The 226,175-nt window shown below is 61.4% G+C and carries 217 protein-coding genes, 2 tRNA genes, 4 pseudogenes and 2 riboswitches (1 of these 225 only partly in view); of the genes and pseudogenes, 114 read left to right on the top strand and 109 right to left on the bottom strand.

Going from position 1 to position 226,175, the window contains the following annotated elements; genetic code table 11:
- From A6U98_RS04325 to A6U98_RS04305, 5 genes are all read right to left on the bottom strand, one after another.
- Positions 1–254, bottom strand: the 5' portion of a protein-coding gene (locus A6U98_RS04325; protein WP_064648223.1) for an RNA 2'-phosphotransferase. Its footprint begins 301 nt before the window's first position; only the first 254 of its 555 coding nucleotides appear in the window; its start codon is at positions 252–254; its stop codon lies beyond the left edge, outside the window.
- A gap of 44 nt (positions 255–298) precedes the next feature.
- Positions 299–541, bottom strand: a complete 243-nt coding sequence (purS, locus tag A6U98_RS04320; protein WP_018072257.1) for a phosphoribosylformylglycinamidine synthase subunit PurS — start codon at positions 539–541, stop codon at positions 299–301.
- Between the two features lie 15 nt (positions 542–556).
- Positions 557–1,321 (bottom strand): phosphoribosylaminoimidazolesuccinocarboxamide synthase, encoded by a 765-nt coding sequence (purC, locus tag A6U98_RS04315; RefSeq protein WP_018242191.1) that lies wholly within the window; start codon positions 1,319–1,321, stop codon positions 557–559.
- Between the two features lie 249 nt (positions 1,322–1,570).
- Positions 1,571–3,868 (bottom strand): EAL domain-containing protein, encoded by a 2,298-nt coding sequence (locus A6U98_RS04310; protein ID WP_064648222.1) that lies wholly within the window; start codon positions 3,866–3,868, stop codon positions 1,571–1,573.
- Positions 3,869–3,964: 96 nt separating this feature from the next.
- On the bottom strand, positions 3,965–4,519 hold the full coding sequence (locus A6U98_RS04305) for an alpha/beta hydrolase (RefSeq protein ID WP_064648221.1): 555 nt from the start codon (positions 4,517–4,519) through the stop codon (positions 3,965–3,967).
- Positions 4,520–4,695: 176 nt separating this feature from the next.
- On the opposite strand from A6U98_RS04305, the gene A6U98_RS04300 reads away from it, so the two are divergent.
- Both A6U98_RS04300 and A6U98_RS04295 read left to right on the top strand, forming a co-directional pair.
- On the top strand, positions 4,696–5,508 hold the full coding sequence (locus tag A6U98_RS04300) for a DUF2189 domain-containing protein (RefSeq protein WP_064648310.1): 813 nt from the start codon (positions 4,696–4,698) through the stop codon (positions 5,506–5,508).
- A 175-nt stretch (positions 5,509–5,683) separates the two neighbouring features.
- Positions 5,684–6,172, top strand: a complete 489-nt coding sequence (locus tag A6U98_RS04295) for a low affinity iron permease family protein (protein ID WP_064648220.1) — start codon at positions 5,684–5,686, stop codon at positions 6,170–6,172.
- Between the two features lie 52 nt (positions 6,173–6,224).
- On the opposite strand, the gene purB is transcribed toward A6U98_RS04295, so the two are convergent.
- The 5 genes from purB to A6U98_RS04270 form a co-directional block, all read right to left on the bottom strand.
- Entirely contained in the window at positions 6,225–7,532 is a 1,308-nt protein-coding gene (gene purB / locus A6U98_RS04290; RefSeq protein WP_018072252.1) for an adenylosuccinate lyase, read from the bottom strand.
- A gap of 70 nt (positions 7,533–7,602) precedes the next feature.
- Positions 7,603–8,088, bottom strand: coding sequence for a hypothetical protein (locus A6U98_RS04285; protein ID WP_156667810.1), 486 nt, complete (start codon positions 8,086–8,088; stop codon positions 7,603–7,605).
- A 32-nt stretch (positions 8,089–8,120) separates the two neighbouring features.
- A complete protein-coding gene (locus A6U98_RS04280; RefSeq protein WP_064648218.1) occupies positions 8,121–8,846 on the bottom strand; it encodes a DUF2259 domain-containing protein in 726 nt (241 codons plus the stop codon).
- Entirely contained in the window at positions 8,843–9,520 is a 678-nt protein-coding gene (rpe, locus tag A6U98_RS04275; RefSeq protein ID WP_064648217.1) for a ribulose-phosphate 3-epimerase, read from the bottom strand. Before rpe ends, A6U98_RS04280 begins: the two co-directional genes overlap by 4 nt.
- A gap of 61 nt (positions 9,521–9,581) precedes the next feature.
- Positions 9,582–10,664 (bottom strand): branched-chain amino acid ABC transporter substrate-binding protein, encoded by a 1,083-nt coding sequence (locus A6U98_RS04270; protein WP_064648216.1) that lies wholly within the window; start codon positions 10,662–10,664, stop codon positions 9,582–9,584.
- A gap of 183 nt (positions 10,665–10,847) precedes the next feature.
- On the opposite strand from A6U98_RS04270, the gene A6U98_RS04265 reads away from it, so the two are divergent.
- A complete protein-coding gene (locus A6U98_RS04265) occupies positions 10,848–11,342 on the top strand; it encodes a flavin reductase (protein WP_064648215.1) in 495 nt (164 codons plus the stop codon).
- Between the two features lie 98 nt (positions 11,343–11,440).
- Entirely contained in the window at positions 11,441–11,758 is a 318-nt protein-coding gene (locus A6U98_RS04260) for a TfoX/Sxy family protein (RefSeq protein WP_003540033.1), read from the top strand.
- Here A6U98_RS04260 and A6U98_RS04255 read toward each other — a convergent pair whose 3' ends face one another.
- The 5 genes from A6U98_RS04255 to A6U98_RS04235 form a co-directional block, all read right to left on the bottom strand.
- The gene (locus tag A6U98_RS04255; protein ID WP_064648214.1) at positions 11,759–12,181 is read right to left on the bottom strand and encodes an NUDIX domain-containing protein; all 423 of its coding nucleotides are present in this window, start codon (positions 12,179–12,181) and stop codon (positions 11,759–11,761) included. It lies immediately after the preceding gene.
- A gap of 8 nt (positions 12,182–12,189) precedes the next feature.
- Positions 12,190–13,755 carry a DEAD/DEAH box helicase gene (locus tag A6U98_RS04250; RefSeq protein ID WP_082933841.1) on the bottom strand — a complete coding sequence of 522 codons (1,566 nt, stop codon included), beginning with the start codon at positions 13,753–13,755 and terminating at the stop codon, positions 12,190–12,192.
- Positions 13,756–13,893: 138 nt separating this feature from the next.
- Positions 13,894–15,213: a peptidoglycan DD-metalloendopeptidase family protein gene (locus A6U98_RS04245; protein WP_064648212.1), complete on the bottom strand. Its 1,320-nt coding sequence runs from the start codon at positions 15,211–15,213 to the stop codon at positions 13,894–13,896.
- 104 nt (positions 15,214–15,317) lie between these two features.
- Positions 15,318–16,145: a ferritin-like domain-containing protein gene (locus tag A6U98_RS04240; RefSeq protein WP_064648211.1), complete on the bottom strand. Its 828-nt coding sequence runs from the start codon at positions 16,143–16,145 to the stop codon at positions 15,318–15,320.
- Positions 16,142–16,615: a peroxiredoxin gene (locus tag A6U98_RS04235; protein WP_012757610.1), complete on the bottom strand. Its 474-nt coding sequence runs from the start codon at positions 16,613–16,615 to the stop codon at positions 16,142–16,144. Before A6U98_RS04235 ends, A6U98_RS04240 begins: the two co-directional genes overlap by 4 nt.
- 125 nt (positions 16,616–16,740) lie before the next feature.
- Here A6U98_RS04235 and A6U98_RS04230 point away from each other — a divergent pair, with 125 nt between their 5' ends.
- Complete coding sequence (locus A6U98_RS04230) at positions 16,741–20,139, top strand: AsmA-like C-terminal domain-containing protein (RefSeq protein ID WP_064648210.1); 3,399 nt, start codon at positions 16,741–16,743, stop codon at positions 20,137–20,139.
- Positions 20,140–20,179: 40 nt separating this feature from the next.
- Here the strand turns inward: A6U98_RS04230 and A6U98_RS04225 are convergent, their stop codons facing one another.
- On the bottom strand, positions 20,180–21,841 hold the full coding sequence (locus A6U98_RS04225) for an alpha-amylase family protein (RefSeq protein ID WP_064648209.1): 1,662 nt from the start codon (positions 21,839–21,841) through the stop codon (positions 20,180–20,182).
- Between the two features lie 224 nt (positions 21,842–22,065).
- On the opposite strand from A6U98_RS04225, the gene A6U98_RS38105 reads away from it, so the two are divergent.
- A complete protein-coding gene (locus A6U98_RS38105) occupies positions 22,066–22,386 on the top strand; it encodes a hypothetical protein (RefSeq protein ID WP_064648208.1) in 321 nt (106 codons plus the stop codon).
- A gap of 62 nt (positions 22,387–22,448) precedes the next feature.
- Here A6U98_RS38105 and tyrS read toward each other — a convergent pair whose 3' ends face one another.
- Entirely contained in the window at positions 22,449–23,705 is a 1,257-nt protein-coding gene (gene tyrS, locus A6U98_RS04215) for a tyrosine--tRNA ligase (protein WP_064648309.1), read from the bottom strand.
- A gap of 131 nt (positions 23,706–23,836) precedes the next feature.
- Between tyrS and A6U98_RS04210 the strand changes: the two genes are divergently transcribed.
- Both A6U98_RS04210 and A6U98_RS04205 read left to right on the top strand, forming a co-directional pair.
- Positions 23,837–24,955 carry an anhydro-N-acetylmuramic acid kinase gene (locus A6U98_RS04210; RefSeq protein ID WP_064648207.1) on the top strand — a complete coding sequence of 373 codons (1,119 nt, stop codon included), beginning with the start codon at positions 23,837–23,839 and terminating at the stop codon, positions 24,953–24,955.
- Positions 24,952–25,479: a GNAT family N-acetyltransferase gene (locus tag A6U98_RS04205; RefSeq protein ID WP_064648206.1), complete on the top strand. Its 528-nt coding sequence runs from the start codon at positions 24,952–24,954 to the stop codon at positions 25,477–25,479. Before A6U98_RS04210 ends, A6U98_RS04205 begins: the two co-directional genes overlap by 4 nt.
- Here the strand turns inward: A6U98_RS04205 and A6U98_RS04200 are convergent.
- Together A6U98_RS04200 and A6U98_RS04195 are read right to left on the bottom strand one after the other, a co-directional pair.
- Positions 25,476–26,651 carry an acyltransferase gene (locus tag A6U98_RS04200; protein WP_064648205.1) on the bottom strand — a complete coding sequence of 392 codons (1,176 nt, stop codon included), beginning with the start codon at positions 26,649–26,651 and terminating at the stop codon, positions 25,476–25,478. The genes A6U98_RS04205 and A6U98_RS04200 overlap by 4 nt on opposite strands.
- 143 nt (positions 26,652–26,794) lie before the next feature.
- Positions 26,795–27,472 carry an alpha/beta hydrolase gene (locus A6U98_RS04195; RefSeq protein ID WP_003540001.1) on the bottom strand — a complete coding sequence of 226 codons (678 nt, stop codon included), beginning with the start codon at positions 27,470–27,472 and terminating at the stop codon, positions 26,795–26,797.
- 217 nt (positions 27,473–27,689) lie between these two features.
- Here A6U98_RS04195 and A6U98_RS04190 point away from each other — a divergent pair, with 217 nt between their 5' ends.
- From A6U98_RS04190 to sufA, 8 genes are all read left to right on the top strand, one after another.
- Positions 27,690–28,907, top strand: coding sequence for a cysteine desulfurase family protein (locus tag A6U98_RS04190; protein ID WP_064648204.1), 1,218 nt, complete (start codon positions 27,690–27,692; stop codon positions 28,905–28,907).
- A 93-nt stretch (positions 28,908–29,000) separates the two neighbouring features.
- Positions 29,001–30,470: a Fe-S cluster assembly protein SufB gene (gene sufB / locus A6U98_RS04185; protein WP_003539987.1), complete on the top strand. Its 1,470-nt coding sequence runs from the start codon at positions 29,001–29,003 to the stop codon at positions 30,468–30,470.
- Positions 30,471–30,530: 60 nt separating this feature from the next.
- Positions 30,531–30,872: a GIY-YIG nuclease family protein gene (locus A6U98_RS04180; protein ID WP_064648203.1), complete on the top strand. Its 342-nt coding sequence runs from the start codon at positions 30,531–30,533 to the stop codon at positions 30,870–30,872.
- A gap of 101 nt (positions 30,873–30,973) precedes the next feature.
- Entirely contained in the window at positions 30,974–31,729 is a 756-nt protein-coding gene (gene sufC / locus A6U98_RS04175; RefSeq protein ID WP_018445225.1) for a Fe-S cluster assembly ATPase SufC, read from the top strand.
- 25 nt (positions 31,730–31,754) lie between these two features.
- Positions 31,755–33,029 (top strand): Fe-S cluster assembly protein SufD, encoded by a 1,275-nt coding sequence (gene sufD, locus A6U98_RS04170; protein ID WP_064648202.1) that lies wholly within the window; start codon positions 31,755–31,757, stop codon positions 33,027–33,029.
- A gap of 12 nt (positions 33,030–33,041) precedes the next feature.
- Positions 33,042–34,283: a cysteine desulfurase gene (locus A6U98_RS04165; protein ID WP_064648201.1), complete on the top strand. Its 1,242-nt coding sequence runs from the start codon at positions 33,042–33,044 to the stop codon at positions 34,281–34,283.
- Positions 34,284–34,295: 12 nt separating this feature from the next.
- Positions 34,296–34,676 (top strand): SUF system Fe-S cluster assembly protein, encoded by a 381-nt coding sequence (locus A6U98_RS04160; RefSeq protein ID WP_003559708.1) that lies wholly within the window; start codon positions 34,296–34,298, stop codon positions 34,674–34,676.
- A 93-nt stretch (positions 34,677–34,769) separates the two neighbouring features.
- Positions 34,770–35,162 carry a Fe-S cluster assembly scaffold SufA gene (gene sufA / locus A6U98_RS04155; RefSeq protein WP_064648200.1) on the top strand — a complete coding sequence of 131 codons (393 nt, stop codon included), beginning with the start codon at positions 34,770–34,772 and terminating at the stop codon, positions 35,160–35,162.
- Between the two features lie 58 nt (positions 35,163–35,220).
- On the opposite strand, the gene A6U98_RS04150 is transcribed toward sufA, so the two are convergent.
- Complete coding sequence (locus tag A6U98_RS04150) at positions 35,221–35,526, bottom strand: flagellar basal body protein (protein ID WP_064648199.1); 306 nt, start codon at positions 35,524–35,526, stop codon at positions 35,221–35,223.
- A 676-nt stretch (positions 35,527–36,202) separates the two neighbouring features.
- Between A6U98_RS04150 and A6U98_RS04145 the strand changes: the two genes are divergently transcribed.
- A complete protein-coding gene (locus A6U98_RS04145) occupies positions 36,203–38,488 on the top strand; it encodes an FdhF/YdeP family oxidoreductase (RefSeq protein WP_064648198.1) in 2,286 nt (761 codons plus the stop codon).
- Positions 38,489–38,515: 27 nt separating this feature from the next.
- Here the strand turns inward: A6U98_RS04145 and A6U98_RS04140 are convergent, their stop codons facing one another.
- Entirely contained in the window at positions 38,516–39,562 is a 1,047-nt protein-coding gene (locus A6U98_RS04140) for a GH25 family lysozyme (protein ID WP_064648197.1), read from the bottom strand.
- A gap of 296 nt (positions 39,563–39,858) precedes the next feature.
- A complete protein-coding gene (locus A6U98_RS04135; RefSeq protein ID WP_064648196.1) occupies positions 39,859–40,443 on the bottom strand; it encodes a TetR/AcrR family transcriptional regulator in 585 nt (194 codons plus the stop codon).
- A 134-nt stretch (positions 40,444–40,577) separates the two neighbouring features.
- Between A6U98_RS04135 and A6U98_RS04130 the strand changes: the two genes are divergently transcribed.
- Positions 40,578–41,546: an SDR family NAD(P)-dependent oxidoreductase gene (locus A6U98_RS04130; protein ID WP_064648195.1), complete on the top strand. Its 969-nt coding sequence runs from the start codon at positions 40,578–40,580 to the stop codon at positions 41,544–41,546.
- Between the two features lie 183 nt (positions 41,547–41,729).
- Here the strand turns inward: A6U98_RS04130 and gcvP are convergent, their stop codons facing one another.
- The 3 genes from gcvP to gcvT are packed head-to-tail and all read right to left on the bottom strand — an operon-like array spanning position 41,730 to position 46,115.
- Positions 41,730–44,594: an aminomethyl-transferring glycine dehydrogenase gene (gene gcvP, locus A6U98_RS04125; RefSeq protein ID WP_064648194.1), complete on the bottom strand. Its 2,865-nt coding sequence runs from the start codon at positions 44,592–44,594 to the stop codon at positions 41,730–41,732.
- Positions 44,594–44,956, bottom strand: a complete 363-nt coding sequence (gene gcvH / locus A6U98_RS04120; RefSeq protein ID WP_003539971.1) for a glycine cleavage system protein GcvH — start codon at positions 44,954–44,956, stop codon at positions 44,594–44,596. The genes gcvP and gcvH overlap by 1 nt, the downstream gene beginning before the upstream one ends.
- 22 nt (positions 44,957–44,978) lie before the next feature.
- Positions 44,979–46,115: a glycine cleavage system aminomethyltransferase GcvT gene (gcvT, locus tag A6U98_RS04115; protein WP_064648193.1), complete on the bottom strand. Its 1,137-nt coding sequence runs from the start codon at positions 46,113–46,115 to the stop codon at positions 44,979–44,981.
- Between the two features lie 76 nt (positions 46,116–46,191).
- Positions 46,192–46,272, bottom strand: a riboswitch (glycine riboswitch).
- A 3-nt stretch (positions 46,273–46,275) separates the two neighbouring features.
- Positions 46,276–46,364: riboswitch (glycine riboswitch) on the bottom strand.
- A 156-nt stretch (positions 46,365–46,520) separates the two neighbouring features.
- Between gcvT and A6U98_RS04110 the strand changes: the two genes are divergently transcribed.
- Positions 46,521–46,901: a hypothetical protein gene (locus A6U98_RS04110; RefSeq protein WP_064648192.1), complete on the top strand. Its 381-nt coding sequence runs from the start codon at positions 46,521–46,523 to the stop codon at positions 46,899–46,901.
- A gap of 71 nt (positions 46,902–46,972) precedes the next feature.
- Positions 46,973–47,974 carry a copper chaperone PCu(A)C gene (locus A6U98_RS04105; RefSeq protein ID WP_064648191.1) on the top strand — a complete coding sequence of 334 codons (1,002 nt, stop codon included), beginning with the start codon at positions 46,973–46,975 and terminating at the stop codon, positions 47,972–47,974.
- A 125-nt stretch (positions 47,975–48,099) separates the two neighbouring features.
- Here the strand turns inward: A6U98_RS04105 and A6U98_RS04100 are convergent, their stop codons facing one another.
- Entirely contained in the window at positions 48,100–48,366 is a 267-nt protein-coding gene (locus A6U98_RS04100) for a hypothetical protein (protein ID WP_064648190.1), read from the bottom strand.
- 121 nt (positions 48,367–48,487) lie between these two features.
- Here A6U98_RS04100 and crcB point away from each other — a divergent pair, with 121 nt between their 5' ends.
- The 7 genes from crcB (at position 48,488) to A6U98_RS04065 (ending at position 54,039) form a co-directional block, all read left to right on the top strand.
- A complete protein-coding gene (gene crcB / locus A6U98_RS04095; protein WP_003539962.1) occupies positions 48,488–48,865 on the top strand; it encodes a fluoride efflux transporter CrcB in 378 nt (125 codons plus the stop codon).
- A gap of 94 nt (positions 48,866–48,959) precedes the next feature.
- Positions 48,960–49,952, top strand: coding sequence for an RluA family pseudouridine synthase (locus A6U98_RS04090; RefSeq protein WP_064648189.1), 993 nt, complete (start codon positions 48,960–48,962; stop codon positions 49,950–49,952).
- Positions 49,949–50,602, top strand: a complete 654-nt coding sequence (locus A6U98_RS04085) for an HAD-IA family hydrolase (RefSeq protein WP_064648188.1) — start codon at positions 49,949–49,951, stop codon at positions 50,600–50,602. The genes A6U98_RS04090 and A6U98_RS04085 overlap by 4 nt, the downstream gene beginning before the upstream one ends.
- Positions 50,603–50,611: 9 nt before the next feature.
- Positions 50,612–51,397, top strand: a complete 786-nt coding sequence (locus A6U98_RS04080; RefSeq protein ID WP_064648187.1) for an ATP12 family chaperone protein — start codon at positions 50,612–50,614, stop codon at positions 51,395–51,397.
- Between the two features lie 67 nt (positions 51,398–51,464).
- The gene (locus A6U98_RS04075; RefSeq protein WP_064648308.1) at positions 51,465–51,923 is read left to right on the top strand and encodes a hypothetical protein; all 459 of its coding nucleotides are present in this window, start codon (positions 51,465–51,467) and stop codon (positions 51,921–51,923) included.
- Between the two features lie 49 nt (positions 51,924–51,972).
- The gene (locus A6U98_RS04070) at positions 51,973–53,505 is read left to right on the top strand and encodes an acyl-CoA carboxylase subunit beta (RefSeq protein ID WP_064648186.1); all 1,533 of its coding nucleotides are present in this window, start codon (positions 51,973–51,975) and stop codon (positions 53,503–53,505) included.
- A 141-nt stretch (positions 53,506–53,646) separates the two neighbouring features.
- Positions 53,647–54,039: a DoxX family protein gene (locus A6U98_RS04065; protein ID WP_064648185.1), complete on the top strand. Its 393-nt coding sequence runs from the start codon at positions 53,647–53,649 to the stop codon at positions 54,037–54,039.
- 42 nt (positions 54,040–54,081) lie between these two features.
- Here A6U98_RS04065 and sugE read toward each other — a convergent pair whose 3' ends face one another.
- From sugE to A6U98_RS04030, 8 genes and pseudogenes are all read right to left on the bottom strand, one after another.
- Positions 54,082–54,396: a quaternary ammonium compound efflux SMR transporter SugE gene (gene sugE / locus A6U98_RS04060; RefSeq protein ID WP_064648184.1), complete on the bottom strand. Its 315-nt coding sequence runs from the start codon at positions 54,394–54,396 to the stop codon at positions 54,082–54,084.
- A gap of 214 nt (positions 54,397–54,610) precedes the next feature.
- Positions 54,611–55,078: a YaiI/YqxD family protein gene (locus tag A6U98_RS04055; RefSeq protein WP_064648183.1), complete on the bottom strand. Its 468-nt coding sequence runs from the start codon at positions 55,076–55,078 to the stop codon at positions 54,611–54,613.
- Positions 55,079–55,088: 10 nt separating this feature from the next.
- Entirely contained in the window at positions 55,089–55,580 is a 492-nt protein-coding gene (locus A6U98_RS04050) for a GNAT family N-acetyltransferase (RefSeq protein WP_064648307.1), read from the bottom strand.
- A pseudogene (locus A6U98_RS37475) lies at positions 55,560–55,673 on the bottom strand (S-(hydroxymethyl)glutathione dehydrogenase); the annotation flags it as partial. The gene A6U98_RS04050 and the pseudogene A6U98_RS37475, both read right to left, overlap by 21 nt.
- A gap of 105 nt (positions 55,674–55,778) precedes the next feature.
- Positions 55,779–57,800 (bottom strand): acetyl/propionyl/methylcrotonyl-CoA carboxylase subunit alpha, encoded by a 2,022-nt coding sequence (locus A6U98_RS04045; RefSeq protein ID WP_064648182.1) that lies wholly within the window; start codon positions 57,798–57,800, stop codon positions 55,779–55,781.
- 75 nt (positions 57,801–57,875) lie between these two features.
- On the bottom strand, positions 57,876–58,580 hold the full coding sequence (locus A6U98_RS04040) for a hypothetical protein (protein ID WP_064648181.1): 705 nt from the start codon (positions 58,578–58,580) through the stop codon (positions 57,876–57,878).
- Between the two features lie 97 nt (positions 58,581–58,677).
- Positions 58,678–59,628 carry a DMT family transporter gene (locus A6U98_RS04035; RefSeq protein WP_197496339.1) on the bottom strand — a complete coding sequence of 317 codons (951 nt, stop codon included), beginning with the start codon at positions 59,626–59,628 and terminating at the stop codon, positions 58,678–58,680.
- Between the two features lie 97 nt (positions 59,629–59,725).
- Positions 59,726–59,810 (bottom strand) — tRNA-Leu (locus A6U98_RS04030).
- 181 nt (positions 59,811–59,991) lie between these two features.
- Here A6U98_RS04030 and lipB point away from each other — a divergent pair.
- Positions 59,992–60,711: a lipoyl(octanoyl) transferase LipB gene (gene lipB / locus A6U98_RS04025; RefSeq protein WP_064648179.1), complete on the top strand. Its 720-nt coding sequence runs from the start codon at positions 59,992–59,994 to the stop codon at positions 60,709–60,711.
- A 114-nt stretch (positions 60,712–60,825) separates the two neighbouring features.
- On the opposite strand, the gene A6U98_RS04020 is transcribed toward lipB, so the two are convergent.
- From A6U98_RS04020 to A6U98_RS04010, 3 genes are all read right to left on the bottom strand, one after another.
- Complete coding sequence (locus A6U98_RS04020; protein WP_064648178.1) at positions 60,826–61,191, bottom strand: hypothetical protein; 366 nt, start codon at positions 61,189–61,191, stop codon at positions 60,826–60,828.
- Between the two features lie 316 nt (positions 61,192–61,507).
- Positions 61,508–62,026, bottom strand: a complete 519-nt coding sequence (locus A6U98_RS04015; protein ID WP_064648177.1) for a BON domain-containing protein — start codon at positions 62,024–62,026, stop codon at positions 61,508–61,510.
- A gap of 96 nt (positions 62,027–62,122) precedes the next feature.
- Positions 62,123–62,617 (bottom strand): peptide deformylase, encoded by a 495-nt coding sequence (locus A6U98_RS04010; protein ID WP_064648176.1) that lies wholly within the window; start codon positions 62,615–62,617, stop codon positions 62,123–62,125.
- A gap of 242 nt (positions 62,618–62,859) precedes the next feature.
- Here A6U98_RS04010 and mgtE point away from each other — a divergent pair, with 242 nt between their 5' ends.
- Positions 62,860–64,275, top strand: coding sequence for a magnesium transporter (gene mgtE / locus A6U98_RS04005; protein ID WP_064648175.1), 1,416 nt, complete (start codon positions 62,860–62,862; stop codon positions 64,273–64,275).
- A gap of 64 nt (positions 64,276–64,339) precedes the next feature.
- The gene (locus A6U98_RS04000) at positions 64,340–64,732 is read left to right on the top strand and encodes a MerR family DNA-binding transcriptional regulator (protein ID WP_011652104.1); all 393 of its coding nucleotides are present in this window, start codon (positions 64,340–64,342) and stop codon (positions 64,730–64,732) included.
- A gap of 24 nt (positions 64,733–64,756) precedes the next feature.
- On the opposite strand, the gene A6U98_RS03995 is transcribed toward A6U98_RS04000, so the two are convergent.
- The 3 genes from A6U98_RS03995 to rpiB all read right to left on the bottom strand — a co-directional run bounded on the left by A6U98_RS03995 (position 64,757) and on the right by rpiB (position 67,206).
- Positions 64,757–65,746: a DUF1624 domain-containing protein gene (locus A6U98_RS03995; RefSeq protein WP_064648174.1), complete on the bottom strand. Its 990-nt coding sequence runs from the start codon at positions 65,744–65,746 to the stop codon at positions 64,757–64,759.
- On the bottom strand, positions 65,746–66,510 hold the full coding sequence (locus A6U98_RS03990) for a DUF599 domain-containing protein (protein ID WP_064648173.1): 765 nt from the start codon (positions 66,508–66,510) through the stop codon (positions 65,746–65,748). The genes A6U98_RS03995 and A6U98_RS03990 overlap by 1 nt, the downstream gene beginning before the upstream one ends.
- Positions 66,511–66,756: 246 nt before the next feature.
- Positions 66,757–67,206 carry a ribose 5-phosphate isomerase B gene (rpiB, locus tag A6U98_RS03985; protein ID WP_064648172.1) on the bottom strand — a complete coding sequence of 150 codons (450 nt, stop codon included), beginning with the start codon at positions 67,204–67,206 and terminating at the stop codon, positions 66,757–66,759.
- A 219-nt stretch (positions 67,207–67,425) separates the two neighbouring features.
- Between rpiB and A6U98_RS03980 the strand changes: the two genes are divergently transcribed.
- Entirely contained in the window at positions 67,426–68,625 is a 1,200-nt protein-coding gene (locus tag A6U98_RS03980) for an acyltransferase (RefSeq protein ID WP_064648171.1), read from the top strand.
- A 1-nt stretch (position 68,626) separates the two neighbouring features.
- Here A6U98_RS03980 and A6U98_RS03975 read toward each other — a convergent pair whose 3' ends face one another.
- The gene (locus A6U98_RS03975) at positions 68,627–69,064 is read right to left on the bottom strand and encodes a VOC family protein (protein WP_064648170.1); all 438 of its coding nucleotides are present in this window, start codon (positions 69,062–69,064) and stop codon (positions 68,627–68,629) included.
- A 352-nt stretch (positions 69,065–69,416) separates the two neighbouring features.
- On the opposite strand from A6U98_RS03975, the gene A6U98_RS03970 reads away from it, so the two are divergent.
- Both A6U98_RS03970 and A6U98_RS03965 read left to right on the top strand, forming a co-directional pair.
- The gene (locus A6U98_RS03970; RefSeq protein ID WP_064648169.1) at positions 69,417–70,820 is read left to right on the top strand and encodes an L-serine ammonia-lyase; all 1,404 of its coding nucleotides are present in this window, start codon (positions 69,417–69,419) and stop codon (positions 70,818–70,820) included.
- Between the two features lie 61 nt (positions 70,821–70,881).
- A complete protein-coding gene (locus tag A6U98_RS03965) occupies positions 70,882–71,319 on the top strand; it encodes a DUF1489 family protein (RefSeq protein ID WP_064648306.1) in 438 nt (145 codons plus the stop codon).
- 35 nt (positions 71,320–71,354) lie between these two features.
- Here A6U98_RS03965 and A6U98_RS03960 read toward each other — a convergent pair whose 3' ends face one another.
- The 8 genes from A6U98_RS03960 to A6U98_RS03925 all read right to left on the bottom strand — a co-directional run bounded on the left by A6U98_RS03960 (position 71,355) and on the right by A6U98_RS03925 (position 78,734).
- Positions 71,355–71,804 (bottom strand): GNAT family N-acetyltransferase, encoded by a 450-nt coding sequence (locus A6U98_RS03960; RefSeq protein WP_064648168.1) that lies wholly within the window; start codon positions 71,802–71,804, stop codon positions 71,355–71,357.
- 203 nt (positions 71,805–72,007) lie between these two features.
- Entirely contained in the window at positions 72,008–72,283 is a 276-nt protein-coding gene (locus A6U98_RS03955; RefSeq protein WP_003559631.1) for a hypothetical protein, read from the bottom strand.
- Between the two features lie 113 nt (positions 72,284–72,396).
- Entirely contained in the window at positions 72,397–73,962 is a 1,566-nt protein-coding gene (locus A6U98_RS03950) for a serine hydrolase (RefSeq protein ID WP_064648167.1), read from the bottom strand.
- A gap of 134 nt (positions 73,963–74,096) precedes the next feature.
- Complete coding sequence (locus A6U98_RS03945; protein ID WP_064648166.1) at positions 74,097–74,882, bottom strand: hypothetical protein; 786 nt, start codon at positions 74,880–74,882, stop codon at positions 74,097–74,099.
- Positions 74,883–75,090: 208 nt separating this feature from the next.
- Positions 75,091–75,696: a transglutaminase-like cysteine peptidase gene (locus A6U98_RS03940; protein WP_064648165.1), complete on the bottom strand. Its 606-nt coding sequence runs from the start codon at positions 75,694–75,696 to the stop codon at positions 75,091–75,093.
- Between the two features lie 375 nt (positions 75,697–76,071).
- Positions 76,072–77,046 (bottom strand): prolyl aminopeptidase, encoded by a 975-nt coding sequence (gene pip / locus A6U98_RS03935; RefSeq protein ID WP_064648164.1) that lies wholly within the window; start codon positions 77,044–77,046, stop codon positions 76,072–76,074.
- A 307-nt stretch (positions 77,047–77,353) separates the two neighbouring features.
- Positions 77,354–77,965, bottom strand: a complete 612-nt coding sequence (locus tag A6U98_RS03930; protein ID WP_017988419.1) for a PilZ domain-containing protein — start codon at positions 77,963–77,965, stop codon at positions 77,354–77,356.
- A 124-nt stretch (positions 77,966–78,089) separates the two neighbouring features.
- Positions 78,090–78,734: a PAS domain-containing protein gene (locus tag A6U98_RS03925; protein WP_082933838.1), complete on the bottom strand. Its 645-nt coding sequence runs from the start codon at positions 78,732–78,734 to the stop codon at positions 78,090–78,092.
- Between the two features lie 264 nt (positions 78,735–78,998).
- On the opposite strand from A6U98_RS03925, the gene A6U98_RS03920 reads away from it, so the two are divergent.
- Positions 78,999–79,790 carry a rhomboid family intramembrane serine protease gene (locus tag A6U98_RS03920; RefSeq protein ID WP_064648162.1) on the top strand — a complete coding sequence of 264 codons (792 nt, stop codon included), beginning with the start codon at positions 78,999–79,001 and terminating at the stop codon, positions 79,788–79,790.
- A 91-nt stretch (positions 79,791–79,881) separates the two neighbouring features.
- Positions 79,882–80,316, top strand: a complete 435-nt coding sequence (locus tag A6U98_RS03915; RefSeq protein ID WP_064648161.1) for a CBS domain-containing protein — start codon at positions 79,882–79,884, stop codon at positions 80,314–80,316.
- A gap of 70 nt (positions 80,317–80,386) precedes the next feature.
- Here A6U98_RS03915 and A6U98_RS03910 read toward each other — a convergent pair whose 3' ends face one another.
- The 3 genes from A6U98_RS03910 to folE all read right to left on the bottom strand — a co-directional run bounded on the left by A6U98_RS03910 (position 80,387) and on the right by folE (position 82,553).
- Positions 80,387–81,349: a patatin-like phospholipase family protein gene (locus A6U98_RS03910; protein ID WP_064648160.1), complete on the bottom strand. Its 963-nt coding sequence runs from the start codon at positions 81,347–81,349 to the stop codon at positions 80,387–80,389.
- A gap of 111 nt (positions 81,350–81,460) precedes the next feature.
- Complete coding sequence (gene hisI / locus A6U98_RS03905; RefSeq protein ID WP_012757552.1) at positions 81,461–81,913, bottom strand: phosphoribosyl-AMP cyclohydrolase; 453 nt, start codon at positions 81,911–81,913, stop codon at positions 81,461–81,463.
- Between the two features lie 25 nt (positions 81,914–81,938).
- Entirely contained in the window at positions 81,939–82,553 is a 615-nt protein-coding gene (gene folE, locus A6U98_RS03900; RefSeq protein ID WP_017960561.1) for a GTP cyclohydrolase I FolE, read from the bottom strand.
- A 309-nt stretch (positions 82,554–82,862) separates the two neighbouring features.
- Between folE and A6U98_RS03895 the strand changes: the two genes are divergently transcribed.
- The 4 genes from A6U98_RS03895 (at position 82,863) to thrS (ending at position 86,362) form a co-directional block, all read left to right on the top strand.
- Positions 82,863–83,309, top strand: coding sequence for an iron-sulfur cluster assembly scaffold protein (locus A6U98_RS03895; protein WP_017960560.1), 447 nt, complete (start codon positions 82,863–82,865; stop codon positions 83,307–83,309).
- Between the two features lie 5 nt (positions 83,310–83,314).
- Positions 83,315–83,719, top strand: coding sequence for a membrane protein insertion efficiency factor YidD (gene yidD, locus A6U98_RS03890; RefSeq protein WP_064648159.1), 405 nt, complete (start codon positions 83,315–83,317; stop codon positions 83,717–83,719).
- Between the two features lie 5 nt (positions 83,720–83,724).
- Positions 83,725–84,252, top strand: coding sequence for a DUF1697 domain-containing protein (locus A6U98_RS03885; RefSeq protein ID WP_064648305.1), 528 nt, complete (start codon positions 83,725–83,727; stop codon positions 84,250–84,252).
- 124 nt (positions 84,253–84,376) lie between these two features.
- Positions 84,377–86,362 carry a threonine--tRNA ligase gene (gene thrS, locus A6U98_RS03880; RefSeq protein WP_064648158.1) on the top strand — a complete coding sequence of 662 codons (1,986 nt, stop codon included), beginning with the start codon at positions 84,377–84,379 and terminating at the stop codon, positions 86,360–86,362.
- Between the two features lie 227 nt (positions 86,363–86,589).
- Here the strand turns inward: thrS and A6U98_RS03875 are convergent, their stop codons facing one another.
- A complete protein-coding gene (locus A6U98_RS03875) occupies positions 86,590–87,690 on the bottom strand; it encodes a hypothetical protein (protein WP_064648304.1) in 1,101 nt (366 codons plus the stop codon).
- Positions 87,691–87,803: 113 nt separating this feature from the next.
- On the opposite strand from A6U98_RS03875, the gene A6U98_RS03870 reads away from it, so the two are divergent.
- From A6U98_RS03870 to A6U98_RS03860, 3 genes are all read left to right on the top strand, one after another.
- Positions 87,804–88,388 (top strand): nitroreductase, encoded by a 585-nt coding sequence (locus A6U98_RS03870; RefSeq protein ID WP_064648157.1) that lies wholly within the window; start codon positions 87,804–87,806, stop codon positions 88,386–88,388.
- Positions 88,388–88,999: a flavin reductase family protein gene (locus A6U98_RS03865; RefSeq protein ID WP_064648156.1), complete on the top strand. Its 612-nt coding sequence runs from the start codon at positions 88,388–88,390 to the stop codon at positions 88,997–88,999. The genes A6U98_RS03870 and A6U98_RS03865 overlap by 1 nt, the downstream gene beginning before the upstream one ends.
- Positions 89,000–89,107: 108 nt before the next feature.
- A complete protein-coding gene (locus tag A6U98_RS03860) occupies positions 89,108–90,250 on the top strand; it encodes a DUF2336 domain-containing protein (RefSeq protein ID WP_064648155.1) in 1,143 nt (380 codons plus the stop codon).
- Here A6U98_RS03860 and A6U98_RS03855 read toward each other — a convergent pair.
- The gene (locus A6U98_RS03855) at positions 90,247–90,666 is read right to left on the bottom strand and encodes a hypothetical protein (RefSeq protein ID WP_064648154.1); all 420 of its coding nucleotides are present in this window, start codon (positions 90,664–90,666) and stop codon (positions 90,247–90,249) included. The two genes, A6U98_RS03860 and A6U98_RS03855, sit on opposite strands and share 4 nt — an antisense overlap.
- Positions 90,667–90,795: 129 nt before the next feature.
- On the opposite strand from A6U98_RS03855, the gene A6U98_RS03850 reads away from it, so the two are divergent.
- Positions 90,796–91,254 (top strand): GNAT family N-acetyltransferase, encoded by a 459-nt coding sequence (locus A6U98_RS03850; protein ID WP_064648153.1) that lies wholly within the window; start codon positions 90,796–90,798, stop codon positions 91,252–91,254.
- Positions 91,255–91,272: 18 nt separating this feature from the next.
- On the opposite strand, the gene A6U98_RS03845 is transcribed toward A6U98_RS03850, so the two are convergent.
- The gene (locus tag A6U98_RS03845) at positions 91,273–92,490 is read right to left on the bottom strand and encodes an AI-2E family transporter (protein ID WP_064648152.1); all 1,218 of its coding nucleotides are present in this window, start codon (positions 92,488–92,490) and stop codon (positions 91,273–91,275) included.
- 116 nt (positions 92,491–92,606) lie between these two features.
- Complete coding sequence (locus tag A6U98_RS03840; protein WP_064648151.1) at positions 92,607–93,740, bottom strand: esterase-like activity of phytase family protein; 1,134 nt, start codon at positions 93,738–93,740, stop codon at positions 92,607–92,609.
- On the opposite strand from A6U98_RS03840, the gene A6U98_RS03835 reads away from it, so the two are divergent.
- The gene (locus tag A6U98_RS03835) at positions 93,739–93,939 is read left to right on the top strand and encodes a hypothetical protein (protein WP_064648150.1); all 201 of its coding nucleotides are present in this window, start codon (positions 93,739–93,741) and stop codon (positions 93,937–93,939) included. The two genes, A6U98_RS03840 and A6U98_RS03835, sit on opposite strands and share 2 nt — an antisense overlap.
- Here the strand turns inward: A6U98_RS03835 and parE are convergent.
- The gene (gene parE / locus A6U98_RS03830) at positions 93,936–96,035 is read right to left on the bottom strand and encodes a DNA topoisomerase IV subunit B (protein WP_064648149.1); all 2,100 of its coding nucleotides are present in this window, start codon (positions 96,033–96,035) and stop codon (positions 93,936–93,938) included. The two genes, A6U98_RS03835 and parE, sit on opposite strands and share 4 nt — an antisense overlap.
- A gap of 219 nt (positions 96,036–96,254) precedes the next feature.
- Between parE and A6U98_RS03825 the strand changes: the two genes are divergently transcribed.
- Positions 96,255–97,154 (top strand): alpha/beta hydrolase, encoded by a 900-nt coding sequence (locus tag A6U98_RS03825; protein WP_064648148.1) that lies wholly within the window; start codon positions 96,255–96,257, stop codon positions 97,152–97,154.
- Here A6U98_RS03825 and A6U98_RS37050 read toward each other — a convergent pair.
- Positions 97,151–97,393, bottom strand: a complete 243-nt coding sequence (locus A6U98_RS37050) for a hypothetical protein (protein ID WP_184497920.1) — start codon at positions 97,391–97,393, stop codon at positions 97,151–97,153. The two genes, A6U98_RS03825 and A6U98_RS37050, sit on opposite strands and share 4 nt — an antisense overlap.
- Between A6U98_RS37050 and tpiA the strand changes: the two genes are divergently transcribed.
- The 4 genes from tpiA to A6U98_RS03805 all read left to right on the top strand — a co-directional run bounded on the left by tpiA (position 97,341) and on the right by A6U98_RS03805 (position 101,103).
- Complete coding sequence (gene tpiA, locus A6U98_RS03820; protein ID WP_064648147.1) at positions 97,341–98,111, top strand: triose-phosphate isomerase; 771 nt, start codon at positions 97,341–97,343, stop codon at positions 98,109–98,111. The two genes, A6U98_RS37050 and tpiA, sit on opposite strands and share 53 nt — an antisense overlap.
- A gap of 131 nt (positions 98,112–98,242) precedes the next feature.
- A complete protein-coding gene (gene secG / locus A6U98_RS03815) occupies positions 98,243–98,788 on the top strand; it encodes a preprotein translocase subunit SecG (protein WP_064648146.1) in 546 nt (181 codons plus the stop codon).
- Positions 98,789–98,932: 144 nt separating this feature from the next.
- Positions 98,933–100,561 (top strand): CTP synthase, encoded by a 1,629-nt coding sequence (locus tag A6U98_RS03810; RefSeq protein ID WP_012757532.1) that lies wholly within the window; start codon positions 98,933–98,935, stop codon positions 100,559–100,561.
- A gap of 71 nt (positions 100,562–100,632) precedes the next feature.
- Entirely contained in the window at positions 100,633–101,103 is a 471-nt protein-coding gene (locus tag A6U98_RS03805; RefSeq protein WP_064648145.1) for an SRPBCC family protein, read from the top strand.
- Between the two features lie 42 nt (positions 101,104–101,145).
- Here the strand turns inward: A6U98_RS03805 and A6U98_RS03800 are convergent, their stop codons facing one another.
- Positions 101,146–102,234, bottom strand: a complete 1,089-nt coding sequence (locus tag A6U98_RS03800; RefSeq protein ID WP_064648144.1) for a citrate synthase/methylcitrate synthase — start codon at positions 102,232–102,234, stop codon at positions 101,146–101,148.
- An 83-nt stretch (positions 102,235–102,317) separates the two neighbouring features.
- Here A6U98_RS03800 and A6U98_RS03795 point away from each other — a divergent pair, with 83 nt between their 5' ends.
- The 6 genes from A6U98_RS03795 to A6U98_RS03770 all read left to right on the top strand — a co-directional run bounded on the left by A6U98_RS03795 (position 102,318) and on the right by A6U98_RS03770 (position 109,226).
- Positions 102,318–103,463 (top strand): citrate synthase, encoded by a 1,146-nt coding sequence (locus A6U98_RS03795; protein ID WP_064648143.1) that lies wholly within the window; start codon positions 102,318–102,320, stop codon positions 103,461–103,463.
- A gap of 137 nt (positions 103,464–103,600) precedes the next feature.
- Positions 103,601–104,119 carry a FecR domain-containing protein gene (locus A6U98_RS03790; protein ID WP_064648142.1) on the top strand — a complete coding sequence of 173 codons (519 nt, stop codon included), beginning with the start codon at positions 103,601–103,603 and terminating at the stop codon, positions 104,117–104,119.
- Positions 104,120–104,123: 4 nt separating this feature from the next.
- Positions 104,124–105,980, top strand: a complete 1,857-nt coding sequence (locus tag A6U98_RS03785; protein WP_064648141.1) for an adenylate/guanylate cyclase domain-containing protein — start codon at positions 104,124–104,126, stop codon at positions 105,978–105,980.
- Positions 105,981–106,079: 99 nt separating this feature from the next.
- A complete protein-coding gene (locus A6U98_RS03780) occupies positions 106,080–108,035 on the top strand; it encodes a DEAD/DEAH box helicase (protein ID WP_064648140.1) in 1,956 nt (651 codons plus the stop codon).
- Positions 108,036–108,100: 65 nt separating this feature from the next.
- On the top strand, positions 108,101–108,535 hold the full coding sequence (locus A6U98_RS03775) for a GNAT family N-acetyltransferase (protein WP_064648139.1): 435 nt from the start codon (positions 108,101–108,103) through the stop codon (positions 108,533–108,535).
- 25 nt (positions 108,536–108,560) lie between these two features.
- On the top strand, positions 108,561–109,226 hold the full coding sequence (locus tag A6U98_RS03770) for a 50S ribosomal protein L11 methyltransferase (protein WP_064648138.1): 666 nt from the start codon (positions 108,561–108,563) through the stop codon (positions 109,224–109,226).
- A 9-nt stretch (positions 109,227–109,235) separates the two neighbouring features.
- Here A6U98_RS03770 and glp read toward each other — a convergent pair whose 3' ends face one another.
- From glp to A6U98_RS03745, 5 genes are read right to left on the bottom strand one after another with little or no spacing between them, the layout of a single operon-like run.
- Complete coding sequence (gene glp, locus A6U98_RS03765; protein WP_064648137.1) at positions 109,236–110,459, bottom strand: gephyrin-like molybdotransferase Glp; 1,224 nt, start codon at positions 110,457–110,459, stop codon at positions 109,236–109,238.
- Entirely contained in the window at positions 110,456–110,953 is a 498-nt protein-coding gene (moaC, locus tag A6U98_RS03760; protein WP_064648136.1) for a cyclic pyranopterin monophosphate synthase MoaC, read from the bottom strand. The genes glp and moaC overlap by 4 nt, the downstream gene beginning before the upstream one ends.
- A 1-nt stretch (position 110,954) precedes the next feature.
- Complete coding sequence (gene trpC / locus A6U98_RS03755; protein ID WP_064648135.1) at positions 110,955–111,767, bottom strand: indole-3-glycerol phosphate synthase TrpC; 813 nt, start codon at positions 111,765–111,767, stop codon at positions 110,955–110,957.
- 9 nt (positions 111,768–111,776) lie between these two features.
- Complete coding sequence (gene trpD, locus A6U98_RS03750) at positions 111,777–112,793, bottom strand: anthranilate phosphoribosyltransferase (RefSeq protein WP_064648134.1); 1,017 nt, start codon at positions 112,791–112,793, stop codon at positions 111,777–111,779.
- 8 nt (positions 112,794–112,801) lie between these two features.
- Positions 112,802–114,694 carry a peptidylprolyl isomerase gene (locus tag A6U98_RS03745; RefSeq protein ID WP_064648133.1) on the bottom strand — a complete coding sequence of 631 codons (1,893 nt, stop codon included), beginning with the start codon at positions 114,692–114,694 and terminating at the stop codon, positions 112,802–112,804.
- 219 nt (positions 114,695–114,913) lie between these two features.
- Between A6U98_RS03745 and A6U98_RS03740 the strand changes: the two genes are divergently transcribed.
- Positions 114,914–115,195 carry a hypothetical protein gene (locus tag A6U98_RS03740; RefSeq protein ID WP_025394620.1) on the top strand — a complete coding sequence of 94 codons (282 nt, stop codon included), beginning with the start codon at positions 114,914–114,916 and terminating at the stop codon, positions 115,193–115,195.
- A 102-nt stretch (positions 115,196–115,297) separates the two neighbouring features.
- Here A6U98_RS03740 and A6U98_RS03735 read toward each other — a convergent pair whose 3' ends face one another.
- Both A6U98_RS03735 and A6U98_RS37045 read right to left on the bottom strand, forming a co-directional pair.
- Positions 115,298–115,552, bottom strand: coding sequence for a GlsB/YeaQ/YmgE family stress response membrane protein (locus A6U98_RS03735; RefSeq protein ID WP_018242084.1), 255 nt, complete (start codon positions 115,550–115,552; stop codon positions 115,298–115,300).
- Positions 115,553–116,110: 558 nt separating this feature from the next.
- Positions 116,111–116,248, bottom strand: coding sequence for a hypothetical protein (locus A6U98_RS37045; RefSeq protein ID WP_197496338.1), 138 nt, complete (start codon positions 116,246–116,248; stop codon positions 116,111–116,113).
- Positions 116,249–116,453: 205 nt separating this feature from the next.
- Between A6U98_RS37045 and A6U98_RS03730 the strand changes: the two genes are divergently transcribed.
- From A6U98_RS03730 to A6U98_RS03720, 3 genes are all read left to right on the top strand, one after another.
- Positions 116,454–116,609: a hypothetical protein gene (locus A6U98_RS03730; RefSeq protein ID WP_064648132.1), complete on the top strand. Its 156-nt coding sequence runs from the start codon at positions 116,454–116,456 to the stop codon at positions 116,607–116,609.
- Positions 116,610–117,101: 492 nt separating this feature from the next.
- Entirely contained in the window at positions 117,102–117,974 is an 873-nt protein-coding gene (locus tag A6U98_RS03725) for a transglutaminase family protein (protein ID WP_064648131.1), read from the top strand.
- A gap of 138 nt (positions 117,975–118,112) precedes the next feature.
- On the top strand, positions 118,113–118,940 hold the full coding sequence (locus A6U98_RS03720) for a transglutaminase family protein (protein ID WP_064648130.1): 828 nt from the start codon (positions 118,113–118,115) through the stop codon (positions 118,938–118,940).
- Between the two features lie 25 nt (positions 118,941–118,965).
- Here the strand turns inward: A6U98_RS03720 and A6U98_RS03715 are convergent, their stop codons facing one another.
- Together A6U98_RS03715 and A6U98_RS03710 are read right to left on the bottom strand one after the other, a co-directional pair.
- Positions 118,966–119,187, bottom strand: coding sequence for an alkylphosphonate utilization protein (locus A6U98_RS03715; protein WP_064648129.1), 222 nt, complete (start codon positions 119,185–119,187; stop codon positions 118,966–118,968).
- 102 nt (positions 119,188–119,289) lie between these two features.
- Positions 119,290–120,186: a LysR family transcriptional regulator gene (locus tag A6U98_RS03710; protein WP_064648128.1), complete on the bottom strand. Its 897-nt coding sequence runs from the start codon at positions 120,184–120,186 to the stop codon at positions 119,290–119,292.
- 144 nt (positions 120,187–120,330) lie between these two features.
- Between A6U98_RS03710 and A6U98_RS03705 the strand changes: the two genes are divergently transcribed.
- Positions 120,331–121,752 carry an MFS transporter gene (locus tag A6U98_RS03705; protein ID WP_064648127.1) on the top strand — a complete coding sequence of 474 codons (1,422 nt, stop codon included), beginning with the start codon at positions 120,331–120,333 and terminating at the stop codon, positions 121,750–121,752.
- 341 nt (positions 121,753–122,093) lie between these two features.
- Here A6U98_RS03705 and A6U98_RS03700 read toward each other — a convergent pair.
- The 3 genes and pseudogenes from A6U98_RS03700 to A6U98_RS03690 all read right to left on the bottom strand — a co-directional run bounded on the left by A6U98_RS03700 (position 122,094) and on the right by A6U98_RS03690 (position 124,646).
- Positions 122,094–122,817, bottom strand: a pseudogene (locus A6U98_RS03700) (3-keto-5-aminohexanoate cleavage protein).
- Between the two features lie 365 nt (positions 122,818–123,182).
- Positions 123,183–123,272: transfer RNA gene (locus A6U98_RS03695), tRNA-Ser, on the bottom strand.
- Positions 123,273–123,470: 198 nt separating this feature from the next.
- Positions 123,471–124,646 carry a GGDEF domain-containing protein gene (locus A6U98_RS03690; RefSeq protein ID WP_064648126.1) on the bottom strand — a complete coding sequence of 392 codons (1,176 nt, stop codon included), beginning with the start codon at positions 124,644–124,646 and terminating at the stop codon, positions 123,471–123,473.
- A 213-nt stretch (positions 124,647–124,859) separates the two neighbouring features.
- Between A6U98_RS03690 and A6U98_RS03685 the strand changes: the two genes are divergently transcribed.
- Entirely contained in the window at positions 124,860–125,186 is a 327-nt protein-coding gene (locus A6U98_RS03685) for a GYD domain-containing protein (RefSeq protein ID WP_064648125.1), read from the top strand.
- 100 nt (positions 125,187–125,286) lie between these two features.
- On the opposite strand, the gene A6U98_RS03680 is transcribed toward A6U98_RS03685, so the two are convergent.
- Positions 125,287–125,490: a hypothetical protein gene (locus A6U98_RS03680; protein ID WP_064648124.1), complete on the bottom strand. Its 204-nt coding sequence runs from the start codon at positions 125,488–125,490 to the stop codon at positions 125,287–125,289.
- Positions 125,491–125,893: 403 nt separating this feature from the next.
- Between A6U98_RS03680 and A6U98_RS03675 the strand changes: the two genes are divergently transcribed.
- The 4 genes from A6U98_RS03675 (at position 125,894) to A6U98_RS03660 (ending at position 130,099) form a co-directional block, all read left to right on the top strand.
- Entirely contained in the window at positions 125,894–126,988 is a 1,095-nt protein-coding gene (locus A6U98_RS03675; protein WP_064648123.1) for a septal ring lytic transglycosylase RlpA family protein, read from the top strand.
- Positions 126,989–127,059: 71 nt separating this feature from the next.
- Positions 127,060–128,253 (top strand): D-alanyl-D-alanine carboxypeptidase family protein, encoded by a 1,194-nt coding sequence (locus A6U98_RS03670; protein ID WP_064648303.1) that lies wholly within the window; start codon positions 127,060–127,062, stop codon positions 128,251–128,253.
- Between the two features lie 131 nt (positions 128,254–128,384).
- Positions 128,385–129,065 (top strand): dTMP kinase, encoded by a 681-nt coding sequence (tmk, locus tag A6U98_RS03665; protein ID WP_064648122.1) that lies wholly within the window; start codon positions 128,385–128,387, stop codon positions 129,063–129,065.
- A gap of 8 nt (positions 129,066–129,073) precedes the next feature.
- Positions 129,074–130,099, top strand: a complete 1,026-nt coding sequence (locus tag A6U98_RS03660) for a DNA polymerase III subunit delta' (protein WP_064648121.1) — start codon at positions 129,074–129,076, stop codon at positions 130,097–130,099.
- 39 nt (positions 130,100–130,138) lie between these two features.
- Here the strand turns inward: A6U98_RS03660 and A6U98_RS03655 are convergent, their stop codons facing one another.
- Positions 130,139–130,927, bottom strand: coding sequence for a sulfite exporter TauE/SafE family protein (locus A6U98_RS03655; RefSeq protein ID WP_064648120.1), 789 nt, complete (start codon positions 130,925–130,927; stop codon positions 130,139–130,141).
- A gap of 235 nt (positions 130,928–131,162) precedes the next feature.
- On the opposite strand from A6U98_RS03655, the gene metG reads away from it, so the two are divergent.
- The 3 genes from metG to A6U98_RS03640 are packed head-to-tail and all read left to right on the top strand — an operon-like array spanning position 131,163 to position 134,323.
- Entirely contained in the window at positions 131,163–132,713 is a 1,551-nt protein-coding gene (gene metG / locus A6U98_RS03650) for a methionine--tRNA ligase (protein WP_064648119.1), read from the top strand.
- A gap of 4 nt (positions 132,714–132,717) precedes the next feature.
- Positions 132,718–133,500, top strand: a complete 783-nt coding sequence (locus A6U98_RS03645; protein WP_064648118.1) for a TatD family hydrolase — start codon at positions 132,718–132,720, stop codon at positions 133,498–133,500.
- A 4-nt stretch (positions 133,501–133,504) separates the two neighbouring features.
- On the top strand, positions 133,505–134,323 hold the full coding sequence (locus tag A6U98_RS03640; protein WP_064648117.1) for an MBL fold metallo-hydrolase: 819 nt from the start codon (positions 133,505–133,507) through the stop codon (positions 134,321–134,323).
- Here A6U98_RS03640 and A6U98_RS03635 read toward each other — a convergent pair.
- Positions 134,320–134,946, bottom strand: a complete 627-nt coding sequence (locus tag A6U98_RS03635; RefSeq protein WP_064648116.1) for a TerC family protein — start codon at positions 134,944–134,946, stop codon at positions 134,320–134,322. The two genes, A6U98_RS03640 and A6U98_RS03635, sit on opposite strands and share 4 nt — an antisense overlap.
- Before the next feature lie 256 nt (positions 134,947–135,202).
- Between A6U98_RS03635 and A6U98_RS03630 the strand changes: the two genes are divergently transcribed.
- Entirely contained in the window at positions 135,203–135,877 is a 675-nt protein-coding gene (locus A6U98_RS03630) for a hypothetical protein (protein WP_064648115.1), read from the top strand.
- A 66-nt stretch (positions 135,878–135,943) separates the two neighbouring features.
- The gene (locus tag A6U98_RS03625) at positions 135,944–136,321 is read left to right on the top strand and encodes a hypothetical protein (RefSeq protein WP_064648302.1); all 378 of its coding nucleotides are present in this window, start codon (positions 135,944–135,946) and stop codon (positions 136,319–136,321) included.
- A 79-nt stretch (positions 136,322–136,400) separates the two neighbouring features.
- Here A6U98_RS03625 and A6U98_RS03620 read toward each other — a convergent pair whose 3' ends face one another.
- Positions 136,401–137,663 carry a DUF4010 domain-containing protein gene (locus A6U98_RS03620; protein ID WP_064648301.1) on the bottom strand — a complete coding sequence of 421 codons (1,263 nt, stop codon included), beginning with the start codon at positions 137,661–137,663 and terminating at the stop codon, positions 136,401–136,403.
- A gap of 315 nt (positions 137,664–137,978) precedes the next feature.
- Here A6U98_RS03620 and A6U98_RS03615 point away from each other — a divergent pair, with 315 nt between their 5' ends.
- Positions 137,979–138,800: a universal stress protein gene (locus A6U98_RS03615; protein ID WP_017960501.1), complete on the top strand. Its 822-nt coding sequence runs from the start codon at positions 137,979–137,981 to the stop codon at positions 138,798–138,800.
- Between the two features lie 146 nt (positions 138,801–138,946).
- Here the strand turns inward: A6U98_RS03615 and A6U98_RS03610 are convergent, their stop codons facing one another.
- Positions 138,947–139,468, bottom strand: coding sequence for a PAS domain-containing protein (locus tag A6U98_RS03610; protein WP_064648114.1), 522 nt, complete (start codon positions 139,466–139,468; stop codon positions 138,947–138,949).
- A gap of 347 nt (positions 139,469–139,815) precedes the next feature.
- Here A6U98_RS03610 and A6U98_RS03600 point away from each other — a divergent pair, with 347 nt between their 5' ends.
- The 5 genes from A6U98_RS03600 to A6U98_RS03580 all read left to right on the top strand — a co-directional run bounded on the left by A6U98_RS03600 (position 139,816) and on the right by A6U98_RS03580 (position 144,291).
- Entirely contained in the window at positions 139,816–140,595 is a 780-nt protein-coding gene (locus A6U98_RS03600) for a 5-oxoprolinase subunit PxpA (RefSeq protein WP_064648112.1), read from the top strand.
- A 111-nt stretch (positions 140,596–140,706) separates the two neighbouring features.
- Entirely contained in the window at positions 140,707–141,414 is a 708-nt protein-coding gene (locus A6U98_RS03595) for an allophanate hydrolase subunit 1 (protein WP_017960496.1), read from the top strand.
- Positions 141,411–142,358 carry a biotin-dependent carboxyltransferase family protein gene (locus A6U98_RS03590; protein WP_064648111.1) on the top strand — a complete coding sequence of 316 codons (948 nt, stop codon included), beginning with the start codon at positions 141,411–141,413 and terminating at the stop codon, positions 142,356–142,358. The genes A6U98_RS03595 and A6U98_RS03590 overlap by 4 nt, the downstream gene beginning before the upstream one ends.
- A 111-nt stretch (positions 142,359–142,469) precedes the next feature.
- Entirely contained in the window at positions 142,470–143,162 is a 693-nt protein-coding gene (locus A6U98_RS03585) for a DUF599 family protein (protein WP_064648110.1), read from the top strand.
- 217 nt (positions 143,163–143,379) lie between these two features.
- Positions 143,380–144,291 carry a LysR family transcriptional regulator gene (locus A6U98_RS03580; RefSeq protein ID WP_064648109.1) on the top strand — a complete coding sequence of 304 codons (912 nt, stop codon included), beginning with the start codon at positions 143,380–143,382 and terminating at the stop codon, positions 144,289–144,291.
- On the opposite strand, the gene A6U98_RS03575 is transcribed toward A6U98_RS03580, so the two are convergent.
- Positions 144,286–145,236 carry an alpha/beta hydrolase gene (locus A6U98_RS03575; RefSeq protein ID WP_064648108.1) on the bottom strand — a complete coding sequence of 317 codons (951 nt, stop codon included), beginning with the start codon at positions 145,234–145,236 and terminating at the stop codon, positions 144,286–144,288. The two genes, A6U98_RS03580 and A6U98_RS03575, sit on opposite strands and share 6 nt — an antisense overlap.
- Before the next feature lie 300 nt (positions 145,237–145,536).
- Between A6U98_RS03575 and A6U98_RS03570 the strand changes: the two genes are divergently transcribed.
- The 5 genes and pseudogenes from A6U98_RS03570 to A6U98_RS03550 form a co-directional block, all read left to right on the top strand.
- On the top strand, positions 145,537–145,980 hold the full coding sequence (locus tag A6U98_RS03570) for a VOC family protein (protein WP_064648107.1): 444 nt from the start codon (positions 145,537–145,539) through the stop codon (positions 145,978–145,980).
- Between the two features lie 84 nt (positions 145,981–146,064).
- Entirely contained in the window at positions 146,065–147,375 is a 1,311-nt protein-coding gene (locus A6U98_RS03565; RefSeq protein ID WP_064648106.1) for an epoxide hydrolase, read from the top strand.
- 140 nt (positions 147,376–147,515) lie between these two features.
- Positions 147,516–149,666, top strand: a complete 2,151-nt coding sequence (locus A6U98_RS03560) for a mechanosensitive ion channel domain-containing protein (protein ID WP_064648105.1) — start codon at positions 147,516–147,518, stop codon at positions 149,664–149,666.
- Between the two features lie 374 nt (positions 149,667–150,040).
- Complete coding sequence (locus A6U98_RS03555; RefSeq protein ID WP_064648104.1) at positions 150,041–151,042, top strand: IS30 family transposase; 1,002 nt, start codon at positions 150,041–150,043, stop codon at positions 151,040–151,042.
- 184 nt (positions 151,043–151,226) lie between these two features.
- Positions 151,227–151,670: pseudogene (locus A6U98_RS03550) on the top strand (helix-turn-helix domain-containing protein); the annotation flags it as partial.
- 93 nt (positions 151,671–151,763) lie between these two features.
- Here A6U98_RS03550 and A6U98_RS03545 read toward each other — a convergent pair.
- From A6U98_RS03545 to A6U98_RS03535, 3 genes are all read right to left on the bottom strand, one after another.
- On the bottom strand, positions 151,764–152,789 hold the full coding sequence (locus A6U98_RS03545) for an ABC transporter permease (protein ID WP_064648103.1): 1,026 nt from the start codon (positions 152,787–152,789) through the stop codon (positions 151,764–151,766).
- Positions 152,790–152,831: 42 nt separating this feature from the next.
- Complete coding sequence (locus A6U98_RS03540) at positions 152,832–154,373, bottom strand: sugar ABC transporter ATP-binding protein (protein ID WP_064648300.1); 1,542 nt, start codon at positions 154,371–154,373, stop codon at positions 152,832–152,834.
- Between the two features lie 79 nt (positions 154,374–154,452).
- Positions 154,453–155,415, bottom strand: coding sequence for a sugar-binding protein (locus A6U98_RS03535; protein WP_064648102.1), 963 nt, complete (start codon positions 155,413–155,415; stop codon positions 154,453–154,455).
- 349 nt (positions 155,416–155,764) lie between these two features.
- Between A6U98_RS03535 and A6U98_RS03530 the strand changes: the two genes are divergently transcribed.
- From A6U98_RS03530 to A6U98_RS03505, 6 genes are all read left to right on the top strand, one after another.
- Positions 155,765–156,853, top strand: coding sequence for a LacI family DNA-binding transcriptional regulator (locus tag A6U98_RS03530; RefSeq protein WP_064648101.1), 1,089 nt, complete (start codon positions 155,765–155,767; stop codon positions 156,851–156,853).
- 416 nt (positions 156,854–157,269) lie between these two features.
- Positions 157,270–158,976, top strand: a complete 1,707-nt coding sequence (ilvB, locus tag A6U98_RS03525; RefSeq protein ID WP_064648100.1) for a biosynthetic-type acetolactate synthase large subunit — start codon at positions 157,270–157,272, stop codon at positions 158,974–158,976.
- A gap of 245 nt (positions 158,977–159,221) precedes the next feature.
- Positions 159,222–162,464: an adenylate/guanylate cyclase domain-containing protein gene (locus A6U98_RS03520; protein WP_064648099.1), complete on the top strand. Its 3,243-nt coding sequence runs from the start codon at positions 159,222–159,224 to the stop codon at positions 162,462–162,464.
- A gap of 74 nt (positions 162,465–162,538) precedes the next feature.
- Positions 162,539–163,219, top strand: a complete 681-nt coding sequence (locus tag A6U98_RS03515) for a peroxiredoxin-like family protein (protein WP_064648098.1) — start codon at positions 162,539–162,541, stop codon at positions 163,217–163,219.
- 162 nt (positions 163,220–163,381) lie between these two features.
- Positions 163,382–163,729, top strand: a complete 348-nt coding sequence (locus A6U98_RS03510; RefSeq protein ID WP_064648097.1) for a hypothetical protein — start codon at positions 163,382–163,384, stop codon at positions 163,727–163,729.
- Between the two features lie 171 nt (positions 163,730–163,900).
- Positions 163,901–164,434 (top strand): YidB family protein, encoded by a 534-nt coding sequence (locus A6U98_RS03505; RefSeq protein ID WP_064648096.1) that lies wholly within the window; start codon positions 163,901–163,903, stop codon positions 164,432–164,434.
- 28 nt (positions 164,435–164,462) lie between these two features.
- On the opposite strand, the gene A6U98_RS03500 is transcribed toward A6U98_RS03505, so the two are convergent.
- Complete coding sequence (locus A6U98_RS03500; protein ID WP_064648095.1) at positions 164,463–165,971, bottom strand: winged helix-turn-helix domain-containing tetratricopeptide repeat protein; 1,509 nt, start codon at positions 165,969–165,971, stop codon at positions 164,463–164,465.
- A gap of 158 nt (positions 165,972–166,129) precedes the next feature.
- Between A6U98_RS03500 and plsY the strand changes: the two genes are divergently transcribed.
- Positions 166,130–166,789: a glycerol-3-phosphate 1-O-acyltransferase PlsY gene (gene plsY / locus A6U98_RS03495; protein ID WP_064648094.1), complete on the top strand. Its 660-nt coding sequence runs from the start codon at positions 166,130–166,132 to the stop codon at positions 166,787–166,789.
- Between the two features lie 52 nt (positions 166,790–166,841).
- Here the strand turns inward: plsY and A6U98_RS03490 are convergent, their stop codons facing one another.
- Positions 166,842–167,753, bottom strand: coding sequence for an agmatinase (locus A6U98_RS03490; RefSeq protein ID WP_064648093.1), 912 nt, complete (start codon positions 167,751–167,753; stop codon positions 166,842–166,844).
- Positions 167,754–167,939: 186 nt separating this feature from the next.
- Between A6U98_RS03490 and A6U98_RS03485 the strand changes: the two genes are divergently transcribed.
- The 3 genes from A6U98_RS03485 (at position 167,940) to A6U98_RS03475 (ending at position 170,445) form a co-directional block, all read left to right on the top strand.
- Positions 167,940–169,160 carry an MFS transporter gene (locus tag A6U98_RS03485; protein ID WP_064648092.1) on the top strand — a complete coding sequence of 407 codons (1,221 nt, stop codon included), beginning with the start codon at positions 167,940–167,942 and terminating at the stop codon, positions 169,158–169,160.
- A gap of 116 nt (positions 169,161–169,276) precedes the next feature.
- On the top strand, positions 169,277–169,765 hold the full coding sequence (locus A6U98_RS03480; protein ID WP_064648091.1) for a MarR family transcriptional regulator: 489 nt from the start codon (positions 169,277–169,279) through the stop codon (positions 169,763–169,765).
- Positions 169,765–170,445, top strand: a complete 681-nt coding sequence (locus A6U98_RS03475; RefSeq protein ID WP_064648090.1) for a GNAT family N-acetyltransferase — start codon at positions 169,765–169,767, stop codon at positions 170,443–170,445. Before A6U98_RS03480 ends, A6U98_RS03475 begins: the two co-directional genes overlap by 1 nt.
- A 14-nt stretch (positions 170,446–170,459) precedes the next feature.
- Here the strand turns inward: A6U98_RS03475 and A6U98_RS03470 are convergent, their stop codons facing one another.
- Positions 170,460–173,378, bottom strand: coding sequence for an insulinase family protein (locus tag A6U98_RS03470; RefSeq protein WP_064648089.1), 2,919 nt, complete (start codon positions 173,376–173,378; stop codon positions 170,460–170,462).
- Positions 173,379–173,607: 229 nt separating this feature from the next.
- On the opposite strand from A6U98_RS03470, the gene A6U98_RS03465 reads away from it, so the two are divergent.
- Complete coding sequence (locus tag A6U98_RS03465; RefSeq protein WP_064648088.1) at positions 173,608–174,588, top strand: substrate-binding domain-containing protein; 981 nt, start codon at positions 173,608–173,610, stop codon at positions 174,586–174,588.
- Between the two features lie 71 nt (positions 174,589–174,659).
- Here A6U98_RS03465 and A6U98_RS03460 read toward each other — a convergent pair whose 3' ends face one another.
- From A6U98_RS03460 to A6U98_RS03435, 6 genes are all read right to left on the bottom strand, one after another.
- On the bottom strand, positions 174,660–175,925 hold the full coding sequence (locus tag A6U98_RS03460; protein WP_064648087.1) for an ABC transporter substrate-binding protein: 1,266 nt from the start codon (positions 175,923–175,925) through the stop codon (positions 174,660–174,662).
- Between the two features lie 26 nt (positions 175,926–175,951).
- Positions 175,952–176,788, bottom strand: coding sequence for a carbohydrate ABC transporter permease (locus tag A6U98_RS03455; RefSeq protein ID WP_064648086.1), 837 nt, complete (start codon positions 176,786–176,788; stop codon positions 175,952–175,954).
- A complete protein-coding gene (locus tag A6U98_RS03450; protein ID WP_064648085.1) occupies positions 176,785–177,708 on the bottom strand; it encodes a sugar ABC transporter permease in 924 nt (307 codons plus the stop codon). The genes A6U98_RS03455 and A6U98_RS03450 overlap by 4 nt, the downstream gene beginning before the upstream one ends.
- Positions 177,701–178,969, bottom strand: coding sequence for an ABC transporter ATP-binding protein (locus A6U98_RS03445; protein ID WP_064648084.1), 1,269 nt, complete (start codon positions 178,967–178,969; stop codon positions 177,701–177,703). The genes A6U98_RS03450 and A6U98_RS03445 overlap by 8 nt, the downstream gene beginning before the upstream one ends.
- Complete coding sequence (locus A6U98_RS03440) at positions 178,966–179,796, bottom strand: metallophosphoesterase (RefSeq protein WP_064648083.1); 831 nt, start codon at positions 179,794–179,796, stop codon at positions 178,966–178,968. Before A6U98_RS03440 ends, A6U98_RS03445 begins: the two co-directional genes overlap by 4 nt.
- A gap of 199 nt (positions 179,797–179,995) precedes the next feature.
- The gene (locus A6U98_RS03435; protein WP_064648082.1) at positions 179,996–180,391 is read right to left on the bottom strand and encodes a hypothetical protein; all 396 of its coding nucleotides are present in this window, start codon (positions 180,389–180,391) and stop codon (positions 179,996–179,998) included.
- A 156-nt stretch (positions 180,392–180,547) separates the two neighbouring features.
- Between A6U98_RS03435 and A6U98_RS03430 the strand changes: the two genes are divergently transcribed.
- On the top strand, positions 180,548–180,850 hold the full coding sequence (locus A6U98_RS03430) for a hypothetical protein (RefSeq protein WP_197496337.1): 303 nt from the start codon (positions 180,548–180,550) through the stop codon (positions 180,848–180,850).
- Positions 180,851–180,993: 143 nt separating this feature from the next.
- Positions 180,994–181,182, top strand: a complete 189-nt coding sequence (locus A6U98_RS03425) for a hypothetical protein (protein WP_018445339.1) — start codon at positions 180,994–180,996, stop codon at positions 181,180–181,182.
- A 19-nt stretch (positions 181,183–181,201) separates the two neighbouring features.
- On the opposite strand, the pseudogene A6U98_RS03420 reads toward A6U98_RS03425, so the two are convergent.
- Positions 181,202–181,618, bottom strand: a pseudogene (locus tag A6U98_RS03420) (alpha amylase C-terminal domain-containing protein); the annotation flags it as partial.
- 193 nt (positions 181,619–181,811) lie between these two features.
- On the opposite strand from A6U98_RS03420, the gene A6U98_RS03415 reads away from it, so the two are divergent.
- From A6U98_RS03415 to A6U98_RS03390, 6 genes are all read left to right on the top strand, one after another.
- The gene (locus tag A6U98_RS03415) at positions 181,812–183,677 is read left to right on the top strand and encodes a calcium-binding protein (RefSeq protein ID WP_064648079.1); all 1,866 of its coding nucleotides are present in this window, start codon (positions 181,812–181,814) and stop codon (positions 183,675–183,677) included.
- A gap of 131 nt (positions 183,678–183,808) precedes the next feature.
- Positions 183,809–184,111, top strand: coding sequence for a hypothetical protein (locus tag A6U98_RS03410; RefSeq protein ID WP_064648078.1), 303 nt, complete (start codon positions 183,809–183,811; stop codon positions 184,109–184,111).
- A 76-nt stretch (positions 184,112–184,187) separates the two neighbouring features.
- On the top strand, positions 184,188–184,694 hold the full coding sequence (locus tag A6U98_RS03405) for a helix-turn-helix domain-containing protein (RefSeq protein WP_064648077.1): 507 nt from the start codon (positions 184,188–184,190) through the stop codon (positions 184,692–184,694).
- A gap of 13 nt (positions 184,695–184,707) precedes the next feature.
- A complete protein-coding gene (gene fabF, locus A6U98_RS03400) occupies positions 184,708–185,973 on the top strand; it encodes a beta-ketoacyl-ACP synthase II (protein WP_064648076.1) in 1,266 nt (421 codons plus the stop codon).
- Positions 185,974–186,054: 81 nt separating this feature from the next.
- Positions 186,055–186,483, top strand: a complete 429-nt coding sequence (locus A6U98_RS03395; protein ID WP_064648074.1) for a DUF4864 domain-containing protein — start codon at positions 186,055–186,057, stop codon at positions 186,481–186,483.
- Positions 186,484–186,594: 111 nt separating this feature from the next.
- Positions 186,595–187,680 carry an acyltransferase gene (locus A6U98_RS03390; protein ID WP_064648072.1) on the top strand — a complete coding sequence of 362 codons (1,086 nt, stop codon included), beginning with the start codon at positions 186,595–186,597 and terminating at the stop codon, positions 187,678–187,680.
- A gap of 2 nt (positions 187,681–187,682) precedes the next feature.
- On the opposite strand, the gene tgt is transcribed toward A6U98_RS03390, so the two are convergent.
- From tgt to coaD, 5 genes are all read right to left on the bottom strand, one after another.
- Positions 187,683–188,813 carry a tRNA guanosine(34) transglycosylase Tgt gene (tgt, locus tag A6U98_RS03385; RefSeq protein WP_064648070.1) on the bottom strand — a complete coding sequence of 377 codons (1,131 nt, stop codon included), beginning with the start codon at positions 188,811–188,813 and terminating at the stop codon, positions 187,683–187,685.
- Positions 188,810–189,895 (bottom strand): tRNA preQ1(34) S-adenosylmethionine ribosyltransferase-isomerase QueA, encoded by a 1,086-nt coding sequence (gene queA / locus A6U98_RS03380; protein WP_064648068.1) that lies wholly within the window; start codon positions 189,893–189,895, stop codon positions 188,810–188,812. The genes tgt and queA overlap by 4 nt, the downstream gene beginning before the upstream one ends.
- A gap of 74 nt (positions 189,896–189,969) precedes the next feature.
- A complete protein-coding gene (locus tag A6U98_RS03375; RefSeq protein ID WP_003539661.1) occupies positions 189,970–190,479 on the bottom strand; it encodes a peptidylprolyl isomerase in 510 nt (169 codons plus the stop codon).
- Positions 190,480–190,508: 29 nt separating this feature from the next.
- Positions 190,509–191,081, bottom strand: a complete 573-nt coding sequence (locus A6U98_RS03370) for a peptidylprolyl isomerase (protein WP_064648066.1) — start codon at positions 191,079–191,081, stop codon at positions 190,509–190,511.
- 42 nt (positions 191,082–191,123) lie between these two features.
- Positions 191,124–191,618: a pantetheine-phosphate adenylyltransferase gene (gene coaD, locus A6U98_RS03365; RefSeq protein ID WP_064648064.1), complete on the bottom strand. Its 495-nt coding sequence runs from the start codon at positions 191,616–191,618 to the stop codon at positions 191,124–191,126.
- Positions 191,619–191,754: 136 nt separating this feature from the next.
- On the opposite strand from coaD, the gene A6U98_RS03360 reads away from it, so the two are divergent.
- The 3 genes from A6U98_RS03360 (at position 191,755) to A6U98_RS37970 (ending at position 192,491) form a co-directional block, all read left to right on the top strand.
- Positions 191,755–192,042 carry a hypothetical protein gene (locus A6U98_RS03360; protein ID WP_064648062.1) on the top strand — a complete coding sequence of 96 codons (288 nt, stop codon included), beginning with the start codon at positions 191,755–191,757 and terminating at the stop codon, positions 192,040–192,042.
- A gap of 122 nt (positions 192,043–192,164) precedes the next feature.
- Entirely contained in the window at positions 192,165–192,320 is a 156-nt protein-coding gene (locus A6U98_RS37040) for a hypothetical protein (RefSeq protein ID WP_003539654.1), read from the top strand.
- 36 nt (positions 192,321–192,356) lie between these two features.
- Positions 192,357–192,491 (top strand): hypothetical protein, encoded by a 135-nt coding sequence (locus A6U98_RS37970; RefSeq protein ID WP_280818127.1) that lies wholly within the window; start codon positions 192,357–192,359, stop codon positions 192,489–192,491.
- Positions 192,492–192,674: 183 nt separating this feature from the next.
- Here A6U98_RS37970 and gyrA read toward each other — a convergent pair whose 3' ends face one another.
- Positions 192,675–195,509: a DNA gyrase subunit A gene (gene gyrA / locus A6U98_RS03355; protein WP_064648060.1), complete on the bottom strand. Its 2,835-nt coding sequence runs from the start codon at positions 195,507–195,509 to the stop codon at positions 192,675–192,677.
- A 236-nt stretch (positions 195,510–195,745) separates the two neighbouring features.
- Between gyrA and A6U98_RS03350 the strand changes: the two genes are divergently transcribed.
- Positions 195,746–196,393 (top strand): MarC family protein, encoded by a 648-nt coding sequence (locus A6U98_RS03350; RefSeq protein ID WP_018242015.1) that lies wholly within the window; start codon positions 195,746–195,748, stop codon positions 196,391–196,393.
- Positions 196,394–196,415: 22 nt separating this feature from the next.
- Here A6U98_RS03350 and A6U98_RS03345 read toward each other — a convergent pair whose 3' ends face one another.
- Both A6U98_RS03345 and A6U98_RS03340 read right to left on the bottom strand, forming a co-directional pair.
- Entirely contained in the window at positions 196,416–196,961 is a 546-nt protein-coding gene (locus tag A6U98_RS03345; protein WP_064648057.1) for a hypothetical protein, read from the bottom strand.
- Positions 196,962–197,103: 142 nt separating this feature from the next.
- On the bottom strand, positions 197,104–197,613 hold the full coding sequence (locus A6U98_RS03340) for a single-stranded DNA-binding protein (protein WP_064648056.1): 510 nt from the start codon (positions 197,611–197,613) through the stop codon (positions 197,104–197,106).
- Between the two features lie 282 nt (positions 197,614–197,895).
- Here A6U98_RS03340 and uvrA point away from each other — a divergent pair, with 282 nt between their 5' ends.
- The 4 genes from uvrA to A6U98_RS03320 all read left to right on the top strand — a co-directional run bounded on the left by uvrA (position 197,896) and on the right by A6U98_RS03320 (position 203,174).
- Positions 197,896–200,817: an excinuclease ABC subunit UvrA gene (gene uvrA, locus A6U98_RS03335; protein WP_064648053.1), complete on the top strand. Its 2,922-nt coding sequence runs from the start codon at positions 197,896–197,898 to the stop codon at positions 200,815–200,817.
- A complete protein-coding gene (locus A6U98_RS03330; protein WP_064648051.1) occupies positions 200,814–201,275 on the top strand; it encodes a GNAT family N-acetyltransferase in 462 nt (153 codons plus the stop codon). Before uvrA ends, A6U98_RS03330 begins: the two co-directional genes overlap by 4 nt.
- A 24-nt stretch (positions 201,276–201,299) precedes the next feature.
- Positions 201,300–202,106 carry a DUF72 domain-containing protein gene (locus A6U98_RS03325; RefSeq protein WP_064648049.1) on the top strand — a complete coding sequence of 269 codons (807 nt, stop codon included), beginning with the start codon at positions 201,300–201,302 and terminating at the stop codon, positions 202,104–202,106.
- Positions 202,107–202,208: 102 nt separating this feature from the next.
- Positions 202,209–203,174, top strand: a complete 966-nt coding sequence (locus tag A6U98_RS03320; protein ID WP_064648047.1) for a magnesium and cobalt transport protein CorA — start codon at positions 202,209–202,211, stop codon at positions 203,172–203,174.
- A gap of 27 nt (positions 203,175–203,201) precedes the next feature.
- Here A6U98_RS03320 and A6U98_RS03315 read toward each other — a convergent pair whose 3' ends face one another.
- The 4 genes from A6U98_RS03315 to A6U98_RS03300 form a co-directional block, all read right to left on the bottom strand.
- Positions 203,202–204,218 carry a DUF808 domain-containing protein gene (locus tag A6U98_RS03315; protein WP_064648045.1) on the bottom strand — a complete coding sequence of 339 codons (1,017 nt, stop codon included), beginning with the start codon at positions 204,216–204,218 and terminating at the stop codon, positions 203,202–203,204.
- Between the two features lie 113 nt (positions 204,219–204,331).
- Positions 204,332–206,065, bottom strand: coding sequence for a Na/Pi symporter (locus A6U98_RS03310; protein ID WP_064648044.1), 1,734 nt, complete (start codon positions 206,063–206,065; stop codon positions 204,332–204,334).
- Positions 206,066–206,177: 112 nt separating this feature from the next.
- Entirely contained in the window at positions 206,178–207,269 is a 1,092-nt protein-coding gene (pstS, locus tag A6U98_RS03305; RefSeq protein ID WP_064648042.1) for a phosphate ABC transporter substrate-binding protein PstS, read from the bottom strand.
- Positions 207,270–207,621: 352 nt separating this feature from the next.
- Complete coding sequence (locus A6U98_RS03300; RefSeq protein ID WP_064648040.1) at positions 207,622–209,094, bottom strand: bifunctional ADP-dependent NAD(P)H-hydrate dehydratase/NAD(P)H-hydrate epimerase; 1,473 nt, start codon at positions 209,092–209,094, stop codon at positions 207,622–207,624.
- Between the two features lie 343 nt (positions 209,095–209,437).
- On the opposite strand from A6U98_RS03300, the gene A6U98_RS03295 reads away from it, so the two are divergent.
- The 3 genes from A6U98_RS03295 (at position 209,438) to hspQ (ending at position 211,755) form a co-directional block, all read left to right on the top strand.
- Entirely contained in the window at positions 209,438–209,776 is a 339-nt protein-coding gene (locus A6U98_RS03295) for a P-II family nitrogen regulator (RefSeq protein WP_003579240.1), read from the top strand.
- 78 nt (positions 209,777–209,854) lie between these two features.
- Positions 209,855–211,264 (top strand): type I glutamate--ammonia ligase, encoded by a 1,410-nt coding sequence (gene glnA / locus A6U98_RS03290; RefSeq protein WP_011651961.1) that lies wholly within the window; start codon positions 209,855–209,857, stop codon positions 211,262–211,264.
- Between the two features lie 161 nt (positions 211,265–211,425).
- Positions 211,426–211,755, top strand: coding sequence for a heat shock protein HspQ (gene hspQ / locus A6U98_RS03285; RefSeq protein WP_003559363.1), 330 nt, complete (start codon positions 211,426–211,428; stop codon positions 211,753–211,755).
- Between the two features lie 114 nt (positions 211,756–211,869).
- Here hspQ and A6U98_RS03280 read toward each other — a convergent pair whose 3' ends face one another.
- Positions 211,870–212,532, bottom strand: a complete 663-nt coding sequence (locus tag A6U98_RS03280) for an invasion associated locus B family protein (RefSeq protein ID WP_064648038.1) — start codon at positions 212,530–212,532, stop codon at positions 211,870–211,872.
- A 284-nt stretch (positions 212,533–212,816) separates the two neighbouring features.
- Here A6U98_RS03280 and A6U98_RS03275 point away from each other — a divergent pair, with 284 nt between their 5' ends.
- Complete coding sequence (locus tag A6U98_RS03275) at positions 212,817–214,619, top strand: extracellular solute-binding protein (RefSeq protein WP_064648036.1); 1,803 nt, start codon at positions 212,817–212,819, stop codon at positions 214,617–214,619.
- Between the two features lie 64 nt (positions 214,620–214,683).
- Positions 214,684–215,355, top strand: coding sequence for a DsbA family oxidoreductase (locus tag A6U98_RS03270; RefSeq protein WP_064648034.1), 672 nt, complete (start codon positions 214,684–214,686; stop codon positions 215,353–215,355).
- Between the two features lie 17 nt (positions 215,356–215,372).
- Here A6U98_RS03270 and A6U98_RS03265 read toward each other — a convergent pair whose 3' ends face one another.
- From A6U98_RS03265 to A6U98_RS03255, 3 genes are all read right to left on the bottom strand, one after another.
- The gene (locus tag A6U98_RS03265) at positions 215,373–215,840 is read right to left on the bottom strand and encodes an OsmC family protein (protein ID WP_018242003.1); all 468 of its coding nucleotides are present in this window, start codon (positions 215,838–215,840) and stop codon (positions 215,373–215,375) included.
- 88 nt (positions 215,841–215,928) lie between these two features.
- Positions 215,929–219,432, bottom strand: a complete 3,504-nt coding sequence (mfd, locus tag A6U98_RS03260; protein WP_064648032.1) for a transcription-repair coupling factor — start codon at positions 219,430–219,432, stop codon at positions 215,929–215,931.
- Complete coding sequence (locus A6U98_RS03255) at positions 219,429–219,734, bottom strand: succinate dehydrogenase assembly factor 2 (RefSeq protein WP_017960426.1); 306 nt, start codon at positions 219,732–219,734, stop codon at positions 219,429–219,431. The genes mfd and A6U98_RS03255 overlap by 4 nt, the downstream gene beginning before the upstream one ends.
- Positions 219,735–219,826: 92 nt before the next feature.
- Here A6U98_RS03255 and recG point away from each other — a divergent pair, with 92 nt between their 5' ends.
- Positions 219,827–221,932: an ATP-dependent DNA helicase RecG gene (gene recG, locus A6U98_RS03250; RefSeq protein WP_064648299.1), complete on the top strand. Its 2,106-nt coding sequence runs from the start codon at positions 219,827–219,829 to the stop codon at positions 221,930–221,932.
- Between the two features lie 81 nt (positions 221,933–222,013).
- Here recG and A6U98_RS03245 read toward each other — a convergent pair whose 3' ends face one another.
- The 3 genes from A6U98_RS03245 to glmU all read right to left on the bottom strand — a co-directional run bounded on the left by A6U98_RS03245 (position 222,014) and on the right by glmU (position 226,154).
- The gene (locus tag A6U98_RS03245) at positions 222,014–222,721 is read right to left on the bottom strand and encodes a DUF502 domain-containing protein (RefSeq protein ID WP_064648030.1); all 708 of its coding nucleotides are present in this window, start codon (positions 222,719–222,721) and stop codon (positions 222,014–222,016) included.
- A gap of 135 nt (positions 222,722–222,856) precedes the next feature.
- Positions 222,857–224,683, bottom strand: coding sequence for a glutamine--fructose-6-phosphate transaminase (isomerizing) (gene glmS, locus A6U98_RS03240; RefSeq protein WP_064648028.1), 1,827 nt, complete (start codon positions 224,681–224,683; stop codon positions 222,857–222,859).
- A 109-nt stretch (positions 224,684–224,792) separates the two neighbouring features.
- Positions 224,793–226,154 carry a bifunctional UDP-N-acetylglucosamine diphosphorylase/glucosamine-1-phosphate N-acetyltransferase GlmU gene (gene glmU, locus A6U98_RS03235; RefSeq protein WP_064648025.1) on the bottom strand — a complete coding sequence of 454 codons (1,362 nt, stop codon included), beginning with the start codon at positions 226,152–226,154 and terminating at the stop codon, positions 224,793–224,795.
- Between the last annotated feature and the right edge of the window lie 21 nt (positions 226,155–226,175).

The following is a 226,175-nucleotide window of genomic DNA, read 5'->3' as shown; positions in this document are numbered from 1 at the left end:
TCGACGTCGACGCTATGACCTTGGTTTGCGCGAATTCTATTATCGGCGAGCGTGAAGCGCTTCTTTGGATTGTTTTCGACAATCTCGATGATATCGGCGCGGGAAACGTCGTATTTCGACGCCAACGCTTTTTCGAGCTCGTCGAACGACACCCAACCCTCGCTATCAAGCGTCAAGCCCGCGGCATCAGGCGCATGACGCAAAACATAGCTCATAAATTTCGAGACTTCCGTCTCCAGCTTTGCTTTCATCATGACGCCAAAACCTCAAAGTCCGCCAGACGACGGGTCTGTGATCATCAGTCGATCGCGATTGCGTAGTTCTCGATCACCGTGTTGGCGAGCAGTTTTTCGCACATGGCCTTGAGATCGGCCTCGGCCTTGCCCTTGTCGGCGCCTTCCAGCTCGAGGTCGAAGACCTTGCCTTGGCGGATATGGCCGACGCCCGAGAAGCCGAGGGCGCCAAGCGCACCCTCGATAGCCTTGCCCTGCGGGTCGAGAACGCCGTTTTTCAGCGTGACGGTGACACGAGCCTTGATCACTTTGTCTTTCCTGCCTTACTTGACGAGAACCGGGCCAGTGCCGCGCACAGGCTCGTTTTCATTGATGATGCCGAGACGGCGCGCCACTTCGGAATAGGCTTCGAGCAACCCGCCGAGGTCACGGCGGAAGCGGTCCTTGTCCATCTTCTCGTGGGTTTCGATATCCCAGAGCCGGCAGCTGTCCGGCGAGATTTCGTCGGCGAGGATGATGCGCATCATATCGCCTTCGAAGAGGCGGCCGCATTCGATCTTGAAATCGACGAGCTGAATGCCGACGCCGAGGAAGAGGCCGGTCATGAAGTCGTTGACGCGGATGGCAAGAGCCATGATGTCATCGAGTTCGGCGGGGTTTGCCCAGCCGAAGGCGGTAATGTGCTCTTCGGAGACCATCGGATCGTCGAGCGCGTCGGACTTGTAATAGAATTCGATGATCGAGCGTGGCAGCACGACGCCTTCGTCGATGCCGAGGCGCTTGGCGAGAGAACCGGCCGCGACATTGCGCACGACGATCTCCAGCGGGATCATCTCCACTTCCTTGATCAACTGCTCGCGCATGTTGAGCCGGCGGATGAAATGAGTGGGGATGCCGATCTTGTTCAGATGGCTGAAAATATACTCGGAAATGCGGTTGTTGAGGACGCCCTTGCCATCGATGACTTCGTGTTTCTTCTTGTTGAAGGCAGTGGCATCGTCCTTGAAGAACTGGATCAAAGTGCCCGGTTCCGGGCCCTCATACAGAATCTTTGCCTTGCCCTCGTAAATACGGCGGCGACGGTTCATCGTGGTCATTCTCTGTTGTTGGCGCTCTTGGGATAGCGCGAGTGGATCGATCTCGTGGCGTCCCCTTAAAGGAAAAGAGAGGGTTTCACAATCCGCCTGTCGCTCCTTCCCTGGTTTCCGGATTTCGCGGCCTGGTTTCCAATTTTACGGAATACCGCCAAGAGAATCGAATGAATTCGCAAGACAAGTCTAGCGCCTTTTCCTCTACGGTGGAATGAAGGCAAAATGGCGGGCCGCTTATGCAGGTTTTTATTTGGCGGCTCTGCTTCGCAGCGCGCGACGAAGCTGCGTCTGCAAGGCGCGAGCGGCGGTTTGCCCGTGGCGCCAGCTTCCGGCGCGGATGAAGGAGGGGATCTGCATGGCGGGCATCGGCCGGGCGAGCGCGAAGCCCTGCAGTGTGTCACAGTCGAGTTCTTCGAGAATGCGGATATGCTCCACCGTCTCGACGCCCTCGGCGATGACGAAGATGTTCAGCGAGCGGCCGATATCGATGATCGAGCCGACCAGTTTGCGCTGCTCGGCCGATTGCGGCAGCATGCGGATCAATTCGCGGTCGATCTTCAGCGTTTTCGGGCTCAAGCGCAGCAGGCTGACGATCGAGGCATGGCCGGTGCCGAAATCGTCGATCTGGATGTCGATGCCGAGCTTGCGCAGCTTTTTCAGGTTGGCGGCCACTGCCTCGTCGCAATCGTCGAGCGAGATCGATTCCAGCAGCTCGAAGGAGATGGTGCCGGGCTCGATCTTCAGGGCGCGAAGCTTCTTGCCGAGATCAGGGTCGGCGAGCCGCCTGGCGGAGACGTTGACCGATATCTTCGGGATCGACAGCCCGTCCTTGATCCAAACGCGGCGGTCGGCCAGCGCTCGCTCCAGGATCAGGGCGTCAATGGTCGAGACGACGTCGAGGTCCTCGGCGATGTCGAGAAAGCGGTCGGGCGTCAGCAGCCCGTGCACCGGGTGCTGCCAGCGGGCAAGTGTTTCAATGCCTGCGACATCGAGTGTGCGGGCATCGAACTGCAGCTGATAGAAGGGCACGAATTCATTGCGCTCGAGGCCGATCAGGATCTCGTCGGCGAGGTGCTTGGCGGAGATGATGTCGCGGCGGGCAGAGGCCGAGAAGAATTCGAAGCGGTTGCGGCCCAGGCCCTTGGCCCGATAAAGCGCGATATCGGCGTCGAGCAGCATCTGCTTGGCGTCGAGCGTCGGCCCGTTATCGATGGCGATACCGATGCTGGCGCCGAAACGGCAATCGTGCCCCTCATATCTGACGGGTTTGCGCAATTCGCGGATAACGCGTTCGGCAAGGCCGCCGATCTTCTTCGAGGCCGGATCGACGGCGCAGAGGATGACGAATTCATCGCCGCCGATGCGGGCGACGAAATCGGCGGCGCGGACGGAATTTCTCAGTACGCTTGCGGCGTGCTGCAGCATGGCGTCGCCGGCCCGGTGGCCGAGCGTGTCGTTGATCTGCTTGAAGCGGTCGAGATCGATATGCAGGATTGCCAGTGCCAGGCCCTTTGCCCGGCATTCGGCCGAGCGCTCGCCCAGCATCTTGTCGAGATAGCGGCGGTTCGGCAGGCCGGTGAGATAATCGTGCAGCGCCAGGTGCTCGATGCTCTCCTTGGCGGCTTCGAGCTCGCGGTTGCGCGCCTCTGCCAGATCTTTGGCGCGCTGCAGTTCGTTGCGGAGCGCGACTTCCTCGGTGACGTCCCAGTTGGCGCCAATCAGCTTGCGGTGGCCGTTGCCGTCGATGAAGAAGGCCGAGCGGGCGCGGATGACACGTTCGGCGCCGTCGCCGCGAATGATGCGGTATTCCTGCTGGAAATCACTGCCGCTTTCGACGCTACGGTCGGACAAGCCTAGCACGCGCTCGCGGTCGTCGGGATGCAGGCTTTTCGCCCAGACGTCGCCGCCGATCTGACGCGAGGCACCTTGCAGCCCGTAAATGGCGATGAGGCGGTCGTCCCATTCGACGGTATCATGCTCGATATCGGCTTCGAAGACGCCGATGCGGGAAACCTCCAGTGCCAGATCGAGCCGGCGCGACAAACGCGACAGCGTCTCCTCGGCTTCCTTACGGGCGGTGATATCCGTATCCGTGCCGATGATGCGCGTCGGCACGCCGTTCTCGTCCCATTCGACGCAGGCGCCGCGACACTCGATCCAGACCCAGTGGCCGTCCTTGTGACGCTCGCGATATTCGAAGACCTGGTAATTTGGATCGCCGGCATTCTGCCGGTCGATTGCATGGACGACGAAATCGCGATCGTCGGGATGAACGAGCTGCAGCCACGCCTCGTAATCGCCGTTGGCTTCCTCGTCGGGCGCCATGCCGCGGATGATTTTCCACGTCGGCGAGTAATATTTCCGGTCGAGGCGGTAGTTGTGATCCCATACGCCAAGGCCAGAGCCGACGAGCGCATAATTCCAGCGGCTCTCCCGCTCGGCTAGATCGGAATCGTCGGTTGACCCATTGCCGATGCCTGCCTCAACCGCTGCGGCATCGCCATGCGGATCGCCGGCCTCTGTATGGGCTTTCTTCACGGGCATTCTCGCTTATCTCACCTCGGCGCAGTCTGCTGTCATTCCATTAAGAAAGACTTAGAAAGCACCTGCTCAACAAGCGAGGCGGCGTCTTTTCCGCAATCAGGCGGAGAGCCGGCCGAGGAACTGAGCAAAGACCATGGTGCCTTCGGGCCAGGGGCCGTGACCGGAATCGGCATTGATATGACCGGACTCGCCGGCATCGACGAGGAAGGAGCCCCAACTGCTGGCAATATCGTCGGCATGGTCGTAGCTGCCGAACGGATCGTTGCGACTCGCGACCGTGATCGACGGGAAGGGCAGCGGATCGCGCGGATAGGGACCGAAAGTCATAAGGTGCTTCGGGCGGATATCGGGATTGGCGACATCGGGCGGGGCGACAAGGAAAGCGCCCGCCACCCGGTTGCGGAAATGCGGGATGGCATGGATCACCGAGGGCACGCCCAGCGAATGGGCGACGAGAACGACCGGGCGGGTCGAGGCGTTCACTTCCTCGGCGATGCGGGCGATCCAATCCTCGCGGACAGGCTTCGTCCATTCGGCCTGTTCGACGCGGCGCGCCGTGCTGAGTTTTGCCTCCCAGCGGCTCTGCCAGTGGCTCGGGCCGGAATTGGTGTAACCGGGGATGATGAGGATATCTGCGTCTGAGGCTTTCATAGTGCCGCCGATGTGAGAAAGCTTGTCCAAGATGTCAAGAGGGGGATGTCAAGGGAGAGAGCGACACGGGCGTTGAAAGTTGTTATATTGCTCCAGTGCCGGTTGCGGATTTCGTGTCGGCTTGCCCGCCGATGCTTACCGCCGCCGACCAGGTCTCGGCTGAGGAGGAGAAAGCCATGGCGGCATTTCATGTCATGACGGGTGCCAGCGAAAGCTTCGCGCGGCCCGTCGTCAATCGCATCGGTATCGCTGACGTCTTCGACGCGCTGAAGCGCGGATACGAGGATTTCATGGAGAAGCCGTCGCACTATGTGTTCCTGTGCCTGATGTATCCGATCGCCGGCGTCTTCCTGACGCTGTGGACTTCGGGCGCCAACCTTTTGCCGATGGTCTTCCCGCTGATGGCGGGTTTCGTGCTGATCGGCCCGATCGCAGCGATTGGCCTCTATGAAATAAGCCGCCGGCGTGAGGCCGGCCTCGACGCTTCCTGGACGCATGCGCTCGATGTGCGCCATTCGCCGGCACTGCCGTCGATTGTGGCGGTCGGGCTGATGCTCTGCGGCCTCTTCGTCGTCTGGCTGGTGACGGCACAGACGCTCTACAGCAATCTGCTCGGCGAGGTCTTTCCGCGCAGCATGGCGGATTTCTTCCGCCAGGTCTTCAGCACGTCAGCGGGCATGCAGCTGATCATCTGGGGCAATCTCATCGGCTTCGTCTTTGCGCTCGTCGTGCTGGCGATGACCGTCATCACCTTTCCGCTGCTGCTCGACCGCGATGTCGGGGCGGTCGCCGCCGTCACTGCGTCAATCCGTGCGACGATTCTCAATCCGGTTCCGGTGCTGCTCTGGGGCCTGATCGTTGCCGCACTCCTCGTCATCGGCACGATCCCGGTCTTTGCCGGGCTTGCGCTCGTCATCCCGATCCTTGGCCATGCGACCTGGCATCTCTATCGCAAGCTGATTGGGCGGGAAGGGGAAGTCACAGCATAACCACGGCCTCGCCTGCGAGGAATCCCGGAGATCCCTGGGGGAAATCCAGGATCCCAGGTGGAATCTGGGATACCCTGGGAACCTCGAACCTGCCTCGGAGTTTGTTTAGCCGAGAGCATGATGTCGTCGACTCATCATGCTCCGGGGACGTCGAGGGAGGATCTTTGAGGTGACGATGAAGCATCTGTTTGCCCACTTCGCAACCAAGGTATCGGAATGGGCGGGCAAGCCTGTCATCTTCATCCTGGCCCTGATCGCCGTCGTCATCTGGGCGGCACTCGGCCCCTTCTTCGATTATTCGGAAACCTGGCAGCTGGTCATCAATACCGGCACGACGATCGTCACTTTCCTGATGGTCTTCGTGCTGCAGAACGCCCAGACGCGCGACACACGGGCGATCCAGGCCAAGCTCAACGAAATCATCCTGACCAGCCATGCCGAGAACCGTTTCATCGGTATCGAGAATCTCGACGAGGAAGAGCTGAAACGTCTCGACGAGTTGGTCGCCAAGGCCGCAAAGGGCAGGGGTGAGACGGAGGCTTGCAGGACAGCGGAATCAATCGAAGCAGCAAATAGGGCGCCGTCGAAGAAGGCGGAGGCGCGCAAACGCTCTGTGGCTGCCAAAGTACCGAAGCAAAAACAACAGCCGCTGGAGAAAGGCTAGATATGAAAACGGCGCCTGCAAGGGCGCCGCCATATCGTTGATCCCGAACCGCTCACGCGTTGCCAAACACACGCCGGAAGATCGTGTCGACGTGTTTGGTGTGGTAGCCAAGATCGAACTTCTCCCGAATATCCTCCTCGGAAAGCGCAGCACGGACCTCCGCGTCAGCAAGCAGTTCTTCCAGGAAGTCCTTGCCCTGTTCCCAGACCTTCATGGCATTGCGCTGGACGAGGCGGTAGGCATCCTCGCGGGAGGTGCCGGCCTGGGTCAGTGCCAGCAGGACGCGCTGCGAATGGACGAGGCCGCGGAATTTGTTGAGGTTCTTCTCCATATTCTCGGGATAAACCAGCAGCTTTTCGATGACGCCGGCGAGCCGCGACAGGGCGAAGTCGAGCGTCACGGTGGCATCGGGGCCGATCATGCGCTCGACCGAGGAGTGGGAGATATCCCGCTCGTGCCAGAGGGCGACGTTTTCCATCGCCGGCATGGCATAGGAGCGGACCATGCGGGCAAGGCCGGTGAGATTTTCGGTCAGAACCGGGTTGCGCTTGTGCGGCATGGCCGAGGAGCCCTTCTGGCCAGGCGAAAAATATTCTTCCGCCTCCAGCACCTCGGTGCGCTGCAGGTGGCGGATCTCGGTTGCCAGCCGCTCGATCGACGAGGCGACGACGCCAAGCGTGGCGAAATACATCGCGTGGCGGTCACGCGGGATGACCTGCGTCGAGACCGGCTCGGCCTTGAGGCCAAGGGCTTCTGCGACATGTTCCTCGACGCGCGGATCGATATTGGCGAAGGTGCCGACGGCGCCCGATATGGCACAGGTCGCGACTTCCTCGCGGGCGGCGACGAGGCGCTGGCGGCAGCGCTCGAATTCGGCATAGGCGAGCGCCAGTTTAACGCCGAAGGTGGTGGGCTCGGCGTGAATGCCGTGCGAACGTCCGATGGTGACGGTGTCCTTATGTTCGAAGGCGCGGCTTTTCAGCGCCTCGAGCAGCCGGTCGATATCTGCAAGCAGGATGTCGGTGGCGCGCACCAGCTGGACGTTGAAGCAAGTGTCGAGCACGTCGGACGAGGTCATGCCCTGGTGGACGAAGCGCGCATCCGGGCCGACGATCTCGGCGAGATGGGTGAGGAAGGCGATGACGTCGTGTTTGGTGACGGCCTCGATCTCATCGATGCGGTCGACGTCGAAGGTGGCGGCGCCGCCTTTTTCCCAGATCGTCTTTGCCGCCGATTTCGGGATGACGCCGAGTTCGGCCAGCGCGTCGCAGGCATGCGCCTCGATCTCGAACCAGATGCGGAACTTGGTTTCGGGAGACCAGATGGCGACCATTTCAGGCCGGGAATAACGCGGGATCATGGGCGGCTGCTTTCACTTCAAAGAGGATTCATCGAGGTTAGCGCCCGTGTAGCAAAGACCGGCGGCAATCTCAACGCATGCGTTTGGCAAGATGATAGCTGCTAACGACAAGGCAGACGAGGCCGAGCGGCAGGAAAAGGCGCAGGCCGATCACCAGGAACTGATAGACTGCGCTGATACTGGTGAAGACGAATTGGAAAGCCCAGACGATACTGCCGAAGGGCGCATGCCAGCGCGAATAGAACATCCGGTATTCCATGGCGAAGAGAAAGGCGGTCATCAAGATCGTGGCCGCTGTCAGCGTCACGAAAAAAGCGGCAAAACGCGTTTCCAGCGGCCTATCAAAGGCGAGGAAGCGGGCGACCGGCAGGGCGAACGGCCACGCGAACAGGCCGCCGGCAAAATAGAGTGCTGCGACCTCGGCAAGGCGGCTCGTCTGCAGGCCGTTGCGCAGGTACAGGCCGAGCATGGCGGCGGCAAGCATCTGCATGCCCCAAAGGAACGCGCCGGCAATCAGATCGGGGTAGGGCGGCCGTGCAGCTCTTAGACGGTCCATCCGGGGGCGATCCGTCCTCGGGCGATCCATGCTCAGGGATGAACCGGAACGGCGATCCAGCGTCCGTTCCTGTCGGCATCGAATGCCAGGACGAGGGCGATGTGAACCTGGTTTCCGCCTTCCGGCTGATAGACCACAGCACCGCCGATCCGGTATTCGACCGAACATGCGCGCTCGGCCGGAACTGCGGTGGCCTGGCGCGCCGCCTGCCGGTTCGGAGCGCCTTCCTTCTCGATCATCTGCAGGCTGAAGCCGATGACCCGCTTATCGACCGCGGCGCAATCCTTCGGCGTCGGGACCGGCATCTCGCCGAGCGAGAGCGTATAGGGCGATTTCGGCGGACCGTCGGTCGCAAGCGTCGTGTAGCGGATCGTCTTCGAGGGCGAGCCGAGTTCGGTCGGCGGATTGAAGGCGGCGATCAGGCCGGGATTGGTCAGGAGATCGTATTTGTCCATCTGGCTGCGCGCCGCCGTCAGGTTCTGCCGCCGCGCCTTGGAGAGATTGGCGTCCTTGTCGGTCAGCTCGGTATGGAAGGGCGTGCCCTCGAGATAGTGGCCGTTTTCGGTATCGATGAAATAGGTGTTGGAGTAGGGAAGGTTGCCGCTCTCCTCGATTCCGAACTCCTGAAATCCGAAGACCTTGCCGTCGGCGGAAAAGCCGATCGGCTGGATATTGGCGATGTCGCCGGCAAGCGACAGGCCGGGTAGGCCGGCAAGTGCTGCGGCAATGATGCCGCCGACGATCAGACTTTTTTTCATGCGCGTGCCCCTTCGGCTGCCTGACGCAGATCGGCGACAGTCCGGCGATAATCCTCGACCGTTTCGCCCTTGAAAATTGCCGAGCCGGCAACGAGGACGTTACCGCCGGCCCGCGCAATGTCAGGCGCCGTTTCCACGGTGACGCCGCCATCGACCTCGAGTTCGATCGGCCGATCACCGATCAGTGACTTCGCCGCCGCGATCTTCGCCGCCATAGCCGGAATGAATTTCTGTCCGCCGAAACCGGGATTGACCGACATGATCAGGATGAGATCGACATCGTCGAGCACGTTCTCGATGGCGCTGAGCGGTGTCGCCGGATTGATCGTCACCCCGACCTTCTTGCCGAGATTGCGGACCGTCTGCAGCGAGCGATGCAGATGCGGTCCGGCTTCGGCATGGACGGTGATGCGGTCGCAGCCGGCCTTGGCGAAGGCTTCGAGATAGTCGTCGACCGGGGAGATCATCAGGTGGCAGTCGAAGGTGGCTGATGTATAGGAGCGCAGCGACTTGATGACATCGGGGCCGAAGGAGATGTTCGGCACGAAATGCCCGTCCATCACGTCGAGATGAATCCAGTCGGCGCCGGCGGCCGTCACGTCGCGCACCTCCTCGCCGAGCCTGGCGAAATCCGCCGCGAGGATCGAGGGGGCAATGCGAATGGGCAGCGTCATCAAATGTTACTCCGTATGGGGCGCCAGAGCGCGGGGCCTGAATTCAAGGCAGGCGCACCGCTCATTGCGTCGGCGCGGCAGGTGGAAAAAAGCCGTTGCCCCGCCATTCGAGCAGGCGGTAGGGGTTTTGCGAAAGTTCATGCGCATCGGTGAAGGCAATAGTGCCGATCGGCGTCTGGAATGTCGTGCCGAGAAGTGCCTCCTGGAGTGGCTTGCCCGCCGCAGCGGCGGCTTGTCCCGCCTGGCCGGCAATGAGGGCGGCGGCCAGCGACGGCAGGACATAACCTTCCGGCTCGATGCCTTTGGCGCGCAGCGCTTCGGCCGCAGTCGTGCCTTCCGGCAGGATGGCGTATTCGGGCAGGGCGACGGCGCGCACGCCGGCATCAAGCGGCAGCGGCTGGTCGGCAGCGCGCATGGCATCGCCGCCCAGGATGGACAGCTGGATGTTCTCCGCCTTGGCGTCGCGGACAATGACGGCGATATCGTTGCGGTCGCCGCCGATGAAGACCCTGGTGGCGCCGGCCCGTTTCAGGCGGCGGACGAGGGCGATCTGCTGTTCCTGTCCCGGCCGGTAGGTGTCCGTAAAGACCGGCTTCAGGCCGTTCTGCTCCAGCGCATTGCGCACCGCTTCCGTCAGTTCGCGGCCATGAATGGTGCCGTCCTCGATCAGGGCGATCGGATCGGCGGCCCAGTCCTTCAGGATCACCTCGATGACCTTTGCCGCCTCGGCGCCGTCGGCGGGCGCCGCCCGGAAAAGCGGCCAGCCGTTCTTCAGCGCATCCTCCATCAGGATGCGGGAGCGCACCGAGACGGTGATCGCCGGAATATTGGCATCCTTCAGCTTCGGCAGTGCGTCTTCCAGCGTCTCGCTGCAGAGAAAGCCGACCGCGACCTGCACCTTGGCATTGACAAGCGCATCGGCGACCGCGGCACCACTATTCTCCTCGCAGGTCTCGTTGATGGCAACGAGGGTATTTCCGGACTGCTGGATCTCGAAACCGGCGCCGGCGGCAATCTGGGCGCCGAGGAGGGCGAGCGGGCCGTTCTGAGGGGCGACGACGCCGATCGTCACGCCGGCCGCATGGCTTTCAGCCGCCGCTCCCAGCAGCGCCAGACAGGCTGCTATGCCACGCAGGTTGATCATGAAAGGCGGAGATCCCTAGCCATCGTCCATGCCCTTTTATCTGCAAGGCCGCGATCGTCAAAGAAAAACAAGCGCAACACGGCGCTTTTCACCGGTCCTATTGTAGAAAAGGTAACCGATGCTCGCCATATTGGCGCGATAGCAAGTCGATCAAGGCAGAATAAGCGCGCACGGGAGAAGCAGGTGTTGAACAGGCAGCATATCGACCCCGGCCTTTATCGCGATGCCATGAGCCGTTATGCCGGCCATGTACAGCTCGTGACGACGGCGATGGGCGAGCTGCGCCGCGGCGTCACCATCACCGCCGCCTGCTCGGTCTCGGACAATCCGGCCTCGGTGCTGATCTGCCTCAACAACACCAATCCAAAGAACGAGATCTTCTTCCGCAGCGGCATCTTCGCGCTGAACACGCTCGGCGCCCATCATCAGAGTGTTGCCGATGCCTTTTCCGGGCGCACGGCGCTTGCCAATGACGACCGTTTCGCCAGTGCCCGTTTCGAGATGCTTGCCACCGGTGCGCCGGTGCTGGCCGACGCGCTTGCCGCCTTCGATTGCCGGGTGATCGATATCAAGGAAATGCCGACGCACAATGTCATCTTCGGCGAGGTCGCGGCTGTCCGCTTCAGCGAAAAACACCCGGCGCTCATCTATATGAACCGGGATTATCACGCGCTGTGATTAGAGCGCCGTGCGTCCTTTCGGAGGCGCAAAGGACGCTCTAACACTTTGAATTTACGCATCGTGCTAGGGTGGCCGGGATTTCGAGGGAATAGAGAATGGACAATGCCGGGATCGAGGAAATGTTTCAGGGGCTTGGCCCGGTCACGGTCAAGCGGATGTTCGGCGGCAAGGGCATCTATCATCTCGGGCGCATCATCGCACTCGAAGTGCGCGACGAGATGCTGCTGAAGGCCGACGAGACGAGCGCCCCGGAATTTGCCGCTGCCGGCGCCACGCAATGGACCTATGAGGGCAAGAAGGGCAAGCCGGTAAAAATGCCCTATTGGTCGATCCCCGACGAGGCCTACGACGATCCCGATCTGATGGCGAAATGGGTGCGGCTTGCCTATGAGGCGTCGCTTCGCGCCGAATAGCTAGCCGCGTTCACCGGGCGGCAAGGCTGCGATGGCGGCTTTGGTGAAGGCCGACAGCGGGTCGGGCAAATCCGTCAGGGGAAACCAGCCGAAATCCGAGAGCTTGTCCGGTTCGGTCAGTTGAGGCTCGCCCTCGACATCGCGAGCGAGATAGAGAATCGAGATCCAGTGTTGGCGGTCGGCATCGATGATCTGTTCGGTCATGCCGATTCGTTCGATGCGGCCGATTGTCAGGCCGGTTTCTTCTTCGGCCTCGCGGCGCGCGGCTGCTTCCGCCGGCTCCATGTGATCGACCTTGCCGCCGACGATATTCCAATAGCCGGCTTCAGGTGGACGCATGCGTTTGTAAAGAAGGATCCTGGCGTCGCGCAGAATCACCAGGCCGACGCCGAAGCCCGGAAAATCGAGACCGGGCTTGCCCATGGCAATGCTCAGACCTTGGCGCTGCCGGCGATCAGCATGAAGGCGGGGATATCGTCGCCGAATCCAACAGGGGTCGGACCGTCGTCGTGGTCGCGATGGCGGCGGCGATCGCGGCTGTCGTCGTTTGCCGGGTAAGGCCGACTGTTGCGCGCATTGTTCTGCGGCTTCTGCTCTGCTTTGCGCTCGTTCTTCACGATGTCGGCCTTTACTGGTGCTGCTTCAATCACGTCGACGCCATTATCCTGTATGTCGTTATCAGATTTATGACTCGCGGCGGCGCGATTGCCGCGTCCGCGTCCACGATCTTTGTCGCCATTCTCTCTTGGCGCACGATCTCGGCCTGCACCATCTCTGGCGCCACGCTCGCGGCTGTTGCGGCGCGGGCGTTCGCTGTCCCGACTGTCCTCTGCCGGCGGCGGCAGCGACGTCAGGTCACCGCTCAGCCATTCGACCGTTTGGCCGATCAGCTTCTCGATGGCATCGACGAATTTCGTGTCGCGCTTGGTGACGAGAGTGAAGGCGGCACCCGAGCGGCCGGCACGTCCGGTGCGGCCGATGCGGTGGACGTAATCCTCGGAATGGATCGGCACGTCGAAATTGAAGACGTGGCTGACATCGGGGATATCGAGGCCGCGGGCGGCGACGTCGGAAGCGACCAGAAGCTGGAGATTGCCGTCACGGAAGCTCTGCAGCGTCATCGTGCGGGAACGCTGGTCCATGTCGCCATGCAGGGCGCCGACCGAGAAGCCGTGACGCTCGAGCGAACGGAAGAGGTCGGCGACATCTTTCTTGCGATTGCAGAAGATGATGGCGTTCTTGAGTTCGGTCTGGGCGCGGACGAGTTCGCGCAAGACGGCACGCTTTTCGTAATCCTTGCCGTGCGTAGCGACGAAACGCTGTGTCACGGTCGCGGCGGCGGAAGCCGGCTTTGCGACTTCGATACGCTCGGGATTCTGCAGGAAGCGGTCCGCGAGCTTCTGGATCTCCGAGGGCATGGTTGCCGAGAAGAACAGAGTCTGGCGGGTGAACGGGATCATCTTGGCGATGCGCTCGATATCGGGGATGAAACCCATGTCGAGCATACGGTCGGCCTCGTCGATGACGAGGATCTCGACGCCGCTCATCAGGAGCTTGCCGCGCTCGAAATGGTCGAGCAGGCGGCCGGGGGTGCAGATCAGCACATCGGCGCCACGTTCGAGCTTGCGGTCCTGGTCCTCGAAGGAAACGCCACCGATCAGAAGGGCGACGTTGAGGCGGTGGTTCTTGCCGTATTTCTCGAAATTCTCGGCGACCTGAGCGGCGAGTTCGCGTGTCGGCTCGAGAATCAGCGTGCGGGGCATGCGCGCACGCGCACGGCCCTTTTCCAGAAGCGACAGCATCGGCAGCACGAAGGATGCCGTCTTGCCAGTGCCGGTCTGCGCGATACCGCAAATATCGCGGCGCTCGAGCGCAAACGGGATGGCTCCCGCCTGAATAGGCGTTGGGATCGTGTAGCCCGCGTCCGTAACAGCGGATAGCACTTTTTGGCTTAAGCCAAGGTCAGCAAATGTCGTCAAAGGGAAAACTGTTTCCATTCCGTTCGGCCGAGCTCTGAACGAGTCGGCGGGATTGCATGCCGCAATGCAGCGCGACATAGCCCCGAATGGCCGGCAAGTCAAGAAATAGAGACGCCGCACCCATTGCAGAGTGAAGCGTTGGTTACCGGGCAGGAGTTACTTGATATAGGTGGCGAGTTTAAGGCCGGCATTCATGAAATATACTGGATCGACGGCATGGCCGTCCTGGCGCACTTCATAATGCAGGTGCGTGCCCGTCGAGCGGCCGGTGCTGCCGGCAAGGCCGATGACGTCGTTGCGGTCGACCGTGTCGCCGACCTTGACCAGAACCTCCGACATATGCCCGTAGCGCGTCGAGATGCCGTTGCCGTGATCGACCTCGACCATGTTGCCGTAGCCGCCGGTCCATCCGGCCGAAATCACCTTGCCGGGCGCCGTCGGGCGGATCCTTTCGCCCGGCGAAAAGCGAAAGTCGATGCCGGAATGGAGGGCCAGGCGGCCGAGGAAAGGGTCGCGGCGATTGCCGAAGGGGCTGGTCACGTCCTTGCCGATAGCGGGATTGCGGAAGGGCAGGGATTCGGCAGTGCTGCGCACGGCTTCGAGCCGGGTCAGCGCGCCGTCGAGCGCTGCCAGCGAATTGTTGAAGCCGTCGTTGCTTTCAGGCTCGACATAGGGGCCGCCGACGGCATCGTCGTCGTCTTTCCTGGCAGCGGTCTCGGGCATCGGAATCTTGAAGCGGGTCAGCACGGTCTCGATGGCGTTGGCGGCATTGCCGGCATCGCTCGTCAACTGTTCGACACGGCTGCGCTGATCCTGTTCGACATCTTTCAGCGACAGCGTCACCTTGGAGAAGATGCGGTCGGCACGGTCGCCGACCGTGTCGGTGGCCGGCACATAGGCAAGGGTCGAATTGTCGGGCGTCGCATCGGCGGGTGCGCCGCTCGCCAGCTGTTTCTCGATCGCCTCGATGCCGCTCCCGGTGAGCGAAGCGCGCTTGTCCTTGATATTGGGTGCATAGGACTGAACGGGCGAAGACGGTGCAGGCGGGCCGCCGTCCTTTTCCGTCAGGCCGGAGCTTTCGGCTCGGTCGAGCAGGTTGTCGAGCTTGCCATGGCGCGAGGTGAGCGCCATCTGCTGCTCCATCAGCTTGTCGACCTTGTCTTCGACCACCTGCTGGTCGAGAAGCTGGCGGGAGGTGATGCGGTCGACCTGCGCGCGCAGGGCGGCGATGCGGTCTTCATAATCGTGCTGCATGCGGGCCTGGCGGGCCATGGTGGCGCCGATCAGGTCGTCGCGCAGCACGAGATAGGACGTGGCCAGGAGGTAGCCTATCGAGAAGACGCCGACGAAGCAGAAGGCCAGCGCAGCCATCCACGGCCGGACCGTCATATGGCGGACCTTGTCGCCACTTGCGAGGATGAGGATATGTTCCTTCGCCCGCCTGCCGAATACCCGGTGCTGATGTCCGCTGTTCACGCAGGCTCTCCCGATTGATGCTCTACGCCTCTTTCGGAAATTAGACACCGTTATGGTTAATGAATGCTTTCATTGTCGCCGTCGCATCATAAATTTCAGTGACTTCAAGCGTGGCTGATCGATGCCAGAGAGCGATAGAAAGACGGCGTCAAGCCGGCTTCGGCGCGGGCGAGATCGTTGAAGGGCGGCTTCAGCGGTCCGCGGAAATTGGCGCGTACCAGCTCCTGGAAGGCTTTTGCCGGATCGCGCTTCTCGCGGGCGCAGAGAAAGCGGAACCATTTGGCGCCGACGGCGACATGGCCTTTCTCGTCATTGTAGATGACGTCGAGGACCGCTGCACTTTCGAGATCGCCGGTCTGGCGCATCTTCGCCTGCAGCGACGGCGTAACGTCGAGGCCGCGGGCTTCCAGAATCAGAGGTACGACGGCGAGCCTTGCCGTCAGATCGTTGCGCGTCGAATGGGCGGCCTGCCAGAGCCCGTCATGGGCGGGCAGATCGCCATAATCGGCGCCGAGATCGTTGAGCCTGGCGCGCACCATGCGGAAATGCTTCGCCTCCTCGAAGGCGACCAGCATCCAGCCGTCGAAAAAGGAATTCGGCACCTGCTCGGTCGCGAATCGCGCGACGATATCGAGCGCCAGATCGACGGCGTTGAGCTCGATATGGGCGATGGCGTGCAGCAGGGCGATCCGCCCTTTGAGCGTATGCAGCGAGCGCTTCTCCACCTGGGTCGGCGGCGTCAGCATCGGTTTCTCAGGACGGCCGGGCCTGTCGGGGAGGGCCGCATCGAGCGGCGAGCGCAGCGACACCCGGCGGGCGAACCAGCGGGTGGCGCTTTCCTGCGCAAGTGCCGTCTTGCGGTCGAGATCGGGGGAAGAGATCGCATCGATGGCGCCGCCGCGCAGCGAGGTTATCGTGAGGTCTCCGGTCAAGCCGCCAGGTTCCTGACGGCCTCGAGCACGGTTTCGGCATGGCCCTGCACCTTCACCTTCTGCCAGATGGTGGCGATCGTGCCGTCCTGGCGGATCAGGAAAGTGGTGCGCTCGACGCCCATGAAGTTGCGGCCGTACATGCTTTTTTCCTTCCAGACGCCATAGGCCTGCAGCGTCGTCTTTTCCTCGTCCGAGGCGAGCGCCACCGAAAGACGGTGCTTCTTGATGAACTTGTCATGGCAGGCGGCCGAATCGGGCGACATGCCGATGACGGCAGCACCCGCCGCTTCGAACTCGGCTGCCAAGGCGGTGAAAGCCAGTGATTCGGCGGTGCAGCCCGTCGTGTCGTCCTTGGGGTAGAAGAACAACACCAGCGGCTTGCCGTGGAATTCGGCCAGCGAAACGCGGCCGCCGCCGTCGCGGGGAAGGTTGAAATCAGGAGCCGAAACGCCGATGCCGGGAACCGCCATTAGGAAAACCTTTCTTTTGCCGGGTTTGTGGATGACACTTTCTCTCCCCGAATTATATAGTGGACGGATACCCGTCCAGCATGGCCGGGTTCAATTCTTCACTTAAAGGGAGAGCCCAAGGGCGCATGTCAGCCATCCGCGGCGAAAAGGTCACGTTTCGCAAGAAGGATATCGTTGCGCTGGACCGCTTGCCGTCCGCCCAGGCCGAGGATCCGATCATCGTTCATTGCCCGCCGCCGCGTTCGCCGATGCGCCGGACGGCGAAGCTGACCTCAGGATTTCTGGGGCTGATCCTCGTTATTCTCGCCGGCATCGTTTTCACGGTCGAGAGCGGCATGTTCGACAAGCCGCTGTCGCAGCAGGCGCAGGCGGCGCTGAATGGCGTGGCCGGACCGCGCTACCGCGCCGAGGTCGGCTCCACCGTCATCCGCTTCACCTCGGATTTCCGGCTGGCGCTGGAAGCGCGCAACGTCAACATGATCGACCAGGAGAGCGGCCAGCATCTGTCGACGACGGGTTCGGTGCGCATGGGGCTCGATCCGCTGCAGCTTTTCCGCGGCCGCATCGCCGTTGCGGACATCGAAGCGGAGGATATCGCGCTCGATACCGCGCTTCTGCCCTCCGGCAATCCCGTCAAGCTCGACGATCTGCGCATCGACGCCATGCCGGCGGCGATGGAGAAGCTCTTCTCGCAGTTCGACATGTTCGACAGCATCGTCACGCGCGGCGCGACCAATTCGGTGCGCATCTCCGGCATCGACATCAAGCTTGCCGATACCGCCAATGGTCCGCTGTCGCTGGTCATCGATAATCTCGTCTTTGCCCATGCCGGCCCGTCCTCGCTGCAATTGACCGGCGAAGTCGCGCTGAACGGCGAGGTGGCGGAGCTCGACGTGCTGGCCGACAAGGAAGACGGCCACGTGTCGAAGGTCGTGGCGACACTCAAGCATGCCGACCTCACGCCCTTCGCGCTGAAACGCAACGATCAGGGCGTGATCCGGCAGGGGCTCAGCGCCTTTGCCGATCTGACGGTGTCGGCCACCAGAGCGCGCGATGGTGTACAGCCGGCGCTTGCGGCGACGATCGCCATCGATCCCGGCCTGATCTATGCGGATGGCGATCCGCAGCAGCTGTCGGGCGGCCAAATAAATCTCGTCTATGATTTCTCCAAGCAGACGATCGAGATCGCCCGATCGAACGCCCGATTCGGCGCGACCACGCTTCCCATCAACGGCGCGCTGATCGATCTCGATAAGCTCGACCCGCAGGCGGGCAAAGGCTTCGGCATCGACCTGCTCGTCAGCGGCGGCACGGCAGCGCCCGGCGGTTCCGGCGAACAGCCGCTCTCCTTCGACATCCAGGCGACCGGGCGCTATATGGTCGCCAGCCGCGAATTCCAGTTTCCCAACATAACCGTTTCCAGCCCGCTCGGTGCGCTCTACGGATCACTTGATGTCAAACTCGGCGACAAATCGCCGGAGATCAGCTTCGCCGGCCAATCGGCACAGTTGCAGACGGTGGCAATCAAGCAGCTCTGGCCGTTCTGGATGGCGCCCAAGGTGCGCACCTGGGTGCACGGCAATCTCTTCGGCGGCACCGTCACCGACGCCGCCATTTCCGTCTTCATTCCCTTCGGCAGGCTGGACGAGGCAGCCGGCGGCAAGGGATTGAAGCTCGACGCCAACCAGATCCGCATCGACTTCGACATCACGGGGGCGCGGATGAATGTCGCCGGCGACATACCGCCGATCCGCGACACGTCAGCGCATTTCGACCTGACCGGCCCGGTTGCGACGATCGCGATCAAGAGCGGCACCTCCTATTTCCCCTCCGGCCGGTCCGTCGGTCTCGGGCAGGGGACGTTCATCTTGCCTGCCACCTACGATAAACCCCTGATGGCCGATATCGATCTTGCGGTCTCCGGGGCGGCGGACGCCGTCGGCGAGCTTCTGACCTACCGGCCGATCCGGGTGCTGCAGCGCGCCGGCTTTACGCCAGACGATCTCAAGGGCCGGATCGAGGCGAATGTGAAGGCCCATTTCGGCCTGCTCTCCTCGCAAAACCCGCCGCCTGCCGAATGGACGGCGGCAATGAAGCTCACCGATATCGATCTTGCTAAGCCGTTTTCCGGCAGGATGATCAGCAATCTCGACGGCACGCTGAACGGCAATCCGAAGCGGATCACGCTTGACGCCAAAGCCCAGATCGACGGTGTTCCGGCCGATATCGATCTTACCGAACCGGTCGAGGCATCCGACACAGCGGCCAAACAACGGGTGATCACCGCGACGCTTTCCGAGGACCAGCGCAACAAGCTGATACCCGGCCTTTCCGGCATCGTCGGCGGCAGCGTGAAGATGGTGCTGACGCGGATCGACGACGACCGCCAGGACGTCCAGCTCGACCTCACCAGGTCGCTTCTCGACCTGCCGTGGATCGGCTGGTCGAAGGGCAGCGGCATTGCCGCCACGGCCGAATTCGAAACATCCGGTCCGGCCGACAATACCCAGATCAAGAATTTTCGATTAAAGGGCGATGGTTTCGGCGCCAATGGATCGTTGAACATCGGCAAGGGCGGGCTGATCTCGGCCGATTTCGACAGCGTCAAGCTCTCCTCGCTCGACGATTTCGCCCTTTCGGTCAAGCGCAGCAAAGGCAATTTCGACGTTTCGGTCTCCGGCGACAGCGCCGATGCGCGGCCGGTCATCCAGCGGTTGAAATCGGGCTCGGACGGCGATGGTGACGGGGATGCCGGCGACGCCGGCGTATCGGTGCGCGCCAGGCTGAAAAACGTTATCGGCTTCAACGACGAGAAGGTCGGCAATTTCCAGGCACAAATATCACTGCGCGGCGACAAGCTGCAGGCCCTCAATTTCTCCGCTGTTACCGACAGTGGCGAGGCCGTGGTCAGCCAGATGAAGGACGGCGGCGTCATCAACATCACCAGCGGCGATGCCGGCGCGGTATCGCGCTTCGCCGATCTCTACCAGCACATGCAGGGCGGCCTGCTCAATCTGGCGATCCGGCTGGGGGCGGAGGGCGGCTGGGACGGCTCGCTCGATGTGCGCCGCTTCGCGATCGTTAACGAACAACGGCTGCGGTCGATCGTCTCTACACCGGTCGGGAATGAGCAGCGCAGCCTCAACGAAGCGGTCAAGCGCGATATCGATACCTCGTCGCAGCGCTTCCAGCGCGGCTTTGCCCGTGTCGTGTCGCGCAATGGCATGGTCGGCATCGAGAACGGCGTATTGCGCGGCGACCAGATCGGCGCAACCTTCCAGGGCATCGTGCGCGATCGCAAGGGCAACATGGACATGACCGGCACCTTCATGCCGGCCTACGGCCTCAACCGCCTCTTTGCCGAACTGCCGCTGATCGGCGTCATCCTCGGCAATGGCAGCGACCGCGGCCTGATCGGCATCACCTTCAAGCTGACCGGCAAGTTCGACCAGCCGAACCTGCAGATCAACCCGCTGTCGATCATCGCGCCTGGTGTTTTCCGGCAGATCTTCGAATTCCAGTGAGGCGGGAAACGGTCACGGCAGAGGTCGTGGCGAGACGTAGCTAAATCTCCGTCCGCCTCAGGAGATAGTCGAGACCGCCGACGCGATACCAGCGATAGCCGTATGCATCGAGCATGACGGTATGAAATCCTTTCTCGTCTGCCGTGCTGCTCGCGCCGTCGGCGATATCGATCAATAGCCGCCCGTCTTCGCCTCTATCGGGATCGAAGGTCACTTCCGCCGGCTGCGCATGCAGATTGTGCAGGATCAACACGGAATTGCCGCGCCAGTCATAACGAAGCGCCAGCACGCCGTCATTCCCGGTGTCGATCACAGAAAAGTCGCCCCAGCCGATCTCAGGGGCTTCCTTGCGCATCCGGATCATCCGCTCGGTCCAGTTCAGCAAGGAATTGGGATCGCGCCGCTGTTCGGCAACGTTGACATGCTGGAAGCCATAGGGGCCGTCCTTGATGACGGGCGAGATGGGCTTTTCACTTTTGGTGAACCCGCCTTCCGGTTCGGTCGACCACTGCATCGGCGTGCGTGCGCAGTTGCGCTCGGGCAGGCCCAGATCGTCGCCCATGCCGATTTCGTCGCCGTAGCGGATGACGGGCGTTCCAGGCAGCGAAAACAGCAGGCTGTAGGCCATTTCGATCCTGCGGTGGTCGCCGCCGAGCATGGGCGCGAGGCGACGGCGAATGCCCCTGTCGTAAAGCTGCATGTCCTTTTCAGGCCCGAAGGCGGCAAATACCGCGCCGCGTTGTTTTTCCGTCAGCCGGCCGAGATCCAGTTCATCATGGTTGCGGAGGAAGAGGCCCCATTGCGCGGTCGCCGGGCGCGGTTTCGTGGCCTCCATGGCCTTCTTGAGCGGCCGCGTATCGGCGCTGGCGAGAGCATAAAACAGCGCCTGATTGACCTGGAAATTGAACATCATCTGCATGCGGTCGCCATCATCGCCGAAATATTCGAAATTATCCTTCGGCAGGATATTGGCTTCTGCCAGGATGATGGAATCGCCCAGGCGCCACTGCAGGAATTCGCGAAATTTCCTCAGCATATCGAACTGCTCGACAGGCTTGGTAACGTCGGCGCCTTTTGTCGCGATGATGAATGGGGCCGCATCCATCCTAAAACCGGAGACGCCGAGCTGGATCCAGAAGCCCATGATCTTGAGGATTTCCGCCTGCACCTCGGGGTTCGACGTATTGAGATCGGGCTGGTGATCGTAGAAGCGGTGAAAATAATAAGCCTTGGCTTTTTCGTCATAGGTCCAGGTCGTCTTCTGGACGCCCGGGAAGACCATGCCCTGATCGGCATTATCAGGCTTTTTCTCAGACCAGACATACCAGTCGCGATAGCGCGAGCGCGGATCGCTCCTGGCGTCCTGGAACCAGGGATGGTCCTTGGATGTATGATTGATCACCAGATCGATCAGCACCCGAATACCGCGCTGCTTGGCGCCGTGGGTGAATTCGACGAAATCGCCGAGCGAGCCATAGCGCGGATCGACGTTGTAATAGTCGGAGACGTCGTAGCCATCATCGCGACCGGGCGACGCCTGGAACGGCATGAGCCAGATCGCCGTCACGCCGAGGCCGGAGAGATAATCGAGGCGCCGCATCAGGCCCTGAAAATCACCCACGCCGTCACCATTCGCGTCCATGAATGTCTCGACGGACAGGCAGTAGATGACAGCGTTCTTATACCAGAGGTCGTTGATCATGCCGGGGCTCCAATCCAATCTGGTCGCAAATCCCGGCGGGCGGAAAAGGTTCCGATAAAGCATTCGGTATGTGGGTCGCTAAACTTCGCAGTAGAAAATGCGCAGGCTCCTCTTCGTCAAAACCGATTCCAAGCCAGGCTGACAAATCCGGCAGTGATGCTTTGCCTATTTTAGGAAAATCTGATGTACTATAATGCCCCGGCCGGGAAGCAACGGTCGGTGCAATGTCGGAGGATGCGATGCGGTGCGCCCGGACAGTTTCTTTTGCATCGGCCGCCATGATGGCCGTCACGATTTCCGACGTGTCGTTTTCTGCGGAAAAGAGCGCGCGGCTGAAATCGCAAGAGGCGGTCATCCGTTCCGACCACGTTCTGATGGTTCCCCTGGACGCAATGATGACGCCGCCGATCTTCTCGATCAGCTGGTGGTCGCGGGTGAAGCCTGCTTCTGGCGCCGATCCGCCGGCTATCTTCTCCGAGAGACCAAACGAGATGACGCGGAATACCGGCGGGGAGCTGAATGATCTTGCTCGCCGACCCGAATAGTGAGGCAAAGAAAAAAGCCGGCGCGGGCGCCGGCTTCCGTATCGGTTCGGAATTGAAGCCGCTTACGCCGCGCGGCGGATCAGGATGTGTTTCTTCTTGCCGAGCGAGAGCTTGATGACGCCGTCGGCGGTGATTTCGCCGCTGCCGATCATCTTGCGTTCGTCGCTAACGGCCTCGTCGTTGATGCGGACTGCGCCGCCCTGAACGTGACGGCGAGCTTCGCCGTTCGACGAGGCAAGGCCGGCACGAACGATCAGCGACAGCAGGCCGATGCCGCCGTCGAGTTCGGTGGCAGGGATATCGACCGAGGGCAGGTTCTCCGAGAGGCTGCCTTCCTCGAAGGTTTTGCGCGCGGTTTCAGCGGCCTGCTCGGCGGCCGGGCGGCCGTGCAGGATCGCGGTAACCTCGGTTGCCAGGATCTTCTTGACCTCGTTCAGCTCCGAACCACCGATCGCCGAAAGCCGTGTAATTTCATCCATGGGCAACGTGGTGAAGAGCTTGAGGAAGCGCGGCACATCAGCGTCCTCGGTGTTGCGCCAATATTGCCAGAAGTCGTAGACAGGCAGCAGATCGGCATTCAGCCAGACTGCGCCTGAAGCCGATTTGCCCATCTTGGCACCGGACGACGTCGTCAGCAGCGGCGAGGTAAGGGCATAGAGCTGCGGTGTCCCCATGCGGTGACCAAGATCGATACCGTTGACGATATTACCCCACTGGTCCGAACCGCCCATCTGCAGGCGGCAATCGTAGCGCTTGGCAAGCTCGACGAAATCGTAGGCCTGGAGGATCATGTAGTTGAATTCCAGGAAGGACAACGACTGTTCGCGGTCAAGGCGCGTTTTCACACTGTCAAAGGAAAGCATGCGGTTGACCGAGAAATGGCGGCCGACATCGCGCAGGAACTCCAGATAATTCAATGAGCGCAGCCACTCGGCGTTGTTGATCATCAGCGCGGCCGTGCCCGGCCTGCTGTAATCGAGGTAGTTCGAAAAGCAGCTTTTGATCGAGGCGATATTCTGCTCGATCGTCTCGATCGTCATCAGCTTGCGCGCCTCTTCCTTGAAAGAGGGATCGCCGACCATACCGGTGCCGCCGCCCATCAGCGAAATCGGGCGGTGGCCCGTCGCCTGCAGCCAATGCAGCATCATGATCTGTGTCAGGTGGCCGACGTGAAGACTGGATGCCGTCGGGTCATAGCCGATATAGGCCGTCACGGTTTCCTTGGCGAACAGGTCGTCGAGGCCGCTTTCATCGGAGATCTGATGAATGAAGCCGCGCTCTTTCAGCGTGCGGAGGAAATCGGACTTGAACTCGGACATGGCCTTCGTCTCTTGATATCTGCGCTCGCCCATCTGGGCCTCGCGCAAGTTCGTTGTTGTTGATCTGTCGCGGCGCGTTTAGCACTGTTTTTACAAAAGTGCATCCGGGAATCGCATGGGAGGCAAGCCTCATGGATGTCATCAGGACCGCGATCGGGCTGATGAGCGGCACGTCGATGGACGGAATCGACGTCGCGTTGATCAGGACCGACGGCCGCGGCTTCATTGAGCGCGGGCCGTTCATGGGCGTGCCCTATGACGCGGATTTTCGCGGGCAGCTCAAACGGGCGCTGGAACTGTCGCGTCCACTGACCGACAGGAGCGAACGACCCGCCGAGCTGCGCGCCATCGAACTTGAACTGACTGTGCGGCATGCAATTGCCGTTACGGCATTCATGAAACGTTTCGAGCTTTCTGCCGATGCAATCGATATCCTCGGATTCCATGGCCAGACGGTGCTTCATCGCCCTGACGAGGGATTGACGATCCAGATCGGCGACGGTGGGGAACTGGCGCGCCGAACCGGCATATCTGTGGTCTACGACATGCGCGCCAACGACATGGTTCATGGCGGGCAGGGTGCGCCGCTGGTGCCGGCCTATCACGCAGCACTTGCGGGAAAATTCCAGCAGGCGGGACAGGCGGTGTGCTTCGTCAATATCGGCGGCATCTCCAATCTCACCTTTATCGGCACGGATGGCCGGATATCGGCTTTCGATAGTGGTCCGGGCAATACGCTGATCGACCAGTGGGTGGAGATGCAGACCGGCAAAACTTATGACCCTGGGGGCGAGATCGGTGGACGCGGCAAGGTCGTGGCCAGCCTGGCGGAACGTTATCTGCAAAGCCCGTTCTTCCGCGGCAATGTTCGCCGGTCGCTGGACCGCGGCGATTTCGCGCCGCTTCGGCCCGAGGCGGCGAGCCTTGAAGACGGCGCCCGGACGCTGGCGCATGTCGCCGCCGCCTCGATCATCAAATCCGCCGGTTTCCTGCCCGAGACCCCAGCGATCTATATCGTCTGCGGCGGCGGGCGCCTGAACGCCACTCTCATGGCAGAGTTCTCAGTCATGGCCGAAAGGCTGGGCTCGCGGGTACTGAGCGCCGAGGAGGCAGGCTTCGACGGCGATGCGATGGAAGCCGAGGCCTGGGCCTATCTCGCCGTCCGGTCGCTGGACGGATTGCCGCTGACATTCCCCGGCACGACGGGCGTCGACACCCCCGTCAGCGGCGGGGTGCTGGCAACGCCATGAGAGAGCAGCGGGTCATGCTGAAGACGCCACGGCTGAGCCTCGTCATGTGGGACGAAGGCGATGCGGCCCTGGTGCAGCAACTGCATTCGACGATGGCGACGACCCGATATCTGTCCGGCAATGCGCCGTGGAGCCTCGAGAAGGCTGAGCAGCGGCTGAGAGGCTGGTTCGAGGAGCAGGCGCGCGACGGCACGACCAAATACAAGCTCCTCGCCGAGGATGGCAGCTTCCTCGGCCGCGCGGGGATTTCGAAGTTCGGGAACGAGCAATTCGAACTCGGTTATTCCCTGCGCGAGGAGGCGTGGGGCAAGGGCCTGGCGACCGAAGCGGCGAGCGCGTTGGCCGACTGGTTCTTCGAACGGCGGTTTGCATCGGGCTTCATCGCCTTCACGCATCCCGAAAACATCGCTTCGCAGCGTGTGCTGAGGAAGATCGGGATGCGGGAACGCGCGCCGATCTTGATCGATGGAGTGCTTGGGACGGCTTTCGAACTCATCGCCAGTATGCGGCCGACAAAGCTCTAACTCTTTACGGCGACCGGCCGGACATGGGATTCGCGCCCAGCCTGATTGCCATCCTCGACGCCCCTGACCTGGGCGATGAACGAGAATTTCTTGCGAAGGCCGAGGATCGGCTTCTCGATGAAATGCCAGGACAGCACCGCAACGGCGAGAGCCGATGGCAGGCCGACGAGATAGAGCGCCAGTGCACCGTATTTTGGGTAGAGAAACACTGATGGGAACGAGCTGATCCAGATCTGCAAAAACGGGTCGTGATAGAGATAGACGCCGTAGGAATAGTCGCCTTTCCTGAAAAAGGCCGGGATGGGCACCTCGGACAGGCCGATAAAGACGGTGATGTAGACGAGAGAGGTGATGACCAGGGGACGGTTGAGCACCGATTCCGTCGCACTGCTGTCGAGGGTGAGAATCGCGACGATGCAAACCAGGCTGGCGGCGGCGAACAGCCAGCGGGAATGCGGAATGACCGCTTTGAACTGAAAGACGACGATGCCCATCATGAAGGCCGTTATCAGCTGGGAGCCGCGGCTCATGAACAGGAAGCGAGCGATCGGCTTGATCGAGCCTGGCAACAGATAGGGCATCTTCTGCACGATAAGGCCGATGACGATGTAGGCGATCGTCACCGCCAGCAGCTTGTAGCGCGTCTTGACGATGGCGGTGATCATCAGGAACGACATGATGATGTAGCAGAAGATTTCCCAGGGAACCGTCCACAGAGCGCCGTTGACACGCTGGCTCGGATTATCCTGGAAAACGCCCGGAAGCTCGTAATGGATCCAGCCGACGATATTCAGGAAGTATTTGAAAAACCGCTGATCGGTAAAATATTCGGAATGATAAACGACTGTAATGATCGGCCCGATGATCAGCGAACAAACGACTATATCGACGGCAAGGGCCGGGACGATGCGCAAGCCTCGGTTGATCAGAAAATTCCGGAGACTCAGGCGCTGGGCGCTGCCGGCGATCAGAAATCCGCTCAAAGCGAAGAACATCGGAACAAGAGCGTATTCAGTGAACCAGAATACTGACCGCCTGATGAAGTCATTGTTGTCGGTTAACAAAAAGGAATGGGTCAATACGATGGAAAAGGCGAGCCCTATTCGAAGGAAATCGAACCCCGGACCAATTCCCCTATACTTATCCAGGACTTCCCCGAACGACTTGGTCATTGCGGACCTCGCTTTTGTTAGGATCGCGAGGACCCTACCGCACTGCAACATGGATTGCAACACGATAGGTGATCTGTTCCGGCACAGCCGGCCCGGTTGTGTTCCGGACCGTCATGGCATTGATGAGGCTGAGATTTGTGGTGTCAGCGAATCCGCTTGGCGGCCGGTTCCGGCACCAGTTCGCCGTTGAGGCGGCGGTCGAGATAATCTTCGCATTCGCCCATCAGCGTTTCCACCTGGCCGTTGAAAAAGTGGTTGGCGTTGGCGACGGTGCGGTGGGTGATGAGGATGCCCTTCTGGGTCTTCAGCTTCTCGACAAGGCCGTTGACATCCTTCTCAGGCGCCACCTTGTCGGCCTCGCCGTTGATGATCAGGCCGGAAGAGGGGCAGGGCGCCAGGAACGAGAAGTCGTAGGTGTTCGGCTGGGGCGAGATCGACATGAAGCCTTCGATTTCCGGCCGGCGCATCAAGAGCTGCATGCCGATCCAGGAGCCGAAGGAATAACCGGCGACCCAACAGGTCTTGGAATCGGGATGCAGGCTCTGCACCCAGTCGAGCGCCGAGGCGGCATCCGAGAGCTCGCCGGCGCCGTGGTCGAATTCACCCTGGCTGCGGCCGATGCCCCGGAAATTGAAGCGCAGCGTCGTGAACCCGCGCTTCTGGAACATGTAGAAGAGCTGATAGACGATCTGATTGTTCATCGTGCCGCCGAACTGCGGATGGGGATGCAGAATCAGGGCGATGGGCGCGCTTTTTTCCTTGGAGGGCTGGTAGCGGCCTTCAAGACGGCCGGCTGGGCCGTTGAAAATAACTTCGGGCATTGGTACTCCGGGTTTTATTTCGCGTTCGCGCTGCGTTGGATGACAACATGACTTGACTAGTGTTGTCAGCTTTTCTAAAACGCAGTTTAGAACAATTCGAAACTTGCATGGCGATCCACGCATCGTCGAATGTGTCATAAGGCAAGCCCGGCGGAAATTTCAAGAAAAATGAACCGCGGATGCTGAAGCAAGCTCGTCAAGCGCAGGACTGAAGATCATGGCGCCGCCACGCCTTTATCTCGACTGGAACGCCACAGCGCCGCTGCACCCCGCAGCACGCGCGGCGATCATGCGCGCCATCGACATTTTCGGCAATCCAAATTCCGTTCACGGCGAGGGCCGGGCCGCCCGCGCCGCCATCGAAGGCGCACGGCGCAAGGTGGCAGCACTTGCCGGCACCGATGCCGGCAATGTGGTCTTTACCAGCGGCGCGACCGAGGCCGCCAATCTGGTGCTGACGTCGGATTTCCGCATGGGCCGTACGCCGCTTCGGCTTGGCCATCTCTATTTTTCGGCGATCGAGCATCCGGCTGTGCGCGAAGGCGGGCGCTTCGCCAGAGAGAGGATGACGGAGATCCCGGTGACGGAAGCTGGCATCGTCGATCTCGATGCGCTCGGCCACCTGCTCGAAGCGCATGACAAGGCCGCCGGCCTGCCGATGGTCGCTATCATGCTCGTCAACAACGAGACGGGAATCGTGCAGCCTGTCGAGGCAGCGGCAAAGATCGTGCACGCCCATGGCGGGCTCTTCGTGGTCGACGCCGTGCAGGCGGCCGGCCGCATCGCGCTCGATATCGAAAAGATCGGTGCCGATTTCATAATCGTTTCCTCGCACAAGATCGGCGGGCCGAAAGGTGCCGGCGCGCTCATTGCGCGCGGCGAGGCGCTGATGCCCAGGCCGCTGATCCAGGGTGGCGGGCAGGAGCGGGGTCACCGCTCAGGGACACAGAATTCGCTGGCGCTGATCGGCTTCGGCGCGGCAGCAGAAGCGGCGGTCGACGAACTCGAGGCGCGCAACGCGGCGATCGGCGCGTTGCGCGAGCGGCTGGAAGCCGGCATGCGTGAGGCGGCAGCCGACGTGATGATCCACGGCGAAGGCGGCGAGCGTGTCGCCAATACGATCTTCTTCACCTTGCCGGGGCTGAAGGCCGAGACCGGACAGATCGCCTTCGATCTCGAAGGCGTTGCACTTTCCGCAGGTTCGGCCTGCTCATCGGGTCGGCTTGGCGAAAGCCATGTGCTGACGGCGATGGGCCGTGACGCCAAGCTCGGAGCGCTGCGCATCTCGCTCGGCTTTTCGACGACGGAAGAGGATATCGACAGAGCGATTGCGGCTTTCGCCAAGATCGCCAACCGGCGCAGGTCGGCGGGCGAGGCGGCTTGCCCCGTGTCAAAACTTGCGGAAACGCAAATTTCTGCTTGCCAATCGGGCTGAAAAGTCCCTTTTGGCCTCTTACATAAAGGGCAAGACAATTGCCCAAACACTACAAGCTGCCGGACCTTGTATCCGGCGAGATTGGAGAATGAGATGGCTGCGGTGCAGGAAACAATCGACCAGGTGCGCCTGATCGATGTGGACCAGTACAAATACGGTTTCGAGACCGTCATCGAGATGGACAAGGCGCCGAAAGGCCTGTCCGAAGATATCATCCGCTTCATTTCGGCGAAGAAGCAGGAGCCGGAGTGGATGCTGGAATGGCGTCTCGAGGCCTATCGTCGCTGGCTGACGCTGGAAGAGCCGACCTGGGCGCGCGTCGACTATCCGAAGATCGATTTCAACGACATCTATTATTACGCCGCGCCGAAGAGCACGCCGGGTCCAAAATCGCTCGACGAGGTCGATCCGGAGCTGTTGAAGGTCTATGAGAAGCTCGGCATCCCGCTGCGTGAGCAGGAGATTCTTGCCGGCGTCGAGAAGCCGAAGATCGCCGTCGATGCCGTTTTCGACAGCGTCTCGGTCGTCACCACCTTCAAGGCAGAGCTGAAGAAGGCCGGCGTGATCTTCATGTCGATCTCGGAAGCCATCCGCGAGTATCCGGAACTGGTACAGAAGTACCTCGGCTCCGTCGTTCCAACGAGCGACAACTACTATGCGACGCTCAATTCGGCGGTCTTTACCGACGGTTCCTTCGTCTTCGTGCCGAAGGGCGTTCGCTGCCCGATGGAGCTGTCCACCTATTTCCGCATCAACGAGAAGGGCACCGGCCAGTTCGAGCGCACCCTGATCATCGCGGAAGAAGGCGCCTACGTCTCCTATCTCGAAGGCTGCACGGCGCCGCAGCGCGACGAAAACCAGCTGCATGCGGCTGTCGTCGAACTCGTTGCGCTCGATGATGCCGAGATCAAATATTCGACGGTGCAGAACTGGTATCCTGGCGACAAGAACGGCAAGGGCGGCATCTACAACTTCGTCACCAAGCGCGGCGATTGCCGCGGCGACCGTTCGAAGATCTCCTGGACGCAGGTCGAAACCGGCTCGGCGATCACCTGGAAGTATCCGTCCTGCATCCTGCGCGGCGACGACAGCCGTGGCGAGTTCTATTCGATCGCCGTGTCCAACGGTCATCAGCAGATCGACAGCGGCACCAAGATGATCCATCTCGGCAAGAACACGTCGAGCCGCATCGTCTCCAAGGGCATCGCCGCCGGTGTGTCCAACAACACCTATCGCGGCCAGGTTTCGGCTCACCGCAAGGCGTCGAACGCGCGCAACTTCACGCAGTGCGATTCGCTGCTGATCGGCGACAAGTGCGGCGCCCATACCGTGCCCTACATCGAGGCGAAGAATTCGACGGCGCAGTTCGAACATGAGGCGACAACCTCGAAGATCTCCGAGGATCAGCTGTTCTACTGCCTGCAGCGCGGCATCCCGACCGAAGCGGCGATCGCGCTGATCGTCAACGGTTTCGTCAAGGAAGTCCTGCAGGAATTGCCGATGGAATTCGCCGTCGAGGCGCAGAAGCTGATCAGCATTTCGCTGGAAGGCTCTGTGGGGTAAACACGGTTTCCGTCATCCTCGGGCTTGTCCCGAGGATCTGCAGCGGCCAGAGAACAAAGGATGAGTGGTTTCGTCTACATGGTGTCCGACAAACCGCGAGGCGTGATCTACACCGGCGTCACGAGTGATTTGTACGGACGCATATGGGAACACCGCAACGAGATCCAGAAGGGCTTTACGCAGAAATACAGAGCAAAGAATCTTGTCTGGTTTGAGAACCACCCGAACATCGTGTTGGCGATCCGACGAGAGAAGTCTTTGAAACGCTACCTGCGTGAATGGAAAATCAAGCTTATAGAGGGCATCAATCCGACCTGGATCGACCTTTATGAGCGGATCGATAAAATCGAGAATATCTATCGACCGCATCCGAATACGCGGGAGTGGAGCGATTACAATTGAAGGCTTAGATCCTCGGGACAAGCCCGAGGATGACGATCGAGACCGATGAGCACGGTCAATCAGGCGGCACTTGGACCCGCCTTATGGACAGGAAGAACGAAATGCTTGAAATCAGAAATCTCCATGCCCGTATCGCCGAAGACGGCACCGAGATCATCCGTGGCCTGAACCTGACGGTGAAGGCCGGCGAAGTTGCCGCGATCATGGGGCCGAACGGCTCCGGCAAGTCGACGCTCTCCTATGTGCTGTCCGGCCGCAGCGACTACGAAGTCACCGAGGGCGACATTCTCTACAATGGCGAAAGCATTCTCGAGCTCGATCCGGCCGAGCGCGCCGCCAAGGGCATCTTCCTGGCCTTCCAGTATCCGGTCGAAATTCCGGGCGTTGCCACCATGCAGTTCCTGAAGGTGGCGATGAACGAACAGCGCAAGGCGCGCGGCGAGGACGAGCTGACGACGCCAGACTTCATGCGCCGGGTCAAGGATGCCGCCGGCAAGCTGCAGATCAATACCGAGATGTTGAAGCGGCCGCTGAACGTCGGCTTCTCCGGCGGCGAGAAGAAGCGGGCCGAAATCCTGCAGATGGCGCTGCTTGAACCGAAGCTCTGCGTGCTCGACGAAACCGATTCCGGCCTCGACATCGATGCGCTGAAGATCGTCGCCGACGGCGTCAACGCGCTGCGTTCGCCGGACCGCGCGGTCGTGGTCATCACCCACTACCAGCGCCTGCTCGACTATATCGTGCCGGATACCGTTCACGTGCTCTACAAGGGCCAGGTGATCAAGTCGGGCGACAAGACGCTGGCGCATGAGCTGGAAGCCAACGGCTATGCTGACATCATCGGCACGGCGGCCTGAGTTTCGGGTGGAAAGGACGACGTCCATGAATATGCAGACGACGAGCCGCCTGACTGCGGCCGAGACGGCGCTGATCGAGGCCTTCAACCAGCAGATCGGCGAACTGCCAGGCAATGGCGCGGTGACGGCCCTGCGCGACCGGCTTCTCGACGACCTGAAGAAAGCCGGCCTGCCGACGCGCCGCATCGAAGCCTGGCACTATACCGACCTCAAGAACCTGCTGCGCACTGTCCCGCAGCAGGCGGGCGATGCCGGCTCGCAAGCTTTGGAGCCGCTCGTTGCCGACTCCACGGTGCTGGCGGTGATCCAGGGCCATTCCAATCAGAAGGCTACGGTCGACGGTCTTGGCGTTTCCGCCTATTCCGAGCACCTGCTTGACGGTTCTGCCGCCAGTGGCCTGGATGCACTCGGCTCCGACGACGCGGTCGGCCGCATCAATGGCAGCTTCGTGCGCGACGGCTATGTCCTCGACGTGCCTGCCGATACCGACCTTGAAAACCCGCTCGAAATCCAGTTCATCCATGCGGGCGGGCAGACGCATACCCGCCTTCCCGTGTCTTTTGGTGCCGGTGTCAAGGCGACCGTCATCGAGCGTCACCGCACGGTGACCGGCGATGCAGCGCTGGTGTCCCATGTCAGCGACATCACGGTTGGCGAAGGCGCCGAACTGACCTGGATCATCCTGCAACAGCAGGGGGCCGACGATACGCATCTCGGGCAGATCCGCATCGATCTCCGCGCTGACGCCAAGCTGCGGTTTTTCGTCATCAATGCCGGCGGCAAGCTGGTCCGGCAGGAGCTGCATATCAAGGTGACGGGCGAGGGCGCCGATCTGACCCTGCGCGGCATCAACCTGCTCGGAGCGGAAAGCCATACCGACGTGACGATGGTGCTCGGCCACGACGTGCCGAATACCGGCTCGACCGAAGTCATCCGCAACGTCGTCTTCGACCGTGCCAAGGGCGTCTTCCAGGGCATGATCCGGGTGGCGCCCGATGCGCAGAAGACCGATGCCAAGATGGCCTGCAACACGCTGTTGATGTCCGACGATGCCGAATTCTCGGTCAAGCCCGAGCTCGAAATCTTCGCCGATGACGTGCAGTGCGGCCACGGCGCGACGGTGACCGATATCGACGCCAACCATCTCTATTACATGATGGCGCGCGGCATTCCGGAGAACAAGGCGCGGGCGATGCTCGTCAACGCTTTCGTCGCCGAGATCGTCGAGGAACTGGAAGACGAAGCCCTGGTCGAGGCGCTGGAAGGCGTGATTTCGGCCTGGCTCGAAAAGCACGCCTGATCGGATATATCAATGGACAAGATAGCGCCGGCCACCCAATACGACGTCGAAGCCATCCGTCGGGATTTTCCGATCCTGGCGGATAAGGTGCACGGCAAGCCGCTGGTCTATCTCGACAACGGTGCCTCAGCGCAGAAGCCGCAGGTGGTGATCGACGCCATTTCGCATGCCTACGCCCACGAATATGCCAATGTGCATCGCGGCCTGCACTATCTCTCGAATGCCGCGACGGATGCCTATGAGGCAGCGCGTGAGAAGGTTCGCCGCTTCCTCAACGCGCCTTCAGTGAATGACATCGTCTTCACCAAGAATTCGACGGAAGCGATCAACACCGTCGCCTATGGCTGGGGCATGCCGAAGATTGGCGAAGGCGACGAGATCGTGCTGACGATCATGGAGCACCATTCCAACATCGTGCCCTGGCACTTCATCCGCGAGCGGCAGGGCGCCAAACTCGTCTGGGTGCCCGTCGACGACGAGGGCGCCTTCCATATCGAAGATTTCGAGAAAAGCCTGACGGAGCGCACCAAGCTCGTCGCCATCACCCATATGTCGAATGCGCTCGGCACGATCGTTCCCGTCAAGGAAGTCTGCCGGATCGCGCATGAGCGCGGCATTCCGGTGCTGATCGACGGCAGCCAGGGCGCCGTGCATCTGCCTGTCGACGTGCAGGATATCGATTGCGACTGGTACGTGATGACCGGCCACAAGCTCTATGGCCCGTCCGGCATCGGCGTGCTTTACGGCAAGAAGGAACGGCTTTTCGAGATGCGCCCGTTCCAGGGCGGCGGCGAGATGATCTTCGAAGTCGCCGAGGACGTGGTTACCTATAATGATCCGCCGCATCGCTTCGAGGCCGGCACGCCGCCGATCGTGCAGGCGATCGGGCTGGGTTACGCGCTCGATTATATGGAGAAGATCGGCCGCGAGGCGATCGCCCGGCATGAGGCCGATCTTGCCGCCTATGCGGTCGAGCGGCTGAAATCGGTCAACTCGCTGCGCGTTTTCGGGACGGCGCCCGACAAGGGCAGCATCTTTTCCTTCGAGCTTGCCGGCATTCATGCCCATGACGTCTCGATGGTGATCGACCGGCAGGGTGTTGCGGTGCGCGCCGGCACGCATTGCGCCATGCCGCTCTTGAAACGCTTCGGCGTCACCTCCACATGCCGTGCATCCTTCGGCATGTACAATACCCGCGCCGAGGTCGATGCCCTGGCCGATGCGCTTGATTATGCGCGCAAGTTCTTTGCTTGAGGAGTGTCCGTGATGAGCCTGGACGAAAGCGAACAGAAGATCGACGTGCGCGAAGGCATCGTGCATTCCAGCATTCCGGCCGATGAGCTGGCGCGGCTCAGCGACGACGTCATCAGCGCGCTGAAGACGGTCTACGATCCGGAAATTCCCGCCGACATCTTCGAGCTCGGTCTGATCTACAAGATCGACATCGAGGACGACCGGATGGTGAAAATCATGATGACGCTGACCGCACCCGGCTGCCCGGTAGCCGGTGAAATGCCAGGTTGGGTCGAAAACGCCGTCGGCGCCGTCGAAGGCGTGTCGGGTGTCGAGGTGGCAATGACTTTCGATCCGCCGTGGACGCCGGACCGCATGTCGGAAGAGGCGCAGGTCGCGGTCGGCTGGTACTGACATCCCGCGGTATTGATCCGTTTACTTCAGGGTACTACATTTGAATCACGATGCACCGGATCTTGACCCCGGTTGCGGAAGGAGAATGAGCCGATGGGCTTTGCAATCATGAGCATGACGGACGGTGCTGCGGCTCGCGTCAAGGCGATCGTCGAGAACTCGGGACCTGATGCCAAGGGCGTGCGCGTCGGCATCAAGAAGGGCGGTTGCGCCGGGATGGAGTATACCATCGACCTGGTGACCGAGCCCAATGTCAAGGACGACCTGATCGAGCGCGACGGCGCCAAAGTCTGGGTCGAGCCATCGGCAGCTCTCTATTTGCTCGGCACCGAGATGGGCTTCGAAACGACGACGCTCCGCTCCGGCTTCACCTTCACCAATCCGAACCAGACATCGGCCTGCGGCTGCGGCGAATCCGTCGAGTTGAAGCCTGCCGATCTCGCGACCCTTGCCGCCCAGCGCCAGGGCGAGCCGGCGCATTCCTGATAGCTTCAGAGCGGCGGAAATTTCTCCGCCAGCAAGTCTCCGATGAAATCGGGCGTGTTCAGTCGCGCTTGATGCTCATGAGCATTTCCCACATGTCGGCGCCAGTCTCGAAGACCACGGCATTTGCCTTGTAGCTCTGCTCGGCTTCGATCAGGGCGGTGAGTTCGGTGGCCGCATCGACATCTGACGGAGTCGGGCTGACGAGGGCCTGGACGCCGCCTGACTCAACGGAGGTGAGGCTGGTGTTCAGCCTGGCATAGCCCGGCGTGCTGCTATTTGCGATGTTGTTGGCAATCGCGCCGACCCGCGTCGTCTGTGCCCGCATTCCCGAAAGAGCAGTGCTCGTAATACCCGATATGCTCATCAGCCGTTTCCCCAGAACTGGATGATAACCTTGTAGCTGCGAGGATTTAGGGAATGCTGAAGGCATTGCGTTAGCAAAGGCCTTAGGTGAGGGCTTTATGCCGTCGCGTCTGTTTCGGATTGGCACGGGACTATATCCAGGACAGGCGGCAGCGGAGCGCCTTGCGACGGCTTTCGATACGGTCCATGGCTATTCTCTTAGCTGGAATGAACGAATTTCGGAGGTGGGGCGATCTGGCTGCGCGGTTGGCAATTTTGCGTTCCTGCTTCGCTGGCCTCGAAAGAATCGTAGAGCAGGACATTCAATGCTGGTGTAGCCGGACCTATACTTCTGTTTAGGTTCCAGCAGGAACGACGAGGTGGGGACAGGATGACTGGCTCAACAAGATCATCCCCGATACCTATGTATAGTTTCGTGGCCTGCTGCCGGGACGGTAAGGTCTGGGTGTCTCTCGGAAGTGACTTCCATGTGGAGACCGGCACCACGAATGTGCCGATAGACATCGGCATGTCCCCTCCCGCGCCGAAGTCTTGCGGATCCGACGATCCGCCAGGACCGCTCCGCCCCCTCGGAGCGGTCCGATCTTTTTTTAAAGGATGTTCGCGCCATCTATCGCATGGCATCCCTTTGCATTGATAATGGGCGCTGGCCCTCGGACGGATTTGTGGAGCAGGCGATGACCAAGAAGCGGCCGAAAGGCATCGAGAAATACACGGCCCCCGCCGGCGGCTGGGGTGCACTCAAAGCCGTTGCCGAAACCCTTACGCGCCAGCAGGTCATTGCGCAGGGAGCTGCGACGCTGCTGAAAGCCAATCAGCCCGAGGGTTTCGATTGTCCGGGTTGCGCCTGGCCCGATCCCAAACATACGAGTTCGTTCGAGTTCTGTGAAAATGGCGCCAAGGCGATCACTTGGGAATCCACGGCGAAACGTGCCGGGCCTGACTTTTTCGCGGCGCATACGGTCGCCGATCTGTGGCAATGGAACGACCATCAGCTGGAAGACCAGGGTCGCCTGACACACCCATTGATCTATGATCACGCCAGCGACCGTTACCTGCCGATCGGCTGGGAGGAAGCTTTCACGCTGATCGGCGCGGAACTGCGCAAACTGCCCGATCCTGATATGGCCGAATTCTACACATCGGGACGCGCGTCGAACGAGGCGGCATTCCTGTTCCAGCTTTTCGTCAGGGCCTACGGCACCAACAATTTTCCCGACTGCTCGAACATGTGCCATGAGGCGACCAGCGTCGGCCTGCCACACTCGATTGGCGTCGGGAAGGGCACGGTGACCCTCGAAGATTTCGATCATGCCGATGCGATCTTCAGCTTCGGCCACAATCCTGGCACCAACCACCCGCGGATGATGACAACGCTGCATGATGCTGCGAGGCGCGGCGTCCCGATCGTGGTCTTCAATCCCCTGAAAGAACGCGCGCTCGAGAAATTTGCGGCACCGCAGAACCCGGTGGAAATGGCGACTATGTCTTCGACACCGATCGCATCGGCTTATCATCAGCTGCGCACCGGCGGGGATCTCGCTGCCCTCAAGGGCCTGATGAAGCGGATATTCGAGCGCGACGATGACGATATCGCGGCAGGCGGCAAAGGCTTTCTCGACCGGGAATTCATCGAAGCTCATACGATCGGACTGGAGGCTCTCAAGGCCGATATTGCAAAGACGGAGTGGGCGTCGATCATAAAGAGATCAGGATTGACGCTCGAAGCGCTCGACAGTGCTGTTGATGTCTATCTCAACGCCCGCAACGTCATCCTCTGCTATGGCATGGGCATCACTCAACACAGCCACGGCACGGCCAATGTCCAGCAGCTTGCCAATTTCCTGATGTTGCGGGGAAATATCGGCCGCCAGGGTGCCGGTATCTGCCCGCTGCGGGGGCATTCGAACGTTCAGGGCGACCGGACCGTCGGGATCACCGAGATCCCCAACAAGGCGCTTCTCGACGGCATGGAGAAGGCCTTTGGCTTCCGCCCGCCACAGGAGAAGGGCCATAACGCGATCGAGGCTATCGAGGCGATCATCGAAGGCCGCTCGAAGGCGCTGGTCTGCCTCGGCGGTAATCTCGCCGTCGCCATATCCGATCCGGAGGCGACGTTCGAAGGCATGCGCAAGCTCGACCTTGCGGTCCATCTCGCGACAAAACCCAATCGATCGCACCTGCTGATCGCCCGAACCTCCATCATCCTTCCCGTCCTTGGTCGCACCGACCAAGACATTCAGGAGACGGGACCACAATCGGTGACTGTCGAAGATTCCATGTCGATGGTGCACGCCTCACGCGGTTTTCTGAAGCCGCCCGGCGACCAGCTAAGGTCCGAACCGGCGATCATCGCCGGCATCGCCAAGGCGACGCTGGGCACCAGATACGGTATCGATTGGGATGGGATGATCAGCGACTACAACCGCGTTCGGGAAAAGATCGAGGTGGTCTTTCCGGATTTCCATGATTTCAACAGCCGGGTCAGGCAACCGGGCGGCTTCCGGCTGACGGTGGCCGCCTCCGACCGGCAATGGCGCACGCCCTCAGGAAAAGCGCAGTTCCTCATCGCGCCTGGACTGGAGGAAGATCCGCGCCTTGCCGACGCAGACACGCTGGTTCTGACGACGCTGCGCAGCCACGACCAATACAACACGACGATCTACAGCCTCGACGACCGCTATCGGGGCGTCTTCGGCCGCCGTGACGTGATCTTCATGAACAGCGGCGATCTCTCCGCGCGCGGCCTCGCCGATGGCGATAAGGTCGATATCGAGTCGGTGACTGATACGGGTTGCAAGGCGGTCAAAGGCTTCACTGCAGTGGCCTACGATATCCCGGCTGGCTCCATCGCCGGATATTATCCCGAGATGAACCGGGTCATCGCACTTAGCGATTACGACCGGAAATCGGGAACGCCTGCTTACAAAGGCGTGCCGGTCAAGGTGCAAAAGTCCGCATGAGGATGGGAGGGCTCTCGCCAGGGTTCGCTATCGCGACGCCACCCAGTCGTGCCAATCGCTCTCGTTGCCGTTGAAGACGTTGAGGTCGATCTTGCCTTCGACGCCTTCGGAAAGGCCGGAGCCGGAATACTGCCAGAAGACCCACTTGCGGCCGGGATAGACCTTGGAGGGATGAGCGGCCACCGAGCGCAGCCAGAAGGGATAGTTGAGCAGCTGACCCTTCAAATTGTCGCGGTAGAAATCCGGCGCGGTATAGATGATCGGGCGCTGGCCGTAATGGCGCTCCAGCTTGTCCATGAAAACCTGCATCTTTTCCCGGACACGTGCGGGAGAGATGCGCCTCTTGCAGCTCGATTCGCCGTTCCATTCGACGTCGATGACGGGCGGAAGAGCGTTGGCTTCCCTTGGCACGTTGCGGATGAACCAGTCGGCCTGCTCACCGGCTGTCCGGCACCAGTAGAAGAAGTGATAGGCGCCGTGTTTCAGGCCGGCTTCCTTGGCCCGGCGCCAGTTCTTCTTGAACATCGGATCCAGGTGATCGCCGCCGTCGGTCGCCTTGATGTAGACGAAGTTTGCGCCTTGCCGCCGCAACGTCTCCCAGTCGATCTCGCCCTGCCAGCGCGACACGTCGACGCCGTGCACGGCAAGCTTTCTCGGCGAAGTGGAACCGAAGTTGATCGGCTTGGCATCGCGGAACCGGTGGCCGTAAATTTGCCCGCGTGTCGGCGATCTCGTGCCGACATCGGGCATTGCATTGCCCGCGGGATTGGCCGGGATCAGCAGCGCGACCGGCTTATCTGTCGGCAGCGGCATGCCGACCGGCCTGTCGGCCGGCACGAGCGCCCGCGGTTCTGGAACCCATCCCGCCCAGCGCAACGCCTGCTGCGGCGGGCTTGCCTGCGGCGCAGGATCGCCAACGGCGGCGGCGGGAATCGGGCCGCTCGGCTGGGCGATAGCATTGGTCGTTTCCGGCGACGGCACGTTGCCCAGCACATCTTCGGCGCCAGAACTGGCGGCGCATCCCGACAGGATCAGGGCGGCGAGGAGGATTGCTGGCACTGCCGATGGACGCATAAGAACCTGCACGCAAAACAAGGGATCGACGGTGATCCATATTGATGGAAGCCGCCTTTCTGAATTGCTAACAGAGACTTGCTAAGAAAGGTTAAATTTGATCCTTGCGCGCAAAAAGCATCCAGCCCCTCGACGCGGAAGGCGCGCCGAGTGGGAAGCAGGCCTGTTCGCGGCTATAGGGGCGATCCCATACGCCAACGAGATCTTTCACCGCGTGCGGGGAAATTTTCCATATCGATGTCGCCATACTCGCGCACCTTCATCCGAGACGGCCGTGCCGACAAGGTACGACAGCCTCAGCGTCTGGCTCTCATGCCCGCAATCAGAATATCGATGAGTTGTCTTGCCGCCTCCCGCCAGGCGGGGCCACAGCTGATGCTCGCGCCGCCCGCCAGCGCGCGCAGGATATCGAGCGGGTCCATCGCCAGATGGATTTCACCGGTGGCGACTGCGCGATCCACCAGCAGATTGACGGCACCTATGATCAAATCGGCAGAATCGGCATAGAGCTCGGAGGTGCCGCCGACCAAAGAATCCAGCACCTCCGACATGCCGTGTTTCGTCACGACATAATCGACGAACTGCACCAGCCACAGGCGAAGCGCTTCAACAGGCGGATGTGTCTCGGCAAGGCTTTTGGCGGCAGCGGCAAGCTGCGCCGTCTCATTGCGGTAGATGGCGGAAACCAGTGCATCGCGGGTCGGGAAATGGCGATAGAGTGTGCCGATGCCGACGCCGGCGATGCGGGCGATTTCCTCCAGGCTGGCGCTGGAACCCTTGTCGGCAAAGACGGTCTTTGCCGTTTCCATCAGCAGAAGACGATTGCGTTCGGCATCCGCACGCGGCTTTCGGACGGTGGACCCGTCACTTTTTTCGGCCATTTACGAGAAGTCCCCTTGATAAGCGGAGGCGCCCTCCGTATTTATCTGGAGGCATCCTCCTTTTATTCCATTTGAGGCCGGTGGGCAATGGTTCACCAGTCCGGAGCGGTGCGTCCATGATCAAGGAGATAATAATGAGTGGACTTTTTGGCGCGACATCAACCACCGATGAGGTGCTCGCCGGCGTCGATCTCAGGGGCAAGCGCGTGCTGGTGACGGGTGTTTCGGCTGGCCTCGGCGTGGAAACCGCACGCGTGCTGGCATCCCACGGGGCGCAGGTGACGGGTACGGCACGTGACATTGCAAAGGCGAGGGCGGCAACGGAAGTCGTGCGCGCGGATGCTGCCAATGGCGGCGGCCTTGAGATCGTCGAGGTTGATCTTGCCTCTCTGGCAAGCGTGCGCGCCTGCGCCGATGCGCTCATTTCGGATGGCCGCCCCTTCGATGTCGTCATTGCCAATGCCGGCGTGATGGCCGCTCCCTTCGGCCGCACCGCCGATGGCTTCGAAACGCAGTTCGGCACCAACCATCTCGGTCATTTCGTGCTGGTCAACCGCATCGCACCGCTCGTCAAATCGGGCGGCCGAGTGGTGATCGTCGCATCCTCCGGCCATCGCATGGCACCCTTCAGCCTCAACGACCTCAATTTCGAGAGCAAGACCTATGAGCCCTGGGCGGCGTATGCCCAGTCGAAAACCGCAAATATCCTGTTCGCGGTGGAACTCGACCGGCGCCTCAAGGAGCGCGGCATTCGTGCAACGGCACTGCATCCCGGCGGCATCCAGACCGAGCTTGGCCGTCATCTCGACCCCGGCATGATCGAAGGCATGATGGCGCAGATCAACGCGGCACTCGCCGCCGAGGGCAAACCGTCCTTCCAGTGGAAGACGATCCCGCAGGGTGCGGCTACCTCCGTCTGGGCAGGATTCGTCGCCCCGGCAGACGCGGTCGGCGGCAGATATTGCGAGAATTGCCACATCTCCGAAGTGACGGATGCGGAGATCAGCCCGATTTCCGAAGGCGTGCGCAGCTACGCGCTCGATCCCGAGACGGCCAGGGCATTGTGGGCCAAAAGCGAGGATATGGTCGGCGAGCGCTTCTAGCCGCTTCGACGCTGATGGAGGGCAGGGGAAAGGGAAACCGGTGCCCCTGCCGAGGAGTTGAACCTCGATCGGCTGCTAACCAGACGGGTTGGCCGCACACTTCTATCAGAATTAGGAAAGCCCCTTCCATGATGGAAGGGGCTTGGATTGCTCGGCCCTTCGCTACAGCATCAGGCTTGACCGCTATTCGGCGGCTTCCACGTAGCTTTCCACCGGCGGGCAGGTGCAGATCAGGTTGCGGTCGCCGTAGACATTGTCGACGCGGTTGACCGGCGACCAGTATTTGTCGACGCGGAAGGCGCCGGGCGGGAAGCAGGCTTGTTCTCTGCTGTAGGGGCGATCCCATTCGCCGACGAGATCTTCCACCGTGTGCGGGGCGTTCTTCAGCGGGTTGTTCACCTTGTCCATCCGGCCATCCTCGATAGCGCGGGCTTCCTCGCGGATCGCCAGCATCGCCTCGCAGAAACGGTCGAGTTCGGCCTTGGTCTCGCTTTCCGTCGGCTCGATCATCAGCGTGCCGGCGACCGGCCAGCTCATGGTCGGCGCATGGAAGCCGCAATCGATCAGCCGTTTGGCGACGTCGTCGACGGTGACGCCGGAGCTGTCGACCAGCGGACGGGTGTCGATGATGCATTCATGCGCGACACGGCCGGCCTCCGACTTGTAGAGCACGTTATAGGCACCCTTCAGCCGGGTGGCGATATAGTTGGCGTTGAGGATCGCCACCTTGGTCGCCTGCGTCAGGCCTTCGCCGCCCATCATCAGGCAATAGCTCCAGGAGATCGGCAGGATCGAGGCCGAGCCGAAGGCGGCGGCCGAGACTGCACCCGAACGGCCGTCGGTTTCGGGATGGCCGGGCAGATAGGGAGCCAGATGCGCCTTGACGCCGATCGGGCCCATGCCGGGTCCGCCGCCGCCATGCGGAATGCAGAAGGTCTTGTGCAGGTTGAGATGCGAAACGTCGGAGCCGATGTCACCGGGGCGGGACAGGCCGACCATGGCGTTCATGTTGGCGCCGTCGAGATAGACCTGGCCACCATTCTTATGAACGAGGTCGCAGATTTCCTTGACGGTCTCCTCAAAGACGCCGTGCGTCGAAGGGTAGGTGATCATGCAGCAGGAGAGATTTGCCGCATGCTGCTCCGCCTTGGCGCGGAAATCGTCGAGATCGATATCGCCGTTTTCACGCACCTTGACGACGACGACCTTCATGCCGACCATCTGGGCCGAGGCCGGGTTGGTGCCATGCGCCGAGGTCGGGATCAGGCAGACGTCACGATGGCCGTCGCCATTGGCGATATGATAGTTGCGGATCGTCAGCAGGCCGGCATATTCGCCCTGCGCGCCGGAATTCGGCTGCATGGAGAAGGCGTCGTAGCCGGTGACGGCGCAGAGCTTTTCGATCAGGTCGTCGATCATCTCGCGGTAGCCGAGCGCCTGGTCTGATGGCACGAAGGGATGGATGTCGGAAAATTCCGGCCAGGTGATCGGCAGCATTTCTGCCGTCGCGTTGAGTTTCATCGTGCAGGAGCCGAGCGGGATCATCGAGCGGTCGAGCGCCAGATCCCGGTCGGAAAGCCGGCGGATGTAACGCGTCATCTCGCTTTCGGCGCGGTTCATGTGGAAGATCGGATGGGTGAGGTAATCGCTGGTCCTGAGCAGGCCCTTCGGCAGGCGGTAGGAAGGCTCGAAATCGGCGATCGTGAAATTGGCACCAAAGGCGCGCCAGACGGCTTCGAGCGTCGCCGGCCGGGTGCGTTCGTCGAGGCTCATGCCGATCCTGGTTTCCCCGACCTTGCGCAGATTGACGCCTTCGGCGACGGCGGCGCGCAGGATGAGGCCTTGCATGTGGCCGACATCGACGGTGATCGTGTCGAAGAAGGCCTCGGGCTCAACCTCGTAACCAAGCTTTTCCAGGCCTTTGGCCATCAGCACGGCCTTCTGGTGCACCTGCTGGGCGATCGCCTTGATGCCCTTCGGGCCATGGAAGACGGCGTACATCGAGGCCATGACGGCAAGCAGCACCTGAGCGGTGCAGATGTTCGACGTCGCCTTTTCGCGGCGGATATGCTGTTCGCGGGTCTGCAGCGACAGGCGGTAGGCGCGGTTGCCACGAGCATCGACGGAGACGCCGACGAGGCGGCCGGGCATGGAGCGCTTGATGGCATCCTTGACCGACATATAGGCCGCATGCGGACCGCCGTAGCCGACCGGAACGCCGAAGCGCTGCGAAGAACCGACGGCGATATCGGCGCCCATTTCGCCGGGCGATTTCAGCAGCGTCAGCGCCAGGATATCGGCGGCGACGATCGCTATGGCGCCGGTCTGATGTAGGCGCGATATCAGGCCGGTAAAATCATGCACGTGACCGTGCGTGCCGGGATACTGGAAGATCGCGCCAAAGACGTCGACAGGATCGAGATCGGTGAAGGGATTGCCGACGATGACGCTCCAGCCGAGCGGCTCGGCGCGGGTGCGGATGAGGGCGATGGTCTGGGGATGGCAATCGGCATCGACGAAGAAGGCCTTGGCCTTCGACTTGGCGACGCGCTCGGCCATGGCCATGCCTTCGGCGGCAGCCGTCGCCTCGTCGAGGAGCGAGGCGTTGGCGACGTCGAGGCCGGTGAGGTCTGAGATCATCGTCTGGTAGTTCAGCAGCGCTTCCAGGCGGCCCTGGCTGATCTCCGGCTGATAAGGCGTATAGGCGGTGTACCAGGCCGGGTTTTCCAGGATGTTGCGCTGGATGACCGGCGGCGTGATCGTGCCGTAGTAACCCTGGCCGATCAGCGAGACCAGCACCTTGTTCTTGTTGGCGGTCTCGCGCAGCTTGTCGAGCGCCTCGCGCTCGGTCATCGGCGCGCCCCAGACGAGTGGCGCCTTCTGGCGGATCGAGGGCGGCAGCGTCGCGTCGATCAGGCCGTCGAGGCTGTTATAGCCGATCACCTTCAGCATGTCGGTCATCTCGGCTGGCGAGGGGCCGATATGACGGCGATTGGCGAAATCGTAGGGCTGATAGTCGGTGAACTGGAATTCTGTCGGCGTCGTCATTACGCAGTGAGCTCCTTGTAGGCCGCCTCGTCGAGCAGGCCATCGGCGTCGGCAGCATTTGCAAGCTTGAGCTTGAAGAACCAGCCGGCGCCCTGAGGATCGGAATTGACCAGCGAAGGATCTGCAACGATGGCCGGATTGACCTCGGTGATCTCGCCATCCAGCGGACAATAGACGTCGGAAGCAGCCTTGACGGATTCAACGGTCGCGGCGTTGCCGTTCTTGGAGAAGGTCGCGCCGACTTCCGGCAGCTCGACGAAAACCAGGTCGCCGAGCTGTTCGACGGCATAGGTCGTTATGCCGACCGTCGCAACGCCGCCTTCGATCTTCAGCCATTCGTGTTCTTCGGTAAATTTCAGCATTGTTCGTCCTCTCTGGAAAGGTTTAGCGTTTGTAGGTCGGTGTGACGAAGGGCAGGGCGCTGACGGTGATCGGCAGATATTTGCCGCGCACCTCGGCATAGACGAGCGTGCCTGCCGCAGCATGGGAGAGCGGCACGTAACCCATGGCGACGGGGCCTTCGACGCTGGGACCGAAGCCGCCCGAGGTGACCTCGCCGATTTCGATCTTGCCCTCGGCATCGGCATAAAGCTTGGCATGGCCGCGCACCGGCGCCTTGCCTTCCGGCTTCAGACCGACACGGCGGCGGGCAGCGCCGTTTTCGAGTTCGGAAAGGATGCGGCCGGAGCCCGGGAAGCCGCCGGCGCGCGCGCCGTTGCCGCGCCTTGCCTTCTGCATGGCCCATTCCAGCGCCGCCTCGACCGGCGAGGTGGTCGTGTCGATATCGTTGCCGTAGAGGCAAAGGCCTGCTTCGAGGCGCAGCGAATCGCGGGCGCCGAGGCCGATCGCCTGGACGTCCGGATGTTCGAGCAACCGCTTGGTGACATCCTCGGCCTTGTCTGATGGAATCGAGATCTCGAAGCCGTCCTCGCCGCTATAGCCGGAGCGCGAGACCAGACAGGACACGTCGTGCAGGCGGCAGTGGCGCACATCCATGAATTTCATCGCCGCGACATCGGCCCAGAGCTCGGCAAGAACCGCAACCGCGCGCGGTCCCTGCAGCGCGATCAAGGCGCGGTCGAGGACGGTGATGTCGCACTGGTCGCTGATATGGGCCTGCAGATGGGCGATATCTGCTTCCTTGCAGGCGGCGTTGACGACGACGAAGAGGTGGTCGTCGACATGGGCGATCATCAGGTCGTCGAGAATGCAGCCGCTATCGTCGGTGAAGAAGCCGTAGCGCTGGCGGCCTTCGCCAAGGCCCAATATATCGACCGGCACCAGGCTTTCGAGCGCCAGCGCCGCATCCTCATAGCTGCCCGACTTCGCCTTCACGATGACCTGTCCCATGTGGGAGACATCGAAGAGACCGGCTTCGGCGCGGGTATGAAGATGCTCCTTCATCACGCCTGCGGGATATTGCACCGGCATGTCGTAACCCGCGAACGGCACCATGCGGGCGCCGAGCGAAAGATGCAGGGCATGCAGCGGGGTTCTTTTCAGGGCAGCAGTATCGTCCAAAAGACGCCTCCGGGGTTTGCGCCTTCTCGCGAAGGCGCGGGCTCAAATCTGAAGGCGCGGCTGCGCGCTTCTCTCCTGAGCCCCCTCTGTCCCTTTGCCTGAGATTGTTATCCCTTCGGCGAGCGTTTCGAGAACGCTTCTCTCCAGAGTTCCGTCTGCCCCTTGCTGGTCCTTTTGCCTGAGAGTTTCCGGGGCGGTTGCTCCTTCGGCACCGGTGGCGAAAGCACCGGCTTCTCCCAACAAGGTTGGCGCAATTATCCGGCGGGTGCAGCGCTTGGCAAGGCCAAATGTCGTGACCGGACAATTTTTTGTCGCCATATGCCGGCTGAGCCCTGATCTACGGCAATCTGCTTTTGCATTTCGCGGGGAAACCGGCTATCGCGACATGCTGTTGAAGGGGATCTCATGCGGCAGACCGGACTGAAAGCGACGCTCTTCCTGCGCATGCTTTGCGCATTGAGCCTGCTTTTGCTTGGCCTTGCCCATCAGGCGCCGCAGGCCGTCGCCTCCGAAGGCTACGATGCCGCGGCCTATGTGCTGCCTGACGGCACTTTCGCCTCGCTCTGCATCACCGTGAAGGACGCCGACGGCAAGACCGTCGCCTTCAAGCCGAATTGCGAAGCCTGCCGACTGTCGGCCTCCGTCATCTTGCCGATGCCGGATGCGGGCTCCTGGCTCGAGCGCAAGTTCGCCTCGCTGATCAATGCGCCGATCGAAACCTCAGCCATTGACGGTGCAAGCGCTGTCAGTCGGCCGAATTCCCGCGCGCCTCCCATCCTCGCCTGATCTCCTTTCGCAATCATCAGCAGCATTCCGGTCCGCGCGAGAGAAGTCCGCGGCCGGCGAGGAGACATCCGATGAAAACTCTCAAGACATTTGGCAAGACCTTCGGGCTTGCCGCCCTTCTTTCCGCGACCGCCTTTGCCAGCGCCGAGGCGCATGTGACCTTCCTCGACAGAGAGGCGAAGCAGGACAGCACCATTCTCGCTACGCTGCAGGTGCCGCATGGCTGCGACGGCAAGGCGACCACGGAAGTGCGGGTCAAGCTGCCTGAGGGATTCGTCTTCGCCAAGCCGCAGCCGAAGGCCGGCTGGGAGCTCGAGGTGATCAAGGGCGATTACCAGAAGACCTACGACAATCACGGCGACAAGGTGAAGACGGGCGCGATCGAAGTGCGCTGGAAGAACGGCAATCTATCCGACGATTTCTACGACACCTTCGTTATCCAGGGTAAGGTATCAGGCGTCGAAGCCGGCACCTCGCTCGCTTTTCCGGTGACGCAGATGTGCGGCGACACGGTCGCGGCCTGGGATCAGGTGGCCAAGGAAGGCGGCGACGCGCATGGGATGAAAAGCCCGGCGCCGCTGTTGAAGGTCGTTGCCGGTGAAGACCATGGCCACGATCATGACGATATGGCCGGCATGGACATGACCGGTATGGCGGGCGCGGGCGCTGCCGCACCGGCCGGCGACACGGTCAAGGCCGGTGATCTCGAAATCTCCGGCGGGTTCGCCAAGGCGATGCTGCCCGGCCAGCCGGTCGGCGGCGGCTTTTTCACGGTGAAGAATAACGGCCAGACGGACGATCGCCTGGTGTCCGTCAGTTCGCCAGCAGCTGGTGAGGTTCAGATCCACGAGATGGTGACGAAGGACAATGTCATGCGGATGCGCCAGCTGAAGGACGGTATCGCCATCGGTGCCGGCGAGACGGTCAAGCTGGAGCCCGGCAACCTGCACCTGATGTTTCAGAAAGTGAAGACGCCGTTCAAGCAGGGCGATACGGTGCCGGTGACGCTGACCTTCGAAAAGGCCGGTAAGGTCGATCTGGTCCTGCAGGTGCTCTCCGCCCAGGGCAAGTGAGAGCAGCGATTCCAAGTGCTACAGCGTCCTTTGCGCGTCTGAAAAGACGCGCAGCGCTGTCGTTAAAACAGAAAAGCCCGCGACTGTAACCGCAGTCGCGGGCATTCGTTTGGAGGGCGACGGCCTCAGAAGTCTTCGTAGGATCGCAGCGCCTGTTTCAGGCCGGCCTGCGGCTGGCGGTTGCCTTTGGCCATTAGGTCGAGGGCTACTTCGGTCGACTGGATGATGCTGGAGGGCTCGTCTATTTCCTCAGTGCCTTCGGCCTTCAACTGCCGGTCGGCAATGCGGCGCGCATCGCGTGCGGCAGTGCTCGTCGCGACACGCTGCGGGATTCGGAGCGATTCGAAGGCAATAGCGGCGGTGCTCGCCGATATGGACAGGAGCTGGGTCATGCCGTCAGGGTATCGGCACGATCTTGGCGCCCTCATAAAAAAATCATCGGCATTTTACCGGATGGTAAGAATTCATTCCTTCTCGATTGGAATCGCTGCGGAGTTGCGATAAATCCGGCTGATGATCCAGGCTCTTCTCGTCGCCGTCGGCGGCGCTATCGGTTCTCTTCTCAGATATTATGTCGGCCAGTGGGCGCTGAGACTCATGGGTCCGGCATTTCCCTGGGGCACGCTCGCCGTCAATGTCGTCGGCTGTTTCGTCATCGGCGTCTTCGCCGAGCTGATCGCGCGGAAATTCAACGCCTCGGTGGAGCTGCGCCTCCTGCTGATCACCGGCTTCCTCGGCGGCTTCACAACCTTCTCGGCTTTCTCGCTGGATGCGATCTCGCTGTTCGAACGCGGCGAGGCTGTCGCCGGCGGTATTTACATCGCGGCGAGCGTCGGACTTTCGATGGCGGCCGTCATCGCCGGCCTCGCTGTCATGCGCGCTTTGGCCTGATCTCTTTTCCGGTTTCCGTTTTGCGTGAAAATGCTCTAAAGGCTGCGGCAAGAACGCCGGCTTGGCCCGCGCTGCAATTTCCGAAAGATTTCTTATGGCTGGCATTGAACATATCAAGGTTGAACCCGACGAAGCCGGCATGCGGCTCGATCGCTGGTTCAAGGTGCATTTTCCGGGGCTCGGCTTCGGTCCGCTGCAGAAGCTCCTGCGCTCCGGCCAGGTGCGCGTCGACGGTGGACGTGTCAAATCGGATGCACGCGTGCAGCCCGGCCAAACGGTGCGCGTGCCGCCGATGGATGTCGATGCGAAGCTGAAATCCGGACCGATCGCCGGCAAGGATCTCAAGCATTCGACGGATTTCGAACTCTTGTCGCGCATGGTGCTGCACGAGGACGAAAAAGTGATCGTGCTCAACAAGCCCCCTGGTCTTGCGGTGCAGGGCGGCTCGGGTGTGGCCAGGCATATCGACCAGATGCTCGAAGCCTGGACCAGCCCGAAGGGCGAGAAGCCGCGGCTCGTCCATCGTCTCGACCGCGACACATCGGGTGTTCTCGTCATCGCCCGTACCCGCGGTGCGGCGCAGAAACTGACGGCGGCGTTCCGCGAGCGCGACACCAAAAAGACCTACTGGGCGCTGGTCAAGGGTGTGCCGCGCAAGCACGAGGACAAGATCTCGACCTGGCTGGTGAAGGAGCCGACCGCCGACGGCGACCGGATGCGGATCGCCAAGCATGGCGAGGACGGCGCCGACCATGCGATTTCCTTCTACCGCGTGCTGGAGACGGCGGCACAGAACCTCGCATGGCTGGAGATGGAGCCCTATACCGGCCGTACCCACCAGTTGCGCGTCCATGCCCTGCATATCGGCCATCCGATCATCGGCGATCCGAAATATTTCGACGACGATCCGAATTGGGATTTTCCGGGCGGCGTTCAGAAGAAACTGCATCTGCACGCCCGTCATATCGACATCCCGCACCCCACCGGTGGCCGCCTGCGCGTCAGCGCGCCGCTGCCGTCGCATATGGTGCAGACCTGGAACCTTCTTGGTCTCGACCTCGCCAGCGCCGAAAGGGACGCCGAATGAAACTGGCGCTTTTCGATTGCGATGGCACGCTGGTCGACAGTGCTGCGCTGATCCACGAAACCATGCGTAGAACCTTCGATCAGTTCGGCAAGCCGGAACCGCGATTTGAAGACACCAAGGCCATTATCGGCCTGTCTCTCGATATCGCGATCGCCCGCATGCGGGGCAGGCAGCATGTGGAGCAGCAAGACATCGACATGACGGCGCACTACAAATCGCTGTTCTCGATCGTGCGTCAGGATCTCGACTACAAGGAGCCGCTGTTTCCCGGCATTCGCGAGATGATCGACACGATCAGCGGGCGCGATGACCTGCTGATCGGCGCGGTGACAGGGAAATCCAGGCGCGGGCTCCAGCTCGTCATGGAGACGCATGCATTCGACAAGCATTTCATCGTCGCACGCACCGCCGACGATTGCCCCTCCAAACCGCATCCCGCCATGGTGACGGAATGCTGCGATGAAACCGGCATGAATGCTGCCGACACCATTGTCATCGGCGATGCGGTTTACGATATGCAGATGGCCAAAGCTGCCGGCGCCAAGGCGATCGGCGTTGCCTGGGGCTATGCCAGTGTGGATGAGCTGATCGCCAACGGCGCTGATGCGATTGCCTACCATCCGAACGAGATATTGCGTCATTTTTCCTGAGGTGAGCCCATGCGCGATCTGCTGAACGACCTTTCGGAAGGCCTGAGCCATCCCGATCCCATCCGCCGCGCGCAGATCCAAATGAAGAAGCCGCTGCCCAAGCGCTTCTATACCGAAGTCTCCATTGCCGAGCACGAGGGTGGTTTTGCAATCACGCTCGACGGCAAGATGGTGCGCACGCCGGCCCGGCAGGTTCTCGCAGTACCGACCGAAGCGCTTGCGCGGCTTGTCGCCGCCGAATGGCAGGCGCAGGGCGAGGAGATCAATCCAGTGAGCATGCCGGTGACCCGGCTCGTCAACACCGCACTCGACGGCGTTGCAGCCAACGCGCAGGCGATCTTCGAGGATATATTGCGTTTTTCATCCAGCGACCTCATCTGCTACCGTGCCGAGGAGCCGGAACTGCTGGTCGAGCGTCAAGCCGAACGCTGGGACCCCGTGATCGACTGGGCGGCGACCGATCTCGGCGCCCGCTTCATCCTCGTCGAAGGGGTGATGCCTCATGAACAGCCGCGCGAGGCGATTGCCGCCTTCGCCGTTACGCTCGCGAGATATGATAGCCCGATGGCGCTTGCCGCCCTCCACACAGTCACCACACTGACCGGCTCGGCGATCCTGGCGCTTGCCTTCGCCGAGGGTCGGGTGACGGTGGAGGAGGCCTGGTCGATTGCCCATCTCGACGAGGACTGGACGATCGAGCATTGGGGCAGCGACGAGGAAGCCGAGGAGCGGCGGGCGAAGCGCTTTGCCGAGTTCAGAGCCGCAGCGGATGTTTTTTTCTCCCTAAGCGCCTGAAACATATTGCCTTCCAATGCATTATGACGAAGTCTGCGACTCCAACGGGGTGGTGCGGGATTTTGCAATGAATTGGCTGAGGTCGTGTTTTTGCCGGGCGACACTCGTCTGTGTCGCGCTCACGGCCTGCGGCAGCCTCTCGGCCACCAAGCCGGCGGCGCCGATCTATGATGTGCGCAGCGCCGTCGTTCTCTCAGGTCCGAACATGCCGGCCGAGCTGCTTTCCGGCATCAACGACCGCGTCAATGCGGCGATCAACGCCACTGTGCGCGACACCGTGCTGCCGCGGGTGGTGCTGACGATCCGCGTGGTTTCCATCCAGAAGGGCCTCGGCTTTCAGAAGGACCGCAACGTCGCCAAGATCAGCATCGACGCAGCCTCGGTCGAGGACGGCTCGGTCATCGCCGTCAGCGCCTTCGACGTCACCAGCATCGCTGCCGATCCCAAGCTTGCCGACGAGATCCTGGCCGAGGACGCCGCCGCAAGGATACGCTCGGTTTTCTCACTCAGCGGGCGCGCTCAATAGCGCGACGCTCTAACCGCCGGATTGCCGCCGCAGCGGCGAGGGAGATCGCATGAAGGAAATTCTCGAAGAACTGGAACGGCGCCGCGGCATCGCCCGCCTTGGCGGCGGCGAGGCGCGCATCGCCGCCCAGCATAAGCGCGGCAAGCTGACGGCGCGCGAGCGCATCGACCTCTTCCTCGACGAAGGTTCCTTCGAGGAATTCGACATGTTCGTCGAACATCGCTCCACCGATTTCGGCATGGACAAGAGCCGGATTGCCGGCGACGGCGTCGTCACCGGCTGGGGCACGGTCAATGGCCGCACCGTGTTCGTCTTCGCCAAGGACTTCACCGTCTTCGGCGGCTCGCTGTCTGAGGCGCATGCCGAGAAAATCATGAAAGTGCAGGACATGGCGCTGAAGAACCGCGCGCCGATCGTCGGCATCTATGATGCAGGCGGCGCTCGTATCCAGGAGGGCGTGGCGGCCCTCGGCGGTTATGCCGAGGTGTTCCAGCGTAATGTGCTCGCCTCCGGCGTCATTCCTCAGATCTCGGTGATCATGGGTCCCTGCGCCGGCGGCGACGTCTATTCACCTGCGATGACTGATTTCATCTTCATGGTGCGTGATACTTCCTACATGTTCGTCACCGGGCCGGACGTGGTGAAAACCGTCACCAACGAAACGGTGACATCAGAAGAACTCGGCGGCGCCGTGGTGCATACGGTGCGCTCGTCGATTGCCGACGGCGCCTATGAGAATGATGTCGAAACGCTGCTGCAGGTGCGACGGCTGATCGATTTCCTGCCGCTTTCGAACACGGCGCCGCTGCCGGAGATCGAATGTTACCAGTCGGTGACAGATGTCGATGCCTCGCTCGATACGCTGGTGCCGGCGAGTTCCAACAAACCTTACGACATCAAGGAACTGATCCGGAAGGTGGCGGACGAGGGGGATTTCTTCGAGATCCAGGCGAGCTTTGCCAAAAACATCGTCTGCGGCTTCGGCCGCGTCGAAGGCTCGACCGTCGGTTTTGTCGCCAACCAGCCGATGGTGCTGGCCGGCGTTCTCGACAGCGACGCCTCGCGCAAGGCGGCCCGTTTCGTGCGCTTCTGCGACTGCTTCAACGTTCCGATCGTCACCTTCGTCGACGTGCCGGGTTTCCTGCCGGGTACGGCGCAGGAATATGGCGGCCTCATCAAGCACGGCGCCAAGCTGCTTTTCGCCTATGCCGAGGCGACGGTGCCGAAGCTCACCGTCATCACCCGCAAGGCCTTCGGCGGCGCCTATGACGTTATGGCGTCGAAGCATCTGCGCGGCGACCTCAACTATGCCTGGCCGACAGCACAGATCGCCGTGATGGGCGCCAAGGGCGCTGTCGAGATCATCTTCCGCAAGGATATTGCCGATCCGGAGAAGATCGCAGCGCATACGAAAATGTACGAGGACCGGTTCCTCTCGCCCTTCGTCGCTGCCGAGCGCGGTTATGTCGATGAGGTGATCATGCCGCATTCGACCCGGCGGCGGCTGGCGCGCGGTTTGAAGATGCTGCGCAACAAGGATCTCGCCAATCCGTGGAAGAAACACGACAACATCCCGCTTTGATGTTTTTCCCGCCGAATAAAGCTGTGCGATCGGGTGTTTAGCCGCTGTCGAAAAAGTGAACGGCCGTCAGCGATCCGTGTCTTCAATCCTTGCAGAGGACAAGCTAACGCTCGGCTCTTATTGTTTTAAAGGAGAGGTTTCATGTCAACTTTCGAGCGTCTTTCTGCCTATCGCCCCTATGTGCTGGCCGCTCTCAGAATCATCACCGCGCTGCTGTTCATCGAACACGGCACGATGAAGCTTTTCGGCTTCCCTGCTTCGCAGATGTCGGGCTCGTTGCCGCCGCTGATGCTGTTTGCCGCCCTTCTCGAGCTTGTCGGTGGCATCCTCATTCTGGTCGGCCTGCTGACGCGTCCGGTCGCCTTCCTGCTGGCCGGCCAAATGGCCGTCGCCTATTTCATGGCGCATGCCCCGAGCAGCTTCTTCCCGGCCGTCAACCAGGGCGACGCCGCGATCCTGTTCTGCTTCGTTTTCCTCTACCTGGTCTTCTCCGGTCCAGGCGCTTTTGCCGTCGATAACCGCAAGACAGTCTGAACGATACACTGAGGGGCGTCGGCGACGCCCCTCAGCCTCATATCAGGCAGTAAGCTTGAGACCGGCGATGCCGGCGACGATCAGCGTGATGCAGGCAAGGCGGGAGACACTTGCCTCATCGCCAAGCAGCCAGATGCCGAGAAATACGGTGCCGACCGTGCCGATGCCGGTCCACACCGCATAGGCGGTGCCGATCGGCAGATGTTTCACCGCCAGGCCGAGCAGCACGATGCTGACCACCATGGATATGACGGTCAGCACCGTCGGCAGCGGCCGTGTGAAACCCTCGGTGTACTTAAGACCGATTGCCCAGCCACATTCAAAAAGACCGGCGAGAAAAAGCAGAAACCAGGCCATGCTACTCTCCTTGTTCAAGAGCGAGGCCGTCCCCGCGACAGTTGCATCCCAGAGGATGCCGCAGTCGTCTGCGATAACGCCTATATGCGTGAGGAAACGATCGACTTCAAGGTAGGAATCGGCATGGCTGCCATGCCATCCGCTTCTTGCGGCCTACAGCGCCGCGCGTCCTTTTAGACGTGCAAAGGACGCTGTAGCACCTTTCGTTGCTGCATCACGGCTGCCCGCCAGCCTCCGCGGCAAGGCTTTTGGCGCGGCGGCAGAGGCGATCGAAGGTTTCGAGGAAGCGTGAGCGGTCTTTCGGGCTGAAGGCGGCGTTGTAGCCCTTGCTCTCGCCGGTTTCGCGCAAGTGCGCGCCGAGATCGCGCATGGCGCTCGCCATGCCGATATTGGTCTCGTCGAAGACGCGCCCGGTCGGGCCGCTGACGAAGGCGCCGGTCGCGACACAGCGCACGGCGAGCGGCACATCGCCGGTGACGACGACATCGCCCGCGCCGGCGCGTTCGGCGATCCAGTTGTCGGCGGCGTCGAAGGCGTTGGAGACGATGACGTTGCGGATCATCGGATCGCGCGAGGGGCGCAGGCCGGAATTGGCAACAAAGGTGACTTCGAGGCCGTGACGTTCGGCCACCTTCAGGACTTCCGGCTTCACCGGACAGGCATCGGCATCGACATAGATCATGGCAATATCCTCATGCCGGTTGCGTGGCCTGCTGGCGGACCATATCGATATGGGGAATGCCGTCTTCCAGATATTCCTGTGACACCGCGATGAAACCGAAAGATTCGTAGAACCGGCGCAAATGGGCCTGTGCCGACAAGGCAATGGGATTTTCCGGATAAAACCGCTCGCAAGCGGCAATCGCCTCGCGCATCAGTGCATCGCCCAGCCGCTTGCCGCGATGATCAGGCGAGACGACAACGCGGCCGATCTTCGACGGATCCTGCGGTTCATAGGGTTTCAGGATTCGCGCCGCGCCCAGGAGTTCGGCACCTTCCAGCAGCCGCAGATGCAAGGCATCGATATCCTTGCCGTCAAGTTCCGGGTAGGGGCAGTTCTGCTCGACGACGAAGACATCGACGCGCATTCTCAAGAGGTCGTAGAGCTCCCGCGTGGTAAGTTCATCGAGACTCCTGAGGTCTACCCTATAGGTGGCGGCAGCCCCCGTCGCCTTGACCTCCACCAGCACTTCGCCGGACCGCGGCCCCTCCAGCTGCACGGTCATCACTTCCAGTGGTTTTCCTGCCTGAACGGCAACGGCGGCGCGGACGTCCATTTGATATCTCCCTGCTGATTTTGTCGGTACCCAGCTGTTTGTCGGGCTGAGCTCGGCACGGTCTGCAAGCCCCGCTGACGTGAAGCCGGCCGCTTGGCTTATCTCTCAGGCAAACTCCATGATCACGGCATCGACGGCCAGGCTTTCCCCGGCTGCGGCATTGATTTTAGAGACGACGAGATCGCGGTCGGCGCGCAGCACGTTTTCCATCTTCATCGCTTCAACGATCGCCAGCGTCTCACCGGCCTTGACCTCCTGGCCCTCGGCCACCGCGATGGCGACGACGAGGCCGGGCATCGGGCAGAGCAGGAGCTTGGATGTATCGGGCGGCAGCTTCACCGGCATCAGCCTGTCGAGCTCGGCATGACGCGGCGAAAAGACCTTGGCCGTCACTGAAAGTCCCTGCCAGTCGATACGCAAGCCGTTCAGAACGGGGCGGATCTGCGCGGTGACGTCGCGACCGCCGACCTTGCCGTTCCAGACAGGGTCGCCCGGTCTCCAATCGGTGACAACATTCTGGCTTTCGCCCTCCGTCACCCCATCGATCGCGATATCCATATCGAAGGGGATGGTGACGAGGCCGTCGAGCAATCTTGCCGCGACGTGGTTGTCGCCGATCTTGACCACCCAATCCTCGCGCAGCGCGCCCACTGCGGCGCGCAGGCGATCGGCGAAACGTTCGCGGCGGTTGGTCTCGATCAGCGAGGCGGAAAGCGCGATGCCGGCAAGCACGGCTTCTTCCGCCCGGTCCGGTTTCATCGGTGCAAAGCCATCGGGATATTCCTCGGCGATGAAGCCTGTGGACAGCCGGCCTTCGCGCCAGCGCGGGTGTTTCATCAACGCCGACAGGAAAGGAACATTGTGCTCGATGCCATCGACGACGAAACCGTCGAGCGCCCGGCCCATGGCCTCGATCGCTTCCAGCCGCGTCGGCGCCCAGGTGCAGAGCTTGGCGATCATCGGATCGTAATACATCGAGATCTCGGCGCCTTCGAAGACGCCGGTATCGTTGCGGACGACGACATTGCCGGTCCTGCCTTCCGCCGGCGGCCGGTAGCGCGTCAGGCGGCCGATCGAGGGCAGGAAGTTGCGATAGGGATCCTCGGCATAGAGCCGGCTCTCGACCGCCCATCCGTCAAGCCTGATATCCTCCTGGGCAAAGGGAAGGGGCTCTCCTGCTGCAACACGGATCATCTGCTCGACGAGGTCGATGCCGGTGATGAGTTCGGTCACGGGATGCTCGACCTGCAGGCGGGTGTTCATTTCGAGGAAATAGAAATTGCGGTCGCGGTCGACGATAAATTCGACGGTGCCGGCGCTCTGGTAATCGACGGCTCTCGCCAGCGCCACCGATTGTTCGCCCATCGCCTTGCGGGTCGCTTCGTCGAGGAAGGGCGAGGGCGCCTCTTCCGCCACCTTCTGGTTCCGCCGCTGGATCGAGCATTCGCGCTCGCCGAGATAGACGACGTTGCCATGTGCATCGGCCAGGATCTGGATCTCGATATGGCGTGGTTCGACGACGAACTTCTCGATGAAGACGCGGTCGTCGCCGAACGAGCTTTTCGCCTCCGAGCGGGCGCGCTCGAAGCCGTCGCGCACTTCTGCCTGGTTCCAGGCAATGCGCATGCCCTTGCCGCCGCCGCCGGCCGACGCCTTGATCATGACGGGATAACCGATCCCGGCTGATATCACTTCCGCATGGGCGGCATCCTCGATGATGCCGAGATGGCCGGGCACGGTGGAGACACCGGCAGCATTGGCGAATTTCTTCGATTCGATCTTGTCGCCCATCGCCATGATGGCTTTCGGCTTCGGGCCGATGAAGACGATGCCCTGTTTTTCCAGTTCAGCGCAGAAGGAGGCGCGTTCGGACAGGAAGCCATAGCCGGGATGCACTGCCTCGGCGCCGGTTGCCTTGCAGGCGGCAATGATCTTTTCGGCAACCAGATAACTCTCCGACGCCGCAGCCGGGCCGATATGCACGGCCTCGTCGGCCATCTCGACATGCAGCGCGTCCCGATCCGCATCCGAATAGACCGCGACGGTCAAAATACCCATGCGGCGCGCAGTCTTGATCACGCGGCAGGCGATTTCGCCGCGATTCGCGATCAGGATTTTCTTGAACATCGAGACTCCACCCAGAAATGCATCCCGGAGTTTTACGCACAAAACACCGGAACGCACAATCAGGCTTGCGGAGCGTCAGGCGACGGCAGCTTCTGCGACGGGCTCCTCGTCGACGATGCGCAGCCAGCGGCTGCGCCGCGGCTCGGCATAATCGCGCAGCTCGACGGCAGCCATGATCCCCGCCCAGTGCGGATGATTGGCGCCGCGCAGCGTTGCCTGCTCGATCTGCTGGAGAACGCCGTATTCGACCGACGAGACCGGGATGGTGCCGCCTTCGGCGACGCTTCTGAAGATGCGCATCGCATAGTCGATGTCCTGGCGGGTGATGCCCCGGCGATCGATGGCGCGCGACAGCTTGTAGCCACCGATATTGTCGGTGATCGCCAGGCGGAGCTGATCGAGGGCGAGGGCTCTCAACTCGACTGGGACATCGGCCGAAATCTCCATGACGTGGAGAATGAGTTCGAGCTCGAGCGCCGAGTTGACGACACCATCGGTCGTGAACATGCGCATGATCCAGGCGACGTTGATTTCATCCAGCGAGCCCTGCGGATAGGTGTAATGGACGATGAAACCGGCGAGCTGCTCCACGAAGAAAGCGTTCCAGTCGGCACATTTTTCAGGGCAGGAATTGTTGAGCGCCAACATCGCCACGACATCGTCGGATGTCCGGATACCCTCCGGAAAACTATGTTTGCGCAACAGTACTATATCTTCGGCCGTCAGCCGATGCTTGCCGGCCACGACACAGGCCGGAAAAGCGAGACGAAATTCGCTCATGTTTTAACTCCAGGCTTCATCATGAAACCGGAGACAGTTTTAGCGCCTGCGAATTGACGATCCCTCAAGAAGAGGAGTTAACCCGATATTCCCCGTGTCAGGAGGATTTTAACGATCGCGCCTGCAGCCGCTCGCGCCAGATGATGAAGAGGCCTGACGCAACGATGATGAAGATGCCGATCCATTTGGAAAAGCTCGGGAAATCGTTGAATAGCGCATAGCCGAGAACGGTCGCCGAGATGATCTCGAAGTACTGGAACGGCGCAAGCAGCGACAAGGGCGCGAGACGAAAAGCCCGGACCACGAGCATATGCGCATAACCCGAGATCGTGCCGAGGGCGAGAAGCAGTACAAGGCCAAGACCGGAGGAGGGCAGCGAGACGGCAAAATCGGCATTGCCGGAACTGCTGCCGACGAGAAGGGCGGCCGCCATGAAGACCGTTCCGCCAATGCCGGCCATCGTCTGCATGGTCAGTGGCGAATCGGCCTCGCCGATGGCGCGGTTGAGGAACAGATAGAGCGAGAACAGAAAGGCGCAGGCGACCGGCAACAGCGCCTTCAGGCCGAAGATTTCGTAGCTCGGTTGAATGACGATCATCGCGCCGCCGAAACCGACGACGATCGCCGTCCAGCGTCGCCAGCCGACCTTGTCACCGAGAAACAGCGCTGACAGGGCGGTCAGCATGAAGGGCTCGACGAAATAGATGGCGAAGACATCGGCGAGCGGCATGTATTTGACGGCAACGAAGAACAGCAGGCTTGCAGCACCATGCAGCACACCGCGCAGCAGGTTCATCCATGGCCGTTTGGCCGAGAGCGCCTTCAGCCCGAAGAGGGCGAAAAGAATCGGCAGGGTGCAGGCAATCTGGAAGAAGAATCGATAGAAGGTTACCTGTCCCGGCGACATCGCCTCGAAGGTCGCCATGTATTTGGCGATCGCATCCATGGTCGGCAAGATGAGCATGGCGCCCGACATGATGGCCATGCCCTGCAGGGAATTTTGATGGGGCTCTGACATGGCTGCCGATTCTTGCAAGGATGACGCCATCAACCATGGGCAGGCCAGGCAATCAAGCCGAGCAGCCGCCAATAGCTTCGAGGTAAAATCGAAATCGTCGCTTAGAGAGCGTTTCCCTGAAGGGAAATGGTGCGGTCGAGAAGACTCGAACTTCCACGGGTTGCCCCACAGCGACCTCAACGCTGCGCGTCTACCAATTCCGCCACGACCGCATCGTGGTAGGTGCCGATTTGCGTCGGCGGGGCAGCATGTAGCAAAAGCATCTGGGGTGCACAAGGGCGATATGACAGTTTTTTTGAAAACCGCTCACAGCATTTGAATTGGCCCCGAAACGGGTCCATATAGCTGTGCTGCCGCCCCTTTTTTCAGGCATTTCGGGGAGAGCGGCAAGGAATGGCCATGCTTCGCACCGATCTCGAATTTTCCATGCTTCCCCAACTCGGAACCCGGCCGGTACGCTGGCGCATCGCCGACGGTCTCGTTCCCTATGAGGAGGCGGTGGAGACGATGGAGCGCGAGGTGGCGGTAATCGCCGATGGCGGTGATGAACTCGTCTGGCTCGTCGAACATCCGCCGCTTTATACCGCCGGCACCAGCGCCAATGCGAGGGACCTCGTCCAGCCGAACCGGTTTCCGGTCTTTGCGACTGGGCGTGGCGGCGAATACACCTATCATGGACCCGGGCAACGCGTCGCTTATGTCATGCTCGATCTGAAGAGGCGGCGTCAGGACGTGCGCGCCTTCGTCGCCGCCCTCGAAGATGTCGTCATCCGCACGCTCGACATGATGAATGTGCGCGGCGAGCGACGTGAGGATCGCGTCGGCGTCTGGGTGCGCCGGCCGGAAAAGCCATTGCTGGCCGATGGGACGATGGCCGAGGACAAGATCGCCGCCCTCGGCATAAGGCTGCGGAAATGGGTGACTTTCCACGGACTGTCGCTCAACGTCGACCCCGATCTCGATCATTTCGGCGGCATCGTGCCCTGCGGGATCTCAGCCTATGGCGTGACCAGCCTCGTCGATCTCGGCCTGCCTGTGATGATGGCTGATGTCGATATCCGGCTGCGCACCGCCTTCGAGGCGGTTTTCGGCGAAACGACGCTGGAAACATGACGCTTTAGGGAACGCTCGCCGAGCGTATAGAGATGGATTGAAAAGAGAAGGGCCGTTTCCGGCCCTTCTCTTTTGTCGGATCCCAGCCGTTATCGGATCCCAGTCTTTATCGGATCAATGCGTCGCGCGGCATGCTTCGGTGCGGGAGGCGCCGCTGTCTGCACCCTTGGTGTGGGAGCCCTTCGGGCCAATCATGCTGTGGCATGGGGGCAGGGAGTTGATGCTGGCCGTTGCGGTCTTGTCGACGACAGGAGCTGCCATGGCGCTCGGGGCGAAGCCGTCGCTGTCGTTGGTGTAGTCGCTGGAATAGGCCGGGGCCTTGTGGCTGCTGTAGTGGACCGGAGCCGGCTTCGACATCGGGCTCGGGGCGAAGCCGTCGCTGTCATTGGTGTAGTCGTCGGAATAGGTCGGCTGGGCGAAGGCAGCGCCTGCAAGGCTGACGGCGAACAGGGACGCGGCAAGGGCAAATTTGATGCGCATGGGTTTATCTCCTCAATCTGCTGTTGAATTCCACAACATAAACTAACCCTCGGCACACACGAGTTCGCGCCCCAATTCAGGCAATTTTGTGATAATGTGGCGGCGCGGCCGCGACCATTTGTCCAAATGAAATCACAGTGTTGTCAACGGAATTGACGTTGTCGTGACAGAAGCCGCCTAACAGAAATCGGCAATTGGTCTCATGAATAAGACAGTTGTTGCTACAATCGTAAATTGTTAACATTCTGTAATGTTGAGCACGATCATCAACGGAAGGCGGCAGCCCTCCCGTTGAAGATCTGCGCTGTGCGTGAAGTCAGTCCTCGTTCGGAATATGCGCATCGACACCGGTCAGCTGCAACTTGTTGCGGACATGACGGACGCCGTCGACCGACAGCGCGCCGAGTTCGACCTTGCGAGCGATGCCGATCGTCTCCACCGACCCTTCCAGAGTAACGACGTGACCGTCTGCATGAACCTCGATGCTGTCGATGTCGACCTCGGGAATGTTTTCGAGATTGTCGTTCACCCGCGCTTCGAGATCGTCGCTTTCATCGCGGTCGATCGTATCGGCGCGCAGAGAATCTTTCAGGCGGTTCTCGTTGCCGTCTTCATCCGTGCCATCTATCCGGAAACCCTTGTTGGGATCGCTGTCGAAATTGGCCGCGGTCTCGCCGTAAGGACGATTATCCGGGCCGCCGGTGCCGGCGCCGCTGCCATCGGCATAGGGCCAGCCGTCGTCGAGATTGCGCTCTTCGAGGTCGCGATAATCTTCCTCCCGGGAAAGCTCAGGCTTCTCCCGGGAAAACTGGGTCTTGTCACCGATCCTTGCCATTGCACTCGCTCCTTGTTTCTTTGCTGGAAACGCCGGCAACGGCGAATGGTTCGGCATGGACGGCGATTTGTCAGCCGTGATTGTCAGCCTTGATTGTCAGCCTTGGGCCTTCTCCCATTTCTTCACGAGACGGTCGCGCTTCAGCCGGGAGAGGCGCTGCAGCCAGAAAATGCCGTCGAGCTGGTCGACTTCGTGCTGGATGCAGATGGCGAGGAAATCCTCGGCACCCTCCTCGTGTACGGCGCCCCCGGCATCCTGATAGCGGAAGCGGATCGCCCGCGGGCGGGTGACCTCGTCTGTCGCGCCGGGCATCGAGACGCTGCCTTCGGCATGGTTCATCGTCTCCTTCGAAAACCAGGTGATATGAGGATTGACGTAAAGGCGCACGCCGTCGGCCTTTTCGAGTTCCAGCACCGTGACACGACTGAAGACGCCGATATGGGCGGCGGTGATGCCGACGCCGGGGGCTGCGCGCATCGTCGCCAGCAGGTCCTCGGCAAGCGCTGTGAGCGAGGAATCGAAGACCGTCACCGGCGCGCAGACAGTCTTGAGGCCCGGATGCGGATAACGCAGAATCGGACGGATGGGCATGGGGCAGGCTTCCTCTGCTTGGACGGGTGAGGAAACTATCGCCGGCCGCGTGCATTGTCATCAGGAAGCACGGTTTGCCGCTTTACGACACGGATGCTTTGGGCTAGCAGGGGCCAAGAATTCCGGCTGCGGGAGCATCGCGCGGGATTCGCTTATCCGCTTGTTGACAATGTGTTTTCGGCCGACATTTGCGAATGCGGCGCGGCAGTCGTTGAAATTCGAACCAGATGCGAGGGCGGCAGATGACGACGACCGATGGGGAAGACCGCATTCGCAGGCGTCCCGATGACGAGGAAGCCGATATCTACGACGAGGACGGCAATGTCCGCGGCGATTTCCTGGCGCTCGTCGGTGCTGCGATCGCCGACCGCGACACGCTGTTCCTGCGCCAGAACGTTGCCCGCCTGCATGAATCCGAAATAGGCGATCTGCTGGAATCGATCCAGCCGGATCAGCGCCTGGCGCTGGTGCGCCTGCTCGGCGACGATTTCGACATGACGGCGCTGACCGAGGTCGACGAGGCGATCCGCCGCGAAATCGTCGACCAGATGCCGAACGCGCAGATCGCCGCCGCGATCGGCGAGCTCGATTCGGATGATGCCGTCTACATTCTCGAAGACCTCGACAAGGAGGACCGGGAAGAGATCCTCGCCCAGCTGCCGTTCACCGAGCGGGTGCGGCTGCGCCGGGCGCTCGACTATCCCGAAAGCTCTGCCGGGCGCCGGATGCAGACCGAATTCGTCGCCGTGCCGCCATTCTGGACGGTCGGCCAGACGATCGACTACATGCGCGACGAGGAGGATCTGCCCTATTCCTTCTCGCAGATCTTCGTCATCGATCCGACCTTCAAGCTGCTCGGCGCCGTCGATCTCGACCAGATCCTGCGCACCAAGCGGCAGACGAAGATCGAGCAGATCATGCGCGAGACCAACCATCCGGTTCCGGCCGAGATGGACCAGGAGGAGGCGGCCCAGCTCTTCGAGCAGTACGACCTTCTCTCGGCCGCCGTCGTCGACGAAAACGGCCGGCTGGTCGGCGTGCTGACCATCGACGACGTCGTCGACGTCATCCACGAGGAGGCGGATGAGGACATCAAGCGCCTTGGCGGTGTCGGCGACGAAGAGCTGTCGGACAATGTGCTCTCGACGGTGCGTTCGCGCTTCCTGTGGCTTTTGATCAACCTCGGCACGGCGATGTTGTCGGCAAGCGTCATCGGCCTGTTCGACGGCTCGATCGAGAAGATGATCGCGCTTGCGGTGCTGATGCCGATCGTCGCCTCGATGGGCGGCAATGCCGGCACGCAGACGATGACGGTGACGGTGCGCGCGCTCGCGACCCGCGACCTCGACATCTACAATGCCGGCCGCATCATCCGCAGGGAGGCGGGCGTCGGCGTCCTCAACGGCATCGTCTTCGCGACGATCATGGGCGCGATCGCCGGGACCTGGTTCCACGACTACCAGCTCGGCGGGGTGATTGCGGCGGCGATGGTCATCAACCTGATGGCGGCAGCCCTTGCCGGCATCCTGCTGCCGCTGCTGCTCGACAAGATGGGAGCCGATCCGGCGATCGCCTCTTCCGTCTTCGTCACGACGGTGACGGACTGTACCGGCTTCTTCGCCTTTCTTGGTATCGCCACCTGGTGGTTCGGCATCTGAACCGCCCAAAAATTGACTATTACGTAAAAGTCAATATTATCGTCTGTCCGACGACGGGGAACACATGCCGGTGAACAAATATTATAGCATAACGGAACTGACGCGCGAATTCGGGGTCTCGACGCGCACGCTCCGGTTCTACGAGGACGAGGGACTGATCCATCCGGAGCGGCGCGGGCGCACGCGTCTGTTCCGGCAAGCCGACCGGCGGCTGATCGGGGAAATCCTGCGCGGCCGGCGCATCGGCTTCACCATCGCGGAGATCCGTGAGATCATCCAGGTCTACAAGGAGCCGCCGGGCGAACTCGGCCAGTTGAAGCTCCTGATGAAGCGCGTCGACGAGAAGCGCGACGACCTGCGCCAGAAGCGCAAGGATATCGACGACACGCTGGCGGAACTCGACGCTATCGAAGAGACCTGCCTCGGCCGCCTCGCCGAAATCGGCGTCACTACCTGATCACGCGCCGTATTGTCGGCGAATTCATTCAGCCTCGGCGCTGCATTCGGCAGCGATTGTCTGCACCCGCTCGTCGTTCTGTATGTCGATCGCGCCCTCCTGCAGCGGCGTGAACAGGGCTTGCGCCTGCAATTTCCCCAGAGTGCACTGGCAGAAGCTGTGGCAGAGCGCTTCGCCTTGCTGCATGACGCAAGAGGCGTTGCATTGCCTTAGGTAAGTTGCGACCGGATCCGGGGCTTGCGGCGGGACGACCAGGGAAAGCCCATAGGCGATGGCGATCAATACCGGCTGATGGGTCAGATAGAAGGCAAGGCTGTGACGGCCGAGCCTTGCCGGCCACCAGGAGCCGGTGCCGACGGCGGCAAGCCGGTGCAGCAGCCTGGTTCTGATGGCAATCGAGGCGATACTCAATCCAGCGAAGAAGGGCGTTGCCCAGGGAAACAGCGGCACGTAGTCGTTGGACCGTTCCGGCGCCACGGCAAGACCGATCCAGGCGAGATAGCGCGGATCGAAGAAGGATGAGCGAAGCAGGCCGGGTGGCCCGAAATTATCGGTGATCCAGGCGGCGAGGAGCGCGAGCGTGGCGATGAGCGTGAAGGCGAGCGGCAGTCTCAAGAAAACGACGCCGATGAGCGTGAGCACCGCGATACAATGCAGGATGCCGAAATAGATCCACTCGTTCGGCATTGCGATGCGCGTGGCGATCGAGATCACCGCGGCTGCCGCGGCGATCATGCCGAAGCGCTTCCAGAAGGAGGGCCAGCGAATCTCAGGCCTGCTCGACAGCACCAGGCTGATGCCGACGATGAAGAGAAAGGTCGTGGCGATCGCCCGGGCATAGATCTTCAGCCAGCCGGTCTCGGCCGTGCCTGGCGCGAGATAGCCCATGAACTCCATGTCCCAGCTGAAATGGTAGCTCGCCATGGCGATCAGCGCGACGCCGCGCGCCGTATCCAATAGACCGATGCGCGGCGGTTTTGCTGCCGCATCGGCTTCCCTTGCCGGCAATGTCATCAAAATCCCTCGGGCAAATCACGTCCGTCGCTCGACGGCATATCGCGGCGAATAGCAGAAAGGTGGAGATTTGATGGCGGGCCGGCATCCATGATCGCCAGCCGCGCCTCCGAGAAGAACTGCCGCCGTGCAAGCACGAAGATGACGGTCGCCGTCGTCAGCATGAAGACATAGGGGTTGATGAACCAGCCGAGATAGCCGATCGACAGGAAGATCGCCCTGAGGCCCTCGTTGAAATTGCTGCCGGCAATGACGTTCATGCGGATGACGCGTTCGGCGGCCCGCTCCGCGGCGATGATGTCGCGCTCGGTGTCGCGCATCATCGGGATCGAGCCGAAGAGGATGGTGCAGTAGTTGAACAGCCGGTAGGACCAGCCGAATTTGAAGAAGGCATAGCCGAAAAGTGCTGCCAAGCCGCCGACCTTCATCTCGAAGACGGCATGGCCGCCATGGAAGACGAAGGGCAGGTCGGCGAAGACGGCGTCGACCTTCTCCGTCGCGCCGAGCAAAGCAAAGCAACTGCCGATCGCGAAGATCGAAGTCGAAGCGAAGAAGGCGGTGCCGTTCTGCAGGCCGGCCATGATCTGCGTGTCGATCATCTTCAGGTCGCGGCGCAGCGAATTGTAAATCCACTCCCGGCGCCGTTCGGTCATCGCATGGGTCAGGCTGGTGCGCCCGAAGAAGGTGCGGCCATGCAGCAGCCAGGAATAGCCCATCCAGACAAAGGCAAAGAAAGCCAGAGCGATATAATCCGCCGTCGTCATCAGTGATTCAGTCTCCGCATGAACGCGGCCACTATGCCGCAAGTCGGATTATGCCGCATGGCCGAATTCGGCGGCTTTACGCGGGCTTTCGGCCATCCGGCAGTTCGGCATAATCGAGCCGTCGGCAAACGACAAGGCTTGGTGGATAGCCGACCGGCATCTTCTGGAACGAACGACAGCAATGCGGTCATCCGTCAGCTTGCGGATTCGGGGCGGCAACCCAAAGAAGAAGAAAAAAGGACAGCGCTACACCTCCAGCGCCTCAATCATCCCCACCCGCGTCGCATGCCGGCCGCCCTCGAAACGAGCGGCCAGGAATGCATCCACGATATCGAGCGCCAGCCCTTCGCCGACTACGCGCACGCCAATCGAAAGCATGTTGGCATCGTTGTGCTGGCGGATCATGCGGGCCGAGAACGTGTCGACGCAGACGCCGCAACGGATGCCCTTTACCTTGTTCGCCGCCATCATGATGCCCTGGCCGGTGCCGCATAGAATGATGCCAAACCGGCAATCGCCGGAGGCGACGAGCCGCGCCGCCGCTTCACCGTGCTGAGGATAGTGTGTGCTCTCGGGCGTCGTCGGTCCGATATCGACCGTTATCCAGCCTTGCGCCGCGATATGGCCGGCAATGGCCTGCCGGAGCTGAATGGCGGCGTGGTCGCTGGAAAGGGCGATGCGGTTGGTGGCTGTCATGGAGAAGTGGTCCCGTTTTCCAAGGCAATTTGCCGTCTTGACGATGCACGCTAGCGCATCGGCCGGAAAACAGGAATCGATTTTCGGAAAGCACGATGAGTCGCACTAACGCCACAGCAGTCTAGAGGCGCACGAGCAGGGCGCCGCGTTAACTGCTTGTAAAGTCGCGATGGCCAATTGTTCGGGACAGAACCTGAACACCTGATTCAAAAGTGACCCATGAGTCGGCCGGATTACATCCCGAGTCTTGATGGCCTGCGCGGTGTCGCCGCGCTTCTGGTCATTGGAGCCCATATTGGCCTCATCTTTCCGATCACAGCTCCGCATCTCGTGACGATGGGCGACGAAGCTGTCGGTTTGTTTTTTGCTCTCAGCGGCTTCCTGATGGCTCATCTCTACGGCTCACGGCCGGTCACGAGAGAAAATGTGCTGGATTTTCTTGTGAGCCGCTTTGCCCGCATCTATCCGGTTTACCTGGTGGCCGTCGTTCTCGTGGCGATGCTGTCGAGCATGCAAAATCTGGATTTTGTTCAGCCTATCGTTAGCGGCACGGATTTAGTGCGCCATGTCTTTCTGCTCGGCTCGAGTGGTGTTTTCTGGTCGATACCACCCGAGATCCAGTTTTATCTGCTCTTTCCCGTCCTGTGGCTTTGCTTGGCCCAGCCGCACCGCTATAGCGGCATGATTGTGGGCCTCACCGTGGCCGTCGTCGTGGATGGCCTGGTTGAATTGCCAGGCCCGGGAATAGTGCTCGTCTCCAAGCTTCCTTACTTTCTTCTCGGGGCACTTGCCGGGATCATCCATTCCTACGGGACGAGATGGGTTCCATCTGTCCTCACAGGCATTTCAACGCTTTTCCTTCTGGCGGTGTTTTTCACTTACCGGCATATCTTGCCCGGTTTTTCCCCTGAATTTTGGAGCCTGCAAAGTGCGGTTGCCGCAGCCGTCATTGTCTGGCTCGTCGCTCGACAGCCTCCCATCGCAATTCGTGTCCTGACAGCTGCACCAGTACGGTTTTTTGGAAAGATCAGTTTTTCACTTTACCTTTTCCATGTCCCCATCATGTTTCTGGCGCGTCTGACCTTTGACGCCTTGATGCCCGAACCGGCGCTCATCGTGGTGACGCTTTGCGTTGCGGTCATCGGAGCATGGTTCATCCACGAGACGATAGAGGTTCCAGGCCGGCGGCTGCTGGTCCAGCTATGGCAGGGTAATCGCTGGCGTCTGGTTTCGCGCGAAACTCCGGCCGACCAAATGGACCGCGCAATTCTCGACCTGCAAGAGATCGAAAAGCGCCTGCTGAGCGGCGCAACGTCAGCCATGGCCGATCAACGACAAATCTCAGCGACGGCCGAACCCCGGGATGAAGGCGACGGCACGGTCATTCAAGATGAACGCGACGAGAAGCTTCGCGCATAGCTCAGCTAAGTTCTTGGGCGAGTCCGATGAGAAGCCCTCCAGGCCCGCGGATGTAGCAGAGCCGATAGGTGTCTTGATAGTCCACGACCTCGCCGACGAGCTGCGCGCCGCGCTTGCGGAGCCTCTCAAGCGTCTCGTCGATGTTATCAAGGGCGAACATGACGCGGAGGTAGCCTAGAGCGTTGACCGGGGCATTGCGGTGATCCGCGACGGCAGGCGGCCTGAGGAAACGGGAGAGCTCGAGTCGGCTGTGGCCATCAGGCGTGCGCATCATGGCAATCTCGACGTGCTGATCGCCCAGTCCAGTGACACGTCCAGCCCATTCTCCTTCGATCATGGCCCGCCCTTCGAGCTCGAGTCCGAGGTCGCGAAAGAAATCGATCGTCTCTTCGAGGTCATCGACGACGATTCCCACGTTGTCCATTCGTTTGAGCGCCATGTGTCCAATCTCCCAATCTACAAGGTGCCGTCTAGCATCGACGTCAGCAGGACATTGGGAGTCGCTGCAGACTGTCAAGATAAGGCAAGCAGTTCTTCCGCCGCATAGGCTTCATTGAATGCGGCAATGAGTGGCAAGGCGGACGACTTGGTTTGCGCATGACCCCGAAAATCGGATTCGATTTTCGGGAAGGATTATGCGCACACTCAAAGTGCCTGCGCGTCCTATTGGACACGCGGCGCTCCAGTGTGCAGCCGGAATGTCGCACCGGCTCCATGCGATGTCGGTGTGCTGCACGGATTCGAAACCGACCTCGCTTAAGCTTGCATCCTCGTATTCAGAAGGCGCACCCATGTTTCTCTCGGTATTCGATGTCTTCAAGATCGGTGTCGGGCCGTCGAGCTCACACACGATGGGTCCGATGTCGGCGGCCAACCGGTTTCTCAAGCTGATCCTCTCGAACGAATGGCCGCGTCCGTCATCGGGCGCGCAGGTCACAGCCATCAAGGTCAGCCTGCACGGCTCGCTCGCCCATACCGGGATCGGCCACGGCACGGGCAGGGCTGTCATTCTCGGGCTGATGGGCGAAGCGCCCGACAGCGTCGATCCCGACAGAATGGACGGCATCGTCGACACGGTGGAGCGCAGCGGCCGCATCACGCCGGAGGGCCATCCCGCCTATCAGTTCCAGCCGAAGACCGACCTGATCTTCGACAAGAAACAGCCGCTGCCCGGCCACGCCAACGGCATGGTCTTTTCCGCCTATGACAGGGATGGCCGGCTTCTCGTCAAGCGCATCTATTATTCGGTCGGCGGCGGCTTCGTCGTCACCGACACCGAGCTGGAGCAGATGCGGGCGAAGAAGAACGCGCCCGGCGGTACGCGTGTGCCCTATCCCTTCTCCACCGCCAAGCAGATGCTCGAGATGGCGGAGCGCTCGGGGTTGTCGATCGCTCAGATGAAGCGGGCGAACGAGGAGAGCCAGCGCAGCCAGGAGGAGCTCGACCAGGGGCTTGACCGCATCTGGGAGGCAATGCGCTCCTGCATCGAGCGCGGCCTCAAGGTCGAGGGCATCATGCCGGGCGGTCTCAACGTCAAGCGCCGCGCGCGCAGGATTCACGACAAGCTGGAGGAGGAGTGGCGCAGCAACCGCATCAACCCGCTGCTCGCCAACGACTGGCTGAGCGTCTATGCGATGGCCGTCAACGAGGAGAATGCAGCCGGCGGGCGCGTCGTCACGGCGCCGACCAATGGTGCTGCCGGCGTCATCCCGGCGACGATCCGCTATTACGAGCATTTCCACGAGGACTGGGACCAGAACGGCATCCGCGACTATTTGCTGACGGCTGCCGCCATCGGCGGCATCATCAAGCACAATGCCTCGATCTCGGGCGCCGAGGTCGGCTGTCAGGGCGAGGTGGGGTCGGCGGCGGCGATGGCGGCCGCGGGCCTTGCCGCCGTCATGGGCGGCACGCCGGAGCAGATCGAGAACGCCGCCGAAATCGCACTCGAACACCACCTCGGCATGACCTGCGATCCGATCGCTGGCCTGGTGCAGGTCCCCTGCATTGAGCGCAACGCGCTCGGCGCCGTCAAAGCCGTCACGGCCGCCTCGCTCGCCATCAAGGGCGACGGCCAGCATTTCGTGCCGCTCGATGCCTGTATCGAGACGATGCGCCAGACCGGACATGACATGAGTGAGAAATATAAGGAAACCTCGACCGGAGGTCTGGCCGTCAACGTCGTCGAATGCTGAGTTTGTGGACGCTGCATGCTTGGCGCTTGACGCTCGCTGCCAAAAGGATTTCAACGGCAGCATGGCATTGCATCTCATCAAACTCTGTGTCGGCGCCGACTCGATAGACGATCTGCGCGAATGGGTGGCGGAACGCTCGCTGCGCGCCATCGCCGCCGGGCTTGAGCCGCATTCGGTTCATACGACGCGCATGGCGCCGAAGCGTATGGAGGAGCTGCTTGACGGCGGCTCGCTCTACTGGGTGATCAAGGGGCAGGTGCAGGCGAGGCAGAAGCTGCTCGATATCGAGACCTTCACCGACGGCGAGGGGATTTCGCGCTGCCGCCTGATGCTCGGCCCGGAGGTTATCGAGACGGCCGTGCAGCCGAAGCGTCCCTTCCAAGGCTGGCGTTATTACACTGAGGACGACGTGCCGCGCGACCTGACAAGCCTTGGCGCCGGCATTGTCGAAATGCCCGCGGATCTCCGCCGCGAGCTGACCGACCTTGGTCTGCTCTAATCCCCGAAAGTCGTAAACGTCCGGTGATGTGCTGATCAGCGTTTCAGGGATTGATCCATCTGAACGGATCGGGCGGCCAAGCCCATTCTTCGATAAAATGCCTGCGCCGCTTCGTTCGAAGCCGACACGTTAAGGCTGATTAGATCGACCTCTTCTTCAGATAACCATTTCCGCATGTGGTCGAAGAGCGCCGCCCCATAACCACGACGACGTTCGATTTCTTCAACGCCGAGTGCCATTATGAAGGCCATCTTTCGGTAGCGGGATCGAGGATGTTCGGACAAGTCCACTATTCGGACGGCATTGATGCCGATTAACTGATCATTCTTTCCGAGCACAAACGTCTTGCAGTTTTCAATGACGCCAAACAGTTGTTCATCACTGCTGCCAGGCCCATGCTCAGCATCACTGGAGCAAGCGGCCATTTGACGAAGCAGCCGCAACATTGCAGCGGTATCATCGGCGTTGGCGTCGCGGATGAACATTTACTTGAGCATGCCTCCGCCAGCAAAAGAGGTTGGTGATCTTTTCCTATTCCAAGACAATAATTCGTCCATCCTGTTGATGGGCCAAATCTCAAAAGCTGCTGTACCGGACGTTTACCGAAAATCGGAGCTGATTTCCGGAAAGGTTCATGCGTGGATTGGGCGTGACGCCGCGTCCGATTGAGCACGCGGCACTCCGCAGTTCAGCGCAGCCGCAGCTGCACCGGCGCGCTGCCATCCGGCGAGGTCACATGCAGATGGATGCGGGCTTCGGGCTGGGAGTAACGCCAGGCGCGCGCGCCATGGCACAGCAGCAGATTGATGAGATCCCGGGTCTTCGGAGACTTCGCCTTCGGTCGCTGCAGGCCTATCTCGGCAAGGCGCAAGGCCGCCTCGTGCAGCGGATGGAGGGATGAGCGCCCTTTAGCCGCCATGCGGCGGTCGGCTGGCACTCCTGGAAAATTCTCATTGATCGCCATTGTTTTCCCCGTACGCAATACTGATCGAGTTCAAGAACGGTGGCCGGAAACGCAAACACCGATTCCGGCCGTCACCGATGCCGCCGGCCATCTTGCAGGCAGCATCGAATAGCTCATTGGGCAGCCGCCCAGCACTTGATGCCGGCCTTCTTCAAGGCCTTGCAGGCGTTGACGGCGTCGCGCTGATCGTCGAAGCCGCCGAAGCGGGCGCGGTAAAGCTGGTCACCACCAGCGGCGTAGGCGACCGCGAAAGGCTTTGCCGAGGCCAATGCCTTGCCGCCCTTGTTCTTGGCGCCCTCCAGGAGGTCCATGGCCATCTGCCGGCTCGGCGAGACCCCGACTTGCACTACCCAGCCGGTCGGACCGTTGCTAGTTGCAGCAGCACGAGTCGGGGAGGGAGTGGTCGAGGCCGTCGTGACGTTATCGACCGACGTATCGCCCTGTTCCGTCGGCATAGATGCGGGCGTCGGCTTTGGTGCGGCGACCGCTGCCTTGAAGGTCATGGTCTTGACCTTGGTCGGCGCCGGCATCGGCTGTGCTACCAGCGGATTGTCGGATTTCGGCGCAGCGGTCTCGGCATAGGCGACCTCGGTCTCGGCGACCTGGTAGCGCGCATCCGGCAGCGGGCCTTTGTGCGGCAGGCTGAGATCGGCAGCGGCTGCCGAAACCGTCGGCTGCGCTGCTGTGATGGTCTTCGCCATTTGCTGAGCCTTTTTGGGCTGGACCGGGGCCGGCGTCACGATCATCGCCGGGGCAGGGGCTGCCTGGGCGATCAGCGCCGACGATCCGCCACGGCTCGATGCCTTCGGCAGGTAGCTGGCGATCAGATTGCGCATCTGGGCATCGCGGGCGGGCGTCGAGGCGCCACCCATCACGACGCCGACGATCGACTTGCCGTCGACCTGCACCGAGCTTACCAGATTGAAACCGGCAGCCCGCGTGTAGCCGGTCTTGATGCCGTCGACACCGCGCACTGAACCGACGAGGCGGTTGTGGCTGCGGATCGTGCGGCTGCCGAACTTGAAGGCGCGGGTGGAGAAATAGCCGTAATATTGCGGAAAATGCTGGCGAAGGGCGATACCGAGGCGGGCTTGGTCGCGCGCCGTCGTCATCTGCGCCGTATTCGGCAGACCGTTGGCATTGCGATAGGTGGTGCGCGTCATGCCGAGCGCATGCGCCTTGGCGGTCATCAGCTGGGCGAAGCGATCCTCGCTGCCGCCGCCCAGCATTTCGCCGAGCGCCGTTGCGGCATCATTGGCCGACAGGGTGACGAGACCGAGAATACCTTGTTCGACGGTGATCGTACCGCCGGCGCGCACGCCGAGCTTGGTCGGCGCCTGGGCCGCCGCATGAGCGGAGAAGGGAACCGGCGTATCGAGGCGGATGCGACCCTGCTCTAATGCCTCGAAGGTCATGTAGAGGGTCATCATCTTGGTCAGGGAGGCAGGGTATTGCAGCCGGTCGGCGTTCTCACTGTAGAGAACGTTGCCGGTCTTGGCGTCGACGACGATGCCTGCATATTTCGGATTTGCCGCTTCCGCGTCGGCATTCACCGAATCGACCATGACGATCGTGACGGCTACCGAAAGGATCGCCAGCAGCCTTGCGAAAAAATTGCCGGATCGGGACGATGATACGGAGGAGACTGACCTTGACACTATTCCACTCTTCGCTTGCATTTCAGATATTTGGCACTTCAGAATTTGGCAGGAACCGCACACCTCCCGCCGCACAGCTCGTCTTCTAAAATTACCGGTTGGGCGTTACCAATCCGTTTATGATGAATCGTTTATTTCGCCGTCCGGGGAGCATTTTAGGGACTTGTCGCAGAACGGTTCATAAGACGCGCGTCTACAAAGGTGCGGATAGCGGCATCAATATGTTCCCAATCGTCGAGATGGCTGCTTGAGAAGCGGTAGAGAACGCTGAGATCCCTGCCGACTTTGATATCGCGCTGACAATCTCCGCCCGCAGCCTTATCCGGGGCTGACGGCAATATGCAGCGCACGACGTAATCCGGCCCGCCCTTGACGGGCGCCGTCAGCAGCACCTCGTCACCGTAACCCGCATCGGCGCGAAGACGGTGCAGCGTCAGTCCGTCGCGGAAGGGCTCCGCAGGTCCTTCGAGCAGATGCGAATAGATCGGCTCCAGCCGCCCGGACATGTCGCGCGACATGGTGCTCTGGGTGATCTGCAGGAAGATCAGGCCGGAGGATTGAGCGATATCGTCGAATCGAAGATGGTTTTCCTTGCCGTAACCCTGCATGTCCGGCCAGGCGAGATAGAGATCGACGCGCTCGGCAGCGCCTTCACGCCTTTGACTCGGGAAGCGGATAGTGTTCTCGGGGAATTTGACGGTGTCGCGGCCGATGGCCAGCTTGATTTCAGCCGTGCTGTCGGTGTTACCGGCAAGCGAGATATGCCGGCCGAACCAACGGCCGCCGATGCTGATGGCAACAGTCAATACCGCCAGAACGGCGATCACCGCCATCGTGCGGAGGAGAAACCCCATGGAAAGTAGTGGCTGCTCGTCGGGTGCGCTGTGCGCGGCATGGCTCATGGCGGTTCTTCGGGTTTCGGTCCGCCGCAGGAAGAACATGAGCCGCCGGTGCCGATGATGAATCTCATCGCCATGATCGGATCGGCAGGGTTAATAATTCGCTAAGATGTTGGTGGGCTAAGCCCTGAAAAGGGGCGAGCCGTTCCCGGGACAGCGGGAACGGCTCTTGGGCACCGGTCGGGGACGGGATGCGGGGACTGACCGGGCCGCAGGCTGCAACCGGCATTGGCCGGCCGGCAGGCTGTTCTTACTTGACGCTACCGACCGCGACAGCGCGACCGTCCTGAAGCTTTGACCAGCGGGCCGGATCGTCGGCTGACTGGCGCTTCAGATAGGTATATTCGGTATCCGACCACAGCAGCACCTTGTTGCGCATGTTGTCGAGAATGAAGTCGCCGTGATCGGTGCGGACCGTCAGCACGGCATGGCCTTCGCCATTCGGCTGCAGCACGACGGTGATCAGTGTGTCGGACGGCGAGAAACCGTCGTCGATCAGCATCTTGCGCTTCAGCAGGGCGTAATCCTCGCAATCGCCGACGGTGCGTGGATAGGCCCAGCGCTCCTCGACGCCGTAGATCTGCTCATCCGTCATCGGCTGGATCGTCGAATTGACCGTGTAGTTGACCTTGAGAATTTCCTTCCAGCGATCCTCGGTGAGAATGGCCGGTCCGGCATCGCCGCCGACTTCGACACATTCCGTCGGATTCGCCTTGCAGAATTCGTAGTGTCCGATCGGCGGGCTGGCGTTGCCTGCCAGGGCCATGCTGGCGGGCATCGCCTGTCCCGAACCCACCATTGCCATCATGATGGCACCGGCCAGAAGGCCGCCTTTCAGGATGTTCGCAGTTGTCATTGCCGTCTCCCCGTAAGTTGAGGTGACAATGGCACAGACGTTTTTATCTCACGCAAAATTACGCAATAGAATTAAAGGCTTAGTTGATTCAAATGCCGATAAAACCTGACTAAAAACAGATTCGAATGCGCATAAAATTTGACGCGGATTTGTCGCGAAATCGATTAAAATTGTAATCGACGCAACAAGGCTTTCGCCCGTGAAAAGGTTGCGTTGCCGCCCGGATGTTAAGGATTTTCGTTGAGCCGGATAAATTCCAGCGGCCAGCCGGCGGCCTGCGGCGACGTGCGGCCGGCCGGCGATGCCGCCGGAATGGGCCGATCCGGCCGGGTCAAAAGCAGAATATCGCTCGGGTTGCCAATGTGGGCGGGAAAATTATTTTCGAGGAAAATCGCGAAATCGATCGGTGGCAGTCACAATCGCTGCGCTCATATCGGGATTTGCGGTGGAATGGGCAGCATGCGGAAGGATGGTGAGCTCGCTTTGCGGCCAGGCGCGGGCGAGTTCCCAAGCGGTGACCAGCGGCGCCTCGATGTCGAGCCTTCCCTGCAGCAGGATACCGGGAATGCCGATGAGCCGAGCGGCGTTCTTCAAAAGCTGGCCGTCCTCCAGCCAGGCGCCATTGCTGAAGTAATGGGTGATGATGCGGGCGCGCGTCAGCATATAGGCCGGATCGGCCCAGCGGCGCGGCCGGCCTTGGGGATCGGCAAGCAGAATCGAGGCCGCCTCCCAATCATGCCAGTCACGCGCCGCCTTGAAGCGCGTCTCCGGGTCCGGATCGTTAAGGAGACGATGATAGGCGGCGACCATGTCCTCGTCTCGTCCTTGGCTGCCGGGAGGAACCGCCTGGCGGAAACGGTTCCATTCTTCCGGAAAGAGCGGCGCCATGCCGCGATAGAGCCAGTCGATTTCCGAACGCCGGGTGGTGGTCACGCCTGACAAGACGATCGCCGCGACGCGCTCCGGATGGGTTTCGGCATAGGCCAACGCCAGCGTCGAACCCCAGGAATTGCCGAAAAGGATCCAGCTGTCGATGCTGAGATAGGCCCGCAGCCGCTCGATATCGGCAACCAGATGCCAGGTGGTGTTGACGGAGAGATCGGTTTTAGGATCGGCAGCACTCGGCAGGCTGCGGCCGCAATTGCGCTGATCGAACAGAATGATTCGGTAGGCCTCGGGATCGAAATAGCGCCGCGCCGCGGTCGAGCAGCCAGAGCCAGGCCCGCCATGCAGCACCAGCGCCGGCCGGCCCGCCGGATTGCCGCAGGCCTCCCAATAGATCAGATTGCCGTCGCCCGTATCGAGCAGACCGTGATCATAGGGTTCGATTTCGGGATAAAGAGCTGACATGGACGCACCTGAGATCGAGGCGGCGTTATCCGTCATATCGCTGACAAAGGGAAGACGGGCGAGGGCGAATCGCTCTCGGACGCCACTGCACAATTTTGCGCAACCTTATTGCGTGCCGATCGGTGTCGCAGCTTGTTCCACTCATAATGTTATCTACCGACTGGATGGAACGACTTGCGACAGGTTTCGCGCTTGCTTTCCAAAGCCAGATTCGTTGCCGCTTGCAAATCTCCTGCCGTGAAGTGCAGGCTTTTCAACGCGACCTGACCGGGTGCGCGCCGGAGGGCAGCGCCATTTTCCGCAGCTGTTAAAGGAATTCGCGCAGCGTCTCGCGGGACTGGATCGACAGGAATTCGATCGCCACGCCTTCGACGAAGTGGCGCACGACGCGACCACGCATGTTGCCGAGGCGCACGGCCGTGCCGATCGAAGGGCGCATCTCGACGTCGACGGCGGCGCCCGACAGCGAAAGGTCCATGATGCGGCAGGAATATCGCGTACCGTCCTCGAGCGTGAGATCGGTCTTCGTGTCGCGTGGCGTCAGACGGTCGTGGCGCCGATCTTCCGGCAGGCCGAGTTCATGCTTGTTGGCAAGCCAGGTGAGCTGGGCGGCGAGCTTCTCGCGCTTCCGGTCGGTGGCGTTGATCGACATTGTGAAGCCGCGGCCATCGATCGTCTGGACATAACCTTCGACGCGGCCGAGATGGTCGATATAGGCGACGACGCGTTCGTTGGCGCGCGGCCGGCCGAGGCAGGTGACGTACATATCGCCAGGCGACATGTCGATCACCATGCACTCGAATTCCTCGTAGTTCGCAAGCATCAGCCGGCCCTGCATATTGATGGGCACGCGCTGGAATACGCCCTGTTCAGGGCGCGGCGCAGGTCGTTGCGTCTGAGCTGGCTGGAACGAGTGCATCAAAGGGCTTCTTCATGAAAATCGCAGAAACTGATCTTTACCCACAATCCATTAACAGAAGGTTGTCTCGCCAAGTCCCGACATAGCGGAAAACGAGTATTCGCGATGTCCCAAAACGGGACCGTCAGCGAGCCTCCACGCTGAGCAGCTGCGACACCATGCGGCGCATGACCTGCCCGAAATGGATGCTTTTGCCAGCGACGATCCTGTTGATGGGGCGCGGTTCGGCCGGTGCTGTCTTGTCGAATTTTCCGGGCAGCAGGCGGCTGCGGTCGAGCGCCAGGAATTCGAGCGGTACGATCTCCAGCCAGCTCGCGGCCGCTGCCGGCGCAATCGCGCCGAGCAGCCGGTCGCAGGCGCCGTCCGGCGAACGCAGCGGCATCATGATAATCTCGAAGGAGGCCTGATGACCGACGGTGCTGTAGCCGGTGGCGTTGAACAGGGCCGGCATGGCATGGTCCATGACGCCCATTGCCGTGCGTTCGATGTCCGCGAGCTGACCGTTTGCCCAGAGAGACGAAAAACGTTCGCCGCGCAGGTCACGCCCAAAGAGGTCGCAGATGCGGGTGCCGGCGAGCCGGAAACCGATGTCTCCGCCTTCGCGCCTTTCAAGAATGAACAGACTCTGGAGCAGGTGGGGGACGGCGGAGGGTTCGACCTGTGATTTCAGCGGCGCATCGGCAGCGCCGCGGATACGGTTCCAGTAGTCAAAAATTTCGATGGTCGTTTGCACACGCATTTCACACCAACCTGTCCCATTCCGGAGCATTTTCGGGCAGTCATTGCCCTTACAGACTCTACCTTGCGGATTTCATGCCAAATCACGGCGGTTAAGGTTAAGAGATGGTTTCGGTTGAGATGCGGTACCTGTCGTGACACTGTCCTGCCATCGCTTCGACTTTCGAAGTTCAGCACAACCTGCCCGGGCCGAGGTCTTTTCCTGGAGCTCCCGGTACGCCGTCCGACCCTTCGGACGGCTTTTTTTTTGACAGTCGGTCCTGTATGGCTGTGGCCTCAACGAGGCAAAACACAGATGAATGAGCAGACGGCCGAGCCGCATAAGGCGCCCGAACCTCCCGAGGTCCAGCCGCCGGCACGGCCACCGCGCGAACCGGTCTTCAACCTTCCGCCGGCGCTGTTCTTCAGCCTTTGCCTGCTGGCCATCATCTATGCGGTGCAGGAGCTCCTGCTGTCCGACGATGCGATGAACTGGCTGTTTTTCACCTTCGGCTTCGTTCCCGCTCGTTATGTGATTCCGCTGTCGCAGCAGGGGCTGGAGCTGTTTTGGACGCCCGTCACCTATTCGCTGCTGCATGGCAGCCTCCAGCATATCCTCTTTAACGCCTTCTGGCTGATGGCCTTCGGGGCGCCGGTCGTGCGCCGCATCGGGACGCTGCGTTACGTGCTCTTCTGGGTTTTTTCCGCCGTCGCGTCGGCCGCCCTGCACGCGGTGCTGAACTGGGGGGACGTGTCACTGCTGATCGGCGCGTCGGGCGTCATTTCCGGGCTGATGGGCGCCGCTTGTCGATTCGCCTTTCCAGCCGAACGGCGGCCGATGCTGCCGGCGCATCTCAATCCCCGGCTTTCGATCGTCGAGGCGCTGAAGAACCGTACCGTCATCATCTTCATGCTGCTCTGGCTGGTCGGCAACGCGCTGATTGCCGTCGGCATCCCGCTCGTCGGCGACAGCGACCAGGCGATTGCCTGGGACGCGCATATCGGCGGCTTCGTCTTCGGCTTCCTGCTGTTTTCGCTGTTCGACCGGGCGCCGCGCCCGCCGGCGATGGAACCTGACGGGACCGAGAAGGATATGTTGCAATCCTGAGCCGGGCAGTGCACGATCTACCTATCCGCGATGGGGGGAGAAACCGCCGCGGATGCCTGTGACAAGTGTTTCACGGACATAGGAGGTTCGAATGACCAGTTCAGTCAAAGCAATCCTCGACCTGAAGGGCAGAGACGTCATCACTGCCGCGCCGAGCACCACCGTCGCCGAGGCGGCCGCCATCCTCAGCAAGAAGAAGATCGGCGCCATCGTCGTCGTCGGCATGGAGAACCGGATTTCGGGGATGTTCACCGAGCGCGATCTCGTGCATGCGATCGCCAAACACGGCAAGGAAGGCCTCGACCAGTCGCTGGCCCAGGTGATGACCGCGAAGGTCTACCGCTGCCATGAGGAGACGACCGTCAACGAGCTGATGGAGCTGATGACCAGCCGACGTTTCCGTCACGTGCCGGTGGAAAGCAACGGCAAGCTTGCCGGCATCATCTCGATCGGCGACGTGGTGAAATCGCGTATCGCCGAAGTCGAGCGTGAGGCCGAGGAAATCAAGGCCTATATCGCCGGCTGAGGTTTTCGCTTGCCTCGCTTGACCAATGTCGTCGGCCCAAAAACCGTCACGCGCTTTTGGACGACGTGCATCAGGGGTTGCTTGCGTAGACTTCCTGCATGCGCTTGATCTCGGGGAGCCGGGCTCTGGCTTCCTCGTAGCCGCGTTCGATCGCCTCGCCAGCCCGGTGAAATTCGGACAGGCCGATATAGCTGAGACGCGGTTGCAGCGAAATATCCGGCGGGTCGCCGGCAAGGCGGGCGCGGGCGATCCTGTCCTGGATGATGTTGAAGGCCTGCACCATGACGCCCGTCATGCCGAGGCGCGCATAAGGCGCTTCTTCCTGTTTCTGCACTTCCTGGGCCGACAGGCTGGCATTGTGCCGGACGACGGCCGAGCGGCCGTAGAGATCGTAATTGAGATTGACGGCGACGACGAGCGGCTGCTCATAGGCGCGGCAGACGGAGACGGGGACGGGATTGACCAGCGCGCCGTCGACCAGGGTGCGGTGATTGCTGCGCACCGGCTCGAAAATGCCGGGCAGGGCATAGGAGGCGCGCAGCGCCGTGATCAGCGAACCATTGGCGATCCAGACCTCATGGCCGGTATTGACCTCGGCAGCGACAGCGACGAACGGCCGGTCGAGATCCTCGACGTTCAGGCCTTCGAGATGTTCCTGCATGCGCTTGGTCAGCCGCATGCCGCCGAACAGGCCGCTGCCGCCGATGGTGAGATCGAGGAGACTTGCGATGCGGCGCATCGTCAGCGAGCGCGCGAAGCTTTCGAGTTCATCGAGTTTTCCGGCGAGATAGCAGCCGCCGACCAGCGCGCCGATAGAGGTGCCGGCAATCATGCCGATTTCGACCTTTGCCTCGTCGAGGGCGCGCAGCACGCCGATATGGGCCCAGCCGCGGGCAGCGCCGCCACCGAGCGCCAGCGCGATCTTGATTTTCTTCAGGGGCGTGGGAGGCGGGATTGTCTCGAGTGTGGTCGACATGCCGGACCCGGCACCTTCGCCTTCAGAGCTTTGACGATGCAAACTCCAGCTCAGCATGGCGTTTTCCCCTCCCAACACTTGGTTCCCGATAGTCTGCCCGATCAGTTTCCAAATGGTATATAGAGACGGTTGTTGGCGCAATAAGGGGCAAATGCCCGGGAGTACGGCCTATTTTCCATAAACGTCCGCGGGATCGAATTGGCGCTCGTCGTCAACGATATCAAGCATCGGCTTTCCGTCTCGAAGCGTGATCGTCCGGTAGAAGCAGGAGCGGCGGCCGGTGTGACAGGTGGCGTCGTGGCCGGCGACCTCGACCTTCAGCCAGATGGCATCCTGATCGCAATCGGTGCGGATTTCCTTCACCGTCTGGAGATTGCCGGAGGTCTCGCCCTTCTTCCAGAGCTTACCGCGCGAACGGCTGAAATAGTGCGCCGTGCCGGTCTGGATGGTCAGCGCCAGCGCCTGAGCATTCATGTGCGCCACCATCAGCAGCTCGCCATCGCCGGCGTCGGTGACGATCGCGGTGATCAGGCCACGGTCGTCGAAGCGCGGCGTGAAATCGCCGGCGTCTTCCAACGCCGACTTGTCCTCGGATGGTTGATTGAAGATCAGTTGACTCATCGCGGCCCTCCTGAGGGAGCCGGTATCAGCGGCTCCGCACCATGGTCATGAAACGGGCCTGATCGGCCGGCTCGGTCTTGAACGTTCCCGTAAACGTCGTCGTCAACGTGGTCGAGCCCTGCTTCTGAACGCCGCGCATCGCCATGCACATATGTTCGGCCTCGATCAACACGGCGACGCCGCGCGGATTCAGCGTATCGTCGATGGCCCGGGCGATCTGCGCGGTCATCGTTTCCTGGGTCTGCAGGCGGCGGCCATAGATCTCGACGACACGGGCAATCTTCGACAGGCCGAGCACACGTCCGTCCGGCATGTAGGCAACGTGGGCCTTGCCGATGATCGGTACCATGTGGTGTTCGCAATGCGAGTAGAACGGAATATCCTTGACGAGGACCATGTCGTCGTAACCGGCGACCTCCTCGAAGGTGCGGCCGAGCACGTCTTCCGCCGCCATGTCGTAACCGGAAAAAAGCTCGCGGTACGATTTGACGACGCGGGCCGGCGTTTCGAGCAGACCTTCGCGTGTCGGGTCGTCACCGGCCCAGCGCAGCAGAACGCGAACGGCTTCCTCCGCCTCCTGCTGGGAGGGGCGATCCGAGTCGCGGTTCGTCTGCGGAAAATTCTTTACGATGGCGTCCATGAACAATGGTCTCCTGGCCCGCACCGCGGACCCATCTGTCGGAATCGCCACTGGTCAATCCCATGCGGGAATTCATGCACCTTTGGCAGGCTCCGGGGCTTTCAGGGCAATTTCAACACCCGTCCGGCACGGTTTCCCAATCAAACTTACACCAGGCCATTGCATTTTAATGGCCTTCGAACGACATACATATAGGAAGACGGCCATCGTATGTAAGTATCCTCACACGACACGGTGTGTTTTTTGTTTTGACGACAATAACGCCCCCATAGAGGCCGATCCGCAGCGATTTTGGAGCGGAAATCCAGCATGGACGATATCTACAACAGCAAAATCCTCGAATTCGCCGGCAATATTCCGCTGACCGGCACGCTTGATGATGCCGATGCGAGCGCCCAGGCCCATTCCAAGCTCTGCGGCTCGAAGGTGCGGATCTGGCTGAAGATGGATGGCGACACCGTGACCGGTTTTGCCCATGACGTGAAGGCCTGCGCGCTCGGCCAGGCGTCGTCCTCGATTATGGCCCGCCATGTCGTCGGCGCCACATCGGACGAATTGCGCCAGGCCCGCCAGGACATGCTCGCCATGTTGAAGGCGGACGGGGCGGGGCCTCATGGACGATTCGAAGACATGCGCTATCTGCTGCCGGTGCGGGACTACAAGGCCCGCCATGCCTCGACGATGCTGACCTTCGATGCCGTCGTCGATGCGATCGGGCAGATCGAGGCGAAACGGGCGGAAGTTGTCGAGGCGTAACTGACATGTGCGAGTTCTGCGTTCGGCAGGCTGACGATGAGGACGATGGCGGCGCCGCCGGATCGGACAAGCCGCGTGAAAAGGCCGCACGCACTTCCCGCAATTATACCGGCCCGTTCCGAAAGACGCCCGACCGCCTGCTCGGCATGGGGCTGATCCGCCTCTACCAGCTGACGCTGTCCGGCTTTGTCGGCAATTCCTGCCGCCATATCCCGACCTGCTCCGAATATGGCTACGAGTCGATCGCCCGCCACGGTCTTTGGGCCGGCGGCTGGATGACGCTGTTTCGCGTCGGCCGCTGCGGCCCGGGCGGTACCAGCGGCCTCGACCAGGTGCCGGTGATGCTCGGCGACCGCTTCCGCTGGTGGACCCCTTGGCGTTATCTCGCCCTCGGGCGGAAGAAAGGGTGAGCGCCATGAGCACCTTCATCGCCCTTCTGCACAGCATTGTCCTGACGCCCGATCGCCGCGTCATCATGCAGGATTTGCGCGCACTTGCCGAAGAACTCGGCTATCGCGAGCCGCGCACGCTGGTTTCCACCGGCAATCTTGTCTTCGAGGCCGACGAGATGCGGCCGCACGAAGTCGAGACCCAGCTGGAAGAGGGTTTTGAAGAAAAGTTCGGCAAACATGTCGATATCATCGTCCGCAGCGACTGCACCTGGATGGCGCTTTGCAGCACCAATCCCTTCAAGGACGGCAATGGCGACCAGGTCATCGTCCGGGTGATGCGTCTGCCGGTCGATCCCCAGAAGGTGGAGGCACTGAAACCGTTGATGACGGAGGGACAGCGCATCGCCGTCGTCGGCGGCGATCTCTGGATCGATTTCGCCGGCAAGCCAAGCCAATCCAAGCTGCTTTCGGCGCTGACGACCAAGCGCCTCGGTGTCGGCACGATGCGCAACTGGAACACCGTGCGCGGGCTGACTGAAATGATTATATAGCCCCCGCTTTTTCTTTACTCAGACAGGAAATCTGGCTATCAGGCGGCTGCGCATTCAGCTCCGCGGAGGCGCTTTCATGTCAACCACCCGCATTCGTTGGCGGGACTGGACAAGGAGAATTTCGATGTCCCAAGCTATTTCTCTGACATTTCCCGATGGTTCCGTGCGTGGCTATGATGCCGGCGCAACCGGCCGAGATGTCGCCGAATCCATTTCCAAGTCGCTCGCCAAGAAGGCGGTCGCCGTTGCCATCGACGGCACCGTGCGCGACCTTTCCGATCCCGTGACGACCGGCCGGATCGAGATCATTACCCGCAATGACGACCGCGCGCTCGAACTCATCCGCCACGACGCGGCGCATGTCATGGCTGAAGCGGTGCAGGAGCTCTGGCCCGGCACCCAGGTGACGATCGGCCCGGTTATCGAAAACGGCTTCTATTACGACTTCGCCAAGAACGAGCCCTTCACACTCGACGATCTGCCGAAGATCGAAAAGAAGATGAAGGAGATCATCGCCCGCAACGCCGCCTTCACCAAGCAGGTCTGGTCGCGCGAGAAGGCGAAACAGGTCTTCGCCGACAAGGGCGAGCAGTACAAGGTCGAACTCGTCGATGCGATCCCGGAAGGGCAGGATCTCAAGATCTATTACCAGGGCGACTGGTTCGACCTCTGCCGCGGCCCGCACATGGCCTCGACCGGCCAGATCGGCAGCGCCTTCAAGCTCTTGAAGGTGGCCGGCGCCTATTGGCGCGGAGACAGCAACAATCCGATGCTGAGCCGCATCTACGGCACGGCCTTTGCCGAACAGTCGGAACTCGACAACTACCTGCATATGCTTGCCGAAGCCGAAAAGCGCGATCACCGCCGCCTCGGCCGCGAGATGGATCTCTTCCATTTCCAGGAAGAAGGTCCCGGCGTGGTCTTCTGGCACGGCAAGGGCTGGCGTGTATTCCAGACGCTGGTCGCCTACATGCGCCGCCGGCTTGCCGGCGATTATCAGGAAGTCAACGCACCACAGGTGCTCGACAAGTCGCTGTGGGAAACCTCCGGTCACTGGGGCTGGTACCGCGATAACATGTTCAAGGTGACGGTTGCCGGTGACGATACGGACGACGACCGCGTCTTCGCGCTGAAGCCGATGAACTGCCCCGGCCATATCCAGATCTTCAAGCACGGGCTGAAATCCTATCGCGAACTGCCGATCCGGCTCGCCGAATTCGGCAATGTCCACCGCTACGAGCCGTCGGGCGCGCTGCACGGGCTGATGCGCGTGCGCGGCTTCACGCAGGACGATGCGCACATCTTCTGCACCGACGAGCAGATGGCCGCCGAGTGCCTGAAGATCAACGACCTGATCCTTTCGGTCTATAAGGATTTCGGCTTCGACGAAGTCACCATCAAGCTGTCGACCCGCCCGGACAAGCGCGTCGGTTCGGACGAGCTCTGGGACCGCGCCGAAAGCGTGATGATGGGCGTGCTGGAGACGATCCAGCAGCAGTCGAACAACATCAAGACCGGCATCCTGCCGGGCGAGGGCGCCTTCTACGGTCCGAAGTTCGAATATACGCTGAAGGATGCCATCGGCCGCGAATGGCAGTGCGGGACGACGCAGGTCGACTTCAACCTGCCGGAACGCTTCGGCGCCTTTTACATCGACAGCAACTCGGAAAAGACGCAGCCGGTGATGATCCACCGCGCCATCTGCGGCTCGATGGAGCGTTTCCTCGGCATCCTGATCGAGAACTTCGCCGGCCACATGCCGCTCTGGGTATCGCCGCTGCAGGTGGTGGTCGCAACGATCACCTCGGAAGCCGACGCCTACGGGCTTGAAGTGGCCGAGGCGCTGCGCGAGGCCGGTCTCAACGTCGAGACCGACTTCCGCAACGAGAAGATCAACTACAAGGTCCGCGAGCATTCGGTCACCAAGGTTCCTGTCATTATCGTCTGCGGCAGGAAGGAGGCCGAGGAGCGCACGGTCAATATCCGCCGCCTCGGTAGCCAGGATCAGGTTTCGGTGGGGCTCGATGCCGCCGTCGACAGCCTTGCTCTCGAAGCGACACCGCCCGACATCCGTCGCAAGGCCGAAGCAAAAAAGGCCAAGGCGGCCTGAACAAATGCAGATCCGACAGTGCCGTACGCGGTGCTGTCGGAAATCCGGTCTGCGCGTCGCCCGAGGCCGGGCGGCGCTTCAACGAATCCCCCAAACCAATGATGAAACCTGCTGATTTGCACGGTCGGGGCTTCTAAACAGCGATAACGAGGCCGCCCTCACGATGGCCCCCCGAATCGTGTCTATGCCAAACGTCTCGGCCGAGCCGAAGCCGTTCGCGGTAAAAATCAATCGAGGCTGGTGTCATCGCCGCCCTGCGGCACGAGCTGTTCGTAGGACGGCAGCGGCGCTACCGGGGCCGGCTGGACACCCGGCGGTGTCGGTGTGCCCACAGGCACCTGCTGCACCGTGCGAGCCGCGTCGTTCACCGGCGGCTGCGGCTGCTGGTCCTTCATCAGAACCTCGACATCAGTATTTCTGCCGGCGACGACGGTGAAATCGCGCTGGTAGATCTTGTCCTTGTTGCGGGCGACGGCGGAATATCCGCCTTCGGCGAGAACCATGGTCGGGAAGGCGCTGACACTTTCGCCGACACTGTCGCCGGCGGCCGTCAGGATCGACCATGCCGTATCGGCGATCGCCTCGCCGCCGGCGTCGGAGACCAGCTTGAAGGTGATCTGCGCGGCACGATGCTGGATCGTCGCCTCGGTCAGTTTGCCGGCCTCGACCTGGATGTCGGCGCGGATCACGGCGTTGACGCTGCCATATTCGGAAACGATGTGATAGGTGCCGGCATTGAGACGGACGACGGTGTTCGGCGAGACATCGGCCACGACGAGGCCACGCTCGCCATCGTCGCGCACTTCCGAGGAATAGATCGAGAAGCTCAACTGGTCGGGGCGAATGCGGGCGTCGGCGCCGGAGACGGCATTGAGCAGCAGGCCGCCGGCATCGAGCACCATCACCTGCTTGTCGACCTCGCCTTCAGCGGGCACGGTCAGTTTCTTAGTGACCCCGGCTCGGCCGAAGGAAACATTGACGAAATAATCGCCGGGGGCGAGCTGGAAGGCGGCGGGCCCGCCCTTGGCGCTGGCGATCAGTGGCAGCTTGCCATCGGTTCCGGCGATCGGGCTGAAGACGTACCAGGAAAGGCCCTCCTCGACCGGCGTGCCGTCCGCCGTCAGCTTGGCCTCCATCGGGACGTCGCGCAGCTTTACCCCTTCGGGCACCGTGCCGGGCGCGATAAAGGCATCGAGCTTCGGCATCTTCGGCGTCGATTCAAGCTGTTTGAATTCCTTGAATGCGTCCTGAGCGCCGGCGCCGAGGGGCATCAATACCATCAGGGCAATGGCAAGGCCGATGCGTGCAAAAGGCAAAATGCCAAACATCTGTTTCGTGAACCGATTGACTTCTGAAATCGCAAAGGTCACTTCAAGACCAACGCGATGGCAAATTCAAGACCCACCCTTTGCAGCAGCATAAAAATGAGAGCTTCTCCCGTATGAAATCCGATATCAAGCTGATCGACTACCTCGCCGTGCGCCGCTCCATCCCCGCTTTTCAGATGTGCGAACCGGGCCCCGAGAAGGCCGAGATCGAGGAGATCCTGCGTCTTGCCTCGCGTGTTCCCGATCACGGCAAAATCGCCCCATGGCGCTTCATCGTTTATCGCGGAGAGCAGCGCGTGCGTCTCGGCGAGGAACTTCTGACGCTGGCGCTTCAGACAAAGCCCGAGCTTTCCGAGGAGATGATCCTGGTCGAGCGCAGCCGTTTCACCCGTGCGCCTGTGGTCGTCGCCATCGTCAGCAAGGCAGGGCCGCATATCAAGATCCCGGAATGGGAGCAGTTGATGTCGGCAGGCGCGCTTTGCTTCAACGTCATCCTCGCCGCCAATGCCAATGGTTATGTCGCCAACTGGCTGACGGAATGGTTCGCCTATGACGAGCGCGCCTATCCGCTGCTCGGCGTCGGGCCTGATGAAAAGGTGGCGGGCTTCATCCATATCGGCTCGACGACATTTCCGGCAATCGAGCGGCCGCGGCCGGAGCTTGCCGATACCGTGACCTGGGTCGGCGGGGAAGACTGATGTTTTACACCACCGACAGCAACCGGCATGGGCTCGCGCATGATCCGTTCAAGGCGATCGTGTCGCCGCGCCCGATCGGCTGGATCGGCAGCAAGGGCAGGGACGGATCGATCAATCTGGCGCCCTATTCCTTCTTCAATGCCGTTGCCGACCGGCCGAAGCTGGTGATGTTTTCTTCCGCCGGGCGCAAGCACAGCCAGCGCAACGCGGCCGAGACCGGCGTCTTCACCTGCAATTTCGTGAGCCGCGATCTCGCCGAGAAGATGAACCTCTCCTCGGCGGCGCTGCCCTATGGCGACAGCGAATTCGACTTCGCCGGCCTGACGGCTAAGCCGGGCGAACTGATCGACGCGCCCTATGTCGGAGAGGCTTTCGCGGTGCTCGAATGCAAGGTGACCGAGATCATCGAACCGAAGACGCTCTCGGGCGAACCGTCCGAAAACGTCCTCGTCTTCGGCGAAGTGGTCGGCATCCGCATCGATGAAGCGATCGTCAGGGACGGCCGCCTCGACATGTCGATCGCCCGACCTTTGGCCCGCATGGGCTACATGGATTACAGCGAAGGCAGCGATGTTTTCGAGATGATCCGGCCGAAGCCGCAGCAAGGCTGAGCCGAACCGGCAAGGTGTCCAATGGCTTAAGAAACATGGTGAACCAATCTTAAACCTTTTGCCACTACGGTCACAGCATTGAATGGAGCGCGAGGGAATCGCGTTCAAATGCTGGGGCGTCGCGTGATCGTAGAAGCTTTCCTTCGTTGGATCGAAACGGCCAAGACCGGTGACCGGGCCCGGGCCGCAAACGCACTCGGGCGCGCCTATCTGCAGTCCGAAATGTCCGCGGACGAGCGGGCGGCGGCCGAAATGGCGATGACTTTTCTTCTCGACGATCCGTCGCCGCGCGTGCGGCTTGCGCTGGCCGAGGCGATCGCTTGGTCGCCCGATGCTCCGCGCAACCTTATCCTTTCGCTTGCCGAAGACCAGCCCGAGGTCGCCTGCCATGCGGTGACCTGTTCGCCGCTTTTGAGCGACGCCGATCTCGTCGACCTTGCCGCGCGCGGCAACGGCGCCACCCGCATGCTGATCGCCGCCAGAGCGCATGTGACGCGGCCGGTGTCCGCCGCCCTTGCGGAGGTCGGCGACGAGGAGGAACTGCTCTGCCTGCTCGAGAATGACGGCGCGGTGATCTCCAGCCTATCGTTGAAACGCATCGCCGAACGGCTCGGCGATTGCTGCGATATTCGCAACCTGCTTCTCGACCGCAGCGATCTTCCCGCCGATGCCCGCCAGTTGCTGACCCAGCATGTCAGTAATGCGCTGGTCGGCCTGCCGCTGGCACAGGCGGCGATCGGCCTGCAGCGGCTTCAGCGCATCAGCCGCGAGGCGACCGAGGCCGCCATCGTTTCGATCGCCGGCGACATCGCGCCGCGCGAAATACCTGATCTCGTCCAGCATCTGCGCCTCAACGGCCGGCTGACGCCGTCCTTCCTGATGCATGCGCTCTGTGCCGGCAAGGTAGATTTCTTCGCCGGCGCGATCGTCGATCTGACCGCGTGCAGCGAGCGCCGGGTGCGCTCGATCCTGGCAACCGGGCGGATGCATGCCGTGCGCGCGCTCTACGAGTCCGCCGGCCTGCCGAGGGATATCAGCGTGATCTTCGTCGAGGCGACGATGCTGTGGCGTGACGCCGCCAGAAAAGTGCCGGGAAGCGTGCTCGGCAATGTCTGCGGCCGTCTTCTCGAAAAATTCCGCCATCATGACGCGCATGGCGCGATCGGCGAGTTGCTCGACATGGTGGAAAAGCTGCACGTTAACGAGCAGCGACAATCGGCCCGCGTCTACGCGGCGCTTGCGGCCGCTTAATCAGCCAGCCGCGTCACCACCCAGGAATAACTGGCGGAGACGAAGTGCACGGGCTTGGTCAGTGTGTCCTTGACGCTTCTGCCCGAGGGCAGGTGGGCGCGGACCTGCCCGGCGATGCCTTCAGCAAAACCGGCTATCCTTCCTGCGGGTTGGGGCGCTGCGACAGCGACCTCGGGCGCGGCGGCAGGCACAGGCGCCGGTTTCGGCGGCTCGGCGGCGGCGATGGCTTTCGGCGCCTCGCACACCGCGATCACCGAGGGATAGTTGACATTCACATAGGTCTTCAGCCGTCGTTCGGCTTCGGCATCGCAGGCGGCAACGGTTTCCCAGCGTTTATCGACCGTCGCGACATAATTGCACTGGCTGATGGAATCGTCGCAGCCGAGAATGGTCATCGCGATCAGCACCGCTTGCATATTCTGCTTCCTTGATTATTGAGCACCTCATCGTCTTAGAGGGTGCAATTCCAACCGAATGAAGGCAAGGGCATTAACTCTTCGTCACATCGGGGAAAATTTTGTCACGCGCCGTTAGAGGGAGCCAGGATGTCCGTCACCATTGCCTTGGAGCCGCCGCGCCAGGAGGGCGTCATCCGCCTTCTCGATCTTTCCGATGCCTATGCGCAATCACTCTATCCTGCCGAGAGCAACCATCTGGTCGACCTATCCGTGCTGGAGAAACCTTCGGTGAGCTTCCTCGTCGCGCGCAGCGACGATGCGATCGTCGGCTGCTGCGCGCTTGTCGAGGCCGGCGACGGCACGGCGGAGATCAAGCGCATGTTCGTCGACCCCGAGGCAAGAGGGCTGAGGATCGCTAGCGGCCTGATGAATGCGCTCGAAGCAATCGCAGGGGAAAAGGGGCTGACGGCGATCCGGCTCGAAACCGGCATCTATCAGCCCGAGGCGATCGCGCTCTACCGCAAATACGGATATCGGGAAATCGAGCCTTTCGGCAGCTATCTGCCGGATCCGCTTAGCCTGTTCATGGAAAAGCGGCTGGGGTAGCCGGTCTCGAAGCCATGTTCAGCCTTCGGCGACGCGCGGCATGGTTTTCGGCGACCCCGGGAGCGGCGGCGGGGCCTGTTCGTCGATGATGATCTGCGGTCCGGTCTCGCTCTTGTCGGCGTTGCGGGCCTCGTGGATCCATTCGCGCCAGATGGCGACGATCAGCGCCATCAGCACCGGGCCGATGAAGAGGCCGAGGAAACCCATCGTCTTGACGCCGCCGACGAGGCCGAAGAAGGTCGGCAGGAAGGGCAGCTTGATCGGACCGCCGACGAGCTTCGGCCGCAGCGTCTTGTCGACGATGAAGAGCTCGACCGTCCCCCAGACGAAGAGACTGATGCCGGCGACATGGGAGCCGCTCGCCAGCAGATAGATAGAGACCAGCGTGAAGGAGAGCGGCGCACCGCCCGGTATCAGCGCCATCACGCCCGTCAGCACGCCGAGCGTCACCGGCGACGGCACGCCGGCAATCCAGTAGGCAAGGCCGAGCACGATGCCTTCGCCGATTGCGATCAACGTCATGCCCATGACGGTGGAGCTGATCGTCGCCGGCACGACGCGGGAAATCCGCTCCCAGCGGTTCGGCAGGATGCGCTCGCCCAGCATGTCGATCTGCTTGGAGAAGGAGAAACCGTCGCGATAGACAAAGAACAGCGCGATCAGCATGAAGAGCAGCGTCAGCAGCAGGTGGAAGGCGCCGCCGCCGGCCGCAAGCACGGCGCGATAGATGTTGCCGATATTGGCGCCGCTGACCGCCTGGATGACTTCGCCGAGTGCGCCGGGGCTGCCGATATATTTTGTCCAGACTTCATCGAGATAGGCGCCGGCCCAAGGCAGCGCGACGATCCAGTCGGGTGTCGGGGCGCCGGCGCGGTTGGCGTGGATTGCCCAGGCGACCCAGGTGCGCACTTCGCCCGTCGTATAGGTGACCGCAAGCCCGATCGGGATGACCAGGAAGGTGATGATCAGGATGATGGCGATGGTCGCGGCGATCGTCGTATTGCCGCCGACGCGGGCGAGAAGCTTGCGGTAGAGCGGCCAGCTGGCGAAGCCGATGACGAGGGCTGCGAGCACCGGCACGAGGAAGCCGTAGAAGAAATAGACGCCGGCAGCGACGACCAGGACCAGCAGCCAGCGCGCCGCCGATATGGAGGGAATCAGCGGTGTGCGCGTTTGCGCCGACGATCCGAGCCATCGCGGTTCATGATTGCTTTTCTGACGGTCGAACACACCCACGCGCGCCTCTTCTTATTCTTGTACTTTGGTTATGGGCCATGATCCCGACGGTTTCAAGGTCCGCAACGGGAAAGCGTATACAAAGCGTCGCTATTCGACCCCCAGATCCGGACGTCTTACTGCTGCGGACGCCTGAGAACCTTGAAGGCATAGAATTGCGTCTTCTGGCCGGCCGAGAAATTATTGTCGGAGCCGAGAATGAGAACGTCGGCGCCATCCTTGGCCTTGCCGAGCGACATCGCCTCGATATTGTCGGGAACGAGGCCGATCGCCCTCAAATCGAGGACCTGGCTTTTGCGAACGGGAACGACGCGCTGGTCGTTTTTGGCGAGCGAAGCGATAGCGGATACATCGGTGGCGTCAGTCAGATCCATCATCATGATCTTGATATTGTTGCCGAAGCCCTGGGCATAGCTTCGTTCGACGGCGAGCAGGCGGTGATCGTCGAGGGCAAGAATCTCGGACATGCCGTTGTCATTGCCGCCGTCGGCCTTGGTGGCTGCCTGCGGGATCGGCGAGACGAGGTAGACGTATTCAGCTTTTGGCTCGCCCGTGGGGCCGTCGTAGCGGACGATGCGCGACAGGCTGCCTGACGTCAGCGAGGGGTTCGGACCATCCTGGTAGAGGGCCGCTTCGACACCGACGAAAACATCGCCGGAGGGCGCGACGGCAAGATCCTCGAAGGCGAGATTGTCACGGATGCCGGTCGACTTGTCTGCCGTCGGTGCAAAGCCCTCCGGCAGCTTGAATTCGCGGACGAAGGAGCCGTCCGGCGAAGCGACACGGACGAAGGGCGGAAGCAACGCCTTGCCGTCACCTTCGCTGCCCCAATAGATGCCGTCCTTGCCGAGGCGGATCGATTCCGGATCGACGGTCCTGGCAGTGAAGGGCTCGCCGTTCTTGTCCTTCAGCGTCACCTGCTTGACGACCGATACGCCCTTGAGGCCGGAGGCGTCGACATCGACGTCGAGTTCATAGAAACGGGCCGGGCCTCTTTCCGAGCGGTCGTCGCTGATGGCGAGATAGTGGCCGGTGGCGGCATCGAAATCGAGGCCGGAAATGCCGCCGAATTCGACGCCGTTTTCCATGTGGCCGGTGGGGATGACGAATTCACCGAGATAGGAGAGCGACATGCCAGCGGCGCAATCGCCGAAGGGGCAGGCGGTCTCGAAGGTGGCGCCGATATCGGTGGCGCTGACGGTGCTGGACAGAAGAACGAAAGCGGCAGCCGCGAGAAAACGCTTGGTCATGACAAATATCCGGCAAGGGTTGAAAACGGTTCGACCGGCGCAAATGCTCCCTGGGGAGCACGCCGACCGCTTCATGCGCCGGTTGTTTGACGGAGTTGTTACGGTTCTTCGTCAGTTCCGTGAAATCGTGAATGCTAAAATGCGGCGCGCCGAACCCGTGTCTATCCAACCGTTCGGCGCGCTCTATGGCATATTCTAGATATCGAGGTTTTCGGCAAAGGCTGCACGATCCTGGATGAAGCGGAAGCGGGCTTCCGGTTTGGTGCCCATCAGATCATCGACGGCGCTGCGGGTGCCTTCGAAATCCACCTCGTCGATCAGCACCTTGAGCAGGGTGCGCTTGGACGGATCCATGGTGGTTTCCTTGAGCTGGGCGGGCATCATTTCGCCGAGACCTTTGAAGCGGCTAATCTCGACCTTGGCCTTGCCCTTGAACTCCGTCTGCATCAGCTCGGCGCGATGATTGTCGTCGCGGGCATAGGCGGATTTCGAGCCTTGAGTGATCTTGTAAAGCGGCGGCACGGCGAGGAAGAGATGGCCGCCGCGCACCAGCTCCGGCATCTCCTGGTAGAAGAAGGTGATCAGCAGCGAAGCGATGTGGGCGCCGTCGACGTCGGCATCGGTCATGACGATGATGCGCTCGTAACGCAGGTCTTCGTCGCGGTATTTCGAGCGCGTGCCGCAGCCGAGCGCCTGAATGAGATCGGCGAGCTGCTGGTTGGCGCCGAGTTTTTCGCGGCCGGCGCTGGCGACGTTGAGGATCTTGCCGCGTAGCGGCAGAATTGCCTGATTGGCGCGGTTGCGCGCCTGCTTGGCCGAACCGCCTGCCGAGTCACCCTCGACGATGAAGAGTTCGGCGCCCTCGGCGGTGTTCTGCGAGCAGTCGGCGAGCTTGCCGGGCAGGCGCAATTTACGCACCGCGCTCTTGCGGTTGACTTCCTTTTCCTTGCGGCGGCGCAGACGCTCCTCGGCGCGCTCGATCACCCAGTCGAGCAGCTTGGCCGACTCGTTCGGATTGTCGGCAAGGTAATGGTCGAAGGGATCGCGCAACGCGTTCTCGACGATGCGCTGGGCCTCGACGGTCGCAAGCTTGTCTTTGGTCTGACCGACGAATTCCGGCTCGCGAATGAAGACCGACAGCATGCCGACGGCCGAAATCATTACGTCGTCGGTGGTGATCTGCGCGGCGCGCTTGTTCTGCGTCAGCTCCGCATAGGCCTTCAGGCCCTTGGTCAGCGCGATGCGAAGGCCGGCCTCATGCGTGCCGCCTTCGGGCGTCGGGATGGTGTTGCAATAGGAATGCACCTGCGGATCGCCGCCATACCAGGTGATCGCCCATTCCATCGAGCCGTGGCCGCTGGTCTTCTCGGTCTTGCCGGCAAAGATCTCGCGGGTGACGGTGAACTCCTTGCCCATCGTCGCCTGGAGATAGTCCTTCAGGCCGCCGGGGAAGTGGAAGACGGCCTTGTCAGGAACCTCGGAACCTTCGGGCAGGACGCCCGCCTCGCAGCTCCAGCGGATCTCGACGCCGCCGAAGAGATAGGCCTTCGAGCGCGCCATGCGGAAGACGCGCGCGGCATCGAACTTCATGTGATCCCCAAAGATCTGGGGGTCTGGATGGAAGCGCACGCGGGTGCCGCGGCGATTGTGGACGTCGCCCAACTCTTCGAGCCCGCCCTGCGGCAGGCCGCGGGAGAAGCGCTGGCGGTAGAGCTTGCGGTTTCGCGCCACCTCGACTTCGAGGTCGTCGGAGAGCGCGTTGACGACCGAAACGCCGACCCCGTGCAGGCCGCCCGAGGTCTCGTAGGCCTTGCCGTCGAATTTGCCGCCGGCATGCAGCTTAGTCATGATGACTTCGAGCGTCGACTTGCCCGGCACCTGCGGATGGTTCTCGACCGGGATGCCACGGCCGTTGTCGGAGACGGTGAGATAACCCTCGAGGTCGAGATAGACCTCGATGAAATTGGCGTGTCCGGCGACCGCCTCATCCATCGCATTGTCGATGACTTCGGCAAACAGGTGGTGCAGCGCCTTTTCATCGGTGCCGCCGATATACATGCCAGGACGCATGCGCACCGGCTCGAGGCCTTCGAGGACCCGGATCGACGAGGCACCGTAATCATCCGAGTTCGAGGCGGCGGGCGCCGGGCGTGCCGAGGCGCCGCCAGCAGGGGGTGCTGCTGCGGCAGGCGTAGCCGGAGCCGGCGGCTGTTCGGCGGGCACCGCAGGCTTCTGCGCCTCCTCGCGTTTTTCAGAGAGGGGCATTCCGGAAAAGAGGTCGTTGCTATCGTCCATGGAGCCGTTCAGATCTTCATCCTGTCTTAGGTCTGGCTTGGGCGGGCATCCGCCGCCGACCCAAAATCACCGCATTTCATGCCACGTTTGCGAATCAGGCAGATTTTGCCAGAAAGCACCTCTATACGCGACACCGCCGGTCTTGGCGGGCTTTTCCCAAATGATTTGCGTTGCCGGGTGCAGAATGGCAAGCGGCGGCAGGCTTCAGGAACCATCCGAATGCGAATGTCCACAAGTCATTGCACCATCATCACCGCAATTGCGGCGTTTTTCTTGTCCGCGGCCATGCTGTCCACTGTTGGCCCGGCAGAGGCGGCCGACGCTTTGCCTCCTTTCAAGGACGATCTGTTTTCGAAGCAGACCGTGCTGCAGACCGGCGACGGCGGCGCCTCCGAGGTCATCGACTATGACGAGATGCGCGATATCAACGGCCGCGACCAGATCCCGCAAAAGCGGGTGCAGCAGAAATATGTGTCGCTCGGCATCCGCAAGGCGCAAGCGGACGAGACGCTGTCTCTCGACGGCATCAAGCTCGATGTCACCAGGGTGGGACCGGCCGGGAATGCCGCATTCACGGTGATTTTCATCCATGGCCGCGACGGTGACCGTCGGCTCGGGGCCAACGACTACAGCTTCGGCGGCAATTTCAACCGCCTCAAGAACCTCGTCGCCGGCAATGGCGGCGTTTATTATTCGCCGACGGTCAAAAGCTTCGACAGCAGCGGCGTTGCGGCGATCGCCGGCCTGATCCGCTATGCCGCCACGCAATCGCCCGGCCGGCCGATCATCCTTTCCTGCGCCTCGATGGGCAGCCAGGTTTGCTGGGGCATTGCGCGCGATGGTGACAGCGTCAAGCGGCTGAAGGGCATGCTGATCATGAGCGGGGTCACCGATCCTGATTTCACCAGAAGCGCCTTCTACAAAGCGAAGCTGCCGCTCTGGTTCGCCCATGGCAGCCGCGACCCGGTCTATGCCGCCGCTAACCAGCAGGCGCTGTTCGAAAGCCTGCACAAGTCAAAATATCCGGCGCGTTTCACGCTGTTTCAGACCGGCAATCACGGGACGCCGATCCGGATGATCGACTGGCGTGGGGTGTTGAACTGGATTCTGGCTGGCTAATGCATATCGCGCAAAAGCGTGCAGCGGTTTTGCAATAACGATATCCGTAAAAATACCCAAAGAGCGGTTTTCGGCAGAAATATGCGCGGGATTGCAGAGATTCCCCTTACGTCAAGGGCATGATGCTTTTCTTTGCTGCAAGCTTTTGATATTGCCCAAGGGATATGCAGATTGTGGAAGGCCAGCATGACACCTGACGTGCGCCCGCTTGTGGCGGGAAACTGGAAAATGAATGGCATGCGTGCCTCCCTGGATCAGATCAAAGCGATCGCCGAGGGTGTTCGCCCGCCGTTGGCCGACAAGGTCGAAGCGCTGATCTGCCCGCCGGCGACGCTGCTCTATGTGGCGACGGCGCTGTGCACCGACAGCCCGCTGGCGATCGGCGCTCAGGACTGCCATCAGAATCCATCGGGTGCGCATACCGGCGACATCTCGGCCGAGATGATTGCCGATTGTTTCGGCACCTATGTCATCGTCGGCCATTCCGAGCGGCGCACCGACCATGCCGAAACGGATCATCTGGTGCGCGCCAAGGCGGAGGCAGCCTTCGCCGCGGGGCTGACGGCGATCATCTGCATTGGCGAGACCGCGGATGAGCGCCGGACAGGCCAGGCGCTCGACGTCATCAAGCGCCAGCTTTCCGCCTCGGTTCCGGACGGCGCCGCCGCTGAGAGCACGGTCATCGCCTACGAGCCGATCTGGGCGATCGGCACCGGCGTGACGCCGACATCAGGTGATGTCGAAAAGGCGCATGCCTTCATGCGGGCAGAGCTTGTGGCCCGCTTCGGCGATGAAGGCCGTAAGATGCGTCTTCTCTATGGCGGTTCGGTCAAGCCGGCCAATGCCCATGAGTTGATGGGCATTGCAAATGTCGACGGCGCGCTGATCGGCGGAGCGAGCTTGAAAGCGGCCGACTTCCTCGCCATCTACCGGGCCTATGAGGCGCTGCTCGCCTGAGGCATTTTTTATTCCTGGGTTTATTCCCGAGTTTATTCCTGGCTGAAGGGCTTGGAATAGATGAAAGCCTCATGTAAAGAGCCGCCAGAATTCTTAACTTTGTCCGTCTCCAGGCGGGCAGGACTGGACCCATGCAGACCGTATTGATTGTCATCCATCTCATGATCGTGCTCGCCCTTGTCGGCGTCGTGCTCATCCAGCGCTCGGAAGGCGGCGGCCTCGGCATCGGCGGCGGTTCCGGCTTCATGTCGGCCCGCGGCACGGCCAATGCGCTGACGCGCACGACCGCGATCCTTGCGACCCTGTTTTTCCTGACCTCGCTCGGCCTCGGCATCCTGACACGTTACGAGGGCCGTCCGAGCGATATTCTCGATCGCATTCCGGCAACAGGCGGCCAGGGTAACGGTATTCTCGATTCGCTCGGCGGCGCGCAGGCTCCGGCAACCCCGCCGGCCGGCAACGGCGTTCCGAGCAGCGGCGCGGCAGCACCCGCACCGCAGGCTCCCGCCGCTCAAGCTCCAGCAACTGGGGCGCCGGCAACTGGCACTCCGGCGACTCAGGCCCCGGCGGCCACGGCGCCTTCAACGACCGCTCCGGCAACGACTGCCCCGGCAACGCCCGCAGCTCCGGCCGCGCCGGCACCGGCTCAGCCCTCCGGCGTCCCGACGGGACAGTAAACCGGGTTTCGACATAAACCGCCGGCAGGCCCCAGGGTCTGCCGGTTTTCTTTTGTTCAGATTCCTGCGCCACGCTCCGAAAGTTCCGGAAAAGAATTTTTGGGGCTGGTGGAATCGTTTTTGAAAAGGTATCCGGTGAATCCCATGGCGCGATACGTATTCATCACTGGCGGCGTGGTTTCCTCTCTCGGAAAAGGAATTGCGGCCGCGGCTCTCGGAGCGTTGCTGCAGGCCCGTGGATATCGGGTCCGGCTTCGCAAGCTCGACCCCTATCTGAACGTGGATCCGGGCACGATGAGCCCGACCCAGCACGGCGAGGTCTTCGTCACCGACGATGGCGCGGAAACCGATCTCGATCTCGGTCACTACGAACGCTTCACAGGGCGTTCGGCGACCAAGACCGACAACATCACCACCGGCCGTATCTACAAGAACATCATCGACAAGGAACGGCGCGGCGACTATCTCGGCGCGACGGTGCAGGTCATTCCGCACGTCACCAACGAGATCAAGGATTTCGTTATCGAGGGCAATGACGACTACGATTTCGTCATCTGCGAGATCGGCGGCACGGTCGGCGACATCGAAGCGATGCCGTTCATGGAGGCGATCCGCCAGCTCGGCAACGACCTGCCGCGCGGTACCGCCGTCTACGTTCACCTGACGCTGATGCCCTATATTCCGGCGGCCGGCGAGCTCAAGACCAAGCCGACGCAGCATTCGGTGAAGGAACTGCAGGCACTCGGCATTCATCCCGATATCCTGCTGGTGCGGGCCGACCGCGAAATTCCGGAAGCCGAGCGCCGCAAGCTCTCGCTGTTCTGCAACGTTCGCCCGTCTGCCGTCATCCAGGCGCTCGACGTCGCCAACATCTACGATGTACCGATAGCCTACCACAAGGAAGGCCTCGATGACGAAGTGCTCGCGGCCTTCGGTATCGAGCCGGCGCCGAAGCCGCGGCTCGACCCGTGGGAAGAGGTCTGCAACCGCATCCGCACGCCGGAGGGCGAGGTGACGATCGCGATCGTCGGCAAATATACCGGCCTCAAGGATGCCTATAAATCGCTGATCGAGGCGCTGCATCACGGGGGCATCGCCAATCGCGTCAAGGTCAATCTCGAATGGATCGAGTCCGAGGTCTTCGAAAAGGAAGATCCGGCGCCCTATCTCGAAAAGGTGCACGGCATCCTGGTGCCCGGCGGCTTCGGCGAGCGCGGTTCGGAAGGCAAGATCCACGCTGCCCGCTTTGCCCGCGAGCGCAAGGTGCCGTATTTCGGCATCTGCTTCGGCATGCAGATGGCGGTCATCGAGGCGGCGCGCAATCTCGCCGACGTGTCCGGTGCCTCCTCGACGGAATTCGGCCCGACGAAAGAGCCGGTGGTCGGCCTGATGACCGAATGGGTCAAGGGCAACGAATTGCAGAAGCGCACGGCAGCCGGCGATCTCGGCGGCACGATGCGCCTCGGCGCCTACAAGGCGGCGCTGAAGAAGGGCACGAAGATCTCGGATATCTACGGTTCCACCGATATTTCCGAGCGTCACCGCCATCGCTACGAGGTCAATATTGACTACAAGGACCGGCTCGAAAACTGCGGCCTCGTCTTCTCCGGCATGTCGCCGGACGGCGTGCTGCCGGAGACGATCGAATATCCCGATCATCCCTGGTTCATCGGCGTACAGTACCACCCGGAACTGAAGAGCCGGCCGCTCGACCCGCATCCGCTGTTTGCCAGCTTCATAGAAGCGGCGACGGAACAGAGCCGCCTCGTCTGATGCATGCAAACCAGATCGCGTTGTTTGAGGCGCGATCTGGATAACACCCATGCCTGCGCTAACTTGCCGGCATGACCCCTTCACGCAGCACGGCCGTCTCACGCTTTATCGCAGCGCCGCGCGAGCGCATCTACCGCGCCTTCCTCGATGCAGATGCCGTCGCCACTTGGCTTCCGCCTGATACCATGAAGGGCATCGTTCATGCCTTCGAGGGCAGGGAAGGCGGCGCCTTCAGCATGTCGCTCGTCTATCCCGACGACGAGGCATCGCAGCCGGGCAAGACTTCCGACAAGACGGACAGGTTCGAAGGCCGATTTGCCGAGCTCGTGCCCGACGAACGAATCGTCTGGGCAACGGTCTTCGATTCCGAGGACGAGGGCTTTTCCGGCGAAATGACCGTCACCACGATGTTGTCGCCTGCGGATGGAGGCACGGATGTGACGATGGTCTGCGACAATATTCCGTCCGGGATCCGCCTCGAAGACAATGAGGAAGGGTGCCGCTCGACGCTCGACAAGCTGGCCGCTTTCGTCGGCGGTTGAGAATCGGCGGCAGGATATGCCGCCGCCGAATTCAACCTTCACTCACGCAGCCGCCGGCAACGGCCCGATATAGACCGAGCGTGGCCGGATCAACCGACCGTCGAGCGCCTGCTCGCGGGCATGGGCCAGCCAGCCGACGGTGCGGCCGATCGCGAAGACACCGGTGAAGGCCTGACGCGGGAAGCCGAGCGCTTCGAGCAGAAGCGCGGTATAAAACTCGACATTGACGTCGAGCGGCCGGTTCGGCTTGCGCGCCTTCAGGATCGCCAATGCAGCGGCCTCCACGGCTTCGGCCAATGTACCGCGGGCGCTGTTTACCTGTCCGGTTGATATCAGCGGCATCAGCGCGCCCTTCAGCGCATCGGCGCGCGGATCGCGGACGCGATAGATACGGTGGCCGAAGCCCATCAGCCTTTCGCCGCGGTCGAGTGCTTCCTCGAGCCACGGGTAAGCATTCTCGGCCGTTCCGATCGCATCCAGCATATCGAGCACGGGACCGGGCGCGCCGCCATGCAGCGGCCCTTTCAGCGCGCTCACCGCCGCGAGTACGGAAGAGGTGAGGCCGGCCTGCGTCGAGGCAATGACGCGCGATGCGAAGGTCGAGGCATTGAGGCCATGGTCCGAAATCGTCACGAGATAGGTGTCGAGTGCCGCTGTCTGCTCCCTGGTCGGCAATTTTCCGGTCAGCATACGCAGGATATCGGCCGCCTGCGGCAGCGAGGCGTCGGGCGCGATCGGCTTTTCACCGCGTTGCAGCCGCAAAACCGCCGGCAGGAAGACGGCGGGCACCGCCAGAAGGCTGAGCGCGGTATCGAAATCCTCGCCGTCGGGCAGACGGGCAATCAGCGCCCGCATTGCATCGACCGGAGGCAAGGCGAGCAGGGCGGCATCGGCGGCCTCGATGTGCTCGAATACCCCAGTTCGTGCTTGCGCCAGCCAGTCGCGCAATTCTGCTTCGTCGAAGCTTTTTTCCATCAGCCCATCAAGCAATAGGGCGGCGACGCCTTCATAGGTGCCGTCTGCAACCAGGTGATCCAGCGATACGCCGCGAATGATCAGTCGTCCCGCTTCGCCATCGACATCCGAAAGCTGCGTTTCGGCAGCAATGACATCTTCCAAGCCGTTTTTCATGTTGTTTCTCCTTTACGGTCCGGATGATCCGACCTAGTTTCATTGACGTCAATCTTGACGCAATTGATCAACATGAGGTTCCGATGTCTTGGCTGACCGCCGAGGAGGCGCTGCAGGCGCTGAAGACCAAGCCGCAGACGCTTTACGCCAATGTCAGCCGCGGGCGCATCCGCGCCAAGGCGGATCCCGCCGACCCGCGCCGCAGCCTCTACCAGGCCGCCGACGTACAGCGGCTTGCCGAACGCCATGCCGGCCGCCGCAGGACCGAAACGGTCGCCGCCGAGGCGATCCGCTGGGGCGATCCGGTTCTGTCGTCGGCAATCTCCACCATCATCGGCGGGCGGCTTTTCTATCGCGGAAAGGATGCTGCCGGTTTCGCTGAAGTCGCGACGCTGGAGCAGACGGCGGCACTGCTCTGGAACGGCGCGGAGCCACGCTCCTGTGGCAGCGGGACCGGACATGCCTCTCCGTCGCTTCAGGCTGCCTTCCTGGCGTTGGCAGGGCGGGTGACATCCGATCTGCCATCGCTCGGCCGCTCGCAGGCAGCACTTCGGCGTGAGGCAAGCGGGGTTCTCTACACAGTCGCCGATGCGCTGGCGCCTGGTCCTTCCGACCGGCCACTGCATCTCAGGCTTGCGGCAAGCTGGCAGCGGCCGGTTGCTGCCGATTGCCTGCGCCGCGCGCTGGTGCTGCTTGCCGATCACGAACTCAACGCTTCAACCTTTGCGGCGCGGGTCACGGCATCGGCGGGTGCAGCCCTTTCGGCCACCGTGCTGTCCGGTCTGGCGACGCTGACAGGGCCGCTGCACGGCGCTGCCTGGCAGGGCGTCGGCGCCTTGATCGAGACCGCTTCCGCGCTCGGGGCGGAGCAGGCGATCCGCCGCACGCTCGCCCAGGGCAATCGCCTGTCGGCCTTCGGCCATCCGCTCTATCCCGACGGCGATGTCAGGGCCTTGGCGCTGCTTTCGCACTTCCCCCTTCCGCCGCAGTTTGCCGAGGTCCGGGACACCGGCGAGGAGATGGTCGGCGAGAAGGTCAACGTCGATTTCGCGCTTGCCGCGCTGGCCGCCGCCTTCGATCTCCCGAGGGAGGCGCCGATCATCATTTTCTCGCTTGCCCGTTCGGTCGGTTGGCTTGCCCATGCAATGGAACAGATCGACAGCGGCGAATTGATCCGGCCGCGGGCGCGCTATACCGGACCGGTGCCTGAAACGAATACTAGAGCGTAAGAATTTCGCTGGCGATTGCGACGATTTGCTTTTTTTGCCTAGGGAAATATTTGAATTCGTCTATCATACCTCACATGGAAGAAGACGGTTGGCGGCGCTTTCGAAAAGAGCTGTCTGCACGGTCAAGGGGACTTTCCATGAATACCACGCTTCGCAACCTGCTTGCCGCCGCACTCGCTGTCGGCCTTATTCCACATGGGGCGGCCTTTGCGCAGTCTGCCGGCTGCACGGTATCGCGTGATGCCGGCGCCCGCCAGGTGCTCAGTTGTCCCGGTGGCGTGACGGTGACGGCGGAGGCCGGCGCTGCCTACAGCCTCGTCGACCGCAACCGTGACGGCAGCCCCGATTCGGCATCGCTGCGCCGCAAGGCCATTCTCGTTGATGTCGATAACACCCAGCACGCCGGTGGTTTCCAGGTCGTGACGCCGCAGGCGATCGCGGCCGTGCGCGGCACCCAATGGGCTGTCGATGTCGCAGGCGGCCAGACCTCGGTGCTGGTCGTCAGAGGCAGCGTCGCGGTTCGCCGGCCGGCCGGCGAAGCGGTGGTGCTGTCGCCGGGCGAGGGCGTCGACGTTACCGCCGGAACCGAACCGCTCGTCGTGCGTCGCTGGCCGGCGCCGCGCGCCGCTGCCCTTCTTGCCCGTCTCGGCCAATAAGTCCATGAATCATCGCCTGCTGACAGTGATCGCGCTGCTGCTCGCCGGTCTTTGGGGATCTGCGCTCGGCTATGTCAATCTCAATGCCGGAAGCGGCCTTCTCGACCGGATGGAGGCCTCGCTTGCCGATATCCGCAGCGCCATCGTCGGGGCGAAGACACCGCCTCCCGTCGTCTCGATCGTCGCGATCGACGACCGCACAGCGGCAGCCCACGGCTATCCGCTCGATCGGGCGACACTTGCGCGTCTCGCCAACGTGATCACCGCGTTGAAGCCGAAGGCCCTGGCGATCGACATTCTGCTGGTCGATCCGGGGCCGGAGGCGGGTGATGCGGCGCTGACTGCCGCCCTTCGCGAGGGGAAAAGCGTGATTGCGGCCGCGGCCACTTTTGCGCAAAGCCGCCAGCGGGTCACCGATGCGGCCGAGGATCCGTTAGCCGCCATCCCGGAGGCAAACCAGCTGCTGTTGCCGCTTCCCCGCTTTGCCGAGGCAGCCGCGGTCGGCATCGTCAACGTCGCAACCGACCAGACCGGCACGCCGCGCTTTATTCCGCTGATCTCGCGTGCCGCGGACCGGTTGGATCCGGCTTTTCCGTTGCGTGCCGCGTCGGTGGCGCTCGGCGTCGATCCCACCATCGAACGTGACGCCATCATGCTCGGAAAGCTGCGTATTCCCACAGATATCGGCCAGCGTCTGCCGGTGACCTTCTATGGCGGGCACGGCAGCATCGCCACCTTCAGCGCCGCCGATGCGCTGGATGGCAAGCTTTCGGCGGATGCGGTCGCAGGCCGCATCGTCGTCATCGGTTCGACCGTCACCGGCGGCGGCGATGTCTTCCCGACACCATTCGATCCCGTCATGCCCGGCGTCGAGGTAATGTCGACGGCGATCACCCATCTCATCACCGGCGACGGCATGGTGCGCGACCGCAGGATGCGGCTGATCGATGCCGCCACCGCCGTCGGACTGCCGATCGTGCTCGTGTCGCTGGTCGCCTGGCGCCGGAGTGCGGCAGGCTATCTCATCATCGTGCTGACGCTGATCGTCTGGGCGATGCTCAATCTGTCGGCCTTCGCACATGGCTACTGGCTGAGTGCGGCGCTGCCGATCGCCGCAGCGCTGCCGCCGGCGCTGGCTTATGGCGCGGCCGAACTCTGGCTCGACCGCGGCCGTGCCCGCCATTTCGCCGAGCAGAGTGCGCTCCTGCAGCGCATCGAGGCGCCCGGCCTCGGCGAGTGGCTGGCGCGCGATCCGAATTTCCTCGCCGCGCCGGTGCGCCAGAACGCTGCCGTCATCTTCATCGATCTCTCGGGCTTCACCGGCCTCAGCGAAAATGTCGGGCCGGTGGCGGTGAGCGAGGTGCTGAGCGGCTTCTTCGAACTGGTCGACGAGGAGGCGCGCGCCCATGGCGGCGCCATCACCAGCTTCATGGGGGACGGGGCGATGATCCTGTTCGGCCTGCCGGAGCCCGCCGATGACGACGCCGCCCGCGCCGCTGCCTGCGCGGTCAGTCTGTGCGAGCGCACAAGGGCCTGGCTTCAAGCGCATGCGGGCTTTGCCCAGAAGAAGATCGGCTTCAAGGTCGGCGCCCATTGCGGCCCGATCGTCGCCTCGCGATTGGGCAGCGGCGACCGGCAGCAGATCACGGCGGCGGGCGACACCATCAACGTCGGCAGTCGGCTGATGGAGGTGGCCGCCCGCCATGGCGTCGAACTGGCGCTGAGCGCCGAAATCGTCCGCGGTGCCGGCCCCGATAGCGTGCTCACGCAGTCCGGCCGGATGGAGGGACCGCTAGAAACGGCGCTGCGCGGCCGAGCAAGCCGCATCGACGCCTGGCTCTGGCGCAGCCGCACGCTTTGACAATCGCCGCGGGAGCGGCTAGGAACGGCGCAAATACCCCGCCGGCTGGCTCCGGCCATGGCGCAGCAACGCGCCTGACAGCTCCGAAAGATCGAACTCATGACAGAATTTAACGGCGTCGTTCCGGCGATCGCCAAGGCGTTGCAGAAGCGTGGTTACGCCGAACTCACCCCGGTGCAGAAGGCGATGCTCGATCCGGCGCTTGCCGCTTCCGACGCGCTGGTCTCGGCCCAGACCGGCTCCGGCAAAACCGTCGCCTTCGGCCTGGCGCTGGCGCCGACGCTGCTTGAGGGCAGGGAGCGCTTCGGCAATGCCGCCGCGCCGCTCGCCCTCGTCATCGCCCCGACGCGCGAGCTTGCCCTGCAGGTGAAGCGCGAGCTCGAATGGCTCTTTGAGATGACCGGCGCGGTGATCGTCAGCTGCGTCGGCGGCATGGACATCCGTAGCGAGCGCCGGTCGCTCGAACGCGGCGCCCATATCGTCGTCGGCACGCCCGGCCGGCTTTGCGACCATATCCGCCGCAGGGCGCTCGACATGTCGGAACTGAAGGCTGCCGTGCTCGACGAGGCCGACGAGATGCTCGATCTCGGCTTTCGCGAAGATCTCGAATTCATCCTCGATGCGGCGCCGGACGAACGCCGGACGCTCATGTTTTCGGCAACGGTGCCGGCTGCGATCGCCAAGCTTGCCAAGAGCTACCAGCGCGATGCCGTGCGCATCAGCACCGCGGCTGAGGAAAAGCAGCATATCGACATCGAATATCGCGCACTGATGGTTGCCCCGAGCGACCGCGAGAACGCGATTATCAACGTGCTGCGCTATTACGAGGCGACCAATGCCATCGTCTTCTGCTCGACGCGCGCCGCCGTCAACCATCTGACGGCGCGGTTCAATAACCGCAATTTCGCCGTGGTGGCGCTGTCCGGCGAGCTGACGCAGAACGAGCGCACGCATGCGCTGCAGGCGATGCGCGACGGGCGCGCCCGGGTCTGCATCGCGACCGACGTTGCCGCCCGCGGCATCGACCTGCCGGGGCTCGATCTCGTCATCCATGCCGACCTGCCGACCAATCCGGACACGCTGCTGCACCGCAGCGGCCGAACCGGCCGGGCCGGACGCAAGGGCATCAGCGCCATGATCGTGCCGCTGAATGCACGGCGCAAGGCAGAGCGCCTGCTCGAGAACGCCGGTATTTCGGCTGCCTGGGCGCGACCGCCTTCGGCCGAGGACGTGAGCGAGCGCGACGACGAGCGGCTGCTCGCCGACCCGATTTTCAACGAAACGCCGCAGGAGGAAGAGCAGGGGTTGGTCAAGCAGCTTCTCGCCAGCCACGGCGCCGAAAAGCTTGCCGCCGCCTTCCTGCGTCTTTACCGCACCAATCATTCGGCGCCGGAGGACCTCATCGAGGTTACCGTGCAGGACGACCGCAGCCGCAAGCGCCGCGACAATGCCGAGCCCTACGAGCCGGCGCAGAAGGGACCGCGCGAGGATTTTGGCGCCAGCGTCTGGTTCTCCGTCTCGGTCGGGCGCAAACAGAATGCCGAGCCGCGCTGGCTGATCCCGATGCTCTGCCGCAACGGCAATGTGACGAAGCGCGAGATCGGTGCGATCAAGATGCAGCCTGAGGAAACTTTTGTGGAGATCGCCGCGGCGAGCGCCGAAAGCTTCCTGGCAGCGATCGGTCCGAACAAGGCGCTCGAACGTGGCATCCGCGTGACCAGGCTTTCCGGCACGCCGGATTTCAGCCGGGCGCCTGCGCCAAAACCCTATGCCGGCAAGCCATCCCGCGACGAGCGGCCGGATGATTCGTCCCGCAGCGAGCGGCCGAAGAACAAGTTCGGCAAGGGTCCGGGCGGCGGATATGCTGCAGCCGACAATAGCGGCGGGGAAAGACGGGATAGCAAGCCCTGGAGCAAGAAGCCGGGCAAACCCGCCTTCGATGGCCCGAAGTCAGACAAGCCGAAATTCGAAGGTGCTAGGTCCGATGGCCCCAAATATGAGGGCAAGGGCGGCGCCGCACCGAAGAATAAGTTTTCAAAGAAGAAGCCCGGCTGATTTTGGCGGCGGCCCTTCACTGGTCCGGCGGAGGGCTTTGGGCCGTATCCCTGAGGGAGGCAAGGATGGTGGTGGAAACGGCGATCCTCAGCGTCCCGGTTTTCAGTACGCTCTGCAATGAGGCCTTCCGGCTGCGGCGCGCTATTTTCGTGCATGAGCAGAAGGTTCCTGAAGCCGAGGAATTCGATGCCGACGATCTCAACGCCCATCATCTTGTCGCCGTCACGGCGGGCGAAGTCTCCGGCACGCTGCGGGTGATTTATGCCGAGGAACATGTGAAGATCGGCCGGGTCGCGGTTGCCGGCCAATGGCGCGGCCAAGGCATTGCAGCCGCACTGATCGGGCGAGCGATAGACCTGCATCGCGGTGCCCGCGACAACCGCTTCTATCTCACAGCACAAGCGGACAAGCTGCCGCTCTACGAGCGTTTCGGCTTCGTTGCCTATGGCGCGGAATTTCTTGACGGCGGCATGCCGCATCTTGCCATGAAAAATTACTGAGTTTCGCCGGCAGGAGCAGACGACGATGAAACGCCCCGGTATGCCAAATCCCGATCCGGCCGCCTTCATGAAGGCCAACCTGCCGATATCACCGGTTCCCTCCATCCCCGAGATTCGGCTTCATACGGCGGGACCTGCGAGCGGGCTCTGGCGGCTTGCCGGTCGTAGAGATGCCGATCCGCCGCCTTACTGGGCTTATCCCTGGGCCGGCGGCGCCGTGCTTGCCCGCCATCTGCTCGACGGGCCGGAAATAGTCGCTGGACGCCGTGTCCTCGATCTCGGCGCCGGCTCAGGGCTCGTCGCTATCGCTGCGGCAAAGGCTGGAGCGGGCGTGGTTACGGCGGTCGACATCGATGCCAATGCCGTTGCCGCGATCGGCCTCAACGCGGCGATCAACGGCGTGGATATCGTAGCCCGGGCCGCCGATATCATCGAGGATCCGCTGCCGGAGATTGACCTCCTCGTTGTCGGCGACCTGTTCTACGATCCAGCGCTAGCCTTGCGGGTCATGGCCTTCCTGCGGCGTTGCCAGGCGAGCGGCATCGAGGTGCTGATCGGCGATCCAGAACGGGCCTACCTGCCGCAGGACGAACTCAGCCGAATCGCCACCCATGCAGTTGTGGATTTCGGCAGAGGCAGCAGCGGCGGGGCGGTGCCCGCGGGCGTATTCTCGCTCTTCGGCAACGGCTGAAATGACGACTTATGCCAGAAGGTCCGGCCGCAACAGCATGACCGGGCAGGGCGCACCGGCTGGCAGTTCCGGCGCTTGCGGCGGGCGGATGACAAGGCAATCGGCTGCGGCGAAGACCTTCATCATCGAGGAATCCTGCTTGCCGAAAGGCTCGGCGAGCCAGTCGCCGGCAGCGGATTTCGTAAGTTTCGCCCTGATATAGTCCTGCCGGTGGTCATTGGCGCGCAGTGTGACGGCCGCCTCCACGGTTGCCTCGCGCTGCACCGGCGGCAGGGAGGCAAGCTTGCGGATCAGCGGCTCCAGGAAAAGCAGCGAACAGACGAGGCTAGAGACCGGATTGCCGGGCAGGCCGAGCACATGCGTCTCGCCGAAGCTGCCGACCATCAGCGGTTTGCCGGGGCGCATGGCGATGCGCCAGAAATCGAGCTGCATGCCGGCCTCGATCAGCGTGGCCTGCACCAGATCATGGTCGCCGACCGAAGCGCCACCGAGCGTGACGATCACATCGACCTTGGCGTCCCGCGCCGTGCCGATCGCCGCGCTGATCCTGGCCTTGTCGTCAGGCACGATGCCGAGATCGAGCACATCGGCGCCGGCTTTGCGGGCAAGGGCTGCGATACCAAACGTATTGGATGCGATGATCTGCGAAGGGCCGGGCGTACTTCCGGGCGGCAGCAGTTCGTCGCCGGTCGCGAGGATGGCGACCAGCGGGCGCCGCAGCACCTCGACATCAGGCCGGTTCATGCCGGCAGCAACCGTCAGCCGCGAGAAATCGAGCACGGTGCCGGCCGACAGAACGGCTTCGCCTTCGGCGAAATCCTGGCCGCGGGGACGCACATGCTGACCCTGCCGGACTGGGAAATTGGTTCTGATGCCGCCCTCGGTCTTCTCCGCATCCTCCTGCAGCAGGACGCTATCGGCGCCTGGCGGAACAGGCGCGCCGGTGAAGATGCGGACGGCCTCTCCCTGGCCGACGCTTCCCTCGAAGCCGTGGCCGGCGGAAGAGGTGCCGATGACCTTCAGCACGGCTCCCGGCTCCGGCGCGTCTTCACGGCGCAGTGCATAGCCATCCATGGCGGAGGCATTGAAGGGTGGCTGGGTCAGGCCGGCGGTCAGATCGACAGCCAGGACGCGGCCCTCAGCCTCGGCAAGCGGCAGCGTCTCGGACGCCACGACGGGCCTTGCGCGAGAGAGCAAGCGGTTCAGTGCCTCGGCGACCGGGAGAAGGTTCATCTTGCCTCCGGATGACGGAAATCGCCGGATTTTCCGCCGGACTTTTCAAGGAGCCGGATGCCACCGATCTCCATTGCCTTATCGGCCGCCTTGGCCATGTCGTAAATGGTCAGACAAGCGACCGAGACGGCGGTCAACGCCTCCATCTCCACACCGGTCTTGCCGGTCAGCTTGGCGGTTGCCGTAACGCGCAGACCGGGCAGGGCGGCATCGTCCTCGATCTCCACCGTGACCTTCGTCAGCATCAGCGGATGGCAGAGCGGGATGAGATCGGCGGTGCGTTTTGCCGCCATGATGCCGGCAAGGCGTGCCGTGCCGATCACATCGCCCTTCTTGGCATTGCCTTGGCGGATGAGCGCGAGTGTTTCCGGCGCCATCGTCACATGGCCCTCGGCAGTGGCGATGCGCACCGTCTCGGCCTTGTCGGAGACATCGACCATATGCGCCTCGCCGGAGGCGCCGATATGCGTGAGGCCTGGCTTTTGGCCGCTCATATCATTCGGCCGCGATGGCGGCTTCGCCAAAGAGCAGCGCGCGGGTGGCGGCGGCGACGTCCTCCTTGCGCATCAGGCTTTCGCCGACAAGGAAGGTATTGATGTCGACGGCCTGCAGGCGCTTGCAATCGGCATGGGTGAAGATGCCGCTTTCGCCGACCAGGAGCCGGTCTGACGGCACCATGGGGGCAAGCGCCTCGCTGACGCTGAGGCTGACTTCGAAGGTACGCAGATTGCGGTTGTTGATGCCGACGAGCGGCGAAGAAAGCTTCAGCGCCCGCTCCATCTCCCCGGCGTCGTGGACCTCGACCAGCACGTCCATGCCGAGGGCGGAGGCCTCGTCCTGCAGGCGTTCGGCCTCGGCGTCCGACAGCGAGGCCATGATCAAGAGGATGCAATCGGCGCCCCAGGCACGGGCTTCGTGCACCTGATAGGTCTCGAACATGAAATCCTTGCGCAGCGCCGGCAGCGAGCAGGCAGCGCGGGCGGCTGTCAGAAATTCCGGCGCGCCCTGAAAGCTCGGCCTGTCGGTCAGCACCGAAAGGCAGGCGGCACCGCCGGCCTCATAAGCGCTCGCCAGCGACGGCGGATCGAAATCCGGGCGAATGAGACCCTTCGAGGGGCTTGCCTTCTTGATCTCGGCGATCAGGCCGAAGCGGCCGGCATCACGCTTGGCAACGAGCGCCTTGTGGAAGCCGCGCGGGGCGGACTGGTCGGCCTGCATCGCCTTCAGATCGGCAAGCGACACTGCCGCCTTGGCAGCGGCGATCTCCTCGCGCTTGTAGAGTTCGATCTTCTTCAGGATATCGGTCATCGGGCAATCCTAGTCGATATCGTTGGAAACGGCGATGAGTTTGTCGAGGGCGAGCGCGGGGGAACCACTATCCAGCGACTGCGTGGCCAGTGTCATGCCGTCGCGGATTGTCTCGACCTTGCCGGCGATGACGAGCGAGGCGGCGGCATTGGCGAGCGAGATATCGCGATAGGCATTCTTGGCGCCGCCGAGGACCTCGCGAAGCGCTGCGGCGTTGGCGACACCATCGCCGCCCTTGATGTCGGCGAGCACGCAAGGGCTGACGCCGAAATCGGCGGGCGAGAGCTCGAAGGTGCGGATCTTGCCGTCTTCGAGCGCCGCGACTTGTGTAATGCCGGTCGTGGTGATCTCGTCGAGGCCGTCGCCATGGACCACCCAGACGCATTCGGAGCCGAGATCGCGCATGACTTCGGCAAGCGGTACCAGCCATTGCGGCGAGAAGACGCCGAGCAGCTGGCGGCGGACGCCGGCCGGACTGGAGAGCGGCCCGAGCAGGTTGAAGATCGTCCGCGTGCCGAGCTCGACCCTTGAGGGGCCGACATGGCGCATGGCGGAATGATGCAGCTGCGCGAACATGAAGCCGACGCCGGCCTCGGCAATGCAGCGGGAGATGATCTCGGGACCGACGTCGAGCTTGACGCCGAGTGCCGCCAGATTGTCGGCCGCGCCCGATTTGGAACTCAGCGCCCGGTTGCCGTGTTTGGCGACGGGAACACCGGCGCCGGCGACGATCAGCGCCGCCAGCGTCGAGATATTGTAGGTGCCGCTGGCATCCCCACCAGTGCCGACGATGTCGATCGCATCGGCCGGCGCCTCGACGGTCAGCATTTTCGAGCGCATCGCGGTCACCGCGCCGACGATCTCATCGACGGTTTCGCCGCGCACGCGTAGCGCCATCAGGAAGCCGCCGATCTGCGAGGGGGTCGCCTGGCCCGACATCAGGATGTCGAAGGCCGCGCGAGCCTCGTCACGCGTCAGCGGCTCGCGGCTTGCGGCCTTGGCCAGGAACGGCTTCAGATCGGTCATAAAGCCTCCTAGCGGACCGTCGCCTGTTCGGCGAGCGTCTGGTTGATCTGCGCCCCGTACTGCGTCTGCAGCAGGTTGACCATCTGATCGAGAATGTCATCGCCGGCGGCATTGGCCATGGCGGTGATCTGGGCGTCGCGGTTGTTCAGCACATCGCCGGTCGGCTGGGTGTTGACCTCGGTGACCTTCAGCAGGATCTGCGTCGAGGGATCGGCGCCGACAGCGCTGGCGACCGTATCGACCGGACCGGAGAAGGCGGCGGTGACGCCGGCCCGGCCGAGGACTGCATCATCGGTCGAGCGGGTGACACCGCTCTTGCTCTCGACGGCGATGCCGAGCGGTGTTGCGATATCGGCGAGTGCCGTGCCCTTGGCCGCTTCGGCCTTCAATTCACCGGCCTTCTTGGCGAGCTCGGCCTTCTGCTGCTCCGCCGTCCAGTCCTCGACGGCCTTTTCGCGCACTTCGGCCACCGGGCGCTCGCGGTCCGGCGTGATTTCGCGGACGTTGAACCAGACATAGCCGTCATTGCCGATCGGCAGCGGCGGCGCATCGACGCCGACCTCGGTCTTGAAGGCTTCGCCGAGCAGCTGCTGCTTGGCGGGGAGATCCTTGACCTCTTTGCCATCCTTGTCGGCGCCGGTCATATCGACGGCGTCGACGGCCACAGCGGTGAGCTTCAGCTGGCCGGCAATATCCTCGAGCGTGGAACCGCCCGCGCGCAGATCCTCGATGCGATCGTGAACGTTGATCACTTCCTGGGAGGCGTTGGAAAGCGCCAGCTGCTTGCGGATGTCCTCCTTCACCTCGTCGAAATTCTTCGTTGTTTCCGGCTTGATGTTGGTGACGCGCAGGATGACGGGGCCAAAGGAGCCATCGACGACAGGCGTCGTGCCGCCATCGCGCGAAACCGCGAAGGCGGCATCGGCAACGGCCTGGTCGGGAACCTTGTCCTTGGTGAACTCGCCGAGCAGCACGTCGCTTGCCGTCTTGCCCTGGTCGGAGACCAGCTGATCGAACGTGGTGCCGCTCTTCAGCGCCGTTTCGGCGGCGGCGGCGAGATCCTTGCTGGCGAAGGTCAGCTGTTCGATGGTGCGGCCTTCCGGCGTGCGATAGGTATCCTTGCTCTTGTCGAAGGCTTCGTGGATCTGGTCGTCGGTGACAGTCGCGGCATCGGCAATATCGGCAGGCTGCAGCTTGAGATAGACGAGCTTGCGATATTCGGGCGCCCGGTAGCGCTGCTTGACACCTTCGAACCACGTCGCCAGCACGTCGTCGGCAGGTGCCTTGATCGGCTCGATATTGGCATTGGTGAGCAGCAGGTATTCGATGCTGCGGCTTTCTTCGCCATAGAGCTTCAGGGCGTCGACCAGCGTCTTCGGTGCGGTGAAGCCGTTGGAGATGGCATCGACCACCTGGCTGCGGACAGCGACCTTACTGCGCTCCTTGATGTAATCGTCCTGGCGGATGCCGGCATTGCTCAGGCGTGAGATGAAGAGCTCGCGGTCGAACCGGCCGTTGACGGCCTTGAAAGCCGGATCGTCAGCGATCAGCTGGGCGAGGCGATCTTCGGAAAGGCCGAGGTTCATGTCTGCGGCGAGCTGGTCGAGCGAGGCGCCGGCGACGAGCTGGGCGAGCACCTGCTGCTCGACGCCGAAGGCGCGGGCCTGCTCGGGGGTGAGGCGCGTGCCGAACTGCTGGCTGAGGTTTGCCACCTGGCGCTGATAGGCGAGGTGGAACTCGTTGACGTCCACATGCTGATCGCCAACGGTCACGACCGTGGTGCTGTTGCCGCCTGATAGCAGCTCATGCGACACGCCCCAGACGCCGAAGGACGCGACGAGCAGAAGCAGGAGCAGCTTGGCAACCCAGGTCTGAGCAGCTCTTCTCAGGATATGGAACATAGAAACGCAAACCTCGCAGTATCATTGACCCGGGCGCGGGCGGACATTCGACGTTCCTTAAAACAAAGCCGACAGGAAATGAAGGGTTTGTCACACGAAAAGCTGCACGAGGCGGCCGCTCGGCCGCGGCGGCTTTGCAGAGAACAAAAGATCGGTGGCGGCGGAACCTTTCGGGCCGCCATTTCGTTGAAGCGGCATCCCATGAAACAGGAGCAGACCATGGCAGAATTGAAAACCGCTTCCGCCGAATCCACCGCTGCGCGCGTCAAGGCTGATATAGCAGCAGACGATCTGTCGGCGCAGGTCGCAGCCCTTCGCAACGATCTCTCGCGACTGACGGAAAGCGTGGTCGCGCTGGGGCAGGGGGCGAAGTCGGCAGTGACCGACGAGGCTTCGCTGATGACGGAACGGCTGCGCGACAAGGTGCGCGAAGAACCGCTCGTGGCACTCGCCGTGACGGCAGGCATTGCCTACGTGTTCGGCCTGCTCAGCCGCCGTTGAACGATTCAAGGCAAGGAAAAGCCGGACGTGATGAACGCCCGGCTTTTAGTATTTCCGTGACCGGTAAAGCGACCGAGGCCGGGCCAGTTGCCGCGACAGATGTCAGCGGCGGATGACGCGCCCAATCGCGATCAGGATGCAGGCACCGACAAAGCCGGTGATCAGATAGCCCAGCCAACCGGCAAGCGGCTGGATGTGCAACAGACCCAGTATCCAGTTGGCGACAATAGCGCCGATGATGCCGAGCAGTATGTTCATGAGCAGGCTCATGCTGCTGCGCATGGCCTTTTCCGCCAGCCATCCGGCGACACCGCCGATAATAATGGCTGCAATCCAACCCACGCCTGCGTCTTCCATGGTTATCTCCCTCCTGGCAAAACGAGTCACAGAATGCACGAAATGAAAGGAAGTTCCACTCCCAGTTACCGAGATCCCGTGTGGGTTCAGCAACTTATGTGACTCAGGGCTGCAGCAGGGTGACTGGAGAGTGCAGCGCGTGGGCGACAATCTGGAACAGCAGGCCAGCAATGGCGAGCATGGCGAAGCCAAACGGCATAATCAGGCTTTTGCTAAACATCGTCCCTCTCCCCTTTTGCGTAAAGCATAAGCGGAAGCGGAAAGAGCGCAACTATATTGTTAACGGATAGTTAAGGTTGGTAATTAATTAAAATTAAATACATCGAGGAGCGGAAAAATACTTGCGGATGTTGAAGTTTTTATTTTGCACCTTTCCCGTGTTGTTGACGGATCATTTGCGATCTATGCACTCCAGACCTTCCGGTCTCCGTCTTGTCGTCGAGGCGACAACTGGTGCTGCTATTTCTCCGGATCGCAAACAGTGGGGCCGCGGAACGCGGTCGGCATTGGGTTCCAGTAATCGGGCCCCTTAGGGCCAATCCGTTTGCCGCGGGGCAATCAGGTTCGGTGGACGATCAGCATGTAGACGAGGAAGGACACTGTTGCGACTGTCGCGGCGAAGGCGAGCTGATAATCCATGTCGTTGACCCCAGGTGGATGGCTCCGGTAAACGCCTGTGGCGTCACGGAGTTCCATGCCGCCCGTTCACGCGCATCGCCTGCGGATTGATTTTGGCGAAGAATGCGTCATCTTCCCTAGAACAGGATGATTTTAGGCCAGGCGGCCTAAAATCTGAGTCCTGTTCTAAATTATGAGGTAGAGCATGATGTCGTCCGGAAACCGCTCACACTTTTCGGCATCATGCTCTGAATCACCTTGTTCATTTCGGGGAAAACACTCGATGCCAAAAGCTGCAATCGTCATCGCCTGCACCTGCCTGCTGACACTTTCCGGCTGCGGCAATACCGCATACGGGCTGAAGAAGGATGGACAGGAAGCGAGCCACGCCATGGACAATGCGACACATCGGGTGCTTTCGGCCGGCGCCAAGAAGTGATGCGGGCGATGGAATAAAAAAGCCCGCCTGGGGTGAGGCGGGCTTAGGATTAACAGGGAGAATGGACGGATAGGCTCCGCCTCAACTAATAAAGCATTTTCTTAAGCGCATGACTTTACGTCATTCGACGTAACGGCGACCGGCAACGACCGATGCGGCCATGATTCGCAATCGAATCAGAGATATCCGGATCGAATCAGAAGTTGCCCCAGTTCTGAGCGCGGGCACGAGCGCGAATAATCCGGTATTCGCGACCGCCATAGAGCGAGCCGATTGTCAGCAGAAGCGTTAGAACGTCCCAGATGATATGCATGTCATCCTCTCAGGTTGGACGGCCCTGCCGTCGATCGGTGAAGATACAATAGCAATCTTTCGAACGTGCTTATATGACAAGAAATCGGGATGAGCGGGAAAGCCGGCAGGGCGCTTCCGCAGAGGAGAGGCGGCGCTTCCGCCTTGGAGCAGCAAATTGAACAGATTCGACGGTGGCTTATGACGATTTTCTCCGTCCGCCACATCACGTCCTATCGTTACGTCAGGGACGTCGATTTCGGCGAGCATCGCTTGATGTTCCGGCCACGTGACAGTTTCGACCAGCGGCTGATGGAGGCGTCGTTGACGATCTATCCTGAGGAAAGTCATGTGCGCTGGATCCACGATGTTTTCGGCAATTGCGTGGCGCTCGTCGATTTTTCGAGGCCGGCGTCCGAACTTCGTTTTGAAACCTGGATCACGCTCGATCATACGCCCCAGGTCGCTCTGGATCTCAAGGTGGACGATGCGGCTCTGACCTATCCATTCTCCTACGACAAGGACGAGATCGCCGATCTGACCCCGGCGATGCAGCGCCATTATCCCGACCCGAACGACGAGGTCGGACGCTGGGCGCGCCAGTTCGTGCGCCAGGGTCGTCCGACGGAGACCGGGCATCTGCTGATGACGCTCTGTTACGCCATCCGGGAAAGCTTCGTCTATGCACGGCGCCATGAACATGGAACGCAGACGCCGGTGCAGACCCTGCAGCTTCGCTCCGGCACCTGCCGGGATTTCGCGCTACTGATGATGGAGGCGGCACGTATTCTCGGCCTCGCGGCGCGGTTCGTCACGGGCTATGTCTATGTTCCCGACCGGGACGGCTCCACCGTGCTCGGCGGCGGTTCCACGCACGCGTGGTGCCAGATCTATCTTCCAGGCGCCGGCTGGACGGAGTTCGATCCGACCAACGGCATCGTCGGCAACCGCGATCTCATTCGTGTCGCGGTTGCCCGCGATCCGCGCCAGGCAGTCCCATTGAGCGGCAGCTATGATGGGGATGGGAAGGATTTCGACAGCATGACGGTACAGGTCAACGTCACCACGAGGTAATCTGGATTATTTCCGAGGTAATCTTGGATTACTCCGATCTGGCCACGTAGTGACAGTCCCGCGGCCACGGAACCGGGTAGCTCGATCAACGTTCCATACTCACCTCCACCGATGCGGAGACGTGACAAGGAAGCGACAATGAAGATACGTGCCGGGTTTCATCTGGGATACGAATGCATGCAGCCAACGCCGATGCTGCTCGTCCTCAATATTCACCCCTCCCGTCGCGCCGATCTTCTCAGCGATCAGATCCTGACATTCGACCAGCCAATCGAGGCCTGGGGCTATACTGATGTGTTCGGCAATGCCTGCAGCCGGATCGTCGCCCCGCCGGGCCTGACGACGATCTCGACGGAATTCGAAATCTACGACAGCGGTCAGCCCGACATCGTTCCCGACGATGCCGTCCAGCACGCGATCAACGACCTGCCGGACGATGTGCTGGTATTCCTGCTCGGAAGCCGCTATTGCGACACCGACAGGCTTGCGGATTTCGCCTGGGCGACCTTCTCGTCGACACCGCTCGGCTGGGCGCGCGTCCAGGCAATCTGCGATTTCGTCCATGACCACATCACCTTCGATTACCTGAAGGCCGACGTGCTCAGGACCGCGCATGGCGGCTTCACCGACAAGGCGGGCGTCTGCCGCGACTTTGCCCATCTCGCCATCGCGCTTTGCCGATGCATGAATATCCCGGCACGATATTGCACCGGCTATCTCGGGGATATCGGCGTTCCGATCGATCCCAATCCGATGGATTTCAGCGCCTGGTTCGAGGTCTTTCTCGGCGGCCACTGGCATACGGTCGACGCCCGCCACAACACGCCGCGCATCGGCCGGATCCTGATGGGAACCGGGCGCGACGCTACCGACGTCGCCATGTCGACGGCCTTCGGCCCGGCTACACTCTCCCGTTTCGAAGTAATCACCGAGGAAGTGCCGCAGGAGGCGGTGAAAGCCGATTGATCACAGAGTCGCGGGCGAGGGAACTTTATGCCTTCTTCAAAAACTCGGTTTTCAGCACGAGGCCTTTGACCTGCTTGGTGCTGCACTCGATCTCGCCCGGATTGTCCGTCAGGCGAATGCCCTTGACCAGCGTTCCGCGCTTCAGCGTCTCCGAGGTTCCCTTGACCTTGAGGTCCTTGATCAGCGTCACGGAATCGCCGTCGTGAAGCTGGCTTCCGTTGCTGTCCTTTACAATGATTTCGGTCATAATGTCCCCGTTTGGTGATCTCGGACGGGAAATCACGGCAACGCGGGATAGTCAATCACACGAACCGATCAATCGGCCTGACCTCAGATCCTACGCCGTCCTTCAATCAGCTCGCGCGCAGGTGTCCCGAACGCAGCCGCGCAGCCATCGATGCGCCGGATCGGCATCCATCCTGGGGTGCCAGAGCAATGACACCGTGATCTCAGGCGTCGAGACGGGGAGGGGAAAACTATGCATCCCCGCTCGCAAGGCTCCGGTGTGCCGTTCGGGCACGCTGGCGATCAGATCGGAGGCCCGGGCAAGCGCCAGCGCCGTGGAAAAGCCGCTGACGATGGTGGCGATCTGCCGTTCCAGACCGAGCGCGGTCAAGGCGTCATCGATCGGTCCCTTGTCGAGCCCCCGCCGCGAGACATAGATGTGCTGGCCGGCGGCATACCGCGAGGGCGTCATCTCGCGCTCGCAAAGCGGATGCCCCAATCGCACGACGCCGATGAAACGATCGCGGAACAGAGCCTGCGCCCGCACCTCCGGACCCGTCGTCCCGCTGACGACGCCGGTTTCCAGATCGACGGTCCCGTCGCGAAGCGGGGCGCTGTCCTTGTCCGGTTTCTGCACGAAGCGCAGCCGCACACCAGGCGCTTGTCGGCCGAGGCGGGCGATGAGATCAGGCCCGAAGCTCTCGGCAAAGCCTTCGCTGGTGCGCAGGGTGAACGTCCGGACCAAGCCGTCAAGGTCGAGCGCCTCGGCAGGACGCAGGACCGCCTGCGCATCCTCGACAATCCGGCCGACCCGCTCGCGCAGTTCGAGCGCGCGGGGCGTGGGGACGAGGCCGCGGCCGGCCCGCACCAACAGCGGATCGCCCGTCGTCTCGCGCAATCTCGCTAAAGCCCGGCTCATCGCCGACGGGCTGAGCCGCAGCCTTTGCGCCGCACGCGCAACGCTGCCCTCGGCAAGCAGCACATCGAGGGTGACTAGCAAGTTGAGATCAGGTGTCGACATGCATCAGCTATAACACGGCTTCAACTTGATGTGGCGTCAAACGCACGAATGAAGTGCAAATCATGCGCCTTCCGCCATATCAAGCAGAAGACTAGGTTTTCACCAGTTCCATTCGGGGAACTAAGAGAAAACGGAGTTCACGGGGTGAAATCGATCATTGCGCGAGGCGAGACAGTCGCCGAACAGGCATCCTCCGTGCGATGGGCGCTCGCCAGTCTTTCCCTCTCGATGTTGCTGCCGTCACTCGGCACCAGCATCGCCAATGTCGCCCTGCCGAGCCTGGCGCAGGCGTTCGATGCCGCCTTCCAGGATGTGCAGTGGATCGTTCTCGCCTATCTTCTTGCCATCACCACCCTGATCGTCAGCGTCGGACGGCTCGGCGACATCACCGGCCGCCGTCGGCTGCTGCTCATCGGCATCCTGCTCTTCACGCTGGCCTCGATCCTCTGCTGTGTCGCGCCGACGCTATGGCTGTTGATTGCCGCACGCGCTGTGCAGGGCGTGGGTGCGGCCATCATGATGGCACTCACCATGGCCTTTGTCGGCGAAACCGTGCCGAAGGAAAGAACCGGGCGCGCCATGGGGCTGCTCGGAACGATGTCGGCGATTGGTACCGCTCTTGGGCCCTCGCTCGGCGGCCTGCTGATCGCCGGGCTCGGCTGGCCGGCAATCTTTCTCGTCAACGTGCCGCTCGGCGTTCTGACCTTCGTTCTCGCCTATCGCCATCTGCCAGCCGATATCAGCAAGGGGAAGACGGATCGGAAGGGCTTCGACATCGCGGGGACGCTGCTGCTTGCGCTGACGCTTTCGGCCTACGCGCTGGCGATGACGATCGGGCACGGCCGCTTTGGCCCATTGAACATCGCTCTGCTCTCGGCCGCCGTCTTCGGCACCGGTTTGTTCGTCTTCGCCGAGGCGAGAGCGGCATCGCCGCTGATCCAGTTGACGGTATTCCGCAATCGCGTGCTCAGCGCCAGTCTGGCGATGAACGCACTGGTTTCGACTGTGATGATGGCGACGCTGGTAGTCGCGCCGTTCTACCTCTCCCATGCGCTCGGGATCAATCAGGCTCTCGTCGGCATCGTCATGTCGATCGGCCCCGTCATCTCCATCTTGAGCGGGGTCCCGGCCGGCCGGCTGGTCGACCGTCTGGACGCGCCATTCGTGGTGGTCGCAGGGCTCGTTGCCATGGCGGCAGCCTCCGTCGCCATGGCCGGGCTTCCCGGGATATCGGGCTACATCGCCGCCATTGCCATGCTGACACCTGGCTATCAGCTGTTCCAGGCGGCCAATAACACCGCCGTCATGGCGGATGTCGGCCCCGGCCAGCGGGGCGTCATCTCCGGCATGCTCAACCTTTCGCGCAATCTCGGGCTGATTACCGGCGCATCCCTGATGGGCGCCGTCTTCGCGTTCTCTTCGGGAACAGCCGATATCACAGCGGCGCATCCCGAGGCCGTCGCCTCAGGCATGCGGATCACCTTCGCCGTTGCGGCAGCAGTGATTATCGTCGCGCTCGCCATTGCGGCCGGGACTTACCGCCGCCGAGCGCTTGGGGAGAGTTGAGCCCGGCACTGATCGGCAGCGCGAGCGAAACCCAGACCAAGGTCCGATCCATCCCGGACTTCGTGCCCATAGGAACTTTCCGTCGATGCAATAGGTAGCTTCGACATGCGTGGAGGTGTTCGGAGTTTTGCTGTGACTAAAATGTTCGTTGCGGGGATGATACTGACGCCGCTTATCTTCTGGGGTTCTATTGGCGTGCTGATATATTCGTACTTCTCGTGAGGGCTGTCCGGCGAAACATCGACATCGCCGAGCCCGTATAAACATTCTGCGCCTTGACGATACCGGCCGATGGCGCCGAAGAGATTCCGGACTGCCGCGTGGCCGCCGAAACATCGGGATCAGATCGAGTGGTCACGGAAGATCGCGACGGCCGCTGTGACCAGCGCGGCATTGTCGTTCGCAATTGTCCCATCCGGGAGGTGCTTGCCATCTTCCAGGCCGATACGGGTGGAGTAGCGCCGCTCGCGCGCCATCCTGACGACGGGCCAGACGGTCTCGTCGAAACCGTGCAGAAGAATGGGCCGCTTGACCCGGCTATCCCTGAGCACGTTGATGATGCCGTCCGCGATGTCGCATGCGCGCTGAAAATCCGGTTCGTCATCGAGCTCGATGAGCACGCGAAAGACCCGCTCATGATCATCGAGGCCGATGTAGCGCTCCGCATCGGCAACCGACGCCAGCCCGACTTCAATGCCGATACCCTTCTGCCGCAGCAGCTGCATGACATCGGGCGCATCGCCTTCGGAGAGGTTCACCGAGGCATAATCCGGCAGGACACGCCAGCGGCGGATGGCTTCCCGCGTTTTCTCGCGATCACCTTCGATCCAGGCCCGTGGACACGCCGATCAGCGTTCCCGGACACACACGGCGGATCGCGCCGACAGTGTCGTCGACGGCGGCAAGGCTCTCCTTACCATCGGCTCCGCGCGGATGAATGTGGAGTTCCGCTGCACCCGCAGCGACCGAAGCCGTGGCGTCACGCACCATGGCATCGATCGTCAGGGGAAGGAGGGGATGGAAATCCCTCGGCCGTGCGCCGTTGAGGCAAGCTTGAACGATCATAAGAGAGCCTTGCGCCTGTTGGACCGCTTAAGGAAACCTGAGGACTTAGGGGCGCTGCTGACAAAGTCGCTTCCCTTGCCGTTGCGCCCAATATTATCAAGTCAGTCGAGATAGGCGACTGCTGCTCTCGTGCAAGGTCAAGCTGTGCGGATGCGGACCAGAGGACGGCCACGTGATCTCGTGGCAGCGACGTGACGTCAATCTGCCGCCCGACCCCATTCTTAAGTTAATGGCGGTCGCGTCCTGTTGCTGCCTGTATATCATCTCATCGTCAACGCAAAGGAGGAGGCGTGAAACTCATCTCTTGCCTCAGTGAAGGCCAACCTTCTTGAGGTACAAAACCGCAATTTCCGGAAAACGACATATGGCGGAAGAGGTGGGATTCGAACCCACGGTACGGTTTCCCGCACGCCGGTTTTCAAGACCGGTTCCTTAAACCACTCGGACACTCTTCCATCTGATTGAAAGGGTCGAGACATCAACATTTTGCTGATTTCTACCAACCGGCCATTGCGGCCGATTTGCTACCCAATCAATCGATGGCTGGCTTTTTAGCAGCTTTGATAGCAGCGTCAACTTGCTCTGCAGCATTTGCCAGCATCTTCGCTGTGACGTGCGAATAGCTCGATCGTGAGCCGATCTTCAGTTGTTCTTCAGCCCGCGCGAGCCGGTAGCGGTTCCGGCGCAAGGACGCTGCAGGTCAACCCGACGCTGCTGAACAACTCAACCCTGTTGCGACCCTTGTTTTTGGCAATGTAGAGCGCCTGATCTGCACGCTTCTGGACGTTTTGTTCGGTCAGACCCGCTTCCCAAAGTGCCACACCGGCACTGACGGAAGGGGTGACCTGATTTCCTTCGAAGACAAGGCTCACGGCGTTGACAGCCTCGCGTATCCGCTCAGCGAGCGCAAAAGAAGAAGATTGCGTTTGGCCACGAAGAAACAGGCTGAACTCCTCGCCGCCCAGCCGGCCGAAAACACAGGAAGGGGGGACACTCTGAGCAATCGTCCGGGCAACATTTATGAGAACGACATCGCCTTTGTCGTGTCCGTACATATCGTTAACACGCTTGAAAAAATCGATATCGATGAGGACGAAGGCGTCCCCCGGGGCGAGGTTTTTCGGAAGGGAATTGAAGAAATGCTGCCGGTTGGGAATGCCGGTCAACATATCGGTATTTGCAAGTCTGATAAGCTTCTCTTCGGCTCTTTCCTGCACGAGGACGAGCACGAACAGAGCCACTGCGAAATGACAGATGATCAGCAGAAAGAATGCGTATCGCGGGGGAAGAGGCGCATCGTTTGGAAAGATGAAACCAACAACGACCAAAGCCGAGAGAGACGTCGCCACCCATATTGAGGCGGAAAGACCGAGCCGCGCCGTAAGACGCTCGTGGAAGAAGTCGCGGGCGATGACGAAACCTGACAAGGCAAGCAAGATGGTGGCGCTGCCATTGAAGACGGATGCTCTCAGTCCATTGTCCAAATACCATGGCGTGATCGCCGCACTCAGCGTCAGGACGACGGGCAGGAGCAATGACCACCAATCTCGTAGAGAATCTTGACGCCGGCTGAGGCCGAAAAGACCAACCGTCATCAGCCCGTAACCATTGGCGCCAAGCGAAAAACTCCAGAACGTCCTGGCATTGGCGGACATGTGAAGGCTCTCGTCCCACCCTGCCAGCGTTGAGGCGATTGCGAGCAAAGTAAAACCCACGGCAAGTACGCCGAGCCCCGGCGTCGCTCCGGAACGCCATCTCACATAGAAGAAGCAGATCGCTCCGACGATGAAGGAAGACTTGTGTAGAAGAAGGACTGTCGCAAGATCCATTGCCGGAACCCGATGTGAGATGAGAGCCGGGTCCGAATAACTGCTAAAATCTACTTTTCGATGAATGCCGCAAGATCTCCTGACGGCGGAACTCGCTGTTTTTCTGGGCACTGCCGACTGAGATCGTTGGAAGCCCGTTCCACTCATTGGAAATGACTCGCGTTCTCCCCGGCTTGAGCGTTTACTCTGGTGTTCTGGCGGAGGAAACAAACCATGGCCATGTATCTCACGCGCTTCAGCTACACGCCCGAGACCTGGGCGCGGATGATCGAAAATCCTGAGGATCGCCGAGAGGCGGCACGCAGTTACATTGAATCCGTGGGCGGAAAGCTCCATGGGTTCTGGTACGCCTTCGGCGAGCATGATGGTTGGAATCTGTGGGAGGCGCCTGACAACGTGTCGATGGCGGCTGTCGCACTTGCGATCGGCGCAGGAGGCGCGCTCAGATCCATGGAGACCACTGTCCTCCTCAGCGTCGAGGATACGATCGAAGCCTTGGAAAAGGCGAAGTCGATTCGCTATCGTCCACCGGCAGCGTAGGTGGCGGTCCACGGTTTCCCTTCCACGTCGAAGATGAGCGCTTCGCGCGCATCGTTCCGGGCGCAAGCTTTCTGTGAATTGCGCCCGAGACATAACAGACCTAGCTTCCGTCAGATCCAAGGCCCTTCGGACCGTTGAGTTGGTTCATATTCTCGCCGAGAGATCGAACCGCCTCCATCGTCACGGCGAGGGCCGACATCAGGATTGCGATGTCGTTGTCTTTATCCGGCTGGGAAAGCGCGCGAGATCGAGCGTGCAACTGCTGGCTGACCGTGTCGAGCTGCGTCAGGATTTCATCGTTCATGGTGATCCTCCAAAGGTCTAAACCTTCAAAGCCCGCAGGGGGCAATTCGTTCCCATACAGAAGGAAGCGCCGCCCCGCTGCCGCGCATCAGATACGCGCAGACCGTGTTTCAATATGGAGCTTTGGCGCATCCGGAAGCGCCCGGATGTTCACCATATGCCCCGCATCGGCACGATGATTTCGGGCCTCATTGCGGCGGCGGAAGGGCAGGGCGGCAGGGCTTTTCTTAGTGATTTATAAACCATAATTATTAGAATCGTCGCTATCGCTGCGAAATCGTTCGTAAAATTGCCACGAACTTAACAAGATTAAAGCCTCGTTAGGCGGGCGGGAATAAGGCGGTATTGCCCCAGGATGGGGCATGGTTCCTTAACCATAACGATCTTTGAGCGGCGTGGGGCATATGAAACTGGATTACGGGGCGGCGTCTTTCGCAACGACAGCACGGTGGCTGGCGATCTCGGCGATGTGTGCAACGGTTGCGGCCTGCGGCACGACGCAGGCAGTGCCGAAGAAGAAATCCCACGGCAAAGAATATTTCTCCGAATCCGAATATGGCGTGAAGGCGAGTCCGCGGGTCGCCACCGGCAATAATATCCCGAAGGGCGGCGGCCGCTATATCGTCGGCAACCCCTACGAGGTGAAGGGCAAGTGGTATTACCCGAAGGAAGACTTCGCCTATAACAAGGTCGGCGTCGCCTCCTGGTATGGTTCGGCCTTTCACGGGCGCCTGACGGCGAATGGCGAAGTCTACGACCAGATGCATCTTTCGGCCGCACATCCGACCTTCCCGCTGCCGAGCTATGCGCGCGTCACCAATCTTGAATCCGGTTCCTCCGTCATCGTGCGCGTCAACGATCGCGGTCCCTATCACGCAGGGCGTATCATCGACCTTTCTAACAAGACGGCCGACATGCTGGATCTGCAGCATAGCGGCACTGGCAAGGTGCGTGTGCAATATGTCGGCCGCGCCCGTATGGACGGCCACGACATGCCCTATCTGATGGCCTCCTACGCGCCGAAGGGCAGCCGCATTCCCGGCGTCAATCCGGAAGGCCAGATCGCAACCGGCGTGATGGTCGCCTCCAACAGCCGCAAGATCACCCGCGACCAGCTGCAGAGTTCGGAAGACTACGAGACGCCGGCCAACGTGCCGGTGCCGAGGTCGGCCACCTCCTATGCCGGCTCGACGCCGAGCGCCCGCAACAACGCAGCCGCCGCTCCCGTACCGGCTGCCCATGTTCTGGTCGCGCCATCGGCACCGTCCTTCAATAACGGCGCGCAGGCGATGGACCAGATGGTCGTGCTGCCGGAGATCGGTCCGATGCCCTACGAGCGGCCCCAGAATTCGCTGGCGCTCGGCTACCAGAACGAAGAGGTGAAGACGGTGACCGTCGATCTCGCCTTCGACGCGGTGATGGTGCGCAATGACGGGCTGACCCAAGAGTCCATCCTTGCCTCGGCCAAGCGGCAGCAGGCAAAGTTCGCCGCGCGCTGAACTGGCAATTGCATCGGATTTCCTCGCGTTCTAACCTCCTGAAATACGCCGCTCGATCAATGGAAATTGCGATGCTGAAGCCCGCGCTTCGCCTGCTTGCATGCCTGATGCCGTTCGCCACCGGAGCCTTTGCAGCCGATGGCGGTGCCGCCGGCTTCGCCACCAAGGCGGCGCAGGCCTATATGATCGAGGCCGCCACCGGCACGGTGCTTCTCGCCAAGAACGAGGACCAGAGCTTTTCGCCGGCTTCGCTCGCCAAGCTGATGACGATGGATCTGGTCTTCGAGGCGGTGACGAAGGGCCAGATCACGTTCGATACCGAATATCCCGTTTCCGAATATGCCTGGCGGACGGGCGGCGCGCCGTCACGGACGGCAACGATGTTTGCCAGCCTGAAATCACGCGTGCGCGTCGAGGACCTGATCAAGGGTGTCGCCATCCAGGGCGCCAATGACAGCTGCATCATCCTCGCCGAGGGCATGGCCGGAAGCGAACAGCAATTTGCCGTGTCGATGACGCGCCGCGCCCGCGAGCTCGGCATGGAGAAGGCCGAGTTCGGCAATTCCACCGGCCTTCCCGACGGCAAGAGTAAGGTGACCGCACGCGAGATGGTGACGCTCGCCGCTGCCCTTCAGCAGACCTATCCGAACCTTTATCCCTATTTCGCGCAGCCGGATTTCGAGTGGAACAAGATCTTCCAGCGCAACCGCAACCCGCTGCTCGGGCTCGATCTCGGCGCCGATGGGCTGGCGACCGGCTTTACCGAGGGCGAGGGGTATTCGATCGTTGCTTCGGTTCAGCGCGACGGCAGGCGGCTGTTTGTGGCGCTTTCCGGCATCGCTTCCGACAAGGAGCGGACGGAGGAAGCCAAGCGCGTGCTCGAATGGGGGCTGACGGCCTTCGAGAACCGGCAGATCTTCGGCGAGAAGGAAGTGATCGGCGCCGCCAGCGTCTATGGTGGCACGGCGCGCACCGTCGACCTCGTCGCCAAGGCGCCGGTCAGCGTCTATATCCCGATCAGCAATCCCGACCGGCTGTCGGCGCGCATCATCTATCGCTGGCCGCTGACGGCGCCGGTCAAGCCGGATACTCAGGCAGGAACGCTCAGGATTTTCGCCGGCAGCCGGCTGCTCAGGGAAGTGCCGCTCTATACCGTGCAGGCGGTCGGCGAGGGCTCGCTCAGCAGCCGGGCGGTCGACGCCATGCTGGAACTCGGCGAATCGCTGTTCTTCTCCTGGCTCTGGGACAAGCCCGCGCCCGTCTGACGAGCCGTTTCCAATGCAATTTACCGGGAAAGGTGAATACGTCGCCGCGGCGAAAGGTTTTCCTCCCTGATATCTTCGGATAGATAGAAGGAGCGGGGCGCGTGCGGCGCCTGGAATGCGGGAAGTTGTCATTGTCATCCGGTACGGGATTGTTCGTTACGTTTGAAGGCGGGGAAGGCGCTGGGAAATCCACGCAGATCCGCCGCCTCGCCGAGGCGCTGAAGGGCGAAGGTCACGACGTGCTGGTGACGCGCGAACCAGGTGGCTCGCCGGGCGCCGAGGCCGTGCGTCACGTGCTGCTGTCCGGGGCTGCCGAAGCCTTCGGCACGCGGATGGAGGCGATCCTCTTTGCGGCGGCGCGCAACGACCATGTCGAAGAGGTGATCCGGCCTGCCCTGGCATCAGGCAAGATCGTGCTCTGCGATCGCTTCATGGATTCCTCCCGCGTCTATCAGGGCATTACCGGCAATCTCGAGCCGGATTTCATCGAAACGCTGCAGCGCATCGCCATCAATGGAGTCATGCCGGATTGCACCGTGATCCTCGACATCCCCGCCAAGGTCGGGCTGGAGCGGGCGCAGAAGCGCGCCGCGACCGATGCTCCCGATCGATTCGAGAAGGAGCGGCTGGAAACGCACGAGAAACGGCGTGAGGCCTTTCTCGATATCGCCGCCCGCGAGCCGGAGCGCTGCCACGTGGTCAACGCCATGCAGACGGAAGAGGCGATCGCCGCGGAGATCCTGGCGATCGTCCGACAGCTCAAGTCTCCTGCAGACCGTTTGCGAATGCCGGAAGCCGCCCATCATGAGTGAAGCCCATCATGAGTGAAGAAAGGCCAGGACTGCTCGACGGCGCCATATGGCCGGGGGAAAATACCAGGCTGTTCGGGCATAAGGAGGCGGAAGCCTTCCTTGCGCAGTCCTATCGGTCCGGCAAGGGCCACCACGCCATCCTGATCGAAGGGCCGGAAGGCATCGGCAAGGCGACGCTCGCCTTCCGCTTTGCCAATCACGTGCTCTCGCATCCCGATCCCGAGACAGCGCCGGAGACGATCGGCGATCCGGATCCTGCCTCTTCCGTCAGCCGGCAGATCGCGTCGGGCGCCTCGCACAATCTCCTGCACCTTGCCCGGCCGGTGGACGAAAAAACAGGTAAAGTGAAATCGGCAATAACAGTCGACGAGGTGCGACGCGCCGGCAAATTCTTCTCGCAGACCTCCGGCACCGGCAACTGGCGGATCGTCATCATCGATCCGGCCGACGACATGAACCGCAATGCGGCCAACGCCATCCTGAAGATCCTGGAAGAACCGCCGAAACGGGCGCTGTTCCTGGTGCTCTCGCATGCGCCGGGACGGCTGCTGCCGACGATCCGCTCGCGCTGCCTGCCGCTGAAGCTGGCGCCGCTTGCCGACGATGAGCTCGTCGCGGCCCTTGCCCATCTCGGCATATCAGGCGAGGGCGGGGCGGTGCTATCGGCCGCCAAGGGCAGCGTCGGCGAGGCGTTGAAACTGTTGAACTACGGCGGCGGCGAGATCATCGCCGCTTATGACGAGATGCTTTCCGCCGAGGGACCGACAGCCCGCAAGGCAATGCATCGGCTGGCCGACGCGCTTTCGGGGAGGGAAAGCGACACGATCTTCGATTTCTTCGTCAGCCATGTCGGCGATGACATCATGAACCGGGCTCGCGCGGCAGCGGGCGAAGGGCAGATCGCCGGGGCGGAGCGGCTGGCGCGGCTCTATTCCGAGATCACCGAGCGGCTCACCGTTTCCGATGCCTATAACCTCGACCGCAAGCAGACGATCATCAGCATTCTCGCCGATATCAAGCAGCCAGGCCTTTAAAGCGCGTCACCGCAGACACTTTTCGGCACCGTGCTCTGGTCAGCCGGTCAGCAGCTTCAATGCGACAACGGCAAGTGTAACGGCAAGGACGATGCGGATGGTGCGCTCGTGCAGCTTCGGCGCCAGAAGGCTGCCGATGATGATGCCGGGGATAGAGCCGATCAGGAGGGCAAGGAGCATCGGCCAGTCGATCTCGCCGATCAGCCAATAGCCCGTGCCGCCGATCAAGGTCAGCGGGACTGCATGGACGATATCGGAACCGACGATCTCGCGCACATCGAGCCGGGGATAGAGGACCAGCAGGATCGTCACCCCCAGCGCACCGGCGCCGACCGAGGTCAGGGTGACGAGGACGCCGAGAACGAACCCGAGAATGATGGTGAGGGCAAGGATGGTCGTCGGCTTCGGCGGCGTGCGATCGCCGATGGCGCGGCGCGCCAGTTCGAGGATCGGGCCACGGAAGACCAGCATGATCGCGGTCATGACGAGAAGCCAGCCGAGCGCCGTGGTGATGGTATTGGTCACGCCGATGCTTTTGCGATCGACGCCTGCCAGCAGCCACAGCATCAGCAGGGCGGCCGGCAGGCTGCCGGCTGCGAGGCTGCCGACGATCTTCCAGTTGACCCGCCCATGCATGCCGTGAACGGCTGTGCCTGCCGTCTTGGTGATCGCCGCATAGAGAAGATCGGTGCCGACGGCAGTGGCCGGATGAACGCCGAAGAGCAGCACCAGCAGGGGCGTCATCAGCGAACCACCGCCAACGCCAGTGATGCCGACGAGGGCGCCGACGAACAGGCCTGAAAGCGAATAGAGCGGCTCGAATGTCAAGCAAGCGCCCCCGACGGCGCGGGGCCACGACAAATCCGGTAGATGAAAACTGGCACTTCGTTCTTGTCCCGCACTCTTTCCCAAGACCGGTAGATTGGGCGAGAAGCTGAGTCAAGTTGACGCCCCCATCGTCCCGGAAATCATCGACAGCGGCGAAACTTGAGGTTTCGCTTGACGGTGACATGCGCTAAGAGCGGCTGACCATTTTTATAGAGTTAGCCGGACATTGGCCGCCATGACAGACAAGACACCCTTCTACATCACCACCGCGATTTCCTACCCTAACGGTAAGCCGCATATCGGCCATGCCTATGAGCTGATCGCGACCGATGCGATGGCGCGCTACCAGCGCCTCGATGGCAAGGATGTGTTCTTCCTGACCGGCACCGACGAACACGGCCAGAAGATGCAGCAGACGGCCCGCGCCGAGGGCGTCACCGCGCAGGCGCTCGCCGACCGCAACTCCGGCGAATTCCAGGCGATGGCGACGCTGCTTAACGCCTCGAATGATGATTTCATCCGCACCACGCAGGAGCGCCATCACGAGACGTCGCGGAATATCTGGAAGCTGATGGCCGACAATGGCGACATCTACAAGGACAGCTATGCCGGCTGGTATTCGGTGCGCGACGAGGCCTATTACCAGGAAAACGAGACGGAGCTGCGCGCCGACGGCGTGCGCTACGGGCCGCAAGGCACGCCGGTCGAATGGGTGGAAGAGGCAAGCTATTTCTTCAAGCTCTCCGAATACCAGGAAAAGCTGCTTGCGCATTATGAGGCGAACCCCGACTTCATCGGCCCGGCCGAGCGCCGCAACGAGGTGATCTCCTTCGTCAAGTCGGGCCTCAAGGACCTCTCGGTCTCGCGCACGACCTTCGACTGGGGCATCAAGGTGCCGGACGATCCTGCCCACGTCATGTATGTCTGGGTCGACGCACTGACCAACTACATCACCGCGACAGGTTATATCGAAGACAGGAACGGCCCGCGGGCGAAATATTGGCCGGTCGATGTGCACATCATCGGCAAGGACATCATCCGCTTCCACGCCGTCTACTGGCCGGCCTTCCTGATGTCGGCGAAGCTGCCGCTGCCGAAGCGTGTCTTTGCCCACGGCTTCCTGCTCAACAAGGGCGAGAAGATGTCGAAGTCGCTCGGCAACGTCGTCGATCCGGTCAATCTGGTGAACCATTTCGGTCTTGACCAGGTGCGCTACTTCTTGCTGCGCGAGGTCTCCTTCGGCCAGGACGGCAGCTACAGCGAAGAGGCGATCGGCACCCGCATCAATTCCGACCTCGCCAACGGCATCGGCAATCTCGCCAGCCGCTCGCTGTCGATGATCGTCAAAAATTGCGATGGCAAGATTCCGGAATGCGGGGCGCTCAGTGACGAAGACAAGGCGATGCTGGCCGAGGTCGACGCGCTGCATGCCTCGACCCGCGAGGACATGGGCAAGCAACTGATCCACCGGGCGCTCGCCTCGATCATTTCGGTCGTGTCCGAAACCGACCGTTATTTCGCCGGCCAGGCGCCCTGGGCGCTGAAGAAGACCGATCCGGAGCGGATGGGCACCGTGCTTTACGTGACTGCCGAAGTCGTGCGCCAGATTGCCATCCTGCTGCAGCCCTTCATGCCTGATTCATCCGGCAAGTTGCTTGATCTGGTCGCAGCACCTGCAGACAAGCGCGATTTTGCTGCCCTCGGCGAAGCTGGCCGCCTCATTGCCGGAACGGCGCTCGAAGCGCCGACGCCGGTCTTCCCGCGCTACGTGGCTCCGGAGGCTTGAGGCCGTGCTGATCGACACGCATTGCCATCTTGATTTCGCCGACTTCGAGGCGGAGCGGGACGAGATCGTCGCGCGCGCCCATCAGGCCGGTGTTGCGCAGATGGTGACGATCTCGACGCGGGTGCGCAAGCTCGAGACGCTGCTTGCCATCACGGAGAAATATCCCTCGGTATTCTGCTCGGTCGGCACGCATCCGAACAACGCCGACGAAGAGCTGGATATCCAAACGGAAGAGCTGGTGCGTCTCGCCAATGCCCATGAGAAGGTGGTCGCGATCGGCGAGGCCGGTCTCGACTATTTCTACGACACGCAAAAGCCTGAGGACCAGCAGACCGGTTTTCGTTGGCACATCGCGGCCGCGCGGGAAACGCAGCTGCCGCTCGTCATCCACAGCCGCAGCGCTGATGATGACATGGCTGACATACTGACCGAGGAAAGCGGGAAGGGGGCCTTCCCCTTCATTCTCCACTGCTTCTCGGCAGGCCCGGAACTTGCCAAGATCGGCGTCGCGCTCGGCGGCTATATCTCCTTCTCGGGCATCCTGACCTTCCCGAAGTCGGAAGAGCTGCGCGAGATCGCCAGGACGATCCCGCATGATCGGCTGCTTGTGGAAACGGACGCGCCGTATCTGGCGCCGAAGCGCTGGCGCGGCAAGCGCAATGAGCCGTCCTATGTCGTCAACACGGCCGAGGTGCTCGCCGATACGATCGGTCTTTCCTACGAAGACGTGGCGCGGATCACGACCGAGAACGCTTTCCGCCTGTTCTCGAAGATGCCGAGGGTCTAGCGGCGTGCTCTACCGGCGGCGTTTCACCATTCTCGGCTGTTCGTCGTCACCCGGCGTGCCGCGCATCACCGGCGACTGGGGCGCCTGCAATCCCGACAATCCAAAGAACCGGCGCACGCGTGCTGCCTTCATGGTGCAGCAATTCGCAGCGGATGGCGGCGTGACGACCGTTGTCATCGACACCGGGCCGGATTTCCGCGAGCAGATGATCAGGACAGGGGCCGACCATGTCGACGCCGTGCTCTACAGCCATCCGCATGCCGATCATATCCACGGCATCGACGATCTGCGCGGCTATTTTCACAATACCCGCCGCCGGGTGCCGATCTTTGCCGACCAATTTACGATGGAGAGGTTGCGCGAGGCCTTCGGCTATTGCCTGGAAACGCCGCCGGGCAGCAATTACCCGCCGATCGTTCTGCCTGTTGTCATCGAAAATCTCGACGAGCCTCTGGAAATCCGTGGGCCCGGAGGCACGATCGCCTTCCATCCGCATATTCAGCAGCACGGCGATATCCACTCGCTCGGCTTCCGCATCGGCGATGTGGCTTATTGCAGCGATATCAGCGACTTCCCGCCACAGACCGTCGAAAAGCTTCAAAATCTCGACGTGCTGATCATCGACGCGCTGCAATATACCTACCACCCGAGCCATCTGTCGCTGGAACAGTCGCTCGACTGGATCGGCCGGTTGAAGCCGAAACGGGCGATCCTCACCCATATGCACACGCCGCTCGACTACGACGTGGTAATGGCCGAAACGCCGGACCATGTGGTGCCGGCGTATGACCAGATGAGCTTCGAGACCGAGGTCAGGCTCTAAAGCTTGAACCCGCTCGCTTGCACGTACGGCCACACTTCGACGCCACCGCGGTGGATCATGTCGAGCGAGACGTAGAGGATGATCAGCAGGCCGACATAGGCGATCCAGCGATGGTTGCTGAGCAACCGGGCGATCAAATTGGCGGCGATGCCCATCAGCGCGATCGACAGGGCAAGACCGATGACCAGCACGCTCGGATGTTCGCGCGCGGCACCGGCAACGGCGAGCACGTTGTCGAGCGACATCGAGACGTCGGCGATGACGATCTGGGTCGCTGCCTGGAAGAAGGTCTTTTTCGGCGCGCCTTCGGCACCCACCGCCTCGTGGTTCTCACCATGGCCGGCGCGAAGCTCGCGCCACATCTTCCAGCAGACCCAGAGCAGCAGCAGGCCGCCGGCCAGCAACAGGCCGACGATCGCAAGCAGGTAGACTGCAACGCTGGCAAAGAGAATACGCAAAACGGTCGCCGCAACAATGCCGACGATGATCGCCTTGCGGCGCTGTGTCGCCTCGAGGCCGGCAGCAGCAAGACCGATAACCACGGCGTTGTCGCCGGCGAGAACGAGGTCGATAGCTATGACCTGCAGCAAAGCCGTCATACCGGCTGCCGTAAACATGTCCATATGAATTATCCCCAATGCGTCAAAGCCGTGCTAGCGTCTCGAAGGTTTTACGTCAACCGCTGAGAGATTTCGCAAGCGGCGTAATTTGCGAGTCTGCGCGCCGGAATGGCAGGCGACGCGCCGGAGTCAGCCTGGCTGTCGCTAATCCCATCGCCACCCTGGAACATTCAACTCAGCCGACGGTTCTTCAAGTCAGGAAACCAGACGACCAAACTTCGCATTGGCGGCTGGATCTGCACATCGAGAGGAGAGTCCCATGGGCAGCATTTACAACGATACCAACCCGACCTTTTCAGGCCCGACAGGCGGCAGCAGCCTCGCTGCATTCTTCGACAGCCGATCGGACGCCGAATCCGCCGTTTCACGTCTTGAAGACGCGGGCGTGCCGGTTGCGAGAATAAGGCTGATGCCCGGATATGAGGCGGACGCAAAAAATGCCGGCACAATGAGCGAAGACCGCAGCGGCTTCTTCGACGCTCTGGCCGACTTCTTCTTTCCCGACGAGGATCGTGCGGTCTATGCAGAAGGGTTGCGGCGAGGCGGCTTCCTCGTTCAGGTCAATGATATCGATGACGCGCTCTACGAGACCGTCCACGACATTTTGGACGATGAGGGCAGCATCGACATGGATGAGCGCGCGGATCTCTGGTCGTTGGAAGACAGACAGCAAGGCGCGTCCAATACCGGTTTTGCCGGCCAACCCTCTGGAGGCAAATCGTCGGAAGATCTCGCCTTGTCCGAGAGCGCATTCGACGATGCGCGCCCGGTGGCAATGCGGGACACCGCGCATGGGAGCGCCAAGGTGCGAGCCTATACCTTCCCCGAGCCTGGCACGTCATCGGACGAAGCCAATCGCCAATCCCAAGGCCAGTCCCAAACCCAATCTCAGGGTGGATCTCACCCGAGCCAGGGTTTCCGGCGCGACCACTAATATTATGAAGCCCGGCCGCAATGCCGGGCCTCATTTCCTCTCGCTCACCTATTCGAGGACATGTCGATGCAATCATCCATCAACCGCCACGGCCTTCCGCCAGATCCCGACGAACTGATTGCGGAAGGTGAACCGCCTTTTGCCGATGCCGCGGAGCAGACGGCGCGTGAAAAGGCCGACGAGAGCCTGAACGCCCTGCAGCACGAGGTCAGGCTGCTGAATGCCCGCATAGGCGTGCTGCGCGAGGACGCCGAAGCGGCGCTGAAAGCCAAGGCGGTATCGGTCGATGCAGGCGCCCATGTGCAGCTTGGCGACTATCCCTGGCTGAAACTTGCCGCGGCAATCGGCGCAACCTTTATTGCAGCCAGACTGGTTCGGCGCCTTCCGCTCGGCGTGCTGCTTGCGGGGTTTGCCGGTCATATCCAGGAGGTGAGACGGCAGTGATGATCGTTGATGATGGCCCTGGGCATCGATTGAGTGGACCAACGCCATTGGAGCCAGTGATCGATATGCGAACAAGCGCTTATGCCAAAACCAAGCCGGCAATTCCGGCCAAGGTCGCGACACCGCCTGCGATCGCAAAACGAACCGCATAGCAAATGCTCCCCATACTTGCTGCAAGAACGGCTTTCGCAAGAAGATTGGCGAAAGCGGCGACCGCGATGGCTCGAGCGGCCGCATCTGCAGGCACCTGGATGGATGACAGTTTCGCAACGGCAAGCGTTATCGCATCGAGATCGCCCAGTCCTGTGATGAATGAAAGGGCGATCAGCGACTGAGTTCCAAAGACGATCAAGGTCATTCGCGTCAGGACTGTCACGACGGCGAGAACGAGTGCGAAGCGCAGCACGACCATCACCTCGAGCGGGTTTCGGGGTGAAAAATCGGTGCTTTCATCCGGACGTTGCAGAAATGCGGCGAAGCCGCCTGCTATGGCGAGGGTGGCAGCAGCCGGAGCGAGTGATGGCGCAAGCTCACTGAATACTGCTGGTGCAATGACGCCGCAAATCAAAAGCACGCGGGCCAGAGAAACAGCTCCCGCCAGCATTGCTCCCGCAGAGAGGAGTGGCGAGAGGGCAGGCATCTCTTTCGACTGACGGGCGAAAGAGAGCGTCAAAGCCGTCGAGGAAACGATGCCACCGCTGGCCCCGGTCAGCAGTATTCCGGCGCGGGCGCCGCTCAACTTGATGAGGATATAACCGGCAAAGGAAACGGCTCCCACCAGGATTGTCATCATCCAAAGCTCGAAAGGATTGATTGTCTGCCAAGGATCAATCGGTTCGTTGGGAAGGATAGGGAGGATGACGATGGTCATCGTCAGCAGGATCAGAGCGGCCCTGAGTTCAAGCCAGGTCAATCGGCGAAGAAATCCGTGCAACGGCTCCCGCGCTGCAAGAAGGGCCGTTATTGCCACAGCGCTTGCGGCCGTTACCGTCATATCCGCCACGACCGCGCCAAAGCCCAGCGCAAAGACCGCCAGGGCGGCGATGGTGCCGGTAGCGCTGTAATCCTCTTCTTGTGCCGCCTGCATGCGGCTGAAGAGGAGAACCGTGATGCAAAAGAATATAAAGATCGCTGTCGGCAGAATCGGCCCTGTCACAGGCTGCAGGAAACCGCAGAAGCCGCCGAGGAAACTTGACAGGCCATAGGTGCGGATACCAGCTACTCTTTTGCCTGGCGCAGCCTCACGATCCTGCCAGCCGCGCTCAATGCCGACAAGAATGCCGATTGCAAGCGCCAGACTGAGGCGCTGGAATGCTTCTGTCGTCACCAATGATGTCATCATCCGATGGGTCCATGCGCGCCGGCCGATTTCATCGAAGGCAAGTGCGCCGTATTTGCCATTGCTGTTCATCCGCAGGCTGCTGCTCGGCGGCATACGACGGGTTTTGTCTGCGGAGTGCTGATATTCAATCGCGCTTCGTATTTCATCGCTTAGCATAGATCTTTGCCAATTCGCCCAACGAATTCCGCTTCCTTCCTGATGACGACGGTCACTATCACGCTCGTGCTTTTGCGGTGGAACGACCTTGATCTTCGTCAAAGCGCGGGAGACCCCCCATATACAATGATACCTGCAACCATTCGGAGGACTTCAGCCATGAAAGCGCAATTCCATTTACCGCTGGCCACCTATCCAGACGCAAGTTCCTTCTCACTCCTTCAGAATGCCGTCTATGTTTCCCTTCACCAAAAGGCCGGTTTGACGGCAAGTATACCGCTGGTCAGGATCGAACCCGTTCAGCCGCGATTTCCCACACTCCTTGACGTCGCCAACATGAGTGCGGAGGCGGAGCGCTTGAGTAAGGACAATGGAACCGTTCTCGGGCAGACGCTCCGTGATTATGCGAAAAAAGCGGAGGTCGAGGTCGAGATCCAGCCGTTCGATGTGAGGCAGCCGTTTGTCGCACAAACGCTTGCCGAGCTGTCGCGCGCATATGATCTTTCCATCTTGGAAGCATCTGAACTGATGAGGCCGCTGATTGAGAGCGTGCTGTTTGGAAGCGGTCGACCGCTCCTGCTTTTTCCCCCCGATAATTTCAGTGGCCGGATCGATGCTGTTGCCGTCGCCTGGGATGGAGGAGCCACCGTCGCGCGGACACTGGCAGGTTCCAGGTTCTTGCTGGAACGGGTTTCGCGTGTCGTCCTGATTTCCGTCACCGATGATAAGCAGATTGACGAGCGCAGCCGAGATCACCTTGCGGCTACGCTTCGGAAGGCTGGTCTTGCCGTCGATGTCACAGCCGTGCAAGCGAAGGGAGACTCGCCAGCCAGCGTCATTCAAGCTGCAGCCCTGGAACGCAAGGCAGATTTGCTGGTCGCCGGCGCGTTCGGTCATTCGAGGCTGCGCGAATTCATCCTGGGAGGGGTCACACGATCGCTGTTGACCCGCCTCGAAATGCCCACTGTCCTTTGCCACTAACTGCAGTGCGCGGCGCGTTGCTAATGACCGCAACCGTCGGTCACGTCCAGGAGAAGAGCGTCCTGTGAGGGTGCCAAAGTATCCAAGGCTCGCACAAACCATCGCCATCACGAAGGTCTGATGCGACAACTAACACTGGGAAGGAATCAATGGACCTGCACGGCGTCCGAAGGCATCGGCTTGGCAAGCTCTCTGAGAATCGCTTCAAGCGCATCGGCCGTCGCCTGCAGGCCGGATGAACGCGCAATTTTCAGTGCCTCACTGCAGTGGGCAGATAATTGGTCCTGCTGGACGTGATCATTCGTCGGGAACACGATGCCCGCATATTGCGACGGGTTTCCGGCTTCATTCTTGAAGCACCGGCCGAAGGCGGCCACGGTTACTATTTGCCCGCTTCGATCAAACACCCGATAGTCATGGCGATACGGATCTCCTGTGATCACCGATTCTGAAATAGCCTTGGCGACAGACGGCTTGTCGTCCGGGTGAATCCGGTCGAGGTATCTTATGATCGGCAACCCCGAGATGGTCTCTTCCGGATCAAGCCCAAAGAGCTTTGCCAGCGCTGAATCCGCATAAACCGTGTCGGTCGCCAAATCCCAGGTGAAAATGCCAGGCTCTTCGGCAACGGAAAATTCGGACGTTCCGATGCTGTTGACAAGGTTCATTCCACATCCCCACTGCTGCCGGTCGATCACGTCATCCCGGCTCTTGAGAGAATACGACGTGCCCGACCATTTCGCCGCCGATCTTACTGCATAATTCCTCAAATCGGAATCGATTTAAGGATGGCAGGAACCTACGCTTGATGGGTTCGATCTGTGCCGGATGAATGGTAAGCTTGCCACCGAAGCCCAGCGCGAAAGGCGGCCCCAACACCGCCATACAAGCTCGCCACGCGCAGCCAGCAGCGTCGTTTTCTTGACGCGTACGGCGAAGGTGTGCTCCACCTCGGCTTCGACGTTTCAGAATGCGACGAAGCTGACAAGACCGGCGCGAAGGGTTGACGGAAATCATGACGAAAATCGATCTCAATTCTGATCTGGGGGAGGCGTTTGGACCTTGGCGCATGGGCGACGACAAGGCGATCCTTGACGTCGTCACCAGTGCGAACATCGCATGTGGCGGCCATGCCGGAGATCCGGCGACCATGGTGGAGACGCTGGCGCTCGCAAGCGAGCGGGGCGTCGTCGCCGGAGCCCATCCGGGTTTTGCAGATCGCGAGGGTTTCGGACGACGCCTGATCCCCTTGAGCATCCGGGAGGTGGAGCAGCTTGTCGCGACGCAGACAGGGGCGCTGATGGGAGCTGCGGCTCTGGCGGGCGCCCGCATCCGCTACATCAAACCGCACGGCGCACTCGCCAATTGGGCGGCCGACGAACGGCCGGTCGCCGACGCCATCATCCGTGCAACCCGAGCAGTCTCGCCGGAGCTTGCCATACTGGCGATCTCCGGGACAGAGCTGGAGCATGCGGCCCGCGATGCCGGCATGACCGTCTTTAGCGAGATTTTTGCCGACCGCGGCTACCTCTCCACGGGTCGGCTCGTTCCGCGCAACTTGCCGGGAGCGATGATCGATGATCCCGCAGAGGCGGCAGCGAGATTGATCGGATACCTGTCCAGCGGCCTCATGCCGACGGTCGACGGCGTTCCGATCCCTCTCGATGCGCACTCGATCTGCGTTCACGGGGACAGCCCGGGAGCGCTCGCCATGGCCGTCCACGTGCGCCGGGAATTGCAGAAGGCGGGCATCGAGGTGGGTCCATTCCTCCAGCCGACGCAGGAAAACAGGTGATGGCTAAAGGCTACCTTATCGCCCAGGTTACCGTCACCGATCCGGACGCCTATGGGGCCTGCGCGCGGGCCGCAGATGCGGATTTCATTCTGATCGAAGGCGCCGACTGATTTGTCACAGGACCCGTCCGCATCGTCCGGCAGCGTTCCGAACTACCGCCCGGTGGGCGGGCACGCGGTGCTCGTCGAATTCGGCACGACCATCGATAAACGGATCCACGATCAGGTCGTCAAGCTGGATGCAGCCTTGAAGGCGGCGCCCTTTCAAGGATTCGTCGAAGCCATTCCGGCCTATGCCAGCATTCTCGTATGCTTCGATCCGCTCATGGCCGATCATCGCACGGCGGAGGCGGCCATTGCTGAACGTCTGGCGGCTGAGGTTCCAGAGACGATTGGAGCGATGCGCGAAGTCGAAGTCTGCTACGATCCTGATCTTGCGCCCGATCTTGCCGCCGTCGCCGAGGCAAGCGGATTGTCGCCGGAGGACGTTATATCCGCCCATCTCTCCGGCGACTACAGCGTCTTCATGTACGGCTTTGCTCCAGGATACGCTTATCTTGCAGGCGTACCCAAAGCCATTCAGCAGCCGAGGAAGCCGGCGCCTATTCGCGGCATCGCCGCCGGAAGCGTGCTGATCGCCGGTCCTCAGTGCCTGGTGAGCACGCTCACCATGCCGACTGGCTGGTGGATCATCGGCCGCTCGCCGACGAAGATCCTCGACGCCGCTTCCAACGACCGTCCGTTCCTTTTCGACGTCGGCGACGCGGTGCGTTTCCGCCGCATATCGAGGGCCGAATTCGACGCGAGGCGCCTCGCATGAGCCAAGCCGTCCTTTCAATCAACTTCGCGGGTCCTCACGTCGCGGTCCAGGACGCAGGACGTCACGGATTGATGCGGTATGGCGTTCCGGCCTCCGGTCCGATGGACAGGACCTCGTTTGCAGCCGCCAACGCCGCCATTGGCAATCCTGCCGGTCAGCCGGCAATCGAAATCTCCATGGGCGGCCTGGTTCTCGACTGCGTGTCGGGGGACGTTACGTTTGCCGTCGCGGGAGGAGGCTTCATCGTAGAACATGCCGGCAACAAGCGCGGCGCATGGATGGTCGCCACGTTGAGGGCCGGGGAGCGGCTGGCGATCCGCCCGGGACACTGGGGAAGCTGGACGTATCTGGCCTTCGCCGGTCATATCGAGGCGAAGACCTGGCTGGGCAGCATGTCGACGCACAGTCTCTCCGGCCTCGGCGGCGGGCGCCTTGCAGCCGGACAGACGGTCACTGTCGCCGATCCGGACGTGCGGGATGATCGAAATGGTCCGATCACATGTCCGGTCATCGCAAGACCGCGATCCGAGCTGCGTGTGGTGGTCGGTCCGCAGGATCGCTTCTTCTCGAAAGAAACCTTGTCGAATTTCCTTTCATCACCCTTCCGCCTGAGCGACGCCTATGACCGCATGGGAGTACGCCTCCAAGGTCCGTCGCTTGCGCCAAGCGTTGCGCTGGACATGCCGTCGGAAGCGATCGTGCGCGGCTCGGTGCAGGTCGCAGGAGACGGTGTTCCCACCATTCTGCTGGCCGACCACCAGACGACCGGAGGGTACCCGAAGATCGCAACGGTGGTGGATTCGGATCTGGACGCCTTCGTCCAGCTCCGCCCACGCGACCATGTCGGTTTCCTGGCCGTGACGCCGCAACAGGCGATCGAGCAGATCCGGCTTCGGTCTTCGACGATGTCTCGTTACCTCGCGGCAGTCCGCGACGGACCATGACGCCCGAACATGGGCGTGTCGATCTGAAGGGCAGGGCAACGATAGACGCTTGGAGCTGCCGTTAGCTCGAAGTACTGTTCTGAAAAAATCCGTATTCGGTTCGGGGGCACCATGGATTTTCTGAACATCGCGGCGATCGTTTTCTTCCTTCTGGTCTGGGTGGCCGTCGAGCCTTTGATGGCAGCGGGGTGGCCGAGGAAGAACGACAGCCTTTCCGTTGATATGGTGCGCATTCGCGCCGCCTGGATGCGGGAGGTGCTGACGCGAGACAACAACTTCATCGGCGATGCCGCGATCCTCGGGCACACGATCAATTCGGCGTCCTTCTTCGGCTCCGCCAATCTCATCGTCATCGTCGGGCTCAGCGGCGCGCTGTTCATGGAGCCGAACTATGGATCGGGTGGTGGGCTGATCTCGATGTTTGCGGCCCAGGATCCGGCGTGGTTTTTCCAATGCAAGGTCCTCCTTATCATGGCGACGCTGCTGCGGGGCCTATCCGATTTCATCTGGGCGGTCCGGCAGATCAACTACTGCCTGGCGGCGATCGGGGCGAGCCCATCCCGCGATGAGGAGAGGGACATCGCCAGCTGGACGAATGCCCTGACCCTGGTTTTAAATCCTGCACTTCGATCGTTCAGTGTCGGTGTCCGGTCTTATTACTTCACTTTCGCAGCCGCCTTCTGGTTTCTCGGGCCAATCCCCTTCACTGTTGCGACCATCCTCAGCGTCGGCATTTTGATCTGGCGTCAATCCTGGTCGGATGCTGCAAAGGGGATCATGGCCATACGCAAGCTCCTTGACTAGAGCATGATGCCGAAAAGTGTGAGCGGTTTTCGGACGACATCATGCTCTAACTATATAATGTAGAACAGGATTCAGGATTTTAGGCCGACCCGGCCTAAAATCATCCTGATCTAGAGCCAAGCCTTAAGCTGGGCTGAAGCGGAAATTTGTTTGGGACCGGTGTGGCGGCCGCGACTCGAACGATAAAACAGAAGCGGTATCTTATTGGCGGTGTCAGATGGATCGTCTCGAAGCGATGCGCATGCTGCTGGCGGTCGTCGACGCCGGAAGCATCTCTGCCGGCAGCAGGAAGCTCAACGCGCCCTTACCCAGCGTCAGTCGCAAGGTGGCCGAACTTGAACGCCATCTTGGGGCGAACCTCATCGTCCGCACCAGCCGCAATCTTCAGCTCACCGATGCCGGGCGCGACTATGTCGACGCCGCCCGAAAGATCATGGCGGATCTAGAGGAGGCCGAGCGAAGGGCGTCCGGGGAATACCAGACACCCAGAGGCGTGCTGACGATCACGATGCCGATCGAATACGGGAGCCGCTACGTGCTGCCTGTCGCGCTGAGCTTCATGGACAAATATCCCGAGGTATCGCTGAACCTTCTGTCGCTCGACCGCACGGTCGATCTCGTGTCCGAGCAAGTGGATATCGCGATCCGTCTCGGCGAGCTCGCCGACAGCTCGCTCCATGCCGCCAAGCTCGGCGAATTCCGCCTCCTGACCTGTGCGAGCCCCGCCTATCTCGAGCGGCATGGCATGCCGGAGCGTCCCCGCGATCTCATCGGTCGCGACGGGATCATCTTCAACAAACGGACATTCTTCTGGACATTCGACGTCGACGGCACGCCGATTGAGGCGGTGCCCCGCAACCGGCTGGAGGTGAATACGGCGGCGAACTGTGTTGAGGCGGCCGTCGGCGGGGCGGGGATCGCGCGGCTGTTCGACTATCAGATTCCAGACGAGCTGGCGTCCGGCGCGCTCGTTCCGATCCTCCGCGATTTCGACGGCGCGCCGCAGCCCATTCATATCGTCTACGCGCGACAGGGGCTTCTCGCGTTGAAGGTACGGGCTTTCGTCGACTGGGCATTGCCGCGGCTGCGCGCGCAAAGAGACCACGAAGATAATCACATCTTATCATAACGATGTACGGATATCCTCAACTGTTTGTTTCGGGTTTTGAAGATGCGGAAAGTGGCCGATACCCGGCAGGATGTCGAGTTTCGCTCCGATCTTGCCGGCGAACTCGATGCCCATGTCCCTTGCGATGTAGATGTCCTTTTCGCCCCAGATCACTTTCACGGGCGTCTTGAGCCGGTCGAGGTTGGCCTCCAGGTAATGCTGATCGCCGGTGAAATTCGCGTAGTAATGGGCGAAGGCATCCGCTGAAGTCATCCCGTCAAGGCTCCACGAACGGGTCATATCCTGCTGGACCTCAGCCGGCAGATCGAATTGTTCAGCGGGCGAGAGGCCGCGCCTGTGCACGTTCTGGAGGATCTCGTCGCTCGTCTTGTTCATGTAGGCACGGGTCGGCGAGGCGATCGGCTCGGCTTTGAGGTTCTGCAGGTTCTCCCACATATATTGCGGCCGGTCGAACGGAGCGAAGTCTCCGACGATGATCTGCCTGGCGATCGATGGCTCGTCGAGAGCAAGCAGCAGGACGGGGAGGGCACCGATGTCAGTCGCGTAGATCACGAGGGTCGACCGATCGATGCCTGCCCGTTCGATATAGGCCTTCAACACCTGGGCGTACGCCCTCGGCGCATAGGAAAACCGCTCCGAAGCCGGGCGCGACGACTGCCCGTAGCCCGGCCAATCGAAGGCATGGACATCATAATCGCGCGCAAGCGTTGTCGCGATGTTCTTCCAAACCGTCAGCGTTTCCGGAAACCCATGCAGCAAAAGCACCGTGCCTTTTGGCGCGGGGGCGCGGACAATCATCCTCCTCAGCGTGAGGATCTCATCGATCTCGATGAAGTCGACGGCGTCTTGCGCGGCCTCTCTGGACGCGGAAGCGAAGGCTCCAGCCGCCTGGCAAGAGAGGGTTGCTGCGGCTGATGCAGCATTTACGGTTTTGCCCTTAGACATAGGATGTCCTTTCTGAACGGCGGTCAGCCAAAGCCCAAAAGCCGGCTGTCGCCACAAATAATCGAGCACGGCGTCAGCCCGCGGTAGCCGGAGAAAGTAAGAGGAACCCTCTCGACGGCGGCACTGAAACCCGGCAGCCCAGGGCTGACATCTGAACGAGAGGGTGCCTCTCACTTTGCCGAGGTGCCGGCCGGCCGTCGACCCGCCCAAATATCCACCAGCCGCCGATTTGAGACAGCTCGTTGGCGTTTGCGTGCGGAAGGCAGAGCGTCGGCCGCGACAATATAAGGAAGAACTGATATGAACGACATTTCCCAAAGCAGACAAATTGCGGCCGCCCCCGACAAGGTCCGCAGCCTCCCGGGCCACGCCACTGTCGGCACGAATGATCTGGATACCGCGTCGGTATTCTACGACAAGCTTCTGGCCGTGTTCGGGATCGGACGAGTCCTCGTCCAGCCCAACCGAGCCATCTACTACGGTCATCGCACGCTCGAATTCGGCATCATCAAGCCGTTCGATGGCCGCCCTGCCACCGTCGGCAACGGTGGAATGATTGCTTTCGAAGCTCCGTCCCGTTCAAAGGTTGACGAAGCCCATGCAACTGCATTGGCGGCGGGTGGCTCGGACGAAGGAGCGCCTGGCCCACGTGGCGAGAATGGCACGGGTCCTTACTGCGCCTATTTTCGCGATCCGGAAGGCAACAAGTTTCTGATCTTTCGTTCCGGAGCGGACGAGACCTGACGTTTTCGGCATTGAAGCGGGGCAGGGCCATCGTTTCCCCTCCCGCCCCAGGAAGATCCTCGATGTCATGAAAGGACACGTGCCATGGCACTGCCGAACTCTTTGAAACACAGGGATATATCGCGACGCTCGCTGTTGTTGGGGGTTGCCGCGGCCGGCATATCTGCCACCCTCCTTCCACGCACGTCCGCCGCCGCAGATGTCGTCGGTGCCGCATCCGAGGAGATCCGACCGTTCAAGGTTGAGGTCTCCGAGGCGGCGCTTACAGACCTCAGGCGGCGTCTTGCCGACACCCGCTGGCCCGACGGCGAAACCGTCATGGATCGTTCGCAGGGCGTCCAGCCCGACAGGCTGAAGGAGCTGGTGGGCTACTGGCAGTCGTCCTATGACTGGCGGAAGGCAGAGAGCAGGCTGAACAGTTTTCCGCAGTTTCTCACCAATATCGATGGACTGGACATTCATTTCATCCATGTCCGCTCCCGTCATGAAAACGCGCTGCCGCTGATCATGACTCATGGCTGGCCAGGTTCGGTGTTCGAACTGCTTAATGTCATCGGGCCGCTCACGGATCCGACGGCGCATGGCGGCAGGGCTGATGATGCCTTCCATCTGGTGATCCCTTCGATTCCAGGATTCGGTTTCACCGGAAAACCACCAGCAACAGGTTGGAACCCCCAGCGGATAGCGGCTGCCTGGGACGTGCTGATGAAGCGACTGAACTATGAGCGCTATGTCTCGCAAGGCGGCGACTGGGGCGCGATCATCAGCGACGCCTTGGGTCGCCAGGCGCCCGATGGGCTACTCGCGATCCACGTCAACAGGGTCGAGCGTGCCACGACTTTCCCAGCGGACGCAGCGCAGGCTCTTAAAAATGGAGGGCCGGCTCCCGACAGCTTGTCTCCGGATGAAAAGGTCGTCTTTGACGAGGCTCGGGACTTCCTTAACAACGGCTTCGGCTACGCAGCGATCATGAGCACGCGGCCGGAGACGGTCGGCTACGGTATCGCCGATTCTCCGGTTGGCCTCGCCGCCTGGCTTTACGACAAGATCGCCGACTGGGTGTTCACCCGCGGCGATCCCGAACAGGCGCTTGGTAAGGATGCCATCCTTGACAACATCACGCTGTACTGGCTGACGAACACTGGCCCCTCAAGTGGTCGGATCTATTGGGAAAACGCTAAGTCGGGCGCGAAGCTTACGCCCGTCAAAGTGCCGGTCGCCGTCACAGTTTTTCCCGGCGAGGTCTACAAGCCACCAAGGCACTGGCTGTCAAAGGCTTATCCGACGCTTATCTACTACAACCGCGCCTCCAAGGGCGGTCACTTTGCTGCCTGGGAGGAGCCGGAACTCTTCAGTCAGGAGATTAGGGAGGCCTTCAGAAGCTTGCGGTCTTAACGCCGCCTAGCCCCTTGGTTCGCAGTCTGCATCCGTCAGACCGGTTCGTTGATTGACGTTGGTCGTGCAACGCTTCACAAAGTCCGAAGTTTCGACCAACCATGCAAAAGCGACGACACCGTCGCGGGGACCGCGGCCATATGCGCATCATCGACGACCGTCATTTTCTCCGCAGAGTGTGCGCATTGCTGACGGTAGTATTTTCAACGCTTCTGCTGGCGAGCGCAAACCCCGCCTCGGCGGCTGAGCCGACCAATTCCTCGGCGCCGATCCGGGTTATTATCGAATTGCCGAATGATGATTCCGGACGGGCGCTGCTCGATCGGATCGTCCCCGGCAATCAGGAACCGGCGCAGCCCGTAGCAGTCACGCAAGAGGCGGCACCGACATCGATTGCCACGTCACTACAGGATTTGCGCCAGAGGTTGCTGACACTCGTCGATGCCGTTCCGACCCTTCCCGGGCAGATCCAGTCGGCGATCCGGGTCTTCCAAACGGATGATCGTATCGAACCTGTCGGCCTGATCTTGGCGGTCATACTCTTCGTCGCGGGCGGATTCGTTGCACAGCGCCTTGCCTGGTGGTCAGGGCGAGGGCTGCTCCATTTTGTGCTAAACGCACCTGCCGACACCGTCCGGCAACGCATCAAGCTCCACGCCGCCCGGCTTTCAATGGGTCTTCTCGCGCTGGTCGGTTACCTGATCGGAAGTCTCGGCGCGTTTATCCTCTTTCCATGGCCTGCCGTGTTTCGCGATATCGCGCTCATCCTGCTATCAGGCGCGCTCATGGTGCGCCTTGGCGTGCTTGTGGGCCGCATTGTCATCGCGCCAGGCGCCCGTCTGCCGCACATGCGACTTCTGACGCTTGTCACCTCGCTTGCCTGGTTCTGGTACTACTGGCTCCTCGGCATCGTCGCAGTGCTGGCGGCTGGCTGGGCCACGATTGAAGTGATCGGGACGATCCGGGCTTCACCCATCTTGACCGATCTCTTTACCGCGGCATGGCTTGGTGTCGTTTCAATCGCTTTGATCGTCATGATCTGGCTGCGGCACTTTCGTTCCGACGGGCCGCCCGTAAGCCGGCTGGTCTGTGTCGGCTTCAGCGCGAGCATCCTGCTATCGTGGCTGTTATGGGTTTCCGGGCTGCGCGGTGCATTCTGGACAGTGGTCGTCATCACGCTTCTGCCGCTTACCGTTTCGGTGGCTCATGATATCATTCGTCGCATTATTCAATCCGGGGAGGGGCAGGCTGTCGAGGATCCGGCCATCGTCGGATGGTCCGTTGTCATCATGCAAACGCTGCGCAACGGTCTCATCGTGGTCGCCGCGCTGCTCATTGCCCGCGCATGGAATGTCAATCTCAGTGACCTTGCCGCTGCCGAAACGGTGACCACGCGTTTGATCCGCGCCGGAATCCGCATCGTTATCGTGCTGCTGGTGACCGACGTTATCTGGAAGCTCGCAAGCACGTTGATCGACAGTCAGATGGCGATGGCGTCACGAAGCGTGCAGCCGGGACATCAGGAGGGACCTGAGGCGCGTCGGCGCCAGCGGTTGAATACCCTCCTTCCCATTCTTCGCAATGTACTGTTCCTGGCGATCGGCGCTGTCGGCTTCCTGATGATCCTCGATGCCGTTGGCATTCAGATCGGACCGCTGCTGGCGGGCGCCGGTGTCGTCGGCATAGCCGTCGGCTTCGGTGCCCAAACACTCGTCAAGGACATCATCTCCGGCGTCTTCTATCTGTTCGACGATGCCTTTCGCATCGGCGAATACATTCAGGCGGCGAAATATAAAGGGACGGTCGAAGGTTTCTCACTGCGATCGATCCGCTTGCGCCATCACCGCGGTCCGGTCACCATCGTTCCCTTCGGCGAACTCGGCGCGGTGCAAAACCTCAGCCGCGACTGGGTCATCGACATCATTACGCTCACCCTGAACTATGACAGCGACCTTGAGGAGGTCCGCAAGACCATCAAGCGCATCGGCGTTGAGCTTCTGGAGGACGCTGAACTCGGGCCCAACATCATCGAGCCTTTGAAAATGCAGGGGATCGAGCAGATGGCGGACTACGGCGTGCAGATTCGGCTGAAATTCATGGCGAAACCCGGCGAACAGTTCGGCGTTCGCCGAAAGGCTCTCGCCATGCTCAAGAAGACATTCGCGGAAAAAGGTATCCAGTTTGCAACACCGACGGTTCATGTTTCCGGCGGTCCCGCCGATGCCGCGGCAACCGCAGCCGCCTCGGAACTGCAAAGACCGCCAAAGGTCATCTCGACACTTGAGGAATAGCAACGGCGAGCACCAAGGCGGGGCTTTCGTCGCATCCCGTCAAAGCAACACTCTGACCCGGACATTGCCGTCAAGCGTGCGTCGTCAGAGACGCGGGTTTCGAAAGAGTCTGTTGGCTAGGATCAGTTGTTCTATGAGGGCACGTCCGGAGGTGAACTCGTCGACGTGCTGGATCGTCCAGACGCAAATTTGGGCACGCCGATTTTAAAAGAGTGGGCCTATAAAGATGGATCACAAAGGTATGCCATTGTAATCAAACAGCATCCTTCTGTTCCATAATCTATCTTATGCGATCGCTTGATTTAGCCGGGTACATTCTATTTCCAAGTGCGACATGCTTATAAAAACAATGGCTTCGCCTTGGAGATATATGCATGTCCCTTTGCTATTCGCAGCTCACCCTGCCTGATCGCAAGCGTCTTTTTCATCTTAGAGAACGCAAGGTTTCCGTCTCGGAGATTGCCCGCCAACTCGGTCGTCATCGTTCGACGATCTATCGCGAGCTTAAACGCAATACGTTCCAGGATCACGAATTTCCGGAATACAGCGGCTATTACAGCGGTATCGCCAACGACATGAGCAAGGAGCGCCGACGACGGCTGCGCAAACTCAGACGCCATCCGCATCTGCGCGATCTCGTCATCGACCGGCTGAAGGCGCATTGGTCACCTGAGCAGATCGCTGGCCGGCTTCTCGCCGATGGCGTCAGTCCTGTGCGCATTTGCCCGGAAACGATTTATCGTTTCATCTATTGCAAGGAAGATTATCCGCTCGGGCTGTATCAGCACCTGCCGGAACGACGGCGCAGGCGTCGGCGCCGCGGCGCACGCAAACCGCGCGACGGCTTAATCCCGCTCGACTACAGAATCTCCCAACGACCTGATTTTATTGATGATCGATCACAGTTCGGGCATTGGGAGGGCGATCTCCTGATCTTCCGGCGTGAACTCGGAGAGACCAACGTCACCTCTCTCGTCGAGCGCAAGAGCCGCTATACGGTGATGATCAAGAACCGCAGCCGTCACTCGCGACCGATCATGGACAAGATCATCCATGCCTTCTCACCATTGCCGTCTTTTGCACGCCGAAGCTTCACCTTTGATCGCGGCACGGAGTTCTCCGCTTTCAGGGCTTTGGAAGATGGGATCGGCGCCAGGAGCTGGTTCTGCGATCCCAATTCGCCTTGGCAGAAAGGCGCTGTCGAGAACACCAACAAGCGCATTCGACGCTTCATGCCTGGCGATACGGATCTGTCCAACGTCGCTCAGAAGCAACTTGTCGACCTCGCCCATCACCTGAATTCGCTGCCAAGAAAGTGCTTGGGCTACAAAACACCGGCCGAGGTCTTCATGGCGCATTTGCGTGAATGCGGCTGATCCCCTACCCTTCAAACGCCCATGTTGCACTTGGTGTAGATTCTCCATGGCTATTTAGTAATGCGACAGTTGGGCCAGTTAGAGATGCGACAGTCTCGCCTCTCGACGTTCTGGTCAATGCCAACGTTGGGAGCAAGGATGACGACCTTCAGCCTGGTCGAGACCATGAGCGGTCGGAGTCGTCATGTCCTTTATGATCACCATGTCGCAGAAAGAATTGCATCGCCTCGAAGTTATTCAGAATATCCGTGATCAGCGCCTGAGCGTCGTCCAGGCCGCCGAGCTGCTTGGGCTCAGCCGAAGTCAGATGCACAGGCTGCTGCAGGCCTATGACCATTCCGGTGCGGCCGGCCTGGTTTCGAAGAAGCGATCGAGACCAAGCAATCGGCGCCACAGCGAGGAGTTTCGCAATGCGGCGCTGGATCTGATCCGCGAACGGTATCTGGATTTCGGTCCGACGCTGGCGCGCGAGAAGCTGATCGAACTGCATCATATTTCGGTCGCCAAGGAGACGCTGCGTCAATGGATGACCGAGGCCGGCATCTGGGTGTCGCGACGCGAGCGTAAGAAGCGGGTTTTCCAGCCGCGCGGCCGGCGCGACTGTTTCGGGGAACTCGTGCAGATCGATAGCTTGGCGCCCTCACCCGCCCGATCTGATCTTGCAAAACGGATTATTTGAACGGGCAAGGTCACGATACGCGCGGCAGTCCCATCCACTGACCTAGTCCTGATTGGCAACCACTGGCAAACTGCCTTCGTTGGAAAGACGGGTTTCGGTCTGCCGGGCGGCGGCGACAACGCGGCGCTTTGCGCGGATCGCGTGCCATTGTTGGTCGATCAGGACGCCGATGAGGATCACGCCACCCATGACAGCGAAATTCAACGACGAAGGGATACCAAGTAGATTCACGAGATTCTGCAACTCCTGGAGCAGGACCGTCCCCAGCACGACGCCGACGATCGATCCCTCGCCGCCGCGGAGCGAAAAGCCGCCGAGCACGGCAGCGGCAATCGCGTAGAGTTCGTAGAACTGACCATGGCTCGCCGGCGAGATCGAGCGTGTGTACATGGCAAAATATATCGCCGAAAGCGCCGTCAGCAGCCCGCAGATGACATAGGCCGACATGACCATGCGGCCGGTACGGATGCCGGAATAGCGGGCCGCCTCCTCATTCTTTCCGATTGCGTAAAGATAACGCCCGAAGACAGAGCGATGCAGCATGATCCACATGACCACGGCAATGATGACGAGTGCGATGAAGGTGTTGGGAACGCCGTAAAATCGCCCAGCGGTCAAAAATTCGAGGTCGGGGAAATTTTGGCCGAACGCAAAGCCCGCCGTTCCGTCGGCCGTATAGAAGCGCGCTGCCCCACGATAAATCAGCAGGCCGCAGAGGGTGACGACGAAGGGCTGCAGGTTGAGCCGGGTGATCAGCCAGCCGTGGACGGCGCCTATTACCGCGCCCAGCGCGAGAATGAGCGGCAGCGCCAGCATCCAGGACATATCCTGGACCGCGATGAAATCGACGAAGAGCACGCCGAGAAGCGCTACGAGCGAGCCCACGGAAAGCTCGATACCGCCGGTAATGATGACAAAGGCTTGGCCGATCGACAGGATGCCGAACAAGCCGATCAGGTTGGCAGTGTTGGCCAGGTTGATCGGCAGCAGGAAGCGCGGATTGATGATGGCGACGACGATGCCGACGACGACGATCAAAAGCAGCAGTCCGAGATCTTTTTTGATCATTCGAGATCCATCCCCGATACTTATTTCTATGGGCCGCAGCCGCTATTTTACCCTTTTGCCGACAGCAAGCAAAAGAACGCTTTCCTGGCTGATTTCGTCCTCTTCCAATATGCCGGCGATCTGGCCCTCGTGCATGACGGCGATGCGGTCGGAAACGCCGATCACCTCTTCCATGTCGCTGGAGATCATCAGGATCGCCACTCCGGCATCGGCAAGTGCTCGCATCAGGCCGTAGATCTCGTTCTTCGCGCCGATATCGATTCCGCGCGTCGGCTCGTCGAAGATCATCACCCTCGGGCTCATCGACAACCATTTGGCAAGCACCACCTTCTGCTGGTTGCCGCCGGACAGAGTGCCGGTTCGCGTCGAAACGGAGGGCGCCTTGATACCGAGGCGAAGGCGCTGCTTTTCGGCCGCCGCCCTCTCCCGCTCAGCAGAAAGCATGAAACGGCTGGAGAGCTTGGGGAGATCGGCAAGGCTTATGTTCTGGGCGATCGGGAAATCAAGAAGAATGCCGTTGCGCTTGCGATCCTCCGGCACCAGGAAAATGCCCCGAGCGACGGCGTCCCGGGCAGAGCTGATCGCAATTTGCCGCCCGTCCTGAAGAATGGCTCCGCCGTAGCTCCGGTCGATGCCGAAGAGTACTTTTGCAAGCTCGGTGCGGCCCGACCCAACGAGCCCTGCAAGCCCCATGATTTCTCCATACCGGATTTCCAGATCAACGGGACGCCCGGGATAGGCCTCGGTGCGCACGCCGCTTGCCTTCAGCGCAACCGAGCCGGGCGAGCGCTGCGGTTTTGCGGTCCGGGCCGCAAGCACTCGGCCGATCATCAGCTTGACCATCTGGTCGTGGCCGATGTCTTTCTTGGCGAGCGTGCCCACAAGCGTGCCATCGCGCAGGACCACGACGCGGTCTGCGACGCGCTCAACCTCGTGGAGGCGATGCGAAATGAAAATTACACTGATGCCATCGGCTTTCAGCGATTTGATGATGCTCAGGAGCCGCTCGGTTTCGGCCAGCGGCAAGCTGGACGTGGGTTCGTCGAAGATGACGAGCCTGGCGTTGATCGACAGCGCCTTGGCGATTTCCACCATCTGCTGCTCGGCAAGGGAAAGCGATGCCACGGGTGTGTCGGCGGAAAAATGAGCCCCTACCCGCTTCAAGAGCGGCTTCACCATATCTCGCAGCCGATCGCGATCGACGAGCTTGAAAGGTCCCGCTCTCAGCGGTTCGCGGCCCAGGAAGATATTGGCGGCAACGTCGAGATTCTCAAAGAGATTGAGTTCCTGGTGCACGAAGGCGATTCCGGATGCGATGCTCGATTCCACGGTGAGGAAACGAAGCTCTGCGCCGTCGAGCAGGATCGTGCCTCGGTCGGGGGCGATCACGCCGCCGAGAATCTTCATCAGCGTCGATTTTCCAGCCCCGTTCTCGCCGACGAGGCCGATAACCTCGCCCGGCATGATGTCGATCGACAGGCCCTCAAGCGCAACGACGCCCGGATAGGTCTTGCCAACGCCGGAAAGCGACAGGAACGGCGTTGCAAGCGCGTCCGGTGACGGGATGTCGGAGCTGTGGTTCATCGCCTGTCCATGGCTACTGATGCTGTCGGCATGAGACGTCTTTCGCGGCAGCGGCAAGTGCCACCGCCGCGAAGGAGGATTACTTTCCAGACATAGCCTTCAGGCTGGCGGCATACTTGTCGACGTCATCCTTGCCGATAATCACCGTCGGGATGATGATCAAGCCGTTGCCGGGAACGCCTGATTTGTCGCCCTTGAGGTAGGCCGCCATCAGCTTCATGCCCTGGTAGGCCCACTCGAACGGCTGCTGCACGACGGTCGCTGCGATCGTGCCTTCCTTGACGCCGCCGAGCGTGATCGGATCGTCATCAAAGCCGACGACGGTGATCTGGCCGAGTTTGCCGGCGTCACGCAGCGCCTCATAAATGCGCGGCGTATTGTAGGAGTAGAAGCCGACCATGCAGGTGACGTCGGGGCTCGCCACCAGTGCGTCCTCGACGTTCTTCTTTGCACGCGTCTGGTCGATATCGTCGCCACGTACATCTGTCAGCTCGATCTTCGTGCCCTTCAGGCCGTCCTTCATGCCCTGGATGCGTTCTTTGGCATTGTCAGCGCCGAGCAGGCCGACGAAGCCGATGCACTTGCCGCCGTCCGGCATCGCTTTCTTGGCGATTTCGGCCGCCTGCAAGCCGGCGTCGACATTGGACGAGCCGATATAGGCAACGCGGTTGGTCTGCGGCGCGTCACTATCGGTCGTGAAGAGAGCAGTCTGCGAGCCGATCTTGTTCAAGCCGTCCGTCTGGGTCTTGGGATCGACCGCGGAGACCATGACCCCCTTGACGCCGGCACTGACCAAGTCTTCCATAAGTCGTTGCTGAACGGCGACAGATGCCTGCTCAGGGTACTTCAGTTCCATCTGGTAGTCAGGCATCTCGCCCTGCGCCTTCTTCACACCCGCTTCTGCGGCTTTCCAGAAGTCGGATGCGCCGTTGACGACGAATGCAAGTGTCGGTTTGTCGGCAGCATGCGATACGGCAATCGGCGCCGCGCTCAGCATCAACCCGGCGAAGAACAAGGCTGCATTGCGTTTCAGCTGTTTCATAATACACCTCCCGAGGGGCCGCAGTTGCACGGGCCCGTTTCCGATTTACGGCCGGCCGGATGCGCGCCCCCTCCTAGGGCCGTCGCAAAGCGACGAGTGGCATAGGTTCCGATCGCTCCCTGACGGTATACAAGAAATTTAATTAGTAAATAGTATTATCAATGCAGATCAAAACATTTCATCGCGCAGGGGCTAAGATGGCAATGTTGTACTGGCAATGGCCAATAACTGTTAGTGTTGTTGCAATTCATGCAATTGCCAGCGCTTTCAGATAGATGCTAATATTAATTAGCCGAAACGACGATCAATCCACCCTACCCTATTATCCCGAGAGAGACAGTTTCCACGAATGCGAAAACCCAAGACCCAAAATAAGCCTGCGCGCGTGACGATGATGGACATCGCCGCGGCGGCTGGCTGCTCGCAGGCGGCCGTCTCCTTCGTCCTCAACGACACGCCCGGCACCCGTATCTCACAGCAGACGCGCGATCGCGTATGGGAGGCGGCGCGCGCGCTCGGCTACATGGAGAAGACCTACACGACGAAGGCCTCTTATTCGGGACTGGACAACGTCATCGGTTTCGCCGTGGATCAGCTTGCCACCAGCCCGGAAGCGATCGTTGCGATCGAAGGCGCGCGGCAAGCCTCCTGGAACGCCGGCAATGTCCTTTTGGTAACCCAGACGCTCAGTGATCCCGTCATGGAGCCAAAAGCAATTGAGGCGTTGACGAGCGGAGGCATATCGGCGCTCATATATATGACAATCTATACCCGCCAGGTGGAGCTTCCTTCCTATGTCTGCAAGCTCAACATCCCGACGGTCCTGCTGAACTGTTATACGGCGGACCACGCCTTTCCCGCCGTGGTGCCGAGCGAGATCGCCGGAGGGCAGAGCTCCACCCGGCACCTGATCATGCACGGACACCATCGTATCGCGACGATCACCGGCGAAATCTGGATGCAGGCGGCGCAGGACCGGCTGACGGGATATCGTCGCGCGCTGGCGACCGCCGATATACCCTTCGATCCGGAATTGGTCATTGAAGGCGACTGGTCGGCCGGTGCCGGCTATGCCTCCACAATGAAACTGCTTGCTCTGAAAGAGCCGCCCACCGCGATCTTCTGCCAGAACGACCGCACTGCCATCGGGTGCTACGAGGCGCTCAAGGATGCAGGGCTTCGCATTCCCCAGGACATGTCGGTGGTGGGTTATGACGACGAAGAAATTTCACGACATCTCGTACCCCCGCTGACGACTTCGGTCCTTCCACATCTTGCCATGGGGCAATGGGCGATCGAACATCTCAACCCGGAAAGTACACCCGGCAAGCGCTATCCAATTGCGAAGCTCGAATGCTCGCTGGTTAAGCGTCATTCCGTCGCCGCGCCGCGGGCCGAGGCGCGGCAGATCCTCGATGGCGCATATACCTCGCCATAGGATGGGTTCGCACTGGGACCGAACGCCGACGGCTGGCTCGGAACCCCTGACCGGCGCGCATTGGAGGAAGTGGTCGAAATCGCTTCGCGGGCGCTGGAACGGGAGAGTTGCCTTTGGTCGATAGGTTGCGAACGGGTTGCCCCCTGCCCTTGCTTTGTCACTGATCGAACCACTGATCTCAAATATTCTCAACCACAGATACAATCTGCGCAGAGACGACGTTGACGACGTGTAGATTTGGAGCTAGCTCTATCGGCCATGAAAATCGCAATGGTTCTCGTAGTGGTGATATCGCGCATGGGCAGGACGGTCTGATCGTCCGGCAATAGCCGCCCATGCGCCGAAAACAGGTCCCTGACGGGGCCTTTTTTTATGCCCCGTCGCACCTATCACCTCACTCACGACGGAACCCAGATATGACCGGCGAGAAAGCCAACTCTTCCCTCAATACCCCTTCTGATCGTCTCATGAACGGCGGCGAGATCGTTCTGCAAGCGCTGCGCGACAACGGTGTCCAACACATTTTCGGTTACCCTGGCGCCGCGGTGCTGCCGATCTATGACGAAATCTTCCAACAGGAGGAAATCAAACATTTCCTGGTGCGCCATGAGCAAGGCGCCGGACACGCAGCCGAAGGCTACGCCCGCTCGACGGGACGAGTTGGCGTCATGCTGGTGACATCGGGACCAGGCGTTACAAATGCGGTCACGGCGCTGCAGGATGCCCTTATGGACTCCATTCCGATCGTCTGCCTCTCCGGTCAGGTGCCGACAAGTCTGATCGGCACGGACGCTTTTCAGGAATGCGATACGGTCGGCATCACCCGCCCCTGCACAAAGCACAATTTCCTGGTCCAACACATCGACGATCTGGCCAAAACGATCCATCTGGCTTTCCAGATTGCGGCGGCCGGTCGGCCCGGCCCTGTTCTCGTCGACATGCCGAAGGACGTGCTCTTCGCCAGAGGGACCTACGTTGCACCTGACCAGGTAGCTCCGCTGCCGAGCTACCAGCCCGCAATGCAAGGCGATCAGAACGCGATCCGGGCGGCTGTCGCATTGATGGCCGAAGCGCGACGACCTATCATCTATGCCGGCGGCGGCGTCATCAATTCGGGGCCGGAGGCGTCACGATTATTGCGTGAGCTCGTCGACCTCACCGGCTTTCCCATAACGTCCACCATCATGGGGCTTGGAGCCTATCCCGCCACCGGGCCGAACTGGCTGCGCGTCGCCGGACAGGACGGCTCGCATGAAGCCAATATGGCAATTGGCGATTGCGACCTGATGATCGCCATCGGCGCGCGCTTTGACGACCTTGCGATCTCGCGCATCCATGAGTTTTCGCCTCACTCGAAGAAAATCCACATCGATATCGATGCCTCGTCGATCAACAAACGCGTTCCCGTCGATATCGGCATTCAAGGCGACGCCGCGCATGTGCTGGCGGATATGATCCATGCCTGGCGGTCGCTTTCCACCGTGCCCGACCAGAAGCGGTTGCGGGCGTGGTGGACACAGATCGACCATTGGCGAGCCCGCCATTCGTTTTCCTACGAGCGGCTGGACCGTACAATCATGCCGCAACATGCCCTGGAGCGTCTGCATGCGCTGACAAAGCCGTATGACCCCATCATCGCCACGGAGATCGGTCAGCAGATGTGGGTGGCGCAGTTCTTCGGTTTCGACAGGCCCAATCGCTGGATTACCTCCGGGGGATTGGGGACTATGGGTTTCGGTCTTCCTGCCGCGCTGGGGGCGCAGCTCGCAAATCCCGGCCGCCTTGTCATCGACATTGCCGGCGACGCGTCGGTGCAAACGACGATGAAAGAGCTGTCGACGGCGATACAGCATCAAGCGCCGATCAAGATCTTCATCTTGAGCGATGAGCATCCGGGCATGGCGCGAGAATGGGGTCAGGTACCGGATGGCGATGGTCGATCGCGCGCTTATTCGGCCTCGCTGCCCGATTTCACCAAGCTCGCGGAAGCCTATGGCGCCATCGGCCTTCGCTGCGAGAGCCCGGGCGAACTCGATGCCAGGATCGAGGAGATGATCAACGTGGACCGGCCGGTGCTTTTTGACTGCCGGGTTGCCAGGCTCGCCAACGCCCATCCGCAGTGATGGCGGATGATCGACACCCCAAAAGCAAGCCGTGCGATCCTGCAGCAGCCGCACGGTAAGTCCATTCGTTCGTGAACGCTCATGACGCCAAGATCGCCGTTCTCGATCTGCCGAAGCTGTCCCCAGATCCGCCGCTTGTTTAGTGCTTGCGGGCCTGGGGCAGCAGGTTCATGCTTGTCCCCTGTCTGAGGCCTGCTGGTTGCGGCTGAAATAGCCGTACATCGGGGTTTCGTGAGATGCGTCCGATGGAGTGCAGCGGCTGCGGGTTTGATATTCAGAGCGGTTTTGCTTTCTGTCCGCGATGCGGCGCAAAGCAACCACTCTCCTGTGCTGCATGCGGCCATCCTTGTCAGCCCGATTTTGCCTTCTGCCCCCGATGTGGTGCGTCGATACCAGGCACAGCGCAGCCCGCATCGAAGCCGAAGATCGAGGCGGTCCTGTCTAAATCGGAGGGCGACGCCGACCGGCGGCCGGTGACCGTGCTCTTTGCCGATCTCTGCGGCTTCACGACGTTGAGCGAGCAGATCGACCCTGAAGTCATGCGGGTGCTGCAGAACGAATTGTTTGAAGAGATGACCCAGGCAGTCGAAGCCTATGGCGGCTTCGTCGACAAGTTCGTCGGCGATGCGCTGCTGGCGCTGTTCGGCGCGCCCGTCGCTCATGAGGACGATCCGGTACGGGCGCTCGGTGCCGCACTTGATATGATCGGTCGGGCGACGCAGGTCGGCGAGCGCTGGCACGCCCGCGCCGGTGTGCCGCTGCGCCTGCATATCGGCATCAATAGCGGCCCTGTCGTCACCGGTGGCTTCGGTGCGGTCAGTACAAAATCCTATTCCGTGACCGGCGACACGGTGAACACCGCCCAACGCCTGCAGTCCATGGCCGGCGAAAACGATATCCTCGTCGGGCCGCTGACCTATCGCCTCACCCGCCACGCCTTTGCCTTCGAGAGTCTCGGCGCGCAGGCGTTGCGCGGCAAAAGCGGAAACGTCCTTGTCCATCGGCTGACCGGGCTGTCGGAAGCGCCGCATACGGCGCGCGGGCTCGAGAGTCTCGGCCTTCAGGCGCCGATGATCGGACGGGATACGGAAATGTCGCGGTTGCTGACATGCCTCGACCTTGCCTGCGGCGGCGCGGCGCAGCTTGTCCGGCTGATCGGCGAAGCGGGCATCGGCAAGTCGCGGCTGGTCAACGAATTCGTCGCAATTGCCGGCAGTGCTGCCCGTTTCCAGGGCCTCGCCATCCGCAAAGCGACCTGCTCTCCGCTCGGCGAACAATCCTATGGCACGCTCGGCGCGGTCGTGCGCAGCGCCTATGGCATCGGCGAGCGCGACGATCTCGACAGGGCGCGGCAATTGCTGACAACGGGGTTCCGCGCGCTCGATCTGACGCAGGATGAGGTCGAGGGACTTTTACCGCTGTTTCTACATGTGCTCGGCCTCGGCGATCCCGATGGCGCGTTGCGGTACATCGAGCCGGAGCAGTTGCGGCGGCAGATCTTCTATGCCGTCCGCACCGTCTTCGAGCGGCGGCTGGCGCAAGGTCCCCTGCTGCTTGTCATCGAGGATCTGCACTGGGCGGACGCCACCTCTCTGGAAGTGCTTCGCTTCATGATGGACCGACTGGAGCGCAGCCGGTTGATGCTACTTGCGATCTACCGGCCGACATCGCAGACCGACCCACTGGACTCCAACCGTGTCAGCGTAACCGTGCAACGTCTTGCCCCACTCTTTGCGGCCGACGGGCAGAGGCTGCTTGCTGCGTTTTTTGGCGTGGATCATGGCAAGTTGCCGGTCACGATGCGCAAGCGCATCCTGGACCGCGCCGGCGGCAACCCGCTTTTCATCGAAGAAATCCTTCGGGCGTTGATCGACATGGGCACGTTGCACAATGACGGCCAGCGCTGGCATGTCGCAGCGGAAGACACGGATGTCGATATCCCGGTGAACCTGCAAGCCCTGTTGCTTGCCCGCGTCGATCGTCTGCCACAGGAGATTAGACGGCTGGCGCAAGAGGCGGCAGTGGTCGGCCCGAAGTTCGATACCGCCCTGCTCCGCACCGTCGCCACAGAGCCGGCCGCCATCGATGCTGCATTGGATCATCTCTGCGATGCCAATATCATCGAAGAACTGCGCGGGCCGGATGCCAGTGGGTCGCCGGGCTATCGCTTCAGCCAGACGCTGATGCACGACGTCATCTACCACAATCTCCTGCTGCAACGGCGCATGGAGCTTCATCGACGGATCGGCCAGGTTCTGGAACGTCAATATGGCGCAGCACCCGACCGGCCCGAGCACCTGGCGCAGCTCGGCCATCACTTCAGCCTGACCACAGAAAGGGCCAAGGGGGCTACCTATCTGATGGCGGCGGGCGATCTGGCGCGCAAAACCTACGCCAATGACGATGCGATGCGCCTCTATCGTCAGGCCCTTGCGGCCCTCGCAAACGAGGTGGAGGTTACACCAGAGCAACTCGCGCTGCTGGAGCGTCTTGCCGATCTCTGCGGTCCCGCCGGTCTCCGCGACGCTGCCTTGAACCACTATCAGCGAGCGCTTGCGACCCACCGCAACAACAACCCTATCGCCGCAGCGCGGATATTGCGCAAGGTCGGCCGTTTGCATCTCGATGCAGGACGCCGCGATCAAGCGGAGACACATTTGGCCGAAGCCGAAACCATCATCGCAGCAATCGATGCGCCGGTCGAACGTGCACATGTCCTGCAGGAGCGCGGCCATCTGGCCTTCCGCATGGGGGATCAGGCCGCTGCCGCCGAGTGGGCAACGCAGGCACTGCAATGCCTGCAAACGCTGCCGATCGACGGGACGACGGAGGCCGGACGGGAGACGGCGCGAGCGATGGCGGAGGCGCTGAACACCAAGGGTGCGGCCTTTGCGCGGCTCGGACGCCGCCGCGAGGCCGTGCAGGAAGTGGAGCGCAGCCTCTCGGTCGCCGAAAAGGCCGATCTGCAAAGTGCTGCCTGTCGCGCCTATTCCAATCTCGGCGTTCTCTACACGATTGTCGATCCGGCCAACGCCATCAAGATCTGCCGGCGCGGACTGGAGCTTGCGATCCGTATCGGCGATCTCGGCTTCCAGGCGCGGCTTCTCGCCAACCTCGCAGTGGCCTGCTGCACCTTCACCGATCGTTGCGCTGCCGAGGGTGTACCGGCTGCGGAAAAGGCCGTCGAAATCGACCGGGCGCTCGATCAGCGCGACCATCTCTCCGTGCCGCTGATCGTGCTGGGCCAGATTCATCAATGCCACGGGCAGCCGAAGCTAGCTCGTAAGTATTACGAGGAAGCCCTTGAGGTTGCGAAGGAAATTGATGAACCGCAACTGCTCTTTCCGTGCTATGATGGCTTAGCGACACTCAGCCTTGAGCATGACGACATGGACGAGGCGGAACGGTATTTCACGCTGGCGCAGGATGTGTGCATTCGCCACAACCTCGACCCTGGCACGCTCGTCGTCCTGCCGTTTCTCGACTGACCTGTCCTCGTCGCGGTGATCGCCGGGGATCAATTTCGAAAATCAAATCAAAAACATAAAGGGAGGAATGAAACATGCAGGAGAACCACGCCGCAAGACCATTGCAGCCGGGAGATCGTGCGCCGAACGTGGTGCTGGATGCGATCACCCGCCAGGGCAAGGTCGCCATCGACGATTTTCGCGGCCAGAAGCCGGTGCTCGTCGGGTTGTTCCGCGGATTGCATTGCCCCTTCTGTCGCCGGCAGATCGCCGCCATGGCGGAACTCACCGATGCATTGCAGGAGAAGGGCATCGATAGCCTGACCATCGTCAACACGCCGATCGACCGCGCCCGCCTCTATTTCCGCTACCATCCGCTTCCCAATCTGCTGGCGGCCTCGGACCCGGAACGGGTATCGCACAGGGCCTTCGGCCTGCCGAATCTTCAATTCACCGAAGATGAGAATGAGTGGCCGCGCAAAGTCAGCATGAACACGGTGATGTCGATGCGCATCGACATGCCGGGCGAGCTTCCTGCGCCTATGGACCCGATGGCGGCGTCGGAATTCCTCGACAAAGCGGACGGCTATGAAATCACCGAGGATGACAAGCAGATGATAGCCGCCGGCCAAGGCCAGCTCGTCGGCGAATTCCTGCTCGATCGGGATGGCGTCGTGCGCTGGTGTTTCACGGAAGTCGAGGGGGACGGCCGCCATATGTTCGGCGGCCCCGCGCCTCGGGAAGTGATGTCGGCAGCGTCGAACATGGCTGTTTGAAGCAAATGATCTTTTAAGCGCGTCGCATCGATCGGATTCATGCGACGCGCTCGATGAGACGAAGATACGTTCGGCGTCCGCACCGACTCCGCTTACCTTAAGGAACAAATCTCGCATGGCGATGTTGTCACTACGATAAGCATTGGACCATGGGAGGAACTCATGCTGAAATCTCTTCAGTTCGTACTGGTCGGCTTGGCTGCGATAAGCGGCTTGACGATCTCGCCGACGATCGCGGCAGCGCAAGACTTGGAGTTGCGGCTCGGCCCCGGTGGTGTCGGCGTTTACGACCGTAATCGAGATCGTGATCGTGGCCGATATGACGGATATGATCGGCGCGGACCCCGCGGATGCGACCCGGATGATGCTCTCGACATCGCACGCGGCGAAGGACTTCGAAGGGCGCAGATCGTACGCATGTCGCCCCGCAGTATTGTCGTGCAAGGGATGACACGCCGCGGACCGGAACGAATGACCTTCGCAAACCGCCGAGGCTGCCCGGAAATCTGACCGCGACGTGAGCAAATGAGGTGGACGGCCGGGCCTTCGAGATCGTCGAAGGAATGCGGTTGCGAGCCTTGCTTTCAAACCGGCGGAACCTTTGGCCACCTTGGACATTGCTGCCCATGCAGCGCTCTGCTTTGGGTCGCGTGCACCTTTAAGCACATAGGAGGATTCATCATGATGAGCGGTCAATTGAAGGCGCTTCTCGCCGTCCTTGCCGTTGCCGGCTACCAAAACAGAGACAAGATCGGGGAGCTCCTGCGGGGCATCCAGAACCCTCAGCAGGCTGGCGCAGGAAACCAGCAGCCCGGCGGGCTTGGCGGCCTTCTTGGTGGACTGGGCGGTTCAGGCGGTCTCGGTGGCCTTCTCGGCGGGCTGACATCCGGCGGCATCGTTAGCGGCGGTCTCGGCGATCTGCTGAAGACGTTTCAGCAGAATGGTCACGGTGACAAGGCGGAGTCGTGGGTAAAGCCAGGTCCGAATGCGGACATCGATGACGGCCAGCTTGCGGAAGCATTGGGACCGGACGTTCTCAACGAGATCGCTGCCAATACCGGCCTTTCGCATCAAGAGATTCTTGCGCGACTGAAGCGCGATCTTCCCAAAGCGGTCGACGACCTGACACCAAACGGACAACTGCCCACCGCCGAAGAGGATTTCTTGTCTGCCGCGAGCCAATCAACCACCTCCCCACGGCCCGGCACCATCTAATTTCGGGCCGTCTGTGTGGGGCGGGGCATTACTCCGGAAGTCCCGCCTTGCGGTAGCCTTCGACGAAATGCTCAAGCGTCCGAGCGTCGCGGAACGGCTCGGTCTCCGCCCAGTGGCGGGTTGAAAAATGCGGGTTGGCGACAAGGAACAGTTCGGCCTCGGCGCGCGCCTCGTCGAGCCGGCCAAGTTGGGCAAGGCTTGCCGCCAGGAAACGGCGAGAACTCGTGCGATAGGTTTCGTCGCTGCGCAGCGTCTCGACGGCGGCTCCGTATTGGCCGGCGGCATATTGCGCCTGGCCGAGCGCCAGATAGTACCAGCTTGCCGGAAACGGGTTCAGCCGGAAGGCCTTGGCGATATGTTCGAGGCCCTCCCGGACCCGCCCGGCCAGGACCGCGATGTCGGATAGCGCCGCAAAGGTGTCGGCCTCGTTCGCGTCGAGCTCGATCGCCCTGGCGAATTCCGCATCCGCTTCGGCAAAGCTGCGCTCATAGGCAAGCAGGTAAGCCAGGATCCAGCGGCAGCCGGCATCGTTAGGATCGATCGCCACAGCCTTGCGCGCCAGCTCCAGAGCAAGGCTACGGGTGAGTTGCGTTGGTCCACCGGAATGCACCTCTCCCATCCAGTGGTTCATGGCAAGCCAGCGATAGGCCTCGGCATAATCAGGGTCGAGGGAAATCGCGCGCGTCAGCATCAGATGCGCTTCCCGGGCCGTCTGCGGCGTATCATCCATCAGCCGGCGCGCCCGCACGCAGAGTTCGTAAGCCTCGAGATTTTTGGGCCGGTTGCGCGGCGGCGGTGCGCGCAGCCGGCCGAGCAGCGCCTCGACGATCTTGCCAGTCACTTCGTCCTGAACGGCAAAGATATCCTCCAGGCTGCGATCGAAGCGTTCCGCCCACAGATGATCGCCACTTGCCGCATCGACCAGTTGGGCGTTGATGCGCACCTGTCCCGCTGCGCGTCTTGCGCTGCCCTGCAGCAGGTAGCGCACGCCGAGCTCCTCGGCGATCTCGCGCACGTCCCTCGCCTTGCCCTTGTAGGCGAAAGCCGAGTTGCGGGCGATGACGAACAGGCCCGGCGTCTTAGAGAGGTCGGTGATCAGGTCTTCAGTCAGCCCGTCCGCGAAAGATTCCTGCTCGGGATCGTTGCTGATATTCACGAAGGGCAGCACTGCTATCGATGGTTTGTCGGGCAGCGGCAAAGGTTTTCGCTTCACGCCGCCGAGCTGATTGATGGCGCCGGTGAAGCGATAGCCGACGCGCGGCACCGTGGAGATCCATTCACCGCCCTCGGCGGGCGGACCAAGCAGCTTGCGCAGCTGGGCGATCTGGACAGTCAGGTTGCCTTCCTCGACTGATATCCCCGGCCACGCCGCGTCCATCAGTTCGGCTTTGCCGACAATTTCGCCGGGTCGTTCAACGAGTGCAGCGAGCAGCTTGACCCCGCGATGGCCAACAGCAACGGGATCATCGTTCCGAAGGAGCGTTCCCGCCACCGGATCAAGCACAAACGGACCAAAGGCAAAGCGCGATCCCTGCATGGGGCGCATCCTAAAGTCTTTAAAGCTTGGATGGAACTGTTCGTCCGCTTAGGCCGCGTGGCATCGAGGACGCGATCAGTGGAAATCGTGTTCCAGTGGCTGATGGCGGTGACGACCAAATAATGACTGCCTGAAAATAGAGCGTCGAGGTGACTCCCATGGTTTTCTGGATAGCGGGCGCAGTTGGATTGGCGATCGCTTATCTCCTCGGTTCCACACCCTCGGGCTATCTGGCGGGCAAATTGATCAGGGGCATCGATATCCGGGAGCATGGCTCCAAATCCACCGGAGCAACGAATGTATTGCGAACGCTGGGCAAATGGCCTGCATTGGCGGTTCTGCTGATCGATGTGCTGAAAGGTGTAGGAGCAGTCATCTTTGCCCGCTGGTTTTACCCTTGGTTCTCGACAGTCTCATCGGGCACGCCACCGACAGCGTTTGATCCGCAAATCTTAGAGCCTTGGGCTGTTTGCCTGGCGGGACTTGCCGTGTTGCTAGGCCATGGCCGTTCGGTCTGGCTCAATTTTACCGGAGGCAAGTCGGTTGCCGCGGGGCTCGGTGTGTTGCTGGCGATGTCATGGCCCGTAGGTTTGGGCGCTGTGGCGGTTTTTGGCGTTGCGCTGGCCGCCGTCCGGATTGTTTCCCTGAGTTCGATGCTGGCGGCGTTGACGGCCAACGCTCTCGTCTGCGGCTTGGAACAACCGCTGCCCTATCGGCTGCTGGTGATCGCAGGCGGCATTTACGTGATTGCCCGGCATCGCACCAACATTCGGCGCTTAGTGGCCGGGACAGAGCCTCGTCTGGGCAAGGTCGCCTAGAAGCGAAAACGCACCGCACCATGCACCGCTCGCTCGCAGAGGAAGCAGGGTCTCAATCTTGCCGGACGATGGCGCCGACCGCATTGACGAGAATGCGCGCGGCGGTCAGGGCCGACAGGCCGGCTATGTCCGCGGGAGGGTAGAGCTCGACAAGGTCGAATCCTGCGATTCTGGCCCGCCTGCCGAGGCACGCGATCAGGTCGATCACCTCAGTGTAGGTCAGGCCGCCGGGCGTACGCGCCGCCACGCCCGGCATGATGCTGGGATCGAGGCTGTCGCAGTCGAGGGTGACGACGACCCGCGCTCCTTTCGGAATATGCCGGAGAGCTGCTTCGGCCCCGTCGGCATGAATCTCTCGGGCAGTTACGAAGCGGCTGCCGTAGGCCCGCGCCGCTTCGATGTCGGCGAGGCGTGCGCTGCCGACGCTGCGGAGGCCGACCTGGACCATGCCGACGACATGCGGCATCTCGCTCGCCCGACGCATCGGGCTCGAATAGCCGTGGCGCTCGCCATGCACCTCGTCGCGCCAATCGATATGGGCGTCGATCTGCAGGATCCAGACCGGCTCGTGGTCCGCAAAGCCGGCGATGAAGGGAATGGTCACGGAACAATCGCCGCCGACTAGGATCGGCACTGCGGGCATTGACAGGACCTCGCGCGTCCTCGCCTCGATCCGGGTTCGGTTGCCGGCATTGTCATGAAGGATGGTTGGAACGTCGCCAGCGTCAACGCAGCAGACCGGATTGTGGTCAAACAGCGGACCGCCGAGATCGAAATCCCAGTGCTCGACGAGCGCAGCATCGTCCTGGCTCGCAGCGCGGATGGCGCCGGCGGCCAGGGCATAGCCGCTACCGTCCTTGCCGGGATAGGTGCTGCCGTGAGTGGCTGCGAAGATGACCGCTCGGGGCAAGCGACCATCGGCGAGGCGATCTGGAAGGCCAAGAAAGGAAGGTAAAGCGGTCATTTTCTGATGGTCCTGATGATGTCCGGCTGAAATTGCTGTGGTGAGGACTTTTGAGAATTCGATGCTGACCTGTTTAGTCCGTTTGGAAGTTTTTGAGAACTTTTTGGGAAAGCTTAAGTACGACGCTCACCCTATACTGCAGAATTCATCCTCTTTGAGGTAGATGGCCCCCGGCCTTCAAACCCTATGGAGGTTGCTGTGAACGATATTCCCTGCGTGGAATCGGCGGAATTGTCGCATCGGCACTTGCACGGCACGACATCGCCGCGAGAGGACCGGATCCCATGGGCTGCGATGGCGGGCATCATCGCGACCGTCACGGTATTCGCCGTGGCCCAAGGGCTGACCTATCCGCTGCTCAGCTTCATCCTGGAGCGGCAGGGAACGACATCGGGCCTGATCGGCCTGTCGGCGGCGGTGACGCCGCTGGGTTTCATCCTATCGGCACCCTTTATTCCGGCGCTGTCGCAGCGTGTGGGCGGGACGCGGCTGGCGATCCTGTGTTCGATCCTCGCCGCCCTCACCCTGATGGTGATTGCCTGGGCGCAGGACGTCTGGACCTGGATGCCGCTGCGCTTCCTGCTCGGCGTCTTCGCCAATCCGCTTTACGTGATCAGCGAGACCTGGCTGATCACGATCACGCCGGCTGCGCGCCGGGGCCGGATCATGGGACTCTATTCGTCGATCGTTTCGGGCGGCTTCGCCATCGGCCCTCTGTCGCTCTGGCTCACCGGCACTGAGGGTTGGCCGCCTTTCCTGATCGGTATTGCGGCCTTCCTTATCTGCGGCCTGGTCGTGCTTGCGGTCGTCCCACGCCTGCCCGACACGCCTGGTGAAGGCGAGGCAACATCGGTGGGCCGCTTCTTCGCGCTGGCACCGCTGCTGTTGTTTGCGGTTTTCACCGCCGCCGCCTTCGAGCAGATCCTGCTTTCCCTGTTCGCGGTCTATGGCGCAGCGCTCGGCAGCGCCGAAGGGCGCATCGCTTCGCTCATCACCTGTTTCATCGCCGGCAATGCCGCGCTGCAGATTTTGCTTGGGCGCTTGGCCGAACGGTTCGGCTCGACGCGGACCATGCTTTTCTGCGTCCTGGCTTGCCTTGCCGGCTGCCTGCTGCTGCCGTCGGCCTTCGCCACGTGGCTCATCTGGCCGCTGGTTTTCGTCTGGGGTGGGGTCTCGTTCGGGATCTACACTCTGTCGCTGATCCAACTCGGCGAGCGTTTCACCGGTCAGGCCCTGATCGCCGGTAACGCCGCGTTCGCCTTGGTATGGGGCATCGGCGGCATCGTCGGCTCGCCGGCGACAGGGCTGGCGATGCAACTGATCGGACATCAGGGCCTGCCATTGTCCCTTGGCCTGCTCAGCTGCGTCCTGGCGGTGTTTCTGATGGCCAGGAAATGGCGGGGCTGATCGAAGCACTTGCTCGTGCTGCCCTGCCCTGGCCTCTTTTGCCGACCGCCTTGGTAGAAGAATTGCCATTTAATCTATAACACGTTATATAACCCCCAATACAAATGGAGATCGGCATGGTCGAGGATGTGGTCCGGACGCTCGGGTTTCTGTGCATGGGCAGCCGGCTGCGGCGCATCGGAGAAAGGCTGCAGGCCGATACGCAGCAGGTCATCGACGAAGCGGGCCTTGGTATTCAGGCGGGCCAATATCCATTCCTCGCAGCGATCGACCGGTCTGGGCCACTGACGATCGGCGAGCTTGCGCAGGCGGTGGGCATCACCCAGCCCGGCGCAACGCGAACCACCGGCCAGCTTCTCGAGCTCGGTTACGTCGACATGCAGCCGGCGCCGGACGATCAGCGTCGCAGGCTGGTCTCGCTGACCGAAAAGGGACAGGAGCTCGTCGATCATTCAAAGAAGGTGATCTGGCCGCGCATCGCTGCCGCCGTTGCGGATCTCTGCGGCGATCTCGACGGGCCGATCCTCGAACAGCTCGCGGCCATCGAGGACGGGCTTGCTGCGGCACCGCTTGCACGCCGCAGCACTACCAAGGAGGAAGGATGATGAAACATATCCTCGACCGGCCGATCTGGAGCGCACTGGAGACCGCGCATGCCGATCTTGCCGAAGGCAATGAGGACGCGCGGCGATACCCGCCGTCGATCGTACCCTTCGCGGCCTCCGCAGACGATAGGCCGGAGAGCCTCGACGCCCTGGAGAACCTGCCTTCGCGGGAGGAGAGCATGATCCTCGTCGAAGCCGGCCCGATCGCCATTCCACCGAGCCTGGCTATCGTCACAGAGGCATCGGTGGTCCAGATGGTGGCCGAGCGGCCCCACGCGCGGATTTCCGATCCACGCATCCAGCCCCTGACGGAGGCCGATGCCGCCGACATGCTTGATTTGGCGACACTGACCAAACCCGGGCCGTTCACGTTGCGAGCCCAAAGCCTCGGCAGCTTCTGGGGGATCAAGAGCGAAGGCCGCCTGGTGGCGATGGCCGGGCAACGGATGCGGCAGACAGGCTACATCGAGCTTAGCGGGCTTTGCACCCATCCCGATTTCCAGGGACGCGGCCTCGGCACCCTGCTCTTCCGCTTCGTTGCCGGCGAAATCGCATCGAGCGGCGACACCGCCTATCTGCATGCCTATGCGGCGAACACGTCGGCCATTTCGCTCTACAAGACACACGGCTTTGCGCTTCGCTCGGAGATGAACATGAGGGTGGTCAAACGCCGACCCTAAGCCGTGCCCACGACCTATCGCACCGCCGGCGGCAGCACTTCGAATTTCCAGAATTTTTCCGGGCCGAAATAAGTCGTGGCAAACGCGCGGATATCTGCGGCGGCGACCTTTTCGTAGCCGCTGAGATTGTCGCGTATCCGGTCTAGGCCGCGCGAATCCGTCTGAGCGCCGCGCAGATATTCAATCCAGTATTCGTTACCCTGCTGCTGATGCTTCAGTGTCTCGATGATGGGTTCCCGGGCGCGCGCAAGTTCGTCCGGGGAGACATCATGCGACCGCAGATCCTTGGCGATCTCGTCGACGAGTGCATAGAAGCGCGCGACCTTTGCCGGGTCTGTCTCGACGTAGAAATATGCGTAGCCGTAGCCAGGGACTTCACTTGACAGGTCAGCATCGCCCTCCAGCACATAGCTTGCTCCTTCTGCGATGCGAAACTGGTCGACCAACCTGTTTTGGAAAATCTGGGTGGCGAGATTGGCGGTGAAGGACCGTGGCAGGTCGGAAAGCAAATCGCCAATCGGAGCCCCTACCGCGGCGGCGACGTTATCGGCCCTGCCCTTATGGGTCTCCACAACGGGCTTCTCGTTCGTCGCCGGAAAACGCACGTCGTTCCGACCGTCGCTCGACGTCGTCTCCGGGCGCGGCGGCAAGGCGCCAAAAGTTTCAGCTGCCAGCCGGATCGCGTCGTCCACCGTCACGTCGCCGACAATGGTGATATCGATCGGGCCGTTGGAGACTATAGGCCGGAAAAGCGCCTCGAAATCCTCTGGATGAGCGGCCGACAACTGCGCGCGATCGGGGAAGGTCCAGCGCGGGTCGCCCGAATGCACGAGACCTGGGAAATCGCGGCTGACAACGCCGCCGGGCGTTGCCTCATACTGATCGAGACCGCTCAAATAGGCTTGCTGCACACGCTTGAACGCCTCGGGGCGGTAGGCGGGATCGGAGGTATATGCGGTCATGAGCTGCAGTTGCGTCGCAAGATCTCCAGTCGTTGTGTGACCGTCGAACCTGAAGGAGCTGTCGCCGACCGAGAAATCGATGCTGACGATGTTGGCCGTCAGCGCTTTCTGGATATCCTGGTAATCCATGGCCTTCACGCCGGACAGCACGACGGCCGGAGATGCCCAGATCGGGGCGGAACGGTCGTGCGGCAGGTCCAGCCGACCGCCGCCGATATCTTCACGCACCAGCACTTCGTTGGCACGCAGCTTGGTTGGCTTGACGGTAAGCCGCACGCCGTTGGAAAAGCGCACCATGGTCAAGCCGAGATCGTCGACGGCGCGGCGTTCGACCACAGCGCCCGGCGCGCCGAAATGGGCGTAGGGCCAGGCGACGTCAGTTGCACTGGATAGTGCCGAGACGGCAACGGCATTTGATGCATCGTAGACTTGCCGAACCGCGTCGGCTCCGCCCTCAGGTGATTGGGCCGTCTGCAGCACGACCTGCGGACCGTTGCCGGAGAAAGCGCGCTGCAGGGCCTGATTGACCTCGGCCGCCGTGACGCCACTCGTCATCGTCTCGAACAGCGAGAGATCTTCGGCAGGCGAGGTGAAGACTTCATCGTCATCGACGCTGCTCGCCAGCATCGAAGCGAGGTCCGTGGTCATGCGCGTCGCGGCTCCGGCCGCAGCGGCCCGCAGGGCCGAGCGATAGTCGAGGATTTCGCGGTCGATCTCCGCCTGCGTAGCGCCGAACTGCTGGATACGACGCTGTTCCTGGTCGATGGCTGTGAGCGCCGCCTGCCATTTGTCCGGCTCGGAGTTCGCCGCGATGAGGACGACATGAGCGGAATCGACGATATCCTGAGAGCCGACGCCCGCACTGATGAATGGGGCATCCGCCTTGCCGGCGATCGTGCTCACCCGGCGATTGAGCACCATGAGACCGAGATTCTCAATAAGCTCAGCGCGGCGCTTGGCGAAGGTGTCAGGCGCCGCGTCATAGAGACGCGTCCAGGCGACCTGTACGCTCGTCCTGCCGCCGGGAACAACGATGAGGTCGGCGCTTTCGCCTTTCCTCACCAGCGCGCCGAGATCCGGTTTTGCCGGCGTCGGATCCACGGCCTTCCAATCGTCGAAGCGCTGCCGGATTTCCGTTTCCATGGTGGCGGGGTCGATATCGCCCACCACCATCACCGTTGCCCGATCGGGTCGGTAATTGGCCCGGTAATAATCACGGACGAGGGCCACAGGCGCATTGCTGATGATGTCGGCTTTACCGATCGGCGCCCGCATGGTCGTGCGCTTGCCGGCGAGCAACGAATTCATGATTTCGAGCGCCACGCGATACTGCGGCGTGTCGCGCAGCCGCTCTTCCGACAGGATGACGCCGCGTTCGCGATCGAAGGCGCCGGCATCGAGCGTCAGCTCGCTTGCCGTTTCTCGCATCAGCATCAGGCCCGTCGAAACCGTGTCTGCATCGACCTCGGGCAGATCGAGCGCATAGACAGTCTCGTCATAAGAGGTATGGGCGTTGGTGTCCGGCCCAAAGGCCAAGCCCTTGCGCTGCAAGATACGGATCATCTCGCCTTCGGCGACATGTGTCGAACCCTTGAAGGCCATGTGCTCGAGAACATGCGCCAGACCCTGCTGGTTATCGTTTTCATCGAGCGAACCGGAGCCAATGCGAAAGCGGATGGCTGCCTGTCCGGGCGGCGTGACATTGCGCATGATCGCAAACCGCATGCCGTTGGCGAGCACGCCGAAACGCACATGGGGATCGGCTTGGAGGTCGCTTTGCGTTTGTGGCCAGGGCACGGAGGGGCTGTCCGCATAGGCTGGCAACGTGAAGTTCGCGACGAGGGAGACCGTCGCAAGAAACCACCACACCGTGGAGCATTCCATTTTTTTGTGAGACATTCTTGCCCAGATGATGAGAATGAAGAGGGTAGATGGCGTCAATCTGACTATTCCACAGGTTGCATTTCCCATCAACTTCCATGTTTCTAATGAATAAGAAGTAGATATCTCTGCATAGAACAGAATGATTTTAGGCCTGGTCGGCATAAAATCTGAATCCTGCTCTCAATTAAAGAGTTAGAGCATGATGTTGTCCGAAAACCGCTCACACTTTTCGGCATCACGCTCTGGGTGCCAGACCACTGTCATCGAACCCGCCTAAGGGATTGCGCCTCGATGCTGTTAGCAGGAGGCGTTTTCGATGGCGACATTGGAGCAGGTCGCGTTCCGGGCAGGATGCTCGCTGGCGACCGCAAGCAGGGTTCTCAATCGCAACGGCCCCGCCAGCGATTTGATGGTGCGCAAGGTGCGCCGCGCCGCCGCCGAGCTCGGTTATCGCCCGGCCGGCCTTTCAGTCGGTCGGCTCGGCCGCAGGCCCGTGGTCGGCGTGCTGATCCCGAGCATCACCAATCCGGTCTTTGCCTCGTCGCTGTCGAGCATCCAGAACCGCATGCTGGTGGCCGGCCATGGCGTTTTGATCGCGCAGTCGAACTACGATCCGGCGCGCGAGGCCGATGCCGTTGCAGCACTGCTGAACGACCGGCCGACTGGGCTGATCCTCACCGTCTGCGATCCATCGACCAGCCAGGCGCTGCTTGCGAAGCTCCCGCCGACGGTGCTGCTCAACAACCTGCCGACAGCGCAGTTTCCGGCGGCCGTTACTGCCGACAATCGCGGCGCGGGCCGCGAGATCGCGACGTATCTGATCGGCATGGGCCATCGCCGCATTCTGTTTCTCTCCGGCAATTTCGCCGCCTCCGACCGCGCCCGCCTTCGCTACCGCGGTTATCTCGACGCCATGGCCGAGAACGGGCTGACACCACTCGATGCCGTGCAGATACCGTTCGTCAGCGGCTATGACCAGCTCGATCTTGGCGGTGCGATGACTTCGCTTGCGCCGACGGCGATCATCGCCTCCAACGATCTCCTGGCGCTCGGCGTCATCGGCGCGCTGAAGCGCGAGGGGCTGTCGGTGCCTGCGGATGTTTCGGTCGCCGGCTTCGACGGCATTGCCATCGGCCGGCTGATCGATCCACCGCTGACGACCATCGAAATGCCGGATGCCAGCATGGGGGCAACGGCCGCCTCGCTGCTTCTCGACATGGCGGAGAATGCCGCCCCTGCCCGCCATCTCGACGTCGCCTATACGCTTCGCCGCGGCGGCACCGTGCGCGCTATCTGACGCTTGCGAAACAGGAAGGCCGCCACGCGCTCGGCGTGGCGGCCCTGCTCTGTTCCCGATTGGGAAGCCGATCAGCTGCGCGGCAGCATGCCCTCGACATCGGCGGCTGCGTCATCGAGCGCTTCCTTCGGCTCGGCCGACTGGTCGACGATGCGCGAGAGATTGTCGACGATCGTCTGCGTGACCTTGACGCCGTTAGAGCCTGGGAAGGCATACCAGGGGATCATCACCGGCATCTGGCCGAGGCCTGCCTGGAACAGTGGGTTCTGCTTGTAGAAATCGCCGAGATAATCGGCCGACTTCGCGGCGAGCTCGTTGTTCGGGACATACCCGGTGCCGGGCACGACGACGGAAGCGCCATAAGGGCCGGCGGCGAATTTGGCGAACTTCCACGCGGCATCCTGCTTGGCCGCATCATGCGTCAGGATGACGACGGCGTTGCCGCCCGTTGGCAGACGGCCGTTCACCGGATCGATCAGCGGGATCTTGGCGGTGCGCAGATCGAACTTGTTGCCGACATTCTTGATCGTGTTGCGCAGCGCGCCTGTCGTCTGGAATTCGAAACCGACCTTGCCGGCTGCGAAAGCCTGTTCGCCGGCTGCCTTGGTGAACACAGGCATGCCGCCTTCGGCGACCAGACGATGCAGGACCTCGACGGCCTTCTGGCCTTCCGGGCCGTTGAAGGCAACCTTGCTTTCGTCATCGCTCAGCATCTTGCCGCCGGCGCCGAAGAGCAGCGCCGAAAACATCCAGTCGTCGCCCTGCCAGCGGTAATCGATGCCGTCGACGCCATTGCCGAGCGCCTTGATCTTGCCGCCGAGCGCGATGACCTCATCCCAGGTCTTCGGCGGATTTTCTGGGTCGCCGCCGGCCGCCTTCACGAGATCGGCGTTGTAATACATGATCGGGTTGGAGGTCGCGAAAGCCAGCCCCACCTGCTTGCCCTTGACCTGGGCGAGCTTGAGGATGGTGTCGGAAAAGCCCTGCTCGGCCATGTTGCCGTCCTTCTGGACGAGCGGACCGAGGTCGACGGCGACGTCGCGTTCGTCGAGCATGCGCAGGCGGTTGAGGCCGATGAAGGTGATATCGGGCATCTCGCTGGTGCCGACCTGGCGAAGGATCGTCTGGATGCCTTCTTCATAGGTGGCCGACGGGCTGGCGAACTGAATCTTGATATCGGGATTTTCTTCCATGAATTTCTTCGAGATCGTGTCCATCACGTCCTTGAAGAAGCCCGGCATCGGGTAGTGAACCGTCAGCGTCGTCTCGGCATGCGCGGGAAGCGCGATTGCCATCGAGACGGCCGCTGCGGCGAGAAGCTGGGTGATATGTTTCATCGCTCGTTCTCCTGGGTTGAAACCGGTCAGCCTTTGAGACCGGTCATGGTGATGCCCTCGACGAAGCGCTTCTGCGCAAGCAGGAAGGCGATGACGAGGGGAAGGGTAATGATGAGGGTCGCCGCCATCAGCGCGCCGTAGTCGTCGCCGGCCTCGGCGGCGCGGAAATACATCAGGCCGAGCGGCGGCGTGGCATAGTCCTGCTTGCTGATGACGATCAGCGGCCAGTAGAGATCGTTCCAATGGGCGACGACCGAGAAGATGGCGAAGGCGGTGACCGCCGGCCAGGCATTCGGCACGATGACGCGGGCGACGATGCCGAGTTCCGACATGCCATCGAGACGCGCGGCGTGGATCAGATCATCCGGCATGGCGCGGAAGAACTGCAGGAACATGAAGATCGCGAAGACCGAAATGGTGAAGGGCGCGACAAGGGCGGCATAGCTGTTGAGCAGCGCGGCGCGGTCGAAAGCGACATAGAGCGGCAGCGCGGTCGCGTGGATGGGTACCAGAAGGCCGAGCATGACAAGCACCATCATGGCGCGGGCAGCACCGAAGCGCAGCTTCGCCATGGCATAGGCGCAAGGGATCGCCACCAGCACCTGGAAGAAGAAGATCAACCCGCAGACGACGACACCGTTCCACAAGAGCTGCGCCATCGGCACCCGGCTCAAAGCCTTGGTGAAATTCTCGGCATAGGTGAAGTGTGCTGGGATCAACGACAGCGACGAGGTGAAGATGTCGCTCTGGGCCTTACCAGCCGTCGAGATCATGAAGACGTAGGGCGAGAGGAAGATGATCGCGCCTAACGAAAGCAGGGTCAGGCGGATGATCCTGCCGGGGGAAAAAGCGCTCGTCATCATGTGTAATGCACCCGGCGATCGAGAACGCGGTACTGCAGGAACATCAGCACCACCAGGATCAGCAGAAAGACCACCGTCATCGCCGAGGCATAACCGACGCGCAGATAGACGAAGCCTTCCTGGTAGATCGTGAAGAGCAGCACTTCCGACGCCTTGTTCGGGCCGCCCTCGGTCAGCGTCTTCACAGTCTCGAAGACCTTGACTGAATTGGTGATGCTGATGGTGATGACGAAGAGCGTCGTTGGCCCGAGCATTGGCCAGGTTACGAGCAAGAAGCGGTCGAGGGAGGATCTGGCGCCATCCACCTCGGCTGCCAAGTAAAGCTCGCGCGGGATCGCCGTCAGTCCGGCGAGGAACAGCACCATGTTGAAGCCGGCCGATTGCCAGACGCCGATGATCGAGAGGCTGTAAAGCACCGTGCCGGAGCTGCCGAGCCAGTTCGGGCCGGGAAGCCCGACGAGGGCCAGCAGCGCGTTGAGCGGGCCGATTGTGGGGTGGAACATATATTGCCAGACGGTCGCCATGGCGACGATCAGCGAGGCGACCGGCAGGAAATAGGCAGTGCGGAAAAAGCTGCGCGCCTTCGTCTCGCTCTCGATCAGCATGGCGATGCCGAGGCCGAGAAGGATCGAGACGGGTGCGACGATCGCCGTGTACACCGTCGTATTCCACAGCGACTTGCGAAACGTGCGGTCGGTGATCAGATGCGCGTAATTCTCGAAGCCGACGAAACGGAACTTGCCGTAGCCGAGTTCGAAATCGGTGAAGCCGAGCACGATGACTGATACAACCGGCAAAAGCACGAAGAGGAACAGCAGAACCATCGCCGGCATCACCAGCATCCAGGCGATGCGGGCCTCGCTGCGCTGATGCGCAACGGCGGCATCCTGCGGCACGGCCATGGAGACGATGCTAGCCATGCGCCCTCTCCCGCCGGGCATCGCTATCGGCGAGCCCGGCATCGCTTGCAGCGAGCCCGGCATCGCCACTGGCGAGCCCTGCATCGCCACTGGCGAGCCCGGCATCGGCAGCGCCGAGCCCTGCATCACCCGTTGTAACGCCGCCGGCCAGCCGGCTGCCGTCCTCGGCAAAGATCAGCGTCCGGCCGGGCGAAAGCCGCAGCCCGACCGGATCTCCGGCCACAAGGCCGGAGGCTTCGGCCGGTTGAACCTTGGCGACGATAGTCTCGCCGATCGCTTCGAGCCGGCAATGGAGGATGACTTCGGAGCCCAGGAATTCGACGCGTTCGATCCGGGCGGCAAGGCCGTCATGCCGGCTCTTGGAAAGAAAGACGAATTCGGGGCGAATGGCGATCGTGACCGGCATCTTTCTGTCGGGTGCATTTTCGAGCGTCAGGCGCAGGCCGCCGCAGAGAATGACGCCGCCTTCGGCAAAGGCCGGCAGCAGATTGATGCGCGGCTGGCCGATGAAGCGGGCGACCTCGATATGGGCGGGATCGTCATAGATGACCTCGGGGCTGGCGATCTGCAGCAACTTTCCGCCCATCATCACAGCGACCCGGTCCGCCATCGACAGCGCTTCCGCCTGGTCGTGGGTGACATAGAGCGTCGGCACGCCGGCGCGGCGATGCAGGTCAACGATCTCGCCGCGGGCGTGGACGCGCAGATTGGCGTCTAGATTGGAGAGCGGCTCGTCCATCAGGAAGATGCTCGGCTGGCGCACCATTGCGCGGGCAAGCGCCACGCGCTGGCGCTGGCCTCCCGACATCTGGCCGGGCTTGCGGTCGAGCAGGTGATCGATCTTCAGCGACGTAGCCATATCCCTGACGTCGCGGGCGATCGCCCTGCGGGTGGCGCGCTGGCCCGGCATCAACGACCCGATAAAGGGCAGCCGCTGCATCCTCGACAGCCGGCGCATCGCTAATGGCACGGCGATATTCTCAGAGGCAGTCAAATGCGGATAGAGCGCGTAGGACTGAAAGACCATGGCGATGTTGCGGTCGGCGGCCGGAACGCCAGACATGTCCTGCCCGCCGATCAGGATCTCGCCGCGGTCGGCATGATCGAGGCCGGCAAGCACGCGTAACAGCGTACTCTTGCCGCAGCCGGAAGGGCCGACCAGCGCGATGAATTCGCCGGCGGCGACATCCAGGCTGACGCCGTCGAGGATCTGGTTGCCGCCGAAAGCCTTGGTGATGCCGCGAAGCGAGAGCGCGCTCATTCGGCCGGTTCCCGCTGCTTCACCGCCTGGGGATAGACCTCGTGCACGACATCATCGAGCACATGCGCGGTCATGCCGGGAACGGCGACGATCATGCTTTCGACTGTCGTATCGAATTCGTGGACGACTGCGCCGATCAGGCGCTCGCCCGGCATCTCGCGCTCCATCTTGTCGATGATGAAGGCGGCCGACGGACCCCATGTCAGCTGGGTATTGTCAAAGCGCCCCTGCCAGGCCCAGTGGAGATGGCCGCTCGCAAACAGCGCCACGTCATGAGCCGCGATCAGATCATAGAGCCGCCGGCGCTGAGCCGGGCGAACGCTCCAATATCCGGTATCGCCTTCGTCGGGGGCATCGATGAAGAGCGGCTTGTGCGCGAACAGCGCCACGCGCCGCCCTGCCCTGTCGGAGAGCGCCTGATGGAGCCATTCGAACTGAGCCTCCTCCTCGTCATCCTCATGACCGAGAAGCAGCGAGTTCAATCCGATGAACCGCCAGCCGGCCGCATCCTCCAGCCAGCGGTCGTCGCCGGCAAGGCTGCGCCAGCGGGACAGCCGCTCGGCATTGACGGGCTGGTCCGATCCCTTGAGGTGGCCGACATCGTGATTGCCGGGGACGATCAGCATCGGGATCGACACCTGGCGCATCAGATCCATCGAAAAGGTGATATCCGCGTCCTTGTCGGCGCCATCGACGGTGAGATCGCCGGTATGGACGATCAGGTCCGCGCCCGTCTTTTCGATCCAGCTCAAAAGCGGCGCCCAATTGCCGTTGAAATGCGGCTTGTCTGGGCTGAAGTGGGTGTCGGTGATCTGAATGATTTTCATGGGCGCGTCTCCGAGACGTCGGCAGCGCGTCACGGGCGCTCCCTTCTCGTGCCCTCTCTAGAAGGCTCCCATGTCAATCACACAGCTGAAGTTTTCAGCTGTTTTTCAGTTTTGACATCAATCTGTCATGCAAGAAGAAGGCTGCCCGCGGGAACCGGGGCAGCCTTCGCCTGCATTTGGAATTGAGATCGCGGCGAAATCAATGCCGTGGTGCGTTGGCGGGAATGGACGACACCGTTGCCGAGACCGGGTCGCTTGCAGGAAAGCTGTCCTCGAGGCCCTCATCGAGTTCCTCTTCCAGCGTTTGCTTGTCGCCGGCCGAGCGCGCGCTCGGCTGGCCGATCAAGCCCTTGCTGCCTTCGTCGAAATTGCCGTTGCTCAAGGCATCGTAGCGATTGATGCTGCCGTCTGCTTCCGCGCCGGCAAAGGCGGTCATCTGAACCATCATGACCTTGGCGCGATCGACCGCCGTCGTATTGTCGAGCTCGCCGTGGGAGTTGTCGATTTTGATGGTAATCGATTCTCCTCCCTCGCCTAAAAATTCTACGGTGAAGATGTCGCCGGCCTGTGTCACTCGCGTATCGATCAGCTGCATGGAAACCTCCTGTGTTCATGCACTCAACGGCCATCCAGGTCCGGAGTTCCACGTCAACGCCATTTCCGCGCAAGGCGATGGGTCACCCTGCAAATGGACCGGCTCGGAACAAAAAACGCCTATACGAGTTCACAGGCAGTTCAACAGGTCGCATCCATGCCGAGATCGCCGCTATCGCCTTCGGAGAATCGCTCGTTCTCCAATATTCCAGCAGACCAGAAACTCGCTTTGATATCGAGCTATTCGGAGGCACTGCGTAAGCTCGCCAGATCGACTGAGGCGGTCGGACGCGCCGATATGCTGCCGAAACTGATCCAGGTGGCGGACGGACTGGACGGAATGGCAACCGCGATTGCCGAGACGGAGGCCGGAACCGAGGTGATGGCGCGTACAGCGCGGCTGATCCGGGCGACCGAGGGGATGCTGGCATCGATGTCCTCGTCATCAATCGTCCACTAATGTCAGCCCTTGCGAGGATGACGGGATCGATAAGGCGATACCCGCCCTTAAGCTTTATGGTTAATTTATTAATAATTCGGGGTTTATAAACGGAACCAGACGGCCTTTTCGAGTGTTGATGGTGCGCCGTGGAGGAACCCCCGATGATCCTGAAAATCCTTGCCCCCAAGCTCGACGCCGATTGCCATGACACCGGCACCTGGCCCGATGGGATCTTCGCCGAAAACCGGATCGATCTGTCCGCTCGCGGCGACGGCCGTCGTCGCTCGCCGCATGAGCGCGATTACGGCAATGACAGGAAAGTCGAAAATCTGCCGCTCGGCTTCGTCTGACCGCTCCGGGCGTGGCGCGTCACAGCCTGCGAAAGACCAGAACGCCTGATGCCGGCAGCACGGCATCGAGCACTCCTGCTGTGGCTCTAATTCTTCCGCCGCCGTTGCCGACGTTCCAGCCGCCATATTTATCAGCATCGGTATTGAAGATCTCTTCCCAGACGTCACCCCCCATACGTTCGCAGTGCAGCCGGTGGCCGTGTTCGAAGGGAGTGTCGTTCAGCGACCCCACGACAAGGAGATCCTCGCCGTCATCCCATCGATGAAAGGCAATCACCCGATTTTCGTCGTGAACCAGGGGAATGGCGATATTGCGCGAGCGAATGGCATCCTGATGGATGCTGAGCGCGATCAGATCGCGACAACAGCTGAGCATCCCTGCGCCGCTGCCTTCCGCCTCGCCGATAATATTCTCGCGGTTGTCGAGGAAATCATCGGCCGGCTGGATGCAAAAATGCAAGCACATATTCGGCATTAAGAACCGATCCGGCGCGGGCCACATTCAGGACAATTTATCATGGTTAACGGGCATCATTGCACGGCCCTCCTCGTGTATTAAATCGAATTGGCATCAGAAACGTGAAGAATAAATTCCCATCGCCAATTCCCTCATAAACTGGGAGAAAACTTTGGCTCAAGCCGCTAGAATAAACGATATTATTCGTTCCTTTGGAATTGACACGCATATCGACTACACCGACGGAAAATATTCCAATGTCGGAGAAGTTGTTAAGGCTCTCGACTATCTTGGCCTTGATACAGTTCGCGATCACGCCCCCAACTCCGCCTCCGACCCCAACGGCCAAACGCATCTCGGCGATGCCGCGGAAGCCGGCGTGCAATTCGTTTTCAGCGCCCAGCGCGAAGTCGACCCCGCCACTGTCGCCCAGCGGCTGCATGCCTTCGTGCAAGCCCATCCCGGATCGGTCGTCGGCATCGAAGGTCCGAACGAAGTCAACAACTGGCCGGTCAGCTATCAGGGGCTAAGCGGCCAGGCCGCAGCGCTCGCCTATCAGAAAGACCTCTCTGCCGCCGTCAATGCCGATCCCTTACTGAAAAATATCCCGGTCCTCGGCTTTACCGGATATACGGTCGCTTCCGCCTCCGACTACACGACGATCCACACCTATGCGAAGGATGGCGACCAGCCATTCTCGTGGCTTTCCCGAGAATCCGGCGTTCAGCGCGCTGCCGATCCAGGCAAGCCGCTGGCGATCACCGAGACCGGGTACCACACCTCGCTCACCGCCGACACCAATGGCGGCTGGGAAGGCGTCAGTGAGGCGACGCAGGCAAAGCTCCTGCTCAATACGCTGATGGACGGCGCGGCACTCGGCTCGAAACAGACCTTCATTTACGAGCTGCTGGACGCCTATTCCGATCCGCAGGGCACCAATCAGGAAAAGCATTTCGGCCTTTTTCATCTCGACTATTCGGCCAAGCCGGCGGCGACGGCGATCCACAATCTGACCGAAATCCTTGCCGACGACGGCGCTCAGAAGGCGAGCTTCAGCGCGGGAACCCTCAATTATTCGATTGACGGCCTGCCGTCCTCTGCCCGCAGCTTGCTCACGGAAAAATCGGACGGAAGCTACCAGATCATCATCTGGAACGAGCCCGATATCTGGAACCAGTCCTCTGACACGGCCATTCAGGCCGCGACGACAGCCGTCAAAGTCAATCTCGGGACCTCGTTCGGCTCCGTGAAGGTCTTCGATCCCCTGACTGGAACGACGGCGATCAAAAGCCTCAGCAATGTCTCGTCCCTGACGGTGAATGTCGTCGACCATCCTGTTATCATCGACATCGAAGGCGGCAGTGCCAGCACGCCGCCACCGGCGACCGGCCATATCTATGGCGGTACGGGCAACGACATATTCACCGTGAGCAGCCCCTCCCAAATCGTCGACGAAAGCCGAGGCGGCGGTACGGACACCGTCAGAGCTTCTATCTCCTTCAGCCTGGCCGATCAGAAACATACGGTCGGAATGATCGAAAACCTCACTTTGACCGGGACGGCCAATCTCAGCGCGACAGGCAACAATACGGCCAACATTCTCACGGGCAACGACGGAAACAATTTCCTCAATGGCGGGAAAGGGAACGACCGATTGATCGGCGGGCTCGGCAATGACAAGCTGATCGGCAAGATCGGTGCTGACGTTCTGACGGGCGGAGGCGGAGGCGATTCCTTCGTCTTCGATGTGACGCCCAGCAATACAAGCGTTGACAAGATCGTCGATTTCTCTTCCGCCGCAGGCGATAAGCTGGTGTTCGACGATGGGATTTTCACCGGGCTCAAGCCATCGAGCTTTTCGGCCGAGAATTTCGTTCTGGGAACGAAGGCGCTCGAGGCTGATGACAAGCTGATCTACGATCAGGCCAGCGGCATCCTATCCTATGATGCGGATGGAAGCGCGGCAGGCGGGGCAATCCATGTCGCCGATCTCGACAATTCCGCCGCACTTCACTTCAAAGATCTCTTGCTTGTCTGAGCCGGTCGGCCCGTCTCCTTCCGGGGGGCGGACCCACAGCGTCATGGACAGTCGTGTCTCCTCCCCTTGCCGGAGCCGGAATACCGGCCCACATTCTCCGGTGACGCCACCCGTGCAGTCAGGAGAAGCCTTTGCCCTGGATCGCCTATATCGTCCATTTCATCGCCGCGGCATTTCTGACCAACGGCATCCCGCATTTCGTCAACGGGGTCAGCGGCCGGCGCTTCCGCATCCCCTTCGCGCAAGGGGCAAAGCTCGGCTCGCCGACAGCGAATGTCGTCTGGGGCTGGGCGAATTTCCTGATCGCCTTCCTGCTGTTTGCCAATGTCGGGCCGCTCTATATCGGCACGCCGGGCGACACGATCTTCGTGGCAGCGGGCATGCTCGTTGCCGGCATACTGCTTGCCCGGATTTTCGAGGGTGACGCGATCTAAAACATTCGCGCAAAAGTTTGCGGCTGTTTTGGAAGTAACTTGCATGATGATAGTCACTGCTGTAGTGACATCAGCCATGCAGCGAACGAGCTTCAGCGATTTCAAATGCCCGGCGGCGCGCGCGCTCGACAGCGTCGGCGATTGGTGGAGCATACTGATCTTGCGCGATGCCTTTCAGGGGCTTTCGCGCTTCGACGAATTCCAGAAAAGCCTCGGCGTGGCGCCGAACATCCTGACTCGGCGGCTCAGACATCTGACGGAAAAGGGGTTGTTCGAACGGCGGCTCTACCAGCAGCGCCCTGCCCGCTACGAATATCTGCTGACGGACAAGGGCCGTGATTTCTTTCCTGTTCTGATGACGCTGTTTTCCTGGGGAAGCCGGCACATCCCGGAAGAGGATCTCGCCTTTCTTCTGGGCGATGCCGCTTCCGGCAGGGAGCGCGAGACGATGCTGGTCGATGCGCGCACCGGCGAACAAGTGACACCCGAAAACACCAGCCTGCTTGCAGGTCCCGCCGCCGACGACGAGGTGCATGAGCGGATCGCCCGCATGCGCGCCTGGTATCTCGGCATCGACGGATAGAGAGGAAAATACAATGGATCGCATCGTTGTCACCGGCATGGGACTTGTCTCGCCACTCGGCACCGGCGTCGAGCTCGCCTGGAAGCGCCTTCTCGACGGCGGTTCGGGGCTGAGGGTGCTGGCGGAGAATATCGTCGGCGAGCTCTCGGCCAAGGTCGGCGGTATCGTCCCTGATATCGCTGAGGATGCAGAGGCTGGTTTCGATCCCGACCGTTACATCACGCCGAAGGACCAGAAGAAGATGGACCGCTTCATCCACTTCGCCATGGCGGCGACGGAGCAAGCGGTGAAGCAGGCCGGCTGGATGCCGACCGTCGAAGGCGAGCGCGAGCGCACGGCAACGATCATCGCGTCGGGCGTCGGCGGCTTTCCGGCGATCGCCGAAGCGGTGCGGATCGGCGAAACGCGTGGAGTCCGGCGGCTCTCGCCTTTCACCGTGCCCTCCTTCCTCGTCAACCTCGCCGCCGGCCAGGTCAGCATCCGGTATGGCTTCAAGGGGCCGCTCGGGGCTCCGGTGACGGCCTGTGCGGCCAGCGTCCAGGCAATCGGCGATGCGGCGCGGCTGATCCGCTCCGGCGAAGCGGATGTGGCGATTTGCGGCGGTGCCGAGGCCTGCATCGACAAGGTGAGCCTCGGCGGCTTTGCCGCTGCGCGTGCCCTTTCCATCGGCTTCAACGAGACGCCGGAGTTGGCGTCACGGCCCTTCGACACGGCGCGCGACGGTTTCGTCATGGGCGAAGGCGCAGGCATCCTGGTGATCGAGACGCTGGATCACGCGCTTGCCCGCGGTGCGACGCCGCTCGCCGAACTCGTCGGCTATGGCACGGCGGCGGACGCCTACCACATGACCTCAGGACCCGAAGACGGCAACGGCGCTCGCCGGGCGATGGAGGCAGCACTTAGGCAGGCGAAGATCCCGGCTTCGGAGGTCAGGCATCTCAACGCGCATGCGACCTCGACACCGGTCGGTGACAGAGGCGAGATCGCCGCCATCAGCACGGTCTTCGGCCGCAATGGCGGTATTGCCGTCAGCGCGACGAAATCCGCGACCGGCCACCTGCTCGGCGCCGCCGGCGGGCTCGAGGCGATCTTCACTATCCTTGCGCTGCGCGACCAGATCGCGCCACCGACCCGCAACCTCGACGAGGCTGATCCGGCCGCCGACGGCATCGATATCGTTGGCAACACGGCGCGGCCAGTCGTGATGGACTATGCGATCACCAACGGTTTCGGCTTCGGCGGGGTGAATGCCAGCGCCTTGTTCCGCCGCTGGTCGTAAAGTCCACTTTCCTTGCGCTAAAAATCGCCTACACTTCTGCTCTATCGGCGATCCTTTCCCCGATAGAGCCGGAGATACCCCATGCGCGCCTTCTTCGCAGTTGTTATTCTGTGTGCCGCGTCCTTCCTCTCCCCTGTCTCGGCCCGCGCCGAAGATCCCATCGACACGACGCGGACCATGATCGAGGACCAGATCAAAGCTTTTCTCAAGGACGATGCCGAGACCGCCTATTCCTTCGCCGCTCCCGGCATCAGGGCGCTGTATCCCGACAAGAACCTCTTCTTCGCCATGGTGAAGAAGAGTTACGAGCCGGTCTATCACCCCGGCAATTACGCCTTCGGGCGCAGCCGCTCGATCGACAACGGCGCGCTGATCTATCACGAGGTGCTGATTTCAGGCCGCGACGGCAAGGACTGGACGGCGATCTACCAGATCATGCGCCAGCCGGACGGCAGCTACAGGATCAACGGCGTGCAGATCATGCCAGACGCGGACAGCAAGGGCATCTGACGCGCTGCTTCCTCTCTTCGAGGGAAACTCAATCGTTTGCACGGCCTCGTTGCACTAACGCTTTTTTAAATCCTCCTGGAGTAATAAAACTCCAACGGAGGGTTGTTAAAAATGAACTCTGGCAAACATTTTTTTACAGCTCTTGAGGCGTTGCGAGGAATTGCGGCTATCATGGTCATGTTCCTCCACACGGCTGGTACGCTGGGTCCGGTCCCGGCGAATATCAGTTACCTTGCCGTTGACCTCTTCTTTCTGTTGAGCGGCGTCGTTCTTGCAAACTCATATGAGAAGCGACTAACAACGGGGCAGATTTCGCCGGCCGGGCTTCTGCTGCAGCGTATCATTCGGCTCTATCCTCTTTATCTTCTTTCGCTTCCGATTGGTCTTTTCAGCTATGCACTTAAAAACGGGTTGGACTACTCCACCCTGGCGGACCTTCTGCTGAGGGCAATCCTGTTCATTCCAAGCGCAAGCCAAGAAGGTATCTTTCCCTTCAACGGGCCCAGCTGGTCGCTCTTCTTTGAGCTCTGGGTCGGACTGCTGTTCTCCGTGCTTCTGATACGACTGTCATTCAGAAGCTTGCTCGCCATCGCCCTGGGAGCGGCCGGCATCACCATCTTTGGGGCATTGGTCGGAGGTAACTTCGATATTGGTCCCGAGGCCGGCGACTTCAGATTTGGCTTTTCAAGAGTGCTGTTCTCGTTCTCGCTCGGAATCTGCCTTTACAGGTTATATGACGTCCAGAAACCGAATACAGCCAAGAACGGCAACGTTGTCGGCCTTCTTCTCTGTGGTTGTCTGATCTTCGTCACGAACATACCAGCCCGCATATTCTTTGGTTTCCCGTATTTTGATTTTTTAATATGCCTCGTGGTCTTCCCGGCCATTGTCTGGCTTGCGATGTGCACGAGACAGACCGGCATGGTCGAGCTGGTATTCCGTTGGCTGGGGAGGCTTTCCTATCCGATTTATATCCTGCATGGCCCCATCTTCAGTCTGCTGCAGTCACTGCGGCAAAGGGGCTTTGACCTTCCTGCCTCTCCGGCAGCCGGTATGGTCGTCGTAGTCGCGATTTTCATTGTGGCAGGCATCGCCGCCGTTCACTTCGACGAGCCAGTGCGCAGGAAGCTTAAAATGGTGGTTGCGCCAAACCCGGCGTCCGCAGTCCCCGCGGCAAGCAACGCGGGGGCGGAGTAGCCTTACACCGGTTGGAGATCGCCCCTCGCCCATTCCTCCTGTGTTTCCGCCATGAAATCGGCGAAGCGGCCTTCGGCGATCGCTTTGCGGATGCCCTGCATCAGTTCCTGGTAATAAGCGAGATTGTGCCAGGAGAGCAGCATGCCGCCGAGCGCTTCGTTGGAGCGGACGAGGTGGTGCAGATAGGCACGCGAATAATCGCGTGAGGCCGGGCAGTTCGACTGTTCGTCGAGCGGGCGCATATCCTCGGCATGACGGGCATTGCGGATATTGACCTTGCCGCGGCGAGTGAAAGCGAGACCATGGCGACCGGAACGGGTCGGCATGACGCAGTCGAACATGTCGATGCCGCGGGCGACCGATTTCAGGATATCATCAGGCGTGCCGACGCCCATGAGATAACGCGGCTTTTCCAGAGGAAGCACCGGCAGCGTCGTTTCCAGCATCTGCAGCATGACGTCCTGCGGTTCGCCGACGGCAAGGCCGCCGATCGCATATCCCTTGAGGTCGAGCTGGCTCAGCGCCTCCGCCGAACGGATGCGCAGTGCCGGAATATCGCCGCCCTGGACGATGCCGAACATCGCCTTGCCGGGCTGCTCGCCGAAGGCGACTCGGCAGCGCTCGGCCCAGCGCAGCGACATTTCCATGGCGCGCTCGATCTCATTCGGCTCGGCCGGCAGCGCCACGCATTCGTCGAGCTGCATCTGGATGTCGGAGCCGAGCAGCCCCTGGATTTCGATGGAGCGTTCCGGCGACATATGATGGAGGCTGCCGTCGACATGCGACTTGAAGGTGACGCCCTGCTCGTCGAGCTTGCGCAGGCCGGACAGCGACATGACCTGGAAGCCGCCCGAGTCCGTCAGGATCGGGTGCTCCCAGCGGATCAGCTTATGCAGGCCGCCAAGCCGGGCGACGCGCTCGGCCGTCGGGCGCAGCATCAGGTGATAGGTATTGCCGAGGATGATGTCGGCGCCGGTTTCGCGCACCTGGTCGAGATACATCGCCTTGACCGTGCCGACGGTGCCGACCGGCATGAAGGCCGGCGTGCGGATCTCGCCGCGCGGCATGGAAACCTGGCCTAGACGGGCGCCGGAATCGGTCTTTTTCAGGGTGAATTGGAAGTTGTCTGTCATTTGTCTTTCCGGAAAAGAAGGCTCGCGTCGCCGTAAGAGTAGAAGCGGTAGCCCGTCGAAATGGCGTGTTTATAAGCCGCGTGCATGGTCTCGAAGCCGGCAAAGGCCGAGACCAGCATGAACAGCGTCGAGCGCGGCAGGTGGAAATTGGTCATCAGCATGTCGACCGCCTTGAAGCGGTAACCAGGCGTGATGAAGATGCCGGTAGCGCCGGTCCAGGGCTTGATCTCTCCGCTTTCCTCGGCGGCACTCTCGATGAGCCGCAGCGAGGTCGTGCCGACACAGACGATGCGCCCGCCTCTTTTCCGCACGGCATTTAGCCGGGCCGCGATCTCGGCGCTGACATAGCCGCTTTCCAGATGCATCTTGTGATCGGCGGTATCGTCGGCCTTGACCGGCAGGAAGGTGCCGGCACCGACATGCAGGGTGACGAAATGGCGTTCGATGCCGGCTTTGTCGAGCGCTTCGAACAGCGCAGGCGTGAAGTGCAGGCCGGCTGTCGGCGCGGCGACGGCACCCTCCTCGCGAGCATAGATCGTCTGGTAGTCGGCGCGGTCGCGCTCATCCTCGGGACGTTTGGCGGCGATATAGGGCGGCAGCGGGATATGGCCGACGGCGGCGATCGCCTCGTCGAGCGCCGGGCCTGAGAGATCGAACAGCAGCGTCACCTCGCCGGCTTCGCCCTTTTCCTCGACGGTGGCATCGAGCGAACCGAGGAAACAGCTTTCTCCGGAATGGCCGAAGGAGATGCGGTCACCCTGCTTGATGCGCTTGCCCGGCTTGGCGAAGGCCTTCCAGCGGCTGGGGCCGGTGCGCATGTGCAGCGTTGCCGACACCTGCTGGCCGCCGGCGCCGTCGCGATGGCGGATACCCTCGAGCTGGGCGGGAATGACCTTGGTATCGTTGAAGACCAGCGCGTCGCCAGCCCGCAGGAAGGACGTGAGATCGCCGACGCGATAATCCGACAGGTGGCTTTCCGCATTCGGATCGACGACCAGCAGGCGCGCGCTGTCGCGCGGCTCGGCGGGCCTCAACGCGATGCGTTCATCCGGCAGATCGAAATCGAAAAGGTCTACGCGCATCGGGGCACTTTCAGGCAAAGCGAAACCCGCCCCGCGCAGCTATGCGCAAAGGCGGGTTTCAGCAGAAATCACAATCAGACGTCGGCGGCAACCCGCATGGAGACGATCGAGTCGGGATCGGAAACCGGCTCGCCGCGCTTGATCTTGTCGACGTTGTCCATGCCTTCGATGACCTGGCCCCAGACGGAATACTGCTTGTTCAGCCACGGCGCGTCGGTGAAGCAGATGAAGAACTGCGAATTGGCCGAGTTCGGGTTCTGCGAACGGGCCATCGAGCAAGTGCCGCGCGTATGCGTGGTCGCGGAGAATTCGGCCTTCAGATCCGGCTTCGAAGAGCCGCCCATGCCGGCGCGGCTGGGATTGAAGGTTTCCGAGCCCTTCTTGCCGAATTCGACGTCGCCCGTCTGGGCCATGAAATCCTGGATGACGCGGTGGAAGACGACGCCGTCATAGGCCTTCTCGCGGGCGAGTTCCTTGATGCGGGCAACATGCTCCGGGGCAACCTGCGGCAAAAGCTGAATGACAACCTTGCCCTTGGTGGTTTCCAGAATGACGGTGTTTTCGGGATCCTTGATCTCGGCCATTATCTTCTCCTCTAGTTTTCTCTCTTAACTTACTTCTTGCCCAGGGTGACCTTGATCATCCGGTCGGGACTTTTGACTTCGCCGTTCTGGCCTTCGCCCTTCTTGATCTTGTCGACGTTCTCCATGCCGGAGACGACCTTGCCGACGACGGTGTACTGGCCGTTCAGGAAAGAGCCCTCGGCGAACATGATGAAGAACTGCGAATTGGCGGAATTCGGATCCTGCGAGCGGGCCATGCCGACCGTGCCGCGCACGAACGGGGTCTTGGAGAATTCAGCCGGGATATCCGGCAAGTCGGAAGAGCCGGTGCCGGCGAGGCTCGCATCGAAGCCCTTTTCCATGTTGCCGTATTTGACGTCGCCGGTCTGCGCCATGAAGCCGTCAATGACGCGGTGGAAGGCGACGTTGTCGTATTCGCCCTTCTTGGCCAGCGCCTCGATCTGGGCGACATGCTTCGGCGCCACCTCAGGCATGAGCTGGATGACGACGGGGCCATCCTTCAACTGGACGGTGAGATAATGATCGGCCGACTGGGCGAAGGCATCCCCCGCGAAGGAGGCGAGGTACAACACGCCGGCAAATGCGAGATAAAAGAGTTTCATATGAGCTCCATTGAGGCGGGTTCCGCCTGGTCTTTGCGCTTGCTAGTTTGGGCGCTTGGATGTGAGGGCTTGCAAGACGGCGGCCGGCACGAAAGCGCTGACATCGCCGCCCATGGCGGCGATCTGGCGGACCAATGTGGCGGTAATGGGCCGCGAGGCCGTGCCCGCCGGCAAAAAGATGGTCTGAATATCGGGCGCCATCGTCCTGTTCATGCCGGCCATCTGCATTTCGTAATCGAGATCGGTGCCGTCGCGAAGACCGCGGATCAACAGCGTGGCGCCATGGGCGCGGGCGGCATCGACGACCAGATTATCGAAGGCGACGACGGTGATGTCGCCGGTCTTGCCGGGCAGCGCTTCAGCCAGAGAACGGCGGATCAGCTCGGCTCTCTCTTCGAAGGAGAAGAGCGGCGCCTTGCCGGGATGGATGCCGATCGCGACGATCACCTTTTCGGCGACGTTGAGCGCCTGGACCAGAACATCCACATGCCCATTGGTGATCGGGTCGAAGGACCCCGGATAGAAAGCTGTCGTCATGTGGCCCGACCGTTGGTTTGACGCCTTTTGTCATGGATGACGCCTTCTCGCAAGTGATTTGCCCAGCTCCAGCCAGAGCGCCGCGCGTCTTTTCAGACGCGTAAAGAACGTTAGGCGCCGGGCGGTTAAACGGCGGATGAATGGCGCGTTCAAGACCGTTTCAGACAGGATCTGCTTAACTCCGATCATCAAAGCAGCCGATGCCATTCCGGCATCCGGCGCTCCCCGAAAGACCAGGTCCATGCTGATCGTGCTCGTTGCACTTGCCGTCGTTTCCTCCCTCGCCGCCGAGATGGCCTATGGCTATTTCGCCGATCGATACGAGATGAGCTGGGTGCGGCCGGAGCTTGCCGAGCATGCGGCGATCGTGCGCGCCCAGGGCCGGCTGCGCGAAAAACGAGCTTCGAATCTGAATGCCAGATGAACGAGACATTCAAGGTCGCTTCAGATCGCCATTGGTAAACACCCGATCAACATCCGGCGGAACCATTTACAGACGGATGCGTTCATTCAACCGATACATAGAGCGGCGCGGAAGGATTAAAAATGCCCGGCAAGATTACGATGATTAACGTGCTCTGGATGGTAATGGTCACGGGCATGCTGACCGCAACTGTCGCTCTCTATGATCAGAAGGTTGATACGTCCAAGGTTTATGGACCCTATGCTTCGGCCCGGACGGCCGTACTGGGCCAGTACTGAGGGGCGAGAACGCAACTCCCCAGGAAAGGAATGCCTATGTTCACGATCTTGACAGTGCTCACCGCCCTCATCAGCGTGATGTTCATCCTGTCTGTGGCCTCGACGATTTCTGCGCTCCGGCGTGAAGGCGAAGAGGTGAAGGCTTTGAACGAAAAACATAGAGCGTTCTGACATTCCTCTCTTACCACCCTCTTCCCACCCTTGAGCGGCACCCTTCCGTCGCCGGGCTATTCAAAGCCGGATGCACCCAGCGTCCGGCTTTTTTCTTTGGGCGTGATCTCAATCCATTTCGGGCCTGCAAAAAAAGGCGGTCTGAAAAGAAAAGGGCGGCTCGAAGCCGCCCCGTTCATTTGATCACTCTTCGACAGGCCCGGCCGGATCACCATCGGTAATCGGCGCCTCGTCGCCACCTTCATCGGCAGCACCTTCATCAGCAGCGGGCGCGCCTTCGGCGACGTCGACAGCCTCCTCCGTCTCATCCTCCTCCGGCTCGCTGATGCGCTCCACCGAGACGACCTTCTCATCCTTGGCCGTCGAGAAGATGGTGACGCCCTTGGTGGCGCGGCTGGCGATGCGGATGCCGCCGACCGGCACACGGATCAACTGACCGCCATCGGAGACCAGCATGATCTGATCGCCGTCATCGACAGGGAAGGCCGCGACCAGTTCGCCGATCTCGCCGGTCTTCGACGTGTCGGTGGCGCGGATGCCCTTGCCGCCGCGGCCGGAGATGCGGAAGTCGTAGGAGGACGAACGCTTGCCGAAGCCCTTTTCGGAGACGGTGAGGACGAACTGCTCCAGCAGCTTCAGCTCCTCGTAACGCTCGTCGCTCAGCTGTCCCTCTTCGGTGACTTCCTCGCCGACCAGCGCGATTTCCTCGGCCTCGCCCGTCGTCAGGCGCCGATCGTTGGCGGCGCGCTTCAGATAGGCAGCACGTTCCCAAGGTTCGGCGTTGACGTGGCGCACGATGGTCATCGAGATGATGCGGTCGCCGCCGGCAAGCGTGATGCCGCGCACGCCGATCGAGTTGCGGCCGGCAAAGACCCGGACGTCGTCGACGGAGAAGCGGATGCACTGGCCGAGCGCGGTCGTCAGCAACACGTCGTCATCTTCAGTGCAGGTCTCGACAGAGAGGATTTCGTCACCCTCCTCCTCGAGCTTCATGGCGATCTTGCCGTTGCGGTTGACCTGGACGAAGTCCGACAGCTTGTTGCGGCGAACCGTGCCGCGCGTCGTCGAGAACATCACGTCGAGATTGTCCCAGCTCGTCTCGTCCTCAGGCAATGGCAGGATCGTGGTGATGCGCTCGCCGGGTGCGAGCGGCAGCATATTGATCAGCGCCTTGCCGCGCGACGTCGGCGTGCCGATCGGCAAGCGCCAGACCTTCTCCTTGTAGACGATGCCACGCGAGGAGAAGAACAGCACTGGCGTATGGGTATTGACGACGAATAGCCGGCTAACGAAATCTTCGTCGCGCGTGGTCATGCCGGAGCGACCTTTGCCACCACGGCGCTGGGCGCGGTAAGTGGTGAGTGGCACGCGCTTGATATAACCGAGATGCGAGACGGTGACGACCATGTCCTCGCGGGCGATCAGGTCCTCGTCGTCCATTTCGAGGCCGCCATCGACGATCTCGGTGCGGCGCGGCGTGCCGAACTCGTCCCGGACGGCGAGAAGTTCGTCCTTGACGATGGTCTGGATGCGGACGCGCGAGGAGAGAATATCAAGGTAATCCTTGATTTCCTCGCCGATCTTGTTGAGTTCGTCGCCGATTTCGTCGCGACCAAGGGCCGTCAGGCGGGCGAGGCGCAGTTCGAGGATGGCGCGCGCCTGCTCTTCCGACAGATTGTAGGTCAGGTCGTCATTGATGCGATGGCGCGGATCGTCAATCAGACGGATCAGACTTTCGACATCTGCCGCCGGCCAGCGGCGGGTCATCAGCTCTTCGCGGGCCGACTGCGGATCGGGCGCCTGGCGGATGACGCGGATGACCTCGTCGATATTGGCGACGGCAATGGCGAGACCGACCAACACGTGGGCGCGGTCACGCGCCTTGCGCAGCAGGAATTTCGTTCTCCGGCTAACGACTTCTTCGCGGAACGAGACGAAAGCGCGCAGCATGTCGAGCAGCGTCAGCTGTTCGGGCTTGCCGCCGTTCAGCGCCACCATGTTGCAGCCAAAGGAGGTCTGCAGCGGCGTATAGCGATAAAGCTGGTTGAGGATGACCTCGGCATTGGCATCGCGCTTCAGTTCGACGACGACGCGATACCCCTGGCGGTCGGATTCGTCGCGCAGATCGGAGATGCCTTCGATGCGCTTGTCGCGCACCAGCTCGGCCATCTTCTCGATCATCGTCGCCTTGTTCACCTGATAGGGAATCTCGGTGATGATGATCTGCTCGCGGTCACCGCGCATCGGCTCGATGGCAGCGACGCCGCGCATGATGACGGAGCCGCGGCCGGTCTCATAAGCCGAGCGAATGCCGGCACGGCCGAGAATCTTCGCGCCCGTCGGGAAATCGGGGCCGGGAATGATCTGGATCAGTTCCGGCAGCTCGATTGCCGGATCGTCGATCAGTGCGATGCAGCCGTCGATGACTTCGGAGAGATTGTGCGGCGGGATGTTGGTCGCCATGCCGACGGCGATGCCGCCGGCGCCGTTGACGAGCAGGTTCGGGAACTTGGCGGGCACCACGACCGGCTCGGAGAGCGTGCCGTCGTAGTTGTCGCGGAAATCGACGGTTTCCTTGTCGAGATCGTCGAGCAGCGAATGGGCAGCCTTTTCGAGGCGGCATTCGGTATAACGTTCGGCCGCCGGCGGATCACCATCGACCGAGCCGAAATTGCCCTGACCGTCGATCAGCGGCAGCCGCAGCGACCAGGGCTGCGCCATGCGGGCGAGCGCATCATAGATCGCGGAATTGCCGTGCGGATGGAATTTACCCATCACGTCACCGGTGACGCGGGCGCATTTGACGTATTTCTTGTTCCAGTCGATGCCAAGCTCGGACATGCCGTAGAGAATGCGCCGGTGCACGGGCTTGAGGCCGTCGCGCACGTCGGGCAGCGCGCGGCTGACGATGACGCTCATGGCGTAATCGAGATACGACCGCTGCATTTCCTCCATGATGGAGATGGGCTCGATGCCTGGCGGGAGCTTCCCGCCGCCGGGGGGTGTTTGCTCAGTCAAAACAGATCACGATCTCTTCTAGAATCACTTGGAGATTTATAGCGGAAAGCCTGTTCTCGCGCCAATTTCACAGCGCGTTTTGAACAGGCTTTTGCGGCTTAAAGACGGTAAAACATGCAAGTTGTGCGGCCGGAGCGGACAAATCCGCCGCGGGCCGCCGCGGGATATTTGCCAAATCGGAATCCCCGCTTCACAATCATTAAAACCACGCACCCATATGGGGTTCCGGAGAGCCGATGGCAAGCGCCGACCAATTGATCAACGCCTTCACGACGCTGCTCGTCACCATCGATCCGCCGGGGCTCGCACCGATCTTTCTGGGCCTGACGACAGGCATGAGCCGCAGTGAGCGCACGCAGGTGGCGCTGCGTGGCTCGACCATCGCCTTCATCATCCTCGCCGTCTTCGCGCTGTTCGGCGCCGGCGTGCTCAGCGTACTCGGGATTTCGATCGGCGCCTTCCGCATCGCGGGCGGGCTGCTGCTCTTCTGGATCGCCTTCGAGATGGTTTTCGAGAAGCGCCAGGACCGCAAGGAGAAGGCCACTGAGGTGGCGATCACCAAGGATCATATCGAGAATATCGCCGTCTTTCCCCTCGCCTTGCCGCTGATCGCCGGCCCCGGCGCGATCTCGGCGACGATCCTGCTTGCCGGCACGCTGGCGACATCGGTCGGAAAGGCGCAGCTGATCGGCGTCCTCGCCGCCAATCTGTTGCTGACCTTCCTCATGCTGCTCGTCGCTGAACGGCTGGACCGTTTCCTCGGCGTCACCGGCCGGGCGATCCTCACACGGCTTCTCGGCGTCATCCTCGCCGCCCTCGCCGCACAATTCGTCGTCGACGGCGCGAAATCGGCGCTCAATCTCATCAGCGCGACGCCGCATTGAAAAAACTTGAGCGCCCTCCAATCTAAGCTTCGAGAAGTGCGAACGCCTCATCCGGCGTTTCAGGAACCTGCTCCACAGCCAAAGCGCGCACGATAGCTCTCGTCAACTCGCGAAAAATATCTATCGACGAACCTATGTCCGAATGTGCCATGCGATCAAAAGAGAGAATTCCAAAACTGGGTAATGCACCCTCACTAAGATCCTCTATCCCCTTGAAAAGGCCCGGCATGTATTCCGCGGCAAATCCAGTAAGCACTTTGTCGTAACTTGGAGCAAGTGATAGGGACCAACTCTCTCCTTTGGTACGTTCAATTGGGACATTCACCTGCAGACCTTGCGTATAAATGGACTGATCCAGGGTGACTGACAGCAGACCATATACAGTTAGGCCTCCAACCGGCCGAGCTATTTCCGCAGCAACGCTCTTCCGATGAGGAGTGCCTTCTCCGCTGGCGAAAACTTTACTCTCCCACAGACGGCATCGAGTTGAATCCATCGACGGCGGGGCCTCGTCCAACCAAAGTCGGAGGCGCGTACCGGAAGCTTTCTTAAAGATGTGGCAGCTCATTCAGAAATTCCCCAAAATGGTGCGAAATCATTCAGGCGGATGTGGTCTGAAGCATCTGCCGCGAAATCAAAGAAAAAGAGCATGACGCCATCCAAGGCATCATGCTCTCTCACTCTTTCACCAAGCCAGAAAAGGCAACCGATCAGAACGGGATGTCGTCGTCGAGATCCCGCGAGAAGTTGCCGCCGCCGCCACCGGCGCGGCTCGGCGATGAGGAGGGTGCCGGGGCGCCGTAATCGTCGCCGTAGTCGTTGCCGCCAGCGGCACTGCCACGGCCGCCGCTCGCGCCGCCGCCTTCACCGCGGCCGTCAAGCATCGTCAGCGTCGAACCGAAGCCCTGCAGCACCACTTCCGTGCTGTAACGGTCCTGGCCCTGCTGGTCCTGCCACTTGCGGGTCTGCAGCTGGCCTTCGATATAGAGCTTGGCGCCCTTCTTCACATATTGCTCGACGACCTTGCAGAGGCCTTCGTTGAAGACGACGACAGTGTGCCATTCGGTCTTCTCACGGCGCTCGCCGGAATTTCGGTCGCGCCAGGTTTCCGAGGTCGCGATACGAAGATTGGCAATCGGCCGGCCATCCTGAGTGCGGCGGATTTCTGGGTCTGCACCCACGTTTCCAATCAGAATTACCTTATTCACGCTACCAGCCATGCTTCTCACCCTGCCTGCCGCCCTGCCCGGCGGCGTTTAATCGATCGGCGCACCTTAAACCATCACGGACCGCCGATGCGCATGGGCGGCATTTAATCCACATGTTTATCCATCAGAAAGCCGCATGCATTCATCAGGAATTTTGTTCTTTCTTTGTTCTAGTTTATCCGTATGATCCTGTCAACAGAATCGAAAACCTTGACCGTAGTGGACATTCAGCCTCGACTCGCCCGTTAGCATCACTAAATAAGGGCTGTCATCCAGAAAACCAAAGCAGAGACGATGAGCGAACTGAAGACGATCTCCATCCGCGGCGCGCGCGAGCATAATCTCAAGAGCATCGATCTCGATCTGCCGCGTAACAAGCTGATCGTCATGACCGGGCTTTCGGGTTCCGGCAAATCCTCGCTCGCCTTCGACACGATCTATGCCGAGGGCCAGCGGCGCTATGTCGAGAGCCTGTCGGCCTATGCCCGGCAATTCCTCGAGATGATGCAGAAGCCCGATGTCGACCAGATCGACGGGCTGTCGCCGGCGATCTCGATCGAACAGAAGACCACCTCGCGCAACCCGCGCTCGACGGTCGGCACCGTCACCGAGATCTACGACTATATGCGCCTGCTCTTTGCCCGCGTCGGCGTTCCCTATTCGCCGGCCACCGGCCTGCCGATCGAAAGCCAGACCGTCAGCCAGATGGTCGACCGCATTCTCGATTTCGGCGAGGGCACCCGTCTTTATATCCTTGCGCCGCTCGTGCGCGGCCGCAAGGGCGAATATAAGAAGGAACTGGCCGAGCTGATGAAGAAGGGCTTCCAGCGCGTCAAGGTCGACGGGCAGTTCTACGAGATCGCCGAGGCGCCGGTGCTCGACAAGAAATACAAACACGACATCGACGTGGTGGTCGACCGCATCGTCGTGCGCTCGGATGTGTCGGCGCGCCTTGCGGACAGCTTGGAAACCTGCCTGAAACTCGCCGACGGGCTGGCGGTTGCCGAATTCGCCGACAAGCCGCTGCCGCCGGAAGAGACGTCGGCCGGCGGCTCGGCCAACAAGTCGCTGAACGAGACGCATGAACGCGTGCTGTTTTCGGAGAAATTCGCCTGCCCGGTCTCCGGCTTTACGATTCCGGAGATCGAACCCAGGCTGTTCTCCTTCAACAATCCCTTCGGCGCCTGCCCGACCTGTGACGGCCTCGGCGCCCAGCAGAAGATCGATCCGGATCTGATCGTGCCCGAGCCCGAGCGGACGCTGCGCGACGGGGCCATCGCGCCCTGGGCCAAGTCGACCTCGCCCTATTACAATCAGACGCTGGAAGCGCTCGGCAAACATTACGGCTTCAAGCTCGGCACGCGCTGGAACGATCTGTCCGACGAGGCCAAGGACGTCATCCTCAACGGCACCAACGACAAGATCGAATTCCACTACGCCGACGGCGCCCGCTCCTATACGACGCAGAAGAATTTCGAGGGCATCATCACCAATCTCGAGCGGCGGTGGAAGGAGACCGATTCTGCCTGGGCGCGCGAAGACATCGAGCGCTTCATGTCGGCGGCCCCCTGCCCTTCCTGCAACGGGTTCCGCCTGAAGCCGGAGGCGCTTGCGGTGAAGATCGACACGCTGCATATCGGCGAAGTTACTGGTATGTCGATCCGCGTCGCCCGCGACTGGTTCGAGACACTGCCGGCAAGCTTCAATGCCAAGCAGAACGAGATCGCCGTGCGCATCCTTAAGGAAATCCGCGACCGGCTGCGCTTCCTCAACGATGTCGGCCTGGAATATCTCAGCCTGTCGCGCAATTCCGGCACCTTGTCGGGCGGCGAAAGCCAGCGCATCCGGCTTGCCTCGCAGATCGGCTCGGGGCTGACCGGCGTGCTCTACGTGCTCGACGAACCGTCGATTGGCCTGCATCAGCGTGACAATGCCCGGCTGCTCGACACGCTGAAGCACCTGCGCGACATCGGCAACACCGTCATCGTCGTCGAACATGACGAGGATGCGATCATGACAGCCGACGACGTGGTCGATATCGGCCCGGCGGCCGGCATTCACGGCGGCCAGGTGATCGCCCATGGTACGCCGCAGGACATCATGGACAGTCCGAACTCGCTGACCGGAAAATATCTCTCCGGCGAACTCGGCGTTCCCGTTCCCGACGAGCGCCGCAAGCCGAAGAAGGGCCGCGAGATCAAGGTGGTCGGGGCGCGCGGCAACAATCTCAAGAACGTCACGGCGTCGATCCCGCTCGGCGTGTTCACGGCGGTGACCGGCGTTTCCGGCGGCGGCAAATCCACCTTCCTGATCGAGACGCTTTATAAATCGGCCGCGCGCCGCGTCATGGGCGCGCGTGAAAACCCGGCCGATCACGACCGCATCGACGGCTTCGAGCATATCGACAAGGTGATCGACATCGACCAATCGCCGATCGGCCGCACGCCGCGTTCGAACCCGGCGACCTATACCGGCGCCTTCACGCCGATCCGCGACTGGTTCGCCGGCCTGCCGGAGGCCAAGGCACGCGGCTACCAGCCGGGCCGTTTCTCCTTCAACGTCAAGGGCGGACGCTGCGAGGCCTGCCAAGGCGACGGCGTCATCAAGATCGAGATGCACTTCCTGCCCGATGTCTACGTCACCTGCGACGTCTGCCATGGCAAGCGCTATAACAGAGAGACGCTCGATGTCACCTTCAAGCAGAAGTCGATTGCCGAGGTGCTCGACATGACGGTGGAGGAAGGCGTCGATTTCTTTGCAGCGGTGCCGGCCGTGCGCGACAAGCTGCAATCGCTGAAGGATGTCGGCCTCGGTTACATCAAGGTCGGCCAGCAGGCGAATACGCTCTCGGGCGGCGAGGCGCAGCGTGTCAAGCTTGCCAAGGAGCTATCGAAGCGCTCGACTGGACGCACGCTCTACATTCTCGACGAGCCGACGACCGGCCTGCATTTTCACGACGTCGCCAAGCTGCTCGAAATGCTGCACGAACTGGTCAACCAGGGCAATTCGGTGGTGGTGATCGAGCACAATCTCGAAGTCATCAAGACGGCCGATTGGGTGCTTGATTTCGGTCCTGAAGGCGGCGACGGCGGCGGCGAGATCGTCGCGACCGGCACACCGGAAGCGATCGTCAAGGAGAAGCGGTCCTATACCGGACACTTCCTGAAGGAGTTGCTGGAACGGCGGCCGGTAAAAAAGGCGGTTGCGGCGGAATGACGATGAGGCCAGCGTCGCCCGATGATCTGGAAACGATCGCGACGCTGACCACAGCCGCCTACCGGCCCTATACCGAACTTTTCGGTGCTCCGCCGATCCCGGTGACGGAGAATTACGCGCCGCGGATCGAACGCGGCGAGGCCTGGTTGCGCCAGATCGGCGGGCAAACGGCCGGCCTGGTGGTCGTCGAGCAGCATTCCGATCATCTCATGCTGTTCAGCATCGCGGTCTCGCCGGCCTTTCAGGGTGCCGGGCATGGAATGGCGATGCTGCGCTGGCTGGAGGGCAAGGCGCGGGAATGGGCCGTGCTGGAGATCCGGCTCTACACCAATGCGCGGATGGAGCGGAACATCGCGCTCTACAGCGCCTTCGGATTTCAGGAAACGGGTCGCCGACCAAGCCCTTATCGGCCAGGATGGACGCTCGTCGACATGACCAAAAAGATCAATGCGGCCTGAGCGGCTGCGAATGGGGAGGACGACATGACGAAATCCGGCACTATCCGCACCGGCATCGGCGGCTGGACCTTCGAGCCCTGGCGCAGGCATTTCTTTCCCGATGACCTGAAACAGAAGGACGAGCTGAATTATGCCAGCCGCCAGCTGAAGGTCATCGAGGTCAACGGCACCTATTACAGCACGCAAAAGCCCGCAGTCTTCGCCAAATGGGCGGCGGATGTGCCCGACGGTTTCATCTTTTCGCTGAAGGCGACGCGTTTTGTCACTAATCGGCGGGTGCTTGCCGAAGCCGGTGAATCGATGGAGCGGTTCCTGTCATCAGGCATCAGCGAACTCGGCGATCATCTCGGGCCGCTGCTGTGGCAGTTCGCACCGACGAAGAGGTTCGATGCAGACGATTTCGAAGCCTTCCTGAAGCTGCTGCCGGCCAAACAGGACGGGTTGGCGCTTCGCCACGTGGTCGAAGTACGGCACGATTCTTTCAAGGTGCCGGAGTTCGTGGCGCTGCTTTCGAAATACGGCGTGGCTCCTGTTTGCGCCGAACATTTCGAATATCCGATGATCGCTGACGTGACGGCCGATTTCGTCTATGCGCGGCTGCAGAAGGGCTCGGACGATATTCCGACCTGCTATTCGGAAAAGGACCTGAAGGCCTGGGCAGACCGGCTGGAGACCTGGGCCGAGGGCAAGGTTCCTGATGACCTGCCGCTGATCGATGGAGATCGCAAGGTGAAGACAGAGCCGCGCGACGTCTTCGCTTTCATGATCCATGAGGGCAAGGTCAACGCGCCGCACGGGGCGATCGCCCTGCAGCAGGCGCTGGCGAAATAGGCCGGGCTGGATAGTCACAAAAGGATCGTAACATTGTGGGTATCACATCGTCAGTCACGCATTCCATGAGGGCATCATGATCGTGGCAACCTGGGAGCCCGCATGAGCGTTGCCGCATCCTATCTCTATCGCAATGGACGGCGGGTCGAGGCCGTACCTTTCGAGGCGGTCTCCATTCCGGCGACGGACAATGAATTCATCTGGATCGGGCTGCACAAGCCTAGCCGGGACGAACTCCTGCTGCTGCAAGGCCGTTTCGGCCTTCACGAACTCTCGATCGCCGATGCGCTCAGTTCTCTTCAGATGCCGAAGCTCAGCGTCTATGACGACCAGTTGTTCGTCATCGCAAAGACGGCACAGCTCGAGGGGGACCATATCACCTACGGGGAGACCGCAATTTTCGTCGGCAAGCGCTATATCATCACCGTCCGCAATGGGTCGGAGCGCGGGCACGGAGAACTGCGCGGCCGGCTGGAGACATCGCCGCAGACGCTCTGCCATGGCACCGACTACATTCTGCATGCCATTCTCGATTTCATTATCGACGGCTATCTTCCCATCGTGCGCACGATCGAGGATTCCGTTCTCGAGATGGAACGAAAAATGCTCGATGCGTTTCTCGACCGCAGCCAGATCGCCCGCATTTTCAAGTTGCGCCGGGAAGTCATTCTGTTTCAGCGGGTGCTGGATGCGATGCTGGACCTTTGCGGCAAGCTCTACCATCTCGACCTGCCGTCACTTGACAGGGAAGCGAAGCCCTATTTCCGCGATGCGCTTCAGCACATGCACCGTGTCGAGACGATGGTTGCAAGCTTGCGCGACGTGATCACATCGGTTTTCGAAGCGAGCAATCTGATTGAACAGCAAAGACAGGGCACAATCACACGGCAGTTGGCGGCCTGGGCTGCCATTCTCGCCGTTCCGACGGCGATCGCCGGCATTTACGGCATGAATTTCGACAATATGCCCGAGCTGAAAACCAGCTACGGCTATTTTGTCGTTTTGGCCGTCATCGCTGTCATGTGCATCGCACTTTTCATCCGTTTCAAGCGCGCCCGCTGGATCTGACGCCTTGCTCGTCGATGGGCGGCGGTTTCATTTCTTCCCGTCCACCAGCGCCTCTTTCCGGCGCGGCAGGAGCGATTTGAGGTACCGCCATATCGGCGAGACGGCGTAGCCTGCGACCGGAATTGCGATCAATCCGGCGACGATCCCGACGATGCCCGCTCCTGCGGCCTCGACGATCCAGCGCAGCACCGATGGCAGAACGGGGATGGCATGCGCCGTCGCCTCGCCGGCATCATGGATCAGATGCGCTGGGCCGCTGACGCCATAGGCTTCGAGGCCATGAACGATGATGCCGCCGCCGACCCAGATCATGGCGGCTGTTCCGACAATGCCGAGCACTTTCAGAAAATAAGGCATGCCTGTGACAAGCCCCTTTCCGATCGCACGCAAGAAGGCGCCCATCGCAGATGCCGTGCGCACACGCGCCAGCATGAGACCGACATCATCGGCCTTCACGATAAGCGCCACGCCGCCATAGACCAAGACCGTGATGCCTAGTCCAACGACGGCAAGGATGAGGGCCTGCGTGAACACGCTGCCAGACGGCACGACGGCGAGCGTAATCGCCATGATTTCGGCCGACAGGATGAAATCCGTCTTGATCGCACCGGCAACCTTTTCGTCTTCTACCGATTTGGCATCGAGGCTTGTCGTCTCGAGTGCCGTTTCATGGGCGTGAGCCGCATGCGGCAGCACCAGTGCGTAGACTTTTTCCACACCCTCGTAGCAGAGATAAAGTCCGCCGATCATTAGCAGCGGTGTGATCGCCTGCGGTGCGACAAGGCTCAGGATCAGCGCTGCGGGCAGCAGGATCAGAAGCTTGTTCTTCAGCGAGCCGAGCGCGATCCTGCCGATGATCGGCAATTCGCGCGCTGCCGAAAATCCGGTGACGTAGCGGGGTGTGACTGCCGCATCGTCAATGACGACGCCGGCCGCTTTCGCGCCTGCCTTGGCAGCCTGGCCGGCGATATCGTCGAGCGACGCCGCAGCCACCTTGGCCAATGCCGCGATATCATCAAGAAGGGCGATCAGGCCAACACTCATTCGAGCCTCCGTCGGGAAGACAGACTTACGCAGTGAAAAACGGAAAACCAATCAACGAGACGTGGCATCCTCCGGCGGGAAGATGCCACGCAAGGATCGCGACGACAATGCCGTTATTCGGCAGGCATCGGGCTCAACCCGCCCTCGTCCAGCGGAGGACGTGCCTGCCGTTCCCGTTTCTGCGAAACCCGCGACAGAACGCTCTGCCGGTTGACGGATTTGCGTTCCTCATCGATGCGGCGGATCAAGATCTCGGCGCGCTCGACCGAGCCGAGAAGCGCCAGGATCGTGCCGCGTTCGGCCGCGCCGGCATCCGGGCCAAGTGCCAGTGTCTGTTCCCGCAGTTCGCTGACATTGGGAAGGCTGACATGGCCGGCCGGCATGGAGGGACGAACCACGCCGTAGTCGGGCATGATATCCTGCAAAGAGGCATCGAGCTTGCTCAGTGCCAGATTGACGATCGCCAAAGCGGGCTCGCTGAATTTTTCACGCTTCACGCGCCGGGCGACCTGATGCATCGATTCAGTCAAGGCAGCGGTGAAATCCGCCTCCTCGATCAGGCTGGCGACCAGATCGAGTTGCTCGTAAGGCAGATCCTCCTTCATCAGCGATGCGGTATAATCGCGAATGTCACGGCTGAGGATATCGGTGGCGAGATAGTGTTCGCCCGGATCTGATGGAGCCGACTTGGCGGACCGGGCAATATCCAGGAACATCGCGCCGGCCTGCAGGTGACGCGCGGTCTCCTGCTGGACGGCCGGAACGGCGCGCGCGAAGTCGCTTGTGAGCCTGCGGTCGAGGAATTTCGGCGTCGAATAATCTTCAACATCCTCGGCGTCGATACGGCCGATGCGCGACAAGACACGTTCGAAGACGCTGACGAAGGGAAACAGCAGCGCCGTGTTGAAGACGTTGAAGAAGGTCGAATAGAGACCGACAGCGACCGGAACCAGCGGAAATGTCTCCTTGCCCTCGACCACGACCGGAACGCCGGGATCGCCGCCGAACCACTGCATCGCCCATGCCAGAACGTCGATCGAGACGAAGAACAAGGGCACCGTGATGCAGACGCCGATAATGTTGAAGGACATATGGGCATAGGCAGCGCGTTTGGCGTTCTTCGACAGATTGAGCGAAGCAATCCACGAGGTGATCGTGGTTCCGAGATCCGCACCCAGCGAGAAGGCAACCGCCGTCGTCCAGTCAAGGACACCAGCCGCGCCGAGCCCCATGACGATACCGATCGTCGCCGACGAGGAGTGGATCATCGCGGTGACGCCGGCGGCGATCAGCACGCATTTGATCAGGTTGTAATAGGAGTCGGCGGTCAGCGTCGACAGAACGTCCATGACCTCCGGAATGTTGCGCAGCGGCCGAAGGCCGCCGGTCATCAGATTGAGACCGTAGAAAATCAGCGCGAAGCCCATGCAGGCAAGCGCGACGTTGCGGATCCGCTCGCTCTTGGCAAAGCAGTAAACCAGCGAAAAAACGCCCGCAAAGATCAGGCCAAGAGGACCGAGCGGCAAGGCGATCAGGCCGTTTCCGAGCGTCGTGCCGATGTTGGCGCCCATGATGACGCTGATCGCCGGACGCAAGCCGACAACGCCGGCATTGACGAGGCCGACGACCATGACCGTCATTGCCGTCGATGACTGGATGACACCGGTGATGAGCGTTTCCGCGATGACGCCCTTGATCGGCGTGCCTGCGGCTCTCGCAAGAAATGCGCGCATCTTGTTGACGGAGAGTGCCTGGATGCCGTTCGACATGAACTCCAGACCGAGCATGAATATCCCCAGCCCGCCAATAACAGGCACAAGAATATCCTTGAAAATGTCGATGTTCATTACGCCTTACCCCCTTGGCGCCAAAATGGCGCGCTTCAACGACGCCCCCGCGTCTCACATGCCCGATTTCATACGGTCGGCGATGTCCCGACCGCGTATACGCGCGAAGGAATTACTGGCTCGCGGAGGCATCCTGCTTCAGCCAGTATTTGACGATCTGACTGACGAGCTGCGGCGGCAAAGGCACATAGCCCAGCCCCTCGGCGTCCTTACTGCCTGTCTCGAACGCCAGGCGGAAAAAGTCATGCACGCGGCGATAGCGATTGGGCGCCTGTCCCGTCATTGGAACGACAGCAAATGTCGCCCCGCTGATCGAATAGGCCGCCTCTCCCGGTTGATCCGTGAGCGACACCGAAAAATCTTTCGCTTCATCCCATGAGGCGGTGCTGGCCGCAGCCCGCACGCCATCCGGTCCCGGTTTTACGAACTGGCCGGATTTGTTCTGAACAGCGGCATAGGGCAGGTTTGCACGCTCGACCTGGCCAAAATCGGCATAGGCGATCGCCCCCTTGGTTGCCTGCACCGCGCGAATGAGATCCCCGGTTCCCTCGACACTCGTCCCCACAGGCCAGGCGATCAGCGTATCCGCTCCATGTGCCGCCTTCCATTCGGGGCTTGCCGAGGACAGGAATTCGGTGAACATGAAGGTGGTGCCTGATCCGTCCTTGCGGGTAACGGGGCTGATTTTCTGATCGGGAAGACTGATCTCCGGGTTGATCGCCTTGATGGCAGGGTCAGCCCATGACTGGATCTTGCCGAGATAGATATTCGCAAGCAGCGGGCCGGTCAGGTTGATACGGCCCTTGTCGATACCGTCAAGATTGACGGCAATCGCCACGCTGCCGAGTACGATCGGAAACTGCTGGCGGCCATGCTTTAAGAGCTCGTCATGGGAGACCGGCACATCGGTCGCAGCGAAGTCCAGCTCCGGCTGATCAAGGCGCATCATACCTGCCAGCGAACCGACCAGCTCGTAGTCTACCGTCCAGTCGGGTGAGCTGAAGTCGCCGTCATCCATCCGCGCCTTCTCGTAGATCTCCGCCCATTTCGCGATGATGGGTGCCGCGAATGTGGAGCCAGCGCCGCGAATGGGCTCGGCCATGGCTGCAGGAGCGATGAAGAGTGAGCCGACAACTGCCGCAAGTCCGCCAAAGCCGGCGGCGGCGGTCGTCACTCTGTGGACTTGCCGAAAAAAACGTTCCATCGGCGCTTCCCCTCGCAACCGTTGACTGCGTACTTCGCTCAGAATTCACACCAGATCAGCTGAGGACCCGTCGTACGAACCGTGGTCCGGCCGACAGGAATTCCTGCCACCACTAAGTATTTCCATTCATTAACATTTTAATGACAGTTTAGTTTGACGGGTTGCTGTTTCCCAGCGCAGGACATTCCTCGGCTGATCGATGTCGCTCTACAAATTCCAAATAAAACCGTCACTCAACTGACACATCGCCCGCATTTACAATGGTAAAACAACGCAGCCCGCGCCACGGCCAGACATGTCGGGGACAGTGCGGATTGCTTCTGCGTTCGAGGTGCAGGAGGATGCGGCGGCGCTAAAGCGGCAATACCACGGCTGCAAGCTCCTCCGCCGTCAGCCCCTTGCCGGCGCGTCGGCCGGCCTCGCCGTGCAGCCAGACGCCGGCAGCCGCGGCCTCGAAGGCCGGCAGGCCCTGGGCGAGCAATCCGCCGATGATGCCGGCAAGCACGTCGCCTGAACCGGCGGTGGCAAGCCAGACAGGAGCGTTGGTATTGATGAGCGCACGTCCATCAGGCGCGGCGATGACGGTATCGGCGCCTTTGTAGATAATCGCGGCATTGGCGCGGCGGGCGGCGGCCAAGGCCTTATCCACCTTGCCGAGCCCCTCGTCGCCGCCGATATCGGGAAAGAGCCGGGCGAATTCGCCTTCGTGCGGCGTCAGCACCAGACGCGGCTCACCCCGGAAAAGATCAAATAGCTGTTGCGGATCATCTTTGAACGAGGAGATGCCGTCGGCATCGAGCACCAGATGGCGATCGGTAAGGGCCGAGACGAAGCCGCGCGCCCTGGCGCCAATGCCGAAACCGGGGCCGAGGACGAAGGTCTGCAGCCGCTGGTCGTTGAGCCAGTCGCCGAGGTCGGCCTCATCGTCGATGGCATGCAGCATGACGGCGGTGAGATGCGCGGCATTGGCCGCCATCGCCTCGCGGGGGGCGGCGATCGTCACCAGGCCGGCGCCGGCCTTCAGGCCCGAGATCGCCGACATGCGCGCAGCACCCGTCTTGTCGGCCTCGCCTGAGAAAACCACCAGATGACCGCGCTTGTATTTATGGGTTTCCAACTGCTCGGCCGGCAGCGCACGCTTCCAGGCATCCGGCGTGTTCTCGGCGATGATACCGCCTGCCTCAGCCCTGACGATGCGGGCGGGGATGCCGATGTCGAAGACCTCCAATTCCCCGCAAAGCTCCCTGCCCGGCATCAGCAGATGGCCGGGCTTACGGGTCATGAAGGTGATGGTGTTGCGGGCCCGGAAGGCGGCACCCAGCACCTTGCCGGTGCGGCCATCAAGACCGGAGGGCAGATCGATGGCAAGTACCGGTATAGCGGCCTCGGTGATGCGCTCGATTAGCGCGCGCACATCGGCCGACACTTCGCGGCCAAGCCCCGCCCCGAACAAACCGTCGATGACGACGTCGCCGGTTTCGGGCCGATAGAGGTCGAGGTTTTGCCCCTCGAGCACGCAACCGGCTCGGGCACGGGCCGCATCGCCCTTCAGCCCGGAGGGATCGCCGAGGTGGAAGAGCGCCACCCTCGCCCCGCTCGCCTGCAGATAACGTGCTGCGACATAGGCGTCGCCGCCATTGTTGCCGGGTCCGCAGAAGACGGCGAAACGCAACGCACCGGAATGAAGGCGCAGAGCAGCGGCCGCGACCGCGGCGCCTGCCCTCTCCATCAGGCCGAAGGAGTCGATGCCGGATGCGGCAGCGGCTGCATCGACGGCGGCCATTTCGGCAGGCGTGAGAAGAAGGTCAGACAGATGTTTGCTCATCATCCTATTCAATCAAAAAACGCCTAAAAAACAACCGCCTGAAACAGCAAAGAGAAGACTGCTATTTAGGCATTTGCCTATATTTTCATCTCCGCCTGACGTGTATTCGCAGTTGCGAAAATACATGACTTTTTCCATTTCGGATGTGATTTTGATCGGAGACAATGTTTTTCCACCTATTCCGGCACCAAAACGACATGGAATTCCCCGCAAACGCGCCGGTTTTGGCAGAATCGACGTCTTTTTTCGATAAGATGGATTTCAAACTGGCACGATATCTGCATCATATCCGGCGAGCGGGAAAATTCCTGCCATAACAAGAGAAGCGGAGAGACATTTTCTCATGAAAAAGATCGAAGCGATCATTAAGCCTTTCAAGCTGGACGAAGTGAAGGAAGCCCTTCAGGAAGTTGGCCTGCAGGGTATCACGGTCACGGAAGCCAAGGGTTTCGGCCGTCAGAAGGGCCACACGGAACTCTACCGCGGAGCTGAATACGTCGTCGATTTCCTGCCGAAGGTCAAAGTCGAGGTCGTACTGGCCGACGAGAACGCGGAGGCCGTCATCGATGCGATCCGCAAGGCGGCGCAGACCGGGCGCATCGGCGACGGAAAAATCTTCGTCTCCAATATCGAAGAGGTTATCCGCATCCGCACCGGCGAGACCGGCATTGATGCCATCTGACCACTTTGCCAATCGCGCAAAGTCCGTTACCGTCATCGCCGACCTACACCGTCATCGCAAATCGGAGGAAACTCATTAATGGCGACCGCAAGCGAAATTCTGAAGCAGATCAAGGAGAACGACGTAAAGTTCGTCGATCTGCGTTTCACCGACCCGAAGGGCAAGCTGCAGCATGTGACGATGGACGTTGTCTGCGTCGACGAAGACATGTTCGCTGACGGCGTGATGTTCGATGGCTCCTCGATCGGCGGCTGGAAGGCCATCAACGAGTCCGACATGGTGCTGATGCCCGATACCGAAACGGTGCATATGGACCCGTTCTTCGCTCAGTCGACCATGGTCATCGTCTGCGATATCCTCGATCCGGTGTCCGGCGAAGCCTATAACCGCGATCCGCGCGGCACCGCCAAGAAGGCCGAAGCCTATCTCAAGGCATCCGGCATCGGCGATACGGTTTTCGTCGGCCCTGAAGCCGAATTCTTCGTCTTCGACGACGTCAAGTACAAGGCCGATCCCTACAATACCGGCTTCAAGCTCGATTCGACCGAATTGCCGTCGAATGACGATACCGATTACGAGACCGGCAACCTCGGCCATCGCCCGCGCGTCAAGGGCGGCTATTTCCCGGTTCCCCCCGTTGACAGTGCCCAGGACATGCGTTCGGAAATGCTGACGGTGCTCTCCGAAATGGGCGTCGTCGTCGAAAAGCATCACCATGAAGTCGCTGCCGCCCAGCACGAACTCGGCATCAAGTTCGATACGCTGGTGCGCAACGCCGACAAGATGCAGATCTACAAATATGTCGTGCACCAGGTTGCCAACGCCTATGGCAAGACGGCGACCTTCATGCCGAAGCCGATCTTCGGCGACAACGGCTCGGGCATGCATGTGCACCAGTCGATCTGGAAGGGCGGCAAGCCGACCTTTGCCGGCGACGAATATGCCGGCCTTTCCGAGAGCTGCCTGTTCTACATCGGCGGCATCATCAAGCATGCCAAGGCGATCAACGCCTTCACCAATCCGTCGACGAACTCCTACAAGCGTCTCGTCCCGGGTTACGAAGCCCCTGTGCTGCTCGCCTATTCGGCCCGCAACCGCTCGGCCTCCTGCCGCATTCCGTTCGGCTCCAACCCGAAGGCCAAGCGCGTCGAAGTCCGCTTCCCGGATCCGACCGCCAACCCCTATCTGGCCTTTGCCGCCATGCTGATGGCCGGCCTCGACGGCATCAAGAACAAGATCCATCCGGGCAAGGCCATGGACAAGGATCTCTACGACCTGCCGCCGAAGGAATTGAAGAAGATCCCGACCGTCTGCGGCAGCTTGCGCGAAGCACTCGAAAGCCTCGACAAGGACCGCAAGTTCCTGACGGCCGGCGGCGTCTTCGACGACGACCAGATCGATGCCTTCATCGAGCTGAAGATGGCTGAGGTGATGCGTTTCGAAATGACGCCGCATCCGGTCGAATACGACATGTACTATTCGGCCTGATCGGGCCCAGAACACAGAAAGCCCCGGCCCGCCGGGGCTTTCGCCTCCCAGGTCATGAACGGCAAGTGGCGAGGATATGACGTTCATGTGACGAACGGCGCGCAAAATCTTGATTTGCGCGACACCAATCACCAAATTTGGTGATGAAAGGAAGTCGTACCATGAAAGAAAGAATAGCAAAGTTCAGTATTGGCGAAGTGGTTCGGCACAAGGTATTTCCGTTTCGCGGCGTCATCTTTGACGTTGATCCGGAGTTCGCGAATACGGAGGAGTGGTGGAATTCCATTCCGGCCGAGGTGCGCCCGAGCAGGGACCAGCCCTTCTATCACCTGCTCGCTGAAAATGACGAAAGCGAATATGTCGCCTATGTCTCTGAGCAGAACCTGATGAACGACGAAAGCGGCACGCCGCTTCGCAATCCACAGATCTACCAGATTTTCGATCAAGCCCCGTCAGGGCAGTTCAAACCCAAGATGAGCTTCGCCCACTAACTCAGTCGTGCTGATCGTTGAATCAAGGCCTCGCTTCTCCCGGCGAGGCCTTTTCTTTGCGCAACAAAAAACCCGGCGCGAAGCCGGGTTTCTGTTTCAAAGAAAGTGGCAGGATTACTGAGCCTTGGCTGCCTTCTGGGCGTCTTCCAGCTTCTTGCGGGCTTCCTCGGCCTTCTTCTGCATGCTGTCCTGCAGGCTGCGCTGGCTTTCAGCGAGCTTGGATTCGGAAACCGGTTCGCCGTCATAAGCACCGGTGAAGCCTTCGAGCGAAATCTTGATCGGGTTCGGAGCGCGGCGGAAGTTGATCGAAGTGAAGATCACGTCGCTGCCCTTCTTGAGGCTGGCGATCATTGCGTCGGTCAGCGGAATTTCAGCGGTGCACTTGTCCGGCAGGCAGACGGCGTAGTCGAGCTTCTGGCCCTTGCCGCCGTCGATCTGCATGACGACGCCGGGAGGAACGAGACGTGCCGTGGGAACCGAGACCTGCAGGAGCTTGCGGTTGATCTTGCCGGAAACCGAGATCAGGCCGACGGCCGTGACGAGCTGGCCGCCATTGGCGAGGATCAGGTTCTGGACAACACAGATGTCGTTGTCTTCCTGCTTGCTACAGGTCTTGTACCAGCCGAGCTTCGGCGCTCCTGCGGCCTGTGCCGGGGCATCGGCCGGAGCCTGTGCCGCCGCATCCTGTGCGAAGGAGGAGACCGGAGCCGAAGCGCCGAACACCACCGCCAGAACGGACAGTGCTGCCCGCATTTTCTTTTCAGACTTGAACATCATAACGAATTCCGTCTCCTGATATCCGTTCGGGGCAGCGGTTTGCCGCCCCAACCATCGGGTCGTTCGGCACTCCACCTCTTAAAAAAATAAGGCAAATGCATGACCCCGAAACTTCGGGTTTACCTGTTACATCGCAGCGTTCAAGATATCCAGCATTTCTTTGGCAATTTGAGGTGCATTTCGTCGCGATGCCAAAGAAATCGCCGTTCCGTGTTGGAATCGATCGACCCCATGATAATCTCCGCGGTGAATCATGCCCGTTTTCACGGATCAAGGATTGCCGAATGCTCCGGATCGTCGTCCCCCTCGTTCTCTCGCTGCTGTGTGGCTCTGTTGCCGCAGAGCCGCTGCACGGCATCGCGATGCACGGTGAGCCGGCTTTGCCGGCGGACTACAAACACTTCCCTTACGTCAATCCCGACGTGAAAAAGGGCGGCAAGATCACCTATGGCGTCGTCGGCACCTTCGACAGCCTCAACCCGTTCATCCTGAAGAGCATGCGCACGACGGCGCGCGGCATGTGGGATCCGGATTATGGCAATCTCGTCTACGAATCGCTGATGCAACGCTCCAGGGACGAGCCCTTCACGCTCTACGGCCTGCTCGCCGAAACGGTCGAATGGGACGACGACCGGAACTTCATCCAGTTCAACCTCAATCCGAAGGCGAAATGGGCCGATGGCCAGCCGGTGACGCCCGAGGATGTGATGTTCACCTTCGAGTTGATGCGCGACAAGGGCCGAGTGCCCTTCGCCAACCGCCTCAACGTCGTCGCCAAGATGGAAAAGGTCGGCGAGCGCAGTGTGCGTTTCACCTTCAACGATAAGGCCGACCGTGAGACGCCGCTGATCTTCGGTCTTTTCCCGGTGCTGCCGAAACATGCGATCGACCCAGAAACCTTCGACCGTTCTTCGCTGACGCCGCCGGTCGGCTCCGGTCCCTACAAGGTGAAGACGGTGAAGCCCGGCGAGAGCATCACCTATGAGCGCGATCCGAACTACTGGGGCAAGGACATTCCCGCCAAGGTCGGCACCGACAATTACGACCAGATCACCGTCCAGTATTTCCTGCAGGATACGACGCTGTTCGAGGCCTTCAAGAAGGGCGATGTCGACATCTATCCCGACGGCAATCCCGGTCATTGGGCCAATGCCTATAATTTCCCCGCCGTCACCTCGGGGGCTGTGGTCAAGGACGTGTTCACACCGAAACTGCCAAGCGGCATGCTCGGCTTCGTGTTCAACACGCGCCGACCGATCTTTGCCGATCCCAAAGTGCGCGAAGGCCTGTCGCTGGTGTTCGATTTCGAATGGGCGAACAAGAACCTTTATTCCGGCGCCTACAAACGCACCCAGAGCTTCTGGCAGAATTCCGAGCTGTCGAGTTTCGGAATTCCCGCCAATGCCGCCGAGCTTGCCCTGCTCGGGCCGATCAAGGACAAAATCGCGCCGGAGATTCTCGACGGCACCTACAAGCTGCCGGTCACCGACGGCTCCGGCCGCGACCGCAATGTTCTGAAGCAGGCCGTCGAGCAGCTGAAACAGGGCGGCTATACGATCCAGGGCGGCAAGATGCTCGATGGCTCCGGCCGCCAGCTCGCCTTCGAGATCATGACGCAGAACGCCGACCAGGAGAAGCTTGCCGTCGCCTATCAGCGCTCGCTGCAGACGATCGGCATTGCCGCTTCGATCCGCACGGTCGACGATTCGCAGTACCAGAGCCGGACGAACAGCTTCGACTACGACATGATCATGAAGTCCTACACCTCCTCGCTATCGCCTGGAAACGAACAGCTCGGCCGCTGGTCTTCAGCCGCTAAGACCCGCGAGGGCAGCGATAGCTTCGCAGGCGCTGCCGACCCCGATCTCGATGCCTTGATCGATCACCTGCTCAGGGCGCGCTCGGCCGAGGATTTCACCGCGGCGGTGCGCTCCTACGACCGGCTGCTGCTGTCCAGCCATTACGTGCTGCCGCTCTATCATATGGGCCAGCAATGGGTGGCGCGCAGCAAGCGCATCGGCCATCCCGACGCGGTGCCGCTCTATGGCTATCAGCTGCCGCTATGGTGGGATACGAGCGCCCAATAAGAGCAGCCGAACCGCCTCGGCTTAAATGTCTCCCTTGGAGACGCACAGAATAAGGAAAATCATCATGGAGCGTATCACCATCGACGTCGTCTCGGATGTCGTCTGCCCCTGGTGCTATCTCGGCAAGGCGCGACTGGAACTCGCCATCGCCGAGGTGCAGGACCAAATCGGCGTCGACATTAACTGGCGGCCGTACCAGCTCAATCCCGACTACCCCAAGGAAGGCGTCGACCAGAAGAAGGCGCTGGCGGAGAAGCTCGGCGGCGAGGAGCGCGTGGCGCAGGCGCACAAGATGCTCTCCGATTACGGCCGCGAAGTCGGCATTGCCTTTAATTTTGAGGCGATCAAGATCGGCCCGAACACGCTCGATGCGCATCGGCTGATCCACTGGGCGATGATCGAAGGCCGCGAGAAGCAGGACAAGGTCGTTGCAGCGCTGTTCAAGGCGAATTTCGAGGAAGGCCACAATGTCGGGGACCATGCGGTGCTGCTCGATATCGCCGAAAAATCAGGCCTCGACCGCTCTGTCATCGCCTCGCTGCTTGCCTCCGATGCCGATAGCAACCTGATCGTCGCCGAGATCAAGGCAGCCCAGGAGATGGGCGTCAACGGCGTGCCATTCTTCATCTTCGACCAGCAATATGCCGTCAGCGGTGCACAGACGCCTGACGTCCTGGCGAACGCGTTGCGCGATATCGCCAAGGCGAAAGCCGAGGCACGATCAGGCCTCAACTGACGTCGACGGCCCCAGCTCTAGCCTAGAACCGGAACACAACGCACCTCGGTCTTCACCGAATTGGCGATGAAACATTCGTCGTGGGCGCGATGATGCAGGCTTTCCAACTCGCTGAGCGAGGGCTGCTTTTCGCCGCTGAAGACGACATGCGGACGCAGGGTCACGACGGTCATGGCAAGACGGCCTTCGGCATTTTTCTCCATGATGCCCTCGGCAGCATCGGTATAGCTGTCGACGCAAAAGCGCTGTTTGGCGGCGATCGACAGGAACCAGAGCATGTGGCAGCTGGAGAGCGAGGCGACGAAAGCCTCCTCCGGATCGACGGCATCCTCGGCCGAATAGGGCAGCGGAACGACATGCGAAGACGAGGATGCCTTCACCTCGATACCGCCGTCGAAGGTCCAGCGGTGGGCACGGCTGTAGCGGTTATCGGTGAAGGTTTCGCCGTTCCGCTGCCAGGCGATCGTTGCGCCGTATGTTCCCATCTCTATCTCCTTTTTCCATGCAATTCCCCGGCAAAATCGCTTCGCGCTTTACCCAGCAAAACCGCGGCACAGTTTTGCTGGAATTGCTCTATTTCGCCAGTTCCGCCAGTTGCGTCATGATAACAGCTGCGCCCTGCAGGCGTTTTTCCGGCGTCGGCAGGTCGCGGGTCAAGAACAGGCTGTGATCGGGGCGGATCTTCGCCATCGTGCCCTGCTTGCCAATATAACCGACGAGGTTTGCCGGGTTGGGGAATTCCTTGTTGCGGAACTGCACGACGACGCCCTTCGGGCCGGCATCGAGCTTTTCGACATTGGCGGTGCGGCAGAGCGATTTGATATAGACGATCTTCAGCAGGTGCTGGACTTCGATCGGCATCGGCCCGAATCGGTCGATCATCTCGGCGCCGAAGCCGTCGATCTCCTTGAGCTCGGTGATTTCGCCGAGACGGCGGTAGAGCGCCATGCGCAGATGCAGGTCGGGCACGTAGCCTTCCGGGATCATCACCGTCGTGCCGACCGAGATCTGCGGCGACCAACCGGTGTCGTGGATCTCGTCGACACCCTTGACCTCGGCGACCGCCTCTTCCAGCATCTGCTGGTAGAGTTCGAAGCCGACCTCCTTGATATGGCCGGACTGCTCCTCGCCGAGCAGGTTGCCGGCGCCGCGGATATCGAGATCGTGGCTCGCCAGCTGGAAACCGGCGCCAAGCGTATCCAGCGACTGCAGCACCTTAAGGCGACGCTCTGCGGTGGCCGTCAGCACCTTGTTGACCGGCAGGGTGAAGAGGGCGAAGGCGCGCACCTTCGAGCGGCCGACGCGGCCGCGCAGCTGATAAAGCTGGGCAAGGCCGAACATGTCGGCACGATGGACGATCAGCGTGTTGGCTGTCGGCACATCGAGACCGGATTCGACGATGGTGGTCGACAGCAGCACGTCGTAGCGGCCTTCATAGAAGGCGTTCATGATGTCTTCGAGTTCGCCGGCCGGCATCTGGCCGTGGGCGACGGCAACCTTCAGCTCCGGCACATCCGATTGCAGGAAGGCATGCACGTCCTCGAGGTCGGCAAGCCTAGGGCAGACATAGAAGCTCTGGCCGCCGCGATAATGCTCGCGCATCAACGTCTCGCGGATGACCAGGCTGTCGAAGGGCGAGATGAAAGTGCGCACGGCCATGCGGTCGACCGGCGGCGTGGTGATCAGCGACAGTTCGCGCACGCCGGTCATGGCAAGCTGCAGCGTGCGCGGGATCGGCGTTGCCGATAGCGTCAGCACATGTACGTCGCTCTTCAGCTCCTTCAGCCGCTCCTTGTGCTTGACGCCGAAATGCTGTTCCTCGTCGATAACGAGCAGGCCGAGATTGGCGAATTTGATGCCGGCGCCGAGCAGCGCATGGGTGCCGACGACAATATCGGTCTTGCCTTCCGCCACCTCCTTCTTGGTCAGCGCCAGCTCCTTAGCGCCGACAAGGCGCGAGGCCTGCTGGATGCGCACCGGCAGACCGCGGAAACGGTCGGAGAAGGTCTTGAAATGCTGGCGGGAAAGCAGCGTCGTCGGCACGACGACAGCGACCTGGGCGCCGTTCATCGCGGCGACGAAGGCGGCGCGCAGCGCCACTTCGGTCTTGCCAAAACCCACGTCGCCGCAGACGAGGCGGTCCATCGGCCGGCCGGCGCCGAGGTCGGAGCGCACCGCCTCGATGGCGTTTTCCTGGTCCTCGGTCTCGTCATAGGGGAAGCGGGCGGCAAATTCGTCGTAGAGGCCTTCCGGCGTCGTCAGCATCGGCGCATGGCGCGTCAAGCGCTCGGCGGCGATGCGGATCAGCGCATCGGCCATGTCGAGCAGGCGCTTCTTGAGCTTGGCCTTGCGCATCTGCCAGGCGCCGCCACCGAGCTTGTCGAGCTGGGCCTCGGTGCCCTCGCCGCCATAGCGCGAAAGCAGATCGATGTTTTCGACCGGCAGGAACAGCTTGGCCTCGTCGGCATATTGCAGTTCGAGGCAGGCATGCGGAGCACCTGCCGCCTCGATGGTCCTCAGCCCTATAAAGCGGCCGATACCATGTTCGGCGTGGACGACGATCGAGCCTTCGTCGAGGCCCGCGACTTCCGAGATGAAATCGGCTGCGCGCTTGCGGCGCTTGGAGCGGCGCACCATGCGGTCGCCGAGGATGTCCTGCTCGCCGATGACGACGAGGTCACCGGCCTCGAAGCCGGCTTCGAGACTGAGCACGGCAGCGGCCGCCTCGCCTCTCGCCAGCGAGCCGACATCCTTAAGCGCCTCGATCGGCTTGACCTTTTCCAGGCCGTGTTCGTTCAGCACCTGTAGCAGGCGCTCCAGCGAACCTTCGGTCCAGGCGGTGACCAGCACTTTGGCGCCGGCGGCGCGGCGGTCGGCAATATGCTTGACGACGACGTCGAAGATATTGATGCGTTCGGCATCGCCTCCGCCTTCGGCGTTCGAGCGGGCCCAGCGCTGGCCCTGACGGGCGTCGACATTGACGACCCGCCGCGCCTCACCCTCATGCTCGTTGAAGGGGCTGATGCGGATCGCGCCGAGCGCGTCGAGTGTTTTGACGAAAAGCTTGCTGTCGAGATAGAGCTGGCCCGGCGTCACCGGCTTGTAAGGCGTGCCCTGCGTCATCTGGCCCTTGGCCGGCTGGCCGGAATTCAGGCGGGCGTCGTAATAATCGAAAACGAGCTTGGAGCGCTCTTCTGCTGCCTCACGCACCGTATGGTCGATGACGATCCGGAAACCGCTGAGATAATCGAAGACGGTATCGAGCTTCTCGTAGAAAAGCGGCAGCCAATGCTCCATGCCGGGGTATCGGCGGCCTTCGGAGACGGCGAGATAGAGCGCGTCGTCGCGGGTGGTCGCGCCGAAAGCGGAGAGGTAATTCTTGCGGAAGCGGCTGATCGTATCCGGCGTCAGCGTCACCTCGCTCATCGGGTTGAGATCAAGCGAGCGCACCTGGCCGGTCGTGCGCTGGCTGGCCGGATCGAAGCTGCGGATCGATTCCAGCGTGTCGCCGAAGAAATCGAGACGGACCGGCTCTTCGGAACCCGGCACGAAGACGTCGAGAATGCCGCCGCGCACGGCATATTCACCGACCTCGCGAACGGTCGCGACCCGCTCGAAGCCATTGCGCTCCAGGCGACCGGCGAGATCGTCCATGCGCAGCTGGTTGCCGGGACGGGCCGAAAAAGTCAGGCTTTCGATGACATCCTGCGGCGCCACCTTCTGCAGCATGGCATTGGCGGTGACGAGCACGATTGCGGCATGCGGCTTCTTGCGATGGGCGATGAGGCCGCCGAGTGCGGCAAGCCGGCGGGCCGAGGTGTCGGCGCTCGGCGAGACGCGGTCATAGGGCAGACAGTCCCAGGCCGGCAGGGTGAGAACCGGAATGTCGGGGGCGACAAAGCCCAGCATCTGCTCGAGATCGGCCATTCGGTGGCCGTCGGACATGACATAGGCGACCGGCTCTCCCGTTCGGGCGAGCTCGGCGAGCAGCAGCGTTTCAAGACCTGCCGGCACATTGCCGATCGTCAGCGGCTCGGCAATGGCCGCAAGCTTCTTCGCATCGAAACCAGGGATCATTCCGGCGTCCTGAGGGGCTTGTCAAAATCGGGCTTATAGGCGGCGATGCGGGCAAACATCGGTGTCTGGAAACGCTCAGGCACCGGCCATGTTCCCATGATCCAGCGGACGAGATCATTGTCCTCTTCCGCCATGATCGTCTCGAACTCGTCGAGTTCGGCTTCCGACAGAGTCGCGACCTCGGCTTCGGCGAACTGGCCGAAGACCAGATCCATCTCGCGGATGCCGCGATGCCAGCAGCGGAAAAGGATTCTGCGGCGGCGCGGGTCGAGACCGGCACTCGTGAGCGTGACACCTGTCATGGCATTACCTTCCTGTTGATGCGCCTCTATAGACCCTGGAAAGCGGCTTGTCAGCCTTGCCAAGGCCGCATTGTTCATCGCATTTTGGCCGCATGCGCCCCGCCATTCTCGATCCTCTGTTTTCCCCCATTTCTGGCCTTCCGGGCGTCGGCCCGAAGATCGCCGACCTGTTGGTCAAGCTGCTCGGGCGCGAGACGCTGGAGGATTGCCGGGTCATCGATCTGCTCTTCCACGCGCCCTTCTCGCTGATCGACCGGCGCAACCAGCCAGGCATCGCCCGCGCGCCGCAGGGGGCGATCGTGACGATCACGGCGCGCGTCGACCGCCACCAGGTGCCGCCGGGCGGCAAAAGCAATATCCCCTACCGCGTCTTCCTGCATGACGAGACCGGCGAGCTGACGCTGGTCTTCTTCCGCGGACAGGCAGCGTGGCTGGAAAAGCAGCTACCTGTTGACGCGGAGGTGACGGTCAGCGGCAAGATCGACTGGTTCAACGGCCGCGCCTCGATGGTGCATCCCGATTATATCGTCAGGGCCGACGAGGCGGAGAGCCTGCCGTTGGTCGAGCCGATCTATCCGCTGACAGCGGGGCTTTCGTCGAAGACGCTCCGCAAGATCATCGACGCCGGCCTGCCGCGCTTTCCCGAGCTGCCGGAATGGATCGACCTGGCCTTGACGGAGAAACAGGGCCTGCCGTCGATCCGCGACAGTTTCCACATGCTGCACGAGCCGTGCGACCCTGGGGATATCGACCCGCAGGCCCCTGCCCGGCGGCGGCTTGCCTATGACGAATTCCTCGCCGGCCAGCTGTCGCTGAGCCTGGTGCGGCAGAGGCTGCGCAAAGTGGCGGGCCAGCCGGTGCATCCGACCGGCGCCATCAGCAGCAAGATCCTGAAGGCCTTGCCCTTCTCGCTCACATCAAGTCAGAACGAGGCGATCGCCGAGGTTTTGAAGGATATGGCCGGCAACGAGCGCATGCTGCGGCTGCTGCAAGGCGATGTCGGTTCCGGCAAGACGCTGGTGGCGCTGATGGCGATGGCGGCGGTGATCGAGAGCGGCGGTCAGGCCGTGCTGATGGCGCCGACCGAAATCCTGGCGCGGCAGCACCACGCGACAGTCTCGAAATTCGCCGCCGCCGCCGGACTCAGCATCGAGGTGCTGACCGGGCGCACCAAGGGACGCGAGCGGGAGGAAATCCTGGAGCGCATCGCCTCGGGTGCTGCCCAGATCATCATCGGCACGCATGCGCTGTTCCAGGACAGTGTCGCCTATGCCAATCTGATGCTTGCCGTCGTCGACGAGCAGCACCGTTTCGGCGTGCATCAGCGCCTGCGGCTGACCGCCAAGGGCCTCTCGCCGCATATGCTTGTCATGACGGCGACGCCGATCCCGCGCACGCTGGTGCTCGCCGCCTTCGGCGATATGGACGTCTCCAAGCTCACAGAAAAACCGGCCGGCCGCAAGCCGATCCAAACGATCACCGTGCCGATGGAACGGACCGGCGAAATCGTCGGCCGACTGCAAAGCGCGATCGCCGAGGGCAAGAAGGCCTATTGGATCTGCCCGCTGGTCGAGGAGTCCGAGGAGCTCGATCTGATGTCGGCCGAGGAGCGGCACGCGACGCTGGTCTCGGCACTCGGCCCGGATGTCGGCCTCATCCACGGCCGCATGAGCGGGCCGGAGAAGGACGCGGCGATGATGGCGTTCAAGAACGGCGAGACCCGGCTGCTCGTCGCCACCACCGTCGTCGAGGTCGGTGTCGACGTGCCGGATGCGACGATCATGGTGATCGAACATGCCGAACGCTTCGGCCTGGCGCAATTGCATCAGTTGCGCGGCCGGGTCGGGCGCGGCGACGAGGCCTCGACCTGCATCCTGCTCTACAAGGGACCACTCGGCGAGACCGGCCATGCCAGGCTCTCGATCATGCGGGAGACGGAGGACGGCTTCCGCATCGCCGAGGAAGACCTGAAGCTGCGCGGTGAAGGCGAATTGCTCGGCACAAGGCAATCCGGCACGCCGGGCTTCCGCATCGCCAGCCTCGAGGCGCATGCCGACCTGCTGGAGATCGCCCGCAAAGATGCGGCTTACCTCATCGAACGGGATCCGGAATTGACCACGGAGAGGGGAGCGGCGATCCGCACCCTGCTCTATCTTTTCCGCCGCGACGAGGCGATCCGTTTTCTCAGGGCTGGATAAAGCGCGCCGCGGCGCGCTTTAAGTCTTTGTTCCATGCATGTCGTTACCCCAAAACCGCTGAACACTTTTGGGCGACATGCATCAATCCGCTTTGGAAACCGCGACTGGCTTAGGCCGCGGCAAATGCTTCTGCTTGGGATCGGCCGGCTTGTGTTCGGGCGCCACAAGCCCGCCCGAAATCAGGAACTTGGCGGCGTCTTCCGGCGACATGTCGAGCATGACGATCTTCTCGCGCGGCACGAAGATGAGGAAGCCGGCTGTCGGCACCGGCGTCGGCGGCAGGAAGACGGCGACCATGTCCTGGCCCATGGCATCGAACTTCGAAGCGATTTCGCCCTTGGCGTCGGTGGCGATGAAGATCAGTGCCCAGAGGCCGGGACCCGGATATTCGATGAGGCCAACCTTCTTGAAGGAGTTCGCCTGTTCCTTCAGCACGGTTTCGAAAATCTGTTTCACGCTTCTGTAGATCGTGCGCACCAGCGGCATGCGCTGAACGATCGATTCGCCGAACCGAACGATGCTCTGGCCGATGAGGTTCTTGCCGAGAAAGCCGACGACGGTGATCAGCACGACGGCGATCAGCAGGCCGAAGCCGGGAATGGCAAAATTGAGATAGCTTTCCGGATTCCAGCGCGCCGGAATATAGGGCCGGACCCAGCTGTCCGACCAGTGGATGAAGGTCCAGGTCAGCCAGATGGTAATCGCGATCGGCGCGCAGATGATCAGCCCTGCGAGAAAATTATTCCTCAGCCGCGTCGCGACCGGCATTCTGGGGGTGTTGTCGGACATCGTTTCCTGATGATCTCCATCTCAGTCGTGGACAGGCCGGTACGCCGGCCCTTCCCCCTTGTCCGCCGACCAAAATTGCCAGAATTCGGGGTCCCGCACAATATGTTTCGAAGCGAAGGTCGCGGCGTTACAGGCTTATTCCACGGTCACTGATTTCGCCAGGTTGCGCGGCTGGTCGACATCGGTGCCCATGAAAACGGCGGTGTGATAGGCGAGCAGCTGGATCGGCAGCGAGAAGATCATCGGCGCGATGATTTCGTCGACCACAGGCAGGGTAATCGTCGCCATGGTCGGCAGTTTCGAGGCGGCTGCACCCGCCTCGTCCGTAATGAAGATGATGCGGCCGCCGCGGGCTGCCACCTCCTGCATGTTCGAGACGGTCTTTTCGAAGAAACGGTCGTACGGGGCGATGACGATGACAGGCATGTTCTCGTCGATCAGCGCGATCGGTCCGTGCTTCAATTCGCCGGCGGCGTAACCTTCGGCGTGGATATAGGAAATTTCCTTGAGCTTCAGCGCGCCTTCCATGGCAAGCGGGAAGCTGGTGCCGCGGCCGAGATAGAGCACGTCCTTGCACTTCGACAGCTCGCGCGACAGGCTTTCCATCTGCGGCTGGATAAGGTTCAGCACGCGGCTCATGATGCGCGGCATTTCGGCGAGATGGCGCACCAGCGACCTCTCCTCGTCAGCACTCACCGTGCCGCGCGCCTTGCCGGCGCCGATCGCCAGCGCTGCCAACACGGCAAGCTGGCAGGTGAAGGCCTTGGTCGAGGCGACGCCGATTTCGGGCCCGGCCATGATCGGGAAGACGGCGTCGGATTCGCGCGCGATCGTCGATTCGCGGACATTGACGACGGCGCCGATCTTCAGCCCGTTGTCGCGGCAATAGCGCAAGCATGCCAGCGTGTCGGCGGTCTCGCCGGACTGCGAGATGAAGAGCGCTGCCTGCGACGGCGACAGCGGCATTTCGCGATAACGGAATTCGGAGGCGACGTCGATTTCAACAGGCAGGCGGGCATATCGCTCGAACCAGTATTTGCCGACGAGGCCGGCGAGATAGGCAGTACCGCAGGCCGAGATCGCAAGTCCGGTCGCTGCCTTGAAGTCGATCGCAGCGGCATTGGCGCCGATCGTGTTCTCGGCGAAATCGACATAGTGGCTGAGCGCGTGGGAGATCACCTCCGGCTGCTCGTAGATTTCCTTTTCCATGAAATGGCGGTGGTTGCCCTTGTCGACGACATAGGCGGTCGCCTGCGAGATCTGGCGGGCGCGTTTGACGGGCTTGCCGGCGAAATCGAGCACGGCGACACCGTCCCGGGTGAGGACGGCGAAATCGCCGTCGACGAGATAGGTGATCTCGTTGGTGAAGGGCGAAAGCGCAATCGCGTCCGAGCCGAGGAACATCTCGCCGCGGCCATAGCCGACGGCAAGCGGCGGTCCGGAACGGGCGGCCATGATCGTGCCGGGATGAGCCTTGAGCATAACGGCGAGCGCATAGGCGCCGGTCACCCGGTTCAGCATCTTCAGCATGGCGTCGCGCGGCTCGAGGCCCTCGCGCAGGTATTTCGCCATCAGATGGGCGACTACCTCGGTGTCGGTCTGGGTTTCGAAGACCGAACCCTCTTCGGTCAGTTCGTCGCGAAGCTCGGAGAAATTCTCGATGATGCCGTTATGAACGACGGCGACGCCTTCGACGAAATGCGGATGGGCATTGGTTTCGTTCGGAACGCCATGGGTCGCCCAGCGCGTGTGGGCGATGCCTGTCGTGCCGGGCAGCGGTTCGCTGTCGAGGCGCTTTTCCAGATTGAACAGCTTGCCCTCGGCGCGGCGGCGATCCATCACGCCGTCATGAATGGTGGCGACGCCGGCGGAATCGTAACCGCGATATTCGAGACGCTTCAGCGCATCGACCAGGCGCCCGGCAACAGGCGCAGTTCCGACGATCCCCACAATGCCGCACATGCAATATCCCCACTCGGTCTCAACAATGAGGCCAGTCCTAACGATTCCTGCTTATTTCTCAATCACCTCGGCGGTCACTTTCAATTTCCGCCGGTTACGCAAGGCAGCCTCAAGCCTTCGCCTTCTTCGCCGCCTTGATGGCGAGCGCGCGTTCGCGCAGCAGCGTCGCGCGGCCGGGCTTGATCTCCTGGCGAGCACGGCCGAGCGCCAGTGCATCGGCCGGAACATTGGCGGTGATGACGCTGCCAGAGGCGATATAGGCGCCGTCGCCGATCGTCACCGGCGCGACCAGCGAGGAGTTGGAACCGATGAAGGCGTTTTCGCCGATCACCGTCTCGCTCTTGTTGACGCCGTCATAGTTGCAGGTGATCGTGCCGGCGCCAATATTGCTGCCGGCGCCGATGACGGCATCGCCGATGTAAGTCAGGTGGTTGACCTTGGCGCCCTCGCCGAGCCGGCCGTTCTTGACCTCGCAGAAATTGCCGACCTTGGCGCCGCTGGCGAGATCGGCACCTGGCCGCAGCCGGGCGAAGGGGCCGACGGTGGCGCCCTGGCTGACATGGGCGCCTTCGATATGCGAGAAAGCATGAATGACGGCGCCGCTGTCGATCACCGCGCCGGGACCGAAGACGACGTTCGGCTCAATCAGCGCATCCTGGCCGATGACGGTGTCGTAGGACAGAAAGACCGTTTCCGGCGCGATCATGGTGACGCCTGAAAGCATCATCTGGTGGCGGCGGCGCTCCTGCCAGAAACGCTCGATGACGGCGAGTTCGGCACGGGTGTTGCAGCCGGTCATCTCGATCTCGGGAGCATCGACGGCGGTGACGCGTCCGCCGAGCGAACGGGCGATCTCGACGAGATCGGTCAGATAGAATTCGCCCTTGGCATTGGCATTGCCGATGCGCGTGAGAAGATCGAGCGCCTTTCTGCCGTTGATCGCCATCAGTCCGCTGTTGCACCAGGTGACGGTGCGCTCGGCATCGGTCGCATCTTTCTCCTCGCGAATGGCGATGAGTTCGCCGTCCTTGACGAGCAGGCGGCCATAGCCGGTCGGGCGGTCGGTGTGGAAACCGATGACGACGACATCGCTGCCATCGGCAAGGCCCTGGCGGGCGGCTTTGAGCGGTCCGTCGGTTTGGAGCGGCACGTCGCCATAGGTGACGAGGATATCGTCATAACCCTTGGCGATCGCGTCGCGCGCCGCCAGCACCGCGTGGCCGGTGCCGAGGCGTTCCTTCTGCAGATAGGATTCGATGCCGACGCCGTCGATGCTTGCGGCCTTGGCCACGTCCTCGGCGTCACGGCCGACGACAAGGGCGACGGACGAGATGCCGGCGGAGGCGACCGCCTCGACCACGTGGGCGATCATCGGCCGTCCGGCGACCGGATGCAGGACCTTCGATTTCGAGGATTTCATCCGCGTGCTGTCACCGGCGGCAAGGATGACGGCAAGACAAGTGCGTTCCATGATTTGCTCCGCGAATCCGCG

It is taken from the genome of Rhizobium sp. WYCCWR10014, assembly GCF_001657485.1.
Lineage (GTDB): Bacteria > Pseudomonadota > Alphaproteobacteria > Rhizobiales > Rhizobiaceae > Rhizobium.
The sequence above is the reverse complement of the archived record's forward strand: the minus strand, read 5'-3'. Positions and strand labels throughout refer to the sequence as shown.

Coding starts and splice junctions, on each gene's coding strand:
- A6U98_RS03720 (WP_064648130.1), top strand. CDS start 118,113: ATGAAGATACGTGCCGGGTTTCATCTGGGATACGAATGCATGCAGCCA.
- A6U98_RS04010 (WP_064648176.1), bottom strand. CDS start 62,617: ATGCCCATCCGTCCGATTCTGCGTTATCCGCATCCGGGCCTCAAGACT.
- plsY (WP_064648094.1), top strand. CDS start 166,130: ATGGTTTTCTGGATAGCGGGCGCAGTTGGATTGGCGATCGCTTATCTC.
- A6U98_RS03540 (WP_064648300.1), bottom strand. CDS start 154,373: ATGAACCACAGCTCCGACATCCCGTCACCGGACGCGCTTGCAACGCCG.
- glp (WP_064648137.1), bottom strand. CDS start 110,459: ATGAACCTTCTCCCGGTCGCCGAGGCACTGAACCGCTTGCTCTCTCGC.
- A6U98_RS03405 (WP_064648077.1), top strand. CDS start 184,188: ATGCAGCGAACGAGCTTCAGCGATTTCAAATGCCCGGCGGCGCGCGCG.
- A6U98_RS03990 (WP_064648173.1), bottom strand. CDS start 66,510: ATGACGACGGCGGATTATATCGCTCTGGCTTTCTTTGCCTTTGTCTGG.
- gcvH (WP_003539971.1), bottom strand. CDS start 44,956: ATGCTGAAATTTACCGAAGAACACGAATGGCTGAAGATCGAAGGCGGC.
- A6U98_RS38105 (WP_064648208.1), top strand. CDS start 22,066: ATGTCGGAGGATGCGATGCGGTGCGCCCGGACAGTTTCTTTTGCATCG.
- A6U98_RS03800 (WP_064648144.1), bottom strand. CDS start 102,234: ATGAAAAACGGCTTGGAAGATGTCATTGCTGCCGAAACGCAGCTTTCG.
- A6U98_RS04235 (WP_012757610.1), bottom strand. CDS start 16,615: ATGGCGGTTCCCGGCATCGGCGTTTCGGCTCCTGATTTCAACCTTCCC.
- A6U98_RS04295 (WP_064648220.1), top strand. CDS start 5,684: ATGAAGCATCTGTTTGCCCACTTCGCAACCAAGGTATCGGAATGGGCG.
- A6U98_RS03910 (WP_064648160.1), bottom strand. CDS start 81,349: ATGCTGAGCTGGAGTTTGCATCGTCAAAGCTCTGAAGGCGAAGGTGCC.
- A6U98_RS03350 (WP_018242015.1), top strand. CDS start 195,746: ATGGCAAGCGCCGACCAATTGATCAACGCCTTCACGACGCTGCTCGTC.
- A6U98_RS04075 (WP_064648308.1), top strand. CDS start 51,465: ATGAATTGGCTGAGGTCGTGTTTTTGCCGGGCGACACTCGTCTGTGTC.
- fabF (WP_064648076.1), top strand. CDS start 184,708: ATGGATCGCATCGTTGTCACCGGCATGGGACTTGTCTCGCCACTCGGC.
- A6U98_RS03500 (WP_064648095.1), bottom strand. CDS start 165,971: ATGCAGGGATCGCGCTTTGCCTTTGGTCCGTTTGTGCTTGATCCGGTG.
- A6U98_RS03515 (WP_064648098.1), top strand. CDS start 162,539: ATGCAGGAGAACCACGCCGCAAGACCATTGCAGCCGGGAGATCGTGCG.
- A6U98_RS03490 (WP_064648093.1), bottom strand. CDS start 167,753: ATGACCGCTTTACCTTCCTTTCTTGGCCTTCCAGATCGCCTCGCCGAT.
- hisI (WP_012757552.1), bottom strand. CDS start 81,913: ATGAGTCAACTGATCTTCAATCAACCATCCGAGGACAAGTCGGCGTTG.
- A6U98_RS37045 (WP_197496338.1), bottom strand. CDS start 116,248: ATGGAACTCCGTGACGCCACAGGCGTTTACCGGAGCCATCCACCTGGG.
- A6U98_RS03635 (WP_064648116.1), bottom strand. CDS start 134,946: ATGGACATGTTTACGGCAGCCGGTATGACGGCTTTGCTGCAGGTCATA.
- A6U98_RS03435 (WP_064648082.1), bottom strand. CDS start 180,391: ATGCAGCTGATCGATACGCGAGTGACACAGGCCGGCGACATCTTCACC.
- A6U98_RS04165 (WP_064648201.1), top strand. CDS start 33,042: ATGGACAAGATAGCGCCGGCCACCCAATACGACGTCGAAGCCATCCGT.
- trpD (WP_064648134.1), bottom strand. CDS start 112,793: ATGACCGATCTGAAGCCGTTCCTGGCCAAGGCCGCAAGCCGCGAGCCG.
- A6U98_RS03855 (WP_064648154.1), bottom strand. CDS start 90,666: ATGCAAGCGGTGCTGATCGCGATGACCATTCTCGGCTGCGACGATTCC.
- A6U98_RS04280 (WP_064648218.1), bottom strand. CDS start 8,846: ATGAAAAAAAGTCTGATCGTCGGCGGCATCATTGCCGCAGCACTTGCC.
- A6U98_RS04090 (WP_064648189.1), top strand. CDS start 48,960: ATGGCTGGCATTGAACATATCAAGGTTGAACCCGACGAAGCCGGCATG.
- A6U98_RS03470 (WP_064648089.1), bottom strand. CDS start 173,378: ATGGGAAATGCAACCTGTGGAATAGTCAGATTGACGCCATCTACCCTC.
- A6U98_RS03445 (WP_064648084.1), bottom strand. CDS start 178,969: ATGAGCGCGCTCTCGCTTCGCGGCATCACCAAGGCTTTCGGCGGCAAC.
- A6U98_RS03310 (WP_064648044.1), bottom strand. CDS start 206,065: ATGAACATCGACATTTTCAAGGATATTCTTGTGCCTGTTATTGGCGGG.
- gcvP (WP_064648194.1), bottom strand. CDS start 44,594: ATGACGACGCCGACAGAATTCCAGTTCACCGACTATCAGCCCTACGAT.
- A6U98_RS03360 (WP_064648062.1), top strand. CDS start 191,755: ATGAATGGCGCGTTCAAGACCGTTTCAGACAGGATCTGCTTAACTCCG.
- A6U98_RS04305 (WP_064648221.1), bottom strand. CDS start 4,519: ATGAAAGCCTCAGACGCAGATATCCTCATCATCCCCGGTTACACCAAT.
- A6U98_RS04085 (WP_064648188.1), top strand. CDS start 49,949: ATGAAACTGGCGCTTTTCGATTGCGATGGCACGCTGGTCGACAGTGCT.
- A6U98_RS03930 (WP_017988419.1), bottom strand. CDS start 77,965: ATGCACTCGTTCCAGCCAGCTCAGACGCAACGACCTGCGCCGCGCCCT.
- A6U98_RS03980 (WP_064648171.1), top strand. CDS start 67,426: ATGAGTCGGCCGGATTACATCCCGAGTCTTGATGGCCTGCGCGGTGTC.
- A6U98_RS03475 (WP_064648090.1), top strand. CDS start 169,765: ATGAAACATATCCTCGACCGGCCGATCTGGAGCGCACTGGAGACCGCG.
- A6U98_RS03865 (WP_064648156.1), top strand. CDS start 88,388: ATGTTTTACACCACCGACAGCAACCGGCATGGGCTCGCGCATGATCCG.
- A6U98_RS03840 (WP_064648151.1), bottom strand. CDS start 93,740: ATGACCAAGCGTTTTCTCGCGGCTGCCGCTTTCGTTCTTCTGTCCAGC.
- A6U98_RS04300 (WP_064648310.1), top strand. CDS start 4,696: ATGGCGGCATTTCATGTCATGACGGGTGCCAGCGAAAGCTTCGCGCGG.
- A6U98_RS03590 (WP_064648111.1), top strand. CDS start 141,411: ATGAGCCAAGCCGTCCTTTCAATCAACTTCGCGGGTCCTCACGTCGCG.
- A6U98_RS04150 (WP_064648199.1), bottom strand. CDS start 35,526: ATGAGCATATCGGGTATTACGAGCACTGCTCTTTCGGGAATGCGGGCA.
- A6U98_RS03440 (WP_064648083.1), bottom strand. CDS start 179,796: ATGAAAATCATTCAGATCACCGACACCCACTTCAGCCCAGACAAGCCG.
- A6U98_RS04135 (WP_064648196.1), bottom strand. CDS start 40,443: ATGGCCGAAAAAAGTGACGGGTCCACCGTCCGAAAGCCGCGTGCGGAT.
- A6U98_RS04205 (WP_064648206.1), top strand. CDS start 24,952: ATGAGAGAGCAGCGGGTCATGCTGAAGACGCCACGGCTGAGCCTCGTC.
- A6U98_RS03940 (WP_064648165.1), bottom strand. CDS start 75,696: ATGACAACTGCGAACATCCTGAAAGGCGGCCTTCTGGCCGGTGCCATC.
- A6U98_RS03555 (WP_064648104.1), top strand. CDS start 150,041: ATGTCCCTTTGCTATTCGCAGCTCACCCTGCCTGATCGCAAGCGTCTT.
- A6U98_RS03770 (WP_064648138.1), top strand. CDS start 108,561: ATGAAACGCCCCGGTATGCCAAATCCCGATCCGGCCGCCTTCATGAAG.
- A6U98_RS04225 (WP_064648209.1), bottom strand. CDS start 21,841: ATGATCAACGACCTCTGGTATAAGAACGCTGTCATCTACTGCCTGTCC.
- A6U98_RS04045 (WP_064648182.1), bottom strand. CDS start 57,800: ATGTTCAAGAAAATCCTGATCGCGAATCGCGGCGAAATCGCCTGCCGC.
- glmS (WP_064648028.1), bottom strand. CDS start 224,683: ATGTGCGGCATTGTGGGGATCGTCGGAACTGCGCCTGTTGCCGGGCGC.
- A6U98_RS03925 (WP_082933838.1), bottom strand. CDS start 78,734: ATGCTCCGGAATGGGACAGGTTGGTGTGAAATGCGTGTGCAAACGACC.
- A6U98_RS03370 (WP_064648066.1), bottom strand. CDS start 191,081: ATGAAACTCTTTTATCTCGCATTTGCCGGCGTGTTGTACCTCGCCTCC.
- A6U98_RS03805 (WP_064648145.1), top strand. CDS start 100,633: ATGACCCCTTCACGCAGCACGGCCGTCTCACGCTTTATCGCAGCGCCG.
- metG (WP_064648119.1), top strand. CDS start 131,163: ATGACAGACAAGACACCCTTCTACATCACCACCGCGATTTCCTACCCT.
- rpiB (WP_064648172.1), bottom strand. CDS start 67,206: ATGACAGCCACCAACCGCATCGCCCTTTCCAGCGACCACGCCGCCATT.
- A6U98_RS03265 (WP_018242003.1), bottom strand. CDS start 215,840: ATGGGAACATACGGCGCAACGATCGCCTGGCAGCGGAACGGCGAAACC.
- sufB (WP_003539987.1), top strand. CDS start 29,001: ATGGCTGCGGTGCAGGAAACAATCGACCAGGTGCGCCTGATCGATGTG.
- A6U98_RS03325 (WP_064648049.1), top strand. CDS start 201,300: ATGACGAAATCCGGCACTATCCGCACCGGCATCGGCGGCTGGACCTTC.
- A6U98_RS04200 (WP_064648205.1), bottom strand. CDS start 26,651: ATGACCAAGTCGTTCGGGGAAGTCCTGGATAAGTATAGGGGAATTGGT.
- A6U98_RS04000 (WP_011652104.1), top strand. CDS start 64,340: ATGCCGGTGAACAAATATTATAGCATAACGGAACTGACGCGCGAATTC.
- moaC (WP_064648136.1), bottom strand. CDS start 110,953: ATGAGCGGCCAAAAGCCAGGCCTCACGCATATCGGCGCCTCCGGCGAG.
- A6U98_RS03950 (WP_064648167.1), bottom strand. CDS start 73,962: ATGCAAGCGAAGAGTGGAATAGTGTCAAGGTCAGTCTCCTCCGTATCA.
- A6U98_RS03585 (WP_064648110.1), top strand. CDS start 142,470: ATGGATTTTCTGAACATCGCGGCGATCGTTTTCTTCCTTCTGGTCTGG.
- rpe (WP_064648217.1), bottom strand. CDS start 9,520: ATGACGCTGCCCATTCGCATTGCCCCCTCGATCCTCGCGGCGGATTTC.
- A6U98_RS03995 (WP_064648174.1), bottom strand. CDS start 65,746: ATGACATTGCCGGCAAGGGAAGCCGATGCGGCAGCAAAACCGCCGCGC.
- glnA (WP_011651961.1), top strand. CDS start 209,855: ATGGCGACCGCAAGCGAAATTCTGAAGCAGATCAAGGAGAACGACGTA.
- thrS (WP_064648158.1), top strand. CDS start 84,377: ATGTCCCAAGCTATTTCTCTGACATTTCCCGATGGTTCCGTGCGTGGC.
- A6U98_RS03685 (WP_064648125.1), top strand. CDS start 124,860: ATGGCCATGTATCTCACGCGCTTCAGCTACACGCCCGAGACCTGGGCG.
- uvrA (WP_064648053.1), top strand. CDS start 197,896: ATGAGCGAACTGAAGACGATCTCCATCCGCGGCGCGCGCGAGCATAAT.
- A6U98_RS03955 (WP_003559631.1), bottom strand. CDS start 72,283: ATGGCGATCAATGAGAATTTTCCAGGAGTGCCAGCCGACCGCCGCATG.
- A6U98_RS03735 (WP_018242084.1), bottom strand. CDS start 115,552: ATGGAAGACGCAGGCGTGGGTTGGATTGCAGCCATTATTATCGGCGGT.
- A6U98_RS04130 (WP_064648195.1), top strand. CDS start 40,578: ATGAGTGGACTTTTTGGCGCGACATCAACCACCGATGAGGTGCTCGCC.
- A6U98_RS03330 (WP_064648051.1), top strand. CDS start 200,814: ATGACGATGAGGCCAGCGTCGCCCGATGATCTGGAAACGATCGCGACG.
- A6U98_RS37040 (WP_003539654.1), top strand. CDS start 192,165: ATGCCCGGCAAGATTACGATGATTAACGTGCTCTGGATGGTAATGGTC.
- A6U98_RS03395 (WP_064648074.1), top strand. CDS start 186,055: ATGCGCGCCTTCTTCGCAGTTGTTATTCTGTGTGCCGCGTCCTTCCTC.
- folE (WP_017960561.1), bottom strand. CDS start 82,553: ATGGACGCCATCGTAAAGAATTTTCCGCAGACGAACCGCGACTCGGAT.
- A6U98_RS03915 (WP_064648161.1), top strand. CDS start 79,882: ATGACCAGTTCAGTCAAAGCAATCCTCGACCTGAAGGGCAGAGACGTC.
- A6U98_RS03780 (WP_064648140.1), top strand. CDS start 106,080: ATGACAGAATTTAACGGCGTCGTTCCGGCGATCGCCAAGGCGTTGCAG.
- lipB (WP_064648179.1), top strand. CDS start 59,992: ATGGCCATGCTTCGCACCGATCTCGAATTTTCCATGCTTCCCCAACTC.
- A6U98_RS03315 (WP_064648045.1), bottom strand. CDS start 204,218: ATGAGTGTTGGCCTGATCGCCCTTCTTGATGATATCGCGGCATTGGCC.
- A6U98_RS03790 (WP_064648142.1), top strand. CDS start 103,601: ATGAATACCACGCTTCGCAACCTGCTTGCCGCCGCACTCGCTGTCGGC.
- A6U98_RS03510 (WP_064648097.1), top strand. CDS start 163,382: ATGCTGAAATCTCTTCAGTTCGTACTGGTCGGCTTGGCTGCGATAAGC.
- A6U98_RS04105 (WP_064648191.1), top strand. CDS start 46,973: ATGAAAACTCTCAAGACATTTGGCAAGACCTTCGGGCTTGCCGCCCTT.
- A6U98_RS03565 (WP_064648106.1), top strand. CDS start 146,065: ATGGCACTGCCGAACTCTTTGAAACACAGGGATATATCGCGACGCTCG.
- coaD (WP_064648064.1), bottom strand. CDS start 191,618: ATGACGACAGCTTTCTATCCGGGGTCCTTCGACCCGATCACCAATGGG.
- tgt (WP_064648070.1), bottom strand. CDS start 188,813: ATGACAGACAACTTCCAATTCACCCTGAAAAAGACCGATTCCGGCGCC.
- A6U98_RS04255 (WP_064648214.1), bottom strand. CDS start 12,181: ATGGGCAAGCCCGGTCTCGATTTTCCGGGCTTCGGCGTCGGCCTGGTG.
- A6U98_RS04140 (WP_064648197.1), bottom strand. CDS start 39,562: ATGCGTCCATCGGCAGTGCCAGCAATCCTCCTCGCCGCCCTGATCCTG.
- A6U98_RS03620 (WP_064648301.1), bottom strand. CDS start 137,663: ATGATGACATCATTGGTGACGACAGAAGCATTCCAGCGCCTCAGTCTG.
- A6U98_RS03600 (WP_064648112.1), top strand. CDS start 139,816: ATGACGAAAATCGATCTCAATTCTGATCTGGGGGAGGCGTTTGGACCT.
- A6U98_RS04160 (WP_003559708.1), top strand. CDS start 34,296: ATGAGCCTGGACGAAAGCGAACAGAAGATCGACGTGCGCGAAGGCATC.
- A6U98_RS04195 (WP_003540001.1), bottom strand. CDS start 27,472: ATGCCCGAAGTTATTTTCAACGGCCCAGCCGGCCGTCTTGAAGGCCGC.
- A6U98_RS03870 (WP_064648157.1), top strand. CDS start 87,804: ATGAAATCCGATATCAAGCTGATCGACTACCTCGCCGTGCGCCGCTCC.
- A6U98_RS03875 (WP_064648304.1), bottom strand. CDS start 87,690: ATGTTTGGCATTTTGCCTTTTGCACGCATCGGCCTTGCCATTGCCCTG.
- A6U98_RS03580 (WP_064648109.1), top strand. CDS start 143,380: ATGGATCGTCTCGAAGCGATGCGCATGCTGCTGGCGGTCGTCGACGCC.
- A6U98_RS03945 (WP_064648166.1), bottom strand. CDS start 74,882: ATGTTCTTCCTGCGGCGGACCGAAACCCGAAGAACCGCCATGAGCCAT.
- A6U98_RS03730 (WP_064648132.1), top strand. CDS start 116,454: ATGCCAAAAGCTGCAATCGTCATCGCCTGCACCTGCCTGCTGACACTT.
- A6U98_RS37970 (WP_280818127.1), top strand. CDS start 192,357: ATGTTCACGATCTTGACAGTGCTCACCGCCCTCATCAGCGTGATGTTC.
- sufC (WP_018445225.1), top strand. CDS start 30,974: ATGCTTGAAATCAGAAATCTCCATGCCCGTATCGCCGAAGACGGCACC.
- A6U98_RS03460 (WP_064648087.1), bottom strand. CDS start 175,925: ATGAAACATATCACCCAGCTTCTCGCCGCAGCGGCCGTCTCGATGGCA.
- A6U98_RS04285 (WP_156667810.1), bottom strand. CDS start 8,088: ATGGACCGTCTAAGAGCTGCACGGCCGCCCTACCCCGATCTGATTGCC.
- A6U98_RS03965 (WP_064648306.1), top strand. CDS start 70,882: ATGGCATTGCATCTCATCAAACTCTGTGTCGGCGCCGACTCGATAGAC.
- A6U98_RS03745 (WP_064648133.1), bottom strand. CDS start 114,694: ATGTTCCATATCCTGAGAAGAGCTGCTCAGACCTGGGTTGCCAAGCTG.
- mgtE (WP_064648175.1), top strand. CDS start 62,860: ATGACGACGACCGATGGGGAAGACCGCATTCGCAGGCGTCCCGATGAC.
- A6U98_RS03570 (WP_064648107.1), top strand. CDS start 145,537: ATGAACGACATTTCCCAAAGCAGACAAATTGCGGCCGCCCCCGACAAG.
- A6U98_RS03615 (WP_017960501.1), top strand. CDS start 137,979: ATGAAAGCGCAATTCCATTTACCGCTGGCCACCTATCCAGACGCAAGT.
- A6U98_RS03895 (WP_017960560.1), top strand. CDS start 82,863: ATGGACGATATCTACAACAGCAAAATCCTCGAATTCGCCGGCAATATT.
- A6U98_RS04260 (WP_003540033.1), top strand. CDS start 11,441: ATGGACAATGCCGGGATCGAGGAAATGTTTCAGGGGCTTGGCCCGGTC.
- A6U98_RS03295 (WP_003579240.1), top strand. CDS start 209,438: ATGAAAAAGATCGAAGCGATCATTAAGCCTTTCAAGCTGGACGAAGTG.
- A6U98_RS04190 (WP_064648204.1), top strand. CDS start 27,690: ATGGCGCCGCCACGCCTTTATCTCGACTGGAACGCCACAGCGCCGCTG.
- A6U98_RS03535 (WP_064648102.1), bottom strand. CDS start 155,415: ATGAAACAGCTGAAACGCAATGCAGCCTTGTTCTTCGCCGGGTTGATG.
- tyrS (WP_064648309.1), bottom strand. CDS start 23,705: ATGTCCGAGTTCAAGTCCGATTTCCTCCGCACGCTGAAAGAGCGCGGC.
- A6U98_RS03610 (WP_064648114.1), bottom strand. CDS start 139,468: ATGAACCTTGTCAACAGCATCGGAACGTCCGAATTTTCCGTTGCCGAA.
- secG (WP_064648146.1), top strand. CDS start 98,243: ATGCAGACCGTATTGATTGTCATCCATCTCATGATCGTGCTCGCCCTT.
- mfd (WP_064648032.1), bottom strand. CDS start 219,432: ATGATCCCTGGTTTCGATGCGAAGAAGCTTGCGGCCATTGCCGAGCCG.
- pstS (WP_064648042.1), bottom strand. CDS start 207,269: ATGGAACGTTTTTTTCGGCAAGTCCACAGAGTGACGACCGCCGCCGCC.
- A6U98_RS03680 (WP_064648124.1), bottom strand. CDS start 125,490: ATGAACGATGAAATCCTGACGCAGCTCGACACGGTCAGCCAGCAGTTG.
- glmU (WP_064648025.1), bottom strand. CDS start 226,154: ATGGAACGCACTTGTCTTGCCGTCATCCTTGCCGCCGGTGACAGCACG.
- A6U98_RS03560 (WP_064648105.1), top strand. CDS start 147,516: ATGCGCATCATCGACGACCGTCATTTTCTCCGCAGAGTGTGCGCATTG.
- A6U98_RS03430 (WP_197496337.1), top strand. CDS start 180,548: ATGCCGAGATCGCCGCTATCGCCTTCGGAGAATCGCTCGTTCTCCAAT.
- crcB (WP_003539962.1), top strand. CDS start 48,488: ATGATCCAGGCTCTTCTCGTCGCCGTCGGCGGCGCTATCGGTTCTCTT.
- purB (WP_018072252.1), bottom strand. CDS start 7,532: ATGATCCCGCGTTATTCCCGGCCTGAAATGGTCGCCATCTGGTCTCCC.
- A6U98_RS03835 (WP_064648150.1), top strand. CDS start 93,739: ATGACAAATATCCGGCAAGGGTTGAAAACGGTTCGACCGGCGCAAATG.
- sugE (WP_064648184.1), bottom strand. CDS start 54,396: ATGGCCTGGTTTCTGCTTTTTCTCGCCGGTCTTTTTGAATGTGGCTGG.
- A6U98_RS03465 (WP_064648088.1), top strand. CDS start 173,608: ATGGCGACATTGGAGCAGGTCGCGTTCCGGGCAGGATGCTCGCTGGCG.
- A6U98_RS04310 (WP_064648222.1), bottom strand. CDS start 3,868: ATGCCCGTGAAGAAAGCCCATACAGAGGCCGGCGATCCGCATGGCGAT.
- A6U98_RS03715 (WP_064648129.1), bottom strand. CDS start 119,187: ATGACCGAAATCATTGTAAAGGACAGCAACGGAAGCCAGCTTCACGAC.
- A6U98_RS04230 (WP_064648210.1), top strand. CDS start 16,741: ATGTCAGCCATCCGCGGCGAAAAGGTCACGTTTCGCAAGAAGGATATC.
- A6U98_RS03375 (WP_003539661.1), bottom strand. CDS start 190,479: ATGGCCGAGATCAAGGATCCCGAAAACACCGTCATTCTGGAAACCACC.
- A6U98_RS04180 (WP_064648203.1), top strand. CDS start 30,531: ATGAGTGGTTTCGTCTACATGGTGTCCGACAAACCGCGAGGCGTGATC.
- sufD (WP_064648202.1), top strand. CDS start 31,755: ATGAATATGCAGACGACGAGCCGCCTGACTGCGGCCGAGACGGCGCTG.
- ilvB (WP_064648100.1), top strand. CDS start 157,270: ATGACCGGCGAGAAAGCCAACTCTTCCCTCAATACCCCTTCTGATCGT.
- A6U98_RS03775 (WP_064648139.1), top strand. CDS start 108,101: ATGGTGGTGGAAACGGCGATCCTCAGCGTCCCGGTTTTCAGTACGCTC.
- A6U98_RS03975 (WP_064648170.1), bottom strand. CDS start 69,064: ATGGCGCTCAAACGAATGGACAACGTGGGAATCGTCGTCGATGACCTC.
- tpiA (WP_064648147.1), top strand. CDS start 97,341: ATGACACCTGACGTGCGCCCGCTTGTGGCGGGAAACTGGAAAATGAAT.
- A6U98_RS03280 (WP_064648038.1), bottom strand. CDS start 212,532: ATGATGTTCAAGTCTGAAAAGAAAATGCGGGCAGCACTGTCCGTTCTG.
- A6U98_RS03795 (WP_064648143.1), top strand. CDS start 102,318: ATGTCTTGGCTGACCGCCGAGGAGGCGCTGCAGGCGCTGAAGACCAAG.
- A6U98_RS04055 (WP_064648183.1), bottom strand. CDS start 55,078: ATGATCTATGTCGATGCCGATGCCTGTCCGGTGAAGCCGGAAGTCCTG.
- A6U98_RS03455 (WP_064648086.1), bottom strand. CDS start 176,788: ATGATGACGAGCGCTTTTTCCCCCGGCAGGATCATCCGCCTGACCCTG.
- A6U98_RS03485 (WP_064648092.1), top strand. CDS start 167,940: ATGGAGGTTGCTGTGAACGATATTCCCTGCGTGGAATCGGCGGAATTG.
- A6U98_RS04040 (WP_064648181.1), bottom strand. CDS start 58,580: ATGAGCGAATTTCGTCTCGCTTTTCCGGCCTGTGTCGTGGCCGGCAAG.
- hspQ (WP_003559363.1), top strand. CDS start 211,426: ATGAAAGAAAGAATAGCAAAGTTCAGTATTGGCGAAGTGGTTCGGCAC.
- A6U98_RS03960 (WP_064648168.1), bottom strand. CDS start 71,804: ATGTTCATCCGCGACGCCAACGCCGATGATACCGCTGCAATGTTGCGG.
- trpC (WP_064648135.1), bottom strand. CDS start 111,767: ATGACCGATATCCTGAAGAAGATCGAACTCTACAAGCGCGAGGAGATC.
- A6U98_RS04210 (WP_064648207.1), top strand. CDS start 23,837: ATGGATGTCATCAGGACCGCGATCGGGCTGATGAGCGGCACGTCGATG.
- A6U98_RS03785 (WP_064648141.1), top strand. CDS start 104,124: ATGAATCATCGCCTGCTGACAGTGATCGCGCTGCTGCTCGCCGGTCTT.
- A6U98_RS03675 (WP_064648123.1), top strand. CDS start 125,894: ATGAAACTGGATTACGGGGCGGCGTCTTTCGCAACGACAGCACGGTGG.
- A6U98_RS03390 (WP_064648072.1), top strand. CDS start 186,595: ATGAACTCTGGCAAACATTTTTTTACAGCTCTTGAGGCGTTGCGAGGA.
- A6U98_RS03920 (WP_064648162.1), top strand. CDS start 78,999: ATGAATGAGCAGACGGCCGAGCCGCATAAGGCGCCCGAACCTCCCGAG.
- parE (WP_064648149.1), bottom strand. CDS start 96,035: ATGGACGATAGCAACGACCTCTTTTCCGGAATGCCCCTCTCTGAAAAA.
- A6U98_RS03625 (WP_064648302.1), top strand. CDS start 135,944: ATGCAATCATCCATCAACCGCCACGGCCTTCCGCCAGATCCCGACGAA.
- pip (WP_064648164.1), bottom strand. CDS start 77,046: ATGTCAGCTCTTTATCCCGAAATCGAACCCTATGATCACGGTCTGCTC.
- purC (WP_018242191.1), bottom strand. CDS start 1,321: ATGAACCGTCGCCGCCGTATTTACGAGGGCAAGGCAAAGATTCTGTAT.
- A6U98_RS03710 (WP_064648128.1), bottom strand. CDS start 120,186: ATGTCGACACCTGATCTCAACTTGCTAGTCACCCTCGATGTGCTGCTT.
- A6U98_RS03505 (WP_064648096.1), top strand. CDS start 163,901: ATGATGAGCGGTCAATTGAAGGCGCTTCTCGCCGTCCTTGCCGTTGCC.
- A6U98_RS03970 (WP_064648169.1), top strand. CDS start 69,417: ATGTTTCTCTCGGTATTCGATGTCTTCAAGATCGGTGTCGGGCCGTCG.
- A6U98_RS03255 (WP_017960426.1), bottom strand. CDS start 219,734: ATGACAGGTGTCACGCTCACGAGTGCCGGTCTCGACCCGCGCCGCCGC.
- A6U98_RS03480 (WP_064648091.1), top strand. CDS start 169,277: ATGGTCGAGGATGTGGTCCGGACGCTCGGGTTTCTGTGCATGGGCAGC.
- A6U98_RS03345 (WP_064648057.1), bottom strand. CDS start 196,961: ATGAGCTGCCACATCTTTAAGAAAGCTTCCGGTACGCGCCTCCGACTT.
- sufA (WP_064648200.1), top strand. CDS start 34,770: ATGGGCTTTGCAATCATGAGCATGACGGACGGTGCTGCGGCTCGCGTC.
- A6U98_RS03300 (WP_064648040.1), bottom strand. CDS start 209,094: ATGAGCAAACATCTGTCTGACCTTCTTCTCACGCCTGCCGAAATGGCC.
- A6U98_RS03810 (WP_012757532.1), top strand. CDS start 98,933: ATGGCGCGATACGTATTCATCACTGGCGGCGTGGTTTCCTCTCTCGGA.
- A6U98_RS03520 (WP_064648099.1), top strand. CDS start 159,222: ATGGAGTGCAGCGGCTGCGGGTTTGATATTCAGAGCGGTTTTGCTTTC.
- A6U98_RS03630 (WP_064648115.1), top strand. CDS start 135,203: ATGGGCAGCATTTACAACGATACCAACCCGACCTTTTCAGGCCCGACA.
- A6U98_RS04020 (WP_064648178.1), bottom strand. CDS start 61,191: ATGCGCATCAAATTTGCCCTTGCCGCGTCCCTGTTCGCCGTCAGCCTT.
- A6U98_RS03740 (WP_025394620.1), top strand. CDS start 114,914: ATGGCAGAATTGAAAACCGCTTCCGCCGAATCCACCGCTGCGCGCGTC.
- A6U98_RS04065 (WP_064648185.1), top strand. CDS start 53,647: ATGTCAACTTTCGAGCGTCTTTCTGCCTATCGCCCCTATGTGCTGGCC.
- A6U98_RS03725 (WP_064648131.1), top strand. CDS start 117,102: ATGACGATTTTCTCCGTCCGCCACATCACGTCCTATCGTTACGTCAGG.
- A6U98_RS03575 (WP_064648108.1), bottom strand. CDS start 145,236: ATGTCTAAGGGCAAAACCGTAAATGCTGCATCAGCCGCAGCAACCCTC.
- A6U98_RS03340 (WP_064648056.1), bottom strand. CDS start 197,613: ATGGCTGGTAGCGTGAATAAGGTAATTCTGATTGGAAACGTGGGTGCA.
- A6U98_RS03245 (WP_064648030.1), bottom strand. CDS start 222,721: ATGTCCGACAACACCCCCAGAATGCCGGTCGCGACGCGGCTGAGGAAT.
- A6U98_RS04250 (WP_082933841.1), bottom strand. CDS start 13,755: ATGGAAACAGTTTTCCCTTTGACGACATTTGCTGACCTTGGCTTAAGC.
- A6U98_RS03545 (WP_064648103.1), bottom strand. CDS start 152,789: ATGATCAAAAAAGATCTCGGACTGCTGCTTTTGATCGTCGTCGTCGGC.
- A6U98_RS03850 (WP_064648153.1), top strand. CDS start 90,796: ATGTCCGTCACCATTGCCTTGGAGCCGCCGCGCCAGGAGGGCGTCATC.
- A6U98_RS04110 (WP_064648192.1), top strand. CDS start 46,521: ATGCGGCAGACCGGACTGAAAGCGACGCTCTTCCTGCGCATGCTTTGC.
- A6U98_RS04080 (WP_064648187.1), top strand. CDS start 50,612: ATGCGCGATCTGCTGAACGACCTTTCGGAAGGCCTGAGCCATCCCGAT.
- A6U98_RS04270 (WP_064648216.1), bottom strand. CDS start 10,664: ATGATCAACCTGCGTGGCATAGCAGCCTGTCTGGCGCTGCTGGGAGCG.
- A6U98_RS04100 (WP_064648190.1), bottom strand. CDS start 48,366: ATGACCCAGCTCCTGTCCATATCGGCGAGCACCGCCGCTATTGCCTTC.
- A6U98_RS03690 (WP_064648126.1), bottom strand. CDS start 124,646: ATGGATCTTGCGACAGTCCTTCTTCTACACAAGTCTTCCTTCATCGTC.
- A6U98_RS03270 (WP_064648034.1), top strand. CDS start 214,684: ATGGAGCGTATCACCATCGACGTCGTCTCGGATGTCGTCTGCCCCTGG.
- A6U98_RS03275 (WP_064648036.1), top strand. CDS start 212,817: ATGCTCCGGATCGTCGTCCCCCTCGTTCTCTCGCTGCTGTGTGGCTCT.
- A6U98_RS03885 (WP_064648305.1), top strand. CDS start 83,725: ATGAGCACCTTCATCGCCCTTCTGCACAGCATTGTCCTGACGCCCGAT.
- A6U98_RS03425 (WP_018445339.1), top strand. CDS start 180,994: ATGATCCTGAAAATCCTTGCCCCCAAGCTCGACGCCGATTGCCATGAC.
- recG (WP_064648299.1), top strand. CDS start 219,827: ATGCGCCCCGCCATTCTCGATCCTCTGTTTTCCCCCATTTCTGGCCTT.
- A6U98_RS03860 (WP_064648155.1), top strand. CDS start 89,108: ATGCTGGGGCGTCGCGTGATCGTAGAAGCTTTCCTTCGTTGGATCGAA.
- A6U98_RS03320 (WP_064648047.1), top strand. CDS start 202,209: ATGAGCGTTGCCGCATCCTATCTCTATCGCAATGGACGGCGGGTCGAG.
- A6U98_RS04145 (WP_064648198.1), top strand. CDS start 36,203: ATGACCAAGAAGCGGCCGAAAGGCATCGAGAAATACACGGCCCCCGCC.
- A6U98_RS03670 (WP_064648303.1), top strand. CDS start 127,060: ATGCTGAAGCCCGCGCTTCGCCTGCTTGCATGCCTGATGCCGTTCGCC.
- A6U98_RS03660 (WP_064648121.1), top strand. CDS start 129,074: ATGAGTGAAGAAAGGCCAGGACTGCTCGACGGCGCCATATGGCCGGGG.
- A6U98_RS03450 (WP_064648085.1), bottom strand. CDS start 177,708: ATGGCTAGCATCGTCTCCATGGCCGTGCCGCAGGATGCCGCCGTTGCG.
- A6U98_RS04070 (WP_064648186.1), top strand. CDS start 51,973: ATGAAGGAAATTCTCGAAGAACTGGAACGGCGCCGCGGCATCGCCCGC.
- A6U98_RS03825 (WP_064648148.1), top strand. CDS start 96,255: ATGCGAATGTCCACAAGTCATTGCACCATCATCACCGCAATTGCGGCG.
- A6U98_RS04035 (WP_197496339.1), bottom strand. CDS start 59,628: ATGGCGTCATCCTTGCAAGAATCGGCAGCCATGTCAGAGCCCCATCAA.
- A6U98_RS37050 (WP_184497920.1), bottom strand. CDS start 97,393: ATGCCATTCATTTTCCAGTTTCCCGCCACAAGCGGGCGCACGTCAGGT.
- yidD (WP_064648159.1), top strand. CDS start 83,315: ATGTGCGAGTTCTGCGTTCGGCAGGCTGACGATGAGGACGATGGCGGC.
- A6U98_RS04015 (WP_064648177.1), bottom strand. CDS start 62,026: ATGGCAAGGATCGGTGACAAGACCCAGTTTTCCCGGGAGAAGCCTGAG.
- A6U98_RS03530 (WP_064648101.1), top strand. CDS start 155,765: ATGCGAAAACCCAAGACCCAAAATAAGCCTGCGCGCGTGACGATGATG.
- queA (WP_064648068.1), bottom strand. CDS start 189,895: ATGCGCGTAGACCTTTTCGATTTCGATCTGCCGGATGAACGCATCGCG.